The following is a 175,121-nucleotide window of genomic DNA, read 5'->3' on the forward strand; positions in this document are numbered from 1 at the left end:
TTAGGTGAGTCTCCGGCTCGTCGTACAAGAACAGCGTCTCGTCATTGCCGAACAGCCTAACTGCACCGAGCGTTAGCAACAGTTGAACCTCGCCGTCACTCAGGTCGTCAAGCGCCACCTGGCGCTGTCCGTCGGACATCCAGAGCTCTTGCACTGACAGTGGCAGCTTCCCCTTAAGCGGCTTCTTCACGTGCCCCTGGAATCCGTCGCGCCTCAACCACCGCTTTACTTCCCCTGACCACGCACTTGTACCCAAGAGCTGAAGCTTGTAGAGCGCTGAGAACCATTGACTGGGTTCACGTTCGCTCCCCCTAAGGTGCCGGACCACCATCGGATTAGTGAAGTCGAGTTCAATGTCGCCAGCCAAATAATCCAACTGGAACAACTCGTATTGCTCCTCAGAGGTTCTTGGCGACAAAGGCCTCAAACTGTCGGGGCCAGCTAGTTCGATCAGCCGCTGAACGTCTCGGGCATTGTCGCCCGCAGTAGCGTGGCCCCGTAAATCAAACCGAACAATGGCGCGAGCTGGATGACGGAAAGGAATTTCTGGCCAGATCTCGTCCCTATCCGGCGCTGGCAGCATTCCCAAAACCGCGATGAGCAACGCTGCACAATCGTAGTCGAGGAACAGGCTTCTTGGTGCGACGGTGTCGGCCTCCCGCAGGCGAAAGAGATCAGGTACATTCGGATCGTCATCAGCATCAAAGATGCCACGGTGCCGGGCGAGGAATTTCCGATTGATCTCAATAGTCCTTAATTCGTCCACGTTTGGCTGGGCTAGTTCTTTCTTCAGCCTAGAACGCACCCGGATCACATCGTGGAATTGCAAGGCGTTTCGCATGAAGGGACGTTGCAGATTCTCGGAGAGACCTGAGGCATATCCCACGAGCCGTGGCAGCAGGACATCGTCCAATTCGGCGGCTCCATGAATTTGGCGCCAACTGTCAGGCGCGTCCGGAGTGATCTCAATGGCTGGGTTATTCTCTGGTACGTAGATCTCAACTCCGCCGTCGCTGCGGGAATCGATCACATAGCGACGGCATCCTTCGAACAGCGATGACGCGAGCTCATATGCGACACGAAAGTCGTACCCCAGCGATCCCCTGACACGAAAATCCGGACGTTGCTGACGCTCCAAATAGGCCAATACCTCTGCTATGAGCTCCATCACCTGCGATTTGCCCGAGCCGTTGGCACCGATCAGAACAACCACATCGCCATTGGCCGCAGAGAAGTCAAAGGCTTGGTCTTTGAGCCCTTTGTACTCACCGAAAATTGCAAGCGACAGCAACCTCACGCTGTTACCTTTTTGCCGCGTTTGGCGGTTTCTGGCGCGGCGGCAGCCTGACGGCGCAGCAGCTCATTGCTGCTTTCGTCGGTGGGGTCTTGGGGAACTAACTCGCCGCGAAAGGCCTTCGCCAGCAAGGACGGCGTAAGACGCTCCGTTGCGGATTGCGCGGCTTGCAGGCGCGCTTCCAAGCGGTCCACATAGGTGAAAAGGAATTCGACACGGCGTACGATTTCAGCCTGCTCATCCATAGATGGCGCTGGTAAAGGAAAAGCCTTAATCTTGGAAAGATTTAAATTGGGCTGATTCCCCCCTTCCGCCAAGTCTCGCATTTGGAGGTAATTGGCCCGCAGCGCCAATTTCACAAAACTTCGAAGCATCCGTGACTCATCGACGACAATAGCAGCGCAGGCTTGGTTAATGGTGGCCTCGATACCAAGTTCCGAAACTTGACCGCGAGTTTTCCCTTCGCCGTACATTGCGACAAGCAAAGTCCCGACGGGGTAGCGCTTCAGGCGATGAACAGCGATAGCCAAGTCAGTCACATTTTCGGTAGCCGTGGTCACAAGTGACTGACCAGTTGCGGCACTGGTAATCCATGGAACGCCGATGGCGGCAAAGAAATCTGTATTAGATCGCAGCGGAGTGGAACCAGTACCAACAGCCGCGACAGTATCGACAGTCGTAATCGACCACGATGGGGCGTTCATTTGAGTGCGCCACCGTTCCGTCAACTTCCCCGACGTCGCCGCCGCCAACACCGATTGCCGAAATCGCTTGAGCAATGGTCCAACACGTGCGAGGCGGCAGTTCATCGCCGCTATACGGGCCAGCATGGTGTCGAGCTTGTCGGCGATGCGGCGCTGCTCAGCCAATGGCGGAATTGGCACTTCGAAAGCAAGAATTTGTTGCTTTGTCAGTGCTTGTCGCGTGGTGCCGGTATTGTCTGCCCAAATCTTCGACTGAAGAGCCGGGCTAGACAAGTACGCGCGGAAGTATCGGCTGTCGATGCACGTATTCGGCCGAATGATACATACGTGCTGATTTACTCGAGCGCCGTCCATATCGTGGGGAGCCAATGTCACCCGCCCAATTGAGGCACCCGTAATATTCAAAAGAATGTCATTCGCACGCACAGTAGCACCATCGAGCGCGGAAGCTTGATAGTCGTCGATGAATGCCAAGCCATCCCGCTTAAAACCGAAGAACACGACGTTCATTGACCGAATGAGGGGTGTTCCTGATAGCGTGTATGCAGCTTCTCCACCACGTGGTGTAGCTCCACTCCCCACCTTTTCGGTGAGCTTGGCGATTGGTGCAGTCGTCCAGTTGGCAATCATTCAGCCGCAGCCAATTCCGCCAGAATGGCCTCCAGCTCTTCGACCCCTGCACGCAGCTCATCTACCGCTTCCTGAGCAAGGACCGACGGCTCAGGCAAATCGGCCGCGTCCTCGTCGTTATCATCTTTGAGCCAGGTGATGTCCAAGCTATCGCCTTTCTCGCTCGCGATCCAGGCTCGCGTGAAGCGGCGAAAGCGCCCCGTACTACCGTGATCCGTACGGTCACTTTGACCGTTCGGATCGGTACCGAAGCACGACTCGAAGTCTGCAAAGTGGGTCCGGGTCAGCGGGGTGCGCTTCCCAAATTTTGGGACGTTGGCGCGCATGTCGTAAACCCAAACCTCCGGCGTGCTGCCGGTTGCGGCTTGGCTCACCTTCTGGAAGAAAAGCACGTTCGTCTTCACCCCCTGCGCATAGAAAATTCCGGTTGGCAGGCGCAAGATGGTGTGCAGGCGGCACTTGTCCATCAAGTCGCGCCGGATGTCGGCCCCAAGGCCGGATTCAAACAACACGTTATCAGGTAGCACCACAGCCGCACGACCGCCGTCCTTGAGATGGCGAACGATGTGCTGCAAAAATGCTAATTGCTTGTTGCTCGTGGCGAAAGTCAAATCATCCCGGGTAGGGCCACCGCCCCCCTTTGCCACGCCGAAAGGCGGGTTGCTGAGGATGATTTCGCTTTTGGGTAACTTACTTCCAGCGCTGCCCAGCGTATTTCCCAGGTGGACTACACCCTCGGCATCGCCCTCCATCCCGTGTAGCAGGCAATTCATCAGGGCCAAACGACGGGTGCTCGAAACCGTAGCCGTTCACTTCCCCCTATGAGAAAGCCAAAAAATTTCACCAAGGAAGTTGTCGATATTACATAATACTCAACGATGCAAATAAAGCCAACCCCACTTACCGATCACGATCTTCGCCAGATGAGCGACGAGTGGGTGAGTTCGCTCACGCCGTCGCAAAAGGAAGATCTCTTGGTTCGCGCGCTGGCGGAATTACGCAAGTCGCGGGATCGGCTCAATCAAACACCAAACAACAGTTCCAGGCCACCGTCGAGCCGCGCGCCATGGGAATCGACGCGCATCGAAGCGGGCGCCGTTGCATGCACTGGCACGGCGCCCATGACAGTTTATGCCGCCGCAGCCAAGGGAGCGGATGCGCCAAGTCCGCTACCGGCGTCTACAACATCGCCCGGCAAGTCCGGCAAGTCCGGCATCAGGAAGGCTGGCAAGCAAGTCGGCGCCAAAGGATTTGGCCGCACCCAGAAGCTGGCGTACACCGAGCAGTCCGACTGGCATCCCGACAGCTGTGCCGGCTGCGGCCAGCCTTTGTCGCAAGACGGCGCTACTGCCTACACCGCCTGGGATGCTATCGATATCGCCGACAAGCTTGCGGGCCAGGCCGGGCTGTTGCTCCGGGTAACCAGGCATACGCTCTATACGGGCAGCTGCTCGTGCGGGCATGTGACGCGTGCGACGCATCACGTCGCGCCCGACGATCCATTCTGGGACAAGGTGGCGCTCGGACAATGGCGCCTGATCGGGCCGCGTCTGGCCGGCGCCATCGTGTTCCTAGCGCTGCGCATGCGTTTGTCGCGCGCACGCATCCGTGAATTCTTTATCGAGCTGTTCGATCTGCAACTGAGCACGGGCGTGCTCGACGAAACCATCCGTGAAGCGGGTCGTGCCGTCGCGCCGCTGGAAGACGAGATGGTCCTCGACATCGAGCAAGCCGTCCTGCTCCACGCCGACGAGACCCCATGGAAAGAATCCGGCCAGCCGTTCTGGCTGTGGGTGTTCGTGGCCAGCCATACCACCGTGTTCTTCATCTGCTCGCGCGGCCTGGAAATTCTGTCGAATGTACTGACGGCCAAGTTCGCGGGCAACCTGATGACCGATGGCTACCAAGCCTACCGACACCTTGGCCGGCGCCTGCGTTGCTGGGCGCATTTGATCAGGAAGTGCCAAGGTTTGATCGATTCCACCGATGCCAGGGTGGCGCGCGCCGGCAAGGACATGCATGAGGTGCTATGTAGGCTGATGGAGGCCATCTATGCCGCCCGTTGCGCACAGGGCCAGCCTGTGGGCGCGCTGGCGAGCATTCACGCTACCGATATCGCATGCTTGCGCACACTCTGCGAGCGACATCGGGACCATGGCAATGACAAGCTGCGTGCCCTTGCGCGTGAATTCCTGCTCGACTGGGACGTCATCTTGCGCCAGGTCTCCGAGCCGCAGCTACCCTTGACAAACAACGCTGCCGAGCAAGCCCTGCGCCATTGGGTGATCGCGCGCCGTATCAGCATGGGCACTCGCAGCGAAGCCGGCACGCGGGCCTTTGCGCTCTTGGCCAGCGTTATCGAGACGTGCAGAAAACGCTCGGCATCGTCGTGGACCTACATTGCTGACGTTATTGCCGCAGCCCGACGCGGTCTGGCGGTGCCTGCACTGCCGGCAATTCCGGTTGGGGTGTGAACGGCTACCGAAACCAGCTCCATGCCCAGATACGCATTGTTGCGTTGGAATTGGCGCTGCTTTTCGCTAAGGTCGTAAAGGTCGTCGGTTTGACTGCGAATATAGGCATCGGCTGCGATCAGGAATCCGGCTGTGCCAGCGGCCGGGTCCTGGATAGTCTCGCCGGGTTGAGGTTTCAGCAGGTGAACGATACTGTCAATCAGTGGGCGCGGGGTAAAATACTGACCAGCGCCACTCTTAGTTTCGCTAGCGTTCTTCTCCAGCAGGCCCTCGTAGAGGTCACCCAAGCCGTCTTGCTTTGCACTGAACCAATCGATGGTGTCCAGGCTCTTGATCAGGTGCTCCAGATGACGCGGCTCTTTGAGGCTGGTTTGAGCGTCAGCATAGACCGCTGCTATTAGCGGGTCAACACTCTGCGAAAGATCGAGCAAGCTACTCTTGTAGTGATTCAAAAGATTTAGGCCGGAACGAATGGTGAACTCGGGCCAACGAGCGTACTCAGGGAGCTTGTGCGCCTTCAGCACACCGCTCGCAGTGTTCTCGTGCTCCATCTTAATGAAAAGAAGGAGAACGAGTTCGGTTACGTAGTCGCTGTAGTTGATGCCGTCATCGCGGAGGATGTCGCAGAGGTTCCAGAGCTTTTGAACGATGTCTTGGTTATTCATTTATAGAGGTAAGTTAAAGGCTGGTTCGGCCATCAGGCTGCGGCTTGCGGCCACATGCCATCGGCCAAGTTGTTCATTACGCGATCGAGTTGGCCACCAAGCAGCTTGTCCAACTGCTTGACGCCGCCATCGTTTGCGAAGGCGGCGTTAACGAAGCTGTGATCGATAACGGTTTCGTGAGTGAGCTGTTTGGCTAAGCGCTGCAGCCACTTGCGCTGCATTGGCGTCCACGAATGCTGCAAGTATAGCGCCTGCATGGCGCGGCCTACCCGCTGCTCGAAGGGGACCAGTGCCTCCCCGAGCGCCGCTTGGCGGATATAGGCAATGACGCCAGCAGCAATATCCTGGTTACTTTGCTTGCGCCAGGCGGCTTTGAGGTTGGCCTCGGAGTAGCCGGCGCCGTCGAGCAGCAGGCGTACTTCCTTCAACTGCTCGCGGGTAAGGTCTCGCGGGCGGTTGACAACAGTGGCGATGGCAGCCGATTGGTTGATCTGCAAACGCACGAAGTCGCCAAAGCTATCTAGGAAGTCCTCCGGCTTGGCGTACACGCCCCAGCTCTGGGTGCGCTCGCGTATCTCGTCGATATGCTGCGAGATGACCGGCATATAGGCCGTGCCCAGCAGTTGCTGCACCTCGGCGAGTTGCAGCAACAACCGTGTGTTGTTTCGGAGGAAATCGGCCGCCGCCTGCGGACCGTTTGCTGCGCTCAACTGGTGCAGGTGGTGGTGCAGTTCCTGTGGCGCCACGCCCCATTGCACCTCCAAGGCGTCCAGTCGCTCTTTCAGCGCCGGGCGCTTATCGGCTTTATGGGCGGCGTCACGTAGCACGCGCATGAGCTTCTGGTTAAGCTGGTCCAGTACATCGTGCGCGTGACTGCGGCCCGGCCCACTGCCGGGCGCTTCGTACGCAGCCGGATTGTTCAGTTCGTCCAGCAACTGGTCCAATGTGACGCGCGGGTCCTTCACCAATGGTTGCATGGTATTGACGGCTTGCAGCGCGGCGTATAGGTCTACGGGGTCGTAGATTTTGAAGACGGTCTTTCCAATTGCGTCGCATCGCCGGGTAGCTCGACCAATCATCTGTTCGTACAGAATTCGCGATTTCACCCGACGCATGAACACAACATGACAGATGGAAGGCACGTCGATGCCCGTCGTCAAGAGGTCCACAGTGATGGCGATAGAAGGAAAGCGTTCGTTCTTGTAGCGGCGGATCAGCTGGCTCACCTTATCTGAAGCGCCTGTGATCTTTTCGACAGCAGACTGATTGTACTGGTCGCCATACACGTCCTTAAAAGCGTCGCCTAGCAAGCGTTTCACCATGTCCGCGTGCGCGTCGGTGGCGCAAAAAATCAATGCCTTCTCTTCCCCCATCGGGTCCAGCTCTTGTGCGAGCTGTTCGCAAATGACGCGGTTAAATTCCTCGCTGATGACTCGCTTGTTGAAGCTCTCCAACTCGAAATGCAGCTCGTCTTCTAGCTCAGCCGACTCGATCTCGCCGGTACCCATGTTGATGGCCTCCACTTGCTGTCCATTGTCAAAGTGAATCCCATGTTGACTAAGCAGGGTCTGGTAGCGAATGGGCGGCTCATAGTCGATAAGCCAGTCGTCGGCAACGGCTTCCCGATACGAATAAGTGAATACCGGGCGACCAAAAATTTCTGTTGTGTGGCGAGCGGGTGTGGCCGTCAGGCCAACTTTGACCGCATCAAAGTAATCCAGCACACGGCGGTAGGTGGACAGGTACTGAGTCTGGTCGCGCAGAGCAAGTTCGCCCTCGGTCATCTCCTGATCCAATGTGTAACCACGGTGGGCCTCGTCGACAATTACACAGTCGAAGGCGTCAACGGCAGGCGGACGGTCACTGGCGAAGATGCGAGTGACCATGGCCTGCACTGTGGCCACCTGCACCCGCGTTTCTGCCTCAGCTGCCATGTCCCCTAGTTCAGCTATGTTGTAGATTTTGGAAAGCGGCTGGTTCTGTTCAAGCAGCGCTTCGTTAAAGGAATCGATAGCTTGGTCACCCAGTGCCGTGCGATCGACCACAAACAGAATTCGGCGAAAGCGCTCGGTTTTGAGTAGACGGTAGATTAGGCCGATAATGGTACGGGTCTTGCCCGTACCTGTTGCCATGGCCAATAGGCAATTCGCCTGGCCGCCCTCCATTGCCTGTTCGACGGCAACGACCGCCTTCTGTTGATAGTCCCGCAGGCCGAGGTAGGCGAAACCCTCTTGCCTTAAGCGCACCTCGGCATCGGCCTTGCTGCGACGAAGCTGGTCCAGCAGGCCCTCGGGCGTGTGAAATCCCTGTAGAGGCTTGGCCAAATTTGAACCAAGACGAAGGTCGCGGAACCATGTGCCGCTAGCCTCCGGACTTTGCTTGATAAGGGGGCGCCCATTGCATGAGTATGCAAACGGCAGCTGGAAATTGCCGCCCTGCCCATCGGACCATGGAACTCGGCAGCCTTCGATCAGCCAGGCGGGTTGGTACTCAGCATCGAAGTCGAAGCCGCGTGCATAACGTTCGGCCTGACCAATCTTGCCAGCGACGTTTACATTTAGGCGCTTGGCTTCCACAACGGAAATTGGCGTCAGGCCAGCAAACAGCACGTAGTCGGCACTCTGCTTGCCGCGCGAAGGCCACTCGGCGATGGCCAGGTTGCGGTTGCGCTGCGGGCGAGTTCCTTTTGCGTAGGTCAGTGCGATGGTGTCAGCCTCCCAGCCGGCGTCACGGAGCATCTGGTCAATCAGTAGCCGCGTGCCGGCCTCGTCGATTGTCACTTGTTGCGCTGCGCGAGCGGCCCGTCGAGCAAAGCGCTGAACTTCTTGAGCGCTGGTAGTTGTAGGCAGCGAGGCCGCCGCCTTCAACTTTGCGTCGAACTCCGCTTTCAGCGCAGCAAACCGTGCACTAGCCTCTTCGGCCAGACTTTCATAGATCCCTCGCTCCTCGCTGGCGCGTTCAGCGAGTTCGCGCTCTTGGGCCGCCTGCGCGGCAAGCAGTTTGGCAAGTTCGGCCTTACCGACCTGCTCGGTTTGGACTTGGTGGAGGTCTTGAGTGAGGCTATCCACTTGCTGCTGCAGTTCGATTAATCTTTGGCTTGGGTCATCCGGCAAGATAAAGGGGCCGGACTTGAAATCTGGCGCCGTCCCGAAGCTGCGGTGAAACCAAAGAGCAACCTCCCGCGCAACCTTGAGAGCTTCAAGGCCCTCCCGATAGCCTATGCCGTGATCTGCCTGGTGAGCGGCTTCATTGCCACGAATCCGAAGCAAATGGAACATCTGCCGCACTTGGGAGTCCAACCCCAGACGTTGATCTACTGCACGCACTAGCTCTGCTTGGGTGGGCTGTTGCAGGCGCAAGCCTATGCGAGACGCGACTTCCTGCATCAACGATTCTGCAAGCAGTCGCAGCTTGAGTACGCAACTGGCAGGGTCAAATGGATAGAGTCGCTCTGCCGTGGAGCCAAGGTCAGCTAGTAGTGGGGAGTGCTCAGCCAAGAAGTCGAAGTTACTTGGTTTTCCTGCAGTTCCCTTTGCCATATTCGTTCCGCCCTTGGATCGATCGACGCGAAGTCAGCGGCGAGCTGCCGGTGATGCTCGCAGGTGTGCATTATAGCAACGAAATGTAACTCGCAGTCGCAAGACTATTTGCAGCATTACATGCAGTACCTGATCGCAGAACGGCATCTGGCTTGGTCCAGCACCAACCAGAAAACCTACGCACTGCGCTTCTTCCATCAAATGACACTGGGGCGCCCCGACACCACCTTCATCATCCCGAACCGTCGCGTGCCGGCCAAGTTGCCGGAAATTCTGTCGCATTGCGCCGCCCCCCCTGGGGCGCGAACCGCTTGGAAATGACGTAGGTCCGCGCTACTGAGCTAAATTCTGAGCTCGGAAGGCGCATTTTCTAATTGATGGGTGAGTTGATAGGTAAAATTCACGACAAGAAAAAAGCCCTTAAAAATCAACGGCTTGTTTCAAGTATTGGCGGAAGCGGTGAGATTCGAACTCACGAACGGCTCACACCGTCGCCAGTTTTCAAGACTGGTGCCTTCAACCGCTCGGCCACGCTTCCTGCAGAACGCGATTATACAGAAAAAAGCCCCGGCTTAGGGCAATTTGCCCTAAGCCCATCCCCCCGCGACGGCCGCAAGCCCGACCAGCGCCGGCTCCACCGCGGTAATCAGCTTCGCCGCCGTCAAGGTCGTGGCCAGCACGCCCTGCAACTTCATCATCGTGACAAAATTCGCCTGCGCGCCCGCCGCCCCATCCGCATCGAACTGCACCAGGGTATCGTTCGCGCTTTGCAGATAACGTAGCACCCCGCTGGCGAACGGGTCGCCCGGCGGCACCGCGCCGTTCAAGAGGGCCGACACGTCGATCCTGTCGCCGCCCGCGCCCACCGCAACATCGCGCACGCCGAACATGCTCGTGCCCACGCTCCCCACCACGCCGAAGCGGTCACTCCCGCCGATGGCCGTCACCAGGTTCGACTTCTGCGTCTCGCGCGTCAGGATGATGGCATCGTCGCCCTCGCCGCCATTGGCCAGCACCCGCCCTTGCGCCAGATAATCGTTGGCGTTGATCTCGATCCGGTCGTTGCCGCTGCCGCCGAACGCACCCACCTCGCCGTCGGTCTGGACCTTGATGATATCGTTGCCGCTGCCGCCATTGAGCAGGCCGTCGAGCACGTACTGGCCATAGTTGACGGACATCCGGTCGTTGCCGTTACCGCCGTTGAACACATCGCTGCCGCCGGCCTGCACCGTCATGCCGTGCTGCGAGCCATCCTGGTTGTAGCCTTCGACGAAACTGTTCAGCAGCACGTCCTGGGCGCGCACCCCGGTCAGCGTGGCGACCGTGCGGATGCTGCTGGCGGCGCCGGCGGCGCCATCGTCGTCGATCTGCACCAGTGTGTCGTTGCCCTGTTGCAGCAGGCGACTTGCCACGCCCTTGCGCAGGGCAAGGTGGGCGGCAATCGTTCCTCACTTGCGTAGGTCAGCCGATGATGAACGCGTCCGATAGCGCATCCGCCACGCCCACCAGCTGCACCGATGCGCCAGCGCCCGCCGCCACGTTGTCGCTGGTCATGCTGGTAGCGAGCACGTTTTGCAAGGTCATCAGCGTGGCCGCGGCCAGCGGACCGGCGCCGCCGTCGGCGTCGAAACTCACCAGCGTCGCGCTGCCGCCCTGCACGAAGGTCAGCACACCGTCTGGCGCTGCCAGGGCGCTCAGGTCGATGCGGTCGCCCCCCGCGCCGGCTGCAAAATCCTTCACTGCCAGGCTGCCCAGGCGCCCTTCCCCGCGCAGCACGTAGGTGTCGATGCCGGCACCGCCGCTGGCCGTCAGTGCCGTGTTATCCAGCGTGCCGCGCGTGAAGATGATGGTATCGGCTTCCTCGCCGCCCGACACGACCACGCGCCCCGCCAGCGCCTGCTGGGTCGCGGCAATCTCGATCACGTCGGCGCCGCGTCCGCCGAACAGGCCGCTGTTGCCGCTGCCCACCACTTTCAGCAGGTCGTTGCCGTTGCCGCCGTTCAGCTGGACATTGCCGCAGCCGCCGTCCAGGGTGTCGTTGCCGGCGCCGCCGTCGAGCACGTCGTCGCCCTGGTCGGCGAACAGCGCATCGTTGCCGTTGCCGCCATTCACAGTGTCGTCGCCGGCGCCGCCGTGCAGGATATCGTTGCCCTCGCCGCCGCTCAGCTCGTCGTTGCAGGCGCCGCCGTCGGCGCTGTCGTCGCCATCGCCGGCCTTGAGGATGTCGGCGCCCTCGCCGCCACCGAGCGTGTCGTTACCGATGCCGCCGTCGAGCAAGTCGTCGCCCAGACCGCCCTGCAGCAGGTCGGCGCCCTGCCAGCCTTCCAGCACATCCGCACCGGCGCCACCGTCGAGATTGTCGTCGCCATCGCCACCATTCAGGATGTCGGCGCCGGCGTCGCCGCGCAGCATGTCATTGTTGTACCCGCCGTCGAGCAGGTCGTCGCCCTCGCCACCGTGCAGGGTGTCGTTTTGGAGGTTTCCCCGCAGTACGTCGTTGCCCTGGAAACCGTACAGCAAGTCAAGGCCTTCCCCGCCCTCGAGCACATCGTTGCTGCGCCCGCCCTTGAAAATCGCGTCTTCGCGCCAGGCGGACAGGTGGATGCCGTCCTCGGAGCCGTTTGGATTCATGCCGCCGGCAATGTGGTTGGCGCTCAGCTGCGAGGGCACCACGGCGTCGATGGTCAGAATGGTGCGAAAGCTCGCCGCGCTGCCGGCGGCGCCGTCTTCGTCGAACTGAAGCTGTGTGCTGTTGCCGTGCTGCTGCACGCGCAGGTAGCCGAGCGCGCCGAAGGGGTTGCTGACGTAATTGGCCGCGACCTGCGCAATCAGGGCGTCCAGGTCGAGCACATCGTTGTTGTAGAAGTCGGTGATGGTCACCTGCCCGGCGTGGTCACCGGGCGCCAACACGAACGTGTCGGTGCCATAGCCGCCGCTCGCCACCACGTCCTGGAAGCCCTGCGAGGGGCCGAAGGTGAGCACGTCGTCGCCGGCGTCGCCCGCCATGCGCACCGCGCCTTTGGCGCCGCCCGCAAAATCGGCGAACAGCTGGTCGTCGCCCGCACCGCCAACGAGCGTATCGCCGGTGCCGCCGGTGATGCTGTCGTTGCCATCGCCGCCGTCGACCTTGTCGCTGCCGCTGCCGCTGCTCACGATCACGTCGCGGCCTTCGCCGCCCGTCAGCACATTGTTGCCCTCGGCATCGGTGAGGATGTCGTCGCCGTCGCCGCCGTTGAGGTAATCGTCGCCCGCGCCGCCGGTCAGCATATCCTTGCCGGACCCGCCCACCATGCTGTCGCTGCCCTCGTCGCCGGCCAGCGTGTCGTCGCCGTTGCCGCCATGGACGCTGTCGTTGCCGCTGCCGCCTTGCAGCAGGTCGCCATCGTCGCCGCCTTCGGCCAGGTCGTCGCCGGCACCGCCGAGCAGGGTGTCGCTGCCGCCCAGGCCGATGAGGTGTTCGGCGCGTTCGTCGCCTTGGATGCTGTCGGCGCCGGCCGTGCCGGTCAGCACCCGGCCGAAGAAGCCGGCCGCGGGATCGTAGCCCTGCTTGAAATGGGCGCTGGTCAGGCTGGCCGCGGCGACGTTGCGCAGGGTCAGCACGTCGATCATGGTGTAGGTGCTGTCGGCCGCGCCGTCGCGGTCGTGGCGCAGTACGGTGTCGGTACCGCGCTGTTCCAGGCGCAGGTAGCCATCGGCGCCGAACGGATTGCCGGCGTAATCCCACGCCAGGCCCGACAGGTACAGGTCGAGCAGGTCGCTGTCGGCGCCCACCGAAAAATCGGTCAGCGTCGCGTTCGGGGTGTTCTCCGGTTTCCCGAACAGCGCCAGGCGGAAGGTGTCGTGTCCGCTGCCGCCGCTCACGCTCACGGTCACCTCCGGTGGCGCTTCGGAGAACGCGATGACGTCGTCGCCGGCGCCGCCGGACAGGTGCACTGAGCCAAACTTGGCGGACCCATCATCGCCCGCCCACAAGTAATCGTTGCCATCGCCGCCATCGCCGCCATCGAGCATGCTGTCGCCGGCGTAGTCCACTGTCAAGGTGTCGTTGCCTGCGCCGCCGAGCATGGTATTCGAGCCGGCGCCGCCCTCCATGCGGTCGTCGCCCTCGCCACCCTCGATCCGGTCATCGCCGTCTGCGGCGGCCAGCACATCGGCGCCGTCGCCGCCGAGCAGGGTGTCGTGGCCCTCGCGCGAAAAGATCGTGTCGGCGCCGCCGTTGCCTTCGTAGCGGTCGTTCAGGCGGGAGCCGGTGATGTCGTCGTTGCCGCTGCCGCCGATGAGGGTCTCGCCGTCGTCGATACCGGCCGGGAGGATCTGGCTGGTCGAGATGGTCGGCGCCACCGACGCGGCGCTCATGCCTTCGAGCCGCAGCACGGTCTTGAAGCCGGACGCCGGGCCCTTGGCGCCGTCGGCGTCGAATTGCAGCAAGGTGTCGGCGCCGTCCTGCACCAGTTTCAGATAGCCGCGTTCGTTTGAAAACGGGTCGCCCAGCGACAGGTCGATCCCGGCCAGCAGACCGCTAGCGTCGATCCGGTCGCCTTCCGGGCCGCCGCTGAAATCGGTGACCGTGTAGCCGGCGGCGCCGCTCTCGCGTTCCAGCAGGTAGACGTCGCGCCCGGCGCCGCCGGTCACGCGCGCCGTGCCGTGGTTCAGGAACGCCACGCTGAACAGGTCATCGCCAGCGCCGCCGTCGGCCATGGTGGTGGCCGCCGCTTCATTGGCCCGGGTGCGGATCGTGATGCGGTCGGCGCCGGCGCCGCCGAGATAGCTGTCCTCGCCGTCGCCGAACAGGAAGTCGTTATCGATGCCGCCGTCGAGCAGGCTGGCGCCGCCCCGTTCGGAGTACAGCAAGTCGACCCCGGCGCCGCCCGCCAGCCAGTCGCGCCCTTCGGAATCGTTGAGCGTGTCGTGGCCCGCGCCGCCCCGCAGGGTGTCGTTGCCCAGTTCGCCCTTGAGATCGTCGTTGCCGGCGCCGCCATCGGCGACGTCATTGCCGGCGTTGCCGTTCAGGGAATCGTTGCCCCGGCCGCCGAGGAGGGTGTCGTTACCGTCGAAGCCGAGCAGCTCGTCGTACCCGGCGCGTGTGTCGTCGTCCGGATCGTTGCTGACAATGGAGTCGTCGCCGCCGTAGCCCCACAGCCTGTCTCCGTCACCATTGCCCGATATCGTGTCGTTGAACGCCGAGCCATACAGCGCGTCCGCGCCGCTCCCGCCCTGCAGATTGAGGCCGACGCCGGCCACGTTGGCGCTGGGGCTGGCCTGGAGGGCATCGTTGCTGATCAGGTCGGCGTGGCGCTCAGTGACGGCGTTGAAAATGTTCATGTGGGTCCCGGGAATGATGGTCGATTGATGGCAATATTATCAACGCCATCATGCCCGCCCCCCTGGCTGAATGTAAAGAATGTAAGATTAAATAAAATGCAACAACCTGTGCGTCCGGCGCGCCGCCGCGCAGAAGGGCATTGTTGGCGGCGCCGGTCAGGGCCGGCCCGGTGTCGGGATACGGATTGCCACGCCCTTATGCCGGACAAGGGTGCGTGGCAATCGATCTTGCCTTGTGGCTCGATCAGCCCGGCAGGAACTCGGCCGGCGCAATGCCCACCAGTGGCACCGGGGCGCCGCTGAGATCGACCACGTTGTCGCTCGTCAGGCTGGTCGCAAGCACGTTTTGCAAGGTCATCAGCGTGACCGCGGCCAGCGGGCCGACGGCGCCGTCGGCGTCGAAACTCACCAGCGTCGCGCTGCCGCTCTGCACGAACTTCAGCACACCGTCTGGCGCTGCCAGGCCGCGCAGGTCAATGCGGTCGCCCCCGGCGCCGGCCACGAAATCTTTCACCGTCAGGCTGCCCAGGCGCCCTTCCCCGCGCAGCACGTAGGTGTCGATGGCGGCCCCGCCGCTGGCCGTGAGCGCCGTGTTATCCAGCGCGCCGCGCGTGAAGACGATGGTGTCGGCATCCTCGCCGCCCGACACGACCACGCGCCCCGCCAGCACCTGCTGCGTGGCGGCGATCTCGATCAGGTCGGCCCCGCGTCCGCCGAACAGGCCGCTGTTGCCGCTGCCGCTGACCTTGAGCACATCGTTGCCGTTGCCGCCGTTGAGCTGCACGCTGCCGCTGCCGCCGTCGAGGGTGTCGTTGCCGGCGCTGCCGTCGAGCAGGTCGTCGCCCTGGCCGGCGAACAGCGCATCGTCGCCATTGCCGCCGTTCAGGATGTCGTCGCCGGCGCCGCCGCGCAGGACATCCTTGCCCTCGCCACCGCTCAGCTCGTCGTTGCCGGCGCCGCCGTCGAGCTTGTCGTCGCCATCGCCGGCCTTGAGGATGTCGATGCCGTCGCCGCCATCGAGCGTGTCGTTGCCGATACCGCCGTCGAGCACATCGTCGCCCTGCCCGCCCTGCAGCAGGTCGACGCCACTGGCGCCATCGAGCGCGTCGTTGCCCGCGCCGCCGTCGAGCTTGTCGTCGCCCTGGCCACCGTTCAGGGTGTCGGCGCCGGTGTCGCCGAGCAGCATGTCGTTGTCGTCCTCGCCGTCGAGCAGGTCGTCGCCCTCGCCACCATGCAGGGTGTCATTGTGATAGCCGCCACGCAGCACGTCGTTGCCCTGGAAACCGTACAGCACGTCATTGCCCTGTTGACCGTCGAGCACATCGTTGCTGCGCCCGCCGTTGAGGATTTCGTCGTAGTGCCAGCCGGACAGGTGGATGCCATCCACGGAACCGTTCGGATTCATGCCGCCGGCGATGTGGTTGGCGGTCAGCTGGGCGGGCGTGACGGCGTCAAGGGTGAGGATGGTGCGAAAGCCCGCCGCGCTGCCGGCAGCGCCATCTTCGTCGAACTGGAGCAGCGTGCTGTTGCCGCTCTGCTGCACGCGCAGGTAGCCGAGCGTGCCGAACGGATTGCTGACGTAGTTGGCCACCACCTGCGGAATCAGGGCGTCGAGGTCGAGCACGTCGTTGCGGTAGCCGAGATGGAAATCGGTGATGTCAACCTGCCCGGCGTGGGCACCGGGTGCGAACCGGTAGGTGTCAAGGCTCTCGCCGCCGCTGACGAGGACGTCCTGGAATGCCAGCGAGGGACCGAAGGTGAGCACGTCGTCGCCCCAGCCGCCCAGCATGCGCACCGAACCTTTGGCCCCGCCCGTGAAATCGGCGAACAGCCGGTCGTCGCCGCCGCCGCCGTCGAGCGTATCGCCAACGCCGCCGGTGACGGTGTCTTCGTACTCTCCGCCGTCGACCTTGTCGCTGCCGCTGCCGGTGCTGACGATGGTATCGCGGCCGTAGCCGCCCGTCAGCACGTTGTTGCCTTCGACATCGGTGAGGATGTCGTCGCCATCGTCGCCGCTGACGATGTCGTCGCCCGCGCCGCCCGTCACCACGTCATTGCCGTGCCCGCCCACCACGCTGTCGCTGCCCTCTTCGCCGGTCAGCGTGTCGTCGCCGTTGCCGCCGAAGATGCTGTCGTTGCCGCTGCCGCCTTGCAGCAGGTCGCCATCGTCGCCGCCTTCGACCAGATCGTCGCCGGCGCCGCCGAGCAGGGTGTCGCTGCCGCCCAGGCCGATGAAGTGTTCGGCGCGCGCGTCGCCGCTGATGCTATCGGCCCCGGCCGTGCCGGTCAGCACCCGGCCGAAGAAGGCGGCTGCGGGGTCGTAGCCCTGCACGAAATTGGCTTTGGTCAGGCTGGTGGCGCTCACGTTGCGCAAGGTCATGATGTCAATCAGGGTGTAGTCCGTGCCGGCCGCGCCGTCGTTGTCATAGCGCAGTACCGTGTCGGCGCCGCGCTGCTCCAGGCGCAGGTAGCCATCGGCGCCGAAGGGGTTGCCGGTGTAACTCCACGTGAACGACAGGTTCAGATTGAGCAGGTCCGCTTCCGTACCGACCGAAAAATCGGTCACCGTGATGTGCGGCGTACTCTCCGCGAAGCCGTACGTCAACAGGCGGAACGTGTCACGCCCGCTGCCGCCGCTGGCGATCAGCGTCACCGCCGGTGAACCTGAGGATATGTCAATCTGGTCGTCGCCGGCGCCGCCGGACAGTTGCGTGGTGCCGAAGTGGGTGGCCTGGTAGCCGCCCGCGTTCAGGGTATCGTTGCCATCACCGCCATCGAGCAGGTTGTCGCCGGCGTACTCCACCGTCAACTGGTCATTGCCGGCGCCGCCGGATACGATGTTCGAGCCCACGCCGCCGCCCAGGTAGTCGTTGCCGTCGCCGCCCTCGATCAGGTCGTCGCCATTGCCGCCAAACAACATATCGGCGCCGGTGCCGCCGAGCAGGGTGTCGTTGCCGGCACCCGACCAGATCGTGTCGGCGCCGCCGTTGCCTTCGTAGCGGTCGTTCAGGTAGGAGCCGGAAATGTCGTCGTTGCGCTCGCCGCCGACGATGGTCTCGCCATTGTCGATGCCGTCCGGACTGAGCTGGCTGGTCGCGATGTTCGCCGCCACCGACGCCGCGCTCACGCCTTCGAGCCGCAGCACGGTCTTGAAAGCGGCCGCGCTGCCCTTGGCGCCGTCGGCGTCGAATTGCAGCACGCTGTCGGCGCCGTCCTGCACCAGCTTCAGATAACCGCGTTCGTTTGAAAACGGGTCGCCCAGGGACAGGTCGATGCCGGCCAGCAGACGGCTGGCATCGATCCGGTCGCCTTGCGGGCCGCCGGCGAAATCGGTGACAAGGTAGCCGGCGGGGCCGCTCTCGCGTTCCAGCAGGTAGACGTCGCGCCCGCCGCCGCCGGTCACGCGCGCCGAGCCCTGGTTCAGGAACGCCACGCTGAACAGGTCGTTGCCGGCGCCGCCGTCGGCCAGGGTGGTGGCGGCCGCTTCGGCGGCCCGGGTGCGGATCGTGATGCGGTCGGCGCCGGCGCCGCCGAGATAGGTGTCCTGGCCGTCACCGAACAGGAAGTCGTTATCGATGCCGCCGTCGAGCAGGCTGGCGCCGCCCCGTTCGGAATACAGCAAGTCGACCCCGGCGCCGCCCAGCAGCATATCCTTGCCCTCGAAATCGTTGAGCGTGTCGTGGCCCGCGCCGCCCTGCAGGGTGTCGTTGCCCAGTTCGCCCTTGAGCTCGTCGTTGCCGCCACCGCCATCCTGAAAGTCATTGCCGAAGTTGCCGTTCAGGGTGTCGTTGCCCCGCCCGCCGAGGAGGGTATCGTTGCCGTCGAAGCCGAACAGGACGTCGGACCCGGCGGGCGTGTCGTCGTCCGGGTCGTTGCTGATAATGTAGTCGTCGCCGCCGTAGCCCCACAGCTTGTCCGAGCCGCCATTGCCCGAAATCGTGTCGTTGAACTCCGCGCCATACAGCGCGTCGGTGCCACTCCAACCCTGCAGATTGAGGCCGGCGCCGGCCACGGCGGTGCCGGGGCTGGCCTGGAGGGCATCGTTGCTGATCAGGTCGGCATGGTGCTCAGTGCGGGCGTTGGAAGTGGTCATGGAGCTCCGGGGAATGATGGTGATTGATGGCGTTCAACGTCCATCATGCCCCCGCACGATAGGAATGTACAGGAGTTAAAATTAAGGAATATGTAACATTTCATGACAAAGGCGGCAATGTTCCGCTTACGCGCTCAGGTGCCCGGCGCTTGCCAGGCCGACCAGTTGCACCCAGCGCCATCGCCGCGGCGGCCAGAGCCGGCGCCGCAGTCAAGGTCATCGTTACCGGCCGTGGATGCGGTAGCCGAGCGCGCTGCCGGTCAGGCTGTCCGCGTCCCCAGTGCCGGTGCCGGTGCCGGTGCCGGCCAGGGTCAGGCCGGAAGGCGGGGTGGCGGGATCGAACGCGCCAGCCGGGGACCGACGCCCCTGGCGCAAGGCTGGCGACGACGGGCCAAGCGATGCGGCACGCGGGTGCTTAGGCGACGTGCACGTAGTCGGGCGCCACGCCCACCAGTTCCACCGGCGCCATGGCAGCGCGGGCCGGTGCCTCGGCGTAGATCAGATTGTCTGCCATCAGCTTGGCGGCCACCACGTTCTGCAGGGTCATCAGGGTGTAGGCGGTGTCTGGACCGGCAGTGCCATCGGCGTCAAACTGCACCACGGTGGAGGTGCCGCTTTGAACGTAGCGCAGCACGCCCGTGGCGAGCGGGTTGCCAGGACCGCCTGAGTTGGGCATCAGGCTGACATCGATGCGGTCGCCACCGGCGCCTGCGCTGAAGTCCTTGACCGTGATGTTGTTGCCCAGGCCAAGACCGCTCACTTGGTAGGTATCGACACCATCGCCGCCGCTGGCGCTCACGATGGCGCCTCGGCCAGGCTCCCTGAGATTGAAGATGTCATCGCCCGCCCCGCCCGACGCCACCACACGGCCGTATGCAAGCTGCATGTCGAGCACGTCATTTCCGCTACCGCCGAACAGGCCGCTCTCGCCAACAACAGCAATTTTCAGGTAGTCATTGCCGCTGCCACCATTGAGGAGGCCGTTACTGAGCCCGCCATCGAGGGTGTCGTCGCCGGCACCGCCGTCGAGCACGCAGTCGCCCATTATCACGAGCAGGTTATCGTTGCCATTGCCGCCCATGAGCGTGTCGGCTCCAAAAAAGCCGCGGATGACGTCGTTACCATCGCCGCCGCTCAGCTGGTCATCGCCGGCAAAGTCCTCGATGAAGTCGTTCCCGCTGCCGCCATTGATGATGTCGTTGCCCTCCGCACCAAACAGCTTGTCGTCGCCGCTCCCGCCCTCGATGCGATCGTCGCCCGCGCCACCGTCCAAATAGTCCCGGCCCTCGCCGCCATACAGTTGGTCGTGGCCAACGCCCCCATCGATGACATCGTTGCCTGACTCGCCATGGAGCATGTCATTGCCCTCGCCGCCCTCGATAGAATCGTTGCCCGACTCGCCATGGAACACATCGTTGCCCTCCCTGCCGGTAATGGCGTCGTTACCGTCGCCCCCCATGACCGTATCGCCGTGGTGGCCGCCGTGGAGGTAATCATCGCCTGCGCTACCCAGGACAAAACGGCCGCCCTCGGTCCCGTCGGGATTGATTCCAGCCACAAAATTGGCAGCATCGAGACTGGTGGCGGCAATGCCGCGCAGGGTTGCCAAGGTATGGAAGGCGAAGGCCGTACCTTTGGCGCCATCGTCATCCACCTGCAGCAAAGTATCGCTCCCGCTCTGGACCAGCCGCAGGTAGCCGCTGGCGCCAAACGGGTTGGTCGATGCGGATACCGTGATGGAGCTGAACTCAAGTTGATCGCCACCGATGCCAGTCTGAAAATCGTTGATGACGACGCTTTCAGCGTGTTGGCTGGACGAAAAGTAAAAAATGTCGCTGCCGCTACCGCCCGACACGTCCACACTTTTCGTCGCCGTGCCCGGATTGAAAACGATCTTATCGTTACCGCCACCGCCGGAGACACTGACCACGCCACCCGTCGCGGAACTCCAGGAGCCGATCGTGAGTTCGTCGTTGCCGGCGCCGCCATCGAGCGTATCGTTGCCCACGCTGTCGGAAAGCGTGTCGTTGCCATCGCCACCGTCGAGCAGATCGTCACCTTCGCTGCTCACGAGTACATCGTTGCCTGCGCTACCCGACAAGGTATCGTTGCCGTCGCCGCCGTACAAGGAGTCGTTGCCGTTGCCGCCGTCCAGGTCATCATTTCCCTTGCCGCCGTACAGCCGGTCCGCGCCGCCCAATCCGTCAATGCGGTCGTCCAGCACATCGCCGCTCAGCGTATCGTCGTCCTCGGTGCCGGTCAGCACCAGTCCGGCATGCGGGTTGGCCGCCGCAGCGAGATTGGCAAGCGCGGCGTTCACATGGGCGTCCTGGCGCATGCCGGCGCTGGAGCGATGCATAGGGACTGGCGTCGCGAAAGGGGTAGTCGTCATGGTCATCCTTGGGTGATAGAAAGTCGAATCGCCAGCGAGATATTCCTGGCAATGTTTTCAAATTTCTATCATGCATGGACGAGACGACTATGTCCACCGAGGAATTTTACATTCTTACTCTAAAATAAAGATCACCGCGAATCGACCCAGCCGGCACGCAGCTGGCGTTCAAAGTCGCCCGCCGGCAGCGGGCGCGAGAACAGATAGCCCTGCACTTCATCGCAGCCGGCATCGCGCAAAAATTCCAGCTGCTGCAAGGTTTCCACCCCTTCGGCGATCACCTTGTGGCGCAGCTGGCGCCCGATGCTGATGATGGTGCTGGCAATGGCGCAGTCGTTGCCATCGAACGGCAGGCCGGTGGTAAACGAACGGTCGATTTTCAGGGTGTCGATCGGGAAGCGCTTCAGGTACGACAGGCTGGAATAGCCGGTGCCGAAATCGTCCAGCGACAGGCTCACGCCGAGCGCGGTGATGCGGTCCATGATGGCGATCACGCGCTCGATGTCGTGCATCAAGGTGCTTTCGGTAATTTCCAGTTCCAGCCAGGACGGGTCGAGCTGATAGCGCGCCAGCGTCTCGCTCACCCGCCCCGGCAAGGCGGCCGAAAATTCGCGCGCCGACACGTTCACGGCCAGGCGGAACGGCGGCAGGCCGGCCTCCTGCCACTGCGCCGCCTGGGCGCAGGCCGCTTCCAGCACCCACTCGCCCAGCTGGACGATGAGGCCGGTCGCTTCGGCCAGCGGAATGAACTCGGCCGGCGGCACCAGGCCGCGGCGCGGGTCGAGCCAGCGCACCAGCGCTTCGGCGCCGACCATGGCGCGCGTGCTGATCTCGAACTTGGGCTGGTAGTGCAGCAGCAGTTCGCCATTGGCCAGCGCCTGGCGCAGCCCCGATTCGAGGCGCATGCGCTCCTGCATGCCCTGGTTCATGTCGTGGCTGTAGAAGGTCACGCTGTCGCCATCGCCACCCTGCTTGGCGCGCGCCATGGCGATGTCGGCCACGCGCAGCAAGGCTTCGGCATCCGTGCCGTCCTGCGGATAGACGCTGATGCCGATGCTGGCGCCCACGCGCAGGTCGTTGCCGTCGATGATGAACGGCTCGACCAGCGCTGCCTGCAATTTGTGCGCCACCGTGGTCGCCTCGAAATGCTCGCGGATGTCGAACAGGCCGACCGCGAATTCGTCGCCCGACAGGCGCGCCACCACGTCCTGCTCGCGCAGCACCTGGCGGAAGCGCTGCGCCACCTGTTTCAGCAGCTCGTCGCCGGTGGCGCGCCCGAGGGTGTCGTTGAACATCTTGAAGCGGTTCAGGTCGACGAACAGGATGCACGCCGTGGCGCCCTTGCGCTGGGCCGCCATCAGGGCCTGGTCGACCAGCTTGGCCATCAGGCGGCGGTTCGGCAGGCCGGTCAGCGCGTCGTAGTAGGCCAGGTGGTGCAGGCGTTCTTCTGCGTGCTTGCGTTCGGTGATGTCGGTCAGGTAGGCGATCAGGCCGACCGGGCGCTGCTCGCGGTCGCGCAGGGGCGAGAGCGACAGGCTGGCCCAGAACACCTCGCCCGACTTCTTGCGGCGCCGCACTTCCATCATGCGCCCGCCCTGCTCCACGAAGGCATCGTGAAAGCCCGTGTCTTCCTCGGCGTACAGGAACAGGATGTTGCGCCCCACCGCTTCCTGCGCTGTGTAGCCGAACAGGCGCTCGGCGCCCTTGTTCCAGCTGGTGATGTAGCCGGTCTGGTCCATCGTCAGCACCGACTCGTGGATCTGGTCGAGGATTTGCGCCTGGTGCGACAACTCCGCTTCGAGGTCGAGGTAAGCCTGGGTCGAGCGCAGCGCGAAGCCGTTGACCTGCAACAGGCTGGCGGCCAGCCCGGCCAGGCCGGCCAGCAGGCGCCGGTCGGCCTCGTCGTAGGCGGCGCGCCCGCTCACCACCAGGCGGCCGAACTGGTGGCCACCGCTGGCAACCTCGCAGGCAAGCTGGGGATCGGCGCCGTCGGCCGCCTGCCCGGGTGCGACAAAGCTGCCCTGCGGGCTGGACAGCAAGTCGCGCGCGATGCGCCCGAGCTCGGCGGCAAGCGGCTCGCCGCGCAGCTTGAGTACGGCGGCGCACAGCGCGGCACTACTGGTCAGGAAGTCGGTCGCGGCGCTGACATGCATCCTACAAGTTCCTGCCGACCTGGATCGCCCAGTGAAAGGCATGCAGCTGGCTTTGCCACCACTGTTTGTTGTCGATCTCGAGCGCGGCCAGTTGCGCGGGCGCCGGCACGCGCTGTTCCACCATGCCCAGTTGTGCGCCGAGGCGTCCTTCGCGCAGCAGCAGCGCTTCGGCCGCGGCCGGCGCCAGGCCGAGCGCGCCGACGATATCTTCCATCGGCATGCCGAACAGCACGTCGAGCAGCGAAAACACGCCGGTCATGAAGGCAATATCCTGGTCGTCGCGCTCGCCGCCCTGCAGCTTGCACAGGCATTCGAGCTGGGCCGCGCGCAAGGCGGCCAGCGGCAGCAGCGGATTGGCCATGCCGTCGGGCTGCTGGCGCGCGTACAGCAGCAGTTGCAGCCAGCGCTGCAACTGGCGCCGGCCCAGCAGGTTGATGGCCTGGCCGAAGCTGGTGATCTGGGTACTGAGCGCAAACGCGGCCGAATTGACCAGCTTGAGCAAATGATAGGATAGTGCCGGATCTTGCTTGAGCAATTGTTCGAGTTCGCGCGATTCGGCGTCGCGCGCCAGCAGGCCGAGCAAGGCCAGCAAGCGCTTGCGCGAGGTGCCGTCATGCGGCTTGACGTTGGGCGCGGGATGCAGGGGCCAGTCGCCGCTGAGCCATTCGAAACCGGCCTCGGCGCAGTCGGCAAAGCGCGCGGCGCTGTGCACGCCATACCCCAGGTGCGGGCCGAACAGGGACAAGACCTGATATTTGCCGCCGCGCACCACCGGCAAGCCCGCGCTGCAATCGAGCGCGACCGCGCGCAAGGTGGCCGGCAGCTTGACGCCCTCGGCCGGGTGGCCGTCGACCAGCACGCGGTAGCCTTCCTCGTGCAGCGCCAGCAGCTGCTTGACCAGCGCTTCGTCGCCGAATACGCTGGCATCGATGGCCAAGATCACGCGCTGCGGCGGCATCAGCGCCAGCAGGGCCGGCGTCAGTACGGCGGGCGATGCGAGGTGCAGGATGCAGTCGAGCGGAGCGATGGCGGTGAGCAGGTCGGGCGCGCCGAACACCGCGTGCAGGGCGGCGGCCTGGTCCAGGCCGGGGCCGCAGCCGACCCGCACGGTCAGCGCCAGCCACTCGTTTTGGGCGTTGGCCGCCGCTTGCATTTCTACCAACGGGAACGGTGTTGTGTCGAAGGCAGCCATCGGCATCTTTGATTGAGGGGGTTCGGTAATCTTAGTGGAGATAATGATCGGAAGCAACCACTTCGTGCCTCACGTTCGTGCCTCACGTTCGTGCCCCACGTTCGTGCGCCACGTTCGTGCCCCACATTCGTGGCGCCCGCGTTAGCAGTCCGGCATCATTACTTCCCATCGTTGCAAAAGGATACTAGTTTCCTTCAAAACGTGCGTGGCGCACGGCGTATCTGATCAATTCGGCCTGCCCTTCGATGCCCAGCTTGCGCTTGATGTTGAGGCGGTGCGTCTCCACCGTGCGTACCGACAGGTCGAGCGCGCGCGCGATCTGCTTGTTGGACTGGCCGCCCGCCAGCTGCTGCAGCACTTCCTGTTCGCGCGCGGACAACTGGTTGTCTTGCACATTGGGGCGGGCCAGCTGGCGCGCCAGCGCGGCGCTGTAGTAAATACCGCCCGCCATCACGGTGTCGATGGCCAGCACGATATCCTTGCCGGGCGCATCCTTGAGCACATAGCCGCGCGCGCCGGCCTGCATGGCCTGGCTGACGTATTCGATCTTGTCGTGCATCGACAGGATCAGCACGGCGATGGCCGGGTAGCGCAGGCGGAACTGGGCGCTGGCGTCGATGCCGCTCAGGCCGCGCATATTGATGTCCATCAGCACCAGGTCGATGGCGTGTTCGCCAGCCTGGCGCAAGGCTTCCTCGCCGCCATCGGCCTCGGCCACCACGCGCAAATGCGGCACCGCTTCCAGGCGCGCGCGCAAGCCGTCGCGCACCAGCGGATGGTCGTCGACCAGCAGGATGTGAATGATGTCGGTCATGAGCGCCTGGCGTTGGGTGGAAGTGGAACCGACGCTTGCACCGAGGTGCCCGCCGCCGACGAGGTGATGGCGAGCTTGCCGCCGATGGCGTCCATGCGCTCCATCATGTTGCGCAGGCCGATGCCGCGCTTGGGATGCAGCGCCACGCTGGCCGCGTCGAACCCCGCGCCGTCGTCGGCAATGGTGAGCGTGACGCAGCCAGCCTCGCGCGCCAGGGTGATCTCGACCTGGCGCGCGCCGGCATGCCGTTCGATATTGGTCAGCGCTTCCTGGGCGATGCGGAACAGCACCGTGTTGGCCACGTCGGCCAAGCCGTCGCTGGCGCCGCGCGCCAGGAAACGCACCGGCAGCGCGCTGTTCTGGGTCGCTTCATGCGCCAGGTGGTCGAGCGCGGCGGCCAGGCCCAGGTCGTCGAGTATGGCCGGGCGCAGATTGTGCGAAATGCGCCGCACTTCACCCAGCACATCGTTAAGCTGGCCGGCGGTGTGCTCGAAACTGGCGCGCGCGGCCTGCTGCTGGGCCGCATCGCCGCCGAGACGGATCACGCCCGCCTCGATCTGCAACTTGATCGACACCAGCCACTGGCTGATGCCGTCGTGCAAGTCGCGCGACAGGCGCGCCCGCTCCTGTTCCTGCGACTCGACCACGCGCTGGGCCAGCACCTTGAGCTTGGCGTCGGCCACGCGCAGCTCGCTGATATTCAAGGCCAGCCCGGAACTGGCCACCACCAGCGCGCTGACAATGGCCAGCACCGCGATCCACAGCAAGGTGCCCTGGATATTGCGCGACTGCTGGGCGTCGATCTTGGCCAGGGCGGCATCCACATCGTCCAGATAAATGCCGGTGCCCAGCATCCAGCCCCAGTTTTCCATCGGAATCACATAGCCGAGTTTCGGCGCCGGCTTGTTGATCGAGGGCTTGGCCCAGATGTAGCGCTGCAAGCCGCCGCCGGCCTTGGCGCGCGCGATCAGGCGCTGGATGGTCGGCTCGCCATTGACGTCGCGCATATCCCACAGGTTGCGTCCCACCAGTTCGGGCTGGCGCGGGTGCATCAGGCTGTTGCCCTGGTAATCGTAGACAAAGAAATAGCCATCGTCGCCGTAGCTCAGGGTCGACAGGATGCGCTTGGCTTCGTCGAGGGTGGCCTGGTCGCGCTTGCCGGAATTGACCAGATGCGCCACCGAGCGCGTCGCCAGGTCCACATAGTGTTTGAGTTCGGCTTCCTTGCTGGCCAAGTAGGCTTGCTGGATGGTGGCGCGCTGCTGCTGGGCCAGCGTGATGGCCTGGTGGCGCACGAACAGCGCGATGGTGCACAGCGCCAGGATCAGCGGCGTGATCGCGAGAAAGATGACCTTTTGCCTTAACTTCATGCAGCGCCCGGCCTGCCGATGACGGCTTTGTGAAATGAGCCACATTCTACGTCGCTTCCGACCCGTCTGCTTACGTAGTAATACGTATTGCTCTGCGTATTGCTGCGCTTGCCGGGGAGAAGCGCCCATTCGATACTGAATCACACTGTACGGTATCAACACCGGCCATGACCGGTGAAACCGGCACGGACCATAAAAAAACACCTTGGAGGAGTCACCATGAAACGTCTGTCAAGCCAGCTCGGCTGGGCTGCGCTGTCGGTTTTCGGCGCGTGCGCGCTCGGCTATATCGCGCTCAAGCGCGGCGAAGCCATCAATGCGATCTGGATCGTCGCCGCGGCGCTCTGCGTGTACCTGATCGCCTACCGCTTCTATAGCCAGTTCATCGCCGACAAGGTGCTCGGGCTCGATCCCAAGCGCCAGACCCCGGCCTACAAATTCAACGATGGGCTCGACTACGTGCCCACCAATAAATACGTACTGTTCGGCCACCATTTCGCCGCCATCGCCGGCGCCGGTCCCCTGGTCGGCCCGGTGCTGGCCGCACAGATGGGCTACCTGCCCGGCATGATGTGGATCCTGGCCGGCGTGGTGCTGGCCGGCGCGGTGCAGGATTTCATCATCCTGTTCATTTCCACGCGGCGCGATGGCCGTTCGCTCGGCGACCTGATCAAATCGGAACTGGGCGACATTCCCGGCGTCATCGCCCTGCTCGGCACCTTCATGATCATGGTCATCATTCTCGCCGTGCTGGCGCTGATCGTGGTCAAGGCCCTGAGCGGCTCGCCGTGGGGCAGTTTCACCGTCATGGCCACCATTCCCATCGCCCTGTTCATGGGCGTGTACTCGCGTTACGTGCGCGTGGGACGGATCGGCGAAGTGTCGCTGATCGGCTTCGTGCTGCTGATGCTGGCCATCATCGGCGGCCAGCTTGTGCAGGAACACGCCGTGCTCGGCCCCATGTTTACCTTCACCGGCACCGAACTGACCTGGATGCTGATCGGCTACGGCTTCGTCGCTTCCGTGATTCCCGTGTGGCTGCTGCTGGCGCCGCGCGACTACCTGTCGACCTTCCTGAAGATCGGCACCATCGTCGGCCTGGCGATCGGGATCCTGATCGTCGCCCCGGACCTGAAAATGCCGGCCGTAACCAAGTTCATCGATGGCAGCGGCCCGGTCTGGTCGGGCAGCCTGTTCCCCTTCCTGTTCATTACCATTGCCTGCGGCGCGGTGTCCGGCTTCCATGCGCTCATTTCTTCCGGCACCACGCCGAAAATGATTGAAAACGAGCAGCACGCGCGCTTCATCGGCTATGGCGCGATGCTGATGGAATCGTTCGTCGCCATCATGGCGCTGGTGGCCGCCTCGACCATCGAACCGGGCATTTACTTTGCGATGAACAGCCCGGCCGCACTGCTCGGCACCACGGCCGAATCGGCGGCCGCGGCCGTGACGCAGATGGGCTTTGTCATCACCCCCGAGATGCTGACCCAGACCGCGAAAGATGTCGGCGAGCACAGCATCATTTCGCGCGCCGGCGGCGCCCCGACGCTGGCGGTGGGCATGGCAAACATCCTGTCGAACGTCATCGGCGGCAAGACCATGATGGCCTTCTGGTACCACTTCGCGATCCTGTTCGAAGCCCTGTTCATTCTCACGGCGGTGGACGCCGGCACCCGCGCCGGGCGCTTCATGCTGCAAGACTTGCTGGGCACCTTCGCGCCCTCGCTCAAGCGCACCGAATCGATCCCCGCCAACCTGATCGCCACCTCGCTGTGCGTGGCAGCCTGGGGCTACTTCCTGTACCAGGGCGTGGTCGATCCGCTGGGCGGCATCAACACCCTGTGGCCGCTGTTCGGCATCGCCAACCAGATGCTGGCCGGGATCGCCCTGATCCTCGCCACCTGCGTGCTGTTCAAGATGAAGCGCGCCAGGTTTGCGTGGGTCACCATGGTCCCGACCGCCTGGCTGCTGGCCTGCACCCTGACCGCCGGCTGGCAAAAGATTTTCCACGACAATGTGCGCATCGGTTTCGTGGCCCACGCCCAGAAATTCCAGGCGGCGATCGACCAGGGTACCGTGCTGGCGCCGGCCAAGTCGATGGCGCAGATGCACCAGATCGTGTTCAACGATTACCTCGATGCCTCGCTGGCCGGCTTCTTCATGTTCGTGGTGCTGTCGGTACTGGTGTTCGGCGCGCGCACGGTGCTCAAGGCGCGCGCCGCTGCCACGCCGAGCTCGCAGGAAACCGCTTTCGTCGCCAACGCGGCCACGCCCGCATGAGCATGTTCGGCAGCCTGCTCGACGCCGGCAGCGGCCTGGCCCAGGCCGGCCGCTATCTCGGGCAAAGCATGCGCCTGATGGTCGGCCTGCCCGAGTACGACACCTATGTGGCGCACATGGAGGCGACCCATCCGGGCCAGCCGATGATGAGCTACGAAGCCTTCTTCCGCGAGCGCCAGGAAGCGCGTTATGGCGGCGCGGGCAAGCGCGGTGGGTGTTGCTGACAGGCCACACAGAGTCAATACAGGGACGCTGCGGCGTCCCTTTTCTTTGCGCGCCTCGACCCGGGCCTGGGTCCGCCGCCACGAATGACAGGGTCGGGCCGGGCAAGCGAATGAAACGCAACCTGACCAACAAGCATGTGTTAAGAGGGAACGACGGAATCGGGCTCCAGAGGCGCCAGCCTGGACGAGTCTGATCGCGCAGCGCGAAGCGCCAGGATGTTGTCCTGCATGGCGCGCGAGCGGAGGCTCTCGATGCGCGAGGAAAGCGCAATTTTCGTGTCGGCTTTGGCGCGCGCCGCACTGGCCATGCGGGCAACCAGCGCCTGGAGGTCATTGACCGACAGAATTCGATGAAATTGCTGATCCTTGCTGATGAAGACGAGCGAATGACGCTTGCGGGCCAGCAGTTCGATGACGTTGCTCAGCGTTCCGGTGCTCATGCCATCCCACACCATGAGCCCCAGGTCGGCCGCGTTTGCCATCGCCACGTCTTTCGCTGTGAAATAGGCACGGGAGTGCTTCGCATGGTAGGTCGTGACTTGGCACACAGGCCAGCCGCCGACGTTATTGCGGGGCAAGTCACCGCTGCAGTAGACCGTGACCTTGCGGGCGCCCTGATCGAACAGGAACTGCTGGATGACGCGGTCCGCGCCATCCGCATCGCCGACGATCACGTCGTCATTCATCGATAGAATATTCATGATGCGCACCTGCACGTCGTCGTGCAGGTGCCTGATCTTGATCGAGCCCGCGAGAAATACCGTAGTCATCTTGGGCGCCTCCAAGTTAGTGCCGCCATATAAGCATGTCAATCTCCTGTCAGGCCAGGGGGCAGCGGTCGTCACACGCCCGACGCCAGCGGCACCAATGCCGTTCCACCTGTCGCATTTTTTGACACCGTCCCGACACCTTTGTTCCTTGTCAAAGTCGTGCCAGATCAATCCCCGTATATTTTTCCTGCGGGACATATTTCCCGGATCTCACCACCTTCTGCCGGGTCGTCCCCATGCTGAACTTTGAACGCTCAAGCCTGAACAAAAAACTGACGATCATTTCGTTCCTGTCGACCGGCACCGCGCTGTTCTTTGTCTTCATCGCCTTCGCCGTCACCTCGGTCCTTGGCCACCGCAAGGACGAAGGCATGCAGCTCTCCTCGTTTGCCGGCGTGATCGGCACCAATAGCGTCGACGCCCTGATGTTCAACGACCGCGACCAGGCCAGCGCCACCTTGTCCGCGCTCAAGGCCAAGATCGAAATATCCAACGCGGTCCTGTTCGACCGCAAAGGTAAACTCTTTGCCCGCTACGTGCGCAGCGGCCAGGCCGAACCGGAACCGAGCGCCCCGGAAATGAACCTGGACGAAGACGTGCTGGCCGAGGCGAGCCGCCAGGGAAGCCGCTTCTGGTCCAGCCGCATGCGCCTGTACCGCCCTATCATCAACGGCAACTACCAGGTCGGCATCGTCATGATCGAAGCCGATCTGACCCTGATGTGGCTCGACATCCTCAAGAGCCTGGGCGTGATCGCCGCCGCCATGGGCGGCTCGCTGATGATGTCGCTGATGCTGGCCAGCCGCTTCAAGGCCAGCATCGCCGACCCGGTGGCCAAGCTGATCAATGCGGCGCAAAAGGTCTCGGCCAGCCAGAACTACAACCTGCGCATCCCGCACGAGCGCACCGACGAAATGGGCTTGCTGATCGACAGCTTCAACGCCATGCTGGCCCAGATCGAAGGACGCGGCGCCGCCCTCACCCACCACCGCGACGAACTCGAACGCCAGGTCAGCGTGCGCACCGAGCAGCTGGAAAAGGCCAAGAACGCGGCCGAAGCGGCCAGCCGCGCCAAGAGCGCCTTCCTGGCCACCATGAGCCACGAAATCCGCACGCCCATGAATGGCGTGCTCGGCATGACCGAAATGCTGCTGAGCACCGCGCTGAACGACACCCAGCGCAATTACACCAAACTGGTCAAGCGCTCCGGCGAACACCTGCTGGTGATCATCAACGACATCCTCGACTTTTCCAAGATCGAGGCTGGCAAACTGTCGATCGAGTACATCAACTTCAACCTGTGGGATTTGCTCGACGACATCAACACCATCTACACCCCGCAAGCCCAGGCCAAGGGGATCGCGCTCGACTTTGCCATCGCCAACGATATCCCGATCGCCATCTGCGGCGACCCCAACCGCCTGCGCCAGATCATGGCTAACCTGATCGGCAATGCGCTCAAGTTCACCGACCGCGGCCAGATCCTGGCCAAGGTCGATGTCGAAACCGAAGACGGCGCCAGCGTCGGCCTGCGCTTCGAGGTGCACGACACCGGCATTGGCGTCTCGCGCGAAGCGCGCAGCCGGATCTTCGACGCCTTTTCCCACGCCGACAGCTCGACCACGCGCAAGTACGGCGGCACCGGCCTGGGCCTGGCCATTTCGCGCCAGCTGGTCGAACTGATGGGCGGCAAGATCGGGGTCGACAACGCCCCCACCCAGGGCTCGGTCTTCTGGTTCACGGTCAGCTTCGACAAGCGCCGGGTCGACCCCAACATGCTCGACGCCAGCCTGCGCATGACCGAGGGCATGCGCGTGCTGATCGTCGACGAGCAGGCCGACAGCCGCGCCAGCCTCGAACACCAGCTGGCCGAATGGCAGGTCGCCAGCGACAGCGCGGTCTCGGCGCGCGAGGCGGTCGACCGCCTGCTGGCCGCGGCCCACGGCGGGCGCCCCTACGAAGTGGCGATCATCGACATGGACCTGGAGCGCACCAGCGGACTGTCGCTGGCGGCCGGCATCAAGGGCGACCCCGCCACCAGCGCCACCCGCATCATGCTCATCAGCGACAACCGGATGGCGGCCGACCCGGTGCAGCGGCGCGAAGCGGGCGTGGCCTACCAGCTGATCAAACCGGCGCGCGCGGCCGACCTGTTCGAATGCATCATGACGCGTCCGCGCGGCAAGCCGGTAGCCACCCTGGCGCAGGTAGCGGTGGCGCACGCGCCGCTGGCGCCGGCCGGCCGCAAGCTGCGCCGCCAGCGCGTGCTGCTGGCCGAGGACAACCCGGTCAACGTCGAAGTGGCCACCGCCATGCTCGACTCGCTCGGCCTGGGCGTGTACTGCGCGCGCAACGGCGCCGAAGCGCTGGCCGCGGCCCGCACCGACGGCTACGACGTGGTGCTGATGGATTGCCAGATGCCGGTGATGGACGGCTTTGCCGCCACCGCCGAAATCCGCCGCCACGAACGCGAATGCGGGCGCGCGCGCACCCTGCCCATCATCGCGATTACCGCCAACGCGCTGCAGGGCGACCAGGAAGCCTGCCTCGCGGCCGGGATGGACGATTACCTGAGCAAGCCATTCAGCCAGCAGGAGCTGGCCGCCGTGCTGGGACGCTGGATCGCGCTGCCGCTGGCCACCAGCGTGCACCACGGCGGCGCGGCGATGGCGGCGCCTGCCCCCGCGCCCGCGCCGCAAGTGCAGGAGCCGCGCGAAGCCGGCCCGCGCGACGCCGTGCTGCGCGAGGCCGAGCCAAGGATGGCGGCCGCGCGCGCGCCTGCCACGCCGGGCGCGGTGCAGCGCGACGTCATCAACCGCCACGCGCTGGAAAACATCCGGGCGCTGAGCAAGGAGCGCGGCGACGCGCTGGTGCAAAAAGTGATTGCGGCGTATGTCGACGACACCCCGCAGCACCTGCGCACGCTGCGCAAGGCCATTACCGGGCTCGATCCGGGCAACCTGCGCAAGGTCGCGCACAGCCTCAAATCGAGCAGCGCCAACGTCGGAGCCGAAACGCTGGCGCAGATGTGCAAAGACATGGAAACGCTGGGCCGCACCGACACCACCGAAGGCGCGTCCGGCATCCTTACCGACATGGAGCGGGAATTCCAGGCCGTGTGCCACTCGCTCAATGCCCTCCTAGAGAAGGAACATTAAAAATGGCTGCTACCCCAATCAAGCGCGGCGTCGTCCTGGTGGCGGACGACGATCCGGTCATGCGCCTGCTGATGCTCGAAATGCTCGGCCAGGTCGGCCTGGACGCGATCGAAGCGGAGGACGGCCTGCAGGCCGTCGCCCTGTACCAGAGCATGGCGCCGGACCTGATCCTGCTCGACGTCGACATGCCCAATATGGATGGTTTTTCGGCCTGCCGCGAAATCCGCCGCATCGAGACCGGGGCACCGGTACCGATCATCATGGTCACCGGCGGCGACGACATCGAAGCGGTCACCAACGCCTACGAGGCCGGCGCCACCGACTTTGTGTCGAAACCGATCAACTGGCCGATCCTCGGCCACCGCGTGCTGTACGTGCTGCGCGCCAGCGACGCCATCGTGCGGCTGCGCATCGCCGACGCCCACAACCGCGCGGTGCTGGCCGCCATCCCCGACACCTTTTTCCGGCTCGGCAAGGACGGCGTCTACCTCGATTACGAACAGGGCCACGACGCCTCGGCCGCCATTCCCGCCGAACTGTGCGTGGGCAAGCACATCACCGAAGTGCTCCCGCGCGACATCGCCGAGCGCCTGCTCGAACAGATGCACTGCGTGCTCGACACCCAGCACGTGCGCTCGGTCGAATATGAACTGGCCAGCTTCGGCATGGTGCAGCATTTCGAGGCGCGCCTGGTGGCCACCGGTCCCGACGAAGTGCTTGGACTGGTGCGCGACATCAGCGAGCGGCGCCGCACCGAGGAACAGATCCGCCGCCTGGCCTATTGCGACAGCCTGACCGGCATCCCGAACCGCCAGGCGTTTCTCGAAACGCTGGAACGCGAACTGCACCGCTCCAAGGTCGGCAAGAAAAAGTTCGCGGTGCTGTTCATGGACCTGGACGCCTTCAAGCGCATCAACGACACCCTGGGCCACAACGTGGGCGACCATCTGCTCAAGATCGTCTCGGAGCGCCTGCGCGAAACCATCCGCCCGAGCGACCTGGTCTCGCGCGGGGACCAGTCGCACAACCTGGCGCGCCTGGGCGGCGACGAATTCACGATCCTCATTCCCGACCTGGAGCGGGTCGAGAACGCGCTCAATGTGGCGCACCGGGTCAAGGAAGCGATGCGCCGTCCCTTCCTGATCGAGGGGCACGAGATTTTTGTCACGGCCAGCATCGGCATTTCGCTGTTCCCGGAAGACGGCGACGATTGCGACTCGCTGCTCAAGTTCGCCGACACCGCCATGTATCACGCCAAGAACTGCGGCAAGAACAACGCCAAGTTATACAGTTCTTCGCTGACCATGCAGATCATGAGCCACGTCAAGCTCGAAGTGGGCTTGCGCAAGGCGCTCAGGAACGAAGAACTGTATTTGCTGTACCAGCCGCAGATCGACGTGTGCTCGTCCGACATCGTCGGCGTCGAAGCACTGGTGCGCTGGCGTCATCCGGAGCGCGGCATCATCTCGCCGACCGAATTCATTCCGCTGGCCGAGGAAACGGGGCTGATCGTGCCGATCGGCGAGTGGGTCTTGCGCACCGCCTGCAACCAGGCCAAGGCCTGGCAAAAGGCGACCGGGCGCGCGATCCGCATGGCGGTCAATCTGTCGGCCAAGCAGTTCAAGGATGAAAACCTGACCCAGATCGTGCTCTCGGCGCTGCACGATTCGGGGCTCGATCCCAAGATGCTGGAGCTGGAACTGACCGAAGGGACGCTGATGGACGACGCCAAGGCGACCATGGCGACCCTGGAGCAGTTGCGCGGGATCGGCGTGTATCTGTCGATCGACGACTTCGGGACCGGGTACTCGTCGATGAATTATCTGAAGCGCTTTGACGTGCGCGCGCTCAAGATCGACAAGAGCTTCATTTGCGGGCTGCCGCAGGATTCGGAAAACGCCGCCATCACGCGCGCCATCATCGCCATGGCGCATGGATTGAAAATGGTGGTGGTGGCCGAAGGCGTGGAGACCGATGAACAGCTGGTGCTGCTGGAGGAGTACGGGTGCGACCTGGTGCAGGGGTTCTATCTGGGGCACCCGTCGCCGCATGAATCGATCACGCTGATGCTCAATAAAGCCGGAGCGATGGCGCTGGCGATGAAATAGCATCACGGCTTCCCGGAACCCACAGTCTTCTATCCGTCGCCCCCGCCGAGTGCCGCCTTGGCGCGGGGGCGACGGGTCATTTGAACGTCAGCGTATGCCGCGCCACCCCCGGCAGCAACGGCGTCGGTTTCGCGCTCACCCAATCGGCGTGGCCGTCCATGAAAAACGGCGACAGCGGATGCCCGCTCTGCCCACCCGGCATGTTGAACACGCCCTGCTCTTCCTTCCCGGGCGACACCGTCATCCGCTCCGACTGCCCGAAGTTTTTGCCCGCCACGCGCGGCATGTTGGCGTCGCCAGGGAGCATATCGGCCGGTGCGCTCAGCCAGCGTGCCATGAATGGCGCCGCCAAGGCAATCGGATGCGCAATCGCCGCCGTATTGCGTTGACCCCATGTAGCCGCCGCCAACGGCGTGCCGTCGGCCGCCAGTTCCGCGATCACCCTGTCGATCGCTTCGAGCTGCACCGACTGCCAGTTCGCGTGCCCCGGCGGCAGCCAGGCCAGCGGCTGCTCGTCGAGCAGGCGCGTGACCACTTCCGGCCAGCGCGATGTCGCCAGCGCCATGTTCGACTTGGGATGCAGCGCGGCCAGCTCGCCATCGACGCCCTCGAACAGCACGCTCCCCGCCGACCACATGAAGTGGCGCGCCAGCCGGTAGCCGACCGAGTCGACGCTGGCGCGTCCGCTCCAGCTCTTGTTCAACAGCGCCAGGAACTGCGCGCGCTGCGGCTTGCCTTGCAGCGCCGCCGCATCGAGCACCTTGATCGCGCGCTCGCGCCACGGAGCGATGAACAGCGCGCGGTCGTCCAGCGCCACGCCGTACACGCCCGCCAGGTCGGTCTTCGGTCCGAGTGCGGCCAGTCCGTCGCGTATCTGGCGGTTGCGCGCGCCGATATCGAAGCCGCCGTCGCCGAGGATCAGCGCATGCGCGCCGTTCAACTGGCGGCTGTTGGCGGTGGACAGCTGGCCACCGGGCGGATTGACCACGCGCGGATAATCGGCTGGCGCCAGCGCACCGTCGAAACTGGCCTGCCCGCCATCGACCGCCAGCGGAAAGGTGGCGCCGCTGCCCGGCTGGGTGCGGCGCGGCAGCGGGCCGGAGATGGTCCAGCCAATATTGCCCTTGTCGTCGCCGCCGACGAAATTCTGCGACGGGATGCCGATGGTGGCCGCGATCGCCAGCGCTTCATCGAGCGTGTCGACCGTCTCCAGCCGGATCGGATCGAGATTGAGCGAGGCCGGCGCGTGCGCCAGCCAGTGGATGGCATACGGCCGCCCGCCGCTCTCGCGCACGGGACCGAGCGAGGTGTCGAGCACCGTCATCTTCTCGGCTGGCGCGCCCTTCACCAAAATGGTTTCGACCACGCCGACCGGCTTCTCCCAGCCCGCCGGAGTGCGCAACTGGTCCGGGTGCTGCGGGTCCTGGCCCAGCATCACCAGGTCCAGCAAATCGGCGTAGCTGTTGGTGTAGCCCCAGGCGACATGGCCGTTGCTGCCGGCGATGATGACCGGCGGTGCGCCCGGCAAGGTGACGCCGACGATGCGGCGCGGCGCGCCCTTGGCGTCGGGGTACTGGATCGCCAGGCGGTACCAGATGTTGGGCAGTGACAGGCCGAGATGCATGTCGTCGGCGATGATCGCCACGCCATCCTTGCTGCGGCTGCCGGCCAGCGCCCAGTTGTTGCTGCCGACCGAGTCGATGAAGTCGGCCGCGGCGCTCTTGTGGGCGCCGGCTTGACGCGGCTTGCCCCACCATGCCGGCGGCAGCGGCGGCAGCGGCACCGGCGTGAACGCGACACCGGCGGCGTCGAGCGGGGCATCCCACTTGCTGGCCTCGGGCAGCAGGAAGGCCAGCTGCGCGGGGTCGCTGTGGTCGCGGATCCAGCCGCGGGTCAGTTCGCGCGGTTCGACCGTGCCTTGCAGGTCGAAGTACATCGCGCACACCACCAGCAGCGAGTCTTCGGCGCTCCAGGGACGCGGTTTGACGCCGAGCAGGGCGTATTCGAATGGGTTGGCGCCAAGCGCCCCCAGGCCGGCGTTGACGCCGGCGACATAGCGCTCGAGCAGCTGGCGGTCGGCGGGAGCGAGCAGCTTGAGCGACGCGGCCACGCGCGCGCGGAAGCGGTGCAGGCGGTTGGCGCGGTCGCGCGGCAAGGCGCGTGCGCCGAACAGTTCGGCCAGTTCGCCGGCGCCCGTGCGGCGCAGCAAATCCATCTGGAAGAAGCGTTCCTGCGCATGCACGAAGCCAGTCGCGTAGGCCACGTCGGCGCGGCGCTCGCCGCTGATCAGCGGCACGCCGCGCTCGTCGCGCGCCACCGTGACCGGGGCCGACAGGCCGGGCGCCCGCATCCCGCCATCGAGCCGGGCCAGGCTGGCGCGCAGGTACAGCCACACGGCCAGTGCGGCGAGCACCAGCAGAACAAGCAGGCCGAGCAGCAGCCGTAAGGACCAGACTTTGATTCCACGCGTACGCATAACATTCCCCGGGGTTGATTTCGCAAGGCATCTTGCCAGAAAAATCGGGCTGCGCGCAAACATTGTTGACGCCAACCAAGGCGCGAGACTGGAACATGTGAGAGGTTCCCCTTGACCGTTTGATATGGATCACGCCCCCTGTCCAGCAGCCCTCTTAAGCTATGTCAAGGAACTACACGGCCATGCGCAAAGCCGGTGTGCGAAAGGAGATAGTGATGCGTAAGCTCATGACGGTGTGGATAGTCACGCTGTTGCTCGCAGGCTGTGCCACGCCGCAGCAACGGGCCGCTGCGGCGCAGGCGGAGATGGAGCGGATGATGACCGTGTACGGCCCGGCTTGTTCCAGGCTCGGTTATCCGTCCAGCTCGGATTCGTGGCGCAATTGCGTACTGCAACTCAGCGCGCGCGACGATCTGCAGCGCTATGGTTATCCCCACTATGACGGCGGTATGGGCCGGTCGCACTGGTCGCTGGGCTGCTATTGGGGGCCGTACTGGTAGCGCCTGCCGCCGATTGGCGGGCAAAGCCGCTCTTGGTCAGCGCCACGCGCGATTGCAGCAAGTGTTCGATGAGTTGCTGCGCGTGGCGCACCAGCGCGGGGTGGCGGGCGTCGCGCGGATGCAGGGCCAGGCGTACCAGTGGCGAAGCGTGCATCAGCCGGGCGAGTGTCCAGGCGAGCCGTGGGGAAACGATGCGCCCGGCGCGGTTGCGCGCCGCGTACACCAGGGATGGCGATAGCAAGGCGGAGGACGATGGCGGCGGTGGCGATTCGGAGAACGCGGGTTCCCGCCGACTGCCGCCCTGGCGCGGGAACGACGGATGCAAGAGAGGGGCAGGAACCGGCGGAGTCACGGACGGCTCCGACATCGATGGATTCACGGACTGTCCCGGAGTTGATGGAATCAAGGACTCTTCCGGCATCGATGGATTCATGGACTGCGCTGGAATCGATGAATCCAAGGATATCCGCATCAGAACGTGAAAGTGACTCCACGTAGTCGTGTAGAGAAACGGGTAGCTGCGCACCGCCTCCCAGGCACCGTCACTGAGCAGCCACGCGGGCGCGACAAACCCGCTGGCTGGCCAGCCCCGCTCATCGAACCATGCCAGCCCCAGTTCGATGCGGCGCCTTGCTTCGTGCGCGTCGAGCGCGGCGAATTCGCCCTCCCCTTCGGTGTACACGCCGCGCAGGAACCGGCTGCGCCAGCCAGCGTCCGGTGCGGCCGTATCCAGATGCGCGTACCCGTGCAGCGCGATCTCGTGACCATCGGCCAGCAGGCTGTCGAGCGCCGCCTCGCAGGCCGGCGAGCGCCCCTCGCCGCCATGCCAGCGCGGCACCGCCAGCCAGGTGACGGGAATATCGGCCACCGCGCGCACGGCCTGCAGCAGGCGCAGGCAGTCGGGCCAGGTGGCCGGCGCGACGTCGTGGATGACGACGCACAGCGCCGCCGGCTCATTCGGTGGCGCAGACACGCTCCGCCTCCAGGTCGGCCCGCGCGCCCGACGCCAGCAAGCCCGCGTAACGGTTCATCAGCTGCGGCATGATGCGGTTCCAGTCGTAAAAATCGTGCGCCTTGCGCGACGCCGCACGCGACATCGACGCCAGGTCCTTGCCGAAGATCGCGTCGATGCCTTGCGCCAGGCTGTCGACGCTGTTGGGCCGCACCACGATGCCCGTGCTGTCATCGATCAGTTCGGCCACGCTGCCGCCACGCGTGCCCACCACGGGCAAGCCGCACGCCATCGCTTCGGGCACGATCAGGCCGAAGGTTTCGCAATCGCCGGGATGGACCAGCACATCGCAGCTGGCCAGCAGGCCGGCCAGCACGCGCTGGTCGCGCTGGAAGGCGATCACGCTGGTGCGGGCGCAATGCGGCAGTGCAGCGCCGCCGCCGATCAGCAGCAAGTGGTACGGCGGCCCCAGCTTGCGCACGGCGTCGGCCAGCACCGCCAGCTTTTTCTCGGCGGTGAAACGGCCGGCGTAGACCAGCAGCCGCGTTTCCGGCGCCAGTCCGAGGCGCTCGCGCAGCGACCCGCTGCGGCGCTGCGGGCAAAACGTGCGGATGTCGATCCCGAGCGGCTGGTGCACCACGTCGCGCACGCCGATGGCGGCCAGCTGGTGCATCATCAGCCGGCTCGGCGCAAGCACCAGGTCGAACTGCCGGTACAGGTGGGCCAGGTAGGCGCCGGCGGCGCGCCGCGCGGCCTGGCCGAAACGTTCGTGCACCAGGCGCGCCAGATCGGAATGGTAGAAGGCGACCGCCGGCACGCCCAGCGCGCGCCGCACGCGCAGCGCCGCCCATGCGCCGTGGCCGGCGTCGCCGGCTTCGATCAGGTCCGGCTGCAAGCCGCGCATGATGCGCGCCGGCGCGCCAATCGAGAGCGGCATGCGAAAGCCGTGCACGCCGGGAAAGGGGATGGCGGGAACGCGCCGCAATGCCGGCGTGCCGTCGCGGCTGTCGACATTGGTACTGAGGATGGTGTGGCGCACGCGCTTGCGCTGCGCGAGCCAGGCCGCCTTGGCGTTGAGGTAGGTGCTCACGCCGCCGCCTTGCGCGGCATAAAACATGGTGATGTCGACGAGGTGCATGCTGGTGGACTCGGTTGGGAGAGCACACCATAGCAGCCGATAGCCGATGGCGTTTGAGCGCACGCAAACGCGCGCCGCGCCAGGGCGGAAACCGCTAGCTGCGAGCCCGGCCTGCCCGCAGCCGGGATGCGCCTACAGCACCTTGGCCTGTCTCAGGGCGGCAATCGCGTCGGCGTCATAGCCGAGGCTGGCAAGAATGTCGTCGGTGTGTTCACCCAGCGCCGGGCCGAGCCAGCGGGTCTGGCCCGGCGTGGCCGACAGCTTGGGCGTAATCGCAGGCAACTTGACCGGCGTGCCGTCGCTGAAGTGGTGCTGCTCGAACATCTCGCGCGCGAGGAATTGCGGGTCGCTCATCATGTCGCGCACCGAATAGATTTTGCCGGCCGGGACATCGGCCGCCTGCAAGGTCGCCAGCGCGCTGTCGATGCTTTGCGTGGCGCACCAGGCTTGAATCGCCGCGTCGATCTCGGCGCTGCGCGGCACGCGGCCATCGTTGCGCGCCAGTTGCGGGTCGCCCGCCATGTCGATGCGGCCCATGGCCAGCATCAGGCGCTTGAAAATGGCGTCGCCATTGCCGGCGATGACGATGTTCTCGCCATCGCCGGTGGTGTAGGTATTCGACGGCACGATGCCCGGCAGCGCGCCGCCGGTACGCTCGCGCACCACGCCGGCGTGGTCGAACTCGGGCACCAGCGACTCCATCAGGTTGAACACGGCTTCGTACAGCGCCACGTCGACCATCTGCCCTTCGCCGTCCGCGCGCCCGCCGCTGGCGTCGCGGTGGCGCAGCGCCATCATGGCGCCGATCACGCCGTGCAGCGCGGCCACCGAGTCGCCGATCGACACGCCCACCCGCACCGGCGGGCGGTCCGGATGGCCGGACACGTAGCGCAGCCCGCCCATCGATTCGCCGATGGCGCCGAAGCCCGGCTGGTCTTTCATCGGGCCGGTCTGGCCGAAGCCGGACAGGCGCACCATGATCGCGGCCGGGTTCAGGGCCTTGATCTGTTCATAGCCAATGCCCCATTTTTCGAGCACGCCGGGGCGGTAGTTTTCGATGATGATGTCCGCTTCCAGCGCCAGCTGCCTGGCGATGGCGCGGCCGCGTTCATCCTTCATGTTGAGGGTGATGCTTTTCTTGTTGCGCGACTGGACCGACCACCACAGCGAGGTGCCATCCTTGAGGATGCGCCACTGGCGGATCGGATCGCCGCCATCGGGCGCTTCGACCTTGATCACGTCGGCGCCGAATTCGGCCAGCATGCGCGCGCAGAACGGACCGGCGATCAGGGTGCCCAGTTCGAGCACCTTGATGCCGGCCAGCGCGCCGGGCTTGAATGGCGGCGCCGTCATCAGGTGCTGCGCCGGTCGAGCATCGCGCGCGCGATGGTGCCCGGGTCGACGTATTCGAGTTCGCCGCCGACCGGGACGCCACGCGCCAGGCGGCTCACTTTCAAGCCGCGCGCCTTGAGCATTTCGCTGATGTAGTGCGCGGTGGCCTCGCCTTCGTTGGTAAAATTGGTGGCCAGGACCACCTCGCCGACCACGCCGTCGGCGGCGCGCACCAGCAGTTTGTCGAGGTGGATGTCCTTGGGGCCGATGCCGTCGAGCGGCGACAGGCGGCCCATGAGGATGAAGTACAGGCCCTTGTAGGTCAGGGTCTGTTCGATCATCATCTGGTCGGCCGGGGTTTCGACGACACACAGCAAGGTGGTGTCGCGCTGGTCGTCGAGGCACAGGTCGCACACTTCGGTTTCGGCGAAGGTGTTACACAGGGCGCAGTGGTGAACCGCGTCGACCGCCTGGTACAGCGCGCGCGAGAGCATCGCGGCGCCCTCGCGGTCGTGCTGCAGCAGGTGGAAGGCCATGCGTTGCGCCGACTTCGGGCCGACGCCGGGCAAACGGCGCAGCGCTTCGGTCAGGAAGTCGAGCGATTTGGACATTTAGAACGGCATCTTGAAGCCGGGCGGCAGCTGCATGCCGGCCGAGAGGCCACTCATTTTTTCGGTGGACGTCGCTTCGGCCTTGCGCACGGCGTCGTTGAAGGCGGCGGCGACCAGGTCTTCCAGCATGTCCTTGTCGTCGGCCAGCAGCGACGGGTCGATCGAGACGCGCTTGACGTCGTTCTTGCAGGTCATGACGATCTTCACGAGGCCGGCGCCGGACTGGCCTTCGACTTCGACGCTGGCCAACTGTTCCTGCGCCTTCTTCATGTTGTCCTGCATGGCTTGCGCCTGTTTCATCAAGCCTGCGAGCTGGTTCTTCATCATGGTGGTTCTCCGGGATTCAAAAAAATGGTCAATAAGGGGGTGTCGGTTCAGGCCGACGCGCTTGGGGCGGGACGCACCGAGCCGGGCACGATGAACGCGCCAAGGTCGCGCATCACGTCTTTCACGAACGGGTCGTTGGCCACGGTTTCCTCGGCCACGCGCTGGCATTCTTCGCGGTACGCGATCGCCTCGGCGCTGGCCGTGTACCACACCTGGCCGATGTCGATCTCGAGGTGGACCTTGGTCGTGGCGAAGCGTTCCTGCAGCGCGGCGCACAGTTTTTCGGTATTGCCGCTGGCGCGCAGGGTGTCGATCGGCACACGCAGGCTGAAGGTGGTGACGTTACCGTCCACCACGCAGGACACCAGTTCGGTTTGCAGCGCCAGTTGCTGCGACACGCCGCGCAGCGCCAGGCCGGCCGCGAGGCCGGGCCAGTTGCCGTCCCACTCGATCTCGGGCACCGGGGTGATGACGTAGGCGGGACGCGCACGCGCGGGTGCGCGCATGGCGGCAGCCGGTGGCGCTTCCTGGGCGACGGCGGTGTCGTCGGAAAATTCGGTGACCCACGATGGCGGCTCGTCATCCTGCGTTTCGGGATAGTGCGCTTCCGGCATCGGTGGCGGCGCCGGCGGCGGGGCGGCAGCCTGGGGCTGGTCCTGCTCCCACGGCGGCGGCGCCTTCGATGCGGCGGGCGCCGCCGGCGCGGGTTCCGGCTCCGCTGGCGGTGGCGCCGCAGCGGCGGCGGCGTTGGCGGCGGCCTGGTTCGACATCGCGGTCGGACGGCGCGGCGACGAGGTCTGGCCACGGCTGGCCGAACGCGCCGCTTCCAGCGCGGCGTTGATGGCGGCACGCGCCGAGTTCATGGCCGGCACGTTGGCGGCCGGCGCCGCAGCCTGCACGGGCGGCGGTGGCGGCATGCGTGGCGCCGGTGGCGGCGCACTGGCCACGGCGTGGCTGGCGACGGCCGCCGAGGCGGCGCGTGCCGGCGCGGCGGCGGCAGCAGCGGCGGCACGCGCCGGCGTAGCCGAACGGGCCGCGCCGGAAGCTGCCGGCGGCGCACCCTCGGCGCCGCCGTTACCGGGGCGGAAAGCGAGCATGCGCAACAGCGTCATGGTGAAGCCGGCGTATTCGTCGGGCGCGAGGCCGATCTCGTTGCGGCCGTGGACGGCGATCTGGTAATACAGCTGCACTTCCTGGGCGTCGAAGGCCGCCGCCAGGCGCAGGATGTCGGCCAGTTCGGGCAAGTCTTCCGGTACGGCGGACGGCACGCTTTGCGCCAGCGCGATCCGGTGCAGCAAGGTGCCCAGGTCTTGCAGCGCCCCGTTGTACGACAGGCTGCGGCTGGCCATTTCGTCGGCCACCGCCATCAGGTCGGCGCCGTCTTGCGCCAGCAGGGCGTCGAGCAGGCGTACCAGGTAAGTCTGGTCGAGCGCGCCGAGCATGCCCTGCACCGCGTCGAGCGTGACTTCGCCGGCCGCGTAGGCGATGGCCTGGTCGGTCAGCGAGAGCGCGTCGCGCATCGAGCCGTGCGCGCCCTGGGCCAGCAGGCGCAGGGCCGGCTGCTCGAAGCTGATGCCTTCCTGGCCGAGGATGTTATCGAGGTGGCTGATGATATGCCCCGGCGGCATCTGCTTGAGATTGAATTGCAGGCAGCGCGACAGCACGGTGACGGGAATTTTTTGCGGATCGGTGGTCGCCAGGATGAACTTGACGTGCTCGGGCGGCTCTTCCAGCGTCTTCAACATGGAGTTGAAGGCGTGGTTGGTCAGCATGTGCACCTCGTCGATCATGTAGACCTTGAAGCGCGCGTTCGAGGGGGCGTACACGGCCTGCTCCAGCAGTTGCGCCATTTCGTCGACGCCACGGTTGGACGCGGCGTCCATCTCTATATAGTCGACGAAGCGGCCGGCATCGATGGCGGTGCAGGCATCGCACACGCCGCACGGGTCGGCAGTGATGCCGCCGTTGCCGTCAGGGCCGATGCAATTGAGCGATTTGGCCAGGATGCGCGACAGGGTCGTCTTGCCGACACCGCGGGTGCCGGTGAACAGATAGGCGTGGTGCAGGCGGCCGGTTTGCAGGGCGTGCGTCAGCGCGCGCACCACGTGCTCCTGGCCGACGAGCGTGTCGAAATTCTTGGGACGGTATTTGCGGGCGAGGACTTGATAGGACATGCTGAATTTTACCGTAGATAGCGAACGCGGCGGGGATTCCCGCTCCCCGAAAAGGCCATTGTAGCAAGAGCGCGCGCGAATGCGAAAGCACCGCTTGTGCGGACGGGCTGCGACTGTGCTGGGGGAAGGTAGGACGGAGACTGGACAACAGGGAGATCGAAAGAGGCGAGCCTGATCTGCGGCACTTATGGTTAACGGCCGTGGCTGCTTCGTTCCCGACCTGACCAGGTTAGCCATGCCACAATGCGCAGGGGCCCGCCAGCGACAATTATAACCGACCGGGAGAATTTGTGGGGAACAGCTTGCAGGCTCATCCCGGCAGTTCGAGCACCTGCACGCTTTGCCGCAGCGAGGCGGTCATCGGCGCAAGCGCGTCGGTCGGCGTGAGGACGATTTCGAAGCCAAAGTCGACCACCACATGATGTTCCACCTTGCGAAAACCGTTGACCGCGGCCGCGTAGCATCCCGGCGGCACATCGATGCGCTGCCAGCCCTCTTCCGGATACCACTCCAGGAACACAGCCAGGTCCGCAATGATGAGGCGGCCCGCCACCCGCAGCGGAAACGAGGCGTCCCTCACGATGATCAGTTGGTCAGGAACGGCGGACGCGTCCCCGTCCATGCGCACCAGTACCCGGTAGGAACTGTCGTTGATGCCAATAATTGGCATCACGATGCCCTGCTCCACCACCCTGTCGCCATCGGCGGTGCTCGTGAAGCGCCGGTACGGATTGTCGCCCTCGGCAATGCTGCCGAAGTACGCTTGCAAGCCCTGGTCGTCGAACACCACGATGCCGCCAAAGTCGACGACCACCTCGAACTGCCGCATGCTCATGGCACCACGGTCCTGTTGTTATCCGCAGCCGGCCGGGTCGAACTGGCCGGCGGCCGCGGCACCAGGGGAACAGTGCTGTTCCCTGCTAAATACCCAGCTCCTGCCAGATCGAATCGACGCGCGCCTTCACTTCCGGCGTCATGCTGATCGTCGTACCCCACTCGCGATTGGTCTCGCCCGGCCATTTATTGGTGGCGTCAATGCCCATCTTGCTGCCCAGCCCGCTGACCGGCGAGGCAAAATCAAGGTAATCGATCGGGGTGTTGTCGACCAGCAGCGTGTCGCGCATCGGGTCGACCCGCGTCGTGATCGCCCAGATGACCTCTTTCCAGTCGCGGATGTTGACGTCCTCGTCCACCACCACGATGAACTTGGTATACATGAACTGGCGCAGGAAGCTCCACACGCCGAACATCACGCGCTTGGCGTGGCCGGCGTACTGCTTTTTCATCTGCACCACGGCCATGCGGTAGCTGCAGCCTTCGGGCGGCAGATAAAAGTCGGTGATCTCGCTGAACTGCTTCTGCAATAGCGGAATGAACACTTCATTGAGCGCCACCCCAAGCACGGCCGGCTCGTCGGGCGGCTTGCCTGTATACGTGGAGTGGTAAACGGGGTCGCGCCGCATGGTGATGCGGTCGATGGTAAACACCGGAAAACTGTCCTGCTCATTATAGTAACCAGTATGGTCGCCAAACGGCCCTTCCAGCGCGTGCTCGTAGCCAGTCGGATGGTTCGGATCGGCGTAAATATGCCCTTCCAGCACGATCTCGGCCGAGGCCGGCACGCGCAGTTCGCTGCCGATCGCCTTGGTCAGCACCGTGCGGCTGCCGCGCAGCAGGCCGGCGAACTGGTATTCGGACAGGCTGTCCGGCACCGGCGTGACCGCGCCGAGAATGGTGGCCGGGTCGGCGCCCAGCGCCACCGCCACCGGATACGGCCGGCCCTTGGTGGCGATGCCATGTTCGCGGAAGTCGAGCGCGCCGCCGCGGTGCGCCAGCCAGCGCATGATGACCTTGTTCGGCCCGATCACCTGCTGGCGGTAGATGCCCAGGTTCTGGCGCTTCTTGTTCGGGCCCTTGGTGATCACCAGGCCCCAGGTGATCAGGGGCGCGATGTCGCCCGGCCAGCAATGCTGGATCGGCAGGCGCGCCAGGTCGACGTCGGCGCCTTCCCAGACGATATCGTGGCAGGCGGCGCCGCGCACTTCCTTGGGCGACATATCCCACACAGCCTTGACCAGGGAACCGAGCCCCATCAAGTCCTTGAAGCCCTTGGGCGGTTCCGGCTCCTTGAGGCGGGCCAGGACATGGCCAATCTTGCGCAGCTCGCTCACATCGTCGGCGCCCATGCCGAGCGCCACGCGGCGCGGCGTACCGAACAGGTTGCCGAGGACCGGAATCGTGTGGCCGGTCGGTTTTTCAAACAAAATGGCCGGTCCGGCAGCCCGCAAAGCGCGGTCGCACACCTCCGTCATCTCCAAATAAGGTGAAACCGGCATCGAAATGCGCTTTAATTCGCCCATTTCTTGCATTTTCGACATGAAATCGCGCAAGTCTACGTAATTCATCTGTTTTAAATTCTTTTTTTCATGTAAGCATGGTTGTTCAATTAGCCATGCCAAGTGGTTGATTTCATAGGACTTTGCTGCGATGCAGCACAAAAAGCTAGATCTAAAAGTAATATAGAACGTTTGTGTTAGTATTGACTTAGTATATACCCGCTTCTACAATTCGCCCTACTTGATGAGCGGGCACTGTCCACGGACACGATTCTAGCCTGTCTCATAACTTCACGGGGTCGGGGCCCCAATGACATTTTAAGGAGTGTTTTCAATAGGCGTCTGCCTTCTCCCCCGAAAAAATTGTTTAGCTACTGGTCCAATACCACAGGGAACGACCAGCTGAAGCGAGCAATGACGGCGTTAATCGCGCGCCCACGCGGCGGCGATAGACGATATTTCTGATGCACGGCATGAGTCTGCCCGCTGCGCTAACGCGCGGTGCCGGGATGGCTTTTTCCGCGACAAAGGGGAATTCGATGATACATCGTTTCAACGGGGCGACAGCAAAGCTCGCCCAAACCATGGCCAGCCAGCCATTCACGTGGTCTTCCGTGAGTAAAACGGCGCGTGGTCTCTTGACTACAATGCAACACACACTGACGTTTTTCGGTGTTTCCGCACTGGCCATGATGGCCTTGCTCTATCTGCGCCCGGAACTGGCGCACGAAGCGTCGCAATTGCTGGCAGCGCCCAACAAGCCGGCGCCCGCCATCACGCGCGCACCGGTGCAGGCACCCGCCCTGTCGGCCCTGATGACGGCGCCCGCGCCGGCACCAGCGCCCGCCGTGCTGGCGCCCGACGAGCCGCCGATCCTGGCGCTCGACGAAAAGGCGGCCAAAGCGAACCGCAAGCAACAGGAGTTCGTCACCACCTGGCTGTCCAAGCGCTACCGCGTGGCTGGCGATGCTGCCAATATGCTGGTGTCGACCGCCTATTCGACGGCGCGCGAAATCAAGCTCGATCCGCTGCTGATCCTCGCGGTAATGGCGATCGAATCGGGCCTCAATCCCTTTGCCGAGAGCCCGGTGGGCGCGCAAGGCTTGATGCAGGTGATGTCGAAGATTCACCATGAGAAGTTCCAGGACATGGGCGGCACCAAGGCTGCGCTCAATCCCGTGGCGAATATCCGCGTCGGCTCGCTGATCCTCAAGGAATACGTGAAACGCGGCGGTTCGGTGGAAGCCGGCCTGAAGACCTACGTGGGCGCCGCCGCCTTTGAAACCGACCAGGGTTATGGCTCGCGCGTGATGAACGAGTATCAGAAGCTCAAGCTGGTTGCCAGCGGCAAGAAAGTGCCGACCTTTACCTCGCCGGTGGCACCGAAGCCGGTGCTGGCCGAAAAAGCGTCGCAGGAACAGATCGCCGGTTTGTGATCGACTGACTATATATAGAGCGAAGTAAAAAAGCCCGCTGCTTGCAGCGGGCTTTTTCATGTCCGGGTGGCGCGACGCCGTGCTGGCCACCCCGGCCGGAATTGCTGGCCGCGCACGGGCAAGCGCGCGGTACGGCCGAACTGGGGGAGCACAGCATCTTGCTGTACCGATTGCCATGTAGCGGCCGATGGGGACGCAAAAAAGCCCGATACCAGGATCGGGCTTTTTTTGCGTGCGCTTGCCGCTGAAGGCGAAACGGCGCCGTCCAGCCGGGCTGCTACCGGTTCCCGCCTGAGCGGGAGGCCGCTTCCGCCAATGGCGGGGAGCGCCAATCAGCGGCGCGTGTCGCCCGCGACTTCGTCGGCGCGCAGTTTCGGCGCCAGCTTGTCGAGTACGCCATTCACATACTTGTGCCCGTCGATACCGCCGAACGACTTGGTCAGCTCGACCGCCTCGTTGATGACAACGCGATAAGGAATATCCAGGTTGTTCTTCAGCTCGAACGCGCCGATCAGCAGCACCGCGTGCTCGATCGGGGACAGCTCGGCCACGCCACGGTCGATCAGGGGCGCAAACGCTTCGCGCAGGGCCACCGAATCCTTGATCGCGCCGTACAGCAAGACCGCAAAATGGTCGGCGTCGGCTTTTTCAAAGCCGTGCGCCGCCCGGATATTGGTCACGACCGTGGTGGCGTCTTCATTGTTCAGCAGCCATTGATACAAGCCCTGCAAGGCGAACTCGCGCGCCCGGTGACGCGGCGTGCGGTTCTTGCTGGGGTTGGCGTGCAAGGTTTTCTCTGTCATGGTGTTCTTACCTTCTTATTACCGTTTGTTCTTAACTACGTGTTCTGGGAGGGACAATTCAATCTTCGTCGGCTTGCAGCTCTTCGAGCGCGATCAGCAGATTGGCCATCTCGACGGCGCAGCGCGCCGCTTCGGCACCCTTTTCCGCCATGCGCGCTTCGGCCTGCTCGTCATTTTCGGTGGTCAGCACGGCGTTGGCGATGGCGATGCCGAAGTCGAGGCCGACGCGGGTGATACCGGCGCCCGATTCGTTCGAGACCAGCTCGAAGTGATACGTTTCGCCGCGAATGACCGCGCCGAGCGCGACCAGGGCGTCGAACTGCTGGGTTTCAGCCATCTTTTGCAGCGCCAGCGGAATTTCCAGCGCGCCCGGCACGGTCACGTGCAGCACGTCTTCGTCGCTCACGCCCAGGTGTTTCAGTTCAGCCAGGCAAGCCGACAGCAAGCCATGGCCCACATCGGCGTTAAAACGCGCCTGGACGATGCCAACGCGCAGGCCTGCACCGGTCAGATTGCTTTCATAAGTTCCTACGGTCATGGCAGACCCCTTTTATATGTGTGATTGAATGAGAGTGTACCGCTTCAGGCGGCCGCTTTGGCGGACGGCTCGCCGTTCGGCTCGCCGTTCGGCTGGCCGTCCGGCCGGGCGCGATAGCCGGTCACTTCCAGGTCGAAACCGGTCATGGATGGCATTTTGCGCGGACTGGCCAGCAATTCCATCTTGCCGACACCCAGGTCCTTGAGGATCTGGGCGCCGATGCCGTAGGTGCGCAAGTCCATGCTGGCGGCGCGCCCGGTTGGCTTGGCGCCGGCGTCGAGCGCCGCGAACTGGGCGAACAGCTGTTCGGCCGTCTCGCCGCAGTTGAGCAGCACCATGACGCCACGGTCGGCTTGCTTGATCGCCTGCATCGACGACGCCATGGTCCACGAGTGGGTGGTCGCTTCGCTGTCGAGCAGGTCGAGGATGGAGACCGGCTGGTGCACGCGCACCAGCGCGTCCAGGTTCGGGGCCAGATCGCCATGCACCATGGCCAGGTGGGCCGAGCCGCTCGGCTTGTCGCGGAAGGCGATCAGGCGGAATTGGCCATACGCGGTCTGCATGGTGCGCTCGGCGATGCGTTCGACCAGGCACTCGTTCTGGCCGCGGTAGTGGATCAGGTCGGCAATGGTGCCGATTTTCAGCTTGTGTTCCCTGGCGAACTCCAGCAGGTCGGGCAGGCGCGCCATGGTGCCGTCATCCTTGAGGATTTCGCAGATCACCGAGGCCGGGGTCAGGCCGGCCATCTCGGTCAGGTCGCAGCCGGCTTCGGTGTGGCCGGCGCGCATCAGTACGCCGCCGCGCTGGGCCTTGAGCGGGAAAATGTGGCCCGGCTGGACGATATCGGCCGGGCTGGCGTGCCTGGCCACCGCCACCTGGATGGTCTTGGCGCGGTCGGCCGCCGAAATGCCGGTGGTCACGCCTTCGGCCGCTTCGATCGAGACCGTGAAGTTGGTGCCGTAAAAAGTACCGTTGCTCGACGTCATCATCGGCAGGTTGAGCTGCTTGCAGCGCTCTTCGGTCAGGGTCAGGCAGACCAGGCCGCGCGCATGCTTGACCATGAAATTGATGGCCTCGGGCGTCACGAAATCAGCCGCCAGCACCAGGTCCCCCTCATTCTCGCGGTCTTCTTCATCGACCAGGATGACCATGCGTCCTGCGCGCAATTCTTCAACGATTTCGGGGGTACTGGAGATAGACATGAAAGATCCTCTGGGGCGACAGGCTGCTGGAGCGTAATCCGCTATTTTAAAGGATTTACCCGACTTAAACCGCCCTAAGCTTGGGAAGATTCCGAACAGGCGCGGCGGCGCAAGCCGGGCATGCTCCGATTTGTTGCTGCAAGACAACAATATGGCGTGAATGATAAGCAAATGTTACGTTTTACCGCGTATTGCGAAACAAATCCGGAGAGTGCGCGCCGACCTGCATTATCATCACAGCAGGCCTCGCCTTCCGTGCTTTTGCATGCCGGAGCGATGCCCGGAGCCCTCGATGCCAGCACCTGTTCACTCTCATCCCGCCCCATCCCGGCACCCGGAGCCAGGCGCATGTCCACGATCCTGATCGTCGACGACCGGCCGTCGAACCGGCGCTACCTGAGCGCCCTGCTCGGCCACACCGGCCACCGCCTGCTCGAAGCCTACGACGGCGCGCACGCGCTGGCCCAGGTGCGCGCCGGGCGGCCCGACCTGATCATCACCGATATCCTGATGCCGGCCATGGACGGCTACGAATTCGTGCAGCAGCTGCGCGCCGACCCGGAACTGGCCGCCACCCGCGTGATTTTTTATTCGGCCATCTACGCCGTAAGCGAAACGACCGCGCTGGCGCGCAGCTGCGGCGTGACGCGGGTGCTGGCCAAGCCGGCCGACCCGGAAGACATCCTGGCGGCGGTACACGGTGAACTGGGACTGGCCGCCGGCGCCGGCGTGCGGCAAGCGGCCGCGCCGCCCGATGACGGCGCGCCAGGCCTGGTCGAGGACATGGGCAGCAGCATCGACGACGCGCTGGTGTCGGCGCGCCAGGCGCTGGGCGCCGTCTTGCAGCGCCATGGCGCCACCGATGCGGCCCTGGGCGCGGACCTGGGCGCCCTGCTGGGGGAGCGCATGAGCGGCTTGCGCAGCCTGGCCGCGCGTCTCGGCGCCATGGAAGACATGAGCTTGCGCCTGACGGGCGAGCGCAATGCGGACGCCATGATCGGCGTATTCCTGCAAGCGGCGGCCACCATCCTCGATTGCGCCTGCGTGGCCGTGTGCCTGCTCGACAGCGGCGAACAGCGGGTGCGCCACCTGGCCGCGCGCGGGGTCGACAGCGCGCTGCTGGCCGGGCGCGCGCTCGATCCGCGCCAGTTGCCCGGCGCCCTGCTGCACCAGCACCTGGCGCTGCGCCTGCAGGACGGCGCGGCGCTGCCCGATGGCCATCCGGCGGTGGACGGCTTCCTGGGCCTGGCGATCCGCGACCGCAACCACCTGTACGGCTGGATGTACTGCGCCCGCGCGCGCGGCGCGGCCCCGTTCAGCCACGAAGATGAACGCATCGGCGTGACCCTCGGCGCCCAGCTGGCGGTGGCCTACGAAAATCTCGGCCTGTACGAAGTGGTGCAGCGCCACGCCGCCCAGCTGCAGCTGGAAGCGGCCGCGCGCGTGCAGGCCGACCGCGCCCTGCGCGACAGCGAACAGCGTTTGCGCCTGTCGGCCCGCATTTTGGAGAGTACGCAAGAGAGCATCATGATGACCGATGCGCAGGCCTGCATCATCGCGGTCAATCCGGCGTTCGAGCACATTACCGGCTACAGCGAAGCCGAAGTAATAGGGCGCAATCCGAGCCTGCTGCAATCGGGCCGCCACGACAGCGCCTTTTACCGCGCCATCTGGGCCAGCTTGAGCGCCAGCGGCCAGTGGCGCGGCGAAATCACCAACCGCCGCAAGAATGGCCAGGTGTACCCGGAGCGGATCAGCATCAATGCCGTGCGCGGGGCCGGCGGCGTGGTCGACGCGTATGTGTCGGTATCGAGCGACATCAGCGCGCTCAAGGCTGCGCACCACCAGGTCGACTTCCTGAGCAACCACGATCCCTTGACCCTGCTGCCGAACCGCGCGGTGCTGGTCGAGCGCATGCAGCAGGCGATCGCCTCGGCGCGCCACGGCGACCGCCAGATCGCCCTGCTGCTGTTTAATATCGACCGCCTGCAACGCATCAACGACAGCCTGGGACACGAAGCCGGCGACGCCCTGCTGCGCGAAGTGGCACGCCGCGCCGGCATGCTGGCCGGTCCCGCCGACGCGCTGGCGCACCTGGGCAGCGACGAATTCGTGCTGCTGCTGACCGAATGCCTGGACTCGGACGCCATCATCGTGGCGGTACGGCGCCTGATCGACGAGATCGCGCTGCCGTTCCAGGCCGACGGCCATGAACTGATCGTCACCACCAGCGTGGGCATCAGCATCTACCCGCGCGACGGCGCCAACCCGAGCGAGCTGCTGAAAGCGGCCGACGTGGCGCTGTCGCACATGAAGGATGCGGGACGCAACGGCTTTCGCTTCTTCAAGGGCGAGATGAACGCCCACGCGCTGCGCTGGATGGCGCTGGAAACGCACCTGCGGCGCGCCATCGAACGCAAGGAACTGTCGCTGCACTACCAGCCGCAGGTGGCGCTGGGCAGCGGCCGCATGTGCAGCATGGAAGCGCTGCTGCGCTGGAACAGCCCGGAACTGGGCCAGGTCGGGCCGGGCGACTTCATTGCGCTGGCCGAGGACACGGGCCTGATCCTGCCGATCGGGAACTGGGTGATCCGCGAAGCCTGCATGCAGAACAAGGCCTGGCAGGACGCCGGCCTGCCCCCGCTCAAGGTGGCGGTCAACGTCTCGGCGCACCAGTTCACCGCCGGCACGGTGCCGTCCGTGGTGCGCGAGGCGCTGCGCGAGAGCGGCCTGGCGCCGCAGTACCTGGAAATCGAACTGACCGAAAGCGTCATGATGCGCGACAGCGAAGCGGCCGAAATCCAGCTGGCCGAACTGACCGGCATGGGCGTGTCGATTTCGCTCGACGACTTCGGCACCGGCTATTCCTCGCTCGGCTACCTGTCGCGCTTCATGCTCGACAAGCTGAAGATCGACCAGAGTTTTGTGCGCAATATCATCAGCGACCCGCGCAGCGCCGCCATCGCCCAGGCCACCATCGCGCTGGCGCACGGCCTGTCGCTGACCGTGGTGGCCGAAGGCGTGGAGACAGTCGAGCAGCTGGCGTTCTTGCAGCGCATCGGCTGCGACCAGGTCCAGGGCTACCTGTTCAGCCGTCCGCTGGCCGCCAACGCGATGGCGACGCTGATGGCGTCGGACGCGCGCCTGACGCTGCCCGCGTCGCTAGCCGAGGCGCTACCCAGGTCACTACCCGGGTCGGTAGCCGACGCGCTACCCGCGTCGCCAAAGGAGTAGAATCCGCGCTCTACCAGAAAACATTGCAGAGACGCTAATGACCAAGTATTTCGTTCGATCCGCTTGTGCGGCGACCCTCCTGATGGTGTGCGTCTTCGGCGCCCAGGCCGCGATCAAGCCGGGCGACGCGATACCGGTAGGGCCGCAGGTCAAGGTGGGCAAGCTGGCCAACGGACTGACTTACTACATCCAGAACAACGCCAAGCCGGCGAAAAAACTCGAACTGCGGCTGGTCGTCAAGGCCGGCTCGATCCTGGAAGACGAAGACCAGCAAGGCCTGGCCCACTTCACCGAACACATGGCCTTCAACGGCTCGACCAATTTCAAGAAGCACGAACTGGTCTCGTACCTGCAATCGATCGGGGTCAAGTTCGGCGCCGACCTGAATGCCTACACCAGCTTCGACGAAACAGTGTACATCCTGCCCATCCCCACCGACAACCGCGACAACATCGACAAGGGCTTCCTGGTGTTGCAGGACTGGGCCGGCGGCTTGACCATGAACGCGGCCGACATCGACAAGGAGCGCGGCATCATCCTGGAAGAACTGCGGCTCGGAAAAGGCGCCAACGACCGCATGAACAAGGTGCTGATGCCGAAGCTGTACAACGGCTCGCTGTACGCCAGGCGCCTGCCGATCGGGCAGGAACGCATCATCAAGCACTTCAAGCATGAGGCCATCCGGCGCTTCTACAAGGACTGGTACCGGCCCGACCTGATGGCGGTGGTGGTGGTGGGCGACATCGACCCGCTTGACGCACAGCGGCGCATCGAGCGGCATTTCGGACAGCTGAAAAATCCGGCCAGGGCGCGCGCGCGCACCTACGCCGCCATTCCCACGCGCGCCCACACCGAGGCGCTGGTCGTGACCGACAAGGAAGCGACGGCCAATGCGCTGCTGATCCGCTATCCGGTGAAGGAAGCGATCGACAAGGGCACCTTCGGAGCCTACCGCGAAAAGCTGGTCGAGGCGCTGTTTACCGGCATGCTGGGCCAGCGCATGCAGGAACTGGCGCAGCAGGCCGACCCGCCGTTCATGGCCGGCAGCAGCTCGGTGGGCAAGCTCACACCGCGCTACAACTCGTTCAATGCCGTCGCCTCGCTCGGCAAGGGCGGCGCCACGCCGGCGATCGAGGCGCTGGTGCAGGAAAACGCGCGCACGCGCCAGTTCGGCTTCAGTGCCCAGGAATTCGAGCGCGCGCGCAAGAACATGATGCGCCACTACGAACTGGCCTACAACGAACGTGACAAGACCGATTCGGGCAGCTACGTCAGCGAATACGTGCGCAATTTCCTCGAACAGGAAAGCATCCCCGGCATCGAGAACGAATACGCCTACGTGCGCGAGCTGCTGCCGGCGATTACCCTCGACGACATGAACCGCTACGCGCACGCCACCATTCCGGCCGCCTCGGCCAAGCTGGTGGTGTACATGGGCAGCGCCAAGGACGACTCGCCGGCGCCGACCAGCGCCCAGCTGCTGGCGGCGGTGGCGGCGGCCGAAAAAGCGACGGTGAGCGCGCTGGAGCAAAAGACGCTGGCCACGGAGCTGATGGACAAGCCGCCAGCCGGCGGCAGCATCGTCGCGCAGAGCGAAGACAAGGCGCTGGGGTTGACCAAACTGACGTTGTCGAACGGCGTGAAAGTGATCCTCAAGCCGACCGACTTTCGCAACGACGAGGTGGTGATGAGCGCGGCGCGCTTCGGCGGCCAGACCCAGTTCGGCGAGGCCGACATCATCAACGCGCGCTACGCGAATGCGGTGGTGGGCACGATGGGGCTGAAAGACCATTCGCCGCTCGACCTGCAGAAGGTTTTGGCGGGCAAGACCGCCACGGTCAACGTCACGCTGGGGAACCATGTGGACGGCATTACCGGCAGCACCGCCAACGACGACATGGAAACCATGCTGCAACTGGTGTATCTGCGCATGACGGGCGTGCGGCGCGACGAGGGCCTGTACAAGTCCTTCATCGGCAAGCAGGTGGAAGCGGCGCGCAATGCGATGGCGCAGCCGGAGTCGGTGTTTCGCGACACGCTGGTGAGCACCCTGTACCAGGACAATCCGCGCGTGGGCCGCACGGCGCGCCCGGGCGACTTCGACAAGCTCGATCTGGAGCGCGCGCTGGCGGTCTACCGCGCGCGCTTTTTCAGCGCCAAGGACATGACCTTCATTTTGGTGGGCAGTTTCGACATGGCCAAGGTCAAGCCGCTGCTGGCCACTTACCTGGGCGCACTGCCGGTGGGCGATATCGAAATCAGCTACAAGGATGCCGGCGTGCGTCCGGTGCGCGGGGTGGTGAAGAAGGAAGTGCGCAGCGGCTCGGAAGCGAAGAGCAGCGTGTCGCTCAACTTCAGCGGCGAAGCGCCGTACTCGGACGACGAAGCGATGCGCTTCCAGGCGATGCTGGAAGTGATCAACATCCGCATCACCGACATCCTGCGCGAGAAGCTGGCCCTGATTTACGGCGGCGGCATGAGCGGCAGCTTGAGCAAATACCCGTACGAGAATTACCTGATCACGGCCGCGCTGCCGACCGGGCCGGCCAATGTGGACAAGGTGATCGCCGCCGCGATGGCCGAGATTGCGCGCATGAAGGAGCAAGGGCCGGACCTGGCGGACTTGAACAAGGTCAAGCAGAACTGGCTGCAAAACCACCAGAAATCGATGCGCGAGAATGGTTACTGGATCAACCGCCTGCAAACGGCCGCGCTGCAGGGCAGCGATCCGCACGAGATCCTGGCGTATCCGAAGAAGGTGGAGGCGATCATGCCGGAGCAGCTCAAGCAGGCCGCGCGGCGCTACTTCGACATGAACAATTACGTGCAGCTGGTGCTGTATCCGGAAAAATGATGCGCCGGGCGCAGCTCCTTACTTGAGATAGCGCTCGAACCACGCCACCGTGCGGGCGCGCTGGTCGCGCTGGTGGGCGGGCTTGCGGATCGCGTGGCCTTCGCCATCGTAGATCACCAGCGCGGTCGGCGTGCCCATGGCGCGCAAGCCGTGCCAGAACTCCATCGATTGCACCGCCGGCGTTTCGACGTCGCGCTCGCCCACGTACAGCAAGGTGGGGGTTTTGGCGGCCTTGATCGATTCGATCGGCGAGGCGGCCCGGTACGCGGCCGGGTCGTCGTAGGCCGAGGCGCCGAAGAAGGGAATCATCCACTGGTCGATACCGTTCTGGCCGTAGTAGCTGATCCAGTTGGCGATGCCGGCGCCGGCCACCGCAGCCTTGAAGCGGTCGCTGTGGGTGACGCCCCACATGGTCATGAAGCCGCCGTAGGAGTGTCCCATCAAGCCAAGGCGGCCGGCGTCCACCGGCGCCAGCTTCAGCACGGCGTCGACGCCGGCCAGGATGTCGCGCCAGTCGCCGCCGCCGAAATCGCGCTTGTTGGCGCTGCTGAAGGCCATGCCCTGGCCAAAGCTGCCGCGCGGATTGGGCAGGAACACGTGGTAGCCCTTGCGCGCCAGGTCGCGCAGCAACGGGTTGGCTTGTTCGCCGTCGGAGACGAAGCGCGGCGAGGCGGCCGATGCGGGTCCGCCATGCACCTGCACCACCATCGGATATTTTTTACCCGGCTCGGTCGCCAGCGGCGCGAGCAGCCAGCCCTGCATGTTGAAGCCCTCGTTGCTCCATTCGACGCTGGTGGCGCGCACCTGTGGCGCGAAGGCGTCGTTGTCGCGCGTGATGGCGGCCAGCTGCGGCAGGCGTCCGGCGACGATGCGCGGCGCGCGCGCAAAGTCTTCATGCACGGAGGCGGCGACGGCGCCATCGGCGCTGAAGACGAAGCGCCCCTGGCGCGCGCCGGCCGCGCCGACGGCGCCCGACCACAGCGTGCGCGTGCTGCGTTTGGCCGGGTCGATGCCCAGCACCGCGTGCGCGCTGCCGACCAGCGCCGAGGCGAGCAGCTGCCTGCCCTGCCAGGCCAGCCCGTTGAAGGAGCCGGCGAAGCGCGGGGTGACGTTGTGCGGCTCGCCGCCCGTCAGCGGCACGGTATAGACGTCGCCGCCGACCGCGCCGAAGTCGCTCATGAGGCCTCCGATGAAAGCCACGCTGCGCCCGTCGGGCGAGACGCGCGGGATCGTCATTTGCATCCTGGGGGCGGCCAGCACGCGCAGTGCGCCGCTGGCGGCGTCCACGTGACCCAAAGTGGCAACCCACCAGTTGTTGTCGCCGTTGCCCTTGGCGCTGGTGACGGCGAAGCCTTTGCCGTCCGGGGTCCAGTCGTATTCGTAAATGTAGCTGTCGGACGGAGAGAGCATGCCCAGTTCGCCGCCGTGCGCGGCAACAAGGGCGAGGCGCTGGGCGTCGTCCTGCGTGCCGATTTCGCCGATCTGGCGCGCGCCCGCTTCGACCGCGCCGGCGAGCTTTTTCGCGCCCGGGGTGGCCAGCAGCGAGAGCAGTTTGCCGTCCGGCGACCAGCGCACGCTGCTGGCCACGCCCTTGAGCGAGGCGACCGGCATGGCGCCCGCGGCGCCGGCGACGTAGACGGTGGCGCTGCCGGCCCTGGCGTCGGCGCTGATGAAGGCCAGCGCTTGGCGGTCGGGCGACCAGGCGGGATGGTCGTAGGTGCAGGTAGCGCAGGGGTCGTACTGGGCCAGGATGGCGCCGCTGGCGGCGTCGCGCACGACCACGATGGCGTGCGGGCGCAGCGGCAGGCCGCCCGGGTCGAGCGATTCGAGGGCGGCGATGCGCTTGCCGTCGGCGCTGATGGCCAGGCCGCGATAGTCGCGCAGGGCGGCAGGTTCGGCGGCCAGGGCGGGAGCGCTGGCCAGCATGGCGGAGAACAGGACTGTGTGCAGGTGTGCCATGGGCGTGCTCTTGTGTGTGAACGACTGGATCGACTGGCACCGTGCCCGCATGCCAGACCTGACAGCGGGTGGACTTACACGGCGGGCGGGGCGGCGCCGTCGAGGCGGATTTCGGCGTACATTTCGCCCTCCTCGTCCAGCCCGGTTTCGACGAAACCCAGGCTGGCGTAGAAGTTCTTTGCCGTCGGATTGGCCGGCCAGTAGCAAATCTGGATCACTGTCGCATCCGGACGGCTGCGGATTTCGTCGAGCACCAGGCCAATGGCGCGCCGGCCGTAGCCTTTGCCCTGTTCGCCGCTGTCGACCATGAAGCGGTAGATCGCGTATGCGCCCGGCTGGCCATCGTCCGCCAGCGACACGTACATCAGGAATCCGATGGGCTTGTCGTCGAGATAGATGGCGCGCGTGAAGAAGCTGTCGCGGTAGAAGCTTGCTTGCGCGATCGAATAGGCGTTGCTGGCGAGGTAGTCTTGCTGCTGCGGGAGCAAGGGCAGCTCGATGATGGCATCGAAATTGTCTTCAGTTACAGCTTGCAGGGTAATCGTCATCGGTGGCTTTTGCTTGCGCTGGAGCGCGGTTGAATGAAGCGGAAGCGGCGCGGCCGCGTGGGCCGGCCGCCGGGAGTGAGGCCGGTCAGGTCTTGCCGACCGACAGCATGCGCTCGACGTAGCGGGCGATCAGGTCGATTTCCAGGTTGACCTTGCTGCCTGCACGCAAATGCTTGAGCGTGGTGACGGAAATCGTGTGCGGAATCAGGTTGATCGAGAAACGGCACAGCTTGCCCGATGCGGCATCCAGGTCTTCCACCCGGTTGACCGTGAGCGAGACGCCGTTGATGACGACCGAGCCCTTGAAAGCGAGGAATTTGGCCAGGTCGTGCGGGGCGTCGATGACCAGTTCCCACGATTCGCCCACGGCCTCGAAGCGGTGTACCTGCCCCAGTCCGTCGACGTGGCCCGACACCAGGTGGCCGCCCAGGCGCTCGGCCAGGGTCAGCGCTTTTTCGAGGTTGACTTCGCCGGGCGCGTCGAGGCCGACCGTGCAGTTGAGGCTTTCGCGCGAGACGTCGACGCTGAAGGCGGCATCTGTCTTGGCGACCACGGTCATGCAAGCGCCGTTGATGGCGATCGAGTCGCCCAGGGCGACATCGGCCAGCGGCAGGCCGCCGCCATCGATATCGAGCCGGACGCCCGCCTCAAGGCCGCCTTCGAGTGCCTGGACGGAGCTGATCTTGCCGACGGCGGCGACGATTCCTGTAAACATGCTGGTCTATTCCTTGGTGTGGGTAAAGCGGGCGAGGATGCGCAGATCCTCGCCCAGCGGGTGAACATTATGAAAGCGCAGGCGTTGTTGCTGGTCGAGGCTGCTCAAGGCGGGCAGCGCGAACATGCCCTGGGCTTCGCCGAGCAGGCTCGGCGCCAGGTAGACGAGCAATTCGTCGACGCAGCCCTCGCGGATCATCGATCCGCCCAGCTTGGCGCCGGCTTCGACGTGCAGTTCGTTGATGTCGCGCCGGCCCAGTTCGCGCATCAGGGCCGGCAGGTCGACCTTGCCGGCTTCGTTGGGCAGCAGGATGACGTCGTGGCCGGCGGCGCGCAGCACGGCTTCCCGGGCGGGATCGGGCACGGCGGCCACGATCCAGCAGGGGGCGCCAGCCAGCACGCGGGCGGCGGGATCGATCTCGAGCCGGCTATCGACGATGATGCGGCGCGGCTGGCGCGGTGTATCGACGCCGCGCACGGTCAGTTGCGGGTCGTCGGCCTTGACGGTGCCGATGCCGGTGAGAATGGCGCAGGCGCGCGCGCGCCAGGCGTGGCCGTCGGCACGCGCCTCGGGTCCGGTAATCCATTGGCTGGCGCCATTGTGCAGGGCTGTCATGCCGTCGAGGCTGGCGGCGGTCTTGAGGCGGACCCAGGGAACGCCGCGCTGCATGCGCGACAGGAAGCCGACATTGAGTTCGCGCGCTTCGGCCTCATGCAAGCCGGCACTGACGGCGATACCGGCGGCAGCCAGCTTGGCCAGCCCCTGGCCCGCGACCAGGGGATTGGGGTCGACCATGGCGGCGACCACGCGGCCCAGGCCGGCCCGCACCAGGGCGTCGGAGCATGGCGGGGTGCGCCCGTAATGGTTGCACGGTTCCAGGGTGACGTAAGCGGTGGCGCCGCGCACGTCGTGGCCACGGGCCTCGGCGTCGCGCAGGGCCTCGATTTCGGCGTGGGCCTGGCCTGCCGGTTGCGTGTGCCCGGCGCCGATCACCACGCCGTCGCGCACGATGACGCAGCCGACCCTCGGATTGGGCGAGGTCGTGTACAGCCCTTTGGCGGCCCAGTCGAGGGCCAGTGTCATGGCGGCAGAATCGGTAAGTAGTTGCACGGATATCCCAGCGTAAGTGGCTGACCGAGATTTTACGCCAAGACAGGCATTCCCGCCCGCCGGGTGCACTGGCGGCAACGCTAGGCGCACTGGCGGCAACGCCGGGTGCACTGGTGGCAACGCTAGGCGCACTGGCGGCAACGCTGCGCGCACTGGTGGCAACGCTGCGCGCACTGGTGGCAACGCTGGGCGCACCGGCGGCAACGCTGGCCGACCGGAACTGGCTAAGGCCCCTCCTCTTCGCCGGCGCAGTCGGCGCCGTCGCGCGCGGGGTCGCACACGCGGGCGCGGCCGAGCATATTGATCTTGATGCGGCGCGTCTGCCCGTCCTGGAACAGCGAGAGCGTTCCCCAGCGCGCGGCGGCGCTGCTGGCCGCGCTGCAACTGCGTCCGGCAGGGTTGTAGGCCAGGTAGTCAGGCAATTTCTGGCTGCTGAACACGGCGCTGACCACGATGCCGTTACCGACCGGGCCGTGCATGGAAATCAGTTCGTCGGCGGCGCCGGGACGGCGGTCGGCGTCGCGGTCGACAAATGCCACCCAGCCCAGGCTCCAGTCGGCGCCGCCAGGATCGGCCGGCGCCAGCATGACGCGCTGGCCGCGCGCCATGGCTTGCGTGCGGGTCAGGCCGATGGCGCCGGCGAGGTCGTTCACCGCCGCGTTGAGCCGGTAGTGGCGCAGCAGCGCGCGCACGTCCGGCATGACGACGGCGAGCACGATGGCGGCGATGCACAGCACCGTCATCAGCTCGACCAGCGAGAAGGCAGGCACGCGGCCCGCCCGGGCATGGTTCATGGCCAGCAGCCAGCGGCGCTGCCGCTGGCCGTGTGTTCGCCCATGCTGCTGAGCGTCAAGGTTTTGCAATCGCCATCGCGGAAGGTGGAGTCGACCCGGTCGGTGCCGGGAATGGCTTCGATGATGATGCAGCGCGTAATCGGCTGTCCCTCGCAGGCGTGCCCGCGCAACTCGTAGGCGCTGGACTTGGCGCTGCCGCCGGACCACCACTTGAAGTATCCCTGCTCCGGGTTGCCGGCGTCGGCCGAGAACGCCAGGTAGCGGTTGTGCCGGGTGAAATAGCGCTCCTGCTTTTGCATCAGTTCCAGCAGGACCGCCTGGGCTTCGGCGCGGCGCGCCTTGATGATGAAGTCCTGGTAGCCGGGATAGGCCAGCGCGGCCAGTACGACGACGATCGTCATCACGATCATCGTTTCGATCAGGGTAAAGCCTTGACTGCGTTTCATAGCCGACTCCCTTCGCTCAAGTGATTATTTTTTCTTGCTTGCGTCGTGCAGGTCTTGCCAGTTGGGTATTTCGCGCCAGCCCAGGCGGCGCGACGGGAACCGGACGACGACCTGCTGCGCCGGCGCAGCCTTGCCGCCTTCCTGCGGACGCACGATGGCGTAGGTGTGGGCCGCCTCGGCGCGTCCGGTGGCCGTGCGCACGCCCGTGCTGGCGCTCATTACAATCATCATCGGCGCCATGCCGGCCAGGGCGGTGTAGCGCTCGCCCGTGCTTTCCCCGGAGCGGGCCAGGCCGTCGGCGCCGATGGCGAAGCCGCTCAGCGCGTCGATCACATAGCTGCGCGACGCTGGCGCGGTGCACAGGTCGGCGCCGGGCAGCAAGGTGTCGACGATCAGCGTTCCAGCCCTGGACAGCGGGCTGCCGGCGACCCGTTCGCCGTCCAGCGCGGTCTGGGAGAAATCGAAAAACCAGCCCAGGGCAGCGGCCGGCCCGCCCAGCTCGGCATGCGCGCCCGTGACCGCGTAGCGCGCCGTGCCGGTCAGGGTGCGCGGCACAAGCCGGGCGCGCGACAGCGGCGGAGACGGCTTGCCAGCAACATCGTGCACGGCGTAAAACGATTGCGGCAGGAAACTGCTGCGCTGGGTATCGGCCAGTTCGAGGAATTTGCCGGTGCCGAACAGGACCAGGTAGCCGCCGCCGGGAGCGAACACAACGCGGGGCGCGTGCGCGATGGGCTGGCGCCGGCCACCCGCGTCGCGCGCGTCGAACAGGGGCGAGACGGCCGAACCCCATGGCGCCGGCCCGCTGAAATCGACACGCCACAGCCGCCCCTGCAAGTCGCCAGCGTAGGCGTGGCGCACACTGGCGTCGCCCGCCATGGCCAGCGCCGGGGGCGACAGCGCGTTGGCCAGTGCCGGGTCGGACGCCGGGGCGTCGAAGCGGTAGTAATTGACGCCGCGCCGCCAGCGCTGCGAGGCCGGCTTGTCGGGCGCGAGCAGGAACAGCGCACCGTCGCCATCGGCGCTGCCGTTGTTGATGCCGCTGGCCACGACGACAAAGTCGCGGTACTGGGGCACGCCCTCCCTGACGGCGGTGCGAAAGCGCGCGACCAGCGGCGGCGCGGCCACGTGGCCCATGGCCGGGTCGTCGCGCTCGGTAAACTCCCACAGCGCGCCCAGGCCGGCCTGGAAGGCGGACGGGTCGGAGATATCGAGCGCAAACACACCGCGCGCGCCCATGCCCATGCCGGACGCGAGAATGGTACGCCAGCGCCCGTCCACCAGCGCTTCGCCGCTACCGGCGCTGGCGTCGACATAAGGCCGGTGGCGGTAGCCCGGACTGGCGAGGAGCGGCAGCGCCGGCAATAGCGCATTGGGCACGTAGGCGAACAGTTCGGCGCCGCTGGCCGCGTCGAAGGCGTGCAGCATGCCGTCGTTGGCACCGACGTAGGCCACGCTGCGCCGCGCCTGGTGGCGCCGGTGGAAATCGGCATACGCCGGGTCGGAACGCGATGCCGGCGGCGGGCCGACCAGCAAGGGCACGCTGTGAACGATGTCGCCGAGCACGCCCGCGCGGCGACGGAACACGCCGCCCGGGCGCCCTGCTTCCCTGCCGCGTTCGCCGCGCAGGAAGGCGGTGCGCGCTTCGCCCAGTCCGTCCGCCGCGCCACCGGCAAGGGGAACGTCGAGCAGCGTGCGCGATTCCTGCGGCAGGCTGGGCCATTCAAAAGGGATCGTGACCGTCTTGTCCGGCCGGTAGTCCAGCGTGTAGATCTTGCGCGCCGCCGGGTTCAAGGGCGGCAGCGGCGGAACCGCGCCGGCATTCCCGCCCAGCAGGTCGGATGCGTCCCAGTCCGGGGCCGGCGCGATGGCCGGCTCGCCGCCCTTGCCAATGGCTAGCGCGTGGCGTTGCAGGCTGCCGCTACCGGTCGCCAGATCATGGCTGGCCTGGAGGATGTAGCTGCGTCCCTTGCTTACCGGGCCGACGACGGCGGCGCCTGGCGTCGCGCCGCCACTTGCGCCGGCAGCGGCGAACAGGGCGTCGATGGCGGGACCGATCGCCTGCGCGTCCCTGGCGGCAAAAAAGCCCGCCGGACTGCTGCCGTCGGCGCTCCATTCGGTATTGTCGTGCCGGTCGCCGCTGGTGATGAAGGGATTGCCATCGTCGTTGCGGTCGTTGAAGGCGCCGTATTTGGCGGCCAGGTAAAGCGCGCTGGCGCCATTGCCCGCCTCCTTGCCCGATGCAGCGCCGAGTTCGAGCGCGATGCTGCTGACCGTGACCGGCTTGTCGCGCCGGATCGGGTTGGTGTGCGCCCAGTAGGCCGCGCCTGCCAGGTACAGGCTGCCCGCGCCATCGGGGCCGTCGCTGCGCAGGTCGAGTCCGCTCAAGTCCGGCCTGGGCGTGCCATTGCCGAAAGCGCCGCTGCGGTCGGCTTCCATGTCGCCCACGCGGCGGGTGGCCTGCATGACGTCGAAGCGAACCGGCCCGAAGGTGTCGGCGGCGCGCGCGGCATCGTTGCCGTCAGTCCGGGTGTTGCCGGGAACATGGCGGTCGTCAATGAAGGCGGCGTGGCCGATGGTGGCGATCACGTTGCGCTGGCAGGCGGCGCCGACCGGATCGGCCCGGCTCGACCATGCCGGCAAGCCATCGCCGGGCGCGGCGGCAGTGCCCGGTTCGCGCCCCTGCAAATAGCGCAGGGCTTCGTCATACAGTTCTGCCCCGGGATCGCTGGCGGCGTAGCTGCCGGCAGTGGCAGGCTGGCTCCTGCCCGCCAGGTTGACGGACATGATCGTGCCGCTGGCCGCGCCGCTGCCCCGGTCGGGATTGGGTACCAGCACGCCCGTCAAGGCACTCCATTCGGCGCGCTGGTTGGCCTGCGCTTCGTAGCGCGGCGCGTCGAAGGCGGTCTCGCCGATGAACTTGAGCGGCGCGCGCAGGACGCCGCCATCGGGCGCCCTCTCCTTCTCGCGCGCGGCGGCCGGGTACGCCATCAGGCCGATGCGCGCCGCCCCCGCATGCCGCTGCAGCGCCCCTTCCGGCTTGAAGGCGGCCCCGTATGGACGGCACAAGCCGGGCCGGCTGGCGCTGTCGTCGGCGCCGCAGACGCGTACGCGCGCCAGAAATTCGCCATGGAACTTGTCGGACACCAGCCGCGTGCCTCCGGCGCCGTAACGGGGTGCGTCGCACTTGCTGCCTTTGCTGGTGCCGCTGAACAGCACCCGGTTGCGGCACGACACGATGTACAAGTCGGCGTTGCCGAACGGGGTCAGCGCCGCACTGTGCACCGCTGCCAGCTTCTTGCGCGGAAAGTGTCGCGGATGGGCGTAGAAATCAGGATGCGGTGCGCCATCGGGCAGCCACGCGCGCTGCAGCACGGTGATGCCGGGCTCGTCGACGACGCGGTCGCCGCCAGTCAGGCCCAGCCGCACGAGGTCGAGGGTGGATGCCGTGGCCCAGTTGAGCAGATTGCCGCTGAACCCGGCGCCGCCGCAGCCGTGCTGCGCATCGGCCTGCCCCATGGGCGAAAAATATCCCTGGCGCTCGTCCAGGTCGGGCTCGCGCACTGAGCGCGAACGCGCTTTGCTCGGGTACTGGTAGCACAGGCGCGGGTTGAAGTAGCCAGGATAGGCTAGCCCTTCCGCATACTCGCCACGGTAAGCCGCGCCGGCATCCTCGAACGTGAGCGACAGGTTGAGCAGCAGGTTGGGCGGCAAGCGGCCGGGCGCGCCGAGCACGCCGTCGGGCAGCACCAGCGGCGGCGCGGCCGATGCCAGGCAGGCGCCGCAGACGAGCACGAGTGCCAGCAGATGGCGAAGGCAGGCAGGCAGCGGCCTCATGGCGCCTCCTCCGCCGCATCCTTGAGGTAGAACGATTGCAGCACTACCCGGGTGGCGTCGAGCGCGCCGAAGCCGACGGCAGTGATGCGGTAGAAGTTGGCCGGCGGACGGGCGGCGTCGGCGCCGGCCTGGGTGTGCGGCAACAGTTCGATCAGGTAGCGCGGCAATTTCAGCGGCAGCGTGCCTTTGCCCGACGGCAGCTGCGCGCCCGTGAAGCGGCCGTATCCGACCCCGCCCGGCAGCGGCCCGTCATTGCCCGACAGATCGACGTTTTGCCACGCCGGCTGCCCGGGCACGTGCCGGCACAGGCCGGCGTTGACCTCGGCTTCGGCCCCGCAGCCGTCAACGAAGCCGAGCGCGCTGCCGCGGGCAAACAGCGCCGCGCGCGCCGACAGGGGATCGCTGCCGCCTTCGATATCGTACTCGGCATCGGCCAGCGCCGACTCGGCTGCCTGGAAGGCGATGTGCCGGTCGCGTTCGTGGCGGGCGGATTTTTCGCCGTCGAGCGCGCTGCGGGCGGCGGACACGCCGATGATCATCAGCGCCAGCAGCACGAACAGGGCCGTCAGCATGACGGCGCCACCATGGCGGGCGGAAGGACAGGGAGCGCGGGGCATGGTGGCTCACAGGGCCGCATTGCGCAGCACGATGGTGGTGGCGAAGCTGCGCCGTTCGCGCCAGCGCAACGCAGGCGGCATGCGCGCTTCATCGGGCCGGGTACCGGGATCGGCTGCGCCGCCGTAGCCGGCACCGAACAGGTCGAACGCCTGGGACTCGCGCTCGGGCGCGCCGCGCCGGGCACCGTGCAGCAGCAGCGCCACCTTGATGCTGGCCACCCGCTTCCAGTGGGTTTTACGGCGCAAGTCTTGCTCGCGCTCGGCCGGACTGGCGCCATCGAGCGCCAGGGCGGCGTCGAGCGCGTTGACGGCGCCGGCGCTGAGATACTGGTTGGGCAAGCCATCGGCCGGCGCGTCGGTGTCGAGGCCGTACAGCACCTGGAACGTGTCGACGCCCGCCACCAGCGCATCGCTGCGCCAGTTGTTCTGCCCCCGGTATTTGCAGCGCAGTTCAGCCGCGCCACCCGCCGCCGGCGCGACGTAGAAAATGCTCCAGCCTTCGCTGCCGGCACCCACGCCGAAGCCGGCGCAACTGAGCATGCTGGCATCGCCCTCGGCGCCCTCGCCCACGCCGTCGAAACGCAGCGCCAGCACGTCGCTGCCGTTGATGCCGCCCGGGCGCGCACCGGCGATGCCGGCCCCGCCGCCAAGCCCATGGTCGTCCAGTCCGCCGATGCGGGCGGCGGCGCTGGCCGGCGACGGCGGCGCGTCTTCACGGTCGAGGTCGACAAAAGCGCCCTGGCGCGCCGCGCGTTCGATGGCGTCCAGCGCAAAGCGGCCGGCGTCGTCCACCCGCGCCAGGTCGTCCTGGGCGGCGTAGCCGGTCTGGGCCGACACCAGCACGGAAGCCGCAGCCAGTGAAACAAGCAGGCCGAGCAGCAGCGCGACCAGCAATTCCACCAGGGTCAGGCCGGCCTGGCGCCATCCGCGCCGCAACGCCGCATGTGCGCTCATGGCGCACCCGTGCCGAGCATCAGCGCCACGGCAGGCGCCGATGGTGCGCCGGGGGCGGCATCGGCGGCGCCGTCGGCCCGCCTGGCGCGCCAGCCGAGCTTGATCACCACGGGCGCGCCGGGCGCGCCGGCGCACTCCCAGGCCAATGCCCGGCGCCCGTCATCCCACACGGTGGCGTCGCGGCAGACCGCGATGCGGCCACCGGGGAAACCCGCGTGCAGCGCGGCCACCGTGTCGGCGATGTCGAACTGGGCCAGCTGGGCGCTGCTGCACGAGCCCGCGCCGTAGCAGCCGGCGGGCGCGGGCGGCGGCGTGCCGTCCGCCGCATCGTAGCGCAGTTGCAGGTAGGGGTTGCCGAGATCGTCGCGCCGCATCTGGCCGGCATTGGCCTGCATGCGTTCGGCCAGGCTGGTGGCCAGTTGCACCCCGCGCGACATGAGACTGATTCCCTGGCGCGTACGCAGCGCCGCGACCTGGAGGCCGAGCGCGCCCAGGATGCCGACGGCGAGCAGCAGTACCGCCACCAGCACTTCGGTCAGCGTGAATCCGCCGGCGACAGGTTTTCGCAGTAAGCGCATGACTCCCCCGCAACGTTGAACAGACACGTCCGGTCATGACGCCGCGGCCCGGCAGGCAGGGCTGCACGGTTGCGTGGACGGGTGATCTGGATCGCTTGGGAGCTACGTTAACAGCGGTGGGTGCAAACGCGCATGGCCTGCCTCAAGCGTGTGAGCCGAACTATTTGCGTGGTTTGCGCTCGTGGCCTACTTCGGCAATGGCTTCCTGGAACTCGGCCAGGTCTTCGAAGTTTTTATACACGGACGCGAAGCGGATGTAGGCGATCTTGTCGAGGCGTTTCAGTTCCTGCATGACCAGCTCGCCCACGTGGCCGGTATCGACCTCGCGCTGTCCGCTGGTGAGCAGTTTTTCCTCGATCGAGGCGACTGCGCTGTCGATCGCTTCGGCCGACACCGGCCGCTTGCGCAGCGCCAGCATCAGGCTGCCGCGCAGCTTGCCCGAGGCGTACTCGGTGCGGCTGCCGTTTTTCTTGACCATGATCGGCATCGACAATTCGATCCGCTCATAGGTTGTGAAGCGCTTGTCGCACTTGACGCAGCGGCGCCGGCGCCGGATCGAATCGCCCTCCTCGGATACACGCGTATCGAGCACTTGCGTGTCTTCATGCTGACAGAAAGGACATTTCATGGGGCGCCGGGCTTGCTGTGAAAGGACGTGAGCTTACATCAAGCCGCGTAAACCGGGTACTTGTCGGTCAGCTTCTTGACTTCGGCCTTGACCCGTTCGACCACGGCGGCATCATTCGGGTTGTCGAGGATGTCCGCGATCAGGTTGCCGACCGTGGTCGCATCTTCTTCCTTGAAGCCGCGCGTGGTGAAGGCCGGGCTGCCGAGGCGGATGCCGGAAGTGACGAACGGTTTTTGCGGATCGTTCGGGATGCCGTTCTTGTTGCAGGTCATGTGGGCGGCGCCCAGCAAGGCTTCGGCTTCCTTGCCGGTCAGGTTCTTGGCGCGCAGGTCGACCAGCATCACGTGCGATTCGGTGCGGCCGGACACGATGCGCAGGCCGCGCGCGATCAGCGCCTTGGCCAGCGCGTCGGCGTTCTTGACAACCTGCTTCTGGTATTCGGTGAACGAGGGCTCCAGCGCTTCCTTGAAGGCGACCGCCTTGCCGGCAATCACGTGCATCAGCGGGCCGCCCTGGATGCCGGGGAAGATCGCCGAATTGATGGCCTTTTCGTGCTCGGCCTTCATCAGGATGATGCCGCCGCGCGGGCCGCGCAGCGATTTGTGCGTGGTCGAGGTGACGAAGTCGGCGTGCGGTACCGGGTTCGGGTACACACCGGCGGCGATCAGGCCGGCGTAGTGCGCCATGTCGACCATGAAGTACGCGCCCACGGCCTTGGCTACCTTGGCGAAGCGCTCGAAATCGATCTTGAGCGAGAACGCCGAGGCGCCGGCGATGATCATTTTTGGCTTGTGCTCATGCGCAAGACGCTCCATGGCCTCGTAGTCGATGTCTTCCTGTTCGGTCAGGCCGTAGGACACCACATTGAACCACTTGCCCGACATGTTCAGCGCCATGCCGTGGGTCAGGTGGCCGCCTTCGGCCAGCGACATGCCCATGATGGTGTCGCCCGGCTTGAGCATGGCGAAGAACACGCCCTGGTTGGCCTGGGAGCCGGAGTTCGGCTGCACGTTGGCCGCTTCGGCGCCGAACAGTTGTTTGACACGGTCGATCGCCAGTTGTTCCGCGACGTCGACGAATTCGCAGCCGCCGTAGTAGCGCTTGCCCGGATAGCCTTCGGCATACTTGTTGGTCAGCTGCGAGCCCTGGGCTTGCATGACCGCTGGCGAGGTGTAGTTTTCGGACGCGATCAGTTCGATGTGATCTTGCTGGCGTGCGTTTTCCTTCTGGATTGCACCCCACAGTTCCGGGTCAACATGGGCCAGCGTGTGTTCTTTTGAAAACATGAAAAAACTCCAATCGATAAGAGTGCGAGGCACCTGATTGCAAGGATCGAATGAGGGGAGCCGTCGGAAATGGAACAGGCAGCCTCATCGTGCGCTTCCATCGGTGGCTGCCCAGGCGAACGGCTGATGAAATCTCACGTTCCCCGGTGGATGCCCACCTTTCGCCGCCAGGCAGCAATGCGCCGCGACTTTTCGCCAGTTACGTGAGACATAATGGAGCCCAAATTGTAAGTTAAGTCCCCGATTAGGGCAAGGAATGGGATTGCCTAAATGGCAGGTAGCGGCCATTCCAGTCACTTCGACTACAATTGAGCACAGCCTCGCACTTCTTCAGGACACTACCATGATCGTTTTTATCACCGGCGCCTCCGCCGGCTTCGGCGCCGAAATGGCGCGTACCTTCGTCAACAGCGGCCATCAGGTCGTGATCAGCGGGCGCCGCAAGGACCGCCTCGACGCCCTGGCAGCCGAACTGGGCGACCTGGCTTTGCCGATCGTCATGGATGTCACCTGCAAGGAATCGATCAATGAAGCCTTGTCGATGCTGCCGCAGTCGTGGCGCCAGGTCGATGTGCTGATCAACAATGCCGGGCTGGCGCTCGGCACGCAGCCGGCCCACGAAGCCCCGCTGGCCGACTGGGAAACCATGATCGCGACCAATTGCACCGGGCTGGTGACGATGACGCGCGCCGTGCTGCCGGCCATGGTCGAGCGCGGCAGCGGGCTGATCATCAACCTGGGATCGGTGGCGGGCCACTATCCCTACCCGGGCGGCAATGTGTACGGGGCGACCAAGGCGTTTGTCGACCAGTTCACGCTCAACCTGCGCGCCGACCTGGCGGGGACCGGCGTGCGCGCGACCAACCTGGCGCCGGGATTGTGCGGCGGGACCGAGTTTTCCAACGTGCGCTTCAAGGGCGACGAGGCCGCCGCCGCCAAGGTGTATGAAGGCACGGTGCCGCTGACGGCCAAGGATATCGCGGCGACGGTATTCTGGATCGCCACCCTGCCGCCGCATATGAATATCAATACGATCGAGATGATGCCGACTTGCCAGGGGTTTTCGCCGTTTGCGATCAAGCGGACCTGAGGCCCCTCCACCCCCACATCGTTCCTGGCACTGCCAGAAACGGCTACCCGCGCCAAGGCGGCACTCGGCGGGCACGACGCGGCGCGGCAAGTAACACAACTACACCCCATGTAAGCGATTGTTACAGAACTTGGCACTTCGTTATCACTCACGTCTACTTGTGCCCCACCCAACCCGCGCCGGGTCATGTTTATGTACGCTTGCGTACATTTATGGCCCGGAAATCGCGTAAAATGTTTCCGATATTCATTTATGGCAAATCAAATGCCCTCAGTATTCAGTTGGCCGGTACGGGTCTATTACGAAGACACCGATGCCGGCGGCATCGTCTTTTACGCGAATTACCTCAAATTCTTCGAACGTGCGCGCACCGAGTGGCTGCGCGCGGCCAATGTCGGCCAACAGGCGCTGCGCGACCAGGAAGGCGCGATCTTCGTCGTCAAGAACGCCAGCATCGACTATCACGCGCCAGCCCGGCTCGATGATGCATTAAACTTGACATTGAGTATAGAAAAACTGGGGCATGCATCGGTCCTGTTCCTCCAGCAAGCCTGGCACGGCGATGTCTTGCTGGCCAGCGCACGGGTCAAGGTTGCTTGCGTCGATGCCGCAACGCTGCGTCCACGCGCCCTGCCCGAGGCCACCGCTGCTAAAATGCGTGCCGCCTGACACTTCACACCTAGAAAAATCCAACGCCCATGAATGCAGCCCAAGACCTTTCCTTTCTCGCCCTGATCGGTAACGCGCACCTGATCGTGCAATTGATCATGGCACTCTTGCTGGGCCTGTCCATCATGAGCTGGACCTATATCTTCCGCAAAGCCTTCGCCGTGCGCGCCGCCCGTCAGCAGACCGAACAGTTCGAGCGCAGCTTCTGGGCCGGCGGCAACCTGCACACCCTGCACCAGAACGCCAGCACCACGCGCGAGCAAAGCGGCGCGCTGGCACGCATCTTCGAAGCCGGCATGGGCGAGTTCATCAAGGGCAAGCAAGCCTCTTCCCAGCGCGATCCGCTCGATACCGGCGCCGTGCTCGATGGCGCCCGGCGCGCCATGCGCGCCGCCTTCCAGCGCGAACTCGACGGCCTCGACTCGCACCTGAACTTCCTGGCCTCGGTCGGTTCGGTCTCGCCCTACATCGGCCTGCTCGGCACCGTGTGGGGCATCATGAACGCCTTCCGCGGCCTGGCCAACGTGCAGCAAGCGACCCTGGCGGCGGTTGCGCCCGGCATTGCCGAAGCGCTGATCGCGACCGCCATCGGCCTGTTCGCGGCCATTCCGGCCGTGGTCGCGTACAACCGCTTCACGCACGATATCGACCGCCTGGCCATCCGCTTCGAGAGCTTCGTCGAAGAATTCTCGAACATCTTGCAGCGCCAGTCGCGCTGATCGGAGTCACTGATGGCCTCGTTTTCCAGCAGCCTGCGCGGCGGACGCAAACGCAAGTTCAAGTCCGAAATCAACGTCGTTCCCTACATCGACGTGATGCTGGTGTTGCTGATCATTTTCATGGTCGTGCCGCCCGCCAATAGTCCGAGCGTGATCAACCTGCCGAGCGCGGAGAAATCCGCGCTGCCGCCGGACGACTATATCCAGATCGTGCTCAAGCCCAACGCCAGCCTGAGCATCGGCGTGAACGGCAAGAACAGCGCCGCGCCCGAGGAGCTGCCGAACCGCGCCGCCGTGCTGCGCCGCCTGCGCAGCTTGCATGGCGAGCATCCCGAGTATCCGGTCATGATTGCCGGCGACCGCGACAGCAAGTACGACGACGTGATCCAGCTCATTTCCGAAGCGAAGAAGATGGGCATCAACCGGGTCGGCCTTGCCACCAAGTGAAGACGATGGCGCCCCTCCCCCCCGCCGCCCACGCTGGCGGCCCTTACATTGTTCCGCCGGAGCCGAGCCGCACCCCGGCCATCCTGCTGGCGCTGGCGGTGCACGCCGGCTTGCTGCTGTTCCTGTGGGCCGGCATCAGCTGGCAGAATGTCGCCCCGACCACGACCGAGGCTGAAGTGTGGGACATGCAAGTGCGTGAAGCCGGCCCGGCCGCGCCCGACGAGCCGCCACCACCGCCGCGCGTGGTGAAACCGGTGGAGCCGCCCAAGCCGGTGGAAAAGGCCGTGGAGAAAGCGGTCGAGAAACCCGTCGAAAAGCCGCCGGCCGTCAAGCCGCCGGACATCGCGCTCGAACGCGAAAAGAAGCTCAAGGAACAGAAGCTCAAGCAGGATCAGCGCCTGGCCGAGGAAAAGCGCGAGCTCGAGAAAGCCCGCAAGGAGTTGGCCGAACAGAAGAAGCGCGACGAGCAAAAGAAACTGGCCGACGAGAAGAAACTCGACGAGCAAAAGAAATTGGCCGAGCAGAAGAAGCACGACCAGAAGAAGCACGAGCAGGACAAGGCGGAACAGGACAAGCTGGCCGACAAGCTGGCCCAGGACAAAGCGGCCAAGGCCGACAAAGCGGCCAAGGACAAGAAACTGGCCGAAGAGAAGAAGAAACTCGACCAGTTGCGCGATGCCGAAATGCGCCGCATCACGGGCGGCCCCGGCGGCCCCGGCGACAACGATCACAAAACCGCACCGAAAGGCGACCCGAGCTACTTCGGCGCGATCGGTGCCAAGATCAAGAGCAACCTGAATTACACGGGCAGCACCAGCATGGCCGGCGATCCGGAAGCGGTGTACCAGATCGAACAATGGCCGACCGGCGAAATCAAGTCGGTCAAGAAGATCAAAAGCAGTGGCGTGCCGGCGTACGACCTGGCGGTGGAAAACGCGATTGCCAAATCGTCCCCGCTGCCACGGAAAAAAGATGGTACGGTAGATCGTTCAGTTCCCGCGGCATTCAAATTGAAGGAAACCCAGAAAAACCATGACTAAACTCAGCACACTGATCCTGACCGGGGCCCTGATCACCGGTTCGTCGGCCTACGCGCAAATGCGCGTGGAAGTCATCGGCGTCGGCAGCAACCAGATTCCGATCGCCGTTGCCGCCTTCGCCGAAGAAGGCGTGGCGCCGGCCCAGATTTCGGCCATCATCCGCGCCGACCTCGAACGCAGCGGCATGTTCAAGATCATCGACGCCGGCAGCACCCTGTCGGAAACCTCGCCGATCGATTACAGCCAGTGGAAATCGCGCGGCGCCGATGCGCTGGTGGTGGGCAGCGTGCAAAAGCTGGCCGATGGCCGCTTTGAAGTGCGCTACAAGCTGCACGACACCATCAAGACCAACCAGTTGTCGAGCCTGACCCAGGCCGCGCAGCCGAAATACACGCGCCTGTCGGCCCACAAGATCGCCGACGATATTTACGAGAAGCTGACCGGCAGCCGGGGCGCCTTCGCCACCCGCGTCGCGTACGTCAATGAAAACCGCGGCGCGCGCGATTACCGCCTCGAAATCGCCGATGCCGATGGCGAAGCGGTGCAGGTGGCGGTGCGCTCGAACGAACCGATCATTTCGCCATCGTGGTCGCCGGACGGCACCAAGGTCGCCTACGTCTCGTTTGAAAAACGCAAGCCGATCATCTACGTCCAGGACCTGGTGACGGGCGGACGCAAGATCGTGGTCAATGAAAAGGGCAGCAATTCGGCGCCATCCTGGTCGCCCGACGGCACCCGCCTGACGGTGGCGCTGTCGAAAGACGGCCATACCCAGGTCTACGTGGTGGGCATCGATGGCAGCGGCCTGCGGCGCGTCTCGAACAGTAACGGCATCGATACCGAACCGCAGTTTTCGGCCGACGGCCAGACCATCTATTTCACGAGCGACCGCAGTGGCGGCCCGCAAATCTACAAAATGCCTGTCGGCGGCGGCAATGCACAGCGCATGACCTTCAATGGCAGTTACAATATCAGCCCGCGCGTCTCCTCGGACGGCAAGACCCTGGCCTGGGTATCCCAGCGTGACGGTGGCTATTCCCTCTATGCGATGGACCTGGCCAGCGGCCAGGAACTGCGCCTGGCCGATGCGGCCACCGAACCGAGTTTTTCGCCCAACGGCAAATACATCATGTACGCAACCAAAGGCGGCGGCCGTACTTCGCTGGCTGTGGTGTCGGTCGATGGAAGGGTCAAGCAGCGCTTAACAACCCAGGCAGGAAACATCAGGGAGCCCAACTGGGGTCCCTTCATGAAGTAAAACGAAGTCCAAACGTCATTCACGTCATTTTTAACACCGACCAGGAGAACAACCAATGCGCAATTTCAAAAGCCTAGCAGTCATCGTCACGAGCGCCGCCCTGCTCTCAGCCTGCAACACGCCAGTCAAGGAAACCCCGACCCCGGTGACCGAGCGTCCAGTCGTCGCCAAGCCTGACGTTGCCGCCGACAAGCGCGACGTCAACCCGGTCGAGACCGGCTCGGTCGATCCGCTCAACGATCCAAAAGGCGCTTTGGCAGCCCGCAGCGTCTACTTCGACCTCGACAGCTATGTCGTGCGCGAAGATGGCAAGCCGATCGTCGAAAACCACGCCGGCTACCTGAGCAAGAACAAAGGCCGCAAGATCATCATCCAGGGCAATACCGATGAACGCGGCGGCACCGAGTACAATCTGGCGCTGGGCCAGAAACGTGCCGAAGCCGTGCGCAAGTCGATGGCCTCGCTGGGCGTGGCCGAGTCGCAGATGGAAGCGGTCTCGCTGGGCGAAGAAAAGCCAAAAGCAACCGGTGGCGGCGAAGCGGCATGGACGGAAAACCGTCGTGCCGATATCGTCTATTAATCGCTTGCCGTAAGCGGCATCCGGACCATCGGGGCGGCGCGCAGTGCGAACTGTGCCCCGCCCCGCTGACCTTGCGCGGCCCTGTTTTGCCGCCCGGGTCCCGTGGTTTTCAGTTTCAACGGTTTTGAAAGAGTCACGATCATGATCACACTGTCCAAGTCCCGCATTGCCGCCGCCTGTGTCGCGCTGGCCGCCTGGATGCCGCTGCAAGGCCACGCCGGCCTGCTCGACGACGATGAAGCGCGCAAGGCGATCCTCGACCTGCGCGCCAAGGTCGAGAACCTGACGCGCGAGCTCAACGCCCGCATCGACACCAAGGCCGACCGCAGCAGCGCGCTCGACATGGTGAACCAGCAGGAACAGGCCCTGTCCGAGATTGCCAAACTGCGCGGCCAGGTGGAAGTGCTGAGCAATGAACTGAGCAATGCCCAGAAGCGCCAGAAGGATTTATACGGCGACCTCGACGAGCGCTTGCGCAAGCTCGAACCGCGCCAGGTGACCATCGACGGGCGCGAGGCGGCGGTCGACCCGAACGAGCAGCGCTCCTACGATGCGGCCATGGTCCTGTTCAAGGGCGGCGACTACAAAACGGCGGCAACGGCGCTGGGCGAGTTCGTGCGCCGCTATCCGGCCTCGGGCTATGCCGCCAACGCCCAATACTGGCTGGGCAACGCCTACTACGCGCTGCGCGACTACAAGAGTGCGATTTCGGCGCAGGAAGTGGTGGTCAGCCAGTACCGCGACAGCGCCAAGGCGCCGGACGCCATCCTCAACATCGCCAGCAGCTATACCGAGTTGAAAGATATCAAGAACGCCAAGAAGGCCCTCAAGGAACTGGTGCTCAAGTATCCGGACTCGAGCGCGGCGCAAGCGGCCAAAGACCGGCTGGCGGTGCTTAAATAGCAGCGTGATGTAACACTGCGGTAAAAAATGTATGCAGGGGCATTTGACAGAAGCACGGATGCCCCCTATAATCTTGCTTCTTCGGGTCGTTAGCTCAGCTGGTAGAGCAGCGGACTTTTAATCCGTTGGTCGCAGGTTCGAATCCCGCACGGCCTACCACGAATACAGCAGTACAGATCAGGGTTAGTGAGCGCAAGCTCCCTAACCCTTTTTTGCGCCCGCTCAAAAAATATTCGCCAATTGGGGAACCGCGTTGCAGCGCAGAGCTACATTTCAGGGCCGCGCTGCGCCAACGTATTGCTTCACGATCGTGTCATACGAGCTGTTGGCGCGGATGATCTTCAGGCCGGCATTGAAGGCGTCGCGCACGCGCGCGTCGCGAAATACCGCCTTGCGCGGGCTTTCAGGGAAAATCCTGTGATAGGTCACCGCCTGCGTGGAATCGATCTGCGGTTCGAGCTTGTCGCTGAAGTAGCGAAAAATCAAGCGATCTCCCACCACCACATCGACCCTTCCCATGAAGAGCAGCTTGTTTTGGGTGATCTGGGATGGCAATTCCCTATAGTCCGAATGGCCGCTCACGACCAAACCAAAGCGATCACCTAGAACCATGCTGGCATTCTGGAATGCCGCCACCGAATAGTTGGACAAATCCTCAATTTGCCGAAGTTTCAAGTTGCGACTGGTGAGCGTGGTCGCGACGTTTTGGTAAACGATGTAAGTGTCAGTAAAGTAATCTTGGCCACCGACTCCTTCCGTCGTCGAGAGCATGCCGTCGAGCTGGCCGGCACGCAGCATCGCCAGCGCGCGCGTCTGCGGCAACATCTGGCCAACCAGCTTGTAGCCGCCGGCCGCCAGCGCCTGTTTGGCGATGTCGTAATCGAGGCCCGCCGTACCCGATTCCATGATGTAGGGTGGCTTCGACAGACCCATGCCGACATTCACTTCCTGCAATCTCAATTCTTGTGCGCGCGCCGTGCCGCCCAGCGCGCCAACGCAAGCGATGGCAAGCAGGATGACAAAGAGCGACCATTTTCCCGGTTGCGCTCGCAACTGTGGTGTATGCTGAAACAGCATGCCGCCCCCCAAAAAGCTGTGGATGATAGCCATCACAATATACCAAGCCGAGTGAAATTTATACTCTCATGGCATTGTATCGCGACGATCTTTGGCAACACAATCCAGCAATGGGCCGCTTGCCTCGCACTTGGAAAATGGACAAGTACAGGTGGACGGAAACAATTCAGGGCCACATCAAATCTGGGGAATATTCAGGAGGCGAAAGCACTCCTTCAGGGTGAAAGGTGTCCAAGAATAGTCGGAAATATTCCCCACGTTTTTCGCTGAAAGCCGGTATCCATGCGGCTCCTTGATCAATTGCATCGCGGACTTTTAATCCCTTGGTCGCAGGTTCGCATCCCGCACGGCCTACCACGAATACAGCAGTAAAGAAAAAGAGGCATCCGCCCTCCTCCTGCTCAGTGCCTGCGGTGGTGGTGGAAGTGGTGGCAATGGCGGCACGACCCCGCCCGTATCGAACAATGGCGGCACCCCACCCGTAGGGGGCGATGCCGGCACGCCGCCAGCATCGAACGGATGGCTGCAATTTTCGCCTGCCAGCATCAGCATCACCGCCTTCCAGGGCCGGCCCGACGACATCAAGCTCAGCGCCCGGGCCAGCAGTAACATTTCACAGAACGCGCGCATCGCCATCGTCGACAGCAAGGGCGTGATCAGCACGGACGTGTCGATCAACAAGACCAGCGAGCTCGACTACAAGCTTGTGCTCCAGCTGGCCGACACGCTGGCGCCGGGCCGCCACGACAGCAGGATCGAAGGACGTCTGTGCGAGGACAGTCCTGCCATCTGCGCCAAGCCCTTCGACGGCTCGCCCTGGTATGTTCCGCTGGCGGTGGACGTCAAGCCGGCACCAAGCTGAGCGCCTTGAGCGACGTAGCGCAACTGGGCGACTGGTCTGGGCTGCGCGGCAACGCGGCCCACACCGCCACGGTCCAGATTGTCGGCCGCGCGTGCATATGCCGGCCACGCCGTCAATATGCATGCTGCTCGTGAATATTGGAGAGAATTTTCCGGCATGGCCGGCGTAGAGTAGCTGGGTCTTGGAACATTTTCAACTGACACAACACATTGGAAAGAATTGCTTTCTACACCCTTGGAGGAAGACGATGAGTACGAACGGCATGAACACCTTTTCCCTGCACAGCGCGGATACCGCCGCGCTGTCCACCATTGCTACGCTGAAAAGTGAAGTCCAAGGCGCGGCCACTCACGCCTTCGCCGGTGCGCCGGGAATCCATGCGCTCGATCCGGAAACGGCGGCGCGCCGTTACCTGAACAGCGCATTGGCCAGTCCCGCGATCCCGTCATTCACCGCCCCCAAGGCCAACCAGGTGGGTAGCGAATTCAAGAGCATTGGCGCGGAAACGGTGCCGCTCACCGACACCGTCACCGTCAAGTTCCGGCAGAACCTGAACAAGATTCCCGTCTACGGTTCGCTGGTGACCGTGGAGTTGGACGGCCAAAATGAATTGATCGGGATTGACTCGGCGTTGGGCACGCCGCAGGGGGTCGACCCATTGGCCAAACTGGCGCCGGCCGATGCCGCGGCAATCGTGCAGAACCATAGCGGCTATCAAAAAGAGTTGGCCGGGATCGTGCCGCGCCTGAACTATTATTTTGACCAGAATCAGGAAAAATGGCGCCTGGTGTTCATGTTCGAAGATGTGCCTGTGGTTCCCACGACCAAGGTGGCAGGGCAAAAAGCGCCGGTGTTGATGGATTACTTTGTCGATGCCCACGACGGCGATGTCGTGGCAGAGTTCCCCCGCACGCCGGCTGCCGGCGCCTCGGTCAGCGCAGTCGACGATTTTGGCGTACAACGCCAGTTCCGCGTGGAGGCGAATGACGGCGTCAAGACCCTGTTCGACGCCGAGCTGAACGTGCAAACCTACGATTTTGAATTCCGCGACCCGGTGCTGGCTTCGGAGCAGTTGCCAGGCGACGCCATCCAGGCTGGCGCCAGCGATTTTTCCGGCAGTGCGGTCAGCGCCCACGCCAATGCGTGCGAGGTATCGCGCTACATGCGCGAAGTACTGAAGCGCTCCAATATCGACAACCAAAACGGTCGCATGACCTCCAGCATCAATTGCGTTGACGGCAGCGACTCTCCGGACGGCAAGCAGTGGCTGAATGCATTCTGGAACGGCAGTCAGATGGTCTACGGACAGCGGATCGATGGTGCCGCCGACATGTTGTCCATGTCAGCGGCACTCGACGTGGTAGCGCACGAAATGTTCCATGGTGTAACGGACAAGACCTCCCGCCTGGTGTACGCGCAGCAGTCCGGCGCCCTGAACGAATCCTATTCGGATATTTTCGGCATTATTATCAACAACCAGCAGGAGCCGGATGCCCGCCTGTGGAACTGGGCGCTAGGCGGCGGGCTGTTGCCAGGCGGCGATCCGTTCCGGGATCTCAGCAATCCAGGCAAATTTGGCCAGCCCGAGCATATGACAAACTATAAGAAATTGCCCAACACGCGCGCCGGCGATTATGAAGGCGTCCACACCAACAGCGGCATCCACAACAAGGCTGCGTACAATATGCTCACTGGCACCGGAGGCGACGCCAAACCGGTACTCAAACCGCGTGAAGTGGCGGCAGTATTCTACCTGGCACTGACACAACACCTGGCGCCCACGTCGCAATTTCGTGACAGCCGCAACGGTGTGTTGAGCAGCGCACGCAGCCTGTTCCGCAAGGACCCGCCTGCGGAGCGTGAACTGAAACTGAAGGTGATCGGCGACGCATTCTCGCAAGTGGGCGTCGGCTGAAGCTCTGCGGCACTGCGCGGCTCGGTTGCTCCACCTGGCAGGTCAAGCCAGGCAAACGCCGCGCAGATCGTTTCAATAGCGTGTCTCGTTTTGACATGCGTTGACGGGACAACGCAATTTTCGGCCCCATTTTCACGACGGGACCTCGTCACATACCAGATGTTTCCAACTAAGAAATATTCGAATAAGCTCACTACAGGATCCGAAGCGATGGTGAAAAACGATCGCCGGCCACACTTGTCTTAACCGGGTGCATGAGGCAAGCTGGCGCAATGAACAATCAATCAACTCAATACTCGTTGGAAAATCCGAACCGCATGCGCGCCAGCCAGAAAAAAACGGCTTGTCATGCAGCCTCCTTGGCCAGCAAGCATGCCAGGTCGTCGTCCTGATGCGAACATTCCGCTACGGCACTTCTGAAAGCCAGGTCGGCGATCTCTACCTCCCCGCACTGGGCATGCCGGCAGTCGTCTGCCTCCTGCACGGCGGTTTCTGGCGCATGCCGTACGGGCGCGAAGAGATGGCAGCCATCGCGGCCGATCTTGCTTCGCGCGGCTTTGCCGTGTGGAATATCGAATACCGCCGCATTGGCAGCCCGGGCGGCGGTTGGCCCGGTACGCTGGAAGACATTGCGGCGGCCATCGATCACCTGGCCGCATTCGCCACTGGCGAGGCCGGCCTGGATCTTCGCCGCGTTGCCGTCGTCGGGCATTCGGCTGGCGGCCACCTGGCGCTGTGCGCCGCCGCTCCAAGAGCAGAGGCCGATGCAAGGTTTGCGCCACGCAAAGTCGTCCCCACGGCAGTTGCCGGGTTGGCAGCCGTGCTTGACCTGCACGCCACGTTCACCCTCAACGCTGGAAACAATGCGGTCAGCGCGCTGCTCGGGGGATCCCCAAGCCAGCACCCTATCCCTTACGCGAAAGCATCGCCACTCGCCCTGGTCCCTCTGCATGTGCGACAGTTGATTCTCCATGGAACGGAAGACGACGCATTGCCAGTCGAACACTCTCGTGCGTATGTGAAAGCCGCTCGCGACGCGGGTGACAGCGTCGACTATGTCGAACTACCCGGCATGGGCCACATGGAATACCTCGATCCCGCAAGCGAAGCGCACGATACGCTATGCAAGTGGCTCGATATCGTGCTCGCTACTCAAGACGCCTGAAGCAGACCTGACCCAGCCGCTCCTTGCGGCGCAAGGCCGCATCCACGGCTGCGGCTTTAACAACGCCAGTATTCCCTTCTCGTCTGCCTGCGACTAGGTCGACAAGAAACTGTTCTGAGCGCCAACGGCGAGCTCAGCGACGCCGTGGCCCTGTCCGGCGCCACACCGGCATGCGCTCGATGCAAGCAGCCTGGCCACCATGAGTGACGCCGAGGTGGAATGTTTTGCAACGCCCGGCCCTGACAGGCGCGCGCAGAAATCACTCGGTCCAACCCGTCAACATCCCTGGCACTGCCCGAAGAATCGCCCGGCAGAAGCGGCTATGTGCCCGCCAGCTTGCCTCGCGAGAAAGCCCTCTGTTGTAAGAAAGCCCCTGCTTGCGCTTGCTTAACCTTAATCAACAGGCCGCGTGTCGGACAATCTTACACTGGACTACTAAGTTGACTATTGGAAACAAATTCCCGCCAAACCCCGCGGGCTTTCCGCCCGGCATAACCGGCGGCCATTCCGCAGGACCAGGACATGTATCCGACAACCAAATATCCTCGACGCGGCCTACTCGCCGCCGCACTGGCCAGCATGGCCAACATCGCCGTGGCCGGCGCCGACCAGCCGCAAGACCTGAACGCTTTGCCGATCGAGCAATTGCTCAACCTGGAAATCATCACCGCCTCCAAGTTCGCGCAAAAGATCAGCGAAGCGCCTTCGTCGGTGTCGGTCATCACGGAGGAGGATATCCGCCGCTTCGGCTACCGCTCGCTGGCCGACATCCTGCGCAGCGTGCGCGGCGTCTACGTGACGGACGACCGCAACTACAGCTACGTCGGCACGCGCGGCTCCGGCCGCCCCGGCGACTTCAACACGCGCCTGCTGATCCTGGTCGACGGCCGCCGCCTCAACGACATGGTGTACGACCAGGGCGCCGCCGGCAACGAATTCCCCATCGACATCAGCCTGGTCGAGCGGGTCGAATTCGTCCCCGGTCCGGGTTCGGCCATGTATGGCAGCAGCGCGTTTTTCGGCGTGGTCAACGTCATCACCAAGACCGGCGCCGCGTTCCAGGGCAGCACCGCCAGCGCCAGCGCCGCCAGCAGCGCCACGCGCCAGGCGCGCCTGGCCAGTGGTTTTGCGCGCGCCAGCGGCGTCGACCTGCTGCTGGGCGCCTCCTGGCTGGAGCGCAAGGGCAGCGACCAGTATTTCCCCGAATACGACGATGCCGCCCATAATTTCGGCCTCGCCCGCAACCTCGACCATGACAGCTACAAGCGCGCGTTCGCCAAGCTGTCATGGGGAAGCTTCGCGGCCAGCGCCTACTTTGGCCGGCGCACCAGGGGCATCCCAACCGCCTCCTACGGCCAGCAATTCAACGATCCACGCAGCCGCACCACCGACGAGTACGCTTCCGCCAGCGCCTCCTGGCAGGCGGCGCTGAGTCCGACCCTGGAAGTGCACGCCGGCGCCAACCTGCGAAGGTACCGCTACCAGGGCACCTATATCTACGTGCCCGACAGCGCAACGGTGAATATCGACGAGGCCGACAGCCGCACCCTGTCCACCGAATTGCGCCTGCTGAGCACGGCATTCCGGCACCACAAGATCATTGCCGGCGCCGAATACGCCAGCGACACCAAACGCATGATGAGCAACTACGACCTGGCTCCGTATGCTTCCCTCCTGTTCAGCGACCGCCCGAAAAAACGCGCCGGCGTGTACCTGCAGGACGAGTTGCGGCTGGGCGAACGGGTGATCCTCAATGCCGGCCTGCGCCACGACCACGATGCCGAAGGCGGCGGCGCCAGCAATCCGCGCGTGGCCCTGATCGTCAAGGCGGCCGCGCACAGCACCCTCAAGGCGCTGTACGGCACCGCCTTCCGCTCGCCCAACTCCTACGAGCGCTACTACGCCACCAGCACCGGCTTCAAACTCAATCCCGCGCTCAAGCCGGAGCGCATCAAAACCTACGAACTGATCGGGGAGTATTTTCCGACTGAAAATTTCAGGGCCAGCGCCTCGCTATTCCATTACCGCTTCACCGACCTGATTGCCTTGAGTACCGATCAGCTCGACTGCCGGCTGGTGCAGTCGAACATCGACTCGGCCCGTTCCAACGGCGCCGAGTTCGAGGCGGAATGGCTGCGCGATGACGGCGCGTCGCTGAAAACCAGCGTCAGCCTGCAATACGCGAAAAATGGCGCCAGCGGCGAATGGCTGAGCAACTCGCCGCGCCAGTTGTTCAAGCTGAACTATGCCAAGCCGCTCTGGCGCGATACCCTGCACAGCGCGCTCGAATACCAGTTCACCAGCCGCCGCCGCACGGCGGCGGGCGGCCACGTCGGCGGATTCGGCCTGGTCAACGTCACCTTCCTTGGGCACGCCATGGGCAAACGGCTGGAACTGTCCGCCAGCGTCTACAACCTGCTCGACAAGCACTACGCCGATTCCGCCAGCGAAGAGCACTACGATAGCAGCAGCCCGGCGCGCTATCTGAACGCCATCGGCCAGGATGGGCGCGCCTGGCGCATCCAGGCCAGCTACACCTTCTGATATGCGCCTGCGCCCCGCTTCCATGCATGCCGCGTGGCTGGCCGCCAGCGCGCGCCAACGGCGTTGCTGCGCCCTCGCGCTGGCCTTGCTGCTGCCCGCCGCCACCCGCGCCCAGGCCCCGGCGGCGGAGTACGCGGCGAAAGCGGCATTCATCTACAACATCGCCTTGTTCAGCACCTTTCCGAATGCGCAAGCCGGCCTGGTCAGGCTATGCATCCTCGGCCGCGACCCGTTCGGCAAACTGCTCGCCGGCCTGGAGGGCAAGCCGCTCGGCGAAGCGAAGATGACGATCGCCTACCCGCACTCCGGCCGCGACGCGCTCAAGCAATGCCAGATCGTGTTCATCAGCGCCTCCGAAAGCGACACCGTGGCCCTGCTGGCGCAGTCGGCGCGCCAGGAAGGCGTGCTGACGGTGTCCGATGCGAAAGGCGCGGCGCGCAGCGGAATCATGGTCGAACTGGACGTCGAGGACAAGCGCATCGCCTTCGAGTTCAATGCCGAGGCGGCGCGCGCCGCCAATATCGCGCTCAGTTCCAAAGTGCTGCGCCTCGCGCGCATGGTGTATTGAACCCACGAAACGGACCCATCATGAAACGCCCCTGGCCTCGCCGCCGCAGCCGCAAACAAACCCTGAGCACCAAGCTCAAATGGGCAAACCTGGTCACCAGCGGGACTGTCATCCTGCTCTCGACCCTGTTCCTGCTCGGGATCCAGACCTATTTTTTCACCTCGGCACTGGTACGCCAGACCCAGGCGCAAGCGGCCATGGGCAGCGAAAACATGTCGGCCGCCATGGTCTTTGGCGACCAGCACGCGGCCAACGATATCCTGGCCGCCCTGCGCGTGGTGTCCGACGTGCAGTCGGCCGTGGTCTACGACAATGCCAACGGCCGCTTCGCCAGCTACCTGCGCGACGCCGGGGCGGCCCCGGTCGCGCTGCGCCACGCCAGCGGCCCCGGCTACGCCTTGTCGTACCGCCACGTCACCGTGGTCGAGCCGCTGATCGTCCAGCGCCAGCGCCTGGGCACCCTGATCGTCCAAAGTTCGCTGGACAATGTGTACCGCCAGCTGGCGCTCTACCTGGCGCTGACCATTCCGGTCATGCTCGCGGTGCTGGCCATCGCCCATCTGGTGCTGTCGCGCCTGCAGCGTTTCATTACCAGTCCCCTGCGCGCGCTGTCGGACGCGAGCGCGCAAATCTCGCGCCTGGGCGACTACTCGATCCGGGCCGAGGTCAGCACCCTGGCCGATATCGGCATGCTCTCGAGCGCCTTCAACACCATGCTCGACCGCATCCAGAAGCGCGAAAGCGAACTGGAAGCCGAGATTGCCGAGCGCAAGCGGGTCGAGGTCAAGCTCGACCGCCTGGCCCACTTCGACAACGTGACCCAGCTGCACAACCGCCACTTCTTCAACGACCGGCTCGAAGCGGTGATCGCGCGCGCGCAGCGCTGCCAGGAGCGGGCCGTGGTGATGTTCATCGACCTCGACAATTTCAAGGCGGTCAACGATACGCTGGGGCACGATATCGGCGATGAGCTGCTGCGCCTGGTCTCGCGCAGCCTGAGCGACACACTGCGCCCCGGCGACGCCATTGCCCGCATCGGCGGCGACGAATTCGCCATCATCCTGGAAAACGTGCACCAGATCGGCGACGCCGCGATGGTCGCCGAGAAGTGCCTGCAGCGCATTGCCCAGCCGGTCGCCATCGCGGGCCACGAGATCCACATCAGCGCCAGCATCGGCCTGAGCGTGTTTCCGGACCATGCATCGAGCATGCACGAGTTGCTCAAATACGCCGACAGCGCCATGTACTACGCGAAAAACAGCGGCAAGAATGCCTACCGCCTGTTCACGCACAGCATGCAGGAAGATGCGCGCAAGCGCTTCACGCTCGACAACAACCTGCGGCGGGCGCTTGAACGCAAGGAATTCGTGCTGCACTACCAGCCCCAGATCGACTTGCGCAGCGGCGCCGTCTGCGGCGCCGAGGCCCTGATCCGCTGGATCCATCCGGAACTTGGCTTGATCAGCCCGGCGGATTTCATTCCCGTGGCCGAAGATACCGGGATGATCGTGGCGATCGGCGAATGGGTGCTGCGCGAAGCCTGCCACGAACTGCGCAAATGGCATGACGATGGCCACCGGGTACGGATGTCGATCAACCTGTCGGGACGCCAGCTGAGCGAGGAAGGGCTGGTCGCCTCGGTGCTGGCGATCGTCGACGACAGCGGGATTGATGCGCGCTGGCTGGAACTGGAACTGACCGAAAGCATGCTGATGGATGCCTCGGCCAGCGTCATCGACAAACTGCATACGCTCAAGCGCGCCGGCATCGCGCTGGCCATCGACGATTTCGGGACCGGCTATTCCTCCATGAGCTACCTCAAGACGTTTCCGGTGAGCGCGCTGAAGATCGACCGCAGCTTCGTGCGCGACCTGCCGCACAACGCCGAAGATGCCGCCATCACCAAGGCCATCATCGCCATTGCCCGCAGCTTGAAAATGGAAACGGTGGCCGAGGGCATTGAAACGCCGGAACAAGGCGAATTCTTGCGCGCAAACGGGTGCGACAAGGCACAGGGCTATTACTACGGCAAGCCGCTGGCGGCGGCGCAGATGCGCGCCTTGCTCGCGTGCCGCGAGCCGGTGGCCGAACCGGCCCTGCCCTGCGGCGCCTGAAAGCCGGGACGGCCGTGCCTGCCGCACCGTGCCGTGCTGTGCTGTGCTGTCCAACAGCGTCATCCATGCAACGGCGAGCTCCCGCAAAAATGGCATGCCTCTATATAAATTGCATATATGTGTATGTAGAATTTAGCTGATAGCATCCGATTCTTTTCATTTAAATAACAAAGGCAAGCCCTTGTCGTGGGCTACGTGCCAACTATCCGGAGCTACACCAGCCATGACCGAATTCCCCGTTTCCGACGCGTCGATCCGCCTGTTTCCCGCACGGCGCATGGGCGCCCTGGTCGCCTCGCTTGCCCTTCCTTTGTCGCTGATGGCCAATCCCGCCAGCGCCGCCAATTGCAACGCCGCCGTGTACAACGGCGGTTTGTATAACGTGGTCAACGCCGCGTCCGGCAAAGTGCTCGACGTCGTCGCCGGCTCGACCCAGCGCGCGGCCGAAGTCCAGCAGTGGGGTTCCGCCAACAGCGCCAACCAGCAATTCTATCTGCGCGACGCCGGCAACGGTTACTGGACCATGCAAGCCAAGCACAGCGGCCTGCTGCTCGACATGCTGAACCTGTCCGCCAACGACGGCGCCCGCATCATCCAATGGAACGCCACCGGCGCCCAGAACCAGCAATGGCTGCTGAAAAAGTCGACCGGCGGCGGCTACAACGTCGTCGCCCGTCACTCGGGCAAGTCGCTCACCGTGGCCGACAACAACAGCGGCTCGCGGGTCTACCAGGCGCTTGATACCGCCGGCGGCCTGCAGCGCTGGTTCTTCAACCCGACCAACGGTGCCTGCGGCGGCCCGGCACCGGACGGCTTCGCGGCCCAGTCCGGCGCTGACGGCTTGAGCACCACCACCGGCGGCGGCAACACCGCGCCCGTCACCGTGACTTCGTGCGGCGCCCTGTCCAGCGCCCTGAGCTCGACATCGCCCGCAGTGATCCAGATTCCGGCCGGCACCACCATCGATTGCCGCACCGCCGTGCGTTCGGAAAGCACCTGCGCGGTCGCCTGCCCGACTTACCAGGACCCGGGCAAGAGTACCTACCGCGTTCCGGTCGGCACCCAGACCTGCAAGGAACTCGGCTCGACCAACGAAACGCGCTATATGCGCCCGCGCGATGAAAGCGCTATCTGGGTTGGTTCCAACAAAACCCTGGTCGGTCTGAACAAGGATGCGCGCATCATCGGTGCCTCGCTGATCGTGCGCGACGCCAAGAACGTCATCATCCGCAACCTGTCCATCGAAAACATCAACCCCGGCCTGGTCGAAGCGGGCGACGGCATCACCATCACCAAGTCGAGCCATGTCTGGGTCGACCATGTGCGCTTCAACCTGATCAGCGACGGCCACATCGACATCCAGGACAGCAAGAACGTGACCCTGAGCTGGAACCGCTTTGACGGCAGCAACGCGGCCGTCTGCGGCAACCAGCACCACTACACCAACGCCTTGAGCAACTCGCAGGTCAGCTTGCACCATAATTTCTGGAACAAGACCTCCGGCCGCAATCCGAAGCTGCTGGGCGCGGCATCGCGCACCCACCTGTACAACAACTACTGGCTCGACGTGCCCTACTTCGCCATCGGCGCCAGCGATCACGCCCAAGTGAAGGTGGAAGGAAACTTCTTTGCAAACACGGCCAGGCCGCACTGGAACGAAGACAATGCGCTGATCGATGCCAGCATTGGCTCGAACCGCTACACCGGCAAGTCGGAAAACGATGTGGAGAAGGATAGCGGCGCCAGGGTGTTTGGCGACACCCTGCTGTTCCCGTACAAGCTGGACAACGTCGACAAGCTGCCGGCCGCACTGAGCAGCGGCAGCGGCGCCCGCTGATCCCCAGCCCGGCTGGCGTGGCCGGGCTGCGCGTGATACCGTTGCCGCTGTTGCCGGCAACGGCGTCCCGAAGGCCCTGACATGCGCCAGCATTCACCGTACATACCTTCCGACAAGCACGACCTGGCGGCCGTGCAAGCTGCCATGGCGGCCGGCTGGCCCGCCATCGCCCCGGTCGTGCCTGATTTGCTGGTATGGATGCAGGACCCCAACTGGCCGCTGGCGCGCACGCTCGCGCCATTGCTCTCCAGCCTGGGCGCACCGCTCGCGCCCGCCATCAGGCAGATTCTCGATGGCGACGACGCCATCTGGAAACACAACCTGATTTTCCGCGTGGTGGCGCCCTCACCCACCTTGCTGCAAGCGCTGGCCGCCGACCTGCACCGGCTCGCCACCCATCCGAGCGCCTCGGACCGCGCCGAGGAAGTCGACATCGAAGCGCGCGCAGCCCTGCTCCTCCTGTAGCGCCGCCAACGCCGGTGCGCCATGCGCGCGGCCGGCATCCCAGATTGCACGTGACAGGAGCCGCCGCGCCCGTCATACTTCTTTCCGAACCAATCAGATTGCCCGTGCAGCAGCCGTATTTACCGAACCAGACACAAACACTCCTCTGCGCGGGAAGGCATTTTCCCAACATAAAGCAGACGCAACAATGACGACGAACTGGTCACTTTTTCACAAATACGCCGGCACCAAGCCACGACAGTTTGTCGAGGTGCGCGACCTCGGCACGGCGGTCTGGCACGCCACCGGCATGACCGAAACCTGGGGCACCGACACCCTTGAACAACTGGCCAGCCCGGCCGCCGCCCAGGCGCGCTACGCGGCCCTGTGCGCCGACGCCGTGGCGGCCGGCTTCACGCTCGCGCGCCAGGCCGCTATCGACCTGAACCGGCTCGATGGCGACCTGCTGGCCAGCGAAATCCGCGACGGCGCGCGCAATGCCTTCAACGCCATGCGCGCAGCCCATCCGGACCAGACGCTCAACGCCTTCGCCCTGGTCAGCGACGACAGCGCCATGACCATCATCCCGCTCGCCAACAGTGTGCAGGCGCTGAGCGAGGACGGCGGCGGCGACGATATCCTGTGGAATCCATCGGAATGGTCGTTCTTCGAGGAAGGCGCCTGGCTGGACATCGCCTACCGCATGATCCTGCCGTATCACCGCGACATCCCCAACGAAGTCGACATCGACGCCCTGCGCGACTGGGTGTTCGGCGCCTGCGCGGCGGCGCTGCGCCAGCTGGCCGACGAGGGCCTGTTCGGCAGCGCCGCCGAGCGCGACGAGGTGGCGCTGCTGTTCCACGTGACCGACGGCGACGGCGACGACGACGTCATCGAAGAACTCAGCACGCCGGCATCGTTCAAGCGTTACGCCGCCTGGCGCGCCACCTGGAACCAGTGAAGGCGGTCTAAGCCCTGATACGCGCCAGCACCTGGCGCCACAGCAGCTGCGGCGCAGGCGTATGGCGCCACCTGATGCCAGTAGCGTCCCCAGCCCAGTCAGTCACTCTTCCGCAGCTGCGTTTCACTTCGTTCACTGTGGTGAGGCTGCGGCGGGACGTTCACCCGAAGGAGCGCCCATGCTGGGCGCACTAACAAAAACGGCCCGCAGACGCGGGCCGTTTTTGTTAGATGGGGAGGAGAATATTGCGGGACAAACCCAGACCAAATAAACCCAAACCCCTTTGATCGATCGTTACTTTAGCAGTATCCATCAAGACCCGCTTGGTTATACATGCGTATCAAGAATAGAGCAGGCCTGCAAGCTACGGATGGGTACATAACCCCACGAGTCCACACAAGTATTGCCCCGACCTCGGCTTTGACTTGCCATCATCAATCGCTGATGACTTATTGAGGGAAGAGATCTCGTACTCGAGAAAAGGGAGCGCCAGTCTCGGCGGCTCTCCTTACTTTGCGGTCCAGGACGTGGTTGAGCGGAATTTCCCGATGCATCGTGTCGTGGAGGTCGAGTCCATCCATGCAGATTACCCGCTTTCCTCGGCCAAAGGCTACAATCCCGTCCTCGGTGAATCCACTGTTGCTGATGAATAATCCACGCGTCCAAGCGGCCTTCTGCTCAAGCTTGCCGTGGAACGTGTGCAGATCGGCGACACCAGTTTGTTCTCCCTGCCACTTCGCTTCAAACAGGTAGGTTTCATTCAAGAGCTGAAAGCTTCCATCGATCTGTTCGCCCCGCAGGCGAAACGGCTCGCGGGCTTCCAGTCCGTAGGCGTTGAAAATATCGCAAAGCAGTTTTTCGAAAGCGTAGCCTCGCGCTTGGGGCGCGAGCTGGTGGAGCGCAAGCAGGTCGGCCTTGAGCTGGATGAGCCGCGGTCGGTCGAATGCCGGCGCGGGCGCCTGACCAGCAGGCTTAGCGGACTCGGGGTTTCCCTCCAACCGATTGATCAGGGCCAGCAGCCGCCCTTCGGCGTTCTCCACTGTCTCAGCCTGTTGATCACGAGCGCGCACTGCCTCGCGATACTCCCACAGGGCATTGAGCGCGCGGACGACGGTGGGGATGTCGACACTCTGCAGGAAGCAGCGAAGGCGCTTGCCCTTAGATCTGCCGTTCACCGCATAAGCGAGATCGTCAATATCGCAGTTGAGCTCCTCGGTGAAAAACTGCGACATGGTCCGGTCGGAGAAATTGAGGACATACCCGCCGCTCATGGCGAACACATCGTCAAGGAAAAGCATGTCAATCGAACGAATGTTTGGCATGTCCCCACTCTCCTCATTTCTTCTAATAGACGCCTGCCGCTAGCATCCTCATTTCCGCCGATCGATCACTCCTCGAATGCCCGGTGACGTATCGGACATGGTCAACCCAGCGTTTTGTCGCCGAGCAAGTACCATGAACGAGGTGTTCGTAGCGTCCAACGTTTAGGATCTATTCGTCAAGCTCAATGTCATCGAAACGAGACACCTGTGCAGGGCCTAGTCGGACCCGCACCGTCACGCGGCGATTCACCACCGGTCCAATCACATCGTCGAACGCCTCGGCTAGACCTGAAATATGATGCGAAGTTCCATCAACCGAAACCTCGATCCAGTCCTTGTCGAGGTTGATAGCGCAAAGAATACCATGCAGCGCAACCTCCGTCACGCCAACCTCGGGCACGGCCAGGGTCACCATCAACTTCAGCGTCGCATTGATCACCTTGCGATTTTCGGGCTGCAACGCGAGGGGATTGTTGTCCGCCGCCGATCTAATTTCCAGCCGGTCAAAGCTCTTGCCAGGAGGAGCCAAGTTGTGCGTGAGCTTTAGAAACGTGGATGGATATCCCTGGTCAGGCACCAGCAGTGAAAGCTGGGCTGGATCACTCGACACGGCTGCTCGCAGGACGGCAAGAAAACGCTCAGCGATAGAGCTTGGATCGACAGTCGCCTTGAACATGTCTGGCTGTGTCGGCTCCTGAATTGCGACGCTAAATTGGTAGCTTCCCGGCAGCGCGTGGAATATCCACGGGCGACAAGCATCCTGCAACTCCCGAGCGGGACCGCCCCGCCCCGCAGCCTGAGCGGCATGCCGTTCGATCACCAATTTTCGCCGACCATCATCGATTTAAACTATTATTGCTTTTAAATAAACAACAACCGCAAAAACGAATACTGGACAGGGACCGAGATGGACGACGTGGAATACGACATCAACAAGCGATCTGACAAGACGTACGTGAGCAAGAGTCTCCCCTCCTTCCACGACAAAGCCGTCAAGGTTCGGATTGCGAGCAAGGCCTTCGACAAGGCGGCCGAGCCAGCATTCGCACTGGTAAAGGGCGAACTCGTCTTGCGCCAGAAAGAAGGAGGAAAGCATATCGTCAAAGCCACATTCTTTGAAGACGACCGAAGGATATCGGTCCTCAATTTGCAGACTTACACCGCAGAGACAGGGTCGCCGCACAAGGCTAGCTTCGCCTTGATCGGCGACGAGATCGGACGCTTCATCGAATTCGCGAAGCACATCCAAGAAATCGCATTCCATCACGAGGGCGCGGTGAACATCACCGACGAGGAACTTCGCAAATACATCGTCTCCGAACGCCAAGCGACCGCCCTCCTGATCGAAAACCCCGAGGTCTTGGCCGAGGTGCTTCGGACGAAAATAACCAAGGAAGACATCGTCGCGATCGGCTATCGGCGCGAGCAACTGGACGCCTACGCGCGACTGCTCAATGAGCCCGACTACTTCGCCAAAGCCAAGGATTCGAAGAAGTGCGGGGACGAAGCGCTTTGGCAAAAATTCTTCGAGAAAAACACCTGGTTTTTCGGATACGGCCTCGGCTACCTGTTCCTTTCGTCCCTGAATGACAAGAAGCTCGAAAACGTGGTCCAAGGACACTCAGTTGCGTCCCGTGGCAAGCGGGTCGACGCGCTCATGAAGACTCGGGGACTCATCGCGAGCCTGTGCTTCATCGAAATCAAAACGCACGCCACGAAGCTGCTCGCGGACAAACCATATCGCGTCGGCTGCTGGGCGCCTTCCGAAGAGCTTGTCGGCGCGGTGGCCCAGGTCCAAGGGACTGTCCACGGCGCGGTGGGCCAGATAGGCGCCAAGTTCGTCGGGCAAGACAAGGACGGAGCGCCGACGGGCGAAGAGGCGTTCAACTACCAGCCGAGATCATTCTTGGTGATCGGCAGCCTGTCGGAATTCATGGGGCCGAACGGCGTTAACGCGGATCAATATCGCTCCTTCGAGCTCTATCGGCGCAACACGGCATGGCCGGAGATCATCACGTTCGACGAACTCTACGAGCGGGCAAATTACATCGTCAACCACAATGGCAGCGCAAAGCCAGCGGTCGCGGGAGCGAAAGGGTAGTGAACGGGGGACCGTGCATGCTGCAAATCATAAAGAAATTGCGGAGTCCACACTGGGCACGGCTCATCTATTTCCACGATCTAACGATGGATAGGTGTCATAATCCGCATGAAAATCGAAATTAGGGCGAACGGGATAGATCAAGAAGGCTTGATGTCAGCGGTTTTGTAAAAGCGCGCCAATTTGGCCTTTGCATGCGCCTTCCCGCGACCACTTGCATTCGACCTATACGAATTTTGATTTTCTCTACATGTCCCGCAGCGGGTGTATCTGTGGACCGGTGGCCGGACGCTCTGATCGTCGCATTATCGTCTAATTATTCACCCGTACCGTCGAAGTGCAACTCGGCATCGAAGTCGTAGGCGGCCACGCCCACCGGGTCGCTGACGACCACCAGCTTGTTTTCTAGCCGTGCAATGCTGACCATCCGCTGCCTTGAAAGAGGAATTACCGCACCAGCACCCGGCCGGTCACGCTGGCGCTGCGCGCGCCCGGAACGGCCGGATCGTCGTCGAAGCGGCAGGATTGCACGTAGTCGACCGCGTCGGCCACCAGCGCGTCCGGCTCGCTGCCGGTCTCGGCAGCAATGCGCCACGGCACGCCGTCCGCGCCCACCATCAAGCGCAACAGCACCCCGCTGGCGCTGGTCGGCGCCGCATCGAACGGGACAAAGCGCGCAAAGCGCGGCGAATCCCGGCAACTGCCGGCGCGCAGCAGCGGCGTGACGCCACCCTCGCCGTCGAGCTTCCAGTTGAACTGCATCGGATACGGTCCGGTGCGCTGCGCCGCGTCCAGGCCGGGCTTGAAGCGGCAGGCGGCAATTCCGGCCAGCGCGGCATCGTCGAGCATTTTCCAGCCGCTCGTGCGCAGCAGAAGCGGCTGCACCACAGCGCCATCCGGCCCGATCGCAAACGACAGCGTGGTGCTGCCCTGCAAGTCGTACAGCAGCGCCTCGCGCGGCCAGGCCGGTGGCGGGCAGGCACCTGCCCCGGCCAGCAGATGGCTGGGAAACGCCGGCGTGGCCGTGGCGGCCGGCGTGGCGTGCTTGTCCGGCACCTGCGCCACCGACGCCGCTGCCGCGGCGATGCACACGCCGATGACTAATTTTCTGTTCAAATCATTCCACCCGATAAGCTGTGACGGGGCGCTAGCGACCTTGGTACACTTCCAGCGTCAACAACGAGACCGCAACGATAGGCGCATGCGCCGATGGCACGCACACGGCGCCCGGCGGCGTGCCCGCGCCCGGAATACAACGTGGCCGCTCACCAACAAACAGCGCTGCAATTTTCACCTATTTGCCATCGTTGCATCGTTTCTTCGGTACAATAAATACATCCCACAGTAAATTTAACACGGCATAACGCATGGCGGTACTAAAATCAGCGGCAACCCGGCAGCGCAAAGAGGCCAGCGCTTGCTAGACGGCCGCCTGTCCCTGACCACGCCCGAGGGCGTGAGCCTGCAATTGACGCCTGCCGGCCCCTACCTGCGCGCGGTCGCCTGGCTGGTCGATTTCCTGCTGTGGGCCGCCGCCTGCTTTCTGCTGCGCCTCGCCATGCCCAGCGGCAAACTCGGCCAGGGCATCTTCCTGCTGCTGCTGTTCGTGAGCTACTGGGGCTATCCGATCATCAGCGAAGTCTATTTCAACGGCCGCACGCTGGGCAAGCGCGCCCTCGGCCTGGAAGTGGTGCGCAGCGACGGCCTGCCGGTCGGCTGGCGCGAATCGACCCTGCGCAACCTGATGCTGGTGGCCGACTTCCTGCCGGTCATGTACGCAACCGGGCTGGTGTGCATGATGTTCGACCTGCGCTTTCGCCGCCTGGGCGACATCGTTGCCGGCACCCAGGTCATTTATTACGAAAAAGCCGCGCCGCGCCCCACGCCCTTGCTGGCCCATCCGCTGCCGCTGCCCTTCCCGCTCAGTCCCGACCAGCAGCGCACCCTGGTCGACCTGTTCGAGCGCGAATCGAAGTTGCCGATCGACCGCATGGCCGAACTGGGCAGCATCGCCGAAGCCTTGACCGGCACCCGCGGCATCGAGTCGGTCGAGCGCATGCGCTCTTATGTGGCGGGCCTGACCAAATGAAGCAAATCCAGTTTGAAGCCGACAACGCCGCGCTCTGGACCGAGATCGGCGCCATCCTCGACGACAGCGGCCACGACCAGCGTGCGCTGCCAGCCCTGTACCGCCGCCTGTGCCAGTGCCTGGCGCTGTGCAGCCAGCGCGGCTATTCGCCGGCCCTGACCGATCATCTGCAGAAAATGGTCGGCGCCTGCCACCGCCGCCTGTACGGCACGGTCGTCGAGCGCCCCACCACCCTGATGCGCTGGATGCTGGTCGACTTTCCCTGCCGCGTGCGCGCCGAATGGCGCTTGCTGCTGATCACCTGCCTGGCGTTTTTCGGCGTGGCCCTCGCGGTCGGCCTGCTGGTCTGGTACCAGCCGCAGTGGGCGTACAGCTTCGCCTCGGCCCATCAGCTCCAGGAGTACAGCGACATGTACCAGCCGGGCCGCATCCACGTCGGACGCGGCGGCAGCCAGGGCGACCTGATGATGTTCGGCTTCTACATCTGGAACAATGTCTCGATCGGCTTTCGCAGCTTTGCCGGCGGCATCTTCGGCGGCATCCCGGCCTTGATCAGCCTGGGCCTGAACGGCATGCACATGGGCGTGATCGGCGCCTGGCTGAGCCGCGACCCGGCCACCGTCCACCAGTTCTGGTCGTTCGTGATCACCCACTCCAGCCTGGAAATTACCGGGCTGCTGCTGTGCGCCATGTCCGGCATCCGGCTCGGCCTGACCCTGATCCACCCGGGCCGGCGCACCCGTGCGCACGCGCTCTTCGCCACCAGCCAGAGCATGTTCCCGGTGATCGTCGGCGGTAGCCTGATGACCATGTTCGCCGCCTTCTTTGAAGCGTTCTGGTCCGGCTCGGGCGCGATTCCGATCCAGGTCAAGTACAGCGTCGGCGGCGTCTGCTGGGCGCTGGTGATCGGATTTTTCCTGTTCGCCGGCCGCGGCAAGCAATAAGGGCCGCCATGCAAATCGACAAACTGCAGATCGAACTGCGCCCGCGCACCAATGCCCAGGCGCTCGACCTCGGGTTCAGCCTGCTCCATTCGCACGCCGGCGCCGCCTACATGGCCTTCCTGGCGCTGTGGCTGCCGCTGGTCGCCGTGTGCGCCGCGCTGACCGTGTGGCGGCCCGACCTGGCCTGGGCCTGGCTGATCCTGGCCTGGTGGTTCAAGCCCCTGCTCGAACGCGCGCCCCTGTACGTGCTCTCGCGCCAGGTGTTCGGCACCGCCGTCACCTGGCAGGAAGCGGTACGCGCCTGGCCGGGCCAGCTCGGCGGCGGCTGGTTCCGCCTGATCACCTGGGGCCGCCTGATCAGCGCCGGACGCGGCTTTTGGCAACCGGTCTGGCAGCTCGAAGGCGCCCGCGGCTCGGTCGCCAGTGCGCGCCGCAGCGCGCTCGGCAAGAACGGGACCGCCTCCTCGGCGGCCTGGTTCGGCGTCGTCTGCGCCCACCTGGAAGTGGTGCTGCAACTGGGCGCCCTGGGCTTCATCGGCATTTTTGCCACCGACGGCAAGATCGGCAATCCCTTTTTCCTGTTTACCAGCCTGACCGGCGACGGCGTCAATGTGCTGACGGAATTGCTCACCCTGGGCGCCTTCGCCCTGTCCACCGCGCTGATGGCGCCGGTCTACACGGCCTGCTGCTTTACCCTGTACCTGAACCGCCGCGCCAGCATGGAAGCCTGGGATCTGGAAATCAAGCTGCGCCAGATCAAGCGCCCGCCAGCGCTGCGCGCGCGCGCCGCCGCGCCCACGTCGGTGCTGCTGGCGCTGGCCGGCGCCGGCATGCTGCTGGCGCTGGCCGGCGTGCCCGCCCCGGTCAGTGCGGCACCGGCCACGCCGCTCAGTGCGGCACCGGCCGCGCCGGCCCCGGCCCAGGCGAAATGCGCACCGCCCAAGGGCATGGACTTGCCCGAACGCGGTCCGCTGCAAGCGCCCGAGCAGGCGCGCATCCGCCAGCAGCTCGACCAGTTATATGCCGAGCCCGACCTGCGCGGCTACGAATGCGTGGAAAGCTGGGAGTTCAAGAAGCGCGCCATCAAGGAAAGGAAGAAGGAGGTACGCACCCGTTCCTCGTTCGACATGAACCTGATCGCCGCCATTCTCAAGGTGCTGTTCATCGCGCTCGCCATCGGCCTGGTGGCCTGGGTGCTATACCGCTACCGCCACCATTTCCCCTCCTTCGAGCGGGCCGCCAAGGCGCGCGTGGCCACCGAAATCGGCGGCCTGAATATCCGCGCCGAATCGCTGCCGCCCGACGTGACGACCCAGGTGCGCGCCCTGTGGAGCCACGGCGAACAGCGCGCCGCCCTGGCCCTGCTGTACCGCGCCACCCTGTCGCGCCTGGTCACCGAAGATGCGCTGGCCCTGCGCCAGGGTAATACCGAAGGCGACTGCCTGCGCCTGGCGCGCCAGGCCGCGCAGCACCAGCAGCTCTCGCCCGGGCGCCTGGAAGTGGCCATCAACGCCACCTCCCTGTGGCTGGGCGGCGCCTACGCCGCGCGCTGGCCCGCCGATGACGCCCTGCTGGCCTGCTGCGCCGCATGGGATGCGCAGTTCGGCGCACTGCGGGAGACGGCGGCATGAACGACAACCTGAAAAGCATCCTGTCCGTACTGGCCCTGGTGGCCCTGGGCGCCCTCGGCACCTGGTGCTGGTACGACCAGATGGAACTGCGCTGGGAATCACGTTATTACAGGTCCGAGGCGGCCATGAAAGACCGCATGCTGGCCGCCACGCTCCTGCTGCGCCGCAACGGCCAGGTCGTCAACGGGGTCGGCTCGCTCGGCGAACTGGTGTTGCCGAAAGTCGCGGGCGGCACCATGATCCTCAGCGGCGCCTCGGGTACGGCACTGCCGGGCCAGGCCCAGGAAATACTCGACTGGGTTCGGCGCGGCAACACCCTGATTGCCGAACCGCGCTCGCTGACCACTGCCGAAGAAGCCGCGCTCGCCGCGCTGGAACCGGCCAGCGAAGAAGAAGACGAGGAGGAGGAAGCCGAGGCCAAGCCAGCTTCCGCCAGCGCCCAGGACAAGGACGAGAGCAAGGCCAACGAGGATGACGAGGACGAGGACGACGAAGACGAAGACGAAGACGAAGAACCCACGCGGGCCGTCCGTTCACCGTTCACCGCCGTGGCCGAAGGCGACCCGCTCACCGACCGCTTCGGCGCGCGCGGGCGGCGCGACGCCAAGGCGTGCAAATGCCGCACCCGGCCGGCCGACGAAGACAAGGACAAGCCGGAAGCGATCGCCGCCGCCCGGCGCGAACGCGACAAAACCGTCAGCCACGTGATCCTGCCGGGCAAGACCCATGCGCTCGAACTCGACGGCAGCTCGCGCGAACTGGTCAGCCTGCCCAAGGCCGTCGCCCCGCTCTGGAGCGATGACGATGGCGGCGCCGTGCGCGTCTACCGCGAAGGCAAGGGCCAGGTGGTCTTGCTGGCCACCGATTACTTCGACAACGGCAGCCTGGACGAGCGCGACCACGCCGAGCTGCTGCTGGCCCTGGCCGAGCTGGCGCCGGGCCGCCACGTCACCATCGTGCGCAACCTCAACGTGCTGCCCTGGTACAAGGCGCTGTGGCGCAATTACAGCCTGTTCCTGGTCAGCCTGGCGGTCGGCGTGGCACTGATGTTCTGGGCCGCGGTGCGCCGTTTCGGCCCGATCGTGCCCGCGCCCAAGGCCGAACGGCGCTCGTTGATCGAACACATCGACGCCAGCGGGGCCTGGCTGTGGAAGGCCGAGGGCGGGCGCCAGCTGCTGCTGGAAGCCGCGCGCGACGATACCCTGGCCCTGATCCGGCGCCGCGCCCCGGCCCTGTTCCGCATGCCGGAAAACCAGCTGTGGGCCACCCTGGCGCGCGACTGCGCACTGCCCGAGGCCGACGTCAGCGAAGCGCTGCAGCAAGACGCCGCCAGCCATGTCACCCGATTCACCCGTCAGATCCGCACTCTTCAAGAACTGAGAAATCACTATGAACGATAACACCGCCACCAGCGCCGCCCCCGCCATCACGGCCGAACGCCTGAGCCAGGCGATCGGCATTGTCCAGCGCATGCGCGAGGAAATCCGCAGCGCCGTGATCGGCCAGCAGGCCGTGGTCGACCAGGTGCTGGCCTGCTGCCTCGCGGGCGGCCACGTGCTGATCGAAGGCGTGCCGGGGCTGGGCAAGACCTTGCTGGTCAAGGCCCTGGCCAAGACCTTCGCCGGCGACTTTTCGCGCATCCAGTTCACGCCCGACCTGATGCCGGCCGACGTCATGGGCCACGCCGTCTACGACATGAAGAGCCAGTCGTTCAGCGTGCGCCGCGGCCCGGTGTTCGCGCACCTGCTGCTGGCCGACGAGATCAACCGCGCCCCGGCCAAGACCCAGTCCTCGCTGCTCGAAGTGATGCAGGAGCGCCAGGTCACGATCGAAGGCGAATCGCACCACCTGGCGCCGCCGTTCATGGTGCTGGCCACCCAGAATCCGCTGGAAAACGAAGGCACCTACCCGCTCCCGGAAGCGCAGCTGGACCGCTTCCTGATCAAGGTGCGCATCGATTATCCGAGCGTCGACGAGGAAGAACAGATGCTGCGCATGGTCACCCGCGACCGCGTCGGCGACGGCCTGGAAGTGAGCCAGGTGGCGACCCTGGTCAAGCCCGACACCATCGTCGCGCTGCAACAGCTGGTGGCCCGCATCCGGGTCGACGACGCCGTTGCCGCCTACGCCGTGCGGCTGGTGCGCGCCACGCGCGACTGGCCCGGCATCGCGATCGGCGCCGGGCCGCGCGGCTGCATCGCGCTGGTGCGCATGGCGCGCGCCATGGCCCTCACCTCGGGGCGCGACTACGTGACCCCGGACGACATCAAGGCGGCCGCGCTGCCGGTGCTGCGCCACCGCATCGCCGTCTCTCCCGAAAGCGAACTCGATGGCCTGAGCAGCGACGAACTGCTGCTTGGCCTGATCGAAGAAGTCGCCGCTCCGCGTGGCTGACGTACTGACCCCGTCGCGCACCCTGCTGGCGGTGGCCGGCGGCTGGACCGTGCTTGGCCTGGCGGCCAGCCACGTCGAGGCGCTGCTGCCGCTGTGGCAGGGAGCGGGCCTGGCCGCGCTGGCGCTGGCCTGCGTCGACGCCTGGATTTCGCGCAAGGCGCCGCTGCTGCGCGTCGAGCGCGAACTGGCCGGCGTGTGGCCGGTCGGCACCTGGAACAAGGTCACGCTCAAGCTGCACAACGAGGGCGGCCGCCATGTCGCGCTCGACCTGTACGACGACTACCCCGCCACCTGGGCGATGGAAGGCCTGAGCCACCGCAGCCGGATCGCGCCGGGCGAGTACGCCGCCGTCAGCTACAGCCTGTGCGCCGACCAGCGCGGCCCGGCCAGCTTCGGGCCGGCCCACCTGCGCGTGCGCTCGCCGCTGCGCCTGTGGCAGCGCGTACACCGCATCGGCGCGCCGAGCAGCATCAAGGTGTTCCCCGATTACTCCAAGCTGCTCGGGCACACCCTGAGCGCGACCGACCGCCGCGCGCCGGCGGCCGGCGCCATCCGCAAGCGGCGCCGCGGCGAAGGCACCGACTTCCGCCAGCTGCGCGAATACCGCGACGGCGACAGCATGCGCTCGATCGACTGGAAAGCCACCGCGCGGCGCCAGAAGCCGATCACCCGCGAGTACCAGGAAGAACGCGACCAGCAAGTCGTGTTCCTGCTCGATACCGGACGCCGCATGCTGGCGCGCGACGACAGCACCACCCATTTCGACCACGCGCTCAACGCCGTGCTCACGCTCGGCTTCCTGGCGCAGAAACAGGGCGACGCGGTCGGCCTGATGACCTTCGGCGGCGATACCCGCTGGGTGGCGCCGCTCAAGGGCCGCAACGGGCTCGATCGCCTGCTCGGCGCGGTGTACGACGTGCAGCCGTCCGAAATGGCGCCCGACTATCTGCAAGCGGCCACCAACCTGCTCAACCGCCTGAGCAAGCGCGCTTTTGTCGTCATCATCACCAACCTGCGCGACGAGGACGACACCGCGCTGCGCTCGGCCTGCGAGCTGATGTCGAGCAAGCACCTGGTGATCTGCGCCAGCCTGCGCGAAAAAGTCATGGACGGCGCGCGCAGCACGGCGGTCGACAGCTTCCCCGGCGCGCTGCGCTACAGCGCCACGGTGCACTACCTGCAACAGCGGCGCGAGGCCATCCGGCGCCTGGGCATCCGCGCCGAGCGCCTGATCGACATCACGCCCGACCAGCTCAGCACGGCGCTGGTGAACCGCTACCTCGACATCAAGGAAAGCGGGCAGCTGTAAGGCCGCCCCGGATGCCGGAGCGTGGCGCCGGCTCAGTTGGGCGGCGCCGGCGCGGCCGGGGCTGGCGCTTCGGTATCGGCGCTGGCGTCAGCCGGCGCGTTGCCAGACGCAAAGGGGTCCCTGGTCTTCCCGGACCTGGCGGCCTCGCCATCGAAAATCCTATAGATCCACTTTTCTTCCAACGTCATCAGACTCGGCATCGACGCGGCAAAGGCGATCGGCAGTACCCAGGCGGCAATCACCAGCGTCCGCGTGTTCGGCGCCGGCGGCAAGCCGTACTTGTTCATCCACAGGTTAAAAAAGACGTTCACGAGCGGGGCCATGTGCAGCAGTCCGAACCAGCCGGACAGCTCCATATCATGAAGGCGGCGGCGCGTGAGGATGAACGTCGCGCCAGCGCGGGGATCAGCATCACCAGTCAGAACAAGTTCATCATGGGGCTGAACGCCGTCACGAGCAAGACAATCAGGGCGGTAATCAAGAGCAAGATCGCGATCCACAGAAACATGGAATAGGCCAGATAACGCACTGCGCTCCTCAGCGCCAGGCTTCAATCGCAGCCTCATATCTGTCACCATCCGGATCGTTACCGATCCGGATGTGACAAGAAAAATCTGGCGATTACTTAGCGCGTTTGGCCGAACATGGGCGCGACCGCGCGCACGATCTTGCGGGCATTCGCATGCTGGCCGCTCAGCGTGGTAAACACAAATGATGGTCAGCTTCTGATCCTGGTAGCGCATGAAGTCGGTAACGTATCCGGGCATGCCGCCGCAGTGGTACACCCAGCGCTTCCCGTTCTCATGGGGGCCTCTTCATGGTTGCAGCTGCGAATTGGATCCCAGCTCATGAATCTTACGTCCAGTTGGACGCGGAACAGTCAATAAACGATATCGGCACGACGGTTGCGCGCCCAGGCAGTCTCGTTGCTCCCCGTTGCCTGCGGCTTGACCTCGCCCAGCGAAACGGCTTCCATTTGGCTTTCGGCAACGCCAAGAACAGCCAAAGACTTGCGCACCGCTTCGGCGCGCTTTTGTCCGAGCGCCAGATTGTATTCGGTACCGCCGCGCTCGTCGGTATTCCCCTGGATAATAATCTTGCGGCTCTTGTTCTTGTTCAGGAAGCTTGCGTGGCTTTCTACCACACGGTGGCCGTCGTTACGCACAGTGTAGCTGTCATAGTCAAAATACACGCTCCGTTTGGCCAATGCGCCGCCAGTATCGGTCAGCGGGTCGACCGAACCGGCTTGAACCGGCAGCACATCGCGTCCGTTGGCAGGACGGGCGACTGGCGCGGCCGACGCAAGAGGCCGGTCGGTGACCGGCGTGTCATGCAATGTGACCGGCGAACTGCACGCCGACAGCATCGCTGTCGCGAGAATGAATACGAGGGGCCTTGATTTGAACACGTTTTCTCCTGGACTGCATGATGATAGTTGCTCTGATGACTGGCTCAATGAGCCCGCGCCAAGTCGGCATTGCGGTACGACCTTCGAGCATCATAGCGCCGGGGCCTTAGCGCACAATTAGCAAGAAATTGTCCGAAAAAATCAATTCAACCTTATGGCCGCGCCGAGCGGCGCCCGCTGCCCAGCCAGGAGCGCACGCGGTTGGCATCGGCAGCACGCGAAAATTTCCCTTGAGCGTCAAGGAAGACCATCACCACCGGCCGCCCCTTGAGGTTTGCGTGCAGCACCATGCAGCGTCCCGCTTCTGCTATGTATCCGGTCTTCTGCAAGCCTATGTGCCAGCGCGCATTGGCGATAAGCCGGTTCGAATTGCGATACGGCGTCCTGCGACTGCCCTGCGCAATGGTGTGCCCGGGGTCGGTCGAATAGCGCCGGATCAGCGCATGCTTGTGCGCTGCGAGAACCAGTTTTGCCAGGTCCTCCGGCGACGACACGTTCGCGCTTGACAGCCCGGTCGGTTCGAAGAAACGCGAACTCGTCATCCCCAAAGCCTGCGCTCTTGCATTCATCGCCGCGACGAAGTGGAGCACGCCGCCCGGGAAGCTGCGTCCCAAAGCCGAGGCTGCGCGATTTTCCGAGCTCATCAAGGCAATATGCAACATGGCGGAGCGGCTCAGCCTGGTACCAACCTTGAGCCGGGAAGACGAATACTTGAGGCGGTCGACGTCGGCGTCGGTCACTGTCAGCAATTGCTCCATGTCTTGACGCGCTTCTACGACGACCAGTGCCGTCATGAGCTTCGTCAGCGATGCGATTGGCATCACGGCGGCGGAATTTTTCTCGAATAGTGTTTCACGCGATACGGGATCGAGTATCAGCACCGCGTTCGAGCGCAGTGCTGCAGCCAGGATGGCCCTTGCCGGCCTGCGCGCATGCGCCTGTTTGACACTTTGTTCCCTGGAACGCCTGGCACGCCGGCCGGACCGGTCGTTGCGCACGCCGCCGACTGCACAGGCAGGCTTGGCGCGCTGGCGATCGACGCTCAATGGCGGCATTGCTCCGGGCGCCATTGCATGCGCCATGACAGGTCGTCCAGCTCCGGACCGAGCGCCAGGCGCCATGGCGAGCGCCGCCATGGCCAACAGAATTAAACAAGAGAAACGAGGCGTACTCACGCGTAGTGCCCAGCCTGCGCTGCGAGCGCAGTCGAACCTACGGCAACGGCCTGCCCCGGCCCGTCGCCGCCAAATTGGACCAGCGCGCGCAGTCCCGAGTTGGGAGGATCGGCGTCACAAAGCACGATACTGGCGCCCATTCCCGTGGCAACTGTGCGGATAATCGCAAGGCCGAGTCCCGAACCGATTTCGCCGTTGCCGAGCACCCGATAAAACGGATCGAACACCCTTTCCCGCTCGTGCGCCGGGATGCCAGGACCGGTGTCGTCTACTTGGAGGATGACCGATCCGTTGATCTGCTGAACGGTAATGTCGACCCGCCCGCCATCGGGCGTGTAGCGGATGGCGTTGTCGACCAGGTTCTTGATCAGCACCTTCAGGTCGACCAGTCGCGCCTTGACGCGGGCGTCGACATCGCCGACGACACCGAGGTCGATGTCTTTCTCCTCCGCCAAAGGAACCAGGTCTTCCAGCACTTCACGAATCACCTGGTCCAGCGACACACTGCCCTTTTCAACGACACTGGGTCCCTGAATTCGCGCCAGCATCAAGAGTTGGTCGAGCAATATCCGCGTACGCCGCAGTCCTGCAATCAGGGCGCCCAAGCGCGCTCGCGCCTCCTCCGGCATCGCGGTGGCGCCGAGCCGCTCGGCTTGCAGCGACATGGCGGTCAAGGGCGAACGCAATTCATGGGCGGCGTCGGCAATGAACCTGCGTTGCGATGCCATAGAACGGCCCATCCTGGAAAGAAGTTCGTTGATTTCCACCACAAACGGCCACACTTCCGATGGCAGTCCGGACTTGTTCAACTGTCCCAGGTCGTGTTCCGGACGGCGCCCCAGCTCGGCCGACAGCGCCTTGAGCGGCTTGAACATCTGACGTACCAGCACCGTCACAAGCAGTACCAGTACCGGGACCAGGAACAAGATGGGCATCAGCGTGCGTACCGCATTGGCGCGCGCCGCCACGTCGCGCACGGCGGTTTGCTGGCCAACCGCGACCCGCACACCCTTGGCATTGCTCTTGACGAAAACGCGCCATTGTTCCTTGCCGACAAATACCGTCTGCAGCTCATCCTTGAGCAGGTTGGAGAAAACCGGTGGGCGCGCTGGTACCGGCGCCGGCTTGCCGTTGTCCGTTTGCAGGAAGCGGACCACCACGCGCGCATCGAAATCGTCGTCTCCCTTGCGCTCGCGCGCCAGCGGCGACGACGGAACCGCATCGAGCCGGCTAATCAGGTAGGCCGTTTGGCCCAGCTGGCTGTCCTGCATGGCGTGCGCGTCATCCGTGGCCGACGCGAACGAGAATACCCCGGCCGCGGCGGCGACGATCACGATGGCGATCGACAGCCACAACGACAGCTTGAATCGCAGCGAGGACGCTACTGCTCCTTCGAGACCATCCATCCCACCCCCCTCACATTTTTGATGATGTCGCTGCCCAATTTCTTTCGCAGCGAATGGATCAGAAATTCGACCGCGTTGCTTTCCACCTCCTCGTTCCAGCCGTACAGGCGATTTTCCAGCTCGGAACGCGACAGGATCGCACCAGGGCGCAGCAGCAAGGACTGCAGTAAGGAAAATTCACGCGCGGTCAGTCGTACAGCGACTTCGTCGACAAGGGCTTCGTGGGTGGCAGGGTCCAAGGCGACGAGGCCGTTCGACAGGCACGGACCTGCCGCGCTTTCCTTGCGCCGAGTCAGCGCGCGCATGCGCGCCAGCAGCTCGCTGAGGGCAAATGGCTTGACCAGATAGTCATCGGCCCCGCCGTCGAGCCCCGCGACCCGGTCCTCGGTAGCGTCGCGCGCGGTCAGCACCAGTACCGGCACATTATTCCTGGCGGCACGCATGGCGCGCAGAACCGCCATGCCGTCTGTTCTGGGCAAGCCCAGGTCCAACAGAACCAGCGAGTAGTCGAGCGCCTCCATGCTGGTCAGCGCGGCGTGGCCGTCGCGCACCCAGTCGACAGCATAGCTTGCGTCGCGCAATTCCTGCTGAACGACGCTGCCGATCATCGGGTCGTCCTCAACCAGCAATATCCTCATGCATGCTCTCCTGTGCCGTCATGCTCCGCCTGCGCCGGCCAAGCTGCCGGCTGGTGTTCGAACATCTCGCTGGCCAACCGCGACAAATCATTCATCCCTGATCCGCCATCCATATGCGCCTTCAGCCAGCCAGCCTGTCCGCCGTCACGCATCAGTTCCTCGATTATGCGCCGGGCCTCGCCGAAGCCCGGATCGGTTGAGCGCAATGCCAGCCGTTCCAGATCCTCCAGCACCACCTCCCTGACCGGGCGCGCAAGGCCGCTACCCGGATCGATCCAGTCCGCGCCAACCCCGTCCTTGGCCGCGTTGAATCGGTTCCACGCATAAACTTCACGCGAGTCGTCCAGCGGCCACTGGCCGGGCGCGGCAAACACCTCGACACATAATTCGCGGGCGTAGCACGCCAGCGCGGCCGCATAGGCGGGCCGCAGCGGCGTGTCGAGCACCCGCAGTTCGACCGTGCCATATTCGGGCTTGGGGCGCACATCCCAATAAAAATCCTTGATGCTGTTGACGATGCCGTGCTGCGCCAGACGCGCGAAGTGCGCCGAAAAGTCGCCCCACGTGCGGATATGGGATGGCATCGTACCGCTCATGGGAAAGGCGCCCACGACATTGCTGCGGGCGCTGCAAAAGCCGGAGTCCTCGCCCTGCCAGCACGGCGAGTTCGCCGACAGGGCAATAAAGAGTGGTGCGCGCTGCGTCAGCCAGGCGCAGATCCGGATCGCTTCGTCGGCGTTCGGCACGCCGATGTGCACGTGCATGCCAAATACCGTAAACATCTTTGCCAGGTAGCCGTATTTCTTTGCCGACTCGCGATAGCGCTCTTTGGGATAGATGCGCTGCTCGTTCCATTTCTGGAATGGGTGCGCTCCCCCGCCGCAGATTGCCGCCCCGACCTGGAATGCCGCGCGCTGGACGCTCGATCGTATCTCCTCGATCTCGGCGGCGGCCGGGCCGTAGCCGTCGAGGATGGAACTTGCCACTTCCAGCATGGAAGTGGTGATTTCCGGTGTGGCGACCCATTTCTTGCTTTGCATGTCGAGCAGGCGCAGGATGTCGGGCGCTGCCGGCAGCAAGTCGTAGGTGAGTCTGTCGAGCACCATCAATTCGAGCTCGATGCCCATGGTGCCGAGACGGGATACTGTAAACGGCGGCAAGAATGCCGGTCCTCTGCCGGCAACCGCCTGCGTCTGCGCTTGTTCCGGGGTGAGCTCAGCCATGTTCCTCTCCTTCGTGTGTCTCATCCGCAAGCTTCAGTCCATACCACGTGAGGCCGGGCCCGATCAGCACGTTCAGCGCCAATAGTGCCGCCATGATGTTGGCCCCCATCACGCTCATGTAAGATGCTCCGGTCAAGGAATTGTCCACCACCAGCGAACCGAAACCGACCAGTGAACAGAGCGAGAGTGCGATCGCGTGCTTTTTCTCCCGGCTCCACGCTTCGCTGCGCATCAACGCCAGGCGGGTCAAGCCGACGCGCGCGCCGAATATCAGCAGCGCCGCCAGCAAAGGTGTCCATTGAAACAGCTGCTGTATCTGCACCAGCGCGGCCGACAGCATGAACAGCAGCGCGTAGCCGATGTCCTGGGCGGTCTTGATTTGAGCCTGGAAGACATTCTCGCGCGTCTCCGCATTGCGCAGTAGCAGCCCCATCAACAGAAGCGACAACAGCGCGCTCGATGAGGTCACCGAGCACAGGCCGAGATCCATCATCAAGGCCGCCAGCAAAATGCCCGGCCTGAGCCCGGCCTGAGCCTTCGAAATACGTGTCGCCAACGCATACAAGCCATAGCAGGCTACGGCAATGGCTGCGCCGAGCGCGAGTTTGCTTGCCTGGCGCAGTAATTCGCCGTCGAAGGCCGCCTCGGCATTCGCGCTATGGCTGCGCATCCATGCCAGCGACACCGCCAGCGCAAGCAGCGCAACCAGGTTGCTGATGCCTACCGTATTCGCGCCAGCGTAAGTCGCCACGCCGCTGGCATTGGAATCGGACACCATCGAGGTGAACACGACAGGATTGACGGCAACGAGGATGGCGGCGATGAAGCCGGCCTCGCCCCGGCCCAGGCCGAAGGCCAGCAAGATGGCCCATGCACCAAGGCCGCGCAATACGCAGCCAAGTAACAGCGCCGCGCCCTGCTGCCTGCTGCGCCAGAGCCACGCAAGGTCCATCTTGCGCCCGACCTCGAACAACACCAGCGCCGAGGCGGCATTGAACAATTCCTGAAACTGGCTCACCAGGGCGCCATCGATCATGCCGAAACCGCTCACGCCGAGGATCAGTCCGGCAATCACCGCGCCATACAGCTTGGGCCAGCCGTGGACCTGCATCAGCACGCCTATCACTTGCGACAACAGCAGCCCGGCGCCGATCACGGCCAGCGGCGAGAGCAGCCACACGGGCAGTTCGGCGGCCTCGTCAATCATGCTTGTCCGTCCAGCGTACTGCCAGCCCCATCAGTTCACCTTGCACAACTTGCCGCGCCCGCTCGACCACAGCCTGGTCGGGCTGACTTCCCGGCGCCACCGGCACCGCTGTTGTGATGCGCAGCCGGACCAGCGGGCCATCAGCCCTGGTCGGTATCCATAGCTGGCCCTTGAGAACCGCGCCCTCAAGCCACAGCGCATAGAATTTAGCGCCGCCACCCGCCTGCGGCGCCGTCGGCACCAGGCTGAAGGTCGACAGCCACATCGCCTTGGGATAGCGCCGCGCCAGCTGCAGCTGCATCGCCGCGCGTTGCTCCAAGCGGCTGTCGTCGACGGCGTACGGCAGTTGCATCAGGGGCAGTCCCAGACCGGCAGCATCCACCGCAAGGCACAGTCCGCCGGCTTTCCATTGCCACGTATGGCTGCCCGCTTCGCCGACGCGCGTACCGAGATTGGCCTCGAGCAACGCGCGCAGCGTGCGCGCCTCCTGCGGGCCGTAGGGCGGTTCCGGCGCCTGCCGAAGCTGCGCGGCGCGCGCGACCAGCAGTTGCCAGCGCCCCTCCTGCCAGCGGCGGGTCGCGGCGCGTGTGGACGGGCTCCAGCGCCATTCTGTCGCATTCCATTCCCCGTTCGCCAGGCGCCGGAGAATGACGATGCGCTTTTCCGCAGCGCCGTCGTCAACGAGACTGTGCGCCGACCAGGCAGTGCGCCAAGCCGGAGGCGCGCTGGACAAGGCGGCACCGCCGGTGCGCGCCCATACCCACCAGTGCGCTTGCGCACTGACACAAGAAGCTGCCGTCAAGCCGCCTTGCCCGCTCCAACTGCGCATGCGCAAACGGTTTTGCCAGGCGCATTCGGCCTGGCCGCCGCTCCACCCGGTGCGGGGTGTGTCGTTTGCTTGCTGATCCGGGCAGATCCAGGGCCGTTGCTGCGCCAGCAAGGAAAAATTTTCAGTGACATCGATTGTCTCCGCGCGGCGCGGCGCTTTCGGTGCCGCATCGGCCGCGGCCGGCCAGGTGGCGAACAGCAAGCACATGCATAGGTACCCGAACGTAGGTCCCGTGCCGGCAGCACGGAGTGATTGAATCAAAGTGGCTCCTCGCTTCATTGTGAATGTAACCGCGCACGACGCTCGTCAGGACGACAGGGCTCGATAATGGTAGCGGGAAACACTTAGCGAACACTTAGCGAACATGCCCGTAAAAACTTTATTCCCGAAAGTATTGCGTACCGCATGGTCAGGAGTACGATTGCGTAGGCGCAAACTCATTCAGGCTATACAATTATCACTCACAAACATAAAGCAGCGGGCGGCCTCACCGTCCCGACCATAGCAGCGATGCCAAAAAAGGAAATTCCGCCCGAGGTGCGCCGCTTCATCTTGACGAGCATCCCTTCAGTGCCGCATATCGAAGCGCTGATACTGATGCGTGCGACCGCACCGGCGCGCTGGACGCCGCTTGACCTGGCGCAGCGTCTGTATGTGCCCCCAGCGGTGGTACACGGCGTGCTGACAGACCTGTGCGGTTCGGGGATGCTTCAGTGTGACGATTCCACGTCGACATATTACTTCAACGAGCAACCCAACGAACTATGCGCTGTCATCGCTCGTCTGGCGCTCTTGTATTCAACAAATTTGGTGGAGATCACATTGCTTATTCACTCGAAGTTGGACCGAAAAGCACAACAATTCGCCGATGCTTTCAACTTCCGAAAGGAGACGTAGCGTGTCAGCAGCGATTTATATCTTGTGTGCATTAACATCCCTCGCCTGCGCATGGCTTCTGTTGAACCGCTATTGGAATAGCGGGCATCGCCTGCTATTCTGGAGCGGCCTGTGCTTTGCGGTACTGACCGTGAATAATTTGCTGCTGGTGTTCGACAAGCTTGTTTTTCCCGACATCGATCTCTTGCCATATCGCGATGCCAGCGCGCTGGCCGCTGTTTTGTTGCTGCTGTATGGCCTGATTTACGAAAAGGAATAAATCATATGAACGGGATGATATCTGGCGCGATAGCAATGGCCTCTTTGGTCATTGCGCTCTTTTTCTTGCGCTTCTGGCGCAGCAGCAGGGATCGGTTTTTCCTTTACTTCGCCCTGTCCTTCCTGGTTCAAGCCGGCCACCGCGTGTACGCTGCGTTTCCCGTCATCGCCGGCATTGATGAGAACAATCCACTGCATTATTCATTTCGCCTGCTGGCGTACGCCCTGATACTTTGGGCTGTACTGGAAAAAAACTGGCCGCGGCGCAAACGCCCGGGGGATACGCCGTAAGCGTGCCCACCACGAATGCCGATGGAAACGCAGTGCCGCCAGGTCTCGCCCAATTCACTGCCGATATGATGATCGCTTAGCAGGGGATTTCATGGTCCTTTTTATTCCCTCCGCCCCAGGAGGCAATTTTTTTGACCGGCGCCTGTCCTCATCACCATGCCGTCCAGTTCCTTCAGCATCGCCGTGCCGGTCTCGATACGTTTTTTCAGCTAGCGGCGCTTAAGCGGAACAGCCTCGCCCTGCAGCGGTCAAGTAATCTTGCACACATCAATAGGGTTTTGCGCTGCAATTTTTCGTTCGTAGACGGTCGGCGCGGCAGATTGCCCAATGCTGAGTTCAGTCGTTGGCAGTCATAGAAGCTGACGATGTAGTCAGCGACGTCATTGCTCGCCTCGGTGTGGCTGGCATGCTGGCGCTGCCAGACCCGCTCCATTTTGAGGTGTAGGAAGAAGCGCTCGGCAACGGCATTGTCCCGGCAATTGCCTTTCCTGCTCATGCTGCAGACAAAGCCATGCTCGTTCAGCAGTTCTTGATAGAGCTCACTGGCATACTGCTTCCCCGATCCGAATGCACGATCAACCCTGGCGCTGGCCGCCTCTGTTGGATCGCCATGTTCAGGGCGTCACAGACCAGTTTGGCGGGCATGCTCGGCGCCATGGCCCAGCCGACGAGCCGACGCGCGTACAGGTCCAATACGACCGCGGGAAGCGGACTGGGGCCCGATTTGTTACTTGTGTGTCTATTTAAACTATCATTGACATTCAGCCCCGAGAACCCTCGGGGGACACAAGGGAGAAAGTATGTTCAGCCATATCATGCTCGGTTCAAACGACATCGAACGGTCAAAACGGTTTTACGACGCTGTGCTCGGCACGCTCGGGGCGGGCGAACCGCTGCATAACAAGGCGCATTCCGGCCACGTCCGCCTGTTCTACCGCCACGACGGACAAGTCTTTTGCGTCACCGAGCCGATCAACGGCGAAGAAGCGACCTATGCGAACGGCGGCACCATTGCCTTCAAATGCAACTCGCCCGAGCACGTGCAGCAATTTTACGAATCGGCGCTGGCGCATGGCGGCGATGCCTGCGAAGACCCGCCAGGCAAGCGCGAGACCAGCCTGGGACCGATGCACCTGGCCTATGTGCGTGATCCGGACGGCAATAAGATCTGCGCAATTCACCGCACCGAGTAAACTGGCGCGCCGGCCGCTACGGCTCAACCGATATCGAACAGCGATGCGAGCCCGGTGACCACGATCAGCAGCACCATCCACGTCCCGGCCGCCACCAGCGTGGTGTTGTCCGACGGTGGCGGCCCGTAGCGGTTCGGGCCCTTGTCGCCGGGGCGGACCAGCAGAAAGCCGATCAGCAGCAGGTTGATCGGCGGCAGCAGCAAGATCAGGGTCCACCACCCCGGCTGCCCCAGGTCGCGCAGGCGCCGCCGCGTCATCAGCGCCAGCACGGCGGCTACGGCAATCGCCAACACACGGAGCAGCAGCTGCAGCGCGACCGGCCGTTCGGCCAGGCCGAGCCAGTCAATCAGTAGCCACACCGGGGCCACCAGCAGGGTCGACGGCACCGTGGAGTACACCAGGTAACGCAAACGGCCGATGCGCCCGCGCGCGTCGAACCAGGCCGGCGTGCCCATGTCGCCGTGCTCCAGCACCGGTGCGCTGTCCGATCCCGGCGGCGCGTAAGGATTATCCACTCTCGACTCCTGTCTGTTCATGCGCGCATTATCCCGCACGCCGCCCTCATCGCCAGATCGGCGTGAGGTGGGGCGGCGCCGGGATCTCTGGCACGCCGGGCATTGGCACATGGAAGTAGGCGGCGGCAACGAGCGTGCTCCACCGGTACTGCATTCTCAGATAGGTCGGCAAGCACAGCAACATGGCAAGCGGAATCACACAGGCGGCCAGCACCAGTTGCCAGCCGTTGGGCGCCGGCGGCAAGCCGTAGGCATTTTCGCCGGGATTGCCGGCTTCCAGCAGCGGCCACAAGCCCACGACCAGATTGACGAAGGGTACCAAACCCAGCACGCACCACCAGCCGGAATGCCCCATGTCATGCAGGCGCCGGCGCGTCATCACGACCAGCATGCCCAGCAAGGGGATCAGCATCAGCAGCGCCAGCGTGCTCGCCAGTGGGCCGATCGGCAACAGTGCGGCCACCATCAGCACAGCGCCAGCCATCATCGCACTCGTCAACAGCGACACATACACCAGATAGCGCACGCGCCCGATGCGGCCGGTCGTGGCCAGCATGCGCGGCGCATATGTTTGTTCGGCCGCCATGGCCGGGGGCATGTTGGCGGCGGGCGCGGCGTACGGATTCGTCATGGATCATTCCTGTGAAAAAGTTACTACCGCATGAACGGGTAAAAGCTGTACAGCATATAGGCCGGCCATACGCTCCCCAGCAGCAGCGGTACCACCAGCACCACCCCCAGCTTGACCATCACCGTATTCGGCGCGGGCGCCGGGCCACGCTCGTTGGCTGTCTCGCTGCCGGCGACGAACAACAGGTAAAACCAGACAAGAACATTCACTGGCGGCACCAACATCAGCAGGCCCCACCAGCGCGCGTAGTTCATATCATCCAGGCGCCGCAGCGTCGTCACAATCACCAATACCAGCCACAAGAGCGGCAACAGCCTGGCCATCGCCACGGTCGCCACCGGAGCCCTGCCACGCAAGAAGACCAACAAGGCCAGCAGGATGAATACCGCGAACATCGGCAATACCGTATAGACGAGCAGACGCAAACGGCCCAGGCGGCCGCGAAACGCCAGGATGGTCGGCATATAGGTCGCGCCAGGGTCGGTGTCGACGTTCATGTCCGCCGCCGGTGCCGCATATAGATTACTCATGGTCTTCTTCATCCCTCGCATCAACTCAGGCACAGGCTGCTCGCCTGCCCGCTGGCGCAATCCACATCGACCAGGCGCCCGGCCTGGTCGAACACCAGCAGACGCCCGTCGTGGAAGCTGAAAGCCGCCGCACTGTGCTGCGGCAGCACGATGCGCGCGCGCACCACGCCGTCGCTCAGGCTGACGATACGGCAGCACATCGACTTTTCCTCCTCGCCGACCAGTACCAGCCATTGACCATCGATCAGTACCTTGGACGGCGCGTTCGGTCCCAGCGCGACCGGCGGCAGCGCCGGCGCGCCGTGCTGCCTCACCAGGATGTGCCCGAGAACCCAGTCGATGGTCACCACGTACGGCGCCGCGCCCGAGGGGCCGGGAAGGAAGCGCATATCCTCGATCCAGGCCTGATCGCCACCGGCGATATCGCTCCACCAGTCGCGCTGGCGCAACTGCCGGCCCGGCTGCTCGTACGACCATTGCTCCAGCCCGTCCGCCACGCGCAGCAGGATCGTGAGCGTGCTGGCCCGGTCGGCATAGCCGGCGATCACCCCGGGCAGGTCCGCCACCTGCCACACGATGCTGTGGTGCTGCGCGGTGGTGTCGAGCACCGCCAGGCGCCGCTCCATGGCCACGTTCCAGGATACGCCATCGTACTGGCCCGACCAGTGCTGCAACTCCAGCGTCAGCCAGTCCGACACGCTGCCGCTGATCAGGTCGAGCCGGCTGACGCGGTACTTGCGGTCGCGCTTGACCAGCGCCAGCGCACGCTTGCCGTTGTGCGAGATCACCAGATGCCCGGCCGGCACCGGATAATGGGCCAGCTGGCGGCCATCGCGCCCGACCCGCACCACGCCGCTTTCGCCCAGCGCCAGCAGGTACTGGCCATCTGGCAGGGCGCGCGCGTGCTGGATCGGCATCAGGCCGCGTTCGTCCATGCTCAGGACCAGCGGCTCGCGGCGCGCGTCGAGCGGCGTCACGTCGATGTCCGACTTGGTCGAAAACAGCGGCAGGTCGGCGCTGAGCACCGCGCTGCCGGCCAGCTCGGCCAGCTGGACCAGCGCCTTCTTGTCGAGCCGGCTCAAGCCTTCCATCCGTTCCGGCAGCACCTTGCGCAGGAGCGCAGCGGCGACCCGTTTGGAGGACGCCGACGCCGGCGCGGTGTCCAGCAGCGCCACCGCCAGGCGCGCGCGCAGTTGCACGCCGTCGTCGCCGGGCGCGGTCAGCACCGTGTTGATGGCCGCCGCGCTGCTGCGCAGCGTGCCCGGCATCAGTGCCAGTTTGCGCGCCAGCGCCTGCATGCCCAGGGTGCCGCCGCTGCGTTCGGCCTGCACCAGGCAGGCCAGCGCCAGCGAGTGATGCTGCGGCAAGGGCCAGATGGCGTCGATCGCCTCGGCCAGGTCGCCGCGCGCGGCCAGGTACTCGGCCCAGTGGCGCCGCAGCGGCGCCGCGTGCTCGCTGTTGCGGCTCTCCAGCAGGCGCACGGCGGCGTCGAAGTCGTTGTGCAGGCGCGCCACCTGGACCGCGCGTTCGATGTCGCCGGCCAGCACCCACAGGCGCACCGCCACCGCCGGCGCCAGTTCCACGGTGGCCGCCAGTTGCGCCGCCTGCAGATAGCGCTCCTTCTTTTCCAGGTAGGTCACCGCTTCCAGGCCGCATTGCAGCAGCTCGGCCAGCACATACACGGCTTCGTCGATGCGGCCCTCGCGGTCGAGCTGCTCGAAGCTGCGCCGGTAGGTTGCGCGCAGTTGCGCCGACAGGTCGCTATCCAGGCCGATCGCGGGCGCAGCCGGGCTGGGACCGCTGATGGTCAGGCTGGTGCGCGGACGCGGCGTGCCCAGCGCCGGGCGCGCCGACCCGCCGCCAATGGCGTCGATCGGCACCGCATGGCGCAGTGCTTGCGCCAGGTCGCCATTGGCAAACATGTCGAGCATGTTTTGCAGATAATCGGCCTGGCGCCTGCCCAGCAGCTTGGACAGGCGGGTCGCCGACGCCAGCCGCAACGCCCAGTCGGACAGCAGGCGCGCCAGCGGTCCGGCCGGGGCCGGGGTCGCGCGCCCTGCTTCGCCGCCAGCGCCCTCCGCCGGCTTGGGGCCGAACCAGCGTGCCAGCAAGCCGATCACACCAGCGGCGATGGCGACGCCGAGCGGAGCGCTACGCTCGCGCCGGGCACCGTGCATCGGGTGTGCGGCCTCGCGCTCGAACGCGATGCTCTCGGCGCTGCGCTCCGGCATGGCCGCGCCCAGCACTTCGTGCAGCGACATCGGCTGCGCCATGGCCTCCGGGGCCAGCGCGCGCGGCAGCGCCAGCGGCACCCGTAGCGCAACCGATCCCAGCGCAAGCCATGGCGCCGGATCGACGCGTGCGTCCGGCGCGGCCGCCTGCGCCACGCCGGCGCGCACCAGCCAGTAAGCGCCGGCCGGCAACGCGGCCAGTTCGGCCTCGGTCAGGGGCGCGCTGCTGAGCACGTCGCCGACCTGGCACAAGGCCAGCGCGTCGAGTGCGTCCACGTTCTGCCAGCGCGGCGCCGGCCACGCCAGCAGGAAGCCGCCGCATGCCTGGAACAGTTGCGAGCCGGCCTGCCAGTGCGCCAGCACGCGCCGGCGCGCCTCGATTTCGCCCAGCAGGGCCAGGTCGAACCATAGCGCGCGCACTTCGCGGCGGCCGCTGAACAGGGGTTGGCGAATTTCAATGTGCATCGGGAACTCCATCGGGTATGACGTGCAGCAGCGCTTGTTCTTCGTGCAGATGGCGCACGAACAGCTCGTGCGTGCCGCTCAATATCCAGCAAAAGCGGTCGCTGGCCGGGTCCAGCGTGACTTGGGCAATCGGCGCCGTGGTCGTCAGCACCACCCGGCGCTGCGTTTCGCCACGCAGCTCCACGCAACGCCGGCTCGGATCGAGCACCAGCAGCGCCAGTTCCGCCCAATCGGCCGGCTCGCTGCGGGTGACGCCGATCACCGTGGCGCCATCATCGATCTCGACATTGCATTGCTCTTTCCCTTGCCCCAGCAGCCACGATGTGTCTTTGATCGAAGCAGCGATCCGCCACGACCGGGGCTCCGTGCCGGCGCTGGTATCACCGAACAGCACGCGCGTCGACAGCCCTGAAAAAATGAATGCCTCGCGCGGGTTCACAGCGCCGTCGCGATAGCACTCCAACCTCGTACAACTGTCTTCAATGCGTGCCCATACCAGCTTGTCGCGGGTCTGGACAACCCCAACCACGCCAGTGGCAATCACCTCGAAGACGGTATTGGCATCGGCCGTACTGACCGCGCTCCAGCACACCAGCCGCCCCCCCGCATCGAGGACAAAAATCCGCCCGCCAGTGTCGTGCGTGTTGATATGGAACGTCGGCAGCCGCTGCCCCGTTCCACGCGGCGCCGTAAATTGTTCAGGTGGCGGAAGCGGGCATTCGCGCGCGTGAAAAGCACCGTAAAACTGGTTGAACCACACCCTATTTTTAGAGCAAGAAACAGTTCCACCCAAGGCGGTCAGGCCGATCACGGTTCCCTTTTTTGGGGCACGTTGCCGACTTGAAGCGACAAGCCCCTCGCGCGCGGCATCGGGCACCTGAAAATACAGACAGCCGCCATCGGCGCGGGCCGTGACGACGCTGTGAGCGCCCAGCGAAAAAACAGGCGCATGCTTGAGCGAGGGCGTATCGCGTCCGCCCATGCGGTCGCGAACTTTATCGATCCGCGCGCTGGATGGATGGCGCAGCAGGCGCACCGCGCTGGCCGGATCGGGCAAGTCCAGCATCAGCCGGCGCGCCGTGCCCTGCTGCGTGATGGTCACCTCAAGACGCTCGTCGAGCAGCGGCTGTTCGATGCTGGCGCGCGCCGTCATCCGGTGCAGCAGCCCCGCATCCGGCCCGTCCACCTGCCACACGTCGGCCAGCAGGTCGACCTGGGCCAGGTAGCGATTCCAGCCATCGCGCTCGGCGCTGCCGACCCGCGTCACGGTGCGCGCCTTCATCAGGCGCTCCAGCGCGTGCAGGCCGCAATCGGCATGCAGCGGCCCGGGTGTCTGCAAGATCCCCCACTCGAAGCTGGCGCCGTCGAGCTGCGCGCGCCGCGCGAGCAGGATGAACAGCGCCATCTGCACCAGGCGCGGTTCGCCCAGCTGCTCCGGGCCGGCGTCGAACAGCGCCACGCACACGCGCGCGCGGCGCTGCACTTGCGGCTCGGGCGCCGAAAACAGCAGTTCGTTGGCGGCCGCGCGGCGGATGAATTCGTCCGGCGCGGCGTCGAACACCGCCCATTCGCTCAATAGCAGGCGCTCGTAGGGGCCGCGCCGCGCAATGCTGCCCACGCCCACGGCGATATCGTCGTCGCTGGCCGCCACGCCCGCCATGCGGCCCACCAAAGGCTGGAGGCGCAGCAGCATCTCACCGAGCGGCGCGACCAGGTCGAACGGCAGCAATGCCAGCCACGCGCTCCACGGTGCCAGTTGCGGCGGCAGCATCATGCGGCACCCCGCTGCGGCACGGATGCCACGTGCAGCAGGAGAGCGCTGCCGTGCAGTGCGCGCACGCTCAATTCGCGGCTGTCGGTCAGCCAGCACAGGCGCTCGCCTGCCGGATCGAGCACCAGTTGGGCGATCGGCTGTGCGGATTGCAGGACCACGCGGTTTTCGGTTGCGCTACGCAGTTCCACCGTGCGGCGGTCGGCGCTGAGGACCAGCAGGGCCGGCGCCAGCGCGATGCGCGCCACGCCCATGGCTGTGGCCCCATCGCCGATCATCAGCGGGATCGTCACCTTGAAATTGTCGTCGACCAGCAGCCAGTGCTGGTCGCTGCGCTGCAAGGCACACAGCCAGCTGGCATGCTGCCGTTTTGGCGCCGGCGCACCGAACAGCACGCGCGTTGCCTCAATCGGGAACTCGGCGATGTCAGTCGGATCTTTGTCCTTGGCGCCGATGGCATGCATCGTGGTGCAATTCGCCTCGCTGGTGGCGTAGAGCAGCGTGCGCTCATACTGCATGGCGCCGACCACCTGATAGTCCACCTGCTGGAAGCGGGGCTCGCTGATGTGCTTGTGCTTCTGGCCATAGACCGCCCAGCACACCAGCTTCCCGGCGACATCGAGCATGAACACGCGCGCACCGGCGCCGGTGGGCGAGTGATCGATCAGGAAAAACGTCGGCAGCCAGCTGCCTGCCTCCGACGGTATCTGGAATTGCTGCGGGGGCGGGCAAGCGACGCTGCGCTGCGCACCGAAACCCCTGCCGGGAAAGCGGTCAAACGTCAGGTAATCGTCCCAGCGTTCGACATGGCCCAGCATGGTATCGACCAGGACAAGGCCCAGCGGCGTGTCGTGGCGACGACGCGGCTTGCCCGGCTGCGCCGCAGCCGATGCCTGCACATGATGCATCACGACGCCCCCTTTTTTCCTGGCTGCGGCGATCCAGGTGCCGGACAGTCCGAACACCGGCGCCTGCGTTAGCGACAAGGTATCGTCGGCGCCGGCGCGCGCCGGCTTCTTTTCGGCCGGAGCAAGATCGAACGGATGGCGCAGCAGGCGCGCGCCGACATCCGGCGCGGGCAGCTCCAGCAGCAGTTCGCGGGTTGCGCGCCGCTGCGTGATGTTCACCTTCAGACCCGCATCGAGCAGCGACGCTTCGATGTTCACGCGCGCGCCGGTGCGTGCCAGCGCGCCGCAGCCGGACGATCCGATCTGCCACACTTCGTCCGTCTCGCCGAGCGAATCGAGGGCCACGTTCCATCTGTCCAGGTGAGCCGCATCCACGCGCGTGAGCGTGCGCGCGTCCAGCCATGGGCGCAGTTTGCGCGGCTCGACATGCAGCGTGACCGGATCTTGCAGTACGCCCCACTGAAAACCGGCACCGCCCTCCCCGGCGCGGCGCGCCAGCAGGATGAACAGCGCCATCTGCACCAGGCGCGGTTCGCCCAGCTGTTCCGGGCCAGCGTCGAACAGCGCCACGCACAGGCGCGCGCGGCGCCGCACCTGCGGCTCGGGCGCCGAAAACAACAATTCGTTAGAGGCCGCGCGGCGGATGAATTCGTCTGGCGCGGTATCAAGCACCGCCCACTCGCTCAGGAGCAGGCGCTGGTACGGCCCGCGCCGCGCGATGCCGCCCGCCCCCACCGGCAAGGTGTCCGGGCTCGGGGCCACGCCCGTCATGCGCCCGACCAGGGGTTGCAGGCGCAGCAGCATCTGGCCGAGCGGCTCGGCCATCTCAAGCGGCACCAGCGCCAGCCATTCGCTCCACGGCGCCAGTTGCGGCGGCAGATTCATTATTCGAGTTCCTGGCCGAGCCACGCCAGGCTGGCGCGGTTGAGCTGAATCGGCTGGCCGATGGGCAGCACCTGTTCAGGCTCGTTCCACAGCAGGAAAGGCAGGCTGGCGCCGCGCGCCGACAGGTTGGCCAGCACCAGGTCGAGCGGCAGTTGCGGCACCACGTCGGTGGGCAGCCACAGCATGCGCTGGAGCGGGTCCGGGGCGCAGTAGCGCGCGCCGTCGACCCAGGGCAGCGCGGCGCCGCGTCCGAGCAGCACCAGCATGTCGCGCGTGGCCACCGCCGTCAGCGCGTCCAGCTGGGCGTCGCTGTACAGGGCCAGGCGTGCCAGCACCTGGCGCATCACCGCGCCCTGCGACACCTGCCCGCCCGGCTCCGGCGCGGCGCCGGGCCGCGCGATCCATCCCAGCGCGTTCATCAGGCCGACTGCACGGCCACCACCAGCTGGGCGCGGCGCGCCGACAGTTCCGGCGGCAGGCTATCCTTGCCGAAGTTGGCGTCGATTTCGCGCAGCAGCGCTTCGGCCTCGCCGCGAAATGTCTCGCCGCGCGCGGCGCCGAGCAGCCGGTCGGCCGTTTCGGCCAGGCGCGCAATGCGGGCCAGCGGCTGCTGCACGGCCGTTTCCACCACCGCCTGCAAGAGCGGATGGCGCGCCTCGGCGAGCAGCTCGCGCAGGGTTTCGCGCGCGCTTTGCTGGCCGGCGGCGCTGGGCACCACGTACACCAGCGGCCACAGGTCGGCGCGGGTGGCGACATGGCGCCCGGCCAGCACGGCGGCCGCCGCGATCAGTTGCTGGGCCTTGACGATGCGCCGGTCGGACAAAGTGACATGCGCCTTGCGCAACTGGCGGATTGCCTGCGCCAGGTCGGCGCGCACCGTGCTCATGTCCACCTTCGGCACCAATGCGTTCAGCTGGTCCAGGGTAGCCATGTCGGCGCGCACGCCAACCTTGTGCTGGCCAACCGCCCAGCCGCCGGCCAGCAAGTCTTCCAGGCGCGCGTCGGGCACGGCGTCGACGAATACGTGCAGCAAAAAGCGGTCGGCGAAGGCGGCCAGGCTGTCGTCGTCCGGCAGCGCATTGGAAGCGCCCACGCACAGGCGCAGCGGACAGGCGATGTCGGTGTGGCCCCGGCGGAACTGGCGCTCGTTGAGCACCCCCAGCAGCGTGTTCAGGATCGCGGTCGAACCTAAAAAAACTTCGTCGAGAAAGGCGATGTCGGCCTCGGGCAGCATGCCGCTGACGTCGGTCTCGACCAGGCCCTCGCGCAGCTTGCCCAGGTTGACCGCGCCGAACAGTTCGGACGGCTCGGTGAAGCGCCCCAGCAGGTATTCGAAATAGCGTCCGCCCAGGCTCTGGGCCACGCGGCGCACCACGGCGCTCTTGGCGGTGCCCGGCGGGCCGATCACCAGCAAGTGTTCCTGCGCCACGGCGGCCAGGATCATCAGTTCGGCCAGGTGTTCGCGGTTGATCAGGCCATCGGCGGCTTCGCGGATGGCGTCGCGCAGGCTGGCTGCGGCGTGCTTGACTGGGGTGCTCATGGACGTGTGGATGGGCGGCTCGTGCACGCGTGGCTGCTGCAGGAACTTTTATTGCCTAGGTTTAAGAGTTGCAATTATACCAAACGACCCAGGACAAGTTTGTTGTTTTACGGCATTAATTTGCCCGACTGCCGCGCACGCTGAAGCGGCTTGCCGCCACCACCGTGTCGTGCGCGTCCACCAGCGCCAGTTCATGTTCGCCGGCCACCGGCTGCCAGGCGTGGCCCGCGCTGGCCGCGCCCAGCGCCACCCCATCGAGACGCCACGCCAGCCCGGCCGCACCCTGGGCGCGGAACACCACCCGCTCCAGCCCCGCCGGGATATCCGGATCGATGGCGATCACGCTGGCCGGGCCGGGGTACAGGATCGCGGCGCGGCGCTGCTGCGCTCCCAGCAGGGTCACCTGCGCGCTCTCGGTGCCGCGCACAAACCATTCCCTGCGCGGCGCTTCGAAGGCCGGCTGGTAGCCGACCACCTGCTGCACCAGCCCTGCTGGCGCGGCCGGGGCGCGGCTTGGCGTTTGCCGGTGCAGGAAGTCCATCACGTCGCGCCACACCGGCGCCGCGCCGGTCACGCCGGACACGTCCCACATCGGGCTGCCGTCGAAATTGCCGACCCAGACCGCCACCGTGTATTTTTCAGAATAGCCGACGCACCAGTTATCGCGCATGTCCTTGCTGGTGCCGGTCTTGACCGCGCTCCAGAACGCCGTGGCCAGTTCGTTACGCAGGCCGAAGGTGAGGCTGCGCGCCGCCCGGTCCGACAAGATATCGCCGACGATGAACGCTGAACGCGCATCGAGCACCCGTGTTTTCGCTTGCGGAGCGCGCGCCTGCAAGGTGACGCTGCCATGCAGGCCGCCGTTGGCCAGGGTGCGGTAGGCGTTGGCCAGTTCGAGCAGCGAGACGTCGCCCGACCCCAGCGCCAGCGAATAGCCGTAAAACTCGGCCGGCTCGGAAAGGCTGTCCATGCCGAGCGCGCGCAGGCGGGCGTGGAAGCGCTCCAGCCCAGTAAGCTGGAGCATGCGCACCGCCGGCACGTTGAGCGAACTGGCCAGGCTGGTGCGGGTGCTGACCCAGCCCTTGAACTGGCGATCGTAATTCTGCGGCACGTACGGCCCGGCGGCGGTGGCGATTTCGAGCGGCGAATCGTCTTGCAGCGAGGCGGCGGTGATCCAGCCGCGTTCCATCGCCAGCTGGTACAGGAAGGGTTTGAGGGTGGAGCCGGCCTGGCGCAGGGCCAGCACGCCGTCGACTTCACTGGCGCCGCCGTTGGCGACATAGGCGACGATCTCGCCGCTGGCGTTATCGAGCACCACCAGCGCGCCTTGCGTCACGTTGCGCTCGCGCAGGGCCGCCAGATGCTGGCGCAGGCTGTCCTGGGCCTGGCGCTGCAAGCTGGCGTCGAGCGTACTGCGCACCTGGCGCGCGGCGCCCTTGAGCAGGCGCTGGGCCACCTGCGGTGCCTGCGCCTGGCCCGCACTGGCGGCAGGACGGGAAAACGCCGCCGCCACATCCCACTCGATGCCGGCGCAACTGGCGGCCGGGTTGATTTCTTTCGCCAGCACGCAGGCGCGCTGCGCCACCACGCGCGGCGGCGCCGACGGCGCGCGCAACAGGCTCGCCAGGATCGCCGACTCGGCCTGGTTCAGCCCCGACGGCACTTTGCCGAACAGCCCGCGCGAGGCCGCGCCGATGCCTTGCAGCTCGCCCCGAAACGGCACCAGGTTCAGATAGGCTTCCATGATCTGGGCCTTGCTCCAGCCGGCTTCCAGCTCGCGCGCGGCGCTGGCCTGGTCCCATTTCTGGCCCCAGCTGCGTCCTCCCGCGCTGGCGCGCAGGCGCTCATCGAGCAGCGCCGCCAGCTGCATCGTGATGGTCGAGGCGCCGCGCGCGCGGGTGCGCAGCAGGTTGTCCCAGGCGGCCTTGCCGAGTGCGCCCACGTCCACCCCGTCGTGCTGCATGAAGCGCCGGTCTTCGGCGTGCACCAGCGCCAGGCGCATGGCCGGTGAAATATCGGCCAGGCCCACCCACGGTGCGCGCCGCAGCGTCATGTCGGTGCGCAGCGACTGGATCGGCACGCCGTGGCGGTCGAGCAGCTCGGCGTCGGACGAGCGGTAAGCCGCCCTCACCTGCTCCGGCGTGGGCACGGCCAGCGCGTTGGCGCACGCCAGCAACAGCAGCGCGGCGATACACCGCATCAGCGTCCCACCTCGATAGGCGCGTTGGGCAGTTCGCCCGCCAGCTCGGGGCTGTACAGCGCTTCGACCCGGGTCGGCGGCAGGTTGAAGCGGCCCTGGTTATTCAGGCGCACCGTGTACCCGACGCTCAATTTGCCTTTCGGGACAAAATCGTAATAGGCGCGGAAGGCGTCGAAGCCGCGTTCCTCGAACACCGGTTGCAGCGACAGCTCCTGGCGCTCGGCGCCGGGCAGGGTCTGGGCATCGCGTCCCAGGCCGTTGCCGAGAATGGTGGCGCTGGCCGGAATCGGGTCGTCCAGCGCCACCCAGGTCATGTCGGCCTGCGCTTCGATGTCGAGCCGCACGCGGTAGCTGTCGCCGCGCGACCAGGCGCCCTTGACCTTCTGTTCCAGCGGCGTGATGGTCTTGACGATGCGGTAGCCGTTCGCCAGCGGCGCCTTGAGTTCCACCGCCGCCAGGCTTTGCACGATGGCCCATGGCTTGCCGCCGCCGTTGTGGGACAGGACCAGATCCTGCTGGCCGGCGCCCCACGGGTGGTTGACCACGGAGACGCCGCGCGCGTTCCAGTTGGCTTCCTTGACGGTGCTGCCGAGGCGCGCGCTGCTGCTGCCGCTGACCGCATCCGGCTCGAACTTGCGCGAGAATTTGTCCAGCGCCAGCACGCCCCAGGCGTTGGCCAGGGTCGAACCCCAGCGCCCTTTCTGCTGGCGTCCCAGGGTCCCGCGCGCGAGGCGCCCCATGTCGCCCTGCCAGGCCGGATCGTCGATCACCGCCAGCAGCAGGCGGTTGGCGTTGATGTCGGGCGAGGCCATGATCCACCACCAGCTGTCATTCTTTTCGGTCGAAAACGACAGGCTCGCCCCTTGCAGGTTGACGCGCGCGCGCAGCACTTGCTGCAACTGCGCCAGCTTGGCGTCGCGCTGCGCCAGCGCGGGACTGCGCTGAAGGATCAGGTACCAGTCGATGACGGCCGAGGTGGGCCACAGGTTCGGTTCGATGGTGAACGATTCGAGCAACTCGGGCGCCACCGGGCGCGTGCGCGACAGCGCCTCCAGCGCCGCCAGTTTGCGCACCGCCGTATCGACGCGGGCGGTGCGCGCGCTGCGCACCACGCGTCCCTGGACGAACTGGCGCAAGCCCTCTTCCATGCGTTCCCTGAGCGCTGGTGCAAGCGGCAGGCCGGCTTCGGCGCTGACCGACAGCAGGTAGGCGGTCAGGCTGTCGCTGCCCTTGGTCTGGGTTGGGTAGTACTTGGCCAGGCCATCGGCGTCGAGCTGCGACGGCAAGGCCGCCGCCAGCATATTCCACAGGGCCGGGTCGCGCAGGGCCACCGCGCGCGAGGCATCCTGCTCGACGCCGCGATACGGATAGGCTGACATGAAATCGCGCACGGCGGGCAGGCTGTCGCCCAGGCGCGCCACGAAGGTTGCGCGCACGCCGCCCTGGCCGGGCAAGGCGTCCGCCGGCGACTGTATTTTGAGCGTTTGCGGCTGGTCCAGGCGCACCAGGGTGGACTGGAGGGTGCGCACCGGTACCGCCGGCAGCACCGTCTGGCTCACGCGCAGCTGGTCGGCGCTGCCGGCGCCACGGGCGTCGATGGTCCATGCAAGCGCGCTGGCGCCGGCCGGCACCTGGACATCCCAGCCGGCTTCCTGCGCCTGGCCGGGTGCCAGGGTCAGGCTCTGGCGCGCCAGCGCTTTGGCGGCGCCGCCGTCGGCGGCCACGCTGGCGCCAAAATCGACCTTCAACGCGGCGTCGGTGGTGTTACGCAAGGTGAAGCCGGCACGCAGGCGGTCGCCGGCGCGCACCACCGAGGGCAGGCCCGGCACCACGATCAGATCCTGGCTGCTGCGGATCTCGGTCGATCCGGTGCCGAACAAGCCGCTGCCGCCGCTGGCCACGGCCACGATGCGGAACGACGTCAGCGTGTCGTTCAGGGTCAGCGGCACGCGCGCCTCGCCTTTGGCGTCGAGGACGACGCGCGGCTTCCACAGCAGCAGCGTGTCGAACAGCTCGCGGCTTCCTTTGCCGCCGCCACCGCCGGTGGGCACCGCCTTGCGTCCGAAGTGGCGCTTGCCGACCACCTGCATCTGCGCGGTCGAGGTTTCCACCTGGAGTACGCGTTCCTGCATCATCGCGTTCAACAGGCGCCAGCTATTGTTGGGCATCAGTTCGAGCAGGCCCGTATCGACCGCCGCCAGCGCCACTTCGGTGCCGGCAGGTAGCGGCGAGCCATCGGCGCGCGTGACTTTCACGGTCACGGTGGCATGCTCGCGCACCTTGTAATCCTGCTTGTCGGTCGACACCTGCACCTTCAGTTCATGCGCGCTCCAGCCCACCCGCACCGGCGCGATTCCCAGCTTGTAGGAAGGTTTACCCAGGTCGACCATGGCGGTCGGCTGCACCCCGGCCACGCGGCCGCGCACCACCATCGCCGAGACGAACACGTTGGGCGCGTACTTGCCCAGCATGGGAATGGTGAAGGCCGGCTCCTTGCCGTCCAGGCGCCGCACATAGGTGTCGAGAATGCCTTCGCGTTCGACCGTGATCAGCACGGTGGCGTCGCGGAACGGGCTGCGCACCTGGAAGGTGGCGTCCTGGCCCGGTTCATAGCGCTTGGCCGATGGCAGCAGGTCGATGCGGTCGTTGTCGCCGGCCCGGTACCACCATTCGCCGCCGCCGGCCACCCACACGTCGCGCTGGCTGACGGCGACGCGCTGCTGGCTGTCGACGACGCGCGCGCGCAGCACCAGGTTGCCGTCGTCCGATGCCTTGACGGTGCAACGCAACAGGCCTTTGGCATTGGTGCGGCCCTCGCAGGCCGGCCCGATGCGCGTGATTTCGCTGCTGTTCTCATAGGCGTAAAAACCGCCGATCAGGCGCCGCCGGTGGGAATAGTTCATGCGCTTGAACAGGTCGACATCGACCGCCACATTCGGCGCAGGCTTGCCGCCCACGCCCAGCACCACCACCTCGAAGCTGACGCTGTCCTTGCTGTCGGCCCAGTCGTCCGGTTTGATGCCGACCACGTAGGACGAGGGCCACAGCGCGATCCGGGTTGACGTCGACAGGGTCTCGCCGTTGGCGTCCTGGTACGACACTTCGGCCACCAGGTCGCGCGCGCGCTCGCCCACGGGGAGTTTATCGATCGTGACGCGCGCGCCGCCGGCCTTGTCGAGCGCCAGCGCGCGGGTGCGGATGTCGGCGCCTTTGACCGCGCCTTCACCGTCGTCGTAGGTGGCATCTTCGTCGTAGCCGGCTTCGTTTTGCACGCCTTCGCGCACGTCGCCGGCGTCCAGGTTGTAGTCGTCGTAGCCCTCGAACCAGACCACTTTTTCCTCGGTCAGGGTGCGCAGCTTGACCGGCGCCTTGCCGGCCACGCCGCCTGCCAGGTAGCCGACCTGCAAATCGAGATCGAACGAGGTGGCGCCGATCAGCGGCGTGGCCGGGCCGTTCAGCAGCGCCTTCATGGTCGGCACGCGGAACTGCTCGACCCGGAAGGTGCCGGCCAGCTGGCCCGCGATCTTGACCTCGTACACGCCCAGCTTGGCGCCGGCGGGAATGAGCCATTCGTTGTCGGCGCTGCCGGTGGCGTTCCAGCGCAGCGGCAGCTCGTAGCTGCCGTCGCCACCCTGGTGCGCGACGGTCACGGTGCTGGCGCGCGCCTCGGGGCCGGCGGTTTCAAATTCGATGCCGCGCGAGGCGTGGCGGCGCAGGAAGTGCTTCATGTGGACCGTTTCGCCGGCGCGCAGCAAGGTGCGGTCGAATACGGTGGCGACGATGGTGGTGCTCTGCGCGGGATTGAACGGCAGGTTGAAGCGCCACGATTCGATCCCGTTTTGCCAGCTCGATAAAGTGAAGGTGTAATCGGCGCCGCTGCGGGCGCTGATGAACAGGTTGTTGCTGCCCTTGCAGACGCCGCGCGCCAGCGGTTTGTCGATGCGCGCCACGCCGCTGGCGTCGGCCACGCCCTGCCACAGCAGTTTCCCGTTACAGTCGCGCACCGCGACGGCCGCCTTGGGCACCGGGCGGCCCTTGTCGAGCGAGGTGACCCACACCAGCGACGAGTCGGCGCCATGCTTGAAGTGGGCCGCCAGATTGGTCACCAGGGCCGCCGCACTGACGTAGGCCCTGGTGTTTTTTGCGTCGAACAGGGCCACGCCCAGCTTGGGGCTTTCCAGTTCGACGACGTAAAAGCCCGGCTTGGGCAGCGGGATGCCGATTACCTCGAACGCGCGCCCGCCACCCGGCGCCGGCAAGGAAAATGGCTCCGGCTTGCCGTTTTTCAGGCCGGCGAAGACCGACTTCTTGAGCTCATCGCCCGACAGTTCGCCGACCTGCCAGCTGTCGCCGGCCAGGCGCTTCATCCAGGCCATCACGTCGAGGTCCTGGCGCTCGCCCTGCACGTCGACGCGCAGCATGGCGCCGGCGCTGCGCAGCTTCCCGGTCAGCTTCGCTTCGATGTTGCGCACCGTGACCGGCAGCAGGCGCTCGGTGCGCGCTTCGATGATGCCGAAACGGGCCGGGAACTTGAGCAGCGGCGGCAGCGCATCGATCGCGATCGTCATCGGGAACTGGCCCTGGTTGACCAGCGCGCGGCCGGCATCGTCCTTGATCCCGGGCGGCAGCACCAGTTTCAGGCTGCTTTTCTCGGCGAAGGGGCCGCGGAAGGACAGGTAGCTGACCGGGGCGCTGGGCGCCGTGCCGCCATCCCAGGTGGGACGATACTGTTTGCCGTCGGCGCCGGTAAGTGTGATTTTGTCGGCGTCGGCGCGCGTGATCGGTGCGCTGAAGGAGAGGCGCAGCGGGGTAAGCGGAATGCAGGGACCGTTGGTGGTCAGGTAGTCGCAGATAAACTGCGCGCTGAAGTCGCGCCGGGTGGTAAAGGCAAGCGCCTGGTCGGCACCGGAGGCGACGCCGCCCATGCCCTCGATGCCTGCGGCCCAGACCAGCGACACGGCGGCGTTGGCCGGCAAGCTGCGCTTGCACTGCACCAGCGCCAGCGGCAAGTCATCCTTGCCCTTGGGCGCCGTGCCGCCGCGCTGCACGTAATCCTTGATATAGCGCTCGACATAGCTTTTGCGCGCGGCCAGCACCTGGTCGCGTTCGGGCCCGGCCAGCACCCGCACGCCGATCCGTTCGTTGATGCCTTCCACCCCGCAGTAGGCCTTGGCGGCGATGCTGGCCGGACGCGCCGGGGCGTCGAGCGCCAGCATGAACACCTGCTGCTCGTCGACCGGGTAGCCCTGGCGCGGGCTGCTTTCGCGCACGCCCGGCCCGCCGGTATCGAAAGCGAAGCGCGTGGTGCCGGCCAGCGGCTGGGCAGCGAGGTCGCGCGCGTCGGGCTTGAGGGTGAAGCTGCAGCGCACGCCGGGCGGCACATCGCGCGCGAAATCGTAGCTCCAGATGCGCGCGTCGATCCAGCGCCCGCTGCCCGGTTCCAGGCAATCGATGGCGAACGGTTCGGCCAGGCGCTGGTCGCCGAAAGCCACCATGGGGGCGGAAAAGCGTGCCGTCACCTGGCGCACGGCTTTCACCGGGCCGGTCGGCGTGAACGCCTCGACCGTCGTCTGTGCCTGCGCGGCCAGCGCCACCCAGGCCAGCGGCAGCAGGGTCAATAATTTGGACGGGGCGCGCATGGGTTCTCCAGGAAAGACGGTAGCCAAGCTTGCGGCCGCACGGCGCGGGCAGGCTTGGCGGGAATCAAGACAGGCGGCGAGTGTTGCAAACATCCCCGGGGCTGTCAACAATATTAATGTTTTGATACGCGCCGTAACGGATGCCGGTCGTTTTCAGAAGGCGACTGCGCGAATGTCAGGAGTCGGCTGCATCGACTGAATTGTGCCTTGCGCGTACTCGCATGATGGACTGGCGAGTCGAACCGTAATCACGGGCAACCTTAGCCACTGACTCGCCAGCTATGAGGCGTACCATGGCATCGGCTTGCTGCGCTGTCGTCAACGCTGGCCGCCGTGCGCGGCGTCATCGGCAACCTGATGTCCGACGAAATCAAGTGCCGCGAGCGGCCCTACGACATCCATTCGTTGTCGCGCCTGCTCCCAGGCAGCATCCGGCAGTGTCAAGACCCCTTGCTCGGCTATGCGCTGTATTTCTGTTGCCACGCCCGCACCTCACTTCTGTGCATAGGAGTATTCAGCATAGTCGATGATGGTGAAGGCCGCTACTGACAAAAGTAAGTCAGGATTCCTGTGCACAGTCGCCGTCTGGGCCAGCAAAATGGTGCAGTCGCCTTCTGAAAATGACAGCCGGCCCGCGAGCCCGTCCGGCGGCAAGGACTTCCCCGCCCTCGGGGGCGGGGCTAGGGGCGGGGGAATCCACGCGGTTTGGCAGCATCACGCATCTGCCGCCGTGTCAAATTCCACTAGCTAGAAACGGCATAGCCTATTTTTCTGGAGCAACCAACCGTCGTCTTGATTCTCGGTATAATTATCGTCCGTTCCCGCTGGTGGCGTATTGCAGACGTGGACCCAGCTAGCCGTTATAGGATGAATCCCTTCGATGCCGTTTTCTGTAAATGATCGAGAAATACTTCGTGCAGTCAAAGGGGTCGGGCCGATGGTCATCGCTCGACTTGAGCAAATGGGATATTCGGATCTGGAGCAACTGGCTGCCGCAGACGTCCAAGACATTGTAGAAAGAGCCGCCGCGCTTGTTGGCTCATCATGCTGGAAGAATAGTCCTCAGGCGAAGGCGGCGATTCAAGCCGCCATCAACGCCGCTACCCGCGCCAACAAGACAATGGTTGAGTCTGGACCGGTCCAAAAGTCGCCACTGTCCGACGATGCCGGCCGCGAACTCGGGAGCATAGCAAACCTCGGCCCCAAGTCCGCGGCCATCCTCGCGGCAGCGGGAATCCACTCCTTGGAGCACCTTACAATGCTTGGCTCAGTTGCGGCCTTTGCGATGGCCAAGCGCTCGGGAGCACGTGTCAGCCTCAATCTCTTGTGGGCAATAGAAGGGGCTCTCACTGGCGAATCTTGGCAAACAGTAGCGCGCGAGCACAGGGTCAGCCTTTTGCTGGCGTTGGACTCCTATGGAACTGGCGGATAACGATGACGACAGTAGCACAGTAGCAGCGGCTCCGGCCTTCGTCCCCACAGCGGTGGTATGTGAAAAGGTGGAGGAAGCCCCGTGCAAAGGGGCAGCTTCCATTGCAGTTGGCTAGCGATAGTACGGCGAGCGCATGTCCCTGCTCGCGGCCTCGGTCACGTTCGCATCAAATACACGGGTGTAGAAAGCGGCGTTCAGCGCAGCGGCCTCCGTCGGGAAGTAGTCCACTGCAAACTTGCGGGCATTTTCGACCGTGTCGAACGCATAGAGCCCGCCTGGAGTTCCGCTATGCACACCGGACAGCCAGGTTTTCGACAACAGGCCTGGCTGGCGCTTCAGAATCGGATTGAGCTTGCGCCAAGGCACGGCTTGGTCGAAGGGCAAGGCATGCAGCTGCACTTCCGTATAGACGTAGGCACCGGGCTTGACGTCGGACTTGCCATCATAGTGAACCGAGTTCAGCTCCCGGCTTGCCACTTCGGTCGCTGCAGCGTCGAATACGCGTGTCGTTTGTGCGACGCCAAAGCTGCGTGCCTCTTCCGGGAAGTAGCCTGTCACGAACTTCTGCGCGTTTTCGATCGTGTCAAAGGCATACAGCCCCCCTGCGGAATTGTTGCCGACGCCAGCAAGCCAAGTCTTGTTGATGAAGCCCGGCTGCCTCTTGATGCTGTCGTTGATTCGCTTCCACGGTACGATCTCGAACGGGACGGATATTTGTAGTTCAGTATAGACATACGCTTTGTGGGTCATGTTTTTCTCCTTTTGGATGGGGGTAGTTTGGGCGGCGACATTGAACGCGCCGAAAGCCGTTGCAAGGACGGTGACGGCGGCGAGCTTGAACGTGTTGTTTGCGGACACCATGCTGAATTTCATAGTCATGCGGGCTCTCTGTTAAGTTAAAATAACGATCACTACATAAAGATCGTTGATGCGGATATTAAATAACGATCACTACTTTGTCAATCGCTAAATAGCGATCGATATATTAATTGAGGGATACGATGCGACATAAAGGTGTGAACAAGGACGAAACTCGGCTCAGAGTGACCGACGCGATCAGTCGCGGTTTCCGAAAGCACGGCTTCGCCGGCGTCGGTGTGGATGCGCTGGCAAAGGGGGCGGGCGTTACATCGGGAGCCTTCTACTCGCACTTCGGCTCGAAGAGCGGCGCCTTCGAGGTCGCGCTCGGTGTTGGGCTTGACGAAGTGATCAGCGGTATTCCGCACTATCAGCGCGAATTTGGCGCCAATTGGGTGAAGGCGTTTGTCGATTACTACATGGGCAAGGCCCACCGTGAAGACCTCGAATGCGGTTGCGCGATGGCCTCCCTGACGCCAGAAGTTGTCCGTGCGGGAACGGACATGCAGGCCGTGTTCGAAGAAAAGATGAATGTGATTGTAGACATCGTCGCCCGGGGCTTGGAGGCCGAGAACCACGCTGCTGCACGCGCGAGGGCATGGGCGATGCTCGCTGTCCTGATCGGCGGCCTGAACCTTGCCCGTGCCGTGCAATGCCGCACGACCATCGGCGAACTTGCCAATGCCATCGCGGCAGCGGCCGTCGCGGCGGCCGGACCTTCATGCATCGTGAAGGACTTGACGCAATCTGCGCCGCGCGCAGTTCCCGGCCCGTCCAGCCGCGCCTAAGCACTAGGCGTGCTGGCAGAAATAGAGGCCGATACCAAGGCGGTGCTGAACATCTTGGTCAGTTGCAGATAGTGCTGGTTCACGGCGATGGAATGCAGGTCGGCGCGGATAAATGCAGGTTCATTTGCAGCTAATGCTGGTTTGAGAGGGCCGTCAGTTGCAGTTATTCCTGGCCGAGAATCGGGTGGAATGCTGGTCGGGCCGGTTTCAAATGCAGGTCACTACCGCTAGTGCCCAGCGCTGCGTCTGGTCATACCGAGGGTCGTGACCCGCCAGGTCCGCGTTACCGTCGAGCCGTTTGAGAGCAACGCCAGTGAGGTCGGCGAGCACCAAAGGCTCGCCCTTAAAGCGCAGCAAGTAGAAGGCATCCAGACTGGCCGTTGATATTTTAAACGTCCCGTTCATCGGCGACAGGTCATGCAGCATGGTTTCGGCCATTGCCACGTCCAAAGACATTCCGAAGTAGCACGAGTCATACTCGGGCGCAGGCGGCCCCAGCTTGGCGCCAGGTGCGTCAAAGCGACTTGCTCCAGAGTGTTGAAAATACGGCTCAACGGTGTTGTGGGTGCCGATGCGATAGAGCCTTGATGGGTCCAGGCATAGCGCGGTCAATGCGCCCGTACTCAGCATTGCGGGCGGCGCGGACAGCGCCTTTGTGCCCAAGGTTAGCGTTCCTGAAAGGCAGCGGCCGCGCGCAGGACTTGGTCGAGCTCACCCCGCACCAACGCCTCGATCGGAGTCAAGCCGTTGAGCGATTCCCTGGGAGATGTGAAAAATTCCCACTTGCTCGGGCCAGGCCAGTCCCCCAGCGCCTGGCATACGCGTTCAATGTGTTCGCGATTGCAGCGCGGATCGGCAAAAAATGCCGGATACACCTTGCGCCCCGAGGGCCCGTCCAGAGTAAACATGCGCTTGCTCTGAACGGCCTTTCCCAGCGCTTGCGTGGTCATTTGCAGCCGTACGGCCAGCACCGTGGAGGTGAGCAACAGGCCTTCGTCAAAGTCGCGCGTTCTGTTAGCAACTTCCTGCGCTCGCAGGTCGTACATGAATTGATCGTTCTCGCCGGGAGTCCGATTCCCTTTCGGTGCCGGGGGTGATGCGCGCACTACGCCCACCGTCGGCGCAATGCCCAGATCGGCCGAAAAGGATGTGATCAGTTTCTCGAGTTGTCCTGGCGTAAATCGTTTGACGCTCGGCGGCATCGTCGTGGCCGCGCCCGTTTCTGCGAGGGCATGTGGTCCGGAGCTATATGTCGCGCCCTTGCGAGGGGTAGTGAGCTTCAGCAGCATGTAGCCTTTGCCCAGATCACCCACCTGCTCGATCTTGTCGATCCAGTTGCCGCCCGGCCCGGGTCCGCCCGATTCCGTTGCAGAACCGGATGCTTGCTTCTTCCTTGCGATCGCCATGATTGCACCTTTCATTGTCGATGAGGGGATTAAACGCCGGCTTTCGCACGGGCGAAACCAATGAAACCAATGAAACCAGCGAATGTGCTATCGGACGGATACGGCAAAAATCCAACAACTGGGCCGGTTCCCGGTGATGCGCGCCGCGTCGGGAATGCCGCCTCTGGTTCCGCCCCCCAGGTTTCTGCCGGCCGATCTTGCGCCGGCACCGACATACTTTCTATCTACGAAGAGTGCGAGTAGCGCCGGATTTCCCGGCTGGAATCTGTGTATTGAAGAAAAGATCACTGTCCCGATCCCGCAATGGCGCCGCCGCGACTTCGCGTGTGATCTCCGCAGAGGCCAACATCAGATTGTGGGCTGGTAGTAGCTGGTGCCAGGCGCCGTCAGCGCACGGCAGAACGAAGCGCGTAAGACTTGGTTCCAGCTGGCGTTGATTTCGCCAGTCCTTATCTCGTGCATCCACGTGGTCGACGACGCTTGGAGAATGACGGGATAAGGGTAGCGGCCCGTCGGAAGTCATTCAAACGACGGACGGGCTAGGGTGCAGTGCAGCAGGATTATGGTTAGAATGGTCCGTTATATTGCCGCCGCGAAGCGTCCGCGCGCAGCGCCCACTCAAGAGGCCCGCATGACCCTGAATTTTCCACTGATCCTGAACCTTGCCATCGCGCTGGGCGTGTGCTTTCTCCTTTATAAGATGCAGGAGGCACATGCCTCGTTCACCAAGCGTGTGTTTACGGGCCTGGGCGTGGGCGTGCTGCTGGGAGCGGCTTTCCAGCTGTTCCATGGCGCGGCCTCGCCCGTCATTGCCGACACCAATGCCTACCTCGACATCATCGGCACCGGCTACGTCAGGCTGCTGCAAATGATTGTGATGCCGCTGATCATGGTATCGATCATCGCCGCCATCCTCAAGCTGCGCGACGCCTCGTCGCTGGGCAAGATCAGCGCGCTGACCATCGGCATGTTGATGCTCACCACCATGGTGGCGGCCGGAATCGGCATCTTGATGGCCAAGCTGTTCGGCTTGAGCGCCGTGGGCCTGACCGCCAGCGCCGCCGAAGTGGCGCGCGGCGATTATCTGAAGGGGCACCTGAACACGGCCCAGGCGATCTCGCTGCCGAGCATGATCATCAGCTTCATTCCCGCCAATCCCTTCCTCGACATGACCGGCGCGCGCAAGACCTCGACCATCGCGGTGGTGCTGTTTTCGATTTTCGTGGGGATCTCGGCGACCGGCATCGCGGCCAAGCAGCCGGATATTTTCGACGCCTTCGACCGTTTCATCAAGGTCGCGCACGCGATCATCATGCGCATGGTGACCCTGGTGCTGCGCCTGACCCCGTTCGGCGTGTTCGCGCTCATGACGCAAGTCGTGGCGGGGTCGAGCCTGGACAGCATCGTCAAGCTGATCAGCTTCGTGACAGCCTCGTACAGCGCCCTGCTGCTGATGTTCTGCGTGCATTTGCTGCTGATCAGCGCCTCCGGCCTGAACGCGATGCGCTACGTGAAGAAAATCTTCCCGGTGCTCGCCTTTGCGTTCACCTCGCGCACCAGCGCCGGCTCGATCCCGATGTCGGTGCAGACCCAGACCAGCCGCCTCGGCACGCCGGAAGGCATCGCCAACTTCGCCGCCTCGTTCGGCTCGACCATCGGCCAGAACGGCTGCGCCGGCATCTATCCGGCCATGCTGGCGGTGATGATCGCGCCCACGGTCGGCATCGACCCGATGACGCTCGGCTTCATCGTGCCGCTGATCGCCATCATCACGGTCGGCTCGGTCGGCGTGGCCGGCGTGGGCGGGGGGGCCACCTTCGCGGCCCTGATCGTGCTGTCGGCGATGGACTTGCCGGTGGCCCTGGCGGGTTTGCTCATTTCCATCGAGCCATTGATCGACATGGGCCGCACCGCGCTCAACGTCAGCGGCTCGATTACGGCCGGCACGGTCACCAGCCGCGTGCTGGGCCAGACCGACATGGCGGTCTTCAACAGCGACGCCGCGCTCAATCTCGATGCCGACGAGAAAGCGGCGTAAACATGACGCCACAACTGCTTGTATCGTGCGCTGATCCGCCGCCGAATCCGTCTATGATGACGTCGTGTCAACATGTCAAGGGCAGGCGAATCGATGGAACAAAAGTGGCCCCAACAGATCTGGCTGGTCAGGCACGGACAAAGCGCCGGTAACGTGGCCCGCGATGCGGCGGAAGCGGCGGCCGGCTTGCATATCGATATCGCCGAGCGCGATGTCGACGTGCCGCTCTCGGCGCTCGGCGCCGAACAGGCGCGCGCGCTGGCCACCTGGTTCGCAGCCATGCCGGAAGACCAGCGGCCGAACGTGGTGCTGCATTCCCCCTACCTGCGCGCGGCCGAGACCGCCCGCATCATCATGGAGCAGCTCGGCCCAGGCAGCCTGATGGCCGTGCACGTGGACGAGCGCCTGCGCGAAAAGGAATTCGGCATTCTCGACCGCCTGACCGTGCTCGGCATCCAGCATCAATATCCGGAGCTGTACGAGCAGCGCCAGCACGTGGGCAAGTTCTACTTCCGCCCACCCGGCGGCGAAAGCTGGTGCGACGTGATTTTGCGCCTGCGCAGCATCATCGACACCATCACCCGTGAATTCTGCAAGGAACGCGTGCTGATCGTCGGCCACCAGGTCACGGTCAACTGCTTCCGCTACCTGTTCGAGCGGCTCGACGAAGCGGCTATCCTCGCTTTCGACCGGGCCGGCGACGTGCCGAACTGCTCGGTCACCTCCTACAGTTTTGACGCGACCCAGGGCAAGCACGGCAAGCTCGGCTTGCAATTGACTAACTTTGTCGCTCCCCTGGAAGCGGCAGGCACGCCGGTCACGGCTCAAAAAGATGTGCCCGCTGCTCCGAAAGCGTAGGCGCGCCGGTCCCATGGACATGCCGCTCGCCAGCACCCACATGGTCACCATCGACAGCGCCGCCCTGCGCGCCTGGCCGCTGCCCATGCCGCCCGCCGAGGGCGACAAGGAGCGGCGCGGCCATGTGCTGGTGCTGGGCGGCTCGTGCGAAATGCCGGGCGCCGTGATTTTGGCGGCCACCGCCGCCCTGCGCGCCGGCGCCGGCAAGCTGACCATCGCCACCGGCGCCAGCGTGGCGCAACTGGTGGCCCTGGCCATGCCGGAAGCGCGCGTGATCGGCTTGCGCGAGACGGCCGACGGCGGCTTCGAGCGCGATGCGCTGGCCGAACTCGATCCGCTGGCTGACAAGATCGACGCGGTGCTGATCGGCCCCGGCATGCAGGATGAGGCGGCCACGGCGGCGCTGGTGCGCGCCCTGCTGCCGCACCTGGAAGGCGTCAGCGTGGTGCTCGACGCCAACGCGATGGGCATCGTGACCAATCCCGACCTCGATGGCGAGAATGCACCGTTCCGCTTTGCCCAGACCGTCATCCTCACCCCGCACGCGGGCGAGATGGCGCACCTGAGCGGCAGCGCGAAAGAAGAGATCCTGGCCGACCCGGACGGCGCCGCCAGGGACGCGGCGCAGGCATGGAACGCGGTGGTGGCCCTGAAGGGCGCGCGCACCGTGATCAGCGCGCCGCAAGGCGGCCCCTGGCAGCACGAAGGCGGCAACGTGGGGCTGGCCATTTCCGGCTCCGGCGACACCCTGGCCGGCATCATCGCCGGACTGGCGGCGCGCGGCGCGACCCTGGCCCAGGCCACCTGCTGGGGCGTGGCCCTGCATGCGCAGGCGGGCGAACAGCTGGCCTTGCGCTTTGGCGTACTGGGCTACCTGGCGCGCGAGATTGCGGCCGAAATTCCAGCCCTGATGGAGCAAGCCGCCCGTTCCTGATGGCGACGGAATGGCCGCGGCCAGGCAAAACGTTTGATCAGTATCAAATTGCGCGGACATGGAGGTAAATCTACGTCAGATACGCAAATTAATATGAACTGGCGCAGATGTTGAAAGTCTAATTTTTACAGTCGAATTCGCGCATCAGCTAACGGGACCGCGTTATCCACGACGTCGGTTCCCTGATGGTCCTCGCCGGCGCATGCATGACCGGCAGGATCGACCTGGCGCCGTTGCCTGCGGCAAGTCGGAAGGACAGGCAGCGGTACTCAATTGACGTGACCGAGGAGTAAACAATGAAACCATTCACCACCGCACCAAAAATCCTGCTGACCGCGGCGCTGCTGGCGTCGATGCTCGTTGCCTGCAAGCGCAATGACACCCCTGCCACCGGCACCGGCACCAGCGACACCACCACGTCGGGTACGACCTCCGGCACCACCTCCGGTACCAGTGGAACCAGCGGTACCAGCGGAACGGGCACGACCGGAACAGGCGATACCGGCACCAGCGGCACAGGGACCAGCGGTACGGGTACCGGCAGCACCAGCGGTACCGGCACCAGTGGCACGACGGGCGATACCGGGACCGGCGCCTCCGGCACGGGCACGAGCGGCACCGGTACCTCAGGCACCAGCGGCACATCGGGCACGAGCGGTACCTCGGGCACCAGCGGCACATCGGGCACGAGCGGTACCTCGGGCACCAGCGGCACCTCCGGCAGCACGGACACAAGCCCGCCACCTGACAAGGGCAAACGTTAACCGGGCAGGCGCAGCGAAGGTGACAGCCGCCGCTTTCTACAGTTGCAGGAGCGGCGGCCCTGGTGCTTGCCACCTTGCGTCAATCGGCACGTAGTGTGGGCATGCCCGTTTTACACGCGCATTGAACGCATCAAAAGCTGACATTCAAACGGCGCTTGTACACCTCAAGCCGGTTGCGGGCGCGCGTTACGAAATGCTCGTAAAACAGCAGTTCCGAGTACAGTTCGCCGTACTGCCGCCCGGTCTTCGGATCATCCAGACGCGCCGTGAAAAAATAGCCGTCGCTGGCGGGGAATTTTGTCCATCCGGGCGGCATGCGGCTCTCATCCATGCAGTCCCCCACCAGATAGCCATAAAACCGCTTTATCCGGCCATCGGACTTTGCCGCCAGCAATCGCGCGTACTGTGCCAGGTCGTTGATGTGCTCCTGTAACTCGACGCCGGGAGCCTTGAATTCGATGATGATTGCCGCGCCTTCCTTGTTGAAGATGGCGATATCGGGGCGCTTCAAATGGTGCTCATCATTGTTGATGCGAAAAAGCCGCTCCAGGCTCGCGTCGATGTCGGCCTCGAACAGTGTCTTGCCATCCCAGGAAATCGACGACAAGGCCTTGTCCGATGCAATGTGATCGTAGTAGTGGTACTCCTCGTTCAAAATCCAGATATCGTGATCGACCGTATCGTCGCTATCCTTGCCGGTCGGGAAGAAAATATTGTGGATGATCTTTTCATGCTCACGACGTTTTCCAGGGGCATCCTGCTGGCAGTCGAGCATGAGTTCCGTGGCGCGCTGTAATACTTCGAGCATGGCGGTGCGGCGCACCACCAATTGCGACAAGTTCGCCATATCCATCTTTTGCAGACTGCTGGTGTAGCGCCAGGACAGGTCGCTGAGCACATTGCGAAAGTCACTACTGCGGGGATCGAGTTTCAGGAGCGCCTGCTTCATGTCGACGATTTTGGACGTGTCGTTCACGATTTCGTCCAGGAACTTCCTCAGCGCGCGCTTGGCGATATTTTCTTCCGTATCGCCATAGTGGATTTTGATGTTGGCCGCCTCCAGCATGGATCTGGAAATCCCGAATTTCTCTTGCGTCGAACTGATCAGCGCATCGCGATTGAAATCCGGAGGCGTGAGGATGGCATACACCGTCTCTTCCAGCGAATCGATGATGTCCTGCATCGACATGCCTTCATCAAAATCCCTGGCATGGCCGCATTCCTTGGGCATGTCGAAACCATCGCGCTGCACATTGACCTTTTGATCGAGGATCTCTCCCTCGACCAGCAGCAGCTCGATTTTGCCATCGATCGGCCGGCGCCTGTCCGCCGCCGACCTCAGGAAATGCCTGGTCAATGAGAAGGCAATCGCGGAATTGGCGCACAGAGCCACCTCGTGCTCAAGCGACGGGCTGTCGGCCTGGTCGAGCGAATAGCGCGTCAGTTTCAGCTCGCAGCAGCCGATATCGCTGCGGTGGCCACAGCTCAGTGTAATGGGCAGCACGCCGGCCGCCGTGGGTAGCTGGTCCGAAGTGATCAGCTGTTCGGATCGTTCGGCACCGGCAAGCTCGACAATCGCAACAGTGAAATCCCCGATGATGTTCTTCAGGACGATGAAACGCTGCAAGAACGACGTGTTAAGGACATTGTGAATGGTACGCGCGGAGAAATCGGTGCGGATCGCCGGGGTGTCGGCCAAGCCGGCGAACGTGCGTTTCGTCATTCTTTTCAGCGTGACGCAGGTTTCAATGTCGCCCGTATCCTGCCGTGTGTCGAAATTGTCCTCAGTGATTTCACGCGCCTCGGCGCTGGCCCTGAGCGTGCGCCGCCAGCGGCTGCCCCGCGCCTCGTACACACTGTCGATATCGAGTTGCGCGAAGTAATGGAAAAACTGGATCCGGCCGGCGCCCTTGCATTTGCCGATGCCCTGGATCCGGAGATAATCTTTATAGGTCGTATCTTTGGTGACGAACGCCTTGACCTGTTCGTCGCCAAAGCCGGCGCCATTGTCCTTGCACCAGACGGCAAACTCGTCCTCCGTCTCCGACATCAGCGAACTTTTACGGAATTCGATCCCGATCTCGATACGCAGCGCCGGTGCGTGCGCATCTTCGCTACGCCGTATCAGATACGAATCGATCGCGTTGGACAACAGCTCCTCGAACACCACGTACCTGTTATGGCTGATGGAAGTATTCTTGAGGCCGCCGTTGATGTCGAGCGTCATGGAAAATCATCGTGTTAATCGATCAGCGGTACAGTATGAAGCCGATTCAATGCGATTGCAATGCGCTCCGACAGCCTGCCGGCACTGCGTAGTCGCAGCGCCGGCGGAACCGCCATAACGCCTGTGCTACTTGAGCGGCAGCGCGGCCCGCGCGGCATCAGTGCGATTGTCACCCGTGGCCAGGCGCACCACCCGCATGATCAGGCGATAGACCAGGCGAACAAAGGTGAGGAACAAGATCACCTCGATGAAAGTCGCCAGGAAGGCCAGCAGCGGACCGAAGCGCACTGAACGGCGACGGAACTTGGCGCCCATGCTGTCGGTCTTGATTTCGATGCTGTCATAGAAGGTCGGCACCACCAGCAGGGTCAAAATGGTCGAGGTGATGGTGCCGCCGATGATCGCGATCGCCAGTGGACGGTAGAACTCGCCGCCCTCGCCCAAGCCCAGCGCCACCGGGAACATGCCGGCGATCAGGGCGAAGGTGGTCATCAGGATCGGACGCAGGCGCGCGCGCCCCGCCTCCATCAGCGAATCTTCGCGGCTGTGGCCTTCCCGTTCGCGCGAACGGGCCGCGTCGAGCAGCAGGATGGCATTCTTCGCCACCAGGCCCATCAGCATGATGATGCCGATGAAGCTCATCAGGTTGAGCGTGTTGCCGGTCACCAGGAGCGCCACCACCACGCCGATCAGGGACAGCGGCAGCGACAGCATCACCGCCAGCGGCGCCGTGAACGAACCGAACTGCATCACCAGGATCAGGTACATCAGGCCGATGCCCGACACCAGGGCGATGCCCATTTCGGTAAACAGTTCCTGCTGATCCTGGCCGGCGCCGCCCAGTTCACGCCCGTAGCCGGGCGGGTAATCGAAGGTATCGGCCAGTTTCATGGCGTCGTCCGTGACTTCGCCGTTCGAGCGCCCCTGCGCATTGGCCGAGACCGAAATGGTGCGCTTGCCGTTCTTGTGCGAAATGCCGGACGGTCCCTTGCCCATGGTAATGGTAGCGATCTGGTCGAGCGGCACCATCTGGTTGGTGCCGGTCACGGCGATCGGCAAGCGTTCGATGTTGTCGGCGCTGATGCGGTCGTCCGGATGCAGGCGCACCGCCACGTCGCGCGTTTCGCCGGTCGGGTCGACCCAGTCGCCCACTTCGACGCCGGCAAACGCCACCCGCAGCGACTGCGCCGCATCGTTGACGGAAATACCCATCGAATTGGCCAGGCCGCGGTTCAGCTCGATCTGCAATTCGTTTTTCGGATCTTGTTCGGACAGGCCGACATCGATCGCGCCCGGCACCGCGCGCAGCTTTTCCATGTAGGCGGTGGCAATGTCGAGCAGCTTGCGCGAATCGGGCCCGGTGAACTGGATCTGGATCGGCTTGTTGGCGCCATTGTTCATGTCGTCCAGCACCACGTATTCGGCACCGACCAGCTGGGAAATCTTGGCGCGCAACTCGACCGCGATTTCCTTGGCGCTGCGCGAGCGGGTGGCGCGCTTGCCGATGTCGACATACACCTTGCCGCCGCCGGTGTTGATGAAGGCGTTGGTATCCTTGGTTTCCTTGATCGAGCGCGCCAGTTCGGCCGCCTTTTCCAGCTTGGCACGCGAATACTCCACGCTCGACGAGGCCGGCGTGCGTATATCGATCAGCAACTGGCCATAGTCGGCCGCCGGCAGGAAGCTGGTGCCGCCCTTGGCGCCCTGCAGATAAATCGCACCGGCGAAGGTGGCCACGGCGATCAGGGTCATCCAGATGCGGTGATGCAAGGCCCAGGCGATGACGTGGCCGTAGCGGTCGGCCTGGCGGTCGAACCATTCGTTAAAGTGATGCAGCAGCAGCGACAAGCCCTTTTTTGGCGCCGTGTGATGGTCCGGCGGGTCGCCCCAGTAAGCCGACAGCATCGGGTCGAGCGTGAAGGAAATGACCAGGCTGACCAGCACCGAGCAGGTCACCGTCAGCGCGAACGGACGGAACCATTCACCGGACACGCCCGGCATGAAGGCCACCGGAATGAACACGGCGATGATGGAGAAGGTGGTCGAGGCCACCGCCATGCCGATCTCGGCGGTGCCTTCGAGGGCGGCCTTGCGGCGGTCGGAGCCGCGCTGCATGTGGCGCACGATGTTTTCGCGCACCACGATCGCATCGTCGATCAGCACGCCGATGGCCAGCGACAGCCCGAGCAGGGTCATGAAGTTGAGCGTGAAGCCGCACAGCCAGACCGCGATGAAGGAGGCGATCACCGAGGTCGGCAAGGAGAGCGCCGTGATCAGGGTCGAGCGCCAGGAATTGAGGAAGGCGTACACCACGAAGATGGTCAGCACGGCACCGAAGATCAGCGATTCGATCACATTGTTCAGGCTGCGCTGGGCTTCATCGCCGCCATCGCGCGTGATTTCCAGCACGGTGCCTTTCGGCAGTTCTTTTTCCAGTTCCTTGATCAGTTTCTTGGCCCTTAGCGCCACGCTGACGGTACTGGCATCGCGCGAGCGGGTCAGGGTGATGCCCACGTTCGGCTTGCCGCTGCGGATACTCAGGTTGTTGACTTCGGCAAAGCCGTCGCGGATTTCGGCCACTTGCGCCAGGCGCACGATTTCATCGCCACGGCGCTTGACCACGATTTGCTGGAATTCCTCGGGCGACTCGATGCGGCCGACCAGGCGGATGCTTTTTTCGTCGTATTCGCCGCGAATCTTGCCCACCGGCGCATTGGTGTTTTGCGTGCGCAAGGCATTGACCACGTCGGACACGGCCACATTGTATTCACGCAGCTTTTCGGCGCGCAGCAGCACCGACAGTTCGCGCCGCAGGGCACCGTTGACGTTGACCGTGGCCACGCCATCGATACCGCGGAAGCGGTCGGCCAGCACATCCTCGGCCAGGCGCGAGATTTCCGCATGGCTCTGGCTGGTGGACGACAGCGCCAGGTTCAGGATCGGCTGGGTGGCCGGGTCGAGACGCTGCAGGATCGGTTCGCGCATCTCGGTCGGCAGCTTGTAGCGCACCGTGGCGATGGCGTTGCGCACCTCGTCGGACGCTTCGATCAGGTTCTTGTCGAAGTTAAACTCCAGCCAGAACTGGGCATTGCCCTCGACCGCATTGGCATGCACATCGGTCACGCCGGAAATGCTGAGCAGCGACTTTTCGATGCGGTTGATCACTTCGCGCTCGACCGTGTCCGGCGACGCGCCCGGATACGGAATGTTGATCTGCAATACCGGCACTTCGACGTCGGGATTCTGGTTGACGCGCAGCTTGGTCAGGGCTAGCAGGCCCATGCACATCAGGGTGATGATCAGCACAATCGTGGCGATTGGCCGCTTGATACTGAAATCGGAAAGGAACATGGCTTATTTCCCCTGCACGACAGGCGCGGCGGCGGCAACCTTGGCCGGCGCCAGTTCCACCTTCTGGCCCTCCTTGAAAGCCGAACTTGGATTGCGCATGACCGTATCGCCGGCGGCCAGGCCTTGCTTGATCTCATAGTTGCCTGTGCGCGTGTCGCGCGGCCCGACCGCCAGGTCGACCTTTTTCAGCGTTTTATCCTTGAGGCGCCAGGCGTAGGCCTTGTCGCCGGCCTTGACCAGCGCGCCTTCGGGCAGCATCAGCGCAGCCTTGGTTTCCGCCTCGATCCGCCCTTCCCCGTACAGGCCGGACACCTTCGGCACCGCCGAGCCGGGCGCAAAGCCGACCAGCACCTCGACCTGGCGCGTGACTTCGTTGGCGGCCGGATCGACCCGCTTCACCACGCCGCGAAATTCTTCGCCGGCATAGCCATTGATACGGAAGCTGACCGCCTGGCCGACCTTGACCGTGCTGATACGGTCGGCCGAGACGCGTCCCTCGAAGCGCATGCTGGATGGGTCTATGACTTTCAGCAATTCCTTGCCGACGGATGCGGTATCGCCGGCCGACACCTTGCGTTCGCTGACCACGCCGTCGAAGGGGGCGCGCACCACGGTGCGGCCGAGTTGCTGACGGGCCAGGGCGGCGCGCGATTTGGCGGCCGATACTTCGCTCAGGGCATTGTTGCGGCGCACTTCGGCGTCATCCATCGCCTGGGCCGAGGTCATGCCCGAGGCACGCAGGGTTTTCATGCGTTCCAGCTGGCGTTCAGCCTGGTCGAGCGCCTGGGAAGCGGCGCGGGCGGACTGCTCGGCCGAACTGAGGCTGTCGCGGATGGCGGTTTCGTCGAGCTTGACGAGGATGTCGCCACGCTTGACGGGGTCGCCGTTTTCCTTGAGCACCTGCAACACCACGGCCGACACTTCGGCGCGCAGGTCGGCCTTGCGTTCGGGCTGGACCGAGCCGGTCACGACCGGACCGGACGCGAGCGCGTTCGATTGGATGGTGAGCAGATCTTCCGGAGAAACCAGCAACTGGACGGGCGCGGCGGCCTTGGCATCCTTGCCCGGATCTTTAGCGTCCTTACTGCAGGCGGCGAGCGCCGTAGCGATGGCGAGGACGAGCATTGTTTTGCGCAGCATGGGATTCTCCGGGATCAAATCGGTCAGACGTATGTATCAAATTGAAAACTTCCAGCGCCAAAGTATCCTTGAGACGGATATCGACGTCAATTAGCGATCTTTCAACTTGCCTGTTTCGATGGCTGAACTGCGGATTTGCGGGACTGAACTGCATTCGTGCCATGCTGAACTGCAACAATCGGGGTGGAATGATCGTCGCTGGCACTGCCAGGCACGACTCCCCGCGCCACACCCGTAGGCGATGGCGCGGGTCAATGCTGCGTCAAAAGCGCTGGAACAAGTGAAACACCGCAAACCCCATGCCGATGCCGGTGCAAATGCCGCCCGTGATTTCGACCAGCGTATGTCCCATGCGTTCCCGCAGATGGGTATGGTCGGCGGCGCTGCCGGCCAGGCGGTTGATGGCGGCAGCCTGGCGTCCGACGTGCTGGCGCAGGCTGTTGGCATCGATCATCACGATGAATGCCAGGGTCACGGCGACGCCGAAGGCCGGGCTGCCCATGCCCTCGCGCAGGGCGATCAGGGTCGCCATGCTGGTCACCACCGAGCTGTGATTGCTGGGAAAGCCGCCGTTGCCGACCAAATTGAACGCCCAGCGCCGCTGGTGCGCACTATTAATCAGGAACTTGATTGGTCCCACCACCAGCCAGGTCAGGACAGGCGTGATGAGGTAGCTGATATCCATGCGTACATCCTTGTTGTCGTTAAACCGCACAATTGCTGCGTAATTAACAATTATCGCAGATCACGCCCTTGCCAAGGCAGCATAAAAGTTCGGCGGCCTGCTTTTTGGCCACCGATTTCGGCGCCGGCGCGGGCAGGCCGCCGGGCGTCTGGCGCCAGGCGCGCCCGGCCGGCATGCAGCACCGGAGCGCGGCCGGGTGCGCGCGTTTGACTGCTCATCGGGCGGGAAACCTATTAGAATGACATCAGACCGCCGCCCGCCGGCGCCCGCCATTCGTATCGAACTTTTCCCCGGGAATTTGCCCATGCGCCACTTCAGACTCTCTTTCATTGTCACCTTCGTTCTCCTTGCCGTTGCCTGCTGGTGGGGCTACTCGCGCGGCGGCGTCCCCGGCCTGCTCAATGCCCTGTGGATCGCCGCCGTGCTGGGCGTGCTGGAAGTGTCGCTCTCGTTCGACAACGCCGTCGTCAACGCGTCCGTGCTGCGCCACTGGAACGACTTCTGGCGCAAGCTGTTCCTGACGGTCGGGATCATCGTGGCCGTGTTCGGCATGCGCTTGCTGTTTCCCTTGGTCATAGTCTCGGTCGCGACCGGGCTCGGCTTGCTGGATGTGTGGACCATGGCGATCAACACGCCGGACGAATACTCGCGCCACCTGACCGACAACCATGCGGAAGTGGCGGCGTTCGGGGGCGCCTTCCTGCTGCTGGTCTTCCTCAACTTTTTATTCGACGAAGAGAAGGAACTTCACTGGCTCGGATGGGTCGAAGAGAAGGTAGGCACCTACGGCAGCGAGAGCCTGGCGGTACTGCTGACCCTGTGCGCCTCGTTCGTGGCCATGTACCTGGTCCCGGAAGCGCGCAAGCTGAGCGTGCTGATGGCTGGCGTGCTGGGCGTGGTGATTTACGTGGGTGTGAACTGGATCAGTTCCCTGCTGGAGGAAGAAGAAGCCGACCCGAGCATCGGGCAAATCGTGTCGCGCGGCAGTATCGGTGGGTTTCTGTATCTGGAAGTGCTCGACGCCTCGTTCAGTTTCGACGGCGTGATCGGCGCGTTTGCGATCACCAGCGACGTGGTCATCATCATGCTGGGCCTGGCGATCGGCGCCATGTTCGTGCGCTCCATGACCGTGTTCCTGGTCGAAAAAGGTACCTTGCAGGAGTTTGTCTATCTGGAACACGGCGCGCATTACGCGATCGGGATCCTGGCGCTGATCATGTTCGCCAGCGTGCGCTATCACATTCCGGAGTGGTTCACGGGGCTGTCGGGCGTGGCGTTCATCCTGGTGTCGGTGTGGTCGTCGCTGCGCTACAAGAAACAGCAAGAGGCGCTGGGCGTGGCTTGACGGGGCAAGGTTCACGGTGTGATGCCAGCTGCTCTGTGCAGCCCCGTGGCCTCGTCCCTGGCGCTGCCGGAGACGACTTCCCGCACCGACGGGAATGCATGCACCTTCCCGGCTTGCTGGCGCAGCTAGTGGCTGAGAAACAACTTGCCGGGAACGCATGCGTTCCCGGCGCGCGCCGCCCTGGCGCGGGAAGTCCTTGCTGGCGGTGCCGGCAAGGACGCAGGACGAACTAGCGCTTTTCCAGCTGCTGCTTCACATACGCCGCCCCCGCGCTGGCCGGCGCCAGCTCCATGAAGGTCTTGTAGGCCTGCTTCGCCTTCGCCACATCGCCCGCCTGGGCATGCGCATCGCCCAGGTTGCGGTACGCCACCGCGCGCGACGGGTCCATCTTCACGGTATTGTCGAACCAGCGCGCCGCCTCGGCGAATTTCCCCTGCTTGTAATACACAAAGCCCAGATTATTCGCCGCCAGGGCAAAATCGGCGCGCAGTTTCAGCGCCTCGGTGAACTCGGCCTCGGCCGCCGCATACTGCTTTTCCTTAAACAGCTGCAAACCGCGGTCATTGGCGCGCTGCGCCAGCTGGCGCGCCGACGACGGCACCGCCAGCGGCGTGACCAGCTTCTGCTCCTTGCCTTGCAAATCCTTGACCGCGACCGGTGCCGCCGGCGCCATCACGCCCGGCTTGTCGTCCGCCTTGGGCGTGTCCGGACGCACCGCGTCGAGCTTGGCGTTGAGTGCGATCGCCTCGGTCGACAGCTGCGCCGTCTGCGGATTCAAGAATTCCGTCTCGATCGGCAACTCGAACACGAAATCGCCCCCTTCCGAGCCCGGCAAGCTGCCAAAGGCCGGCGTCTGGTTCGACACGCCCGCCACCGCCGGCGCCACATACGCCGCCAGCTCGGTGGCCGTGATCAAGCCATCCCCGTTCAGGTCGCCCTTCCCCGCCAGGCCCTGCAGCAAGGTCCAGGTGAACACCGAATGCCCGTTCGGCCCGCCGTCCGACACCAGCTGGTCGGCCCCGCCGGCGGTCAGCATCTGGCGTCCGATGCGGCGCGCGTTATCGCGCAGGAAAGCGCCGGCGCCGCCGCCGCGCGTCAGGCCCAGCCCGCTGTAGCAGGCATCCATCACGAACAACGCATGCTTGGCGGTGAGGCTCTCGGCGATGTTCTGGATCTCGCTCATCGGAATCGCATCGGTGGCGAACTGGGTCGGGTCGGAATCGTAAGGCACGATGTAGCCGAGGTCGCGGCCCGAACTGAGCTGGCGGGTGGCGCCGTGGCCGGCGAAAAACACGAAGATCCGGTCGTTTTTTTGCACCCCGCCGTGTGCCAGGCGGTCATGGAAGGCGCCCAGGATGCCGGCCCGGGTGGCATCGGCATTGTTGAGCGAGACCACGCGCTCGGCCGCGAAACCGAACTTGCCGATCAGCACTTCACGCACACCCTGGGCATCGCGCACCGCGTATTGCAGCTTGGGCCACTTGGGATAGCTGTCGATGCCGATCACGATGGCCCAGGAATTGGCATAGCCGGTGCTGACCGCCACCTTCTCGGCCGGCGCGGCGGCCGTGTTGGCGCTGGTGAAATTGCTGCCGTCCCAGCCGGCGAACTGGTAGCCCTCCGCGATCAGGCGGTCCAGCACGGCAGGCAGCGCCTTGACCGTGCGCGCGTGGATGTCGTGGAACAGGATGATGCCGCGGCCCTCCTTGTCGACCGTACGCAAGACCCGCTCCGCGATCGAGGCCGGGACCGGATCGGCCCAGTCGAGCGAATCGATATTCCACATCACCGAGCGCAGGTGCGCGCCTTCCAGCGCATGCATGCCCTCGCTGTTGCGCGCGCCGTAGGGAAAGCGGAACAGCGGCGCGCGGCTGGCGTCGATGGCTTTGAGCAGCACATCGGTGTTGAGGATCTCGGCCATGAGCTTGTCGCCGGTTTCTTTCGATAACTGGGCGTGCGTGTAGCTGTGGTTGGCCAGCGTGTAGCCGCCCGCCTTGAGCTTGCGGCTGACGGCGGCGCCATCGGACAAGGTGGCCTTGCCGGCGGCATCGACGCTGCCCAGGTTGCGGCCCACGCTGAAAAACACGGCCGGCACCCCGTACTGTTTGAGGATGGCGGCGATTTCTTCGCTGTAGCGCTTGTGCGGTCCATCGTCGAAGGTCAGCACCACGGTTTTCTTGGGCAGGGAAGTGCCGAAAATCTCGTTGGGATCGGGCTCGGCCTTGGTTTTGGTCTCGCGCGGCAAGGCTGACGCCGGGTACGGCATCACCACGCCCTGCTCCTTGAGGATGGTATCGCGCGTGTACAGGGTCTTGAGATAGGCCAGATAACTGTCCCAGCGCTCGCGTTTAAGCTCGATCGCACGCGACTCGTAGCGGCCGAAGACCTGGCGGATTTCCTTCTCATAATTGCGCTCGATCTCGGCCAGCGCATCGAGATCCTCCGACAAGCGCTTGTGGATCTTAATGGCCGGCAAGCTCGAATCCTTGGCCACTTCCGCCAGCAAGCCCTGCAGCAGCTCGCGGAAAGCGAGGCGGTCGGCATCGAACAGGGATTTATCGGACTCGATGAAGCTGAGCAGCTCGCTGACGGCATCGAAGCGGTTCGGCTGGTTCGATGCGAGCAGCGCGGCCAGATCGCGTTCGAGCGACGCGGCGTGCGACTGATTTTCGTGGAACAGGTTCTGGCCGACGCGCTGCGCCTGTTCGCGCTCGTTGGGCGGCATCGACTTCTCGTCGGCGAGCAGCACGATGATTTTGCGGTAATTGGCCAGCAAGGTCTGCATACCGGCCATCAACGGCGCCGTCGTGGAACGCGGCGCAGGCGTGGCCGCTGCTGAGGCCTTGACGGACGGAGGCGGCGGCGGCGTCGCCGGGGTCGGCTTACGTCCGGCAAACAGAACAGCCGCACCGGCCGCGCCCGCGATGGCAAGCGCAGCGGCGATTTTAATGGGAGTGGAAGTCACGGAGACACGCCTGTTGGAAGAAATGCATCGATTGTATTGCAAAACTAAACACCCCGATAATTCCTACACCCCGCACTCAACACTCCCACAACCGGGGTCAGAGCTCTAATTCGCAACGTTTTCGCTTCCTAACCGGGGTCTGACCTCTGATTCGAAATTTTGTAAAATTGGAAAAGCGGAAATTGTCGCAATCGCCCTTGTTCTGCTGCGAATTTCGCGTAAATGAGCAAAAGATCGCGCCCGACAGCATCAGCCCGGTTAACAAAATTGCGAATCAGAGGTCAGACCCCGGTTGGGAAACGAAAAAATATTGCAATTTAGAGCTCTGACCCCGGTTGGGGGATTGTGGCGGCGTGGTAAGGGGCGGCTACTGGTAGCGGGCGAAGATGGTGGCGATGGCGCCGTCGGCAATCAGGCGCTCGATGGCTTTGTCGACCTCGGCCAGCGTGACCTTGCCTTTGGGGGAGACGGCGCACTGGCCCATGTAGCTCTTGACCGCCAGCGGCGGGTGCAGCACGAGCGCGGGGTCGCCCAGCTTTTGGCGGTAGTCGAGAAAAAGTTTGGCCGTGACCACATGCTGCAAGCGCCCCACCGCCAGCTTGCGCAGGTTGGCCAGCGAGCTGACGCCCTCGTCGCGGATGAATCCTTTACCCAGCGCTTCGTCAAGCTCGGGATGGGAGTAGCCAAGCACCGTGCCGATCGCTTGCCCCGATACGTCGACCACGCTGCGCGGACGCTCCGCACTGCGCGCCGTCACCAGCACTTCGGTGATCGGAATAAACGCCTGGCTCCAGCGGAACGATCCGGGGAGCCATTCGGGAACGTAGCTGCACAGCACGTCCGCGCCGCCATCCTCCAGCGCCCGTACTATGCGCTTGCGCGGCAGCGCGACAAACACCGCCGTGCGCCCCATGGCGCCAGCCAGTGCCTGACCGATGTCTTTGTGGATGCCATCGGCCAGTCGGCCGCTCTCGAAGCGCGCCATCGGCATCTCGGTACTGGTGTCGACCAGCACCGACAGCTCCGCCGCTTGCAATCCGGGCGGGATCGACAGCAGCAGGGTCAACAGCAACTTGGGATTCGTCATGCCGCCGATCTTACCCCACCAGCATGAAAACTGCGATGCCAGCCTCCGCGCGCCGCTTGCACCGCCCGTCTCAGCCCTTGGCCGGCGCGGTCAGGCGGCCCAGCACCTGGTGTGTCATCGTGGCCGAGGTCGACCGCTGCGCCGCATCGGTGGCGCTGTTGCGTTTTTCGTCGTCGATGGCGTGCTTGGTAAGCATCAGGGTATGCGTATCGGCTTCCAGCCGGCGCATTTCGAGCGCCACCAGTTCGCGCTTGGCGTCGGCCATTTCCTTGGTGGTGATCGCGCCCTTGCGCTGCATGTCGGCCTGCGCCTGCGCGCTGTCGAGCAGCACGCGCTGGGCATCGCGCTTGTCTTGCGCGGCCAGGGCCGCAATTTCTTGCGCGACCTGGAACTGGCGCGCCATGCTGGCCGCTTCGTGCTCGGCTTCGGCCCGCGTGCGCGCCGACAGGCAGGCCGCCTGTTCGGATGCCAGCCGCGCCGCAATCGCCTGTTCGGCGCGCTGGTCGGCCGCCAGTTGCTGACGCTGGGTGGCCAGCTTTTGCTCGATCAGCGCCAGCGAGGCGCGTTCGGTCTCGACGCTGGCCCGCTCGGCCTCGGCGCTGGCGCGTTCGAGCAGCAGCGCTTCTTGGGCCAGCTTGAGTTTCTGTTGTTCGGCCTCGGCCCGCACTTGCTGGACCTGGGCGCGTTCGGTCGCCACGCGTGCCTGGCCAGCGACCGCGTCGGCAGCGCGTGCCGCCTGTTCGGTTTCGACCTGGGCCTGCTGCGCCAGCACGCGCGCGGCCTCGGCTTCGGTGCGCCCGGCCTGCTCGGCGCCGGCGCCGGCCAGCGCCAGCTGGCGCTTGGCGGCCAGGGTTTGCTCGGCCAGCATGACGGCGGCACGCTCGCTGTCGGCGCTGGCGCGTTCCTGCGCCAGCGTTTCCTCGGCCAGCGCCAGTTTTTGCTGTTCCGAACGGGCGCGTTCGCGCTGCGCCTCGGCCAGCCCGGTGGCGGCGCGCGCCTGCGCGGCGATGGCGTCGGCAGCGTTTTGCGCCTGCACGCTTTCGATTTCAGCCTGTTGCACCAGTTCGCGCGTGGCGTCGGCTTCAAGCCGCTTGGCCTGCTCGGCGCAGGCGGCGGCGGCCACCATCTGGCGCTGGCCGGCGGCGGTTTGTTCAGCCAGCGCAAGCGCGGCGGCTTCGCTGTCGGCACGCGCGCGTTCGTCGGCCAATGCCTGTTCGGCCAAGGCCAGTTTTTGCTGTTCGGCCACGGCGCGCGCACTCTGTGTCTGGGCCAGGTCGATGGCGGCGCGGGCCTGGGCGGCGATGGCGTCGGCGGCGGCCTGGGCCTGCACGCTTTCGATTTCGGCCTGCCGCACCAGATTGCGCGTGGCTTCGGCTTCGGTTCGTTTGGCTTGCTCGGTGCTCGCCGCCAGTTCGGCCAGCTGACGCTGCTCGGCCGCGTGCTGTTCGGCCAGCGCCAGGGCGTTGCGCTCGCTTTCGGCGCGCGCGCGTTCATTCGCCAGGGTTTCTTCAGCCAGCGCCAGCGCCTGCTCGGCCATGGCCAGGGTTTGCCGCTCGGCCTCGGCACGCGCGCCTTGCGCCAGCGCCAGGGCCGAGGCCACGCGCGCCTGGGCGGCGATGGCGTCGGCGGCAGCGCTGGCCTGCGCGCTGTCGATCTCAACCTGCTCGGCGAGCAGGCGGGTCGCTTCGACTTCGATTTGCCGGGACTCGGCCAGGCGCTGTTCGCAATCGGCTTTCTGGCGCAGCAGCACCGCTTCGGTCTGTTCGGCGTCGGCGCGCGCCTGGGCCGCTGCGGCGGCGCGGGTTTCGGCCTCCAAGCGTTCTTGCAGCTGTGCCAGTGCGGCTTGTTCGGCTTCGGCGTGGGCTTGTTCGGCCTGCGCCAGCGCAGCCGCTTGCGCCGCCTTGTCGGCGGCCAGCGCGCTGGCGCGCCGCTGCAGCTCGACCTGTTCGGCAATCGACGCCACGGCGGCTTGTTCGGAGGCGTTTTGGGCGGCGGCGAGATCGGCCGCGGCCTGGGCCAGGCTGGCGCGCTCCTCGGCCAGCGCGCGCGCGCGTTGCTGTTCTTCGGCTTCGGCCAGGGCGGCTGCAGTGGCGGCCTGGTCGGCCAGGGCGCGTTCGTTCGCATGCGCCGTGGCCAGCGTTTCGGCGTCCACCTTCGCTTGCACGACGGCGCTGGCGTCGTCTTCGGCCTTGGCGCGCGCCACGGCGACTTCGCGCAGGCGCTTGTCGACTTCGATGCGTTCTGCGGTCGCGGTCAGGATGCGCGCTTCGGCATCGCGCCGGGCGGCGGCGCCGGCGGCGGCCATCTTTTCCAGGCGTTCGCGGTGCAGCGCGGCGTCGCGCAATTCTTTTTCGGATTGCAGGCGCAGGTGGATCGACTGGGCGGCCACGCGCTCGGACTCGGCCTGGGCGATGGCGATCGCTTCGCGTTCCTGTTCGATGTGGGCCAGGGCGCGTGCCTCTTCCAGCGCGCGCGCTTCGGCCACGGCGCGGGCAAAGGCCGATGCCAGGGCGATCTGGTCGGCTTTTTCACGCTGGACGGTCAATTCGAGCGCTTCGGATTCGGCGTCGGCCAGCAGTTCGGCGGTGTGGCGCGCACCCTTGGCCTGGCGCTCGCGTTCGCGCGCCAGGGTGGTCATGCGGGCGTCGGCGTTGGCGATGTGCAGCACTTCTTCCTGGGCGGCGTGCACCGCGGCGACCCGTTCGACCGCTTGCAGGCGCGCCTGCTCGGTCTGCACCAGCAGCGCTTCAGTAGCGCGCGCGGCCTGTTCGGCCAGCTCGGCTTCGGCGGCGATGTGTTCGGCGCTGCGGCGACGTGATTCTTCGTCGGCTTTCAGGCGCGTTTCGGCAGCCAGTTTGATCTGGGTATCGGCTTCGACCCGGGCCCGCAGTTCGGCGGTTTCCTGGCGCACCGCTTCGAGGCGTTCCAGGCTGGCCTGGGCGGCGGCGCGCAGGGTTTCGAGGCGGTCGCGGTTCGCTTCGATGGCTTCTTCGGAGGCTTGTGCATTTTGCAGGGCGGCGGCGGCGGCGGCGGCGTCCATGGCGGCGCGTTCCTCGGCCAGGCCACGGGCGCGCGCTTCGGCGTGGGCCCGGCTTTCGGCGGCGCAGGACGCCTTGGCTTCGGCTTCGACCCGGGCGATGGCTTCGTGGATGGCGCGCATTTCGGACTGGGCGCGGTCGGGACCCGGTTCGGCGGCAGCAGGCACAGCGGCAGCCTGGGGCGCGGCGCCGTCGGGCGGCAGCGCGATGGTCAGGTTGGCATCGTCGTGCGGGGCTGGTGTCGGTTCCATCGTCGTTCTCGCTTGGGCTACCGTCCCGGCATGGGAAGGCCTGACGTTGATTATCTGTCAGGTCGGCCCGCCCCGGCGCACGGATCAGACGCGGAAAAACCAGCCAATTCGGCCCTTTGCTCTACAGCAGCGTTACCACAGCGCTGGCTCATCCATCAGCGCGATCTGTTCGCGCAGTTCGAGGATGCGATCTTGCCAGTAACGTTGTGTATTGAACCATGGGAAGGCGACCGGGAAGGCCGGGTCGTCCCAGCGCCGCGCCAGCCAGGCCGAGTAATGGATCAGGCGCAGGGTGCGCAACGCTTCGATCAGGTTGAGCTGGCGCTCGTCGAAGTCGGCGAAGTCTTCGTAGCCGGCCAGGATGTCGCTCATCTGGCGCACCATGTCGCTGCGCTCGCCCGAGAGCAGCATCCACAGGTCCTGGATGGCGGGCCCGGTGCGGCTGTCGTCGAAGTCGACGAAGTGCGGGCCGTCCGGAGTCCACAGCACGTTGCCGACGTGGCAGTCGCCGTGCAGGCGCAGCTGGGCCGATTCGCCCGCCCGCGCGTAGCAGTGGCGCACCCCGTCCAGGGCTTGCTCGAGCACGCTGGTGTAGGCGGCCAGCAGTTCGGGCGGGATGAAGTCGTTGGCCAGCAGGAAGTCGCGCGGTTCGCGTCCGAAGGTGTCGATGGTCAGGGCCGGGCGCTGGCTGTAGCTTTTCAGGGCGCCGACCGCGTGGATGCGGCCGATGAAGCGTCCGGTCCACTCCAGCACGGCGGGGTCGTCGAGTTCGGGCGCGCGCCCGCCGCGGCGCGGGAAGACGGCAAAGCTGAAGCCGCCGAAGCTGTGCAGGGTGCGCCCGTCCAGGGTGAGCGCGGGGACCACGGGGATTTCGCGTTCGGCCAGTTCCTGCACGAAGGCGTGCTCTTCCAGGATGGCGGCGTCGCTCCAGCGCTCGGGGCGGTAAAACTTGGCCACCACCGGGTCGGCGTCTTCCATGCCGACCTGGTAGACCCGGTTTTCGTAGCTGTTGAGCGCGAGCAGGCGGCCGTCGGCGCGCAGGCCGACGCTGTCGAGCGCGTCGAGCACGCACTCGGGGCTCAGGTTCGAGAACGGGTGGATGGCGGGTGTGTCGGGGTCGGAAAATGGCGTCGTCATGCCCGCTATTGTACGGCGCGCCGCATTTAACAGTACTTCCCGGTGCGCGAACGCGTTAAACTAGCAGCTTCAACGATCAACAAGAGCACGCCATGCAACTCGACCAGCCCCTTTCAGAAAAAGAATTCGACGAACTCGACCAGTTCCTCCTGTCCGACCGCAGTGCGGAAGACGCCATGACCATGGACACCCTGCACGGCTACCTGACCGCCGTGGCAATGGGTCCGGAAACCATCATGCCGGCCGAGTGGCTGCCAAAAGTGTGGGGCGAGGATGAAAAGAGCGTCCCCAAGTTCAAGAATGCCAAGGAAGAAGAACGCATCATCGAACTGATCATGCGCTTCATGAATGAAGTGCTGGTCACGTTTGAAGTGGCGCCCAAGGAATTCGAGCCGCTGTTCTGCGAAGCCGAGCACGAAGGCACGATGCTGCTCGACGGCGAAGCCTGGTGCTGGGGCTTCTGGGAAGGCATGGAACTGCGCCCGGGTTCGTGGGACCCGATCTGGGAATCGGACCTGGAACCGCTGATGCGCCCGATCTACCTGCTCGGCGCCGACGAGATCGAGGAAGAAGAACTGAAAGAAGTCGATACGCCGATGAAAGGCCACAAGCTGGCCCTGGATATCCAGGCCAACCTGCCGGCCATTCACCGCTTCTGGGTGCCGCTGCGCAAGGCTCCGGTGAGCACCGTGAAGCGCGACGAGCCGAAAGTCGGCCGCAACGACGACTGCCCTTGCGGCAGCGGCAAGAAGTACAAGAAGTGCTGCGGCGCCGATCCGGTGGCCGAGTAATGAAGTAGCAAGCCCGGTGCGCGTGGGGCGCAATGCCCTGCGCCGCCGGCGCCAGTTCCGCCAGTTCCGACAGCCGCCCCTGATACAGCGCGGCCACCAGGTCGGACTGGGTGACGATGCCGGCAAACCGGTCTTCGTCGTCGACCACGGGAATGTGGTGCAAGCCGCTGCTGGTCATCAGCGGCACCAGTTCCACGATCGGCGTGCGCACATGCGCCGTGGCCACCCTGGCCGTCATGATCTGCCCCACCACTTCCGGCTTGTCCGAATGCGTCAGTGGGCTGCGTTGCAGCAGTGCGCGCACGCGTCCTCCCAGTCCGCTGTACATGTCCAGGTCGCTATGACGCAGGAAATCGGTCTGGGTGACGATGCCGATCACGCGCCGCGCCCGGTTCAGCACCGGCAGCGCATGCACCTGGTGATGCCGCATCAAGCCCCAGGCGTCGGCCAGCGCCGTGCCGAATTCGAGCGTGACCACGTCACGCCGGTGAGGATCAGGGCCAGGAAGGCGGCCACGCTGGCGCGCCACTGTTCAAGGCGGGCGGCACTGTTGGGCGGGGGTAATAAAGCGGTGAGCCAGGCGGCACGGGGGTCGGACATGAGGGGTAAACCAGGACGGCGAAGCTGCGATTCCACCACAGATGAGCCAGAAAGGTGCAGAGGTGCACTATTTTCGTGCGTTTGCGGCATGCCGGCCCGGCTGTATTGATGTGGTGGACAATGAACGATAAGATTGCATTGTTTCCTAGATGCACATTATAAAAAGGACATCCATGTGGCGGGAAGTGGTATACGGCATCGTACTGCTGGGAATGCTGGCGACGCTAGGCCTGTCGGTGCGTGGCGCAGGGCTGCTGCTGAGCGCCTGGCGCAGCACACGCTGGCCGACCGCCATCGCGCGCATCACCCGCGCCGGCATCCTGGAGCGGCATGACGAGGATGGACCACGCGGCTATTGCCCTCAGGTGGCGTACACCTTTTCGGTCGACGCGACCCAGTATGGCGGCACGCGGATTGCATTCGGCATCGAGAATCTGTACGGCTCGCCAGCGTTTGCCCATGCGTACCACGCCATGCTGCGCGTGGGGATGCATGTGCCGGTGCACTATCATCCGGCAAAACCCGGGTATTCGGTCTTGCGGCCGGGAATTGTCAGAAACAGCTTCCTGCCTTTGTTGCGCGGCATCGCGTGTTTCACCTTGCTGGCATTGGTCCTGACGGTACTTCCGCCCGCGATGGGGGTGCCGCCGCTGCTGGTGCCGGCGTTCCAGGCCATCTCCAATGCGGGAGGCAGCGGCGCCTGGCTGCCGGGAGGGCCGCGATGATCGCGATCGTGATGTATGGCGTGATCCTGTTGATGAATGTTGCCAGCATCGCGGTCATGTATGTCGCGGCCATCTATGTTGCAGTCTTCGCTGTTGCGCTGAGGGTTGCGCTACAGAACGTGACAATACCGTTCACCTGGATCGCCGGCACCCGCCAAAGCACAGCGGCCCGGCTTGCGCTCCTGATAGGGAAGCAAGCCGGGCCGAAGAACGGCGTCACGCGGGCGATTTATTGACCGCGCGGGCCTTTGTCGGCGCCCTGGTGATCCTTGACGCCGTCATTCTTGTGGTTGCCGGCGACCTCGTCCTCTTCGGCACGCTGGCGGTTCTTGGTGGCTTCCTGCTGCGCCTGTTCGTTTGCGCGCTGCTGCTGCTCACTTGGGTCGTTGGTGTGCTTGGTCATAGAGCCTCCTGTTTGTTTGAGACACAACAATACGCCCTCCCCCCTTCCCGTTCCGTTCGCCAACCCACGTAAGCGGAAATTTATTTCCTGCGGCACAGCTTATGGCGGCGGCAAGCGTTCCAGCACGGCATCGAACGGGAGCTTGGCGTTATGCGGCGGTTCGAGCAGCGTGTCGATGCCTTTGAAGGTCTTGCCGGCCAGGGCCCAGCCCAGCGGGGTGTGGGTTTCCGATGGCATGCCGAACCACAGGAAGCGCACCGGGCCGGGTGGCAGGATCGCGGCCATGTCGCGCCGTTCCGCCGTGACGGCGAAGGTGGCGCGCGCCGTGCGGGTATTGAACAAGCCCAGTGGCGGCGCCAGCAGTTCCGACAGGAAGGTCGTATCCATGCGCGCGCCGGCCGGGTCTTGCTTCTCCCTGGGCGCCAGCGCCTCGGGCGAATTGCTGATGACGATCACGACCGGGTCGATGTCGTAGTGGCGCTCGCGCCACTCGTCCAGCGTCGGGCGCATCGCGAACAGCAGGTCGCGCACCGATTCGACGCCGGAGTTTTCAAAGTAGCCGCCATCGATGACTCTTCCCCACGGCGCCCGTTCCACTCCCGGCGCGCACGCCACCAGTTGCTTGCCCGCGCGGCAGGCCGACACCGTCCCGGCCGGGCTGACATAGCTGAAGCGCGCGCTATTGTGCACCGCCGTGCCCAGGCTCATCTGGTGCAGGTCGAGCACCGGGTCGAGCGCATCGTAGGCATCCGGAAAGCTGCCGTCGATGACCAGGTCGCTGGCGATGATGCGGTTGCCGCCATCGACCAGGGTGGCGTTGAGCAGCAGCGAGGGCACGTTCATGGCGCCGTCGGCGGCCCACAGCTGGTCGAAGCGGCGCCCGAAGCGCTCGTTGCCGGTCGCGCTGTGCCAGCCCTGCTCCCAGCCCGCTTCCATCGCGCGGGCGCGGTCCGCCGCCGGCATCGCGAACGGCAAAAAGCGCTGCAGCATGTCCGGATAGAGCATGTAGCCGAGCGTGGGCGACAGGAAGTCGCGCTGCAAGACCTTGCGCATGCATTCCTGGTAGGGCGTGCCGCGCCCGCCGCGCGCGCAATAGGCGTTGGCCAGGCCGTTGCCGCCGTCGTCGGCCACCAGTGCGGCGAAGGCGCTGCCGCCCAGGCTGCCTCCGGAGACGCCGCTGAGCGCGAACAGGTGGCGCCCGAAGCGCGCCTCGCTGTCATCCTGCAGCTTGGCCAGCACCATGCCGGTCCAGTAGGCGGCGCGGATGCCGCCGCCTTCGGCCGCCACCACGTACAGGGGAAACGGCCGCCGCGGCAGCAGCGCGCCGCTGTCGACGCGCGTTTGCAGCCATTGATTGAGCTTGTCCTTGACGGTGCGCCGGATCAGCGGTGGATCATTCGCTTCGATGGGAAGCAGCCTGACCTGGTGATTGTCGTTCCACAGGCTGAACACGATGAACAGCAGCAGCGGCAGCGCCGCCATCGAGGGCAGCCTGGCCTGCTTGAAGGAATAGGTCAGCACCAGGTCGCCGAACAGGATCCAGCTGGCGAAGGCGAAGCACAGCAGCGCCGGCGCGGTGACATAGCGCGTGACTTCGACCGGCCAGATCCACACGGCGAACAGCAGCACGAACGTGAGCGCGATGGCGAGCGACACCGTCAGCACCGTGCGCTGTTGCAGCGACTCGAAGCGGATCGAGCTGGTCTGCCCCTCGAAGCCGTGGAAACGCGAGGCGAACCAGGCGCGCCGCTTGAGCACGAATACGCCCATGGCGAAGGCGGTGATAAAGCAGGCCAGCGCCAGCGCCGGCTGGCCCAGGCGCTGGAACTGGATCGACAGCACGCTGGCCGGCACGATGCCGAGAAAGCGCGGCAGCCACATGCGGATGCCATTGACGAAGGGCGTGTCGGTGCGATCCAGCAGGGAGGTGCCGTCGAACACGCGGCCGAGGGTCAGGCGCGCGCTGTACCAGGCGGCGGTGGACCAGCTGGCCACGGAAAAGATGAAGATTGGAAAGGTCCAGCCCGGATCGCTGACCAGGAGCAGCGATTCGGCGCCCTGGGGAATGAAGGCCAGGCCGGCGGAACAGAGCAAGGTGAGGCTGACGCTGTAGACGCAGCGCCACAGGATCGACCCGATTTCCTTGCCGCGCTCGCCGACCACGCGCACGATGCTGACCATGTGTTCTCCTTGTGGATGGAAGCGCCGTTGTGCCGCGTGCCGCCGGATTCCGCTTAATTTGTTGTAGCCGCTAAACGATGCTCCGTCGTCCCCGCGCCAAGGCGGCACTCGGCGGGGGACCCAAGTTCGCACCGTAGCCGACCATTGATCGACAAACTTGGGGGCCCGCCCAGTACCGCCGTGGCGCGGCGACGAGAGTATCGGTAGATCCGGATCGAAGCCGACTCAAACTCAGCTCGTTCCCCTAGCGCATCGCCAGCGCCTGTCGCTTCTTCGGTGGCGGAAATGCCCGGTCCAGGTCTTCCAGGTCGAACGCGGTGAGCACCACCTCCGCCGCCGCCCGGTTCTGGCGCACGTGGGCCGGATCGGCCGCCTTGGGAATGGCCACCACCCCGTCCTGCCGCAGCAGCCACGCCAGCGCGATCTGCCCCGCCGTGCAGCCATGCCGCCCGGCCACCGCCACCAGGCTCGGATTGCCCAGCAGCGCCTCGCGCTCCGGGCCCGCCGACTCCAGCGGCGAATACGCCATCAGCGGCATGCCCTGCTTGCGCGACCACGGCAGCAAATCCCACTCGATCCCGCGCTTGGCCAGATTGAATAGCACCTGGTTCACGGCAATCCCGCGTCCGCCGGGCAAGGCGTCCGCTTCCAGCATGTCGCCCAGGTCGACATTGCTCACGCCGAAATCGAGGATCTTTCCTTCCTGTTGCAGCGCCTGGAAGGCGTCCAGCGTTTCCGACAGCGGCACCGCCCCGCGCCAGTGCAGCAGGTACAAATCGATGCGGTCGGTCGCGAGGCGGCGCAGGCTGCGCTCGCAGGCCGCGCGCACCCCGCGCTGGTCGGCGTTGTGCGGATACACTTTGCTGACGATGAACGCCTGCTCGCGCCGCCCGGCAATCGCCGCGCCCACCACTTCCTCGGCCCCGCCCTCGCCATACATCTCGGCCGTGTCGATCAAGCCCATGCCAAGATCCATGCCCAGCCGCAGCGCGCCAATCTCGTCCTGGCGCCGCGCCGGGTCTTCTCCCATGTTCCACGTACCTTGTCCGAGCGCGGGAATGAGGCGTCCGGACCGCATCGTTACAGTTTTCATGTCGCACGATCCCATTGCTGTTGCGTAAAGATCATTCTAGAGGAAAAAGCCATTCCCGGCGCAAGGTGCAGCGGCCCGCCAGCGGCGGCGCGGCACGCAATACAACAGGGGGAAAGGCGTGCCCCGGCCAGGACGGCCGGGGCGAAGACTAGGCACTTACAGCTTGATGAAATGCTCGCGGTAGTAGCGCAGCTCTTCGATCGATTCGATGATGTCGGCCAGCGCCGTGTGCTTCTGGTGCTTCTTGAAGCCGCTGACAATTTCCGGCTTCCAGCGCTTGCACAGTTCTTTCAGCGTCGACACATCCAGGTTGCGGTAGTGGAAGAACGCTTCCAGCTTCGGCATGCCGCGCACCATGAAGCGGCGGTCCTGGCAAATGGTGTTGCCGCACATTGGCGACTTGCCGGCGGGAACGTAGTTCTTCAGCCAGGCGATCAGTTGCGCTTCGGCTTCGGCTTCGGTCACGGTCGATGCCTTGACCTTGTCGATCAGCCCGGAGCGGCCGTGGGTACCCTTGTTCCACGCATCCATCTTGTCGAGCGTCTCGTCCGACTGGTGGATGGCGAACACCGGGCCTTCGCCCAGGATGTTCAGGTGCATGTCGGTCACGACCACCGCCACTTCGATGATGCGGTCGGTATCGGGCTCCAGGCCCGTCATTTCCATGTCCACCCAAACCAGGTTGAACTCATTTGGGCGCGCTAACGCGGCCGGTGCTGCTAAATCAGTGGCATGTGACATAATTCTCTCTTGGCCTAAACAATCCTGCATTTTCTCACAGGCACAGAATGTCTTCACTCGCGTTTTCGATATTGTTCGTTTCTTTCTTGATTTTGACCCTGGTACTGCGCTTTTGGCTGTCCAGCCGCCAGTTGCGCTGCGTGTTGGCCCACCGCGGCGCCGTCCCGGCCGATTTTGCCGAAAAAATTCCCCTTGCAGCACACCAGAAAGCGGCCGCCTACACCGCCGCCAAGATCCATTTTGGCCTGCTCAGCTTGCTGTTCAGCAGCGCCGTCCTGATCGCTTTCACCCTGCTCGGCGGCCTCCAATGGCTGGCCATCGCCTTGCTGCCGCACACCGGCACCGGCATCGCCTTCCAGATCGCCCTGTTGGTCGCCTTTGCCGCCGTGAGCGGCGTGCTCGACCTGCCGTTCGACTACTACCGCCAGTTCGTGCTCGAAGCGCGCTTCGGCTTTAACAAGATGAGCCTGGGCCTGTGGATCGCCGACGCCCTCAAGGGTACGGCCCTCGGTCTCGTGCTCGGCCTGCCGCTGATCTGGGTGGTGCTGCAATTGATGGAAAAAAGCGGCGACCTGTGGTGGTTGTACACCTGGCTGGTCTGGATCGGTTTCCAGCTGGTGATGATGGTCATCGCCCCGACGCTGATCATGCCGCTGTTCAATAAATTCGAGCCGCTCAAGGACGACAGCCTGCGCCAGCGCATCGAAGGCTTGATGGCCCGCGTCAACTTCGCCGCCAAGGGCCTGTTCGTGATGGACGGCTCCAAGCGCAGCGCGCACAGCAACGCCTTTTTCTACGGTTTTGGCGCCAACAAGCGCGTGGTCTTCTTCGATACCCTCATCGCCAGCCTGACCCAGCCCGAAATCGAAGCGGTGCTGGCGCACGAACTGGGCCACTTCAAGCTGCGCCACAACCTCAAGCGCATGGTGATCGGATCGGTCGTCTCGCTGGCCTTCCTGGCCCTGCTGGGCTACCTGAAAAACCAGACCTGGTTCTACAGCGGCCTGGGTTTCGATCCGATGCCGGGGGTGCCGATGGACGCCGTGGCCCTGCTGCTGTTCATGCTGGTGCTGCCGGTATTTACCTTCCTGTTCTCGCCGCTGACCTCGATCAGCTCGCGCAAGCACGAATTCGAAGCCGACGCCTTCGCCGCCACCCACACCGACGCGCGCGACCTGATCTCGGCGCTGGTCAAGATGTACGAAGAAAACGCCTCCACGCTCACGCCCGACCGGCTGCACTCGACCTTTTACGACTCGCACCCGCCGGCCAGCATCCGCATCCATCAACTCAACCTGGCGGTCCGATGAGCCTTCCTACCCTATCCTGCCGCGCCAACGCGGCCGCCCTCGACGCCGGCGCCATCGCCGCCCTGCTTGCGCAGGTGCCCGGCTGGGCCGTCATCGACGGCAAGCTGGAGCGCAGCTTCACCTTTAAAAACTATTACGACACCATGGCCTTCGTTAACGCGCTGGCCTGGATCAGCCACCATCAGGACCACCATCCGGAACTGACGGTCACCTACAAGGAGTGCGCAGTGCGCTACAACACCCATTCGGCCGGCGGCGCGCTGTCTGACAACGACTTTATCTGCGCGGCCAAGGCCAATGCGCTGTTCGACCAGCGGAGCGGCGCATGAGCGGCCCGGGCGTGCCGGCAGCGGCCGGCCTGACCGGCACCATCATCGCCGCCCACGGGCGGCATTACCTGGCCGATGTGGCCGGACGCAAGCTGCAATGCGTCACGCGCGGCAAAAAAACGAATATCGCCGTGGGCGACGTGGTCAACCTCAAGATGACCTCGGACGACCAGGCCGTGATCGAATCGATTACCGAGCGCAAGACCTTGCTGTACCGTTCCGACCAGTACAAGTCGAAGCTGCTGGCGGCCAACCTGAGCCGCCTGTTCATCGTGGTGGCGACCGAGCCGGGCTTTGCCGATGACTTGATTTCGCGCTCGCTGGTGGCGGCCGAAGCGGCCGGCATCGAGGCCCACCTGATCCTCAACAAGACCGACGTGGCCGAGCTGCTGCCCAAGGCGCGCGAGCGCCTGCTGGCCTACACTTCGCTCGGCTACCCGCTGCACGAAGTGTCGGCGCGCGCCAATCCGGAGCACGCGGTGGCCACCCTGATGCCGCTGCTCGAAGGGGAATCGTCGATTTTCATCGGCCAGTCGGGCATGGGCAAGTCGTCGCTGATCAATCTGCTGGTGCCGGACGCCGATATCGCGGTGCGCGAGATTTCAGCGGCGCTCGACACCGGCAAGCACACCACCACCTTCACGCGCCTGTATTCGCTGGGCGAGCAGGCCTCGATCATCGACTCGCCGGGGTTCCAGGAATTCGGCCTGTATCACCTGAGCGAAGGGATGCTGGAACGCGCGTTCGTGGAATTCGGGCCGTATCTGGGCGGTTGCAAGTTCTACAACTGCCGCCACCTGATCGAACCGCAGTGCGCGATCCTGACGGCGGTCGCGGAAGGCAAGATCGCCAAATTCCGCCACACGCTGTACGGACAGCTGCTGCACGAGTCGGCGCAGACGCTGTACTGATCCGCCCCCGTCGTTCCCGCTGGCCCGTCGTTTCTTCCAATGGCAGAAACGACGGGTTGGTCGCCTTTTCAGCATACAATGGCAACACCATCGTAAAGGGGTCCCGGCAATGGAGATGTTCACCGTCGATGTCAACGTTGCACAATGGGAGTCCGCCCTGTCCTCCCTGCGCGGCATGGAGCGCTTGCCGGTGCTGCTGCCGCTGGCCTGGCACCTGCGCCAGCGCGACCCGGCCCGCGCCCTGATGCTGGCCGGCGAAGCGCTCTCCCAGCTGCCCCTGTCCGACCTCCCGCCCGACCGCTGCGCCAGCTTGGAGGCGCGCATGCACCTGCTGCACGCCGAATGCGAATGGCTCGACGGCGCGCTCGACCTGGCCTGCGCCCACGCCTGCGAACTGCTATCGCGCTTCACGCTCCTGGACGACCACGCCGGCTGCGCCGACGCCCACTGGCTGCTGGCCTGGATCGCGATCGACCGCGGCGACCATGACGGCAGCGACGCCGCCTTTGCCGACGCCGCCGCCAGCGCGCGCCAGGCCGGCGACGCCTTGCGCACCGACCTGGCCGAAGCGGCCCTCGCGCGCTGGGCGGTGCTGCGCGACCCGGTCGCCGCCATCAGCCGCTGGGGCCAGCGCTTCGACGCCGACAGCAGCCGCCTGCACCCATCCCTGGCCACCTGGGTCAACGACTTTCTCGGTCTTGCCGCCAGCCAGGCGGCCGACTTCGCGGCCGCCGCCAGCCACTACATGCGCTGCTACGAATCGGCGCTCGACACCGGCCAGGTGCGCGCCGCCATCACCGCCGCCACCAACATCGGCGAAGACTTCACCATCCTCAACGACCACCATTCGGCGCTCGAATGGGTCCAGTGCGCGCTCGAACTGGCGCGTCCCACCGGCTGGCCGCGCAGCGTCGGCGCCTGCCTGATGCACAGCGCCGACAGCCTGCGCCGCCTGGGCCAGCTCGATGCCGCGCACGACATGCTGCAAGAAGCGCTGACCATCATGAAACCGCTGGAAAACGCGCGCAGCTACGCCATCGCCCTGCAATACCTGGGCGACCTGTCGCTCGACAAGGGCGACTACGCATGCGCGCTGGACGCCTTTACGCGCCTGGCCGCGCGCGCCGAAGCGCTCGACCAGGCCGATTTTCGCAGCATCGCGCGGCGCGGCCAGGCGCACGCGCTGTCGCACCTGGGCCGCGCCAGCGACGCCATCGCGGTGGCCGCCGCCGCCGCCGCCATGGCCGCCGCCCCCGGCTACGCCTACAACCAGATCGCCGCGCTGCGCGTGATGGCGCTGATCCACGCCCAGCACGCGCTGCCGCCGCCGCCCGGCATGGTCGAACCGAATCCGGTGCTGCACTACCTGCAGCAGGCGCTGTCGGTGGCGTCCACCATCGAAGGCTACACCGTGCCGGGCGACCTGTACGACGCCATGGCGCGCGAATACGCGGCCGCCGGCGACTACGCGCGCGCCTATGAAGTGGCGCTGGCGGCGTCCAGCTCGCGCGAAAAGACCCACAGCCAGGAAGCGACCAACCGCGCCATCGCCATGCAGGTGCATCACCAGACCGAGCACGCGCGCAGCGAGGGCTACCACCACCGCGAGCTGGCCGAATCGGAAGCGCGGCGCGCCGAAATCCTGCAGCGCACCAGCGCCACGCTCGAACGCCTGTCGGCCATCGGCCAGGAGATCACGGCCCACCTGGACGCCGCCGCCGTGTTCCAGGCGCTCGACCGCCACATCCACGGCCTGCTCACCGCCAGCACCTTCGCCATCTACCTGATCGACGCCGCCGGCACCACGCTGAACCGCGCCTTTGGCGTGGAACTGGGGCGCGAACTGCCCAACCACGTCATTGCCCTGTCCAAGGGCGAGGCCTATTCGGTGCGCTGCCTCGACGAGCGCCGCGAAATCTACATCGAGCACTGGCCCGATGCCGAGCACCGCAAGGTGGTGCCGGGCACGATGGTCAATATGAGCGCGCTGTTCGTGCCGCTGACGGTGGGCGAGCGCGCCATCGGCGTGATGACGGTGCAGGCGCCGCAATCGCACGCCTATGGCGAAAACGAGCGCATGATTTTCCGCACCCTGTGCGCGTACGGCGCGATCGCGCTCGATAACGCCGAGGCTTACCGCCAGTTGCAGGATGCGCAGACCCAGCTGGTGTCGCAGGAAAAGCTGGCCGCCCTCGGTTCCCTCATGGCGGGGGTGGCGCACGAACTCAATACCCCGATCGGCAACAGCCTGCTGATCGCCAGCACCATGCAGGAAAAGACCGCCGAAATCGAGGCGCTGATGAACGGGCCGGGCTTGCGCCGCTCCGAGCTGGCCGCCTTCATCACCGATTCGCAAAAGGCGGCGGCGCTGGTGCTGCGCGGGCTGACCAGCGCGGCGGACCTGGTCAACAGCTTCAAGCAGGTGGCGGTCGACCGCACCACCGAGCAGCGCCGCTTCTTCAACCTGCAGCAGGTCTGCCACGAAATCATCGCCACCATGATGAACCGCATCCGCGCGGCCAACCACAATATCGACATGAGCGTGTCGGACGCGATCGGGATGGACAGTTATCCGGGGCCGTTCGGGCAAGTCATCACGAACTTCATCAACAACGCCCTGCTGCACGCGTTCGCGCCGGGCCACAGCGGCAGCATGACGCTGACGGCCTCGATGCCGGCCGAGGGTCGGGTGCTGGTCGAGTTCCACGACAACGGCGGCGGCATCCGGCCCGAGCACCTGGGCCGGATTTTCGATCCATTTTTTACCACCAAGCTGGGCCAGGGCGGCAGCGGGCTGGGACTGTCGATCAGCTACAACATCGTCACCTCGCTGCTGGGCGGGCAGATCACGGTGGTCAGCAGCGCGCAGGACGGCACCAGCTTCGTGCTCGACCTGCCGCTGACGGCGCCGCAGCATGTGGACGCCGACGTGACGGCGATCTACTGATTTACCGTACCAGCACCAGGTCCTGGTCGGTCGCCAGGCGCGCGTGCAGCCAGCAGTCGCGGTGCGCCACGCCATGCACATAGCTGCCGCGCATCAGGCCCTCGCGCTGGAACCCGCAGCGTTCCAGCACGGCGGCGGCGGCCGGGTCGGCGGCCGGGGTGGCGCCCGCCAGCCGGTGCAGGCCCATGCGCGTAAAGGCATGCCTGACCACGGCGCCGACCGCCTCGCGCCCGTAGCCCTGGCCGCGCTCGGAGCGCAGGACCAGGAAGCCGATCTCGCCGATGGTGTCGGCCACGAGCATGACCGCCACCGTCCCGAGCGCGCGGCCATCGCGGTAGACGATCCAGGCGCTGGTCATGTCGGGACGCTCGGCCAGCGCCTGGCACAAATGCACCCATGCTTCGCGTTCGTCGTCGTCTTCCAGGCGCGCGCGCAGCGCCCGGGCACAGATGCTGTCGAACGGTTCCAGCACCAGGCGCGCTGTGCTGATCAGCGCCACCATGGACAGCACGCTGCGGGCCTTGCCCGCCGTGGCGCTCAATCGAGCCTCGCGCCGCTTCGGGCGCGCGCCGCTTCGGGCGCGCGCCGCGCCGCGCGCGGCAAGAATGCTGGTGGCCACCAGCGGCCAGGCAGGTCTGAACATGCACGACTCCCGAATCGACAACACCGGCAAACTGCGCATCACCCGCCGCGCTGTGCTGCATGCGGGCGATCGATGTCAGGCTAACGGGGCCGCCCGCGCCCGGCAAAGATAATTAGCATTATTTACACGCGCAGCCGTATTGACAATCCGGGGGCGTCTTTATGGCGCCGCCGGCGGCCAGATGCTTTCGCACCACTCTTGCACCCCGAACATACAAAACCCTTATAATTGAATCGATAACACCCGCCACCGGCCGTTCCCATGTCCCTAAAAAAACCCATCAAGCACTTCCTGCAATTTGCCGACTTCACCCTGGCCGAGTTCGAATACGTGATCGAACGGGCCAAGATCATCAAGCGAAAATTCAAGAATTACGAGGTCTATCATCCCCTGATCGACCGCACCCTGGTCATGGTATTCGAGAAAAACTCGACCCGCACCCGGCTCTCCTTCGAGGCCGGCATGCACCAGCTGGGCGGCGCCGCCATCTACCTGAACACGCGCGACAGCCAGCTCGGTCGCGGCGAGCCGGTGGAAGACGCCGGCCAGGTGATGAGCCGCATGTGCGACATCATCATGGTGCGCACCTTCGGCCAGGACATCATCGAGCGCTTCGCCGCCCATTCGCGGGTGCCGGTGATTAACGGCCTGACCAACGAACACCATCCCTGCCAGGTGCTGGCCGATATCTTCACCTACGTCGAACACCGCGGCTCGATCGCCGGCAAGATCGTCACCTGGGTGGGCGACGCCAACAACATGCTGTACTCCTGGCTGCAAGCGGCCGAAGTATTCGGTTTCCACCTGAACGTATCGACTCCCAAAGGCTACGACATCGACCATGCGCTGGTGTCGACCTCCCGCTTCACCGTCTTCGACAACCCGTCGGACGCGTGCCAGGGCGCCCATCTGGTCAACACCGACGTCTGGACCAGCATGGGCTACGAGAAGGAAAACGCGGCCCGCCTGGCGGCCTTCGACGGCTACATCGTCGATGGCGCCAAGATGGCGCGCGCCGCACCCGACGCGCTCTTCATGCACTGCCTGCCGGCCCACCGCGGCGAGGAAGTCGCGGCCGAGGTCATCGACGGACCGCAGTCGGTGGTCTGGGACGAGGCCGAAAACCGCCTGCACGTGCAAAAGGCGCTGATCGAATACCTGCTGCTCGGCCGGCTCGATGGCGGCGCCAGCGGCAGCGCAGAATAACGATTCTTCAACCCAAGATTGGAAACTCCATGAGCGACATTAAAAAAGTAGTCCTCGCCTATTCGGGCGGCCTGGACACCTCGGTCATCCTCAAATGGCTGCAAGATAACTACAAGTGCGAGATCGTCACCTTCACCGCCGACCTGGGCCAGGGCGAAGAGCTGGAACCGGCGCGCGCGAAAGCCATCAAGTTCGGCATCAAGCCGGAAAATATCTACATCGACGACGTGCGCGAAGAATTCGTGCGCGACTTCGTGTTCCCGATGTTCCGCGCCAACACCGTGTACGAAGGCGAATACCTGCTGGGCACCTCGATCGCGCGTCCGCTGATCGCCAAGCGCCTGATCGAGATCACGCGCGCCACCGGCGCCGACGCCATTTCGCACGGCGCCACCGGCAAGGGCAACGACCAGGTGCGCTTCGAACTGGGCGCGTATGCGCTCAAGCCGGACGTCAAGATCATCGCCCCGTGGCGCGAATGGGACTTGCTGTCGCGCGAAAAACTGCTGAAGTACGCGGAAGACGCGGGCATCGCGGTCGACATGAAGCACAAGAACGGCGGCGCGCCCTACTCGATGGACGCCAACCTGCTGCACATTTCCTTCGAAGGCCGGCATCTGGAAAACCCGAGCGCCGAAGCCGAGGAAAGCATGTGGCGCTGGACCGTCAGCCCGGAAGCGGCGCCCGACCAGGCCGAGTACCTCGACCTCGAATACGAACAAGGCGATATCGTGGCGGTCAATGGCGTGCGCATGTCGCCAGCCACGGTGCTGACGGAACTGAACCGCCTCGGCGGCAAGCATGGCATCGGCCGCCTGGACCTGGTCGAAAACCGCTACGTCGGCATGAAGTCGCGCGGCTGCTACGAAACCCCGGGCGGCACCATCATGCTGCGCGGCCACCGCGCCATCGAATCGATCACCCTGGACCGCGAAGTGGCCCACCTCAAGGATGACCTGATGCCGCGCTACGCCTCGATGATTTACAACGGTTACTGGTGGGCGCCGGAGCGCGTCGCGCTGCAAACCCTGATCGACCATACCCAGCAAACCGTGAACGGCTGGGTTCGCATGAAGCTGTACAAGGGCAATGTGATCGTGGTGTCGCGCGATTCCAAGACCGATTCCTTGTTCGACATGAACATCGCGACGTTTGACGAAGATGGCGGCGCCTACAACCAGGCCGACGCCGGCGGCTTCATCAAGCTCAACGCATTGCGCATGCGCATCGCCGCCGTGGCGCGCGAAAAACGCGGCCAGTAAGCGGCAAAAAGCAAGCTCTTCCCCGGTGGGCCGCGCGCCCGCCGGCCGGCGCGGCCCGCATGCGGCCGCGCGCTCCCCTCCCCCGCAAAAAATTTCCCGTTCTCCGCGGCGAATTGTCCCGTGCTCTGCCTCAACGATGTTACATTTATAGCGAACAACATCGTTCCCGGAGAGACCCATGTTTACTGACCTGAGCATCAAGAACAAGCTGTTTCTCGGCTTCGGCGGCATCGTCGCCATCATCCTGTTCCTGCTGATCCTGGCCTACAACAATTTCTCCAAGATGTCCGATGCAAACCGCTGGGACCGCCACACCCTGGAAGTGCTGCTTGAAACCAACAAAATCGCCACCAGCGTGCTGGAAATCCAGGCCGAGGTGCGCGGTTACCTGCTGACCGGCGAGGAACGTTTCCTGTCGCCCCAGGTCGACGAGGAAAAATCGCTGCTGGAAAACGTCCAGCGCGCGCTTCGCCTGACCGCCGACAACCCGGCCCAGAATGCGCGTATCCGCAAGCTCGACGCCATGACCGGCACCTGGCTCAAGACCGTGATCCGGCCCATGATCGCCAAACGGCGCGCCTTGGGCAAGGTGGCCGACGCCGCCGAGCAGATCGCGCGCTGGCCCGAGCTCAGCAACGGCTTCCAGATCGTCAGCGAAGTACGCGGCCTGATCGCCCAGATCGCCGACGAGGAAAATGCCTTGCTGACGGCGCGCTCGACCGAATCGGCGCAACTGCAAAAAACCATGTCCCTGCTGCTGAGCCTGGGCGGCGCAGTGTGCGTGGCGCTGGCCTCGATCGTGGCCTGGATGCTGGCGCGCGCGCTGCTCACCCCGCTCAACAACCTGACCGAGGCGGTCGGCAAGATCGCCGCCGGCCAGCAGGCGGCGCGCGCAGCCGTGATCTCGCGCGATGAACTGGGCAAGGTCACCGAGGAATTCAACCGCATGGCGCAATCGATCCAGGATGGCCAGGCCAACGAGGCGGCCGCCACCAACCTGCTGCGCGCCAATGTCGACGCCCTGCTCGACGTGGTCTCCAAGGCCGCCATCGGCGACCTGACCGGCACCGTGGCCATCACCGGCAGCGACGCCATCGGACGCATGGGCGAGGGCTTGAAAACCATGGTCGGCAACCTGCGCATCTTGCTCAACAATGTGCAGAAGGCCGGCATCCAGGTCACCACCTCGGCCACCGAAATCGCCGCCTCGGCCAAGCAGCAGGAAGCGACCGGCATCGAACAAGCCCAGACCAGCATCGAAATCCTCTCGACCACCAAGGAAATCTCGGCCAACACCACCCAGCTGCTCAAGACCATGGAAGACGCCACCGCGGTGGCCGACTACACCACCAGCGCCACCGCCGAGGCCCAGCAAAACCTGAAACGCATGGACAGCACCATGCAGCACATGGTCTCGGCCACCGATTCGATCAATGCCAAGCTGGCCGCGCTGTCGGAAAAAGCCAGCAACATCAACAGTGTGCTGATCACGATCACCAAGGTGGCCGACCAGACCAACATCCTCTCGCTCAACGCCGCCATCGAAGCCGAAAAAGCCGGCGACGCCGGGCGCGGCTTCTCGGTGGTGGCCACCGAAATCCGCCGCCTGGCCGACCAGACCTCGGTGTCGACCTGGGACATCGAGCAAATGCTCAAGGAAATGCAGTCGGCGGTATCGGCCAGCGTGATGGGCATGGACAAATTCTCCGAAGAGATCCGGCGCAGCGTGGGCGAAGTGCGCCAGGTGGGCGAACAGCTCTCCACCGTGATGGACCAGGTGCAAAAGCTGGCGCCCCAGTTCGACCTGGTGCTGCAGGGGATGCAGTCGCAGGCGGTGGGCGCCTCGCAGATTTCCGACACCATGATGCAGCTCAACGACGCCACCCAGCAGACCGTCGAATCGCTCAAGGCCACCAGCGAAGCGGTGCACCAGCTGCAGTACGCGGCCAGCGACCTGCAATCGTCGGTGGCGACCTTCTCGGTCAACACCTGAGGCTGCGGCGATGAAAGTCATGGTCTTTCATATCGGCGCCGACCGCTACGCCCTGCCCCTGCGGGCGGTGGCGCGCGTGCTGCCGGCCGCCGCCCTGAAGGCCATCCCGCTCGCGCCAGGCTACGTGGCCGGCCTGCTCGACCTGCACGGCGCGCCGGTGCCGGTGATCGACCTCTCGGCCCTGGCCGGCGTGCCGCCCGGGCAGCTGTGGTACGACTCGCGCATCATCCTGGTCGACTATCCGCTCGCTGACGGCGATGCCGACGGCGCCACCCGCCCGCTCGGCCTGCTGGCCGAACACGTGATCGGGGTCGACACCATCGACATTGCCGCGCTGGCCGATGCCGGCGTCGCCGGCGCCCCCTTCCTGGGCCAGGTGGCCGCCGGCGGCGCCGGCCTGCTGCAACTGGTCAGCCTCGCGCAGCTGCTCAGCGCCGAGGTGCGCGCGCAACTGTTCCCCGCCAGCGGAGCGCCCGCATGAAAGCGCGCGACCTGCTGCAGCAGGTAACGGGGCTGAACCTGACCGAGGCCGTGGTCGGGCGCGCCGTCGAACGGCGCATGCAGGCGCTCGCGCTGGACGACACGCGCGCCTACCAACGCCTGCTCGCGGACGGCGCGGCGGAACTGGGCGCGCTGACCGAACTGGTGGTGGTGCCCGAATCGTGGATGTTCCGCGACGCCGAAGCGTTCGTCGCGGCCACCGCGTTTGTCGCACGGCGCCTGGCGGCCAGGCCGGCGCGCCCGCTGCGCATCCTGTCGGTGCCGTGCGCCGGCGGCGAAGAACCGTACTCGATGGCCATGTCGCTGCAAAGCGCGGGCGTGGCTGCCAGCGACTATGCGATCGACGCGGTCGACCTGTCCGAGGTGGCGCTGGCGCGCGCCCGCGCCGGCCTGTACACCCGCAACGCCTTCCGCGGCCGCCACCTCGATTTCCGCGAACGCTACTTTACAGCGGCCGGCGCCGAGTACCAGATCTGCGACGACATACGCGCCCAGGTGAGCTTCAACCAGGCCAACCTGCTCGATCCCGCCTTTTCCAGCCGGCCGGGCTACTACGACGTCATCTTTTGCCGCAATCTGCTGATCTACTTCGACGACCCCACCGTGACCGCCGCCATCGCCAGCCTGGCGCGCCTGCTGGCCGACGACGGCATCCTGTTGGCCGGCTATGCCGAGGTGCCGGCCTTCTGCCGCAACGGTTTTGCCACGCTGCGCGCGCCCGGCGCCTTCGCCCTCGAAAAGGCCGGCGCCCAGGCTTCCTGGCCGCCGCGCATTCCGGCCCGCCAGCA

General features: G+C 64.8%; 135 protein-coding genes, 2 tRNA genes, 1 other RNA gene, 3 pseudogenes and 1 riboswitch. Of the genes and pseudogenes, 58 read left to right on the forward strand and 83 right to left on the reverse strand.

From position 1 onward, the window contains the following. The 3 genes and pseudogenes from PO883_RS07570 to PO883_RS07580 all read right to left on the reverse strand — a co-directional run. Nucleotides 1-1,297 (reverse strand): hypothetical protein (locus PO883_RS07570; protein ID WP_289309208.1); only part of this gene is annotated, 1,297 nt, incomplete at its 3' end. Next, nucleotides 1,294-2,628, reverse strand: a complete 1,335-nt coding sequence (locus PO883_RS07575; RefSeq protein ID WP_289309209.1) for a restriction endonuclease subunit S — start codon at nucleotides 2,626-2,628, stop codon at nucleotides 1,294-1,296. The genes PO883_RS07575 and PO883_RS07570, both read right to left, overlap by 4 nt. Further along, nucleotides 2,625-3,413 (reverse strand): annotated as a pseudogene (locus PO883_RS07580) (class I SAM-dependent DNA methyltransferase); the annotation flags it as partial. The pseudogene PO883_RS07580 and the gene PO883_RS07575, both read right to left, overlap by 4 nt. Nucleotides 3,414-3,551: 138 nt before the next feature. Here PO883_RS07580 and PO883_RS07585 point away from each other — a divergent pair. Then, the gene (locus PO883_RS07585) at nucleotides 3,552-5,102 is read left to right on the forward strand and encodes an IS66 family transposase (protein ID WP_289309210.1); all 1,551 of its coding nucleotides are present in this window, start codon (nucleotides 3,552-3,554) and stop codon (nucleotides 5,100-5,102) included. On the opposite strand, the gene PO883_RS07590 is transcribed toward PO883_RS07585, so the two are convergent. Together PO883_RS07590 and hsdR are read right to left on the reverse strand one after the other, a co-directional pair. Next, nucleotides 5,024-5,767: an N-6 DNA methylase gene (locus PO883_RS07590; RefSeq protein ID WP_289309211.1), complete on the reverse strand. Its 744-nt coding sequence runs from the start codon at nucleotides 5,765-5,767 to the stop codon at nucleotides 5,024-5,026. The two genes, PO883_RS07585 and PO883_RS07590, sit on opposite strands and share 79 nt — an antisense overlap. Before the next feature lie 32 nt (nucleotides 5,768-5,799). Further along, nucleotides 5,800-9,306 carry a type I restriction-modification system endonuclease gene (gene hsdR, locus PO883_RS07595; protein WP_289309212.1) on the reverse strand — a complete coding sequence of 1,169 codons (3,507 nt, stop codon included), beginning with the start codon at nucleotides 9,304-9,306 and terminating at the stop codon, nucleotides 5,800-5,802. A gap of 120 nt (nucleotides 9,307-9,426) precedes the next feature. On the opposite strand from hsdR, the gene PO883_RS07600 reads away from it, so the two are divergent. Beyond that, nucleotides 9,427-9,627, forward strand: a complete 201-nt coding sequence (locus PO883_RS07600) for a hypothetical protein (RefSeq protein WP_289309213.1) — start codon at nucleotides 9,427-9,429, stop codon at nucleotides 9,625-9,627. A gap of 127 nt (nucleotides 9,628-9,754) precedes the next feature. Here PO883_RS07600 and PO883_RS07605 read toward each other — a convergent pair. The 9 genes from PO883_RS07605 to PO883_RS07645 all read right to left on the reverse strand — a co-directional run bounded on the left by PO883_RS07605 (nucleotide 9,755) and on the right by PO883_RS07645 (nucleotide 26,642). After that, a tRNA-Ser gene (locus PO883_RS07605) sits at nucleotides 9,755-9,844 on the reverse strand. A 49-nt stretch (nucleotides 9,845-9,893) separates the two neighbouring features. Beyond that, a complete protein-coding gene (locus tag PO883_RS07610; protein ID WP_289309214.1) occupies nucleotides 9,894-10,718 on the reverse strand; it encodes a type I secretion C-terminal target domain-containing protein in 825 nt (274 codons plus the stop codon). A gap of 49 nt (nucleotides 10,719-10,767) precedes the next feature. Continuing rightward, nucleotides 10,768-14,628 carry a calcium-binding protein gene (locus tag PO883_RS07615; protein ID WP_289309215.1) on the reverse strand — a complete coding sequence of 1,287 codons (3,861 nt, stop codon included), beginning with the start codon at nucleotides 14,626-14,628 and terminating at the stop codon, nucleotides 10,768-10,770. A gap of 244 nt (nucleotides 14,629-14,872) precedes the next feature. After that, on the reverse strand, nucleotides 14,873-18,721 hold the full coding sequence (locus tag PO883_RS07620; RefSeq protein WP_289309216.1) for a calcium-binding protein: 3,849 nt from the start codon (nucleotides 18,719-18,721) through the stop codon (nucleotides 14,873-14,875). A 415-nt stretch (nucleotides 18,722-19,136) separates the two neighbouring features. Continuing rightward, nucleotides 19,137-21,113, reverse strand: coding sequence for a calcium-binding protein (locus tag PO883_RS07625; RefSeq protein WP_289309217.1), 1,977 nt, complete (start codon nucleotides 21,111-21,113; stop codon nucleotides 19,137-19,139). A 131-nt stretch (nucleotides 21,114-21,244) separates the two neighbouring features. After that, nucleotides 21,245-23,266: a bifunctional diguanylate cyclase/phosphodiesterase gene (locus tag PO883_RS07630; protein ID WP_289309218.1), complete on the reverse strand. Its 2,022-nt coding sequence runs from the start codon at nucleotides 23,264-23,266 to the stop codon at nucleotides 21,245-21,247. A gap of 1 nt (nucleotide 23,267) precedes the next feature. Further along, nucleotides 23,268-24,458 (reverse strand): HDOD domain-containing protein, encoded by a 1,191-nt coding sequence (locus tag PO883_RS07635; RefSeq protein ID WP_289309219.1) that lies wholly within the window; start codon nucleotides 24,456-24,458, stop codon nucleotides 23,268-23,270. Between the two features lie 184 nt (nucleotides 24,459-24,642). Next, nucleotides 24,643-25,272 (reverse strand): response regulator transcription factor, encoded by a 630-nt coding sequence (locus PO883_RS07640; RefSeq protein ID WP_167091353.1) that lies wholly within the window; start codon nucleotides 25,270-25,272, stop codon nucleotides 24,643-24,645. After that, nucleotides 25,269-26,642, reverse strand: a complete 1,374-nt coding sequence (locus PO883_RS07645; RefSeq protein WP_289309220.1) for a cache domain-containing protein — start codon at nucleotides 26,640-26,642, stop codon at nucleotides 25,269-25,271. The genes PO883_RS07640 and PO883_RS07645 overlap by 4 nt, the downstream gene beginning before the upstream one ends. 219 nt (nucleotides 26,643-26,861) lie before the next feature. Here PO883_RS07645 and PO883_RS07650 point away from each other — a divergent pair, with 219 nt between their 5' ends. Next, nucleotides 26,862-28,925 (forward strand): carbon starvation CstA family protein, encoded by a 2,064-nt coding sequence (locus PO883_RS07650; RefSeq protein ID WP_289309221.1) that lies wholly within the window; start codon nucleotides 26,862-26,864, stop codon nucleotides 28,923-28,925. Next, nucleotides 28,922-29,149, forward strand: coding sequence for a YbdD/YjiX family protein (locus tag PO883_RS07655; protein ID WP_289309222.1), 228 nt, complete (start codon nucleotides 28,922-28,924; stop codon nucleotides 29,147-29,149). Before PO883_RS07650 ends, PO883_RS07655 begins: the two co-directional genes overlap by 4 nt. A 140-nt stretch (nucleotides 29,150-29,289) precedes the next feature. Here the strand turns inward: PO883_RS07655 and PO883_RS07660 are convergent, their stop codons facing one another. Further along, nucleotides 29,290-29,919, reverse strand: a complete 630-nt coding sequence (locus tag PO883_RS07660; RefSeq protein WP_289309223.1) for a hypothetical protein — start codon at nucleotides 29,917-29,919, stop codon at nucleotides 29,290-29,292. Between the two features lie 236 nt (nucleotides 29,920-30,155). On the opposite strand from PO883_RS07660, the gene PO883_RS07665 reads away from it, so the two are divergent. Beyond that, entirely contained in the window at nucleotides 30,156-33,077 is a 2,922-nt protein-coding gene (locus PO883_RS07665; RefSeq protein ID WP_289309224.1) for a response regulator, read from the forward strand. A gap of 2 nt (nucleotides 33,078-33,079) precedes the next feature. Then, entirely contained in the window at nucleotides 33,080-35,185 is a 2,106-nt protein-coding gene (locus tag PO883_RS07670) for a bifunctional diguanylate cyclase/phosphodiesterase (protein WP_289309225.1), read from the forward strand. A gap of 76 nt (nucleotides 35,186-35,261) precedes the next feature. Here PO883_RS07670 and PO883_RS07675 read toward each other — a convergent pair whose 3' ends face one another. From PO883_RS07675 to PO883_RS07725, 11 genes are all read right to left on the reverse strand, one after another. Next, complete coding sequence (locus PO883_RS07675) at nucleotides 35,262-37,661, reverse strand: penicillin acylase family protein (protein ID WP_289309226.1); 2,400 nt, start codon at nucleotides 37,659-37,661, stop codon at nucleotides 35,262-35,264. A gap of 396 nt (nucleotides 37,662-38,057) precedes the next feature. After that, entirely contained in the window at nucleotides 38,058-39,134 is a 1,077-nt protein-coding gene (locus tag PO883_RS07680; protein WP_289309227.1) for a DUF2334 domain-containing protein, read from the reverse strand. After that, entirely contained in the window at nucleotides 39,115-40,251 is a 1,137-nt protein-coding gene (locus tag PO883_RS07685) for a glycosyltransferase (RefSeq protein WP_289309228.1), read from the reverse strand. The genes PO883_RS07680 and PO883_RS07685 overlap by 20 nt, the downstream gene beginning before the upstream one ends. A 132-nt stretch (nucleotides 40,252-40,383) precedes the next feature. Further along, on the reverse strand, nucleotides 40,384-41,604 hold the full coding sequence (locus PO883_RS07690) for a CaiB/BaiF CoA-transferase family protein (protein ID WP_289309229.1): 1,221 nt from the start codon (nucleotides 41,602-41,604) through the stop codon (nucleotides 40,384-40,386). Beyond that, nucleotides 41,604-42,194, reverse strand: coding sequence for a recombination mediator RecR (recR, locus tag PO883_RS07695; RefSeq protein ID WP_167091376.1), 591 nt, complete (start codon nucleotides 42,192-42,194; stop codon nucleotides 41,604-41,606). The genes PO883_RS07690 and recR overlap by 1 nt, the downstream gene beginning before the upstream one ends. Then, the gene (locus PO883_RS07700; RefSeq protein WP_167091379.1) at nucleotides 42,195-42,521 is read right to left on the reverse strand and encodes a YbaB/EbfC family nucleoid-associated protein; all 327 of its coding nucleotides are present in this window, start codon (nucleotides 42,519-42,521) and stop codon (nucleotides 42,195-42,197) included. Between the two features lie 47 nt (nucleotides 42,522-42,568). Further along, complete coding sequence (locus PO883_RS07705; protein ID WP_289309230.1) at nucleotides 42,569-44,695, reverse strand: DNA polymerase III subunit gamma/tau; 2,127 nt, start codon at nucleotides 44,693-44,695, stop codon at nucleotides 42,569-42,571. Between the two features lie 161 nt (nucleotides 44,696-44,856). Then, an RNA gene (gene ffs, locus PO883_RS07710) (signal recognition particle sRNA small type) lies at nucleotides 44,857-44,955 on the reverse strand. Between the two features lie 50 nt (nucleotides 44,956-45,005). Next, the gene (locus tag PO883_RS07715; RefSeq protein ID WP_289309231.1) at nucleotides 45,006-45,530 is read right to left on the reverse strand and encodes a hypothetical protein; all 525 of its coding nucleotides are present in this window, start codon (nucleotides 45,528-45,530) and stop codon (nucleotides 45,006-45,008) included. Nucleotides 45,531-45,615: 85 nt separating this feature from the next. Then, the gene (ubiD, locus tag PO883_RS07720) at nucleotides 45,616-47,100 is read right to left on the reverse strand and encodes a 4-hydroxy-3-polyprenylbenzoate decarboxylase (protein ID WP_289309232.1); all 1,485 of its coding nucleotides are present in this window, start codon (nucleotides 47,098-47,100) and stop codon (nucleotides 45,616-45,618) included. A 298-nt stretch (nucleotides 47,101-47,398) separates the two neighbouring features. After that, nucleotides 47,399-47,635 carry a hypothetical protein gene (locus PO883_RS07725; protein ID WP_289309233.1) on the reverse strand — a complete coding sequence of 79 codons (237 nt, stop codon included), beginning with the start codon at nucleotides 47,633-47,635 and terminating at the stop codon, nucleotides 47,399-47,401. A 34-nt stretch (nucleotides 47,636-47,669) separates the two neighbouring features. Here PO883_RS07725 and PO883_RS07730 point away from each other — a divergent pair, with 34 nt between their 5' ends. Further along, the gene (locus PO883_RS07730; RefSeq protein ID WP_373890043.1) at nucleotides 47,670-48,467 is read left to right on the forward strand and encodes a transglycosylase SLT domain-containing protein; all 798 of its coding nucleotides are present in this window, start codon (nucleotides 47,670-47,672) and stop codon (nucleotides 48,465-48,467) included. Between the two features lie 332 nt (nucleotides 48,468-48,799). Here PO883_RS07730 and nusB read toward each other — a convergent pair whose 3' ends face one another. From nusB to ribBA, 3 genes are read right to left on the reverse strand one after another with little or no spacing between them, the layout of a single operon-like run. After that, nucleotides 48,800-49,270: a transcription antitermination factor NusB gene (nusB, locus tag PO883_RS07735; protein ID WP_054263535.1), complete on the reverse strand. Its 471-nt coding sequence runs from the start codon at nucleotides 49,268-49,270 to the stop codon at nucleotides 48,800-48,802. 58 nt (nucleotides 49,271-49,328) lie between these two features. Then, nucleotides 49,329-49,808, reverse strand: a complete 480-nt coding sequence (gene ribH / locus PO883_RS07740) for a 6,7-dimethyl-8-ribityllumazine synthase (protein WP_054263536.1) — start codon at nucleotides 49,806-49,808, stop codon at nucleotides 49,329-49,331. Between the two features lie 44 nt (nucleotides 49,809-49,852). Then, nucleotides 49,853-51,010 carry a bifunctional 3,4-dihydroxy-2-butanone-4-phosphate synthase/GTP cyclohydrolase II gene (ribBA, locus tag PO883_RS07745; protein ID WP_289309235.1) on the reverse strand — a complete coding sequence of 386 codons (1,158 nt, stop codon included), beginning with the start codon at nucleotides 51,008-51,010 and terminating at the stop codon, nucleotides 49,853-49,855. Between the two features lie 348 nt (nucleotides 51,011-51,358). Here ribBA and PO883_RS07750 point away from each other — a divergent pair, with 348 nt between their 5' ends. Together PO883_RS07750 and PO883_RS07755 are read left to right on the forward strand one after the other, a co-directional pair. Further along, on the forward strand, nucleotides 51,359-54,244 hold the full coding sequence (locus PO883_RS07750) for an EAL domain-containing protein (protein WP_289309236.1): 2,886 nt from the start codon (nucleotides 51,359-51,361) through the stop codon (nucleotides 54,242-54,244). A 37-nt stretch (nucleotides 54,245-54,281) separates the two neighbouring features. Then, complete coding sequence (locus tag PO883_RS07755) at nucleotides 54,282-57,098, forward strand: pitrilysin family protein (protein ID WP_289309237.1); 2,817 nt, start codon at nucleotides 54,282-54,284, stop codon at nucleotides 57,096-57,098. Between the two features lie 18 nt (nucleotides 57,099-57,116). On the opposite strand, the gene PO883_RS34880 is transcribed toward PO883_RS07755, so the two are convergent. The 12 genes from PO883_RS34880 to glyA form a co-directional block, all read right to left on the reverse strand. After that, nucleotides 57,117-59,057 (reverse strand): alpha/beta fold hydrolase, encoded by a 1,941-nt coding sequence (locus tag PO883_RS34880; RefSeq protein ID WP_373890044.1) that lies wholly within the window; start codon nucleotides 59,055-59,057, stop codon nucleotides 57,117-57,119. Between the two features lie 74 nt (nucleotides 59,058-59,131). Continuing rightward, nucleotides 59,132-59,605, reverse strand: coding sequence for a GNAT family N-acetyltransferase (locus PO883_RS07765; protein ID WP_289309238.1), 474 nt, complete (start codon nucleotides 59,603-59,605; stop codon nucleotides 59,132-59,134). An 85-nt stretch (nucleotides 59,606-59,690) separates the two neighbouring features. Continuing rightward, nucleotides 59,691-60,320, reverse strand: a complete 630-nt coding sequence (locus tag PO883_RS07770; RefSeq protein ID WP_289309239.1) for a riboflavin synthase — start codon at nucleotides 60,318-60,320, stop codon at nucleotides 59,691-59,693. A 6-nt stretch (nucleotides 60,321-60,326) separates the two neighbouring features. After that, on the reverse strand, nucleotides 60,327-61,403 hold the full coding sequence (gene ribD / locus PO883_RS07775; protein ID WP_289309328.1) for a bifunctional diaminohydroxyphosphoribosylaminopyrimidine deaminase/5-amino-6-(5-phosphoribosylamino)uracil reductase RibD: 1,077 nt from the start codon (nucleotides 61,401-61,403) through the stop codon (nucleotides 60,327-60,329). A 251-nt stretch (nucleotides 61,404-61,654) separates the two neighbouring features. Further along, entirely contained in the window at nucleotides 61,655-62,224 is a 570-nt protein-coding gene (locus PO883_RS07780; RefSeq protein WP_289309240.1) for a GspH/FimT family pseudopilin, read from the reverse strand. Beyond that, complete coding sequence (locus PO883_RS07785) at nucleotides 62,221-62,670, reverse strand: type IV pilin protein (protein ID WP_289309241.1); 450 nt, start codon at nucleotides 62,668-62,670, stop codon at nucleotides 62,221-62,223. The genes PO883_RS07780 and PO883_RS07785 overlap by 4 nt, the downstream gene beginning before the upstream one ends. A gap of 24 nt (nucleotides 62,671-62,694) precedes the next feature. Then, nucleotides 62,695-66,507 (reverse strand): pilus assembly protein, encoded by a 3,813-nt coding sequence (locus PO883_RS07790; protein ID WP_289309242.1) that lies wholly within the window; start codon nucleotides 66,505-66,507, stop codon nucleotides 62,695-62,697. Beyond that, complete coding sequence (locus PO883_RS07795; protein ID WP_289309243.1) at nucleotides 66,504-67,079, reverse strand: PilX N-terminal domain-containing pilus assembly protein; 576 nt, start codon at nucleotides 67,077-67,079, stop codon at nucleotides 66,504-66,506. Before PO883_RS07795 ends, PO883_RS07790 begins: the two co-directional genes overlap by 4 nt. Before the next feature lie 51 nt (nucleotides 67,080-67,130). Continuing rightward, nucleotides 67,131-68,078, reverse strand: coding sequence for a PilW family protein (locus PO883_RS07800; protein ID WP_289309244.1), 948 nt, complete (start codon nucleotides 68,076-68,078; stop codon nucleotides 67,131-67,133). After that, a complete protein-coding gene (pilV, locus tag PO883_RS07805; RefSeq protein WP_289309245.1) occupies nucleotides 68,075-68,656 on the reverse strand; it encodes a type IV pilus modification protein PilV in 582 nt (193 codons plus the stop codon). Before pilV ends, PO883_RS07800 begins: the two co-directional genes overlap by 4 nt. Before the next feature lie 160 nt (nucleotides 68,657-68,816). Then, nucleotides 68,817-69,284: a transcriptional regulator NrdR gene (nrdR, locus tag PO883_RS07810; protein ID WP_167091421.1), complete on the reverse strand. Its 468-nt coding sequence runs from the start codon at nucleotides 69,282-69,284 to the stop codon at nucleotides 68,817-68,819. 38 nt (nucleotides 69,285-69,322) lie between these two features. Continuing rightward, nucleotides 69,323-70,570, reverse strand: coding sequence for a serine hydroxymethyltransferase (gene glyA / locus PO883_RS07815; RefSeq protein WP_289309246.1), 1,248 nt, complete (start codon nucleotides 70,568-70,570; stop codon nucleotides 69,323-69,325). A gap of 102 nt (nucleotides 70,571-70,672) precedes the next feature. Then, a riboswitch (ZMP/ZTP riboswitch) is annotated at nucleotides 70,673-70,783 on the reverse strand. A 130-nt stretch (nucleotides 70,784-70,913) separates the two neighbouring features. Between glyA and PO883_RS07820 the strand changes: the two genes are divergently transcribed. The 9 genes from PO883_RS07820 (at nucleotide 70,914) to PO883_RS07860 (ending at nucleotide 77,435) form a co-directional block, all read left to right on the forward strand. Further along, nucleotides 70,914-71,660, forward strand: coding sequence for an SDR family oxidoreductase (locus PO883_RS07820; RefSeq protein WP_289309247.1), 747 nt, complete (start codon nucleotides 70,914-70,916; stop codon nucleotides 71,658-71,660). A gap of 264 nt (nucleotides 71,661-71,924) precedes the next feature. Beyond that, nucleotides 71,925-72,329 carry a tol-pal system-associated acyl-CoA thioesterase gene (ybgC, locus tag PO883_RS07825; RefSeq protein ID WP_289309248.1) on the forward strand — a complete coding sequence of 135 codons (405 nt, stop codon included), beginning with the start codon at nucleotides 71,925-71,927 and terminating at the stop codon, nucleotides 72,327-72,329. Between the two features lie 29 nt (nucleotides 72,330-72,358). Then, nucleotides 72,359-73,048 carry a protein TolQ gene (tolQ, locus tag PO883_RS07830; RefSeq protein WP_054263555.1) on the forward strand — a complete coding sequence of 230 codons (690 nt, stop codon included), beginning with the start codon at nucleotides 72,359-72,361 and terminating at the stop codon, nucleotides 73,046-73,048. A 12-nt stretch (nucleotides 73,049-73,060) separates the two neighbouring features. Further along, the gene (locus tag PO883_RS07835) at nucleotides 73,061-73,495 is read left to right on the forward strand and encodes an ExbD/TolR family protein (RefSeq protein ID WP_289309249.1); all 435 of its coding nucleotides are present in this window, start codon (nucleotides 73,061-73,063) and stop codon (nucleotides 73,493-73,495) included. A gap of 5 nt (nucleotides 73,496-73,500) precedes the next feature. Beyond that, entirely contained in the window at nucleotides 73,501-74,535 is a 1,035-nt protein-coding gene (gene tolA / locus PO883_RS07840) for a cell envelope integrity protein TolA (protein WP_289309250.1), read from the forward strand. Then, complete coding sequence (gene tolB, locus PO883_RS07845; protein WP_289309251.1) at nucleotides 74,528-75,793, forward strand: Tol-Pal system beta propeller repeat protein TolB; 1,266 nt, start codon at nucleotides 74,528-74,530, stop codon at nucleotides 75,791-75,793. The genes tolA and tolB overlap by 8 nt, the downstream gene beginning before the upstream one ends. Before the next feature lie 55 nt (nucleotides 75,794-75,848). Then, on the forward strand, nucleotides 75,849-76,373 hold the full coding sequence (gene pal / locus PO883_RS07850; protein ID WP_289309252.1) for a peptidoglycan-associated lipoprotein Pal: 525 nt from the start codon (nucleotides 75,849-75,851) through the stop codon (nucleotides 76,371-76,373). Between the two features lie 141 nt (nucleotides 76,374-76,514). After that, nucleotides 76,515-77,276 (forward strand): tol-pal system protein YbgF, encoded by a 762-nt coding sequence (ybgF, locus tag PO883_RS07855; RefSeq protein ID WP_167091445.1) that lies wholly within the window; start codon nucleotides 76,515-76,517, stop codon nucleotides 77,274-77,276. 83 nt (nucleotides 77,277-77,359) lie between these two features. Further along, nucleotides 77,360-77,435: transfer RNA gene (locus PO883_RS07860), tRNA-Lys, on the forward strand. 114 nt (nucleotides 77,436-77,549) lie between these two features. Here PO883_RS07860 and PO883_RS07865 read toward each other — a convergent pair. Next, on the reverse strand, nucleotides 77,550-78,386 hold the full coding sequence (locus PO883_RS07865; RefSeq protein ID WP_289309253.1) for an ABC transporter substrate-binding protein: 837 nt from the start codon (nucleotides 78,384-78,386) through the stop codon (nucleotides 77,550-77,552). Between the two features lie 318 nt (nucleotides 78,387-78,704). Continuing rightward, nucleotides 78,705-79,016, reverse strand: a complete 312-nt coding sequence (locus PO883_RS07870) for a hypothetical protein (RefSeq protein WP_289309254.1) — start codon at nucleotides 79,014-79,016, stop codon at nucleotides 78,705-78,707. Here PO883_RS07870 and PO883_RS07875 point away from each other — a divergent pair. The 9 genes from PO883_RS07875 (at nucleotide 79,006) to PO883_RS07915 (ending at nucleotide 90,763) form a co-directional block, all read left to right on the forward strand. After that, a complete protein-coding gene (locus PO883_RS07875) occupies nucleotides 79,006-79,215 on the forward strand; it encodes a hypothetical protein (protein WP_289309255.1) in 210 nt (69 codons plus the stop codon). The genes PO883_RS07870 and PO883_RS07875 overlap by 11 nt on opposite strands. 262 nt (nucleotides 79,216-79,477) lie before the next feature. Next, nucleotides 79,478-81,130: a M4 family metallopeptidase gene (locus PO883_RS07880; protein WP_289309256.1), complete on the forward strand. Its 1,653-nt coding sequence runs from the start codon at nucleotides 79,478-79,480 to the stop codon at nucleotides 81,128-81,130. Between the two features lie 250 nt (nucleotides 81,131-81,380). Beyond that, nucleotides 81,381-82,295 (forward strand): alpha/beta hydrolase, encoded by a 915-nt coding sequence (locus tag PO883_RS07885; RefSeq protein ID WP_289309257.1) that lies wholly within the window; start codon nucleotides 81,381-81,383, stop codon nucleotides 82,293-82,295. 522 nt (nucleotides 82,296-82,817) lie between these two features. Next, a complete protein-coding gene (locus PO883_RS07890) occupies nucleotides 82,818-84,839 on the forward strand; it encodes a TonB-dependent siderophore receptor (protein ID WP_289309258.1) in 2,022 nt (673 codons plus the stop codon). Nucleotide 84,840: 1 nt separating this feature from the next. Continuing rightward, on the forward strand, nucleotides 84,841-85,407 hold the full coding sequence (locus PO883_RS07895; protein ID WP_289309259.1) for a YfiR family protein: 567 nt from the start codon (nucleotides 84,841-84,843) through the stop codon (nucleotides 85,405-85,407). Between the two features lie 20 nt (nucleotides 85,408-85,427). Beyond that, entirely contained in the window at nucleotides 85,428-87,521 is a 2,094-nt protein-coding gene (locus PO883_RS07900) for a bifunctional diguanylate cyclase/phosphodiesterase (protein WP_289309260.1), read from the forward strand. Between the two features lie 223 nt (nucleotides 87,522-87,744). Next, the gene (locus PO883_RS07905) at nucleotides 87,745-89,358 is read left to right on the forward strand and encodes an RICIN domain-containing protein (protein ID WP_289309261.1); all 1,614 of its coding nucleotides are present in this window, start codon (nucleotides 87,745-87,747) and stop codon (nucleotides 89,356-89,358) included. A gap of 81 nt (nucleotides 89,359-89,439) precedes the next feature. Continuing rightward, nucleotides 89,440-89,823, forward strand: coding sequence for a DUF5071 domain-containing protein (locus tag PO883_RS07910; protein ID WP_289309262.1), 384 nt, complete (start codon nucleotides 89,440-89,442; stop codon nucleotides 89,821-89,823). Nucleotides 89,824-90,010: 187 nt separating this feature from the next. Continuing rightward, on the forward strand, nucleotides 90,011-90,763 hold the full coding sequence (locus PO883_RS07915; protein ID WP_289309263.1) for a DUF4303 domain-containing protein: 753 nt from the start codon (nucleotides 90,011-90,013) through the stop codon (nucleotides 90,761-90,763). A 449-nt stretch (nucleotides 90,764-91,212) separates the two neighbouring features. On the opposite strand, the gene PO883_RS07920 is transcribed toward PO883_RS07915, so the two are convergent. Further along, the gene (locus PO883_RS07920; RefSeq protein WP_289309264.1) at nucleotides 91,213-92,085 is read right to left on the reverse strand and encodes a restriction endonuclease; all 873 of its coding nucleotides are present in this window, start codon (nucleotides 92,083-92,085) and stop codon (nucleotides 91,213-91,215) included. Nucleotides 92,086-92,254: 169 nt separating this feature from the next. Further along, on the reverse strand, nucleotides 92,255-92,761 hold the full coding sequence (locus PO883_RS07925) for a hypothetical protein (RefSeq protein WP_289309265.1): 507 nt from the start codon (nucleotides 92,759-92,761) through the stop codon (nucleotides 92,255-92,257). A gap of 231 nt (nucleotides 92,762-92,992) precedes the next feature. On the opposite strand from PO883_RS07925, the gene PO883_RS07930 reads away from it, so the two are divergent. Beyond that, nucleotides 92,993-94,186, forward strand: coding sequence for a Shedu immune nuclease family protein (locus PO883_RS07930; protein WP_289309266.1), 1,194 nt, complete (start codon nucleotides 92,993-92,995; stop codon nucleotides 94,184-94,186). A 447-nt stretch (nucleotides 94,187-94,633) separates the two neighbouring features. Here the strand turns inward: PO883_RS07930 and PO883_RS07935 are convergent, their stop codons facing one another. Then, nucleotides 94,634-95,302, reverse strand: coding sequence for an energy transducer TonB (locus PO883_RS07935; RefSeq protein ID WP_289309267.1), 669 nt, complete (start codon nucleotides 95,300-95,302; stop codon nucleotides 94,634-94,636). A 301-nt stretch (nucleotides 95,303-95,603) separates the two neighbouring features. On the opposite strand from PO883_RS07935, the gene PO883_RS07940 reads away from it, so the two are divergent. The 6 genes from PO883_RS07940 to PO883_RS07965 are packed head-to-tail and all read left to right on the forward strand — an operon-like array spanning nucleotide 95,604 to nucleotide 102,553. Next, a complete protein-coding gene (locus PO883_RS07940; RefSeq protein WP_289309268.1) occupies nucleotides 95,604-96,275 on the forward strand; it encodes an RDD family protein in 672 nt (223 codons plus the stop codon). Beyond that, nucleotides 96,272-97,219, forward strand: coding sequence for a stage II sporulation protein M (locus tag PO883_RS07945; RefSeq protein ID WP_289309269.1), 948 nt, complete (start codon nucleotides 96,272-96,274; stop codon nucleotides 97,217-97,219). Before PO883_RS07940 ends, PO883_RS07945 begins: the two co-directional genes overlap by 4 nt. Before the next feature lie 8 nt (nucleotides 97,220-97,227). Then, the gene (locus PO883_RS07950; RefSeq protein WP_289309270.1) at nucleotides 97,228-98,850 is read left to right on the forward strand and encodes a hypothetical protein; all 1,623 of its coding nucleotides are present in this window, start codon (nucleotides 97,228-97,230) and stop codon (nucleotides 98,848-98,850) included. Beyond that, nucleotides 98,847-100,250, forward strand: coding sequence for a DUF4350 domain-containing protein (locus tag PO883_RS07955; protein ID WP_289309271.1), 1,404 nt, complete (start codon nucleotides 98,847-98,849; stop codon nucleotides 100,248-100,250). Before PO883_RS07950 ends, PO883_RS07955 begins: the two co-directional genes overlap by 4 nt. Then, entirely contained in the window at nucleotides 100,240-101,244 is a 1,005-nt protein-coding gene (locus tag PO883_RS07960) for a MoxR family ATPase (RefSeq protein WP_167085657.1), read from the forward strand. The genes PO883_RS07955 and PO883_RS07960 overlap by 11 nt, the downstream gene beginning before the upstream one ends. After that, entirely contained in the window at nucleotides 101,237-102,553 is a 1,317-nt protein-coding gene (locus PO883_RS07965) for a DUF58 domain-containing protein (RefSeq protein ID WP_289309272.1), read from the forward strand. The genes PO883_RS07960 and PO883_RS07965 overlap by 8 nt, the downstream gene beginning before the upstream one ends. 32 nt (nucleotides 102,554-102,585) lie before the next feature. On the opposite strand, the gene PO883_RS07970 is transcribed toward PO883_RS07965, so the two are convergent. From PO883_RS07970 to PO883_RS08005, 8 genes are all read right to left on the reverse strand, one after another. Continuing rightward, nucleotides 102,586-103,119, reverse strand: a complete 534-nt coding sequence (locus PO883_RS07970) for a DUF805 domain-containing protein (RefSeq protein ID WP_289309273.1) — start codon at nucleotides 103,117-103,119, stop codon at nucleotides 102,586-102,588. 314 nt (nucleotides 103,120-103,433) lie between these two features. Further along, a complete protein-coding gene (pal, locus tag PO883_RS07975) occupies nucleotides 103,434-103,919 on the reverse strand; it encodes a peptidoglycan-associated lipoprotein Pal (protein WP_289309329.1) in 486 nt (161 codons plus the stop codon). Between the two features lie 194 nt (nucleotides 103,920-104,113). Further along, nucleotides 104,114-105,043, reverse strand: a complete 930-nt coding sequence (locus PO883_RS07980) for a serine hydrolase (protein WP_289309274.1) — start codon at nucleotides 105,041-105,043, stop codon at nucleotides 104,114-104,116. 89 nt (nucleotides 105,044-105,132) lie between these two features. Continuing rightward, nucleotides 105,133-106,542, reverse strand: coding sequence for a HAMP domain-containing sensor histidine kinase (locus PO883_RS07985; protein WP_289309275.1), 1,410 nt, complete (start codon nucleotides 106,540-106,542; stop codon nucleotides 105,133-105,135). Beyond that, nucleotides 106,518-107,180, reverse strand: a complete 663-nt coding sequence (locus PO883_RS07990) for a response regulator (RefSeq protein ID WP_289309276.1) — start codon at nucleotides 107,178-107,180, stop codon at nucleotides 106,518-106,520. Before PO883_RS07990 ends, PO883_RS07985 begins: the two co-directional genes overlap by 25 nt. Beyond that, a complete protein-coding gene (locus PO883_RS07995) occupies nucleotides 107,177-108,403 on the reverse strand; it encodes a YbdK family carboxylate-amine ligase (protein WP_289309277.1) in 1,227 nt (408 codons plus the stop codon). Before PO883_RS07995 ends, PO883_RS07990 begins: the two co-directional genes overlap by 4 nt. Then, complete coding sequence (locus PO883_RS08000; RefSeq protein WP_289309278.1) at nucleotides 108,396-109,610, reverse strand: cation:proton antiporter; 1,215 nt, start codon at nucleotides 109,608-109,610, stop codon at nucleotides 108,396-108,398. Before PO883_RS08000 ends, PO883_RS07995 begins: the two co-directional genes overlap by 8 nt. Next, nucleotides 109,603-110,640 carry a hypothetical protein gene (locus PO883_RS08005; protein ID WP_289309279.1) on the reverse strand — a complete coding sequence of 346 codons (1,038 nt, stop codon included), beginning with the start codon at nucleotides 110,638-110,640 and terminating at the stop codon, nucleotides 109,603-109,605. The genes PO883_RS08000 and PO883_RS08005 overlap by 8 nt, the downstream gene beginning before the upstream one ends. A 309-nt stretch (nucleotides 110,641-110,949) precedes the next feature. Here PO883_RS08005 and PO883_RS08010 point away from each other — a divergent pair, with 309 nt between their 5' ends. From PO883_RS08010 to PO883_RS08020, 3 genes are read left to right on the forward strand one after another with little or no spacing between them, the layout of a single operon-like run. After that, nucleotides 110,950-111,336, forward strand: coding sequence for a hypothetical protein (locus PO883_RS08010; RefSeq protein ID WP_289309280.1), 387 nt, complete (start codon nucleotides 110,950-110,952; stop codon nucleotides 111,334-111,336). Nucleotide 111,337: 1 nt separating this feature from the next. Further along, complete coding sequence (locus PO883_RS08015; protein ID WP_289309281.1) at nucleotides 111,338-111,595, forward strand: DUF5985 family protein; 258 nt, start codon at nucleotides 111,338-111,340, stop codon at nucleotides 111,593-111,595. Between the two features lie 5 nt (nucleotides 111,596-111,600). Continuing rightward, complete coding sequence (locus PO883_RS08020; protein WP_289309282.1) at nucleotides 111,601-111,885, forward strand: DUF5985 family protein; 285 nt, start codon at nucleotides 111,601-111,603, stop codon at nucleotides 111,883-111,885. 205 nt (nucleotides 111,886-112,090) lie between these two features. Here the strand turns inward: PO883_RS08020 and PO883_RS08025 are convergent. Continuing rightward, nucleotides 112,091-112,587: pseudogene (locus PO883_RS08025) on the reverse strand (IS3 family transposase); the annotation flags it as partial. A gap of 98 nt (nucleotides 112,588-112,685) precedes the next feature. Between PO883_RS08025 and PO883_RS08030 the strand changes: the two are divergent. Continuing rightward, a complete protein-coding gene (locus PO883_RS08030) occupies nucleotides 112,686-113,078 on the forward strand; it encodes a VOC family protein (RefSeq protein WP_167085651.1) in 393 nt (130 codons plus the stop codon). 23 nt (nucleotides 113,079-113,101) lie between these two features. Here PO883_RS08030 and PO883_RS08035 read toward each other — a convergent pair whose 3' ends face one another. The 10 genes from PO883_RS08035 to PO883_RS08080 all read right to left on the reverse strand — a co-directional run bounded on the left by PO883_RS08035 (nucleotide 113,102) and on the right by PO883_RS08080 (nucleotide 130,393). Then, the gene (locus PO883_RS08035; protein ID WP_289309283.1) at nucleotides 113,102-113,593 is read right to left on the reverse strand and encodes a DUF805 domain-containing protein; all 492 of its coding nucleotides are present in this window, start codon (nucleotides 113,591-113,593) and stop codon (nucleotides 113,102-113,104) included. Nucleotides 113,594-113,639: 46 nt separating this feature from the next. Next, the gene (locus PO883_RS08040) at nucleotides 113,640-114,224 is read right to left on the reverse strand and encodes a DUF805 domain-containing protein (protein ID WP_289309284.1); all 585 of its coding nucleotides are present in this window, start codon (nucleotides 114,222-114,224) and stop codon (nucleotides 113,640-113,642) included. A 23-nt stretch (nucleotides 114,225-114,247) separates the two neighbouring features. Then, a complete protein-coding gene (locus PO883_RS08045) occupies nucleotides 114,248-114,721 on the reverse strand; it encodes a DUF805 domain-containing protein (RefSeq protein WP_289309285.1) in 474 nt (157 codons plus the stop codon). A 53-nt stretch (nucleotides 114,722-114,774) separates the two neighbouring features. Then, nucleotides 114,775-117,450, reverse strand: a complete 2,676-nt coding sequence (locus PO883_RS08050; RefSeq protein ID WP_289309286.1) for a bpX6 domain-containing protein — start codon at nucleotides 117,448-117,450, stop codon at nucleotides 114,775-114,777. Then, nucleotides 117,440-119,224, reverse strand: coding sequence for a hypothetical protein (locus tag PO883_RS08055; protein ID WP_289309287.1), 1,785 nt, complete (start codon nucleotides 119,222-119,224; stop codon nucleotides 117,440-117,442). Before PO883_RS08055 ends, PO883_RS08050 begins: the two co-directional genes overlap by 11 nt. Beyond that, complete coding sequence (locus PO883_RS08060) at nucleotides 119,221-121,014, reverse strand: hypothetical protein (protein WP_289309288.1); 1,794 nt, start codon at nucleotides 121,012-121,014, stop codon at nucleotides 119,221-119,223. Before PO883_RS08060 ends, PO883_RS08055 begins: the two co-directional genes overlap by 4 nt. Continuing rightward, nucleotides 121,014-121,433 (reverse strand): hypothetical protein, encoded by a 420-nt coding sequence (locus tag PO883_RS08065; RefSeq protein ID WP_289309289.1) that lies wholly within the window; start codon nucleotides 121,431-121,433, stop codon nucleotides 121,014-121,016. The genes PO883_RS08060 and PO883_RS08065 overlap by 1 nt, the downstream gene beginning before the upstream one ends. Next, entirely contained in the window at nucleotides 121,433-122,554 is a 1,122-nt protein-coding gene (locus PO883_RS08070; RefSeq protein WP_289309290.1) for an AAA family ATPase, read from the reverse strand. The genes PO883_RS08065 and PO883_RS08070 overlap by 1 nt, the downstream gene beginning before the upstream one ends. A gap of 115 nt (nucleotides 122,555-122,669) precedes the next feature. Beyond that, entirely contained in the window at nucleotides 122,670-124,754 is a 2,085-nt protein-coding gene (gene pbpC, locus PO883_RS08075) for a penicillin-binding protein 1C (protein ID WP_289309291.1), read from the reverse strand. After that, the gene (locus PO883_RS08080; RefSeq protein ID WP_289309292.1) at nucleotides 124,754-130,393 is read right to left on the reverse strand and encodes an alpha-2-macroglobulin; all 5,640 of its coding nucleotides are present in this window, start codon (nucleotides 130,391-130,393) and stop codon (nucleotides 124,754-124,756) included. Before PO883_RS08080 ends, pbpC begins: the two co-directional genes overlap by 1 nt. Nucleotides 130,394-130,750: 357 nt before the next feature. Here PO883_RS08080 and PO883_RS08085 point away from each other — a divergent pair, with 357 nt between their 5' ends. Continuing rightward, nucleotides 130,751-130,942: a hypothetical protein gene (locus PO883_RS08085; RefSeq protein ID WP_289309293.1), complete on the forward strand. Its 192-nt coding sequence runs from the start codon at nucleotides 130,751-130,753 to the stop codon at nucleotides 130,940-130,942. Nucleotides 130,943-131,273: 331 nt separating this feature from the next. Continuing rightward, complete coding sequence (locus PO883_RS08090) at nucleotides 131,274-131,825, forward strand: TfoX/Sxy family protein (RefSeq protein ID WP_223164997.1); 552 nt, start codon at nucleotides 131,274-131,276, stop codon at nucleotides 131,823-131,825. 111 nt (nucleotides 131,826-131,936) lie between these two features. Here PO883_RS08090 and PO883_RS08095 read toward each other — a convergent pair whose 3' ends face one another. Further along, complete coding sequence (locus tag PO883_RS08095; protein WP_289309294.1) at nucleotides 131,937-132,704, reverse strand: YdhR family protein; 768 nt, start codon at nucleotides 132,702-132,704, stop codon at nucleotides 131,937-131,939. Between the two features lie 122 nt (nucleotides 132,705-132,826). Between PO883_RS08095 and PO883_RS08100 the strand changes: the two genes are divergently transcribed. Next, nucleotides 132,827-133,471: a TetR/AcrR family transcriptional regulator gene (locus PO883_RS08100; RefSeq protein WP_289309295.1), complete on the forward strand. Its 645-nt coding sequence runs from the start codon at nucleotides 132,827-132,829 to the stop codon at nucleotides 133,469-133,471. A gap of 207 nt (nucleotides 133,472-133,678) precedes the next feature. Here the strand turns inward: PO883_RS08100 and PO883_RS08105 are convergent, their stop codons facing one another. Together PO883_RS08105 and PO883_RS08110 are read right to left on the reverse strand one after the other, a co-directional pair. Then, entirely contained in the window at nucleotides 133,679-134,134 is a 456-nt protein-coding gene (locus PO883_RS08105; RefSeq protein ID WP_289309296.1) for an RES family NAD+ phosphorylase, read from the reverse strand. Nucleotides 134,135-134,136: 2 nt separating this feature from the next. Then, nucleotides 134,137-134,877, reverse strand: coding sequence for a hypothetical protein (locus PO883_RS08110; protein ID WP_289309297.1), 741 nt, complete (start codon nucleotides 134,875-134,877; stop codon nucleotides 134,137-134,139). 631 nt (nucleotides 134,878-135,508) lie between these two features. Here PO883_RS08110 and PO883_RS08115 point away from each other — a divergent pair. The 4 genes from PO883_RS08115 to PO883_RS08130 all read left to right on the forward strand — a co-directional run bounded on the left by PO883_RS08115 (nucleotide 135,509) and on the right by PO883_RS08130 (nucleotide 139,471). Continuing rightward, a complete protein-coding gene (locus PO883_RS08115) occupies nucleotides 135,509-136,915 on the forward strand; it encodes an L-cystine transporter (protein ID WP_289309298.1) in 1,407 nt (468 codons plus the stop codon). A gap of 93 nt (nucleotides 136,916-137,008) precedes the next feature. Beyond that, nucleotides 137,009-137,773 carry a histidine phosphatase family protein gene (locus tag PO883_RS08120; RefSeq protein ID WP_289309299.1) on the forward strand — a complete coding sequence of 255 codons (765 nt, stop codon included), beginning with the start codon at nucleotides 137,009-137,011 and terminating at the stop codon, nucleotides 137,771-137,773. A 13-nt stretch (nucleotides 137,774-137,786) separates the two neighbouring features. After that, nucleotides 137,787-138,707, forward strand: coding sequence for an NAD(P)H-hydrate dehydratase (locus tag PO883_RS08125; RefSeq protein ID WP_289309300.1), 921 nt, complete (start codon nucleotides 137,787-137,789; stop codon nucleotides 138,705-138,707). 296 nt (nucleotides 138,708-139,003) lie between these two features. Continuing rightward, nucleotides 139,004-139,471: a hypothetical protein gene (locus PO883_RS08130; protein WP_289309301.1), complete on the forward strand. Its 468-nt coding sequence runs from the start codon at nucleotides 139,004-139,006 to the stop codon at nucleotides 139,469-139,471. Between the two features lie 130 nt (nucleotides 139,472-139,601). Here the strand turns inward: PO883_RS08130 and PO883_RS08135 are convergent, their stop codons facing one another. The 4 genes from PO883_RS08135 to PO883_RS08150 form a co-directional block, all read right to left on the reverse strand. Beyond that, nucleotides 139,602-141,698, reverse strand: coding sequence for a hypothetical protein (locus PO883_RS08135; RefSeq protein ID WP_289309302.1), 2,097 nt, complete (start codon nucleotides 141,696-141,698; stop codon nucleotides 139,602-139,604). A gap of 126 nt (nucleotides 141,699-141,824) precedes the next feature. Next, the gene (locus PO883_RS08140) at nucleotides 141,825-145,049 is read right to left on the reverse strand and encodes an efflux RND transporter permease subunit (protein WP_289309303.1); all 3,225 of its coding nucleotides are present in this window, start codon (nucleotides 145,047-145,049) and stop codon (nucleotides 141,825-141,827) included. 3 nt (nucleotides 145,050-145,052) lie between these two features. After that, complete coding sequence (locus PO883_RS08145) at nucleotides 145,053-146,189, reverse strand: efflux RND transporter periplasmic adaptor subunit (protein WP_167085615.1); 1,137 nt, start codon at nucleotides 146,187-146,189, stop codon at nucleotides 145,053-145,055. A 262-nt stretch (nucleotides 146,190-146,451) separates the two neighbouring features. Then, on the reverse strand, nucleotides 146,452-146,874 hold the full coding sequence (locus PO883_RS08150) for a divergent PAP2 family protein (RefSeq protein WP_289309304.1): 423 nt from the start codon (nucleotides 146,872-146,874) through the stop codon (nucleotides 146,452-146,454). A 304-nt stretch (nucleotides 146,875-147,178) separates the two neighbouring features. On the opposite strand from PO883_RS08150, the gene PO883_RS08155 reads away from it, so the two are divergent. Then, a complete protein-coding gene (locus PO883_RS08155) occupies nucleotides 147,179-148,219 on the forward strand; it encodes a DUF475 domain-containing protein (RefSeq protein WP_289309305.1) in 1,041 nt (346 codons plus the stop codon). Between the two features lie 229 nt (nucleotides 148,220-148,448). On the opposite strand, the gene PO883_RS08160 is transcribed toward PO883_RS08155, so the two are convergent. The 4 genes from PO883_RS08160 to PO883_RS08175 all read right to left on the reverse strand — a co-directional run bounded on the left by PO883_RS08160 (nucleotide 148,449) and on the right by PO883_RS08175 (nucleotide 156,697). Further along, complete coding sequence (locus tag PO883_RS08160; RefSeq protein ID WP_289309306.1) at nucleotides 148,449-151,184, reverse strand: polysaccharide deacetylase family protein; 2,736 nt, start codon at nucleotides 151,182-151,184, stop codon at nucleotides 148,449-148,451. Between the two features lie 367 nt (nucleotides 151,185-151,551). Continuing rightward, on the reverse strand, nucleotides 151,552-152,271 hold the full coding sequence (locus PO883_RS08165; protein ID WP_289309307.1) for an ABC transporter substrate-binding protein: 720 nt from the start codon (nucleotides 152,269-152,271) through the stop codon (nucleotides 151,552-151,554). 70 nt (nucleotides 152,272-152,341) lie between these two features. Further along, nucleotides 152,342-155,560 (reverse strand): hypothetical protein, encoded by a 3,219-nt coding sequence (locus tag PO883_RS08170; protein WP_289309308.1) that lies wholly within the window; start codon nucleotides 155,558-155,560, stop codon nucleotides 152,342-152,344. A 132-nt stretch (nucleotides 155,561-155,692) separates the two neighbouring features. Then, the gene (locus PO883_RS08175; RefSeq protein WP_289309309.1) at nucleotides 155,693-156,697 is read right to left on the reverse strand and encodes a serine/threonine protein kinase; all 1,005 of its coding nucleotides are present in this window, start codon (nucleotides 156,695-156,697) and stop codon (nucleotides 155,693-155,695) included. 92 nt (nucleotides 156,698-156,789) lie between these two features. Between PO883_RS08175 and PO883_RS08180 the strand changes: the two genes are divergently transcribed. Further along, nucleotides 156,790-157,488, forward strand: coding sequence for a UPF0149 family protein (locus PO883_RS08180; RefSeq protein ID WP_289309310.1), 699 nt, complete (start codon nucleotides 156,790-156,792; stop codon nucleotides 157,486-157,488). 145 nt (nucleotides 157,489-157,633) lie between these two features. Here PO883_RS08180 and PO883_RS08185 read toward each other — a convergent pair. Both PO883_RS08185 and PO883_RS08190 read right to left on the reverse strand, forming a co-directional pair. Continuing rightward, nucleotides 157,634-157,918: pseudogene (locus tag PO883_RS08185) on the reverse strand (CBS domain-containing protein); the annotation flags it as partial. Continuing rightward, nucleotides 157,918-158,088 (reverse strand): hypothetical protein, encoded by a 171-nt coding sequence (locus tag PO883_RS08190; RefSeq protein ID WP_289309311.1) that lies wholly within the window; start codon nucleotides 158,086-158,088, stop codon nucleotides 157,918-157,920. The gene PO883_RS08190 and the pseudogene PO883_RS08185, both read right to left, overlap by 1 nt. A gap of 173 nt (nucleotides 158,089-158,261) precedes the next feature. Here PO883_RS08190 and PO883_RS08195 point away from each other — a divergent pair, with 173 nt between their 5' ends. Continuing rightward, on the forward strand, nucleotides 158,262-158,813 hold the full coding sequence (locus PO883_RS08195) for a DUF3592 domain-containing protein (RefSeq protein ID WP_289309312.1): 552 nt from the start codon (nucleotides 158,262-158,264) through the stop codon (nucleotides 158,811-158,813). Continuing rightward, entirely contained in the window at nucleotides 158,810-159,049 is a 240-nt protein-coding gene (locus PO883_RS08200; RefSeq protein WP_289309313.1) for a hypothetical protein, read from the forward strand. Before PO883_RS08195 ends, PO883_RS08200 begins: the two co-directional genes overlap by 4 nt. Here PO883_RS08200 and PO883_RS08205 read toward each other — a convergent pair. The 4 genes from PO883_RS08205 to orn all read right to left on the reverse strand — a co-directional run bounded on the left by PO883_RS08205 (nucleotide 159,043) and on the right by orn (nucleotide 163,231). After that, the gene (locus PO883_RS08205; RefSeq protein WP_289309314.1) at nucleotides 159,043-159,216 is read right to left on the reverse strand and encodes a hypothetical protein; all 174 of its coding nucleotides are present in this window, start codon (nucleotides 159,214-159,216) and stop codon (nucleotides 159,043-159,045) included. The two genes, PO883_RS08200 and PO883_RS08205, sit on opposite strands and share 7 nt — an antisense overlap. Before the next feature lie 99 nt (nucleotides 159,217-159,315). Next, nucleotides 159,316-161,397, reverse strand: a complete 2,082-nt coding sequence (locus PO883_RS08210; protein ID WP_289309315.1) for a hypothetical protein — start codon at nucleotides 161,395-161,397, stop codon at nucleotides 159,316-159,318. Between the two features lie 244 nt (nucleotides 161,398-161,641). Further along, nucleotides 161,642-162,490, reverse strand: a complete 849-nt coding sequence (locus tag PO883_RS08215; RefSeq protein ID WP_187363236.1) for an aldo/keto reductase — start codon at nucleotides 162,488-162,490, stop codon at nucleotides 161,642-161,644. A 156-nt stretch (nucleotides 162,491-162,646) separates the two neighbouring features. Then, a complete protein-coding gene (gene orn, locus PO883_RS08220; RefSeq protein WP_289309316.1) occupies nucleotides 162,647-163,231 on the reverse strand; it encodes an oligoribonuclease in 585 nt (194 codons plus the stop codon). Nucleotides 163,232-163,278: 47 nt separating this feature from the next. Here orn and PO883_RS08225 point away from each other — a divergent pair, with 47 nt between their 5' ends. From PO883_RS08225 to PO883_RS08240, 4 genes are all read left to right on the forward strand, one after another. Next, entirely contained in the window at nucleotides 163,279-164,541 is a 1,263-nt protein-coding gene (locus PO883_RS08225) for a M48 family metallopeptidase (protein ID WP_289309317.1), read from the forward strand. Then, nucleotides 164,538-164,870 (forward strand): 4a-hydroxytetrahydrobiopterin dehydratase, encoded by a 333-nt coding sequence (locus tag PO883_RS08230; protein WP_289309318.1) that lies wholly within the window; start codon nucleotides 164,538-164,540, stop codon nucleotides 164,868-164,870. The genes PO883_RS08225 and PO883_RS08230 overlap by 4 nt, the downstream gene beginning before the upstream one ends. Further along, nucleotides 164,867-165,781, forward strand: coding sequence for a ribosome small subunit-dependent GTPase A (gene rsgA / locus PO883_RS08235; protein WP_289309319.1), 915 nt, complete (start codon nucleotides 164,867-164,869; stop codon nucleotides 165,779-165,781). Before PO883_RS08230 ends, rsgA begins: the two co-directional genes overlap by 4 nt. Nucleotides 165,782-165,890: 109 nt before the next feature. Further along, nucleotides 165,891-168,728 carry an ATP-binding protein gene (locus PO883_RS08240; RefSeq protein ID WP_289309320.1) on the forward strand — a complete coding sequence of 946 codons (2,838 nt, stop codon included), beginning with the start codon at nucleotides 165,891-165,893 and terminating at the stop codon, nucleotides 168,726-168,728. A gap of 1 nt (nucleotide 168,729) precedes the next feature. Here PO883_RS08240 and PO883_RS08245 read toward each other — a convergent pair whose 3' ends face one another. Next, the gene (locus tag PO883_RS08245) at nucleotides 168,730-169,371 is read right to left on the reverse strand and encodes a GNAT family N-acetyltransferase (protein ID WP_289309321.1); all 642 of its coding nucleotides are present in this window, start codon (nucleotides 169,369-169,371) and stop codon (nucleotides 168,730-168,732) included. A gap of 261 nt (nucleotides 169,372-169,632) precedes the next feature. On the opposite strand from PO883_RS08245, the gene argF reads away from it, so the two are divergent. The 5 genes from argF to PO883_RS08270 all read left to right on the forward strand — a co-directional run. Then, on the forward strand, nucleotides 169,633-170,577 hold the full coding sequence (argF, locus tag PO883_RS08250) for an ornithine carbamoyltransferase (RefSeq protein ID WP_289309322.1): 945 nt from the start codon (nucleotides 169,633-169,635) through the stop codon (nucleotides 170,575-170,577). Between the two features lie 29 nt (nucleotides 170,578-170,606). Further along, nucleotides 170,607-171,839, forward strand: coding sequence for an argininosuccinate synthase (locus PO883_RS08255; RefSeq protein ID WP_289309323.1), 1,233 nt, complete (start codon nucleotides 170,607-170,609; stop codon nucleotides 171,837-171,839). A 178-nt stretch (nucleotides 171,840-172,017) separates the two neighbouring features. Beyond that, complete coding sequence (locus PO883_RS08260) at nucleotides 172,018-173,832, forward strand: methyl-accepting chemotaxis protein (protein WP_289309324.1); 1,815 nt, start codon at nucleotides 172,018-172,020, stop codon at nucleotides 173,830-173,832. A 10-nt stretch (nucleotides 173,833-173,842) separates the two neighbouring features. Further along, nucleotides 173,843-174,313, forward strand: coding sequence for a chemotaxis protein CheW (locus PO883_RS08265; RefSeq protein WP_289309325.1), 471 nt, complete (start codon nucleotides 173,843-173,845; stop codon nucleotides 174,311-174,313). After that, nucleotides 174,310-175,121, forward strand: an 812-nt coding sequence (locus tag PO883_RS08270) for a protein-glutamate O-methyltransferase CheR (RefSeq protein ID WP_289309326.1), incomplete at its 3' end; no start/stop codon positions are given. The genes PO883_RS08265 and PO883_RS08270, both read left to right, overlap by 4 nt.

This window comes from Massilia sp. DJPM01 (assembly GCF_030348125.1).
Taxonomy (GTDB): Bacteria; Pseudomonadota; Gammaproteobacteria; order Burkholderiales; family Burkholderiaceae_D; genus Telluria_A; species Telluria_A frigida.

What these genes read in the sequence shown, in the direction of transcription:
- PO883_RS07575 (WP_289309209.1), bottom strand. Translation starts at nt 2,628, where the DNA reads ATGATTGCCAACTGGACGACTGCACCAATCGCCAAGCTCACCGAAAAG.
- PO883_RS07585 (WP_289309210.1), top strand. Translation starts at nt 3,552, where the DNA reads ATGAGCGACGAGTGGGTGAGTTCGCTCACGCCGTCGCAAAAGGAAGAT.
- PO883_RS07590 (WP_289309211.1), bottom strand. Translation starts at nt 5,767, where the DNA reads ATGAATAACCAAGACATCGTTCAAAAGCTCTGGAACCTCTGCGACATC.
- hsdR (WP_289309212.1), bottom strand. Translation starts at nt 9,306, where the DNA reads ATGGCAAAGGGAACTGCAGGAAAACCAAGTAACTTCGACTTCTTGGCT.
- PO883_RS07600 (WP_289309213.1), top strand. Translation starts at nt 9,427, where the DNA reads ATGCAGTACCTGATCGCAGAACGGCATCTGGCTTGGTCCAGCACCAAC.
- PO883_RS07615 (WP_289309215.1), bottom strand. Translation starts at nt 14,628, where the DNA reads ATGAACATTTTCAACGCCGTCACTGAGCGCCACGCCGACCTGATCAGC.
- PO883_RS07620 (WP_289309216.1), bottom strand. Translation starts at nt 18,721, where the DNA reads ATGACCACTTCCAACGCCCGCACTGAGCACCATGCCGACCTGATCAGC.
- PO883_RS07625 (WP_289309217.1), bottom strand. Translation starts at nt 21,113, where the DNA reads ATGACGACTACCCCTTTCGCGACGCCAGTCCCTATGCATCGCTCCAGC.
- PO883_RS07630 (WP_289309218.1), bottom strand. Translation starts at nt 23,266, where the DNA reads ATGCATGTCAGCGCCGCGACCGACTTCCTGACCAGTAGTGCCGCGCTG.
- PO883_RS07635 (WP_289309219.1), bottom strand. Translation starts at nt 24,458, where the DNA reads ATGGCTGCCTTCGACACAACACCGTTCCCGTTGGTAGAAATGCAAGCG.
- PO883_RS07640 (WP_167091353.1), bottom strand. Translation starts at nt 25,272, where the DNA reads ATGACCGACATCATTCACATCCTGCTGGTCGACGACCATCCGCTGGTG.
- PO883_RS07645 (WP_289309220.1), bottom strand. Translation starts at nt 26,642, where the DNA reads ATGAAGTTAAGGCAAAAGGTCATCTTTCTCGCGATCACGCCGCTGATC.
- PO883_RS07650 (WP_289309221.1), top strand. Translation starts at nt 26,862, where the DNA reads ATGAAACGTCTGTCAAGCCAGCTCGGCTGGGCTGCGCTGTCGGTTTTC.
- PO883_RS07655 (WP_289309222.1), top strand. Translation starts at nt 28,922, where the DNA reads ATGAGCATGTTCGGCAGCCTGCTCGACGCCGGCAGCGGCCTGGCCCAG.
- PO883_RS07660 (WP_289309223.1), bottom strand. Translation starts at nt 29,919, where the DNA reads ATGACTACGGTATTTCTCGCGGGCTCGATCAAGATCAGGCACCTGCAC.
- PO883_RS07665 (WP_289309224.1), top strand. Translation starts at nt 30,156, where the DNA reads ATGCTGAACTTTGAACGCTCAAGCCTGAACAAAAAACTGACGATCATT.
- PO883_RS07670 (WP_289309225.1), top strand. Translation starts at nt 33,080, where the DNA reads ATGGCTGCTACCCCAATCAAGCGCGGCGTCGTCCTGGTGGCGGACGAC.
- PO883_RS07675 (WP_289309226.1), bottom strand. Translation starts at nt 37,661, where the DNA reads ATGCGTACGCGTGGAATCAAAGTCTGGTCCTTACGGCTGCTGCTCGGC.
- PO883_RS07685 (WP_289309228.1), bottom strand. Translation starts at nt 40,251, where the DNA reads ATGCACCTCGTCGACATCACCATGTTTTATGCCGCGCAAGGCGGCGGC.
- PO883_RS07690 (WP_289309229.1), bottom strand. Translation starts at nt 41,604, where the DNA reads ATGACGGCGCCGCCATTCAAGCCCGGCGCGCTGGCCGGCATCAAGGTG.
- recR (WP_167091376.1), bottom strand. Translation starts at nt 42,194, where the DNA reads ATGTCCAAATCGCTCGACTTCCTGACCGAAGCGCTGCGCCGTTTGCCC.
- PO883_RS07700 (WP_167091379.1), bottom strand. Translation starts at nt 42,521, where the DNA reads ATGATGAAGAACCAGCTCGCAGGCTTGATGAAACAGGCGCAAGCCATG.
- PO883_RS07705 (WP_289309230.1), bottom strand. Translation starts at nt 44,695, where the DNA reads ATGTCCTATCAAGTCCTCGCCCGCAAATACCGTCCCAAGAATTTCGAC.
- PO883_RS07715 (WP_289309231.1), bottom strand. Translation starts at nt 45,530, where the DNA reads ATGAGCATGCGGCAGTTCGAGGTGGTCGTCGACTTTGGCGGCATCGTG.
- ubiD (WP_289309232.1), bottom strand. Translation starts at nt 47,100, where the DNA reads ATGAATTACGTAGACTTGCGCGATTTCATGTCGAAAATGCAAGAAATG.
- nusB (WP_054263535.1), bottom strand. Translation starts at nt 49,270, where the DNA reads ATGACAGAGAAAACCTTGCACGCCAACCCCAGCAAGAACCGCACGCCG.
- ribH (WP_054263536.1), bottom strand. Translation starts at nt 49,808, where the DNA reads ATGACCGTAGGAACTTATGAAAGCAATCTGACCGGTGCAGGCCTGCGC.
- ribBA (WP_289309235.1), bottom strand. Translation starts at nt 51,010, where the DNA reads ATGTCTATCTCCAGTACCCCCGAAATCGTTGAAGAATTGCGCGCAGGA.
- PO883_RS07750 (WP_289309236.1), top strand. Translation starts at nt 51,359, where the DNA reads ATGTCCACGATCCTGATCGTCGACGACCGGCCGTCGAACCGGCGCTAC.
- PO883_RS07755 (WP_289309237.1), top strand. Translation starts at nt 54,282, where the DNA reads ATGACCAAGTATTTCGTTCGATCCGCTTGTGCGGCGACCCTCCTGATG.
- PO883_RS34880 (WP_373890044.1), bottom strand. Translation starts at nt 59,057, where the DNA reads ATGGCACACCTGCACACAGTCCTGTTCTCCGCCATGCTGGCCAGCGCT.
- PO883_RS07765 (WP_289309238.1), bottom strand. Translation starts at nt 59,605, where the DNA reads ATGACGATTACCCTGCAAGCTGTAACTGAAGACAATTTCGATGCCATC.
- PO883_RS07770 (WP_289309239.1), bottom strand. Translation starts at nt 60,320, where the DNA reads ATGTTTACAGGAATCGTCGCCGCCGTCGGCAAGATCAGCTCCGTCCAG.
- ribD (WP_289309328.1), bottom strand. Translation starts at nt 61,403, where the DNA reads ATGACACTGGCCCTCGACTGGGCCGCCAAAGGGCTGTACACGACCTCG.
- PO883_RS07780 (WP_289309240.1), bottom strand. Translation starts at nt 62,224, where the DNA reads ATGAACCATGCCCGGGCGGGCCGCGTGCCTGCCTTCTCGCTGGTCGAG.
- PO883_RS07785 (WP_289309241.1), bottom strand. Translation starts at nt 62,670, where the DNA reads ATGAAACGCAGTCAAGGCTTTACCCTGATCGAAACGATGATCGTGATG.
- PO883_RS07790 (WP_289309242.1), bottom strand. Translation starts at nt 66,507, where the DNA reads ATGAGGCCGCTGCCTGCCTGCCTTCGCCATCTGCTGGCACTCGTGCTC.
- PO883_RS07795 (WP_289309243.1), bottom strand. Translation starts at nt 67,079, where the DNA reads ATGCTGACGGCCCTGTTCGTGCTGCTGGCGCTGATGATCATCGGCGTG.
- PO883_RS07800 (WP_289309244.1), bottom strand. Translation starts at nt 68,078, where the DNA reads ATGAGCGCACATGCGGCGTTGCGGCGCGGATGGCGCCAGGCCGGCCTG.
- pilV (WP_289309245.1), bottom strand. Translation starts at nt 68,656, where the DNA reads ATGCGCTTACTGCGAAAACCTGTCGCCGGCGGATTCACGCTGACCGAA.
- nrdR (WP_167091421.1), bottom strand. Translation starts at nt 69,284, where the DNA reads ATGAAATGTCCTTTCTGTCAGCATGAAGACACGCAAGTGCTCGATACG.
- glyA (WP_289309246.1), bottom strand. Translation starts at nt 70,570, where the DNA reads ATGTTTTCAAAAGAACACACGCTGGCCCATGTTGACCCGGAACTGTGG.
- PO883_RS07820 (WP_289309247.1), top strand. Translation starts at nt 70,914, where the DNA reads ATGATCGTTTTTATCACCGGCGCCTCCGCCGGCTTCGGCGCCGAAATG.
- ybgC (WP_289309248.1), top strand. Translation starts at nt 71,925, where the DNA reads ATGCCCTCAGTATTCAGTTGGCCGGTACGGGTCTATTACGAAGACACC.
- tolQ (WP_054263555.1), top strand. Translation starts at nt 72,359, where the DNA reads ATGAATGCAGCCCAAGACCTTTCCTTTCTCGCCCTGATCGGTAACGCG.
- PO883_RS07835 (WP_289309249.1), top strand. Translation starts at nt 73,061, where the DNA reads ATGGCCTCGTTTTCCAGCAGCCTGCGCGGCGGACGCAAACGCAAGTTC.
- tolA (WP_289309250.1), top strand. Translation starts at nt 73,501, where the DNA reads ATGGCGCCCCTCCCCCCCGCCGCCCACGCTGGCGGCCCTTACATTGTT.
- tolB (WP_289309251.1), top strand. Translation starts at nt 74,528, where the DNA reads ATGACTAAACTCAGCACACTGATCCTGACCGGGGCCCTGATCACCGGT.
- pal (WP_289309252.1), top strand. Translation starts at nt 75,849, where the DNA reads ATGCGCAATTTCAAAAGCCTAGCAGTCATCGTCACGAGCGCCGCCCTG.
- ybgF (WP_167091445.1), top strand. Translation starts at nt 76,515, where the DNA reads ATGATCACACTGTCCAAGTCCCGCATTGCCGCCGCCTGTGTCGCGCTG.
- PO883_RS07865 (WP_289309253.1), bottom strand. Translation starts at nt 78,386, where the DNA reads ATGGCTATCATCCACAGCTTTTTGGGGGGCGGCATGCTGTTTCAGCAT.
- PO883_RS07880 (WP_289309256.1), top strand. Translation starts at nt 79,478, where the DNA reads ATGAACACCTTTTCCCTGCACAGCGCGGATACCGCCGCGCTGTCCACC.
- PO883_RS07890 (WP_289309258.1), top strand. Translation starts at nt 82,818, where the DNA reads ATGTATCCGACAACCAAATATCCTCGACGCGGCCTACTCGCCGCCGCA.
- PO883_RS07895 (WP_289309259.1), top strand. Translation starts at nt 84,841, where the DNA reads ATGCGCCTGCGCCCCGCTTCCATGCATGCCGCGTGGCTGGCCGCCAGC.
- PO883_RS07900 (WP_289309260.1), top strand. Translation starts at nt 85,428, where the DNA reads ATGAAACGCCCCTGGCCTCGCCGCCGCAGCCGCAAACAAACCCTGAGC.
- PO883_RS07905 (WP_289309261.1), top strand. Translation starts at nt 87,745, where the DNA reads ATGACCGAATTCCCCGTTTCCGACGCGTCGATCCGCCTGTTTCCCGCA.
- PO883_RS07910 (WP_289309262.1), top strand. Translation starts at nt 89,440, where the DNA reads ATGCGCCAGCATTCACCGTACATACCTTCCGACAAGCACGACCTGGCG.
- PO883_RS07915 (WP_289309263.1), top strand. Translation starts at nt 90,011, where the DNA reads ATGACGACGAACTGGTCACTTTTTCACAAATACGCCGGCACCAAGCCA.
- PO883_RS07920 (WP_289309264.1), bottom strand. Translation starts at nt 92,085, where the DNA reads ATGCCAAACATTCGTTCGATTGACATGCTTTTCCTTGACGATGTGTTC.
- PO883_RS07925 (WP_289309265.1), bottom strand. Translation starts at nt 92,761, where the DNA reads ATGTTCAAGGCGACTGTCGATCCAAGCTCTATCGCTGAGCGTTTTCTT.
- PO883_RS07930 (WP_289309266.1), top strand. Translation starts at nt 92,993, where the DNA reads ATGGACGACGTGGAATACGACATCAACAAGCGATCTGACAAGACGTAC.
- PO883_RS07945 (WP_289309269.1), top strand. Translation starts at nt 96,272, where the DNA reads ATGAAGCAAATCCAGTTTGAAGCCGACAACGCCGCGCTCTGGACCGAG.
- PO883_RS07950 (WP_289309270.1), top strand. Translation starts at nt 97,228, where the DNA reads ATGCAAATCGACAAACTGCAGATCGAACTGCGCCCGCGCACCAATGCC.
- PO883_RS07955 (WP_289309271.1), top strand. Translation starts at nt 98,847, where the DNA reads ATGAACGACAACCTGAAAAGCATCCTGTCCGTACTGGCCCTGGTGGCC.
- PO883_RS07960 (WP_167085657.1), top strand. Translation starts at nt 100,240, where the DNA reads ATGAACGATAACACCGCCACCAGCGCCGCCCCCGCCATCACGGCCGAA.
- PO883_RS07970 (WP_289309273.1), bottom strand. Translation starts at nt 103,119, where the DNA reads ATGAGGCTGCGATTGAAGCCTGGCGCTGAGGAGCGCAGTGCGTTATCT.
- pal (WP_289309329.1), bottom strand. Translation starts at nt 103,919, where the DNA reads ATGCTGTCGGCGTGCAGTTCGCCGGTCACATTGCATGACACGCCGGTC.
- PO883_RS07980 (WP_289309274.1), bottom strand. Translation starts at nt 105,043, where the DNA reads ATGGCGCATGCAATGGCGCCCGGAGCAATGCCGCCATTGAGCGTCGAT.
- PO883_RS07985 (WP_289309275.1), bottom strand. Translation starts at nt 106,542, where the DNA reads ATGGATGGTCTCGAAGGAGCAGTAGCGTCCTCGCTGCGATTCAAGCTG.
- PO883_RS07990 (WP_289309276.1), bottom strand. Translation starts at nt 107,180, where the DNA reads ATGAGGATATTGCTGGTTGAGGACGACCCGATGATCGGCAGCGTCGTT.
- PO883_RS07995 (WP_289309277.1), bottom strand. Translation starts at nt 108,403, where the DNA reads ATGGCTGAGCTCACCCCGGAACAAGCGCAGACGCAGGCGGTTGCCGGC.
- PO883_RS08000 (WP_289309278.1), bottom strand. Translation starts at nt 109,610, where the DNA reads ATGATTGACGAGGCCGCCGAACTGCCCGTGTGGCTGCTCTCGCCGCTG.
- PO883_RS08010 (WP_289309280.1), top strand. Translation starts at nt 110,950, where the DNA reads ATGCCAAAAAAGGAAATTCCGCCCGAGGTGCGCCGCTTCATCTTGACG.
- PO883_RS08020 (WP_289309282.1), top strand. Translation starts at nt 111,601, where the DNA reads ATGAACGGGATGATATCTGGCGCGATAGCAATGGCCTCTTTGGTCATT.
- PO883_RS08030 (WP_167085651.1), top strand. Translation starts at nt 112,686, where the DNA reads ATGTTCAGCCATATCATGCTCGGTTCAAACGACATCGAACGGTCAAAA.
- PO883_RS08040 (WP_289309284.1), bottom strand. Translation starts at nt 114,224, where the DNA reads ATGACGAATCCGTACGCCGCGCCCGCCGCCAACATGCCCCCGGCCATG.
- PO883_RS08045 (WP_289309285.1), bottom strand. Translation starts at nt 114,721, where the DNA reads ATGAACGTCGACACCGACCCTGGCGCGACCTATATGCCGACCATCCTG.
- PO883_RS08050 (WP_289309286.1), bottom strand. Translation starts at nt 117,450, where the DNA reads ATGCACATTGAAATTCGCCAACCCCTGTTCAGCGGCCGCCGCGAAGTG.
- PO883_RS08055 (WP_289309287.1), bottom strand. Translation starts at nt 119,224, where the DNA reads ATGATGCTGCCGCCGCAACTGGCACCGTGGAGCGCGTGGCTGGCATTG.
- PO883_RS08060 (WP_289309288.1), bottom strand. Translation starts at nt 121,014, where the DNA reads ATGAATCTGCCGCCGCAACTGGCGCCGTGGAGCGAATGGCTGGCGCTG.
- PO883_RS08065 (WP_289309289.1), bottom strand. Translation starts at nt 121,433, where the DNA reads ATGAACGCGCTGGGATGGATCGCGCGGCCCGGCGCCGCGCCGGAGCCG.
- PO883_RS08070 (WP_289309290.1), bottom strand. Translation starts at nt 122,554, where the DNA reads ATGAGCACCCCAGTCAAGCACGCCGCAGCCAGCCTGCGCGACGCCATC.
- pbpC (WP_289309291.1), bottom strand. Translation starts at nt 124,754, where the DNA reads ATGCGGTGTATCGCCGCGCTGCTGTTGCTGGCGTGCGCCAACGCGCTG.
- PO883_RS08080 (WP_289309292.1), bottom strand. Translation starts at nt 130,393, where the DNA reads ATGCGCGCCCCGTCCAAATTATTGACCCTGCTGCCGCTGGCCTGGGTG.
- PO883_RS08085 (WP_289309293.1), top strand. Translation starts at nt 130,751, where the DNA reads ATGTCCGACGAAATCAAGTGCCGCGAGCGGCCCTACGACATCCATTCG.
- PO883_RS08090 (WP_223164997.1), top strand. Translation starts at nt 131,274, where the DNA reads ATGCCGTTTTCTGTAAATGATCGAGAAATACTTCGTGCAGTCAAAGGG.
- PO883_RS08095 (WP_289309294.1), bottom strand. Translation starts at nt 132,704, where the DNA reads ATGACTATGAAATTCAGCATGGTGTCCGCAAACAACACGTTCAAGCTC.
- PO883_RS08100 (WP_289309295.1), top strand. Translation starts at nt 132,827, where the DNA reads ATGCGACATAAAGGTGTGAACAAGGACGAAACTCGGCTCAGAGTGACC.
- PO883_RS08110 (WP_289309297.1), bottom strand. Translation starts at nt 134,877, where the DNA reads ATGGCGATCGCAAGGAAGAAGCAAGCATCCGGTTCTGCAACGGAATCG.
- PO883_RS08115 (WP_289309298.1), top strand. Translation starts at nt 135,509, where the DNA reads ATGACCCTGAATTTTCCACTGATCCTGAACCTTGCCATCGCGCTGGGC.
- PO883_RS08120 (WP_289309299.1), top strand. Translation starts at nt 137,009, where the DNA reads ATGGAACAAAAGTGGCCCCAACAGATCTGGCTGGTCAGGCACGGACAA.
- PO883_RS08125 (WP_289309300.1), top strand. Translation starts at nt 137,787, where the DNA reads ATGGACATGCCGCTCGCCAGCACCCACATGGTCACCATCGACAGCGCC.
- PO883_RS08130 (WP_289309301.1), top strand. Translation starts at nt 139,004, where the DNA reads ATGAAACCATTCACCACCGCACCAAAAATCCTGCTGACCGCGGCGCTG.
- PO883_RS08135 (WP_289309302.1), bottom strand. Translation starts at nt 141,698, where the DNA reads ATGACGCTCGACATCAACGGCGGCCTCAAGAATACTTCCATCAGCCAT.
- PO883_RS08140 (WP_289309303.1), bottom strand. Translation starts at nt 145,049, where the DNA reads ATGTTCCTTTCCGATTTCAGTATCAAGCGGCCAATCGCCACGATTGTG.
- PO883_RS08145 (WP_167085615.1), bottom strand. Translation starts at nt 146,189, where the DNA reads ATGCTGCGCAAAACAATGCTCGTCCTCGCCATCGCTACGGCGCTCGCC.
- PO883_RS08150 (WP_289309304.1), bottom strand. Translation starts at nt 146,874, where the DNA reads ATGGATATCAGCTACCTCATCACGCCTGTCCTGACCTGGCTGGTGGTG.
- PO883_RS08155 (WP_289309305.1), top strand. Translation starts at nt 147,179, where the DNA reads ATGCGCCACTTCAGACTCTCTTTCATTGTCACCTTCGTTCTCCTTGCC.
- PO883_RS08165 (WP_289309307.1), bottom strand. Translation starts at nt 152,271, where the DNA reads ATGACGAATCCCAAGTTGCTGTTGACCCTGCTGCTGTCGATCCCGCCC.
- PO883_RS08170 (WP_289309308.1), bottom strand. Translation starts at nt 155,560, where the DNA reads ATGGAACCGACACCAGCCCCGCACGACGATGCCAACCTGACCATCGCG.
- PO883_RS08175 (WP_289309309.1), bottom strand. Translation starts at nt 156,697, where the DNA reads ATGACGACGCCATTTTCCGACCCCGACACACCCGCCATCCACCCGTTC.
- PO883_RS08180 (WP_289309310.1), top strand. Translation starts at nt 156,790, where the DNA reads ATGCAACTCGACCAGCCCCTTTCAGAAAAAGAATTCGACGAACTCGAC.
- PO883_RS08190 (WP_289309311.1), bottom strand. Translation starts at nt 158,088, where the DNA reads ATGTCCGACCCCCGTGCCGCCTGGCTCACCGCTTTATTACCCCCGCCC.
- PO883_RS08195 (WP_289309312.1), top strand. Translation starts at nt 158,262, where the DNA reads ATGTGGCGGGAAGTGGTATACGGCATCGTACTGCTGGGAATGCTGGCG.
- PO883_RS08200 (WP_289309313.1), top strand. Translation starts at nt 158,810, where the DNA reads ATGATCGCGATCGTGATGTATGGCGTGATCCTGTTGATGAATGTTGCC.
- PO883_RS08205 (WP_289309314.1), bottom strand. Translation starts at nt 159,216, where the DNA reads ATGACCAAGCACACCAACGACCCAAGTGAGCAGCAGCAGCGCGCAAAC.
- PO883_RS08210 (WP_289309315.1), bottom strand. Translation starts at nt 161,397, where the DNA reads ATGGTCAGCATCGTGCGCGTGGTCGGCGAGCGCGGCAAGGAAATCGGG.
- PO883_RS08215 (WP_187363236.1), bottom strand. Translation starts at nt 162,490, where the DNA reads ATGAAAACTGTAACGATGCGGTCCGGACGCCTCATTCCCGCGCTCGGA.
- orn (WP_289309316.1), bottom strand. Translation starts at nt 163,231, where the DNA reads ATGTCACATGCCACTGATTTAGCAGCACCGGCCGCGTTAGCGCGCCCA.
- PO883_RS08225 (WP_289309317.1), top strand. Translation starts at nt 163,279, where the DNA reads ATGTCTTCACTCGCGTTTTCGATATTGTTCGTTTCTTTCTTGATTTTG.
- PO883_RS08230 (WP_289309318.1), top strand. Translation starts at nt 164,538, where the DNA reads ATGAGCCTTCCTACCCTATCCTGCCGCGCCAACGCGGCCGCCCTCGAC.
- rsgA (WP_289309319.1), top strand. Translation starts at nt 164,867, where the DNA reads ATGAGCGGCCCGGGCGTGCCGGCAGCGGCCGGCCTGACCGGCACCATC.
- PO883_RS08240 (WP_289309320.1), top strand. Translation starts at nt 165,891, where the DNA reads ATGGAGATGTTCACCGTCGATGTCAACGTTGCACAATGGGAGTCCGCC.
- PO883_RS08245 (WP_289309321.1), bottom strand. Translation starts at nt 169,371, where the DNA reads ATGTTCAGACCTGCCTGGCCGCTGGTGGCCACCAGCATTCTTGCCGCG.
- argF (WP_289309322.1), top strand. Translation starts at nt 169,633, where the DNA reads ATGTCCCTAAAAAAACCCATCAAGCACTTCCTGCAATTTGCCGACTTC.
- PO883_RS08255 (WP_289309323.1), top strand. Translation starts at nt 170,607, where the DNA reads ATGAGCGACATTAAAAAAGTAGTCCTCGCCTATTCGGGCGGCCTGGAC.
- PO883_RS08260 (WP_289309324.1), top strand. Translation starts at nt 172,018, where the DNA reads ATGTTTACTGACCTGAGCATCAAGAACAAGCTGTTTCTCGGCTTCGGC.
- PO883_RS08265 (WP_289309325.1), top strand. Translation starts at nt 173,843, where the DNA reads ATGAAAGTCATGGTCTTTCATATCGGCGCCGACCGCTACGCCCTGCCC.